At 52.4% G+C, this 230,686-nt stretch carries 217 protein-coding genes, 6 tRNA genes, 1 other RNA gene and 4 pseudogenes (2 of these 228 running past the window's edge); 147 read left to right on the top strand and 81 right to left on the bottom strand.

What is annotated here, in order from left to right:
- A protein-coding gene (locus ARCH_RS10350; RefSeq protein WP_013170446.1) for a molybdenum cofactor biosynthesis protein MoaE crosses the window boundary here: on the bottom strand, positions 1-591 show its 5' portion. It extends 402 nt beyond the left edge of the window; the window shows 591 of its 993 coding nt (coding positions 1-591); its start codon is at positions 589-591; its stop codon lies off the left edge, out of view.
- 48 nt (positions 592-639) lie between these two features.
- Between ARCH_RS10350 and ARCH_RS06285 the strand changes: the two genes are divergently transcribed.
- From ARCH_RS06285 to moaC, 3 genes are read left to right on the top strand one after another with little or no spacing between them, the layout of a single operon-like run.
- Complete coding sequence (locus ARCH_RS06285; protein WP_013170445.1) at positions 640-1,359, top strand: HesA/MoeB/ThiF family protein; 720 nt, start codon at positions 640-642, stop codon at positions 1,357-1,359.
- Positions 1,356-2,576 carry a molybdopterin molybdotransferase MoeA gene (locus tag ARCH_RS06280; RefSeq protein ID WP_231958010.1) on the top strand — a complete coding sequence of 407 codons (1,221 nt, stop codon included), beginning with the start codon at positions 1,356-1,358 and terminating at the stop codon, positions 2,574-2,576. The genes ARCH_RS06285 and ARCH_RS06280 overlap by 4 nt, the downstream gene beginning before the upstream one ends.
- 29 nt (positions 2,577-2,605) lie before the next feature.
- On the top strand, positions 2,606-3,076 hold the full coding sequence (moaC, locus tag ARCH_RS06275) for a cyclic pyranopterin monophosphate synthase MoaC (RefSeq protein WP_041640942.1): 471 nt from the start codon (positions 2,606-2,608) through the stop codon (positions 3,074-3,076).
- A gap of 20 nt (positions 3,077-3,096) precedes the next feature.
- On the opposite strand, the gene ARCH_RS06270 is transcribed toward moaC, so the two are convergent.
- Positions 3,097-4,581 carry an ABC transporter permease gene (locus ARCH_RS06270; RefSeq protein ID WP_013170442.1) on the bottom strand — a complete coding sequence of 495 codons (1,485 nt, stop codon included), beginning with the start codon at positions 4,579-4,581 and terminating at the stop codon, positions 3,097-3,099.
- A gap of 2 nt (positions 4,582-4,583) precedes the next feature.
- Positions 4,584-5,345: a molybdate ABC transporter substrate-binding protein gene (gene modA / locus ARCH_RS06265; protein WP_013170441.1), complete on the bottom strand. Its 762-nt coding sequence runs from the start codon at positions 5,343-5,345 to the stop codon at positions 4,584-4,586.
- A gap of 164 nt (positions 5,346-5,509) precedes the next feature.
- On the opposite strand from modA, the gene tatA reads away from it, so the two are divergent.
- Both tatA and tatC read left to right on the top strand, forming a co-directional pair.
- A complete protein-coding gene (gene tatA, locus ARCH_RS06260) occupies positions 5,510-5,698 on the top strand; it encodes a twin-arginine translocase TatA/TatE family subunit (RefSeq protein WP_013170440.1) in 189 nt (62 codons plus the stop codon).
- A 6-nt stretch (positions 5,699-5,704) separates the two neighbouring features.
- Positions 5,705-6,463, top strand: coding sequence for a twin-arginine translocase subunit TatC (tatC, locus tag ARCH_RS06255; RefSeq protein WP_231958012.1), 759 nt, complete (start codon positions 5,705-5,707; stop codon positions 6,461-6,463).
- Positions 6,464-6,467: 4 nt separating this feature from the next.
- Here tatC and ARCH_RS06250 read toward each other — a convergent pair whose 3' ends face one another.
- From ARCH_RS06250 to ARCH_RS06230, 5 genes are read right to left on the bottom strand one after another with little or no spacing between them, the layout of a single operon-like run.
- Complete coding sequence (locus ARCH_RS06250; RefSeq protein ID WP_013170438.1) at positions 6,468-7,097, bottom strand: O-methyltransferase; 630 nt, start codon at positions 7,095-7,097, stop codon at positions 6,468-6,470.
- A gap of 18 nt (positions 7,098-7,115) precedes the next feature.
- Positions 7,116-8,240, bottom strand: coding sequence for an Mrp/NBP35 family ATP-binding protein (locus ARCH_RS06245; RefSeq protein ID WP_013170437.1), 1,125 nt, complete (start codon positions 8,238-8,240; stop codon positions 7,116-7,118).
- 5 nt (positions 8,241-8,245) lie between these two features.
- Entirely contained in the window at positions 8,246-8,827 is a 582-nt protein-coding gene (locus ARCH_RS06240) for a DUF1003 domain-containing protein (RefSeq protein ID WP_013170436.1), read from the bottom strand.
- Positions 8,827-10,116: a magnesium transporter MgtE N-terminal domain-containing protein gene (locus tag ARCH_RS06235; RefSeq protein WP_013170435.1), complete on the bottom strand. Its 1,290-nt coding sequence runs from the start codon at positions 10,114-10,116 to the stop codon at positions 8,827-8,829. The genes ARCH_RS06240 and ARCH_RS06235 overlap by 1 nt, the downstream gene beginning before the upstream one ends.
- Positions 10,117-10,172: 56 nt before the next feature.
- Positions 10,173-11,681 (bottom strand): aminopeptidase P family protein, encoded by a 1,509-nt coding sequence (locus tag ARCH_RS06230; protein WP_013170434.1) that lies wholly within the window; start codon positions 11,679-11,681, stop codon positions 10,173-10,175.
- A 91-nt stretch (positions 11,682-11,772) separates the two neighbouring features.
- Between ARCH_RS06230 and ARCH_RS06225 the strand changes: the two genes are divergently transcribed.
- Positions 11,773-12,609, top strand: a complete 837-nt coding sequence (locus ARCH_RS06225; protein ID WP_013170433.1) for a PHP domain-containing protein — start codon at positions 11,773-11,775, stop codon at positions 12,607-12,609.
- Entirely contained in the window at positions 12,609-13,232 is a 624-nt protein-coding gene (locus ARCH_RS06220; protein ID WP_013170432.1) for a MarC family protein, read from the top strand. Before ARCH_RS06225 ends, ARCH_RS06220 begins: the two co-directional genes overlap by 1 nt.
- 72 nt (positions 13,233-13,304) lie before the next feature.
- On the opposite strand, the gene ARCH_RS06215 is transcribed toward ARCH_RS06220, so the two are convergent.
- From ARCH_RS06215 to ARCH_RS06205, 3 genes are all read right to left on the bottom strand, one after another.
- Complete coding sequence (locus ARCH_RS06215; protein ID WP_013170431.1) at positions 13,305-14,867, bottom strand: DEAD/DEAH box helicase; 1,563 nt, start codon at positions 14,865-14,867, stop codon at positions 13,305-13,307.
- A gap of 33 nt (positions 14,868-14,900) precedes the next feature.
- Positions 14,901-15,125, bottom strand: a complete 225-nt coding sequence (locus tag ARCH_RS06210) for a DUF3107 domain-containing protein (protein ID WP_013170430.1) — start codon at positions 15,123-15,125, stop codon at positions 14,901-14,903.
- Between the two features lie 89 nt (positions 15,126-15,214).
- Complete coding sequence (locus ARCH_RS06205) at positions 15,215-16,129, bottom strand: DUF808 domain-containing protein (protein ID WP_013170429.1); 915 nt, start codon at positions 16,127-16,129, stop codon at positions 15,215-15,217.
- A 120-nt stretch (positions 16,130-16,249) separates the two neighbouring features.
- Here ARCH_RS06205 and ARCH_RS06200 point away from each other — a divergent pair, with 120 nt between their 5' ends.
- The gene (locus tag ARCH_RS06200; protein ID WP_013170428.1) at positions 16,250-19,384 is read left to right on the top strand and encodes a UrvD/REP family ATP-dependent DNA helicase; all 3,135 of its coding nucleotides are present in this window, start codon (positions 16,250-16,252) and stop codon (positions 19,382-19,384) included.
- Positions 19,381-22,854, top strand: a complete 3,474-nt coding sequence (locus ARCH_RS06195; protein WP_081440786.1) for an ATP-dependent DNA helicase — start codon at positions 19,381-19,383, stop codon at positions 22,852-22,854. Before ARCH_RS06200 ends, ARCH_RS06195 begins: the two co-directional genes overlap by 4 nt.
- A gap of 47 nt (positions 22,855-22,901) precedes the next feature.
- Here ARCH_RS06195 and ARCH_RS06190 read toward each other — a convergent pair whose 3' ends face one another.
- Positions 22,902-23,921, bottom strand: coding sequence for a phosphotransferase (locus ARCH_RS06190; protein ID WP_013170426.1), 1,020 nt, complete (start codon positions 23,919-23,921; stop codon positions 22,902-22,904).
- A 168-nt stretch (positions 23,922-24,089) separates the two neighbouring features.
- Here ARCH_RS06190 and ARCH_RS06185 point away from each other — a divergent pair, with 168 nt between their 5' ends.
- The 15 genes from ARCH_RS06185 (at position 24,090) to ARCH_RS06120 (ending at position 36,409) form a co-directional block, all read left to right on the top strand.
- Positions 24,090-25,343 carry a CpaF family protein gene (locus ARCH_RS06185; protein ID WP_013170425.1) on the top strand — a complete coding sequence of 418 codons (1,254 nt, stop codon included), beginning with the start codon at positions 24,090-24,092 and terminating at the stop codon, positions 25,341-25,343.
- Positions 25,319-26,131, top strand: coding sequence for a type II secretion system F family protein (locus ARCH_RS06180; RefSeq protein WP_013170424.1), 813 nt, complete (start codon positions 25,319-25,321; stop codon positions 26,129-26,131). The genes ARCH_RS06185 and ARCH_RS06180 overlap by 25 nt, the downstream gene beginning before the upstream one ends.
- On the top strand, positions 26,128-27,003 hold the full coding sequence (locus ARCH_RS06175; protein ID WP_013170423.1) for a type II secretion system F family protein: 876 nt from the start codon (positions 26,128-26,130) through the stop codon (positions 27,001-27,003). Before ARCH_RS06180 ends, ARCH_RS06175 begins: the two co-directional genes overlap by 4 nt.
- 21 nt (positions 27,004-27,024) lie before the next feature.
- The gene (locus tag ARCH_RS06170) at positions 27,025-27,234 is read left to right on the top strand and encodes a hypothetical protein (protein ID WP_013170422.1); all 210 of its coding nucleotides are present in this window, start codon (positions 27,025-27,027) and stop codon (positions 27,232-27,234) included.
- Positions 27,231-27,596 (top strand): hypothetical protein, encoded by a 366-nt coding sequence (locus ARCH_RS06165; RefSeq protein ID WP_013170421.1) that lies wholly within the window; start codon positions 27,231-27,233, stop codon positions 27,594-27,596. Before ARCH_RS06170 ends, ARCH_RS06165 begins: the two co-directional genes overlap by 4 nt.
- A complete protein-coding gene (locus tag ARCH_RS06160) occupies positions 27,580-28,008 on the top strand; it encodes a TadE/TadG family type IV pilus assembly protein (protein ID WP_013170420.1) in 429 nt (142 codons plus the stop codon). Before ARCH_RS06165 ends, ARCH_RS06160 begins: the two co-directional genes overlap by 17 nt.
- Positions 28,005-28,421, top strand: a complete 417-nt coding sequence (locus ARCH_RS06155) for a hypothetical protein (protein WP_013170419.1) — start codon at positions 28,005-28,007, stop codon at positions 28,419-28,421. Before ARCH_RS06160 ends, ARCH_RS06155 begins: the two co-directional genes overlap by 4 nt.
- Before the next feature lie 15 nt (positions 28,422-28,436).
- Positions 28,437-29,567, top strand: a complete 1,131-nt coding sequence (gene prfB, locus ARCH_RS06150; protein WP_013170418.1) for a peptide chain release factor 2 — start codon at positions 28,437-28,439, stop codon at positions 29,565-29,567.
- A gap of 112 nt (positions 29,568-29,679) precedes the next feature.
- Positions 29,680-30,369 carry a cell division ATP-binding protein FtsE gene (gene ftsE, locus ARCH_RS06145; RefSeq protein ID WP_013170417.1) on the top strand — a complete coding sequence of 230 codons (690 nt, stop codon included), beginning with the start codon at positions 29,680-29,682 and terminating at the stop codon, positions 30,367-30,369.
- Complete coding sequence (gene ftsX, locus ARCH_RS06140) at positions 30,369-31,283, top strand: permease-like cell division protein FtsX (protein ID WP_013170416.1); 915 nt, start codon at positions 30,369-30,371, stop codon at positions 31,281-31,283. Before ftsE ends, ftsX begins: the two co-directional genes overlap by 1 nt.
- Positions 31,284-31,285: 2 nt before the next feature.
- Positions 31,286-32,569: a peptidoglycan DD-metalloendopeptidase family protein gene (locus ARCH_RS06135; RefSeq protein WP_013170415.1), complete on the top strand. Its 1,284-nt coding sequence runs from the start codon at positions 31,286-31,288 to the stop codon at positions 32,567-32,569.
- 18 nt (positions 32,570-32,587) lie between these two features.
- Positions 32,588-33,136 carry an SsrA-binding protein SmpB gene (gene smpB, locus ARCH_RS06130; RefSeq protein ID WP_013170414.1) on the top strand — a complete coding sequence of 183 codons (549 nt, stop codon included), beginning with the start codon at positions 32,588-32,590 and terminating at the stop codon, positions 33,134-33,136.
- Between the two features lie 157 nt (positions 33,137-33,293).
- A complete protein-coding gene (locus tag ARCH_RS06125) occupies positions 33,294-34,055 on the top strand; it encodes an HAD-IIA family hydrolase (protein WP_013170413.1) in 762 nt (253 codons plus the stop codon).
- A gap of 105 nt (positions 34,056-34,160) precedes the next feature.
- Positions 34,161-34,539: a transfer-messenger RNA gene (gene ssrA / locus ARCH_RS09710) on the top strand.
- Positions 34,540-34,786: 247 nt separating this feature from the next.
- On the top strand, positions 34,787-36,409 hold the full coding sequence (locus ARCH_RS06120) for an ATP-binding cassette domain-containing protein (RefSeq protein ID WP_013170412.1): 1,623 nt from the start codon (positions 34,787-34,789) through the stop codon (positions 36,407-36,409).
- Positions 36,410-36,415: 6 nt separating this feature from the next.
- On the opposite strand, the gene ARCH_RS06115 is transcribed toward ARCH_RS06120, so the two are convergent.
- The 8 genes and pseudogenes from ARCH_RS06115 to ARCH_RS06070 form a co-directional block, all read right to left on the bottom strand.
- Positions 36,416-37,981 (bottom strand): recombinase family protein, encoded by a 1,566-nt coding sequence (locus ARCH_RS06115; protein WP_013170411.1) that lies wholly within the window; start codon positions 37,979-37,981, stop codon positions 36,416-36,418.
- A gap of 74 nt (positions 37,982-38,055) precedes the next feature.
- Complete coding sequence (locus tag ARCH_RS06110) at positions 38,056-39,093, bottom strand: recombinase family protein (protein WP_041640936.1); 1,038 nt, start codon at positions 39,091-39,093, stop codon at positions 38,056-38,058.
- Positions 38,997-39,227, bottom strand: coding sequence for a hypothetical protein (locus ARCH_RS10345; RefSeq protein WP_041640395.1), 231 nt, complete (start codon positions 39,225-39,227; stop codon positions 38,997-38,999). The genes ARCH_RS06110 and ARCH_RS10345 overlap by 97 nt, the downstream gene beginning before the upstream one ends.
- Before the next feature lie 227 nt (positions 39,228-39,454).
- Positions 39,455-40,515 (bottom strand): annotated as a pseudogene (locus tag ARCH_RS06095) (phage portal protein).
- A gap of 251 nt (positions 40,516-40,766) precedes the next feature.
- The gene (locus tag ARCH_RS06090) at positions 40,767-40,991 is read right to left on the bottom strand and encodes a DUF2283 domain-containing protein (RefSeq protein ID WP_013170409.1); all 225 of its coding nucleotides are present in this window, start codon (positions 40,989-40,991) and stop codon (positions 40,767-40,769) included.
- A gap of 134 nt (positions 40,992-41,125) precedes the next feature.
- A pseudogene (locus ARCH_RS06085) lies at positions 41,126-42,346 on the bottom strand (IS3 family transposase).
- Positions 42,347-42,548: 202 nt separating this feature from the next.
- Entirely contained in the window at positions 42,549-43,814 is a 1,266-nt protein-coding gene (locus tag ARCH_RS06075) for an MFS transporter (RefSeq protein WP_013170407.1), read from the bottom strand.
- 69 nt (positions 43,815-43,883) lie between these two features.
- Positions 43,884-44,993 (bottom strand): radical SAM protein, encoded by a 1,110-nt coding sequence (locus ARCH_RS06070; RefSeq protein ID WP_013170406.1) that lies wholly within the window; start codon positions 44,991-44,993, stop codon positions 43,884-43,886.
- A 1,254-nt stretch (positions 44,994-46,247) separates the two neighbouring features.
- Between ARCH_RS06070 and ARCH_RS06065 the strand changes: the two genes are divergently transcribed.
- Genes ARCH_RS06065 through ARCH_RS06055 form a run of 3 tightly spaced genes read left to right on the top strand, consistent with a single transcriptional unit; the run spans position 46,248 to position 47,202 of the window.
- Positions 46,248-46,628, top strand: a complete 381-nt coding sequence (locus ARCH_RS06065) for a hypothetical protein (RefSeq protein ID WP_187286503.1) — start codon at positions 46,248-46,250, stop codon at positions 46,626-46,628.
- Complete coding sequence (locus ARCH_RS10505) at positions 46,628-46,891, top strand: AbiH family protein (protein ID WP_013170402.1); 264 nt, start codon at positions 46,628-46,630, stop codon at positions 46,889-46,891. The genes ARCH_RS06065 and ARCH_RS10505 overlap by 1 nt, the downstream gene beginning before the upstream one ends.
- 23 nt (positions 46,892-46,914) lie before the next feature.
- On the top strand, positions 46,915-47,202 hold the full coding sequence (locus ARCH_RS06055) for a hypothetical protein (RefSeq protein WP_013170401.1): 288 nt from the start codon (positions 46,915-46,917) through the stop codon (positions 47,200-47,202).
- Between the two features lie 65 nt (positions 47,203-47,267).
- Here the strand turns inward: ARCH_RS06055 and ARCH_RS06050 are convergent, their stop codons facing one another.
- Positions 47,268-47,600, bottom strand: a complete 333-nt coding sequence (locus tag ARCH_RS06050; protein WP_041640389.1) for a hypothetical protein — start codon at positions 47,598-47,600, stop codon at positions 47,268-47,270.
- 600 nt (positions 47,601-48,200) lie between these two features.
- Here ARCH_RS06050 and ARCH_RS06045 point away from each other — a divergent pair.
- Positions 48,201-48,464, top strand: coding sequence for a type II toxin-antitoxin system RelB/DinJ family antitoxin (locus ARCH_RS06045; protein ID WP_013170400.1), 264 nt, complete (start codon positions 48,201-48,203; stop codon positions 48,462-48,464).
- Positions 48,465-48,505: 41 nt separating this feature from the next.
- Here the strand turns inward: ARCH_RS06045 and ARCH_RS06040 are convergent.
- Positions 48,506-49,662 (bottom strand): IS3 family transposase gene (locus tag ARCH_RS06040; protein WP_389400668.1). Its coding sequence is split into 2 segments (ribosomal slippage): positions 48,506-49,386 and positions 49,386-49,662, totalling 1,158 coding nucleotides; the frame shifts between segments, so codons are not numbered across the junction.
- 143 nt (positions 49,663-49,805) lie between these two features.
- Here ARCH_RS06040 and ARCH_RS10500 point away from each other — a divergent pair.
- Positions 49,806-50,027 (top strand): type II toxin-antitoxin system mRNA interferase toxin, RelE/StbE family, encoded by a 222-nt coding sequence (locus tag ARCH_RS10500; RefSeq protein ID WP_013170399.1) that lies wholly within the window; start codon positions 49,806-49,808, stop codon positions 50,025-50,027.
- A gap of 432 nt (positions 50,028-50,459) precedes the next feature.
- Here ARCH_RS10500 and ARCH_RS06025 read toward each other — a convergent pair whose 3' ends face one another.
- The 3 genes from ARCH_RS06025 to ARCH_RS06015 form a co-directional block, all read right to left on the bottom strand.
- Positions 50,460-51,977 (bottom strand): C69 family dipeptidase, encoded by a 1,518-nt coding sequence (locus ARCH_RS06025; protein WP_013170398.1) that lies wholly within the window; start codon positions 51,975-51,977, stop codon positions 50,460-50,462.
- A gap of 407 nt (positions 51,978-52,384) precedes the next feature.
- The gene (locus ARCH_RS09705; protein WP_197712437.1) at positions 52,385-53,062 is read right to left on the bottom strand and encodes an ATP-binding protein; all 678 of its coding nucleotides are present in this window, start codon (positions 53,060-53,062) and stop codon (positions 52,385-52,387) included.
- Between the two features lie 131 nt (positions 53,063-53,193).
- Positions 53,194-53,622, bottom strand: a complete 429-nt coding sequence (locus ARCH_RS06015; RefSeq protein ID WP_013170397.1) for a hypothetical protein — start codon at positions 53,620-53,622, stop codon at positions 53,194-53,196.
- A gap of 31 nt (positions 53,623-53,653) precedes the next feature.
- Between ARCH_RS06015 and ARCH_RS09950 the strand changes: the two genes are divergently transcribed.
- Positions 53,654-53,875, top strand: coding sequence for a hypothetical protein (locus tag ARCH_RS09950; RefSeq protein ID WP_013170396.1), 222 nt, complete (start codon positions 53,654-53,656; stop codon positions 53,873-53,875).
- A 120-nt stretch (positions 53,876-53,995) separates the two neighbouring features.
- On the opposite strand, the gene ARCH_RS06010 is transcribed toward ARCH_RS09950, so the two are convergent.
- From ARCH_RS06010 to ARCH_RS09945, 4 genes are all read right to left on the bottom strand, one after another.
- On the bottom strand, positions 53,996-54,193 hold the full coding sequence (locus ARCH_RS06010; protein ID WP_013170395.1) for a helix-turn-helix transcriptional regulator: 198 nt from the start codon (positions 54,191-54,193) through the stop codon (positions 53,996-53,998).
- A gap of 6 nt (positions 54,194-54,199) precedes the next feature.
- Entirely contained in the window at positions 54,200-54,646 is a 447-nt protein-coding gene (locus ARCH_RS06005; protein WP_013170394.1) for a hypothetical protein, read from the bottom strand.
- 329 nt (positions 54,647-54,975) lie between these two features.
- Positions 54,976-55,764, bottom strand: a complete 789-nt coding sequence (locus ARCH_RS06000) for a MerR family transcriptional regulator (RefSeq protein ID WP_013170393.1) — start codon at positions 55,762-55,764, stop codon at positions 54,976-54,978.
- On the bottom strand, positions 55,761-56,375 hold the full coding sequence (locus ARCH_RS09945) for a hypothetical protein (RefSeq protein WP_013170392.1): 615 nt from the start codon (positions 56,373-56,375) through the stop codon (positions 55,761-55,763). Before ARCH_RS09945 ends, ARCH_RS06000 begins: the two co-directional genes overlap by 4 nt.
- Before the next feature lie 174 nt (positions 56,376-56,549).
- Between ARCH_RS09945 and ARCH_RS05990 the strand changes: the two genes are divergently transcribed.
- From ARCH_RS05990 to purB, 9 genes are all read left to right on the top strand, one after another.
- Positions 56,550-57,185 carry an MptD family putative ECF transporter S component gene (locus ARCH_RS05990; RefSeq protein ID WP_013170391.1) on the top strand — a complete coding sequence of 212 codons (636 nt, stop codon included), beginning with the start codon at positions 56,550-56,552 and terminating at the stop codon, positions 57,183-57,185.
- A 13-nt stretch (positions 57,186-57,198) separates the two neighbouring features.
- A complete protein-coding gene (locus ARCH_RS05985; protein ID WP_013170390.1) occupies positions 57,199-58,005 on the top strand; it encodes an energy-coupling factor transporter transmembrane component T family protein in 807 nt (268 codons plus the stop codon).
- A complete protein-coding gene (locus ARCH_RS05980; RefSeq protein WP_013170389.1) occupies positions 58,005-59,522 on the top strand; it encodes an ABC transporter ATP-binding protein in 1,518 nt (505 codons plus the stop codon). The genes ARCH_RS05985 and ARCH_RS05980 overlap by 1 nt, the downstream gene beginning before the upstream one ends.
- On the top strand, positions 59,506-61,296 hold the full coding sequence (locus ARCH_RS05975) for an ABC transporter ATP-binding protein (RefSeq protein ID WP_013170388.1): 1,791 nt from the start codon (positions 59,506-59,508) through the stop codon (positions 61,294-61,296). Before ARCH_RS05980 ends, ARCH_RS05975 begins: the two co-directional genes overlap by 17 nt.
- Complete coding sequence (locus ARCH_RS05970; RefSeq protein WP_013170387.1) at positions 61,293-63,047, top strand: ABC transporter ATP-binding protein; 1,755 nt, start codon at positions 61,293-61,295, stop codon at positions 63,045-63,047. Before ARCH_RS05975 ends, ARCH_RS05970 begins: the two co-directional genes overlap by 4 nt.
- Entirely contained in the window at positions 63,044-63,715 is a 672-nt protein-coding gene (locus tag ARCH_RS05965) for a TetR/AcrR family transcriptional regulator (protein ID WP_013170386.1), read from the top strand. Before ARCH_RS05970 ends, ARCH_RS05965 begins: the two co-directional genes overlap by 4 nt.
- A 151-nt stretch (positions 63,716-63,866) precedes the next feature.
- Complete coding sequence (locus ARCH_RS05960) at positions 63,867-65,312, top strand: GuaB1 family IMP dehydrogenase-related protein (RefSeq protein WP_013170385.1); 1,446 nt, start codon at positions 63,867-63,869, stop codon at positions 65,310-65,312.
- 61 nt (positions 65,313-65,373) lie between these two features.
- Positions 65,374-66,669 (top strand): adenylosuccinate synthase, encoded by a 1,296-nt coding sequence (locus ARCH_RS05955; RefSeq protein WP_013170384.1) that lies wholly within the window; start codon positions 65,374-65,376, stop codon positions 66,667-66,669.
- Between the two features lie 22 nt (positions 66,670-66,691).
- The gene (purB, locus tag ARCH_RS05950) at positions 66,692-68,131 is read left to right on the top strand and encodes an adenylosuccinate lyase (protein WP_013170383.1); all 1,440 of its coding nucleotides are present in this window, start codon (positions 66,692-66,694) and stop codon (positions 68,129-68,131) included.
- Positions 68,132-68,241: 110 nt separating this feature from the next.
- Here purB and ARCH_RS05945 read toward each other — a convergent pair whose 3' ends face one another.
- From ARCH_RS05945 to ARCH_RS05925, 5 genes are all read right to left on the bottom strand, one after another.
- Positions 68,242-68,739: a GNAT family N-acetyltransferase gene (locus ARCH_RS05945; protein WP_013170382.1), complete on the bottom strand. Its 498-nt coding sequence runs from the start codon at positions 68,737-68,739 to the stop codon at positions 68,242-68,244.
- Positions 68,740-68,748: 9 nt separating this feature from the next.
- Positions 68,749-70,137 carry an argininosuccinate lyase gene (argH, locus tag ARCH_RS05940; protein ID WP_013170381.1) on the bottom strand — a complete coding sequence of 463 codons (1,389 nt, stop codon included), beginning with the start codon at positions 70,135-70,137 and terminating at the stop codon, positions 68,749-68,751.
- Positions 70,138-70,146: 9 nt separating this feature from the next.
- The gene (locus ARCH_RS05935) at positions 70,147-71,358 is read right to left on the bottom strand and encodes an argininosuccinate synthase (RefSeq protein ID WP_013170380.1); all 1,212 of its coding nucleotides are present in this window, start codon (positions 71,356-71,358) and stop codon (positions 70,147-70,149) included.
- Positions 71,359-71,703: 345 nt separating this feature from the next.
- Positions 71,704-72,735: a DUF5692 family protein gene (locus ARCH_RS05930; RefSeq protein WP_013170379.1), complete on the bottom strand. Its 1,032-nt coding sequence runs from the start codon at positions 72,733-72,735 to the stop codon at positions 71,704-71,706.
- Between the two features lie 12 nt (positions 72,736-72,747).
- The gene (locus tag ARCH_RS05925; RefSeq protein WP_013170378.1) at positions 72,748-73,329 is read right to left on the bottom strand and encodes a TetR/AcrR family transcriptional regulator; all 582 of its coding nucleotides are present in this window, start codon (positions 73,327-73,329) and stop codon (positions 72,748-72,750) included.
- Positions 73,330-73,622: 293 nt separating this feature from the next.
- Here ARCH_RS05925 and ARCH_RS05920 point away from each other — a divergent pair, with 293 nt between their 5' ends.
- The 5 genes from ARCH_RS05920 (at position 73,623) to ARCH_RS05900 (ending at position 78,652) form a co-directional block, all read left to right on the top strand.
- On the top strand, positions 73,623-75,062 hold the full coding sequence (locus tag ARCH_RS05920) for an NAD(P)/FAD-dependent oxidoreductase (RefSeq protein WP_013170377.1): 1,440 nt from the start codon (positions 73,623-73,625) through the stop codon (positions 75,060-75,062).
- 384 nt (positions 75,063-75,446) lie between these two features.
- The gene (locus tag ARCH_RS05915; protein ID WP_013170375.1) at positions 75,447-76,922 is read left to right on the top strand and encodes a UDP-glucose--hexose-1-phosphate uridylyltransferase; all 1,476 of its coding nucleotides are present in this window, start codon (positions 75,447-75,449) and stop codon (positions 76,920-76,922) included.
- Positions 76,923-76,953: 31 nt separating this feature from the next.
- Entirely contained in the window at positions 76,954-77,970 is a 1,017-nt protein-coding gene (galE, locus tag ARCH_RS05910; RefSeq protein WP_013170374.1) for a UDP-glucose 4-epimerase GalE, read from the top strand.
- 6 nt (positions 77,971-77,976) lie between these two features.
- Entirely contained in the window at positions 77,977-78,192 is a 216-nt protein-coding gene (locus ARCH_RS05905; protein ID WP_013170373.1) for a hypothetical protein, read from the top strand.
- Positions 78,170-78,652 (top strand): hypothetical protein, encoded by a 483-nt coding sequence (locus ARCH_RS05900; protein WP_013170372.1) that lies wholly within the window; start codon positions 78,170-78,172, stop codon positions 78,650-78,652. Before ARCH_RS05905 ends, ARCH_RS05900 begins: the two co-directional genes overlap by 23 nt.
- On the opposite strand, the gene galK is transcribed toward ARCH_RS05900, so the two are convergent.
- The 6 genes from galK to ARCH_RS05870 form a co-directional block, all read right to left on the bottom strand.
- On the bottom strand, positions 78,649-79,785 hold the full coding sequence (galK, locus tag ARCH_RS05895) for a galactokinase (RefSeq protein WP_013170371.1): 1,137 nt from the start codon (positions 79,783-79,785) through the stop codon (positions 78,649-78,651). The two genes, ARCH_RS05900 and galK, sit on opposite strands and share 4 nt — an antisense overlap.
- Positions 79,786-79,856: 71 nt before the next feature.
- Positions 79,857-80,699, bottom strand: a complete 843-nt coding sequence (locus ARCH_RS05890; protein WP_013170370.1) for an FAD:protein FMN transferase — start codon at positions 80,697-80,699, stop codon at positions 79,857-79,859.
- Positions 80,700-81,137, bottom strand: coding sequence for an FMN-binding protein (locus ARCH_RS05885; RefSeq protein ID WP_013170369.1), 438 nt, complete (start codon positions 81,135-81,137; stop codon positions 80,700-80,702).
- A 74-nt stretch (positions 81,138-81,211) separates the two neighbouring features.
- Positions 81,212-81,616, bottom strand: a complete 405-nt coding sequence (locus ARCH_RS10495; RefSeq protein ID WP_389400655.1) for a hypothetical protein — start codon at positions 81,614-81,616, stop codon at positions 81,212-81,214.
- A 530-nt stretch (positions 81,617-82,146) separates the two neighbouring features.
- On the bottom strand, positions 82,147-82,824 hold the full coding sequence (locus tag ARCH_RS05875) for an MgtC/SapB family protein (protein ID WP_231958027.1): 678 nt from the start codon (positions 82,822-82,824) through the stop codon (positions 82,147-82,149).
- 276 nt (positions 82,825-83,100) lie between these two features.
- Positions 83,101-83,664, bottom strand: a complete 564-nt coding sequence (locus ARCH_RS05870; protein WP_013170366.1) for a DNA-3-methyladenine glycosylase I — start codon at positions 83,662-83,664, stop codon at positions 83,101-83,103.
- Positions 83,665-83,992: 328 nt separating this feature from the next.
- Between ARCH_RS05870 and brnQ (ARCH_RS05865) the strand changes: the two genes are divergently transcribed.
- The 3 genes from brnQ (ARCH_RS05865) (at position 83,993) to brnQ (ARCH_RS05855) (ending at position 87,988) form a co-directional block, all read left to right on the top strand.
- A complete protein-coding gene (brnQ, locus tag ARCH_RS05865) occupies positions 83,993-85,306 on the top strand; it encodes a branched-chain amino acid transport system II carrier protein (RefSeq protein ID WP_041640386.1) in 1,314 nt (437 codons plus the stop codon).
- 70 nt (positions 85,307-85,376) lie between these two features.
- Positions 85,377-86,693: a branched-chain amino acid transport system II carrier protein gene (gene brnQ, locus ARCH_RS05860; protein WP_013170364.1), complete on the top strand. Its 1,317-nt coding sequence runs from the start codon at positions 85,377-85,379 to the stop codon at positions 86,691-86,693.
- Complete coding sequence (gene brnQ, locus ARCH_RS05855) at positions 86,690-87,988, top strand: branched-chain amino acid transport system II carrier protein (RefSeq protein WP_013170363.1); 1,299 nt, start codon at positions 86,690-86,692, stop codon at positions 87,986-87,988. The genes brnQ (ARCH_RS05860) and brnQ (ARCH_RS05855) overlap by 4 nt, the downstream gene beginning before the upstream one ends.
- Positions 87,989-87,990: 2 nt before the next feature.
- Here the strand turns inward: brnQ (ARCH_RS05855) and ARCH_RS05850 are convergent, their stop codons facing one another.
- On the bottom strand, positions 87,991-88,338 hold the full coding sequence (locus tag ARCH_RS05850) for a NifB/NifX family molybdenum-iron cluster-binding protein (protein ID WP_041640384.1): 348 nt from the start codon (positions 88,336-88,338) through the stop codon (positions 87,991-87,993).
- Between the two features lie 224 nt (positions 88,339-88,562).
- Here ARCH_RS05850 and ARCH_RS05845 point away from each other — a divergent pair, with 224 nt between their 5' ends.
- From ARCH_RS05845 to ARCH_RS05835, 3 genes are read left to right on the top strand one after another with little or no spacing between them, the layout of a single operon-like run.
- A complete protein-coding gene (locus ARCH_RS05845) occupies positions 88,563-89,375 on the top strand; it encodes a transporter substrate-binding domain-containing protein (RefSeq protein WP_013170361.1) in 813 nt (270 codons plus the stop codon).
- On the top strand, positions 89,372-90,040 hold the full coding sequence (locus ARCH_RS05840) for an amino acid ABC transporter permease (protein WP_013170360.1): 669 nt from the start codon (positions 89,372-89,374) through the stop codon (positions 90,038-90,040). The genes ARCH_RS05845 and ARCH_RS05840 overlap by 4 nt, the downstream gene beginning before the upstream one ends.
- Positions 90,040-90,789: an amino acid ABC transporter ATP-binding protein gene (locus tag ARCH_RS05835; protein ID WP_013170359.1), complete on the top strand. Its 750-nt coding sequence runs from the start codon at positions 90,040-90,042 to the stop codon at positions 90,787-90,789. Before ARCH_RS05840 ends, ARCH_RS05835 begins: the two co-directional genes overlap by 1 nt.
- 103 nt (positions 90,790-90,892) lie before the next feature.
- On the opposite strand, the gene ARCH_RS05830 is transcribed toward ARCH_RS05835, so the two are convergent.
- The 6 genes from ARCH_RS05830 to ARCH_RS05805 all read right to left on the bottom strand — a co-directional run bounded on the left by ARCH_RS05830 (position 90,893) and on the right by ARCH_RS05805 (position 96,799).
- Positions 90,893-91,705, bottom strand: coding sequence for a hypothetical protein (locus ARCH_RS05830; RefSeq protein WP_013170358.1), 813 nt, complete (start codon positions 91,703-91,705; stop codon positions 90,893-90,895).
- Entirely contained in the window at positions 91,702-92,406 is a 705-nt protein-coding gene (locus ARCH_RS05825; protein WP_013170357.1) for an ABC transporter ATP-binding protein, read from the bottom strand. Before ARCH_RS05825 ends, ARCH_RS05830 begins: the two co-directional genes overlap by 4 nt.
- On the bottom strand, positions 92,399-92,779 hold the full coding sequence (locus ARCH_RS05820; protein ID WP_013170356.1) for a GntR family transcriptional regulator: 381 nt from the start codon (positions 92,777-92,779) through the stop codon (positions 92,399-92,401). The genes ARCH_RS05825 and ARCH_RS05820 overlap by 8 nt, the downstream gene beginning before the upstream one ends.
- A gap of 173 nt (positions 92,780-92,952) precedes the next feature.
- Positions 92,953-94,314: an endonuclease/exonuclease/phosphatase family protein gene (locus tag ARCH_RS05815; RefSeq protein ID WP_013170355.1), complete on the bottom strand. Its 1,362-nt coding sequence runs from the start codon at positions 94,312-94,314 to the stop codon at positions 92,953-92,955.
- Positions 94,315-94,394: 80 nt separating this feature from the next.
- The gene (locus ARCH_RS05810; protein ID WP_111724893.1) at positions 94,395-95,501 is read right to left on the bottom strand and encodes an LssY C-terminal domain-containing protein; all 1,107 of its coding nucleotides are present in this window, start codon (positions 95,499-95,501) and stop codon (positions 94,395-94,397) included.
- Positions 95,502-95,647: 146 nt separating this feature from the next.
- Positions 95,648-96,799, bottom strand: coding sequence for a DUF2207 domain-containing protein (locus ARCH_RS05805; protein ID WP_013170353.1), 1,152 nt, complete (start codon positions 96,797-96,799; stop codon positions 95,648-95,650).
- Between the two features lie 143 nt (positions 96,800-96,942).
- Between ARCH_RS05805 and ARCH_RS05800 the strand changes: the two genes are divergently transcribed.
- From ARCH_RS05800 to ARCH_RS05790, 3 genes are all read left to right on the top strand, one after another.
- Entirely contained in the window at positions 96,943-97,899 is a 957-nt protein-coding gene (locus ARCH_RS05800; RefSeq protein WP_041640383.1) for a metal ABC transporter substrate-binding protein, read from the top strand.
- Positions 97,900-98,138: 239 nt separating this feature from the next.
- Positions 98,139-98,882 carry a metal ABC transporter ATP-binding protein gene (locus tag ARCH_RS05795; protein ID WP_013170351.1) on the top strand — a complete coding sequence of 248 codons (744 nt, stop codon included), beginning with the start codon at positions 98,139-98,141 and terminating at the stop codon, positions 98,880-98,882.
- Positions 98,879-99,748, top strand: coding sequence for a metal ABC transporter permease (locus tag ARCH_RS05790; RefSeq protein WP_013170350.1), 870 nt, complete (start codon positions 98,879-98,881; stop codon positions 99,746-99,748). Before ARCH_RS05795 ends, ARCH_RS05790 begins: the two co-directional genes overlap by 4 nt.
- Here the strand turns inward: ARCH_RS05790 and ARCH_RS05785 are convergent.
- A complete protein-coding gene (locus ARCH_RS05785) occupies positions 99,720-100,367 on the bottom strand; it encodes an HD domain-containing protein (RefSeq protein WP_013170349.1) in 648 nt (215 codons plus the stop codon). The genes ARCH_RS05790 and ARCH_RS05785 overlap by 29 nt on opposite strands.
- A gap of 252 nt (positions 100,368-100,619) precedes the next feature.
- Here ARCH_RS05785 and pdxS point away from each other — a divergent pair, with 252 nt between their 5' ends.
- Both pdxS and pdxT read left to right on the top strand, forming a co-directional pair.
- Positions 100,620-101,498, top strand: coding sequence for a pyridoxal 5'-phosphate synthase lyase subunit PdxS (gene pdxS, locus ARCH_RS05780; RefSeq protein WP_013170348.1), 879 nt, complete (start codon positions 100,620-100,622; stop codon positions 101,496-101,498).
- Positions 101,499-101,502: 4 nt separating this feature from the next.
- Positions 101,503-102,135: a pyridoxal 5'-phosphate synthase glutaminase subunit PdxT gene (gene pdxT / locus ARCH_RS05775; protein WP_013170347.1), complete on the top strand. Its 633-nt coding sequence runs from the start codon at positions 101,503-101,505 to the stop codon at positions 102,133-102,135.
- 431 nt (positions 102,136-102,566) lie between these two features.
- On the opposite strand, the gene ARCH_RS10335 is transcribed toward pdxT, so the two are convergent.
- Positions 102,567-102,761, bottom strand: a complete 195-nt coding sequence (locus ARCH_RS10335) for a sigma factor-like helix-turn-helix DNA-binding protein (protein ID WP_231958042.1) — start codon at positions 102,759-102,761, stop codon at positions 102,567-102,569.
- A gap of 142 nt (positions 102,762-102,903) precedes the next feature.
- On the opposite strand from ARCH_RS10335, the gene ARCH_RS10330 reads away from it, so the two are divergent.
- A complete protein-coding gene (locus tag ARCH_RS10330; RefSeq protein WP_013170345.1) occupies positions 102,904-103,041 on the top strand; it encodes a hypothetical protein in 138 nt (45 codons plus the stop codon).
- Between the two features lie 124 nt (positions 103,042-103,165).
- On the opposite strand, the gene ARCH_RS05765 is transcribed toward ARCH_RS10330, so the two are convergent.
- Together ARCH_RS05765 and ARCH_RS05760 are read right to left on the bottom strand one after the other, a co-directional pair.
- Positions 103,166-103,732, bottom strand: coding sequence for a flavodoxin domain-containing protein (locus ARCH_RS05765; protein ID WP_013170344.1), 567 nt, complete (start codon positions 103,730-103,732; stop codon positions 103,166-103,168).
- A gap of 138 nt (positions 103,733-103,870) precedes the next feature.
- Positions 103,871-104,911: an LD-carboxypeptidase gene (locus ARCH_RS05760; RefSeq protein WP_013170343.1), complete on the bottom strand. Its 1,041-nt coding sequence runs from the start codon at positions 104,909-104,911 to the stop codon at positions 103,871-103,873.
- A gap of 47 nt (positions 104,912-104,958) precedes the next feature.
- Between ARCH_RS05760 and ARCH_RS05755 the strand changes: the two genes are divergently transcribed.
- Complete coding sequence (locus tag ARCH_RS05755) at positions 104,959-105,645, top strand: nitroreductase (RefSeq protein WP_013170342.1); 687 nt, start codon at positions 104,959-104,961, stop codon at positions 105,643-105,645.
- On the opposite strand, the gene ARCH_RS05750 is transcribed toward ARCH_RS05755, so the two are convergent.
- Together ARCH_RS05750 and ARCH_RS10325 are read right to left on the bottom strand one after the other, a co-directional pair.
- Complete coding sequence (locus ARCH_RS05750) at positions 105,642-106,313, bottom strand: queuosine precursor transporter (RefSeq protein WP_013170341.1); 672 nt, start codon at positions 106,311-106,313, stop codon at positions 105,642-105,644. The two genes, ARCH_RS05755 and ARCH_RS05750, sit on opposite strands and share 4 nt — an antisense overlap.
- A 145-nt stretch (positions 106,314-106,458) precedes the next feature.
- Positions 106,459-106,593 carry a hypothetical protein gene (locus tag ARCH_RS10325; protein ID WP_013170340.1) on the bottom strand — a complete coding sequence of 45 codons (135 nt, stop codon included), beginning with the start codon at positions 106,591-106,593 and terminating at the stop codon, positions 106,459-106,461.
- Positions 106,594-106,734: 141 nt separating this feature from the next.
- Here ARCH_RS10325 and hemH point away from each other — a divergent pair, with 141 nt between their 5' ends.
- The 6 genes from hemH to ARCH_RS05720 all read left to right on the top strand — a co-directional run bounded on the left by hemH (position 106,735) and on the right by ARCH_RS05720 (position 114,409).
- Complete coding sequence (gene hemH, locus ARCH_RS05745; RefSeq protein WP_013170339.1) at positions 106,735-107,688, top strand: ferrochelatase; 954 nt, start codon at positions 106,735-106,737, stop codon at positions 107,686-107,688.
- Positions 107,689-107,692: 4 nt separating this feature from the next.
- The gene (locus ARCH_RS05740) at positions 107,693-108,493 is read left to right on the top strand and encodes a sensor histidine kinase (RefSeq protein WP_013170338.1); all 801 of its coding nucleotides are present in this window, start codon (positions 107,693-107,695) and stop codon (positions 108,491-108,493) included.
- The gene (locus ARCH_RS05735; RefSeq protein WP_013170337.1) at positions 108,490-109,173 is read left to right on the top strand and encodes a response regulator transcription factor; all 684 of its coding nucleotides are present in this window, start codon (positions 108,490-108,492) and stop codon (positions 109,171-109,173) included. The genes ARCH_RS05740 and ARCH_RS05735 overlap by 4 nt, the downstream gene beginning before the upstream one ends.
- Before the next feature lie 171 nt (positions 109,174-109,344).
- Positions 109,345-110,733 (top strand): MFS transporter, encoded by a 1,389-nt coding sequence (locus ARCH_RS05730; protein ID WP_013170336.1) that lies wholly within the window; start codon positions 109,345-109,347, stop codon positions 110,731-110,733.
- Between the two features lie 293 nt (positions 110,734-111,026).
- Positions 111,027-113,441, top strand: a complete 2,415-nt coding sequence (locus ARCH_RS05725; RefSeq protein ID WP_013170335.1) for a substrate-binding domain-containing protein — start codon at positions 111,027-111,029, stop codon at positions 113,439-113,441.
- On the top strand, positions 113,438-114,409 hold the full coding sequence (locus tag ARCH_RS05720) for an ABC transporter ATP-binding protein (RefSeq protein ID WP_013170334.1): 972 nt from the start codon (positions 113,438-113,440) through the stop codon (positions 114,407-114,409). Before ARCH_RS05725 ends, ARCH_RS05720 begins: the two co-directional genes overlap by 4 nt.
- Before the next feature lie 51 nt (positions 114,410-114,460).
- On the opposite strand, the gene ARCH_RS05715 is transcribed toward ARCH_RS05720, so the two are convergent.
- Positions 114,461-117,559: a TIGR03773 family transporter-associated surface protein gene (locus tag ARCH_RS05715; protein ID WP_013170333.1), complete on the bottom strand. Its 3,099-nt coding sequence runs from the start codon at positions 117,557-117,559 to the stop codon at positions 114,461-114,463.
- 164 nt (positions 117,560-117,723) lie between these two features.
- Between ARCH_RS05715 and nadE the strand changes: the two genes are divergently transcribed.
- Positions 117,724-118,539 carry an ammonia-dependent NAD(+) synthetase gene (gene nadE / locus ARCH_RS05710; protein WP_013170332.1) on the top strand — a complete coding sequence of 272 codons (816 nt, stop codon included), beginning with the start codon at positions 117,724-117,726 and terminating at the stop codon, positions 118,537-118,539.
- On the opposite strand, the gene ARCH_RS05705 is transcribed toward nadE, so the two are convergent.
- On the bottom strand, positions 118,540-119,670 hold the full coding sequence (locus ARCH_RS05705; RefSeq protein WP_013170331.1) for an AI-2E family transporter: 1,131 nt from the start codon (positions 119,668-119,670) through the stop codon (positions 118,540-118,542).
- 206 nt (positions 119,671-119,876) lie between these two features.
- Between ARCH_RS05705 and dhaK the strand changes: the two genes are divergently transcribed.
- Together dhaK and dhaM are read left to right on the top strand one after the other, a co-directional pair.
- Positions 119,877-121,619: a dihydroxyacetone kinase subunit DhaK gene (dhaK, locus tag ARCH_RS09695; protein WP_013170330.1), complete on the top strand. Its 1,743-nt coding sequence runs from the start codon at positions 119,877-119,879 to the stop codon at positions 121,617-121,619.
- On the top strand, positions 121,616-122,335 hold the full coding sequence (gene dhaM, locus ARCH_RS05695) for a dihydroxyacetone kinase phosphoryl donor subunit DhaM (protein ID WP_013170329.1): 720 nt from the start codon (positions 121,616-121,618) through the stop codon (positions 122,333-122,335). Before dhaK ends, dhaM begins: the two co-directional genes overlap by 4 nt.
- 87 nt (positions 122,336-122,422) lie before the next feature.
- Here the strand turns inward: dhaM and ARCH_RS05690 are convergent, their stop codons facing one another.
- A complete protein-coding gene (locus tag ARCH_RS05690) occupies positions 122,423-123,283 on the bottom strand; it encodes an alpha/beta hydrolase (RefSeq protein ID WP_170121740.1) in 861 nt (286 codons plus the stop codon).
- A gap of 502 nt (positions 123,284-123,785) precedes the next feature.
- Here ARCH_RS05690 and ARCH_RS05685 point away from each other — a divergent pair.
- From ARCH_RS05685 to ARCH_RS05670, 4 genes are all read left to right on the top strand, one after another.
- On the top strand, positions 123,786-125,354 hold the full coding sequence (locus tag ARCH_RS05685) for an aspartate:alanine exchanger family transporter (RefSeq protein ID WP_013170327.1): 1,569 nt from the start codon (positions 123,786-123,788) through the stop codon (positions 125,352-125,354).
- A 190-nt stretch (positions 125,355-125,544) separates the two neighbouring features.
- Entirely contained in the window at positions 125,545-125,826 is a 282-nt protein-coding gene (locus ARCH_RS05680) for an HU family DNA-binding protein (RefSeq protein WP_013170326.1), read from the top strand.
- A 211-nt stretch (positions 125,827-126,037) separates the two neighbouring features.
- On the top strand, positions 126,038-126,394 hold the full coding sequence (locus tag ARCH_RS05675) for a DUF3039 domain-containing protein (protein WP_013170325.1): 357 nt from the start codon (positions 126,038-126,040) through the stop codon (positions 126,392-126,394).
- Positions 126,391-128,178, top strand: a complete 1,788-nt coding sequence (locus ARCH_RS05670) for a DEAD/DEAH box helicase (RefSeq protein WP_013170324.1) — start codon at positions 126,391-126,393, stop codon at positions 128,176-128,178. Before ARCH_RS05675 ends, ARCH_RS05670 begins: the two co-directional genes overlap by 4 nt.
- A gap of 144 nt (positions 128,179-128,322) precedes the next feature.
- Here the strand turns inward: ARCH_RS05670 and ARCH_RS05665 are convergent, their stop codons facing one another.
- On the bottom strand, positions 128,323-129,675 hold the full coding sequence (locus ARCH_RS05665; protein WP_013170323.1) for a nicotinate phosphoribosyltransferase: 1,353 nt from the start codon (positions 129,673-129,675) through the stop codon (positions 128,323-128,325).
- An 86-nt stretch (positions 129,676-129,761) separates the two neighbouring features.
- Here ARCH_RS05665 and clpS point away from each other — a divergent pair, with 86 nt between their 5' ends.
- The 7 genes from clpS (at position 129,762) to rdgB (ending at position 135,205) form a co-directional block, all read left to right on the top strand.
- Complete coding sequence (clpS, locus tag ARCH_RS05660) at positions 129,762-130,064, top strand: ATP-dependent Clp protease adapter ClpS (protein WP_013170322.1); 303 nt, start codon at positions 129,762-129,764, stop codon at positions 130,062-130,064.
- Positions 130,065-130,772 carry a DUF2017 family protein gene (locus ARCH_RS09390; RefSeq protein WP_013170321.1) on the top strand — a complete coding sequence of 236 codons (708 nt, stop codon included), beginning with the start codon at positions 130,065-130,067 and terminating at the stop codon, positions 130,770-130,772. It begins immediately after the preceding gene.
- A gap of 10 nt (positions 130,773-130,782) precedes the next feature.
- The gene (murI, locus tag ARCH_RS05650) at positions 130,783-131,631 is read left to right on the top strand and encodes a glutamate racemase (RefSeq protein WP_013170320.1); all 849 of its coding nucleotides are present in this window, start codon (positions 130,783-130,785) and stop codon (positions 131,629-131,631) included.
- Between the two features lie 12 nt (positions 131,632-131,643).
- On the top strand, positions 131,644-132,444 hold the full coding sequence (locus ARCH_RS05645; RefSeq protein ID WP_013170319.1) for an MBL fold metallo-hydrolase: 801 nt from the start codon (positions 131,644-131,646) through the stop codon (positions 132,442-132,444).
- A 144-nt stretch (positions 132,445-132,588) separates the two neighbouring features.
- On the top strand, positions 132,589-133,785 hold the full coding sequence (locus ARCH_RS05640) for a Fic family protein (RefSeq protein ID WP_013170318.1): 1,197 nt from the start codon (positions 132,589-132,591) through the stop codon (positions 133,783-133,785).
- Positions 133,786-133,823: 38 nt separating this feature from the next.
- Positions 133,824-134,564, top strand: coding sequence for a ribonuclease PH (gene rph / locus ARCH_RS05635; RefSeq protein WP_013170317.1), 741 nt, complete (start codon positions 133,824-133,826; stop codon positions 134,562-134,564).
- Positions 134,565-134,575: 11 nt separating this feature from the next.
- Positions 134,576-135,205 (top strand): RdgB/HAM1 family non-canonical purine NTP pyrophosphatase, encoded by a 630-nt coding sequence (gene rdgB, locus ARCH_RS05630; RefSeq protein ID WP_013170316.1) that lies wholly within the window; start codon positions 134,576-134,578, stop codon positions 135,203-135,205.
- On the opposite strand, the gene ARCH_RS05625 is transcribed toward rdgB, so the two are convergent.
- Complete coding sequence (locus ARCH_RS05625) at positions 135,185-135,715, bottom strand: NUDIX hydrolase family protein (RefSeq protein WP_013170315.1); 531 nt, start codon at positions 135,713-135,715, stop codon at positions 135,185-135,187. The two genes, rdgB and ARCH_RS05625, sit on opposite strands and share 21 nt — an antisense overlap.
- Before the next feature lie 113 nt (positions 135,716-135,828).
- On the opposite strand from ARCH_RS05625, the gene ARCH_RS05620 reads away from it, so the two are divergent.
- From ARCH_RS05620 to ARCH_RS05605, 4 genes are all read left to right on the top strand, one after another.
- A complete protein-coding gene (locus ARCH_RS05620) occupies positions 135,829-136,143 on the top strand; it encodes a hypothetical protein (protein ID WP_013170314.1) in 315 nt (104 codons plus the stop codon).
- 36 nt (positions 136,144-136,179) lie between these two features.
- Complete coding sequence (gene bcp / locus ARCH_RS05615) at positions 136,180-136,659, top strand: thioredoxin-dependent thiol peroxidase (RefSeq protein ID WP_013170313.1); 480 nt, start codon at positions 136,180-136,182, stop codon at positions 136,657-136,659.
- Positions 136,660-136,753: 94 nt separating this feature from the next.
- Positions 136,754-136,835, top strand: a tRNA-Leu gene (locus ARCH_RS05610).
- 327 nt (positions 136,836-137,162) lie between these two features.
- The gene (locus ARCH_RS05605) at positions 137,163-140,201 is read left to right on the top strand and encodes a Cna B-type domain-containing protein (RefSeq protein WP_187286502.1); all 3,039 of its coding nucleotides are present in this window, start codon (positions 137,163-137,165) and stop codon (positions 140,199-140,201) included.
- Positions 140,202-140,725: 524 nt separating this feature from the next.
- Here the strand turns inward: ARCH_RS05605 and ARCH_RS10490 are convergent.
- From ARCH_RS10490 to ARCH_RS05595, 3 genes are read right to left on the bottom strand one after another with little or no spacing between them, the layout of a single operon-like run.
- On the bottom strand, positions 140,726-140,941 hold the full coding sequence (locus ARCH_RS10490) for an alpha-galactosidase (RefSeq protein ID WP_373854369.1): 216 nt from the start codon (positions 140,939-140,941) through the stop codon (positions 140,726-140,728).
- A 37-nt stretch (positions 140,942-140,978) separates the two neighbouring features.
- On the bottom strand, positions 140,979-141,290 hold the full coding sequence (locus tag ARCH_RS05600; RefSeq protein ID WP_013170311.1) for a thiamine-binding protein: 312 nt from the start codon (positions 141,288-141,290) through the stop codon (positions 140,979-140,981).
- A 3-nt stretch (positions 141,291-141,293) separates the two neighbouring features.
- Positions 141,294-142,271: a hypothetical protein gene (locus tag ARCH_RS05595; RefSeq protein WP_013170310.1), complete on the bottom strand. Its 978-nt coding sequence runs from the start codon at positions 142,269-142,271 to the stop codon at positions 141,294-141,296.
- A 27-nt stretch (positions 142,272-142,298) separates the two neighbouring features.
- Here ARCH_RS05595 and ARCH_RS05590 point away from each other — a divergent pair, with 27 nt between their 5' ends.
- From ARCH_RS05590 to ARCH_RS05560, 7 genes are all read left to right on the top strand, one after another.
- Positions 142,299-143,069 (top strand): fumarylacetoacetate hydrolase family protein, encoded by a 771-nt coding sequence (locus tag ARCH_RS05590; protein WP_013170309.1) that lies wholly within the window; start codon positions 142,299-142,301, stop codon positions 143,067-143,069.
- Between the two features lie 25 nt (positions 143,070-143,094).
- Positions 143,095-144,600 carry a glutamate--tRNA ligase gene (gene gltX / locus ARCH_RS05585; RefSeq protein ID WP_013170308.1) on the top strand — a complete coding sequence of 502 codons (1,506 nt, stop codon included), beginning with the start codon at positions 143,095-143,097 and terminating at the stop codon, positions 144,598-144,600.
- A gap of 191 nt (positions 144,601-144,791) precedes the next feature.
- Positions 144,792-144,863 (top strand) — tRNA-Gln (locus ARCH_RS05580).
- Between the two features lie 25 nt (positions 144,864-144,888).
- Positions 144,889-144,964: transfer RNA gene (locus ARCH_RS05575), tRNA-Glu, on the top strand.
- Between the two features lie 66 nt (positions 144,965-145,030).
- Positions 145,031-145,103 (top strand) — tRNA-Glu (locus ARCH_RS05570).
- 387 nt (positions 145,104-145,490) lie between these two features.
- Positions 145,491-146,420: a phospholipase D gene (locus ARCH_RS05565; RefSeq protein WP_041640381.1), complete on the top strand. Its 930-nt coding sequence runs from the start codon at positions 145,491-145,493 to the stop codon at positions 146,418-146,420.
- Between the two features lie 101 nt (positions 146,421-146,521).
- Positions 146,522-147,001 carry a hypothetical protein gene (locus ARCH_RS05560; RefSeq protein WP_013170306.1) on the top strand — a complete coding sequence of 160 codons (480 nt, stop codon included), beginning with the start codon at positions 146,522-146,524 and terminating at the stop codon, positions 146,999-147,001.
- A gap of 101 nt (positions 147,002-147,102) precedes the next feature.
- Here ARCH_RS05560 and ARCH_RS05555 read toward each other — a convergent pair whose 3' ends face one another.
- The 3 genes from ARCH_RS05555 to ARCH_RS05545 are packed head-to-tail and all read right to left on the bottom strand — an operon-like array spanning position 147,103 to position 151,039.
- Positions 147,103-149,112: a M3 family metallopeptidase gene (locus ARCH_RS05555; RefSeq protein ID WP_013170305.1), complete on the bottom strand. Its 2,010-nt coding sequence runs from the start codon at positions 149,110-149,112 to the stop codon at positions 147,103-147,105.
- Between the two features lie 52 nt (positions 149,113-149,164).
- Complete coding sequence (locus ARCH_RS05550) at positions 149,165-150,298, bottom strand: glycosyltransferase family 4 protein (protein WP_013170304.1); 1,134 nt, start codon at positions 150,296-150,298, stop codon at positions 149,165-149,167.
- Positions 150,299-150,307: 9 nt separating this feature from the next.
- Complete coding sequence (locus ARCH_RS05545; protein ID WP_013170303.1) at positions 150,308-151,039, bottom strand: IclR family transcriptional regulator; 732 nt, start codon at positions 151,037-151,039, stop codon at positions 150,308-150,310.
- A gap of 192 nt (positions 151,040-151,231) precedes the next feature.
- Here ARCH_RS05545 and murA point away from each other — a divergent pair, with 192 nt between their 5' ends.
- From murA to ARCH_RS05505, 8 genes are all read left to right on the top strand, one after another.
- The gene (murA, locus tag ARCH_RS05540; protein WP_013170302.1) at positions 151,232-152,554 is read left to right on the top strand and encodes a UDP-N-acetylglucosamine 1-carboxyvinyltransferase; all 1,323 of its coding nucleotides are present in this window, start codon (positions 151,232-151,234) and stop codon (positions 152,552-152,554) included.
- Positions 152,555-152,573: 19 nt separating this feature from the next.
- Positions 152,574-153,389, top strand: a complete 816-nt coding sequence (locus tag ARCH_RS05535) for a lysophospholipid acyltransferase family protein (RefSeq protein ID WP_013170301.1) — start codon at positions 152,574-152,576, stop codon at positions 153,387-153,389.
- A 70-nt stretch (positions 153,390-153,459) separates the two neighbouring features.
- Positions 153,460-154,578, top strand: coding sequence for a D-alanine--D-alanine ligase family protein (locus tag ARCH_RS05530; protein WP_013170300.1), 1,119 nt, complete (start codon positions 153,460-153,462; stop codon positions 154,576-154,578).
- Positions 154,579-154,587: 9 nt separating this feature from the next.
- Positions 154,588-155,562, top strand: coding sequence for a thiamine-phosphate kinase (gene thiL, locus ARCH_RS05525; protein WP_013170299.1), 975 nt, complete (start codon positions 154,588-154,590; stop codon positions 155,560-155,562).
- 144 nt (positions 155,563-155,706) lie between these two features.
- Positions 155,707-156,729 carry a siderophore ABC transporter substrate-binding protein gene (locus tag ARCH_RS05520; RefSeq protein ID WP_013170298.1) on the top strand — a complete coding sequence of 341 codons (1,023 nt, stop codon included), beginning with the start codon at positions 155,707-155,709 and terminating at the stop codon, positions 156,727-156,729.
- A gap of 59 nt (positions 156,730-156,788) precedes the next feature.
- Positions 156,789-157,760 (top strand): ABC transporter permease, encoded by a 972-nt coding sequence (locus ARCH_RS05515; RefSeq protein ID WP_013170297.1) that lies wholly within the window; start codon positions 156,789-156,791, stop codon positions 157,758-157,760.
- Position 157,761: 1 nt separating this feature from the next.
- Positions 157,762-158,763, top strand: coding sequence for an iron chelate uptake ABC transporter family permease subunit (locus ARCH_RS05510; RefSeq protein WP_013170296.1), 1,002 nt, complete (start codon positions 157,762-157,764; stop codon positions 158,761-158,763).
- Entirely contained in the window at positions 158,760-159,518 is a 759-nt protein-coding gene (locus tag ARCH_RS05505; protein ID WP_013170295.1) for an iron ABC transporter ATP-binding protein, read from the top strand. The genes ARCH_RS05510 and ARCH_RS05505 overlap by 4 nt, the downstream gene beginning before the upstream one ends.
- Before the next feature lie 120 nt (positions 159,519-159,638).
- Here the strand turns inward: ARCH_RS05505 and rpmB are convergent, their stop codons facing one another.
- Positions 159,639-159,830 (bottom strand): 50S ribosomal protein L28, encoded by a 192-nt coding sequence (gene rpmB, locus ARCH_RS05500; RefSeq protein WP_013170294.1) that lies wholly within the window; start codon positions 159,828-159,830, stop codon positions 159,639-159,641.
- Between the two features lie 233 nt (positions 159,831-160,063).
- Here rpmB and ARCH_RS05495 point away from each other — a divergent pair, with 233 nt between their 5' ends.
- The 8 genes from ARCH_RS05495 (at position 160,064) to ARCH_RS05460 (ending at position 166,708) form a co-directional block, all read left to right on the top strand.
- The gene (locus ARCH_RS05495) at positions 160,064-162,289 is read left to right on the top strand and encodes an ATP-dependent DNA helicase RecG (RefSeq protein WP_013170293.1); all 2,226 of its coding nucleotides are present in this window, start codon (positions 160,064-160,066) and stop codon (positions 162,287-162,289) included.
- A 14-nt stretch (positions 162,290-162,303) separates the two neighbouring features.
- Positions 162,304-162,867: a 16S rRNA (guanine(966)-N(2))-methyltransferase RsmD gene (rsmD, locus tag ARCH_RS05490; protein WP_013170292.1), complete on the top strand. Its 564-nt coding sequence runs from the start codon at positions 162,304-162,306 to the stop codon at positions 162,865-162,867.
- Positions 162,868-162,871: 4 nt separating this feature from the next.
- A complete protein-coding gene (gene coaD, locus ARCH_RS05485; RefSeq protein ID WP_013170291.1) occupies positions 162,872-163,348 on the top strand; it encodes a pantetheine-phosphate adenylyltransferase in 477 nt (158 codons plus the stop codon).
- Positions 163,345-163,851 carry an ATP synthase subunit B family protein gene (locus ARCH_RS05480; RefSeq protein WP_013170290.1) on the top strand — a complete coding sequence of 169 codons (507 nt, stop codon included), beginning with the start codon at positions 163,345-163,347 and terminating at the stop codon, positions 163,849-163,851. Before coaD ends, ARCH_RS05480 begins: the two co-directional genes overlap by 4 nt.
- A 67-nt stretch (positions 163,852-163,918) precedes the next feature.
- Positions 163,919-164,470, top strand: a complete 552-nt coding sequence (locus ARCH_RS05475) for a YceD family protein (RefSeq protein WP_013170289.1) — start codon at positions 163,919-163,921, stop codon at positions 164,468-164,470.
- 2 nt (positions 164,471-164,472) lie between these two features.
- Complete coding sequence (gene rnc, locus ARCH_RS05470; protein WP_013170288.1) at positions 164,473-165,180, top strand: ribonuclease III; 708 nt, start codon at positions 164,473-164,475, stop codon at positions 165,178-165,180.
- A gap of 9 nt (positions 165,181-165,189) precedes the next feature.
- Complete coding sequence (gene mutM, locus ARCH_RS05465) at positions 165,190-166,044, top strand: bifunctional DNA-formamidopyrimidine glycosylase/DNA-(apurinic or apyrimidinic site) lyase (protein ID WP_013170287.1); 855 nt, start codon at positions 165,190-165,192, stop codon at positions 166,042-166,044.
- A gap of 40 nt (positions 166,045-166,084) precedes the next feature.
- Positions 166,085-166,708 carry a response regulator gene (locus tag ARCH_RS05460; protein WP_013170286.1) on the top strand — a complete coding sequence of 208 codons (624 nt, stop codon included), beginning with the start codon at positions 166,085-166,087 and terminating at the stop codon, positions 166,706-166,708.
- A gap of 108 nt (positions 166,709-166,816) precedes the next feature.
- Here ARCH_RS05460 and ARCH_RS05455 read toward each other — a convergent pair whose 3' ends face one another.
- The 5 genes from ARCH_RS05455 to ARCH_RS05435 all read right to left on the bottom strand — a co-directional run bounded on the left by ARCH_RS05455 (position 166,817) and on the right by ARCH_RS05435 (position 174,681).
- Positions 166,817-168,451 (bottom strand): GAF domain-containing sensor histidine kinase, encoded by a 1,635-nt coding sequence (locus tag ARCH_RS05455; RefSeq protein ID WP_013170285.1) that lies wholly within the window; start codon positions 168,449-168,451, stop codon positions 166,817-166,819.
- 2 nt (positions 168,452-168,453) lie between these two features.
- On the bottom strand, positions 168,454-170,214 hold the full coding sequence (gene cydC / locus ARCH_RS05450) for a thiol reductant ABC exporter subunit CydC (RefSeq protein WP_013170284.1): 1,761 nt from the start codon (positions 170,212-170,214) through the stop codon (positions 168,454-168,456).
- Entirely contained in the window at positions 170,211-171,872 is a 1,662-nt protein-coding gene (cydD, locus tag ARCH_RS05445) for a thiol reductant ABC exporter subunit CydD (RefSeq protein ID WP_013170283.1), read from the bottom strand. Before cydD ends, cydC begins: the two co-directional genes overlap by 4 nt.
- Positions 171,873-172,023: 151 nt before the next feature.
- Entirely contained in the window at positions 172,024-173,163 is a 1,140-nt protein-coding gene (cydB, locus tag ARCH_RS05440) for a cytochrome d ubiquinol oxidase subunit II (RefSeq protein ID WP_013170282.1), read from the bottom strand.
- Positions 173,164-173,181: 18 nt separating this feature from the next.
- Positions 173,182-174,681: a cytochrome ubiquinol oxidase subunit I gene (locus tag ARCH_RS05435; protein WP_013170281.1), complete on the bottom strand. Its 1,500-nt coding sequence runs from the start codon at positions 174,679-174,681 to the stop codon at positions 173,182-173,184.
- Between the two features lie 466 nt (positions 174,682-175,147).
- On the opposite strand from ARCH_RS05435, the gene ARCH_RS05430 reads away from it, so the two are divergent.
- The 5 genes from ARCH_RS05430 (at position 175,148) to ARCH_RS05410 (ending at position 181,323) form a co-directional block, all read left to right on the top strand.
- Positions 175,148-177,682 carry an Rne/Rng family ribonuclease gene (locus tag ARCH_RS05430; RefSeq protein WP_187286501.1) on the top strand — a complete coding sequence of 845 codons (2,535 nt, stop codon included), beginning with the start codon at positions 175,148-175,150 and terminating at the stop codon, positions 177,680-177,682.
- A 161-nt stretch (positions 177,683-177,843) separates the two neighbouring features.
- The gene (gene rplU / locus ARCH_RS05425) at positions 177,844-178,149 is read left to right on the top strand and encodes a 50S ribosomal protein L21 (RefSeq protein WP_013170279.1); all 306 of its coding nucleotides are present in this window, start codon (positions 177,844-177,846) and stop codon (positions 178,147-178,149) included.
- Between the two features lie 50 nt (positions 178,150-178,199).
- Entirely contained in the window at positions 178,200-178,457 is a 258-nt protein-coding gene (rpmA, locus tag ARCH_RS05420; RefSeq protein ID WP_013170278.1) for a 50S ribosomal protein L27, read from the top strand.
- A 100-nt stretch (positions 178,458-178,557) separates the two neighbouring features.
- Positions 178,558-180,102, top strand: coding sequence for a GTPase ObgE (obgE, locus tag ARCH_RS05415; protein WP_013170277.1), 1,545 nt, complete (start codon positions 178,558-178,560; stop codon positions 180,100-180,102).
- Positions 180,103-180,381: 279 nt separating this feature from the next.
- The gene (locus ARCH_RS05410) at positions 180,382-181,323 is read left to right on the top strand and encodes a hypothetical protein (protein ID WP_013170276.1); all 942 of its coding nucleotides are present in this window, start codon (positions 180,382-180,384) and stop codon (positions 181,321-181,323) included.
- A 64-nt stretch (positions 181,324-181,387) separates the two neighbouring features.
- On the opposite strand, the gene trxA is transcribed toward ARCH_RS05410, so the two are convergent.
- Entirely contained in the window at positions 181,388-181,753 is a 366-nt protein-coding gene (trxA, locus tag ARCH_RS05405) for a thioredoxin (RefSeq protein ID WP_013170275.1), read from the bottom strand.
- A 171-nt stretch (positions 181,754-181,924) separates the two neighbouring features.
- Here trxA and nadD point away from each other — a divergent pair, with 171 nt between their 5' ends.
- From nadD to ARCH_RS05375, 6 genes are all read left to right on the top strand, one after another.
- Entirely contained in the window at positions 181,925-182,617 is a 693-nt protein-coding gene (gene nadD / locus ARCH_RS05400; RefSeq protein WP_013170274.1) for a nicotinate-nucleotide adenylyltransferase, read from the top strand.
- Positions 182,618-182,660: 43 nt separating this feature from the next.
- Complete coding sequence (locus ARCH_RS05395; protein ID WP_013170273.1) at positions 182,661-183,386, top strand: hypothetical protein; 726 nt, start codon at positions 182,661-182,663, stop codon at positions 183,384-183,386.
- A gap of 26 nt (positions 183,387-183,412) precedes the next feature.
- On the top strand, positions 183,413-183,880 hold the full coding sequence (gene rsfS / locus ARCH_RS05390; RefSeq protein ID WP_013170272.1) for a ribosome silencing factor: 468 nt from the start codon (positions 183,413-183,415) through the stop codon (positions 183,878-183,880).
- 11 nt (positions 183,881-183,891) lie between these two features.
- The gene (locus ARCH_RS05385) at positions 183,892-184,509 is read left to right on the top strand and encodes a histidine phosphatase family protein (RefSeq protein ID WP_013170271.1); all 618 of its coding nucleotides are present in this window, start codon (positions 183,892-183,894) and stop codon (positions 184,507-184,509) included.
- Between the two features lie 109 nt (positions 184,510-184,618).
- Positions 184,619-184,694, top strand: a tRNA-Ala gene (locus tag ARCH_RS05380).
- A 423-nt stretch (positions 184,695-185,117) separates the two neighbouring features.
- A complete protein-coding gene (locus ARCH_RS05375) occupies positions 185,118-186,827 on the top strand; it encodes a thiol-activated cytolysin family protein (protein ID WP_013170270.1) in 1,710 nt (569 codons plus the stop codon).
- 55 nt (positions 186,828-186,882) lie between these two features.
- Here ARCH_RS05375 and ARCH_RS05370 read toward each other — a convergent pair whose 3' ends face one another.
- Positions 186,883-187,617 carry an HNH endonuclease family protein gene (locus ARCH_RS05370; RefSeq protein ID WP_013170269.1) on the bottom strand — a complete coding sequence of 245 codons (735 nt, stop codon included), beginning with the start codon at positions 187,615-187,617 and terminating at the stop codon, positions 186,883-186,885.
- 143 nt (positions 187,618-187,760) lie between these two features.
- Here ARCH_RS05370 and ARCH_RS05365 point away from each other — a divergent pair.
- Positions 187,761-187,836 (top strand) — tRNA-Ala (locus ARCH_RS05365).
- Between the two features lie 350 nt (positions 187,837-188,186).
- Here ARCH_RS05365 and ARCH_RS05360 read toward each other — a convergent pair.
- Both ARCH_RS05360 and ARCH_RS05355 read right to left on the bottom strand, forming a co-directional pair.
- Entirely contained in the window at positions 188,187-188,528 is a 342-nt protein-coding gene (locus tag ARCH_RS05360; RefSeq protein ID WP_010934538.1) for a cupin domain-containing protein, read from the bottom strand.
- 33 nt (positions 188,529-188,561) lie between these two features.
- Complete coding sequence (locus tag ARCH_RS05355; RefSeq protein ID WP_013170268.1) at positions 188,562-189,365, bottom strand: class I SAM-dependent methyltransferase; 804 nt, start codon at positions 189,363-189,365, stop codon at positions 188,562-188,564.
- A gap of 112 nt (positions 189,366-189,477) precedes the next feature.
- Here ARCH_RS05355 and ARCH_RS05350 point away from each other — a divergent pair, with 112 nt between their 5' ends.
- Positions 189,478-189,882, top strand: coding sequence for a hypothetical protein (locus tag ARCH_RS05350; RefSeq protein ID WP_145961611.1), 405 nt, complete (start codon positions 189,478-189,480; stop codon positions 189,880-189,882).
- 209 nt (positions 189,883-190,091) lie between these two features.
- Here the strand turns inward: ARCH_RS05350 and ARCH_RS05345 are convergent, their stop codons facing one another.
- Both ARCH_RS05345 and ARCH_RS05340 read right to left on the bottom strand, forming a co-directional pair.
- Positions 190,092-190,949: a nucleotidyl transferase AbiEii/AbiGii toxin family protein gene (locus ARCH_RS05345; RefSeq protein ID WP_013170267.1), complete on the bottom strand. Its 858-nt coding sequence runs from the start codon at positions 190,947-190,949 to the stop codon at positions 190,092-190,094.
- The gene (locus ARCH_RS05340; RefSeq protein ID WP_013170266.1) at positions 190,946-191,536 is read right to left on the bottom strand and encodes a type IV toxin-antitoxin system AbiEi family antitoxin domain-containing protein; all 591 of its coding nucleotides are present in this window, start codon (positions 191,534-191,536) and stop codon (positions 190,946-190,948) included. The genes ARCH_RS05345 and ARCH_RS05340 overlap by 4 nt, the downstream gene beginning before the upstream one ends.
- Before the next feature lie 642 nt (positions 191,537-192,178).
- Here ARCH_RS05340 and hsdR point away from each other — a divergent pair.
- Genes hsdR through ARCH_RS05320 form a run of 5 tightly spaced genes read left to right on the top strand, consistent with a single transcriptional unit; the run spans position 192,179 to position 198,134 of the window.
- On the top strand, positions 192,179-194,563 hold the full coding sequence (hsdR, locus tag ARCH_RS05335; RefSeq protein ID WP_013170264.1) for an EcoAI/FtnUII family type I restriction enzme subunit R: 2,385 nt from the start codon (positions 192,179-192,181) through the stop codon (positions 194,561-194,563).
- A 13-nt stretch (positions 194,564-194,576) separates the two neighbouring features.
- Positions 194,577-196,049, top strand: coding sequence for a class I SAM-dependent DNA methyltransferase (locus ARCH_RS05330; RefSeq protein WP_013170263.1), 1,473 nt, complete (start codon positions 194,577-194,579; stop codon positions 196,047-196,049).
- Positions 196,046-196,795, top strand: a complete 750-nt coding sequence (locus tag ARCH_RS05325; protein ID WP_013170262.1) for a restriction endonuclease subunit S — start codon at positions 196,046-196,048, stop codon at positions 196,793-196,795. The genes ARCH_RS05330 and ARCH_RS05325 overlap by 4 nt, the downstream gene beginning before the upstream one ends.
- Positions 196,796-196,815: 20 nt before the next feature.
- A complete protein-coding gene (locus ARCH_RS10120; protein ID WP_013170261.1) occupies positions 196,816-197,544 on the top strand; it encodes a restriction endonuclease subunit S in 729 nt (242 codons plus the stop codon).
- Between the two features lie 32 nt (positions 197,545-197,576).
- Positions 197,577-198,134 carry a hypothetical protein gene (locus tag ARCH_RS05320; protein WP_013170260.1) on the top strand — a complete coding sequence of 186 codons (558 nt, stop codon included), beginning with the start codon at positions 197,577-197,579 and terminating at the stop codon, positions 198,132-198,134.
- A gap of 442 nt (positions 198,135-198,576) precedes the next feature.
- Here the strand turns inward: ARCH_RS05320 and ARCH_RS05315 are convergent, their stop codons facing one another.
- Positions 198,577-199,035: an Abi family protein gene (locus ARCH_RS05315; RefSeq protein WP_261974477.1), complete on the bottom strand. Its 459-nt coding sequence runs from the start codon at positions 199,033-199,035 to the stop codon at positions 198,577-198,579.
- A gap of 339 nt (positions 199,036-199,374) precedes the next feature.
- Between ARCH_RS05315 and ARCH_RS05310 the strand changes: the two are divergent.
- The 3 genes and pseudogenes from ARCH_RS05310 to ARCH_RS09675 all read left to right on the top strand — a co-directional run.
- Positions 199,375-199,888: pseudogene (locus ARCH_RS05310) on the top strand (BRO family protein); the annotation flags it as partial.
- 315 nt (positions 199,889-200,203) lie between these two features.
- Complete coding sequence (locus tag ARCH_RS05305) at positions 200,204-200,602, top strand: hypothetical protein (RefSeq protein ID WP_223804365.1); 399 nt, start codon at positions 200,204-200,206, stop codon at positions 200,600-200,602.
- Between the two features lie 399 nt (positions 200,603-201,001).
- Positions 201,002-201,352, top strand: a pseudogene (locus tag ARCH_RS09675) (HNH endonuclease); the annotation flags it as partial.
- A 238-nt stretch (positions 201,353-201,590) separates the two neighbouring features.
- Here the strand turns inward: ARCH_RS09675 and ARCH_RS05295 are convergent.
- Positions 201,591-202,499, bottom strand: coding sequence for a hypothetical protein (locus ARCH_RS05295; RefSeq protein WP_013170256.1), 909 nt, complete (start codon positions 202,497-202,499; stop codon positions 201,591-201,593).
- Positions 202,500-202,589: 90 nt separating this feature from the next.
- Between ARCH_RS05295 and ARCH_RS05290 the strand changes: the two genes are divergently transcribed.
- Both ARCH_RS05290 and ARCH_RS05285 read left to right on the top strand, forming a co-directional pair.
- Entirely contained in the window at positions 202,590-203,162 is a 573-nt protein-coding gene (locus ARCH_RS05290) for a hypothetical protein (RefSeq protein ID WP_013170255.1), read from the top strand.
- A gap of 1,026 nt (positions 203,163-204,188) precedes the next feature.
- Positions 204,189-205,388, top strand: coding sequence for an IS110 family RNA-guided transposase (locus tag ARCH_RS05285; protein WP_013169363.1), 1,200 nt, complete (start codon positions 204,189-204,191; stop codon positions 205,386-205,388).
- 781 nt (positions 205,389-206,169) lie between these two features.
- Here the strand turns inward: ARCH_RS05285 and ARCH_RS05280 are convergent.
- Positions 206,170-206,733, bottom strand: a complete 564-nt coding sequence (locus tag ARCH_RS05280; protein WP_013170254.1) for a hypothetical protein — start codon at positions 206,731-206,733, stop codon at positions 206,170-206,172.
- A 957-nt stretch (positions 206,734-207,690) separates the two neighbouring features.
- On the bottom strand, positions 207,691-210,843 hold the full coding sequence (locus tag ARCH_RS05275; RefSeq protein WP_013170253.1) for a cadherin-like beta sandwich domain-containing protein: 3,153 nt from the start codon (positions 210,841-210,843) through the stop codon (positions 207,691-207,693).
- Between the two features lie 586 nt (positions 210,844-211,429).
- Here ARCH_RS05275 and ARCH_RS05270 point away from each other — a divergent pair.
- From ARCH_RS05270 to ARCH_RS05230, 10 genes are all read left to right on the top strand, one after another.
- On the top strand, positions 211,430-211,828 hold the full coding sequence (locus tag ARCH_RS05270; protein WP_389401088.1) for a hypothetical protein: 399 nt from the start codon (positions 211,430-211,432) through the stop codon (positions 211,826-211,828).
- Positions 211,803-212,045: an alpha-amylase family glycosyl hydrolase gene (locus ARCH_RS10485; protein WP_111724897.1), complete on the top strand. Its 243-nt coding sequence runs from the start codon at positions 211,803-211,805 to the stop codon at positions 212,043-212,045. The genes ARCH_RS05270 and ARCH_RS10485 overlap by 26 nt, the downstream gene beginning before the upstream one ends.
- A gap of 115 nt (positions 212,046-212,160) precedes the next feature.
- Complete coding sequence (locus ARCH_RS05260) at positions 212,161-213,786, top strand: SulP family inorganic anion transporter (RefSeq protein ID WP_041640895.1); 1,626 nt, start codon at positions 212,161-212,163, stop codon at positions 213,784-213,786.
- Positions 213,787-213,956: 170 nt separating this feature from the next.
- Positions 213,957-214,616 carry a DedA family protein gene (locus ARCH_RS05255; protein ID WP_013170251.1) on the top strand — a complete coding sequence of 220 codons (660 nt, stop codon included), beginning with the start codon at positions 213,957-213,959 and terminating at the stop codon, positions 214,614-214,616.
- Complete coding sequence (locus tag ARCH_RS10320; RefSeq protein WP_261974463.1) at positions 214,585-214,716, top strand: hypothetical protein; 132 nt, start codon at positions 214,585-214,587, stop codon at positions 214,714-214,716. Before ARCH_RS05255 ends, ARCH_RS10320 begins: the two co-directional genes overlap by 32 nt.
- 2 nt (positions 214,717-214,718) lie before the next feature.
- The gene (locus ARCH_RS05250; RefSeq protein ID WP_041640377.1) at positions 214,719-215,081 is read left to right on the top strand and encodes a fluoride efflux transporter FluC; all 363 of its coding nucleotides are present in this window, start codon (positions 214,719-214,721) and stop codon (positions 215,079-215,081) included.
- Entirely contained in the window at positions 215,078-215,446 is a 369-nt protein-coding gene (locus tag ARCH_RS05245) for a fluoride efflux transporter FluC (protein ID WP_013170249.1), read from the top strand. Before ARCH_RS05250 ends, ARCH_RS05245 begins: the two co-directional genes overlap by 4 nt.
- A 39-nt stretch (positions 215,447-215,485) precedes the next feature.
- Positions 215,486-216,106 carry a TetR/AcrR family transcriptional regulator gene (locus ARCH_RS09380; RefSeq protein WP_013170248.1) on the top strand — a complete coding sequence of 207 codons (621 nt, stop codon included), beginning with the start codon at positions 215,486-215,488 and terminating at the stop codon, positions 216,104-216,106.
- 5 nt (positions 216,107-216,111) lie between these two features.
- A complete protein-coding gene (locus tag ARCH_RS05235; protein ID WP_013170247.1) occupies positions 216,112-217,674 on the top strand; it encodes an MFS transporter in 1,563 nt (520 codons plus the stop codon).
- Positions 217,675-218,592, top strand: a complete 918-nt coding sequence (locus tag ARCH_RS05230) for an alpha/beta hydrolase fold domain-containing protein (protein WP_013170246.1) — start codon at positions 217,675-217,677, stop codon at positions 218,590-218,592.
- A gap of 7 nt (positions 218,593-218,599) precedes the next feature.
- On the opposite strand, the gene ARCH_RS05225 is transcribed toward ARCH_RS05230, so the two are convergent.
- Positions 218,600-218,845 carry a type B 50S ribosomal protein L31 gene (locus ARCH_RS05225; protein ID WP_013170245.1) on the bottom strand — a complete coding sequence of 82 codons (246 nt, stop codon included), beginning with the start codon at positions 218,843-218,845 and terminating at the stop codon, positions 218,600-218,602.
- Positions 218,846-219,015: 170 nt separating this feature from the next.
- Between ARCH_RS05225 and ARCH_RS05220 the strand changes: the two genes are divergently transcribed.
- The 10 genes from ARCH_RS05220 to lysX form a co-directional block, all read left to right on the top strand.
- Positions 219,016-220,602, top strand: coding sequence for a Na+/H+ antiporter NhaC family protein (locus ARCH_RS05220; RefSeq protein ID WP_013170244.1), 1,587 nt, complete (start codon positions 219,016-219,018; stop codon positions 220,600-220,602).
- A gap of 74 nt (positions 220,603-220,676) precedes the next feature.
- A complete protein-coding gene (locus tag ARCH_RS05215; RefSeq protein WP_013170243.1) occupies positions 220,677-221,399 on the top strand; it encodes a hypothetical protein in 723 nt (240 codons plus the stop codon).
- A gap of 397 nt (positions 221,400-221,796) precedes the next feature.
- Positions 221,797-223,047, top strand: coding sequence for a dihydroorotase (locus tag ARCH_RS05210; protein ID WP_111724898.1), 1,251 nt, complete (start codon positions 221,797-221,799; stop codon positions 223,045-223,047).
- A gap of 23 nt (positions 223,048-223,070) precedes the next feature.
- Complete coding sequence (carB, locus tag ARCH_RS05205; protein WP_013170240.1) at positions 223,071-226,262, top strand: carbamoyl-phosphate synthase large subunit; 3,192 nt, start codon at positions 223,071-223,073, stop codon at positions 226,260-226,262.
- 5 nt (positions 226,263-226,267) lie between these two features.
- A complete protein-coding gene (locus tag ARCH_RS05200; protein WP_013170239.1) occupies positions 226,268-227,023 on the top strand; it encodes a dihydroorotate dehydrogenase electron transfer subunit in 756 nt (251 codons plus the stop codon).
- A complete protein-coding gene (locus tag ARCH_RS05195) occupies positions 227,023-227,946 on the top strand; it encodes a dihydroorotate dehydrogenase (RefSeq protein WP_013170238.1) in 924 nt (307 codons plus the stop codon). The genes ARCH_RS05200 and ARCH_RS05195 overlap by 1 nt, the downstream gene beginning before the upstream one ends.
- Positions 227,947-227,948: 2 nt before the next feature.
- Positions 227,949-228,647 carry an orotidine-5'-phosphate decarboxylase gene (pyrF, locus tag ARCH_RS05190; protein ID WP_013170237.1) on the top strand — a complete coding sequence of 233 codons (699 nt, stop codon included), beginning with the start codon at positions 227,949-227,951 and terminating at the stop codon, positions 228,645-228,647.
- Complete coding sequence (gene pyrE / locus ARCH_RS05185) at positions 228,644-229,288, top strand: orotate phosphoribosyltransferase (RefSeq protein WP_013170236.1); 645 nt, start codon at positions 228,644-228,646, stop codon at positions 229,286-229,288. The genes pyrF and pyrE overlap by 4 nt, the downstream gene beginning before the upstream one ends.
- Positions 229,289-229,292: 4 nt before the next feature.
- The gene (pyrB, locus tag ARCH_RS05180; RefSeq protein ID WP_013170235.1) at positions 229,293-230,375 is read left to right on the top strand and encodes an aspartate carbamoyltransferase; all 1,083 of its coding nucleotides are present in this window, start codon (positions 229,293-229,295) and stop codon (positions 230,373-230,375) included.
- Between the two features lie 36 nt (positions 230,376-230,411).
- Positions 230,412-230,686 carry the start of a bifunctional lysylphosphatidylglycerol synthetase/lysine--tRNA ligase LysX gene (lysX, locus tag ARCH_RS05175; protein ID WP_013170234.1) on the top strand. The gene runs 2,914 nt beyond the window's last position, so 275 of the gene's 3,189 nt are visible here — the first part of the coding sequence; it begins with the start codon at positions 230,412-230,414; the stop codon falls past the right edge of the window.

The following is a 230,686-nucleotide window of genomic DNA, read 5'->3' as shown; positions in this document are numbered from 1 at the left end:
AGCGATCATAACTTCGCCCAAGCCCTGGGACGGTTCGAAACTGTGCGCCAATTCGAGAGTGCGTTCCATGTGGTCACTGTGATGGTGGCTAGTGTGGTGGGTGTCATGATCGCCGTCGGCTAACTGATCCGCAAGGTGCGAGAACAAGCCAGAAATGATCGCGATACCTTCAGCAACGCCACCAGGAGAACCAGGAAGAGAAATGACAACACTGCGATCTTCGCCGTCGTCAATCACACCCGCAACGGAACGTGTCAGTGCGGATGTAGCCACCTTGGACTGTTCCCGAATCATTGCGGGGATACCCGGGATGTCATACGTGAGAATAGAAGAAATCGCTTGTGGAGTTTGATCGCGGCGCGTGATACCTGTACCGCCACTCGTAAGAATGATCTGGGCTCCGGCTTTCATGGCGTCATGGATTGCGCCCTGAACAGGCTCAATGCCGTCTGGAACCACACATGAGTACACAACCGAACCAAATTCGGCAAGAAGTTCTTGAGCTAGTGGGCCAGATCCGTCTTCTCGCACGCCACGGGAGACGCGATCGGAGACGGTGATAACAGCAAATTTTACGGCGTTTGGATTCATGCAATAAGTTTAGGTGAAAACGTTTACCGCGCAAATGGAGGAGAACCCGTGCGATATACGAGACATATTCGGCTAGCAAATTTTGGAGACGCTGGGCAGAGCGCGGTGGAATCCGCGCGTGTCCTGGTGATTGGCGCGGGAGGCTTGGGGTCCCCGGCACTCATGTACATGGCTGCGGCCGGGGTGGGCACATTAGGAATTGTGGACGATGACGTGGTGGATATTACTAATCTGCAACGCCAAGTGCTCCATTCCACTCCAGGACAGGGACGTCCCAAGGTAGAGACAGCCACGGAAGCGCTCACTGCGCTCAACCCGAACGTGACAATCGAAGCACACCAGTACCGGATCACGTCAGAAAATGCTGCGGATCTGGTGAATGCATACGATATCGTGCTCGATTGTTCAGATAACTTCGCTACCCGCTATCTGGTGAACAGTGCGTGTGAGGCTGCGGGCGTGCCGCATGTATGGGGTGCATTGATCGCTTATTATGGCCAGGTCAGTGTGTTCTTACACGATGGCGAAAGCCCTACGCTGGAAGATCTCTACCCTCAATCGGATGAGTACAATCAACTTCCGTCACCACAAGTGAAAGGCACGTTTGGTCCCGTATGTGGCATGGTTGGATCCTTGATGGCCGTTGAGGCTATCAAGATTCTTACTGGGGTAGGTAAGATTATGAGCGGGCGCGTTGCCTTGTTTGATGCGTTTGGCGGGCAGATGCGCACGATTCCGATCACAAAACGCCATAATTCAGGAGCATGAAGATCATGAAGACTGTTGAAGAACATTACAATGACGTGCTGAAGTTGGGGAAACCAACGGCCCCTGTCAGCATCGATTTGTGCCATATTCAGGGTCATGTTCTTGCCGAAAACATTATGGCTAAGTGTGCTATTCCGCCGTTTACGAATTCTGCGATGGACGGGTTTGCTGTTCGTGCAACGGACGTGGTTGCGAACACTCCGCTCATTGTGATTGACGATGTCCCGGCTGGTGGCATCTCAGAAAAAACGGTGGAACCGGGTACGGCTATTCGTATTATGACGGGTGCTCCGCTTCCAGCAGGTGCTGATTCTGTACTCAAGGTAGAAGATACAGAAAACGGAATGGCGAATATGGCGGCTGTTCCGCCGATCTCCGTGACACCGACCGCAGAGGTAAAACAGGGGACGAACGTGCGCCACGCGGGTGAAGATACCCAGGTTGGCGATTTAGTATTTACGCCTGGAACTATTCTGACTCCAGCTCACGTGTCTGCTCTCTCCGCATTGGGATATGGCAGTGTACAGGTGTACCGCCAGCTCACAGTGGGTATCTTGGCAACAGGAAAAGAATTGAAAGCAGCGGGCGAACCGCTAGAACCAGGAACGATTCCTGATTCGAATTCTTACCTGGTCAGTGGGCTCTGCCAGAACGCTGGAGCACGCACCAAAACCGTGTCACTCCACAGCGATGAACCAGAAGATTTCACTCGTGCTTTTTCACAGCTGGCATCGTCCTGCGATCTGATCGTCACCACAGGTGGAGTGAGTGCGGGCGCCTTCGATGTTGTGAAAAGCATGTTGAAAGAACACGGTGTTCACTTCGATAAAGTGGCCATGCAACCAGGGAAACCGCAAGGATACGGAACGTTCAACGGAACTCCAGTTCTCTGCCTACCAGGAAACCCTGTGAGCGTGTTCGTATCGCTTCATCTTTTTGCGCTCCCGTTACTGAAGAAGATGCATGGCCAAATTCCTGTGGCTTACGCCAACCGGTTCACTATCGGAATCGCGGGGGATACCTGGAAGCATAAGACTGGACGCGATCAGTTCCTCCCAGCGAAACTTGGTGCCGCCGGAGTTATACCAGCCTCTGCAGGCGGATCCGGGTCTCACCTTGTAGGTAGCCTGCCACGAGCACAATTCCTGGCACTGACTCCATCGGAGAAGCCGGTTGTGCTTCCAGGCGATACTGTGCAGATCCTGCCATTTCTCTAAAAATCTATAAGGACTTGATCATGACAGACATGTCGTTTACCCACCTCAATAACGCCGGGCACGCTTACATGGTTGACGTGACGGCAAAACAACCAACCGTGCGTGAAGCTACCGCAATCGGCAAGGTTCTCTGCTCACCAACCGTTCTGCAGGCGCTCAAAGACGGTACAGTCCCGAAAGGAGACGTGCTTGCTGTTGCCCGCATCAGCGGTATCCAGGCCGCCAAGCGAGTCCCAGAGCTTCTTCCGCTTGCGCACACGATCGGCGTTCACGGCGTGGCATTGGATGTGACGTTAGAAGACGATCACGTAGCCTTGCGTGCCACTGTTCGAACCGCAGACCGCACAGGCGTGGAAATGGAAGCCCTCACTGCAGTGAATGTGGCGGCGCTCGCGGTTGTTGACATGGTGAAGGGCGTTGATCGCAGTGCTGAAATCACCGAATGCAAGATCATCCACAAATCGGGTGGCCGATCTGGTGATTGGCACCGTGACGCTTAACGAGCTGGCAACCAGACGTTTTACTGCCGTGCAACAGGGGAGTGGGATATGACCTTGCCGTGGCGCAACGTGAGGATCGAATCGGCCATATCGGTGGCGTCCACGATATCGTGAGTCACGATCACTGCGGTCACTCCCGCCTGTGTCAGCCGCTCACGCAACTGGATGCGTAAAGCATCCGTGGTGGTTTCATCAAGTGCTGCAAACGGTTCGTCTAACAGCACCACATCTGGGCTAATGGCCATCGCGCGGGCAAGGGCAACACGTTGCCCTTGCCCGCCAGAAAGCTTAGTGGCAGCGGCATAAGCGTGGTCTGCCATGCCAACCAACGCCAGTTCGCTCAGTGCCTGGCGGCGGGCAGCTGCCCGTGAATAACCGGCGCAACGTAAGCCGAACTCCACATTCTCCACCACGTTCAGATGTGGAAACAGTAGAGGGCTCTGCAAGAGTGTGACTATTCGCGGTGAGGCAGGAGAGAACGATACCGTGCCCGTTGATGCCGGAATCGTTCCCGATATCAGCCCCAACAGGGTCGATTTACCCGACCCATTGGCGCCCATCACAGCAACCACACTCCCGGCAGGAATCTGTGCACGTATCGCCACATTCCGCTCTGCTACATCAGCATTCACCGAAATTTGCGGAGCATGGATGTGGCGAGTAGGAAGAAGAACGTCGTTGTCAATCCTCACCTCACGGCGGAACTTGCCAAACCATGCCCACGGAACCACACTCACACTCGCGATCCCCAACATCATGCCAGCCAAGGCAATCAGCACAACAGCCAACGCAAGCGCCTGATCCGTATCCATCTCACGCTGTAAATAAATTTGAAGGGGCATCGTGCGAGTCACGCCCTGAAGCGAACCCGCGAACGTCATCGTTGCGCCAAATTCGCCCAACGCCCGCGAAAATGCGAGCGCCACTGCAGAAATCAACGCCGGAAACAATACAGGTAAAGACACCCCAAAAAACGTACGAGTACGCGACGCACCTAACGAACGCGCCGTTACCTCATACGAATCACCCGCAGCACGCACCGCAGATTCAAACGACATCACCAAAAACGGCATCGCCACAAAAACCTGCGAAAAAATAACCGCAACCGTACTAAAACTAATCTCAATTCCCGCAAACTCCAGATAGTGGCCAAGTAACCCCATCCGGCCCCAGGTCAGCAACAACGCCAACCCCGCCACCACAGGAGGCAACACCATCGGAAGCAACACGAGCAGGCGCATAGCCCGTGCCCACCAGCGATCAGTTTTCGCCAGCACAAACGCCAACGGAACACCAATCACAGCCGTAACGGTAGTGGACACGAGGCACGTACGCACAGATAACCACAAAGCGTCACGTGAATCTGGCGCGCTGATCAATGCGCCGAAATCAGACCACGGGGTACGCCACGCCACCGCAAACAATGGGACCACCAAGAATCCCAGCGCGATCACGGCCGGGGCCAGAAGCCACGGAGCATACGCCAACTGACGCTTGTGGAACATGGTTACTTACCCGCAATCGGGGCAGAAAAACCGAAATCAGCCAGCTTTTTCTGGCCAGCATCGCTCATCACCGCGTCAATAACGGCCTTCGCTGCCTTCGCATTCTTAGCCTTCGATGCGACAGCAATCATGTACTTGTTGACCACCTTATCGGCCTGATCGATCTGAATCACCGACACCTTATCACCCGCCAGCATCGCGTCCGTACGGTACACCAGGCCGGCGTCAGCTTCACCGCTAGTCACTTTGCCCAAGACTGACGTGACGGATTGTTCTTCCGACGCGGGAGCCAACGTCACGTTGTTCAGTTCGGCCAGCTGGGCGGTTGCGGAACCACACGGAACTTCAGGAGCACACACCACCAGGCGCTTACCATCCAACGAACCGTCCGTAAAACCCGTAACCTTGCCAGGATTATCCTTCGGAACAACCATCACCAATGTGTTCGTTGCAAACATCACCGGATCTGTGACCAAACCCTTATCCAGCGCCTTCGTCATATTCTTCTGATTCGCAGTCAACAACACGTCAGCCGGAGCACCGCCAGCCATCTGGTCAACTAATCCAGACGAACCATCAAAATTGAATGTGGTAGAAATATGCGGAGCCTGCTCCTGCATCAACTCCGGAAGCACAGTATTCAGCGAGGCGGCGGCGAAAATCGTAGCCTCGGCATCGGTCTTCTTCTCCGCCGTAGGGGAACCAGCGCACCCCGCAACCATAAGACAACTCACCACACCTGCCACACCGCGAGACAACTTCATAACAAACCTTCCAACCGGGACAACATATCCCAACCACCCTACAAACACCCGGAAAAACAACCAAAACTACCCGACAAGTGTGAAATAGAAATCCCGCTAATGCAGGAGGCGCCATCTACACGTTAGTATATGTGAGCCGGTCAAAAACCAACCAAGGAGAAACCATGAAGCCGTCACACCTCGTCGTCGTTATCTTCGTCCTCATCATCATCTTCGGAGCCTCCAAACTCCCATCCATCGCAAAATCCATCGGACAAAGCGCCAAAGTCCTCAAGAAAGAAATGAAAGAACTCCAAGACGACGTCCAACCAGAGGCCATCGAAGAATCCGATAAAGGCAACGAAACCAAGTAACAACCCATGAAGAATCCAGAAGCACGCATGGGCATCTTCGCTCACATACGCGAACTGCGCAAACGCCTTATCCTGGCGCTTCTTGGCATCATCATCGGAACCGTACCCGGATGGTATCTGTACGATCCCGTGATGAGGTTCATCCAAGAACCAATCCGGCAAGCCAACAAGGCAGAACTTGGCCTGAACTTTCAGACCATCGGCGCAGCATTCGATCTTAAATTCACCGTTGCTATCTGGATCTCTATCCTCATCACCAGCCCATGGTGGATCACCCAACTCGGGCTTTTTATTGCTCCCGCGCTCAAGCGAAAAGAAAAAATCTATGTTGTTGTGTTCGGCATCGTAGGAGTGATCCTCTTCGCAAGCGGGGCCGCCAGTGGCGTATGGATGGCGCCGCGAGCCGTAGAAATCCTCCAATCCTTCGTGCCAGAAGGAGCCGTATCGCTCCTGCAAGCCAACGCATACGTCACGTTCTATATGCGCTTGGTGATCGCCTTCGGTATCTCGTTCCTCATCCCAGAATTCCTGGTTGTTCTCAACTTCCTTGGAATACTCTCCGCACGCACCATGATCCTTGGATGGCGCTGGGCCACCGTGATCGCTTTTATCTTCGCGGCGATCGCCAACCCGCTCCCAAGCCCGTGGCCAATGATCGTGCAAGCCCTGTTCCTTTTGCTCCTCTACCTGATTGCTGTATTTATTTCGTGGATACGTGATCGGAGCGTGGCCAAGAAACTGAAGAAGGCAGGGCTGGCTGCCTGAGCCGCTAGTTCTTTACAGAAACTAAAAGCCCATCGCCAACCGGCAGGAGCGACGTTGTGAGGCTGTCAGATTCTTGAAGTAACTTGCCCAAGTTTCGCATGGCCACCGTATGATCGTCACGGCGGGCCGGATCCGCTACGCGGTCACGGTAGAGCGCATGGGCCACAACCAAGATACCGCCAGTGCGCAACATGCGCAGGGCCTCAACAACATCGCCTTCAGCTTCTAGTGGATCACCATCTACCAAGACCAGATCGTAGGACGCCGACGCGAGGCGCGGAAGGATATCCGCGCTCCGGCCGTTGATCAGCCGATAACGGCCAGAGCGAACACCCGTGGCAGCAAAATTCTGCCGGGCCATGTTTTGAGCTTCAGAATCAACATCAATACTGGTGATCTGTGAATCCTTTGTGCCTGCCAACAGGTAGAGGCCACTAACACCTGTACCAGTGCCGATATCAGCAATCACCTTGGCACCCTTTGCTGAACACAGCAAGGATAAGAAATGCCCGGTAGCAGTACTGATAGGTTCAATCCCCAATTCGGCAGCCTGAAGGCGGGCCTGATTCGTATACATGTTGTCAGATGCAAACGTTTCAGCGTACACCCACGATTGCGCTTTTTCGATGCTCATCTTCCGTAAACTTCTCCCCTAAAGAGGTGCGACGCCAAGCGACTTACCGGAAAGCCCACGGGCTCTGTGGCCCAACTTTTCAGCAATCGCATGGATAGCCTCGTGAGCAGCGGATTCAACATCCTGGCTTGCCAATGGAACGCCGGCATCTCCGCCTTCGCGCAGTGGCTGTTCCAATGGAATCTGGCCTAGCAACGGCACATCGTAACCCAAAATGTAGGATAGTTCGCTGGCAACCTTCTTGCCGCCACCGGAACCGAAGATATCCATCTGGGTGCCATCTGGCATGGTCAGGTAGGACATGTTTTCGATAACGCCAACCACGCGTTGATCAGTTTGCTTTGCCATCATGCCGGCGCGTTCAGCAACATCTGCTGCTGCCACCTGCGGGGTGGTGACCAGGACAATTTCCGCATTCGGAATCAACTGAGCAACCGAGAGCGCAATATCGCCGGTACCCGGCGGAAGATCGATCAAGAGAACATCCAGATCGCCCCAGTACACGTCAGAGAAGAACTGTTCGAGTGCACGGTGAAGCATTGGGCCACGCCAAACAACAGGAATGTTTTCTTCCATGAACATACCGATAGAAATGGTCTTCACATCGTGAGCCACTGGAGGGATGATCATCTTGTCAACAACCTGTGGCGGCACATCTACACCCATCATGTGTGGGATAGAGAAGCCATAAATATCGGCATCAACCACGCCAACTTTCAAGCCTTGACGTTGCATTGCCGTAGCCAAGTTGACTGTCATAGATGATTTACCAACGCCGCCCTTACCAGAGGAGATGGCGTACACGCGGGTGAGTGAACCCGAATCAGAGAATGGGTTGTGGCGTTCTGGGGTGCCACCGCGCAAGGTCTTCTTCATCTCTGCTTTTTGTTCATCAGACATGACGCCCATAACCACATTCACGCCAGTAACGCCTTCGACGGCAGAAACTGCGGCGGTCACATCCGTGGTGAGCTTCTCACGCAACGGGCACCCGGCGGTGGTGAGATCAACGCCAACGGTAACAAGACCAGAATCATCGACGTCTACAGAGCGAACCATACCGATTTCCGTAATCGGCCGTTTAATTTCAGGATCATATACGCCTGCGAGGGCTTCATTAATCTTTTCAAGGGAAATAGTCATGAGGTCTAGTCTACCTTCTTTTCAGGTGTATCAATTTGTGTTAAAAGTTCATCAATCTTGGCTTCGAGCACGGCAATATGAGCGTCTTTGGCTTCAAGTTTTTCTGTAAGCTCCGCATCGGTTTCGCGGTAGATCTCCAGTTGATCGCGAATTTCTGAGCGAACGAAATCACGGGTGGCGATTTCATTCAATGCCAAACGCAGCGATGCGATTTCACGCGTGATGTATTCGGTATCCGCCAAGTTGCGTTCCGCGGTGAAACGATCCTGTTGTGCGGTCACACGGTCACGATCATCTTGCCTGTTTTGTGCAAGAAGAATCAGCGGAGCTGCATAAGAGGCTTGAAGCGACAGCATCAGCGTGAGCGCGGTGAAGCCCAGTTCTGCCGAATCGAAGCGCAACGAATCAGGCCCCCACGTGTTCCACGCTAACCACAGAGCGACGAAGATCGATAAGTAGACCAAGAATTGAGGCGTGCCAGAAAAGCGTGCGATACGTTCAGAAACAACACCAATTGCATCCGAATCCCAGCGGGCCTTCTTAATACGCCGTGAGCGCTTGTCCGATGGCTCGTCAAAATTTGCCATTAGGCATCCACCTCCTCATCATCATGGTTATGTTGAGCATCAACTGCTTCATCCAGTTCGATTTCATCTGCTTCACGCCAATCGTCAGGAAGCAAGTGATCCAAGACGTCATCAACAGACACAGCGCCAACAAGCATATCGTCTGCTAACACGGGCAGCGCAGTTAAGTTATAAGTTGCGAGCAGACGCGTGATCGTTCCGATGCCGTCATCAGGGGAGAGGTTTTCCACCTGCTCCACGATTCCGCCGATCATGTTTGACGGCGGTTCGCGCAAGGCGCGTTGTAGATGGACGACGCCGATGTAGCGGCCTGTTGGAGATTCGTGCGGAGGCCTAGTGACAAAGATGATCGACGCCAGTGCCGGCGGTAATTCTGGCCGGCGGGCTTGCGCAAGTGCCATCGCAACAGAGGCATCTGGAGGCAAAATGATCGGATCGGTTGTCATCAAACCACCGGCGGAACGTTCAGAATAACTCATCAACCGGCGGACGTCACGAGCGTCTTCTGGTTCCATGCGTTCAAGCAACGCTTCAGCTTGAGCAACTGGCAGTTCGTTCACCAAATCGGCCGCGTCATCAGGCTGCATGACTTCCAAAACGTCCGCAGCACGTTCGACGTCGAGGGACTCCATAATGGCAACACGATCGTCGTCACCCAATTCTTCCAACACGTCTGCCAAACGTTCATCGGACAATTCGCGCGCAACTGCAAGCAAACGATCCTCAGGCAAATCGCGCAAAATATCGGCCACATCAGGAGCTTTCAAACCAGAAATCTGCGCCAACAAGGCAGTAGCGCCCTGGTTCGATACCTTCGTAGCCAAACCGCGCACGGCAGACGTTGGAATCAGCAGAGTGTTTCCCGCATCCTTCGCACCGCGCCCCATACGCACGTACAAGGTAGTGACGCGCCATTCGCGCGCGCGAGTCTGCTCAATCGCAAGATCTTCAACTTCAGCTAATTCGCCAGACTCAATAATCGTGACCTGGCGATCAAGCAACTCACCAACAGCCATCGTTTCCACTGGGCGTTGGTTAAACCGGCGCATGTTCACCAAACCTGTGGTGATCACTTGGCCGTTAGCCATCGACGTGACCCGGGTAAGCGGCACGAACACGCGCCGCTTACCCACCACGTCAACCGTTAGCCCCACTGCCAGCGGGGCCCCACGTAATCGGAAAACCACAACGACATCGCTCACCTTGCCAACACGATCACCGATCGGGTCAAAGACGTCTGCTCCTGCAAGACGCCCAACAAAAACGCGAGACGGCCCATGAGTGCCCATATTTCACTCTCCTGTTCGTCGTGGCGGAGATCCGCCGTGTGGTTAAGCTGTACGGCTTACTGTGCGAGGCGCGCCATCCATGCCTCAATATCATCGGCCGTACGTGGAATATGTTCAGAAATACGTACAGCGCCCTTGGCTGTGATGACCACGTCATCTTCAATTCGAACGCCGATTCCACGGAATTCTTCTGGAACCTTCAGATCGTCTTCACGGAAATACAATCCAGGCTCAATAGTGAATACCATACCTTCTTCCAGTACAGCATCCTGATAAAGTTCACGCTTAGCTTGTGCGCAATCGTGAACATCAAGGCCCAAGTGATGCGATGTGCCGTGAGGCATCCACCGGCGGTGATACTGGTTTTCTGGTAGCAACGATTCTTCTGCAGTGACCGGCAAGATGCCCCAGTTCTCCAAGTGGCGTGCGATCACAGTCATAGCTGCTGCGTGCACATCACGGAAACGAACGCCTGGCTGTGACGCCACTTCGAGTGCATAATCGCATGCCTCCAACACGGCGTCATACACCTTGCGCTGGGTTGGAGAGAACGTGCCAGAAACAGGCAACGTACGGGTGATATCCGCGGTGTAGAGCGAATCTACTTCAGCTCCTGCATCGATCAACATCAACGTGCCATCTTCCAACGGGCCATCATTCTTGATCCAGTGCAACGTGTTTGCGTGGTTGCCGGCAGCAGCGATCGTGTCATAGCCCAAACCGTTACCTTCTTCGCGAGCCTTCGCAAAGAACGCGCCTTCAATCACACGCTCACCACGCCAGTGCGTACGAGCACGTGGGAACGACGCAACCACGTCGTCGAAACCAGCGGCGGTGACATCCACTGCCTTCTGCATTTCACGAATTTCGTATTCGTCCTTAATCAAACGCATCTCAGACGCAGCCTCGGCCAACTGAGCGTTGATTGCCTCTGCGCTCTCTACCAAGCCATTTTCCTGACGCAACTCTTCAACCAAAGCTTCCACGGACGCATCTGAACCGGGAACCACGCGAATCGTCACTTCGCCCAAATCCTTCGCAAGAGCATCACGAAGCGAATCAATATGCGAAACTTTCAAACCCGTGAGAGTAGACATCTCCTGAGCAGACAAGCGAGCACCCACCCAAAACTCACCGTGGCGCGAATCCGCATAAAACTCTTCAGACGAACGCGGTGCGCGCGGATGGAAATACAACACAGCTTCGTGCGTAGCCTCCGCAGTGCGCTCCTCATCCGCAAGCGGTTCAAGAACAAGAACAGCGCCTGGTTCGTCTTCGCCACCAAGCCCAGTCAAATGTGCGAACGCAGAATGCGCGCGGAAACGATAATCCGTATCGTTAGAACGAACCTGAAGATCACCTGCAGGGAAAACTAAACGTTCGCCAACAAACTGCGAACCTAGTGTGAGATGGCGAGCAGGAAGGTAATCTGCTACTTCACCACGCTGCGGACCCGCCGGGCGAGTGCCCCAATCTTCGCCGATGAAAGAACGAAACTGATCGCTCTGCGGACGCTGCGTGCGGTTGTGCGCACGCTCTTCTAACGTTTGTTTTTCATCACTCATACTTTCCATTATCCCACTAAAGATGGCGGAGGCTAAACTCGGCAGAGATCTGTGACCATATAGAGGGTGAGGCGGGGAGTAGGATGGAAACATGATGATCGATTTACACACCCACACCACGTGTTCTGATGGCACAGATTCTCCAACAGAACTCATGAAGAAAGCGTGCGAGGTAGGAATCGACGTTATAGGACTCACCGATCATGACACCGTATCCGGATGGGAAGAAGCTAGCATAGCGGCGCGTGCGAATAACATCCGGCTTGTGCGCGGAATGGAAATCACCGCAACGTGCCATGGAGTGCGTGTACACATCTTAGGCTACTTGTTTAATTCAGAAGACAACAAAGTGCAAGACCACATCAGATCTGTGCGCGAATCACGCGAAGGCCGGGCGCGGGCTATCACCGAACGCCTTGCAGCCGATTTTCCTGTGACATTTGAGGACGTCATGCGCCAAGCCGCTCCAGGCGCTACCCTTGGCCGTCCACACATCGCCGATGCTCTGGTAGAAAAAGGAATCCTAGCCAATCGTTCTGAAGCGTTTGAACAGGTGCTGGCCACGTCGTCGCCTTACTATGTGGAACAATACGCGCCAGACGCGCGTGCGGTTGTGGAATTTATCCATGCTGCCGGTGGGAAAACCGTGTGGGCACACCCCAAAGCCATGAAACGCGGGACAGTTGCCCCCGATCGTGCCTACCGTGAATTAGCTGAAGCAGGATTGTTTGGAATTGAAGTAGATCACCGTGACAATCCTGCCGATACACGGCAGTTTCTGACTGATATTGTTAATGCGTATGGGCTTGCGCGATTCGGGTCATCGGATTATCACGGACGTGGCAAGCCTAATAAACTTGGAGAAAACACAACATCCCCCGATGCCTATCGGGCGCTTATTGACGGGACTTTTGCGGAGGTTATCTAGTGACATTTGATACGGCGTTATTCGTCTCGGCATTCGCAACATTGTTTGTGATTATTGACCCGCCGGGAAACCTGCCGATCTTTTTGGCTCTCACATCGAAAGCATCGGAACGAAATCGTCGCAGGATCGCATTCCAAGCAAACTTTATTGCGGGAATCTTGCTCCTGCTCTTTGGCTTCTTTGGGTTTAGCGTTTTTAATGCACTTGGAATTTCTGCTCCAGCGCTCCAACTTTCTGGCGGTTTGCTGTTGTTACTGATTGCGTTGCAGTTGCTCACCGGCCAAGAACAAGATCCGGGGGAGTCCGATGGCGATCTGCATGTGGCTATGGTTCCGTTGGGTATGCCATTGTTGGCAGGCCCTGGTTCCATTGTGGCGTTCATGTTGCTGATCGATGAGGCTGGCCACGATTGGATGCGGATCGTCACTACAGTTTTGGGTTTGATCTGTGTACTCTTCATTTCGTGGCTTACGATGCGTTTTGCCAACCCGATTCTCAAGCTTCTTGGTGAATCTGGCATTATGCTTCTCACTAGGCTTTCGGGCATGTTACTGGCCGCAATCGCCGCTCAGCTGATGATTAACGGTATCGTCTCTGTGGTTACTACACACTTTGGTGGATGAGGTGCCTCCAACCCGAGTATAAGTAGACGCCACTAACATTCCCGCCTAGCAGTGCTAGGCGGGAATGTTAGATCAACAATCAGCCGGATTCTTTCGGATTCGGCGGCGTTGGCGTGGCTTGCGCTGATCTTCAGTGGTTTCTTTAGGGGAACGGCGTTCGTTGCGGCCCTTGTTCTGATGGGGCTGGCTGCCGTTACGATCGCGTTTGCTACGGCCACGGTTCTGATTCCTGTTACGGCCGCGCCCTGCGCTTCGGCCGGTTTCACCTAGATCTTCAAGCTTTTCAGCATTCAAACCTTCGCGGGTGCGCTGAGCTTTTGGCAGACGGCCCGTGACGTCGGTTGGGATATCCAGATCTGTGTAGAGATGATCGGAGGTGTGGTAGGTTTCCACAGGTTCAGGCATACCCAGGGAGAGCAGCTTGTTGATGACCGCCCACTTGGGTGTATCTTCCCAATCAACAAACGTGATAGCAGTACCTGAATGTCCTGCACGGCCGGTGCGGCCGATCCGGTGCACGTACGTTTTTTCATCTTCAGGCGCTTGATAGTTGATGACGTGGGTGACGTTATCGACGTCAATACCACGCGCAGCAACATCCGTTGCCACCAGCACATCAATCTTTCCGTGGCGGAATGCGCGCAGTGCTTGTTCGCGGGCGCCCTGGCCAAGATCGCCGTGGAGTGCGCCTGTGGCAAAGCCACGTGCGGCCAGATCTTCAGCAACGCGGGCGGCGGTGCGCTTGGTGCGCGTGAAGATGATGGTGAGCCCACGGCCGCGTGCCTGCAAGATACGGGCCAACACTTCAATCTTGTTGAGTGCGTGTGCGCGGTAGACAACCTGGCGTACGGATTGCACCGTAGTTGATTCATCGTCATGCGCTTGGGCACGAATGTGGGTTGCGTGGCTCATGTACCTGCGTGCCATCGCAATCACAGGGCCTGGCATGGTTGCTGAGAAGAGCATGGTATGCCGGGTTGGAGGGGTGGCGCTAAGGATCTTTTCTACGTCTTCAAGGAATCCAAGATCAAGCATTTCATCGGCTTCATCCAACACAACTGCGCGGACAGCGCCAAGATTGAGGGTACGATGCTTCATCAAATCGATGAGGCGGCCTGGGGTACCTACAATAATTTCAGCGCCCTTTTCTAGATCTTTGATCTGAGGTTCGTAGGCGCGCCCACCGTAGACTTCCACGATGCGGATGGATCGATTCTTGGCGGCATCGCGAAGATCTTGCGCAACTTGCTTGGCTAGTTCGCGGGTTGGTACAACTGCGAGACCTTGTGGGGCGCCTGGATGAGCGAGCGCATCAAACCCGGGTTCGCTAGGGCCGATGCAGCGTTCAATCATGGGGATTCCGAATCCGAGTGTTTTTCCGGTACCAGTTTTTGCTTGGCCGATAATATCGGAGCCTTTCAGCGCAACTGGGAGCGTGAGCGCCTGGATAGGGAAGGGATGGCTGATGCCCTTCGCTGCAAGAGCATCCACGATTGGCGCGGATACTCCGTAATCAGCGAAGGTTTTTTCTTCGAGGTTAAGATCTTTCCCAGCCGCTTCAATATCTGCGGCTGGTTCGTTGTGGGTTGGTACGGATGCGCGTGATGTATCCGCAATTCCTGACGTCTGAGTCATACCTATGCTTTCTTTGGTCAGCTTCTTATCTATTTACGCGAAGCCGAAACCGACGCGCCGTTGTGGCGCTCCTGATACTTGGACGTAGCCCAAAGCATCTGCAGGGACGAATACTGTTTCGTTATCAGAGCTGGTTAACACAAGCGGTTTGTGGGTTGCTAAAGCATCGGTGACGTGGGCGTTGAGTTCTTCGGTGGTCATATCCACACTAATGTTCACGGTTCCGGCAACGTCACGGATTCCAATTGTAATATCCAAGGCTAGTCCTTTCTTTCCATTGTGAATTCTACAGTTCACCTCCCACACTTTTCAGGTGACACAAGCGAAGAATCGCGCAGGGCGTAGTTTTAGTGGGATTTTGTGGCCAGGGTGACGATTTCAACCAGCAGTGTTCCCCAGATAAGGCCGACGACGGCGGAGGCGCCCGTATCTGCTAACCAGGCTACAAAACTACCTGCCGCATGATGGAGAGGAGTGATGAGGTGATGAAGCGTATTGAGCGGCCAGGTGACGTGAAGTTCAGCCAGTTGAGCAATAATGATGTGACCACCAACCCACAACATGGCGATCGTTCCTACAACGGTCAAGATTCGCATTACCCACGGCATAGCGGCTAGCAATGCACGCCCCAGAATCTGAGCGCTACGTGAGGTTTTCTGGGAAAGTGCCAGACCGGCGTCGTCGGTTTTAACAATCAACGCAACCACACCGTAGACCAACGCAGTAATAAGGGACGCAACTAGAAGAAGAATTGCTAACTGGTGCCAAAGGGATGAATCCGAAACTTCATTTAACGCAATGACCATAATTTCGGCAGATAAAATGAAATCGGTGCGAACTGCTTGCGAAACGATCGTGTCTTCTGCGTCTGCACCCGATGCGATCGCAGGTTTTTCCGCCGAATGCCCCGCAAGCCGTTCAACTATCTTGTGCGCGCCCTCAAAACACAAATAACTACCACCCAGAATCAACAAAAACGGAAGCGCCCACGGAGTAAACGTTGCAAGAAGAAGCGAAGCCGGGAGAATAAACACAATCTTGTTTCGCAGCGAACCCTTGGTAATCCGCCAAATAATCGGAAGTTCGCGCTGGGGCGAAAGGCCTCCAACGTATTGTGGGGTAACGGCGGCGTCATCGATAATGACACCCAACGTTTTGGTGCTGGCGCGTGAAGCTCCGGCGGCGATGTCGTCAAGTGACGCGGAAGCGGCTTTCGCGAGCGCGGCAACGTCATCAAGTAATGCAATAAGCCCACCGGCCATAAATCCTCCCTAAAAAGATGTCTGGTAACGATCGTACGTGAGGTGACACGAAAATGTGTGGGAGGTACACGATACAGTTAGAACACAACGAAAAATCATCATACGGGAAGGGAACTGGCGATGTCTGAATACAACGATGCGTCACACGCTGCGGTACTCGATGCCTGCCGGCGTATCCTGGCTGCGCAACAAAAAAGTCAGGCGCTATCGATACTTGGCGCTCCCGCAACTGGAAAAACAACGCTTATTCGCCAGTGCGTCCAGGAAATCGTTGCTCACAGTCCAGAATCTCGTATCGCCGTGCTATCGCCAGATAGACGTGCTGCCACCGAACTGCGAAATACACTCGTTACTGATATGGGAGTGCTCGGTGAAGGAACCCGCGTGCAATCCATCGCGGCGTTCGCGTTCGGAATCGTTTCTGCCTATGCACAAGCGGTAGGGCGCAGAGAACCAGAACTTCTCTCCGGTCCAGATCAAGATGCGTTGATTAAAGACATCATTGATGTGAGCACACGCTACTACCCAAGCGGAATGCTGGGCACAATTAACCCTGATGTGGCATCATTAGAAGCCTTCCGTAGCGAATATCGTGATCTCATCACTCGTGCTGCTGAACTCGGAATTACCTCCTCACAATTAGCACAATATGGGGAACAGGCCGATAATCCTTCCTGGGTAATCGGCGCTGAACTCATGGAAAAATATGAAGATGCGCTCGCGGTTCAAGCCGCTGTAGGGCATCAAAACCCAGATCGTACCGATCATTCCCGCATCGTTACTCAAGCGGCCGCATTTATCCAGCAATGGGGTGGGCACGCGGAACTATCCCTATGCCCAACCTGGGATTGGGTGTTCGTTGATGATCTAGCGAACTGTACGCTGGCGTTGCGATCTTTGCTGCGGGTGCTGCAGGACAATGGTACATGTGTAGTTGTGTGCGGGGATCCTGATGCGGGAGTGCAAAGCTACCGTGGTGGCATCCATCAGTTGCAGGCGTTGATCGAACAGCCGCGGACCGCTGGAGGATTAGGTGCGCGGCGGTACGTGTTAGCTCACCGGTATCGTGGTGGTGGTCAACTTGCGCCGTACATCTCCAAAGTTACGTCCGGGATCCATGTTTCACGTGCTGCACAACAGCGTTCGGCTGATTATACGTATGCGCCAGAATGTGCATTTTCTGGGCACACATTTGTGAGTGCTCATGAAGAAATCGCATACCTTGCGCAGCGGATGCGGCATATCCATAACGAATCGGGCGTTGCCTACGCTGATATGGCTGTGTTCACGCGTTCCCGTTCTGGCCATGAAAACCTCCGCCATGCGTTAATGGATCATGGGATTCCGGTGCAGCCGTTACCTTCTGTTACCCCGCTTCGGTTTCAAGGGGCTGTAAGCGATCTTCTTCTGATGATCAAAACAGCGTGCGGGATGGGCGAAGAAGCCGAGATAGCCGAAGCGATCCGGACATTGCTGGTAGGTCCATTCTTCGGCTATACAGCAGCACACATCGCTGCCCTGAATCGGCAAATGCATGGTTGGGAGATCTTTTACGGAGGCAAGCGGCAAGGGGATAGGCTGCTGGCTGCCATGTTTGAGGAAGGCCCGAACAACCCGGCGGCGGACATCCCTGAGTTTAATAAGATCCGCAGTGTGGCTGAACGAATCCGGCGTGCGGTGCAGAGCGAACAGCGCGCGGAGCGCGTCCTATGGGAAGCCTGGGACGGGCTTGGCAAGGCAGAAGAATGGCGTGAAGAAGTCCTTGCCGGGGGTGTACAGGCAGATATTGCTGATGCCAACCTTGATGCTGTGATTCAGCTGTTTAGAGTGGCACAACGCTTGGCTGATCGTGATCCGGCGAATGCTCTGATTGGGGATCTGATTCGAGTTCTTGAAGAACAAGACGTTCCAGAAGATTCGATTGCACGTACGTCTGCTGGCGCCGAAGGAATCAGCGTGGTCTCGCCAACTGCGGGGATTGGCCGTTCCTGGGGGTATGTATTTATTTCACAGGTCAATGATGGGATCTGGCCAAATCTGCGGTTGCGTAATCCATTGACTCGCGTGCCAGAACTCGTCTCCATTGTTGTAGGTAGTGAACTGGCCGGTGCTCCGGTGCAAGGAATTCAGCAGGTTGCCGAAGTGCTGGATGATGAGCTCCGCATGCTCTTGTTCTGCATGACTCGTGCGACGGACGGCGTAGAAATCACGTGTGTTGAATCGGATGATAATATCCCGTCCAGGTTTGTGCCGTGGCTGTTTTCGGATGATTCTGGGGCGTTGTTGACCCATCATTCACACGCGGCAGTAACACTTGATTCTGCAACGTTTATCGGACAACTACGGCAGGCACAACGGCAAGGGCACGATAGAATCGCAGCCAGTGCACGTGACTATCTACAAAAGATGGCTGAGCATGATATTGCGGGAATGGGGCAGAAACTGTGGGTAGATGATCTAGAGTACACGAAGCGTGAATCAGAGGATGTGGAAACGATCCGGATTTCGCCATCTGCTGTGGAAAATATGCTTACTTGCCCACTACGTGGTGTCCTCGATTCTGCTAACGGGCAATCGCTTGGTAACGCTTCTCTTGCACACGTGGGTACTCTTGTTCATCAGATCGCTGAAGAAACAGAAGAACCGGATCTGGATATGATGAGGGCACGGCTGGATGAACTGTGGGCGGTGTTTGATTTTGGAACAGACCTTGCAGATCAACAACTGTATGAACGCGCTGTAGGGATGGTCACCAAGCTTCATCAATATCTCACAGAAAATCCAGCTACCGAACAACGGGAACTCTATGCACGTGTAGAACGTGATGGACTAGTAGTATCGGGAAAAATCGATCGGTTGGAATTTTCTGATATGGATCCTTCTGCTGTGCGTGTTGTTGATTTCAAAACTGGAAAATCATCTCCGCGTAAAGAAGATGCGGATCGGGTTCCACAGCTGTTGATTTACCAGTGGCTGGTTGAACAAGGTGGAGTGATCATGCCAGAAGGTGGCCAAACTCCAACGCGTAGTTTAGGTGCGCGCCTTGTACATATCGGCAAAGAAACCCAAGGATATGGCCTGACCGAACAATCAGAGCTTGATGCTGAACGCACAAAAGAAGCTGAACAGATGATCAACCGATCAGCGGATATTCAGCGGTCCCACGCCATTGAAGCCCAGATTAACTCCGGTTGCAGAAGCTGCACGTACATCACTATCTGCCCGGCTAAGGAAGGGAAGAGGATCTTCTCATGATGAATTTTGCGGATTTTGTGGGAACCACAGACTTCCCTCCCACCGATGAACAGGCTGCAGTGATCACATCTGATCATCAAGCCACCCTAGTTATTGCGGGTGCCGGATCTGGAAAAACTGCCACCATGGCAAACCGGATTGCATGGCTACTTGCCTCAGGGAAAGCACAACCGAACCACATACTTGGATTGACCTTCACACGCAAAGCCGCGGGCGAACTAGCCGAACGTGTGAATAAGAAAATCCGTGAAATAACTAGGCGAGGTATCTATACGCCGTCGTCGATGCTCACGGATGGAAATATTGGCGATGGCGAAGAAGGTAAAAACCAGATCGCTTCTGCTGTGCACGATACCTTAAGCCGTCCAACGATCAGTACCTATAATTCATTTGCTTCTCAGATCGCCACATCATACGCAATGCTTATTGGGGAAGATCCGGGGGCACGGCTCATGAGCGAAGCGGAACGGTATCAACTCATGTTTGATATCGTTTCTACAGCGCCGCATCATGAAGCATTACTCGATGGGAGCGTTGACGGGCTTACATCCGCGGCATTAGCATTGGCCGCCGGATTGATTGACAACGATGTGACTGTTGGCGAAGCCCGCGATTTCATTTCACGGGAAGTAGAATCTGTGGGGCGTGTGCTTGCACCGCGAATGTCTGCAAAAACAACCCCGGATAAGGGGAGTGTAGAACGGAGCTTCTACGATCGGGCTGCCAAAGCTTTTACCCGGGCGACTGTGGTGAAAAGCCTGGAATCCCGGTATCAACTTCTCGATTCCGTGGAAGCCTACTTTGCCAAGAAAAAAGAACTCGGCCTCATCGAATTTGCAGATCAAGTGTCATGGGCTACCCGAATCGTGGAACAGGTGGCAGACGTACGCGAATCATTGCAGAAGGCTTTCCCTGTTGTTCTATTGGATGAATACCAAGACACGTCAGTTAACCAGGCTCGCTTCTTAAAAACCGTGTTTGCTAACGCTCGTTCAGTTACTGCGGTTGGGGATCCGAACCAGGCAATCTACGGGTGGCGTGGAGCATCAGCTAACGCCTTCCCGGATTTCGTCCGGGATTATCAGGTTCCCAACGAAGCACAGCTCTCCCTGACTCAAGCCTTCCGAAACTCCACATCGATCCTCAACGCGGCGAACAGAGTCACCCAAGGGAAGCTCTCCTATGGAAACTTATCGATCAAACAATTGCGGCCGGGGCCGAATGCTGGAGGCGGGGAAGTGGTACGTGTTCACCGGCATTATGCGGCAGATACATACCAGGCACTTGCATGCCGGTTGAAACAAGAACTACAAGGAAGCGAATCACAAACTCCTCCTACCGCGGCAATTCTTGTGCGAAACCACAGCTTTGAAAACGCGGCGATCGAAGCGCTCGAAGCCGAAGGCATCCCGTATGAAGTGATAGGTGGAAAATCGCTTATAGTTCGCCCAGAAGTTAGGGTAGTGCGATCTCTTCTGGAACTACTTGCCAACCCTGATAGAAACGATCAGCTGATCTATCTGTTCAACTTCTTCGGGCTGGGTGTGCAAGATATTCGCGCCTTTTCTGCGATAGCTAAAGAGCATGCACATGGAGAACGTGAGCAGCTACTGGCACGTATTCGTGTGAAGAGTTCTGCGGCAGAGGCAGAAAAGATAGCTCATGATCTTCAACGGCCAGATGTCCGGCTCATTGATTCGCTGATGGGCAACCATAATTTTACGGAACTAAGTAGCGATGGCCAGCGCCGGATACAGCATCTTGCTTCCCTAGTCGATTCGCTCCAACAATATCGGCATGCAGGCCTAAACAATCTGGTATCTGCAGCGATCGATCTGCTTGATTTGCCTGTGTATGCAGCATCGCGCGCGCATGGTGGTGCAGCAGTTAGGGCTGCACTCGCGGGGTTTGTTTCGCTGGCAGGGGATTACCAGGCAGATAACCCGTATGCCACCGTGGCCGGTTTCCTTTCTTGGCTAGATTTGATGGAAGCACGGGATCATTCTGGTGAAGCGGCGGCGGCTATCGATTCGTCGCTGGGCGAAGATATTTCTCCTGCTGCGGGCATTGTTCAGATTCTTACTGTGAACGCTGCGAAGGGTTTGGAATGGGATATTGTTGCGATTCCCGAGATGGTAAGTAAACGTTTCGATTATGTGAAGCGAGCGTATCCGTTCTGGCACAAATCGAAAGAGATTTTCCCGTTCCCTCTGCGGGCCGATTCTGAACATGTTCCGTGTTATTCCGCGCAAGATTTTGATAATGACGACGATCCGCACGCCGCTAAACGCGACGCATTGATCAGATATGGTGAATACGATCAGGAAATCCGAACACATTCGGGAGATGAGGAACGGCGGTTGGCGTATGTTGCTTTCACACGGCCTCGGAGCCTTTTGATGCTTCTGACTTACGATATCCGCGATGTTGCGGAAGCTGAAAAGAAATATCAAGCTGTGTGTGAGAGACCTGCTGAAACATCAGAAGAAAATGACACAGTCCAGAACCCGCTCTATTTCTCGAACGTGTTTATTGACGATCTTGAAGGAACATACATCACAGATGATGGCTATGAAGAACCATTCACGCAGGTATCTGATGTGATTCGGTGGGGAAAAGAACAAGGCTTATCTCTGGTAAAGTCCACGGCTATCTCCACGTCGCCATCAGAAGTGGCCGTTTTGTGGCCAGATCATGTTGACCGCACTGTTGATAAGCAGGCGAATACGGCGCAGATTGATCATGTGACTGAAGAAGCTCTCTGTGAAGCGTGGAATGAGACGTATCTGCGCCTGGAAGAAGAACGCATGGTGCATAAGGCTACTATCCGAGGCGTTGAACGGGGTTACCTCACAGCCTCAGACGTGGTGGCGCTAATGCATGATGCAGATAAGTTTTTCCGTGATCAACGCCGGCCGGTTCCGCAACCGATTATGGCTGCTAGCCGTACCGGCACCGCAGTGCATGAAGCGATAGCACATTACTTTGAAGCACCGCTAACGTTAGATATTGATTCTGTGTTGGAACCAGATCAAATGCCGATCGATATGGACATGCAGATAAGCGATGAACGCCAACGTGTGCTGATAGAAAGGTTTGAGCAGTCGCGCTTCGCAGGTCTCCCTGCTTTAGCAATTGAACAACCAGTGGAAATCCACCTTGCAGGGTATCCGGTTCGTTGCGTCATCGATGCGGTACTCGATACGTCCAGCATCCCAGGTTGCCTTCCCGTCACAATCGTGGATTGGAAAACAGGGCGGCATCCATCAGACGAACTTGTCAAATCGCGCGAACTCCAGTTAGGGCTCTACCGCCTTGCCTGGTCTCGTGCACACAATGTTCCGCTAAGTGATATTGATGCGTGCTTCTACTATCTGGGAGAAGAAAACAGTAACGCGCGCGAACTGCATGCAGGAGAGCTCTCTGAAGGGGAGATCGAACGCGCGATCATCAACGCGTTGCAAAGTTAAGGTCACCTGTTACGAGCTAGCTTCCGAGAGAAGATAATGGTGAGGGATTAACGTTCCTCACCATCTTCTCCAGCACGGAACCCGGCATCAGAGGCATCGCCGGCCACGAAATCGTCATCAACAGTGTCCACTTTCCACACGGGGCCAGGGGCTAAATCCGGATCGGCAGCCACATCCGTAGCTAGTTCGTTCATCATGTTCACAGCATCCGCAACGATCTGCTGATCGTTATTCCGAATACCAAACATCATCCAGCGGGCAAGCGCGATCTCACTCAACAACACTGTACGTGTAAAGAAATGTTCATCCACATCCCCGATCAAGGAATTCCGATACGATTCCATAATCGCATCAAACAGAGACTCGCTGATCCCAGACATCAAGGATGCAAAATCAACGGCAGGATCGCCAACATGAGCTTCGCCAAAACCAAGAACGCAACTAACCTGCCCGTTTGACCACAACACGTTATCCGATGCAATATCTCCGTGAACAACACTCGGTAAGAAATTCCATAATTCGGGGCTTTCAATCGCATTGTCCCACCTACGTGCCAAAATGGCAGGAACGTTACCGGTGGCATCGGCGTCGTGCAATTCGGTGAGTAAACGCTTCCGAACCATTTCTAAATCGTACGCGGGCATCCCGGCGTCGGTAATCGTGGCCGAATCAAGCTGGTGAATCGTGGCAAGAGTGCGCCCAAGTTCGTGCGCCTCATCCACGGAAAGCCCATCAAAATCGATCGTTTCCCCAATTGGGCGTGGGTAGACAATCGCTCGTCCCGTATCAACTGGAGCAAAACCCGCGGGCCGCATCACATCAAACGGCAACTTGCCGTGACGGAGCCGGTCAACCAATACCGGGGCAAGCCCGGCTTCGGCTTCAATCACGGTGGAGGCGTGCACGCTACGTGGCACTTTAACGATCCAATGCCGGCCGCGTGAATCCAGGACCCCGCCGAAAACAAAATCAAGTGAGGATGAGTATGGGCCACGAATAGAGACGGCGTTGAGCCCGTCAACGGCAACGACTGCAAGTGCGGCAAGGTGATAAGGCGACATCTTCATATCTTTACGGTATCGACTTTTGGCTCATCCGTGCCGTCGAACACGCCCCTTACCACAAAAATCGTGAGAGCCTCCAAAGTTGTCCACACCTGTGGAAATCTCTTGAAGGGGAAATAAGGAAATATATTACATTGAACGCATATATCAGGAACTGTGGAAGGAAATGCTGTGGACGATGCGCGATCGTGGCTGGATACCCGTGTGCGAGAGCTTGTGCGTTCATCGGGTATTGATCCACAAGAAGATATGTCGGGTCTTGACCGGCTGATCGATGTTGCACTGGCGGAATATGAGAGTCTGGTGATTACTGGCAGCGTCATTCCGTTGGTAAATCAGCAAGAAGAAATCCGGGCACTTCGGGACGATATCGGAGGATTTGGCCCGGTTCAACGCCTGTTGGATGATCCTGCAGTGGAAGAGATGTGGATTAACGAACCAGGCAAGATTTTTGTAGCGCGCGCTGGGCGTAGTGAGCTGACGAACGTTGTGTTGAGCGATCAGCAGGTGCGGGATTTGGTGGAACGTATGTTGCGTGCGTCTGGGCGCAGGCTTGATTTGTCGTCGCCGTTTGTGGATGCCGCGTTGCGTTCGGGGGAGCGGTTGCATGCGGTGATTCCTGATATTACGCGGGCCCATTGGTCTGTGAATGTGCGTAAGTATGTGGTTCGGCCGCGTAGGTTGGCAGAGCTCGTGGAAGCTGACGTGTTGAGTGAGAGTGCTGCACGGTTTTTGGATGCTGCGGTTGATGTTGGGTTGAACATCATTGTGTCGGGTGCAACGCAGGCTGGGAAGACGACGTTTTTGGGCGCGTTGTTGGGTGCGGTTCCTGCGGGGGAGCGGATTGTGACGGCGGAGGAAGTGTTCGAATTGAATCTTGCGCATCGTGACGTGGTGGCGATGCAGACTCGCCCTCCGAATATGGAAGATCGTGGTGAGATCACGTTGCGTCGTTTGGTGAAGGAGGCGTTGCGTATGCGTCCTGAACGGATTGTGATTGGTGAGGTTCGGCAGGCTGAGGCGTTTGATTTGCTGATTGCGCTTAATTCGGGGATTCCTGGGGCATGCACGTTGCACGCGAATTCGGCACGTGAGGCTGTGGCTAAGTTGTGTGTGTTGCCGTTGCTGGCTGGGGATAACGTGACGGCGAGTTTCGTGGTTCCCACGGTGGCCCGTTCCATCGACGTGGTAGTTCACGTTCATCGCGATCGTTTCGGCCGCCGCCGGGTTCGGGAAATCGTTGGGGTGACGGGGCGAGTTGAAGGAGACATCGTGGAGATTTCTCGATTATTTACTGACGACGACGGTGGTGGCTTGCGCCGTGCCGACGGCGAAATCCCACAACGGGAACGTTTTGAGCGTGCTGGCTATGATGTGGCAGATCTGGTGGGAGGAAGATCGTGGGATTCGTTATCGGTGCACTGATCGGGAGCGGGATGTTGTTGATGTTTCGGGCGTGGGAGGAGCCGCGTCCGCTGCTCCTCCCACGCCCTGTGGTGGTATCAGCAGGATGGGCGTGTGCTGGTGGCGTGGCGAGTTTCGTGCTGATTCGGTCACTTCCTATCGTGGTGTGCTGTGCAGTGGTTGCTGGGCTAGTGCCGGTGTTGCGGCGATCTGCGCGGGTTCGGCGCCGCGAAGAAGTGTGCCGGGATGCGTGGCCTGACGTATTAGATGATGTGGTGGCATCGTTGCGGGCAGGGTTATCAGTATCGCAATCGTTGGCGATGGTGGGGGAACGTGGCCCGGAGTTGATGCGTGAACCATTTTCGCGGTGTGCCACGATGATTCGTGCGCAGGGGCGCATGGGGCCTGCGTTGGATGAATTAAAGGCAGAATTTGCTGATCCGATGGCAGATCGAGTGTTGGAGGCGATGCGGTTATCGCATGAATTGGGCGGGCGTGATTTAGCAACGATGCTGGCTAGGCTTGCGGCTGTGATTCGTGAAGATAATCGGGCGCGAGGCGAATTGTTGGCTCGGCAATCGTGGACAGTCAATGGTGCACGTATGGCGGCTGCCGCTCCGTGGGCGTTGCTGGGATTGTTTTCAACGCGGCCAGGAACTGTGGAAGCGTTCAGTTCTCCAGCTGGGATAGCAGTATTATGCGGTGGGGTTATCGTGACTGCTTTGGCGTACGTTGCGATGATCAAGCTGGGGCAGTTGACAGTTGATTCGCGTGTTTTTGTTTCATCACCTGCGAAGGCTGAATCATGATTGCTTATATTGTTGTCGGTTGCGTGATAGGTGGAGGGATAGCAGCGATAATAGTCGCGTTTATTTCTGCTCCAGTTTCTCTTACAACTCGGATTATTAGCCATGCGGCTTCGCGGGATGTTCGTACTCGCAGAATGCCTTATCGTGTGCGGCTAGCAGGTTACGCGGCGGGGGTTGTTGAACGCCTTGGATCAACGAACGTATCGGTTGCGCGGCGGTTGGGTGTTGTTGGGCATGGGAGTGTGTCTGCTTTTCGTTTGAGTCAGATTCAATGGGCAGGCGGCGGGATCATTGCCGGAGCATTGAGTGGCACGAGCCTGGTTATTCGCGGATTTCCTGCATTAACAGTTCTAGCTACTGTGGGATTTGGCGGAGTGTGCGGCGCCTTGTGGGCTGATTATCGGTTGACTACCGCTGCACGTGCCACATCCCGGATTCTCACTGCTCAATTACCAGATGTCATTGAGCTGATTGCTTTAGCTGTTAGTGCTGGTGAACCTGTGCGGCCCGCGATCGAACGAGCCGTACGATCAGGAAGTGGCCCACTAATAGAGCATCTGCGAACAACATTGGCGCATGTTCATGCAGGGAAATCGTTACCCGCAGCCTTAAGCGATCTTTCGGTACGGGCAGGAAATCAGAACGTTTCCCGTTTTACGGACTCCCTCATCACTGCCATGGAACAAGGCGGTGGACTTGCGCAAACACTCCATAATCAGGCGCGTGATGCACGTGATGCGGCCCGCCGAGATTTATTAGAAGAGGGCGGAAAGGCAGAGATTTCCATGATGATCCCGGTTGTGTTCCTTATTCTTCCGATCACGGTTATCTTCACCATCTTCCCGGCATTAAGCCAATTGACATTCATGTAAACATTCAACGAAAGGAATACCATGAAGAACACGATCCGCCAGTTATATCTGCGAATGATTGACGCCATAGCAACGCCTCGAATGCACAAACGCGAGCGAGGCGATGTACCTGGGTGGGTGATGATTACGCTCATGACGGCCGCACTCGTAGTGATGTTGTGGGCAATTGTTGGACCGGCGCTCACCAACTTATTTGAGGAAGCGATAAGCCGGGTTACAGATATCTCGTGAAGCCACAACGTACGCATGAAGACGGCAATGCGGTTGTTGGTTTTGTGGCAACCGTGGGCCTTCTTTTGTTGGTTGTGTTGACAGTTATGGGAATTGGATTCACGTGGTTCGCTCGCGAAGTCATGAACGATTCTGTTGCACTAGGAGCCCGAATTGCGGGACTTGACGGATCAAACGAAGAAATCGCGCACGCCCGCACAGCCGAACTCATCACGGCCACGTTGCCGGCCAGTTACGCGAACAACATCGTGGTGACATACGGGTCTGATTGGGTAGACGTGAGCGCAACAGCTCGCGCACCCGTATTCGGCCTCATCCTACCAATCACCATCGAGGTGAGTGCACGTGCGCCAATTGAATAGCCAAACGCCAACAAAGAGAAAAGAACCAGGAAATGCGCTTATCGAATTCGTTGGCATCATCGTGATTATCGTTGGGCCAGCACTCATCCTCATCATGTCGTTGAGCACGATCTTAAGCGCCCGCTTCAGCGCCGAAGCAGCGGCCCGGGATGCAGTTCGAGAAGCCGTACGAACGTCGTCGTTATCAATCCCAACCGAAACGGAACGTATCGCACACGAGGTGTGGACGATGCGAAAGCGAACCGAACCGCTCACCGTGGACACGTTGTGTACCCACGAACCCTGCCTCACCCCAGGTGGCCAGATCACCGTGAGTGTAAGCGCACCCGTCACGTTGCCCGCTATCGGAATCGTAACCCACGTGGAAGCACACCACACCATGACTGTCGATCAATACCGGGAAATGCCATGAAAACGAAAGAAGAAGGAAACCTCATCATCCTCGGACTCGGAATCTGGGTATTCGTGATAGCGCTCGCGCTCCTGATCGGAAGCGCCGCACACCTCCACAACGAACGCAAAGAACTCCTAGCGCACGCCGATTCCGCCGCGCTCGCGCTTGCACAACGAATCGACGATGCACGCTATTATGCAACCGGAAATATCGACTATGCGCCACCAGACCTCACTGAACACGCCCATGCGCTCGCGGAACGTGCCCACGCAACAATCCACGAACCAACCGGAGTAAAGGGCGAAAACGTGGTGATAACACTCTGCCAAACCACATCGATACCCATGCTCCCCACGTTCCTCAACTTCGCCTCAAACGTAGAAATGTGTGCAACCTCGTTCGCACGACTAAGAATCACCCCCACCCAATAGCGTAGACTTAACCCCGTGGCAACTGATTATCAAGCTGAAATAGAAGAACTCCGCCGATCCTACTCGCAGATCGAAGCAGTAACTGACGTTACCGCTTTGCAAACGAAGATCGCCGACCTCACCGAACAATCCGGCGCGCCTGATCTCTGGGACGATCCAGAAAAAGCTCAAGGCGTCACCTCGCAGCTCTCCCATGCGCAATCCGAACTCGATCGCGTTGTAAAAATGGGCGAACGCGTAGCAGACCTCGAAACGCTGTATGACATGGCCGTGGAAGAATCCGAATCGGATGCTGCTATGGGAGCAGAACTGTTCGCGGAAGTCGATGGCGAACTCGAACGCGTACGCACCGATCTATCCGAACTTGAAATCAAAACCCTGCTCTCAGGCGAATACGATGAACGCGATGCGGTTGTCACCATCCGGTCCGGCGCCGGCGGCGTGGATGCTGCGGACTGGGCCCAAATGCTCCAACGCATGTACCTCCGCTGGGCAGAACGCCGCGGCTACAAGACTAAGGTAATGGATACGTCCTACGCGGAAGAAGCAGGTATCAAGTCCACCACGTTCGAAGTCTCCGCACCATACGCCTACGGAACACTCTCCGTAGAAGCAGGTACACACCGCCTCGTTCGTATCTCCCCATTCGATAACCAAGGCCGCCGCCAAACCTCGTTTGCCGCCGTCGAAGTTATTCCACTGATCGAAACCACCGATCACATCGACATTCCGGAAAGCGAACTCAAGATCGATGTGTTCCGTTCCTCCGGCCCAGGGGGTCAGTCCGTTAACACCACCGATTCCGCAGTTCGAATGACGCACATTCCAACCGGCATCGTGGTATCCATGCAGGATGAAAAATCCCAGATCCAAAACCGTGCAGCGGCCCTGCGCGTTCTTCAGTCCCGCCTCTTGCAAAAGCGCCACGAAGAAGAAGCCGCGATCAAGAAGGAACTCGCTGGTGATGTGAAGGGCGCATGGGGCGATCAGATGCGATCCTATGTTCTGCACCCCTACCAGATGGTGAAGGATCTGCGCACCGGCTTTGAAGTTGGTAACACCGAATCTGTATTCGATGGCGATATTGACGGCTTCATCGATGCCGGTATTCGCTGGCGTCACGGGCAAATGCACATTGAAGAATAATCACGCATTTTCGCAGTTTTTTATAGTGTAGCGGCGCGTCATCTCTGTGATTCGCCGCTACAATCTACTAGGCTAGACAGGGTATGTACCCGAAGTAGATTGTGTCTAGTTCATGATTACGTTTGAAAACGTTACAAAGGTGTACGCCCGCGGGGCCGCACCAGCCCTCGATCAGGTAAGCCTGAATATTGAACGTGGCGATTTTGTGTTCCTTGTTGGCGCCTCCGGTTCAGGCAAATCAACGTTGCTTAGCCTGATCTTGGCTGAAGAACGCCCAACGTCCGGGCGAATCCACGTGCTAGGTAAGGATCTTTCCGGGATTTCCAGCCGGCGTGCGCCTTTTTTGCGCCGCAAGATCGGAACCGTTTTCCAAGATTTCCGCCTGCTCAGCGATAAAAACGTATTCGATAACGTGGCTCTGGCCATGAAAGTAATCGGGCGCCCACGCCACGCCATCATGAAAGAAGTACCGCAAGTGCTTGAACTTGTGGGCCTAGAAGGCAAAGAAAAACGTGGCATGCACGAACTATCTGGTGGTGAAAAGCAACGCGTGGCAATCGCGCGCGCAATGGTGAACCGCCCAGAAATCTTGCTAGCAGACGAACCTACCGGAAACCTCGATCACAACACTGCGCTGGGTATTATGCGGTTGCTAGATCGGATTAATCGCCAGGGCACAACAGTTGTGATGGCCACCCACGATCAGGAAATCGTGAACCAGTTGCGCAAGCGTGTTGTAGAACTTGTTGATGGGCAGATGACTCGCGATCAAGAACGCGGCCAATACGGAGGTGCTCGCTGATGCGGATTGGGTTTATCTTTTCTCAGGTTTGGAAGGGCTTGCGCAAGAATACGTCGATGATGGCGTCTGTTGTGCTCGTGACCTTCGTATCGTTACTGTTTGTGGGCGCTGCGATTCTATTCCAAAAGCAGATCGAATCTGCGAAGAACGATTGGTATGACAAGGTTGAAGTCTCCGTCTTCATGTGCCCGCCTCAATCCACCAGTGCCGCGTGTGCCGCAGGTGAAGCAAGCGATGCGCAAATAACCGAATTGCGTAAGTTCTTAGAAAAGGGTGAAGTATCGAAGCATATCGAACGCGTCTACTTCGAAACGAAAGAAGACGCCTACAAGGCCTTCCGTGAACAGTTGGAAGGCACCACATGGGCCGATACAATCGATGCCGATCTTATGCAGCCGTCCTTCCGTTTGAAGTTGGCGAATCCGGATGAAGACGACATCGCCGTGGTATCCGAAATGCTCTCCGGCCGCCCCGGCGTAGAATCAGTGATTGATCAACGTGAACAGCTCAAGCCGTTGTTCAACATGCTGAACCGGTTCACGCTGATCGCCACAATCCTGGCAGGCATCATGATCGTCGTCTCCCTGCTCCTGATTCCGGCCACGATTCGCCTCTCCGCCATGTTCCGCCGGAACGAAACGGAAATCATGCGTTACGTGGGCGCATCCAACGCCTTTATCCAAGCGCCGTTCATTCTAGAAGGCGTGATCTCATCGCTGATCGGCGCGCTTTTGGCCATCGGCGGTCTTTACGTGGTGGTTGAATTCTTCGTTCACCAATGGTTTGCGGATTCGTGGCTCAAGATCGTCTCGTCCCACGACGTCCTCATGCTAGCCCCATGGCTTCTCCTTGCCGCGATCGTCATTTCCGCGGTGGCATCGTTCCTCGCGTTGCGCCGGTACACGAAGGTCTGATTATGAGTTTTCGACGTCGGTCTATTGCGTTCGTTTCCGCCATCACTGTGGTGGTGGCTGGATTCGCATTCCCTGCGTGGGGTGATGAACGGCAGGATCTGGTAGATAAACAGCAACAGAATGCTGCGAAAGCGAATGAAATCAAATCATCTTTGGAAGGCTTGGATGCCAATCTTCAAGAAGCTTTTCTTGAACTGGAGAAAACTCGTGCGCGGATTCCTGGAGTGGAAGCAGAACTAGCCCAAGCAGAAAACGAGTTGGCTTCGGCAGAACGCCAAGCACAAGCGAATACTGCACTTCTTTCGTCAGCCCAAGAAGAACTGCGAGGAATCGCAGGCGAGCTCTCTGATTCTTCGAAAGCCGCGAAGCAAACCCGGCAAACCCTGGCCGAAATTGCTCGCGCCACCTACCGTGGTGAAACGATGCCATCCGCTCTGGATCTTGTGATGGGATCAGCATCCGCAGAAGAATTCACCAACGCCTACCGCGTCAATGCTGCCGTTACACGTACCCAAACCGCCGCGCTCACCGAACTCTCACAATCCGTTGCTCGATCCAAAAACCATCAGTCACGCCAAGAAGCTGTAGAAGAACGAGTAGCAGAATTGAAGGCGGAATCGGACGCGATCGTCGTCGCCAAAAATTCTGCTAAAAACGAAGCGGAAGCCCGTAAAACTGAACTTCTCAACCTCGAATCGTCCATCACCGCAAAACAAAGCGAACTAGAACAACGCAAACACGATGTTGAAGGATCGCTAGCGCAAATTGCCCAAGAACAACAAGCAACTGCCAGCCGAATCGCGGCCATTGACGAAGAAAACCGCAGGGCAGAAGCGGAACGGCGCCGTCAACAAAAGTCGGCACCAGCAGTAACTGGAGGAGGCTGGCTCAACCCGCCAATCCCAGGGCCGCTGGTGGTGACGTCACCGTTCGGAATGCGCGTCTACCCACTCGGAAACTACCGAAGCATGCACTACGGAGTAGATCTTTCCTCCGCCTGCGGAAACCCACAATACGCGGCGGCGTCCGGAACAGTCGCAAGCACAGAATTCGATTACGGCGGCGGAAACATCGTGTACGTCAACCACGGAATCCGCAACGGCGCATCGTACGTGACCGCCTACATGCACCTTTCTGCAATCAAAGTATCGCCAGGGCAACGGCTCAATCAAGGCGACCTGATTGGGCTCACGGGCGCAACCGGGCGCGTCACTGGTTGCCACGTCCACTTCGAAGTATGGCAGAATGGTACGGCTATCAACCCAATGGGGCTACCAGGCTTCTAACCAAGTAAAGGAGAGATGATGGCAAAGAAAGCCGCGAAAAACTCCGCCGCACAGAAACCCGGCAAGCTCACCCAGGCCCAAAAAGCAAAAGCTGCCGCCGATGCCAAGCAGGTAATTGCGCGCAATAAAAAGGCGCGTCACGATTACTTTATTGACGATGTGTTCGAAGCCGGCCTGGTTTTGTCAGGGACGGAAGTTAAGGCGCTACGGCTCGGGCGCGCATCGCTCACCGAAGCCTGGATTGAAATCGACCGCTCCGGCGAAGCCTGGGTTGTTGGCATGAACATCCCCGTGTATGCCATGGGCTCGTGGACTAACCACAAGCCAACTGCCAAGCGGAAACTGCTCCTGCACGGCCACGAATTGCGCGAACTCGGCGTGAAAGTCAAAGCCAAAGGCACCACAATCGTGCCGCTCGAACTCTACTTCCTGGGCGGGCGGGCAAAACTTGAAATCGCCCTGGCCCACGGCAAGCAAGAATGGGACAAGCGCGAAACGTTGCGGCGCCGCCAAGATGAGCGCGATGCTCAGCGGGCGATGAGCGATGCGCGGAGGAAGCAACGTTAAGTTTTTCAGTGGACCTGCGTGCACTCACTTTGCATTTTTGGCTAATTTTCCGGTGAATCGGGGCGAACGTGCCCAAAAATGCAAACTGAATGCACAAGTGTTCGCTTAATACCGAAAAACCCATCGCCACGTGCGCGCCTATGGTAAGCCTAGAAGTATGAAATCATGGCTTATTGATATGGATGGCGTGCTGGTGCACGAAGGAAAGGCGCTTCCGGGCGCTGCTGAGTTCTTGGGGAAGTTGCAGGCTGAAGAGATCCCTCATCTGATTCTGACCAACAATTCGATTTTCACCGAACGCGATTTGGCGGAGCGGTTGCGGATGTCTGGGTTGGATGTTTCTGAGGATAATATTTGGACGTCCGCGTTGGCTACCGCGCATTTCTTGGCGCATCAGTCTGAGGACCGGCGAGCATACGTGGTTGGCGAAGCCGGGTTGACTACCGCGTTGTATGAAGAAGGCTTTGTGATGACTGACGTGAAGCCCGAGTTTGTTGTGTTGGGGGAGACTCGGAATTATTCGTTCGATGCGATCACCAAGGCGATTCGGCTGATTCAGGATGGGGCGCGGTTTATCGCAACGAACCCTGATAACACGGGGCCTTCTGCCGAGGGCGATATTCCAGCTACGGGCGCTGTGGCTGCGTTGATTGAGAAGGCCACGGGGCGTTCGCCGTTCTTCGTGGGCAAGCCGAATCCGGTGATGTTGCGCAATGGTTTGAACAAGATTGGGGCGCATTCGGAATCTACGGCGATTGTTGGGGACCGGATGGATACGGACGTGCTCGCTGGCGTAGAGACCGGTTTGCAGACCCACCTGGTTTTGACCGGTTCTACGAAGCGTAAGGATATTGAGAAGTTCCCGTTCCGTCCGGATTTCGTTCACGATTCGATCGCGGACGTGGTTGAACTGGTTTAGTTAGACTAGACGACGCCGGGGCCACGCGGTACACTTGACGGACAGTATGTTTTGGGTTGCTGTGCGTTGAAGACTGCGCCGGCCGCTCAAGGTGATAACTGAATAGGGGATGATCGGTTTCGACGGTAGTGATTACCGAAGGGAAGCGGGTAGAGGATGCACAGTTATCTCTTTAACGATCTGTGCGAAAAAATAACTGCCAACAAGCAGAAGTCTGATTTCGCCCTCGCCGCCTGAGCGAGCGCATTTACATGAAATCCGTCAGGCTCACGTTGCTTTCGCGTGAGATTCCTGGCGTCGCTTTTGAAAGCCACTGGCACTAGCGGTTCGCTATTAACCGTTAGGCGACAACCTATTAGCTAAGTTCGTCAGCAACGTGTCTGTGAGAGTGCTGGAGCCAAAAACAACGATGAACAGACTGCACCCGGAGAAGTCTTGGGTTCCTCACTATCGGACGGGAGTTCAATTCTCCCCATCTCCACTACGAGCACGCTGAATTGATACAATTCCGCAAAACTAGGGTTTTGCGCAAAGGTGCGCACAAAATTTGAAAATGCGCGCAGTTTGTAAAAGGCCTGCTCAAAGGCATAAAAATAGGGCTGACTACCTGAACGGTGGTCAGCTCTATTGCTTTGATTGCCCACGGCTGCCTGGTGGTCTTGTTAGACTAGTGCCATGAGCATCTGAATCGTTTTCGTTTTCCGTGTTGGTTCGACGATTGGCGGTTCGCTATGCCTATTTCTTTTGATTCTGTTTCTTTTTCGTACTCATCTTTGCCGCTGCTGGTCAATGTGTTTTTCTCGTGTAGCGAGCAGGAGCGTATTTGTGTGGTGGGCCCGAACGGCTCGGGCAAGACTACGTTGTTGCGCCTGGCAAACGGCACACTTACTCCTGATTCGGGCGTGATTGCAGGCGCGAGTGAATCTGGCCTTGGACGCTTTGATTCTGCACGGGCATCCACGGTAGGTGATGTTTTTCGTGCAGCGAACGGTGATGTGTACGAGTCGCTGCAGCGGTTTCACGAGATTACCGAGCGTCTCGAACACGCTCATACGGATGCGGATTTGGCTGCTTACGATGCTGCGTTTGAACGAGTGACGGCGTTAGGCTCGTGGGATTACAATGCTCGCCGAACTGAACTGCTTGCTGATTTTGGGCTTGGTGGTATTGCTCTCGATCGGCTTTTAGCTTCGCTTTCTCCGGGGCAGGTTACGCGGGTGCGATTGGTGGCGTTGCTCCTGAACCGGCGAGGGGTGTTGCTTTTGGATGAGCCAACGAATTACCTTGACGATGATGCTCGCTCTCGCCTGATCTCTATGGTTCGCGCTTGGCCTGACGGTGTGCTTTTTTCCAGTCACGATAGGGATTTCATCGAGCAGGTGGCCACGTCTGTGCTAGATCTTGATGTTGCTTCGTGGCAAGCACTGGCAGTTTTTGACGGTGTTGATGCTAGTTTCGGTGCGTGGCAAACAACTGGTGCTTACAGTGACTACCTCAAGCAGAAGCAACGTGCCCAGAATCGTCACCGCCAGATTTATGCCCGCCAGCGAGGGCATAAGAAGCGGCTTGCGGAGCATCGGAGAGATTCTGAGACGGTGGGTCACGTTCATTTCTCGCGCCGTTCCGAGGTGGGTATGGCACAAAAGTTCTACGCAGACCGCGCTCAAAAAGTCTCCACGAGACGCAAAACAAACGATGACGTGAAAGTTGCTGCGCTTGCTGCGCGCGAGGTGCGAAAACCCCGCGAAGTGAGCTACTCGGTCACTATCCCCAAAGTAGCCACTGGTGGCTTAGGAAGCATTGTGGTGCAGGTACGTGCCGCAAGCGTGCCAGGGCGGCTCCAGCCCGTCACCTTCGACCTTGCTTACGGCGAGAAGCTTCTCGTCACAGGAGCGAACGGCGCCGGAAAAAGCACACTATTGCACTGGATTGCTACCGGCAAACCGCCTAGTGCTAGCGCGAGTGGGGTAGTTACTGCTGGTGACGGCATAGCTTATGTTCCTCAAACGCTCCCTGCGCCTAGTGATCTATTGATTCCAGAGAGTGCGCGGCGTGAGGGGATAGGCGAGGTAGGTAAAGGCTTCTTGCATCCGAAGTTCTGGGCGACGCCGCTATCCCAGCTCTCGGACGGTAACCAACGCCGCGCTCAGCTGGCTGTTGCTGTATCCTCGTCACCGAACATACTGGTGATTGATGAGCCCACAAACTATCTTGATCTCGATTTCCTCGAAACCATAGAGGAAGCATTCCGAGAATGGAACGGAACCCTCATCATCACTACCCACGATCAATGGCTGATCCAGCACTGGCAAGGGAGAGCAATCCGCCTTGATGTGACGCACAGTGAGTCATAGCTTCGATTAGTGATGAACTTTAATTTCTGTGCCATCAGCGAATACCACGGTCGCCTCGCCTGATGGCGTGATCTCGATGCGTTGGCAGAGAGCGCGTAGGGTTGCTTGGTTAAAGTCTTCCTCCAGGGTTGCTTTTTGAAGGGTTTTCTTGAACCTGGTGAGCTTGGCCTTGATGCCGTGGCGGCGCTCAATCTCTGTCTGTGTGGTCTCGTAGGCGCCGATGGCTTCGCGCTGGCGGGCTTCGAGTTGGTCGAAACGTTCGCGGTAGTTGTCTTGGTTTTGGGAGTGGTGGGCGTTGCGGGTGATGGCTTGGTTGATGAGCTTCGTGGCAACTTCCACCTCGGTTGCTTGCTGCAAGGCTTGTTCTTCCAAATCCGTAGTGTCGGTTGCTGTGGCAATCAGATAATCCCAGTCGATTAGCTGCTGTTGTTTGAAAAGATTGGATAAGGCTGTTTGGAAGATTGTCTGTAGCTGGTTATCGCGTAGTACGAGCATTTTCTTCGGGTGTGGGATTGCGAATTTTTGGTTGCATTGCCAAATAATCGTCTTGTATTTATCTGTGGAATGCCAGGTTTTGCTTCCGTAGGCTGCTCCGCAGTGGGTGCAGTAGACGATGCCGGTGAAGGCTCGCTCGCGCCGGCCTTGGTTCGTGTTTTCCGCTAGTTCGTAGCGCACGAGTTCCCAGGTTTCAGGATCGATGATGGCTGGGTGAGAGTCGGTCACGTAATACTGGGGCACTTCGCCCTCGTTGGTTTTCACAGCCTTGGTGAGGAAATCGACGGTAAAGGATTTTTGCAGCAGAGCATCGCCTTTGTATTTCTCGTTGGTGAGGATGGAATGGATTGTTGAGTGCGACCATTTCGCTTTCCGCATCGGCGTGGGAATCCCATCCGCATCAAGGGCGGCCGCAATTTGTGGAATGCTCATGCCTTCGAGGTATTGGCGGTAGATGCGGCGCACTGTTTCGGCTTGCTCAGGGTTAATAACCGGGTTGCCGTCTGGGCCTCGGTCGTATCCGAGGAAGTTACCGTAGGGCAGATAAACCTTACCGTCTTGGAAACGCTTCCTATGACCCCACGTGACGTTCTCGGAAATAGATCTGGATTCTTCTTGAGCCAGAGAGCTCATGATGGTGATCAATAGCTCGCCTTTGGAATCCAAAGTCCAGATATTTTCTTTCTCGAAAAACACCTCCACACCTTTATCTTTCAACTTCCTCACCGTTGTGAGGGAGACGACGGTGTTGCGAGCAAACCGGGAGACGCTTTTGGGGACGATCAAGTCGATTTTTCCTGAGAGAGCGTCAGCTATCATGTGGTTGAATCCCTCCCGGTGTTTCGTGGAAGTGCCAGAGATTCCTTCATCGGTGTAGATGTCGACGTATTGCCAGCCGTCGTGGTTTTTGATGTAGTGCTCGTAATAATCCACTTGTGCCTCATACGAGTTCGCCTGGTCAGCGTCATCGGTGGAGACGCGAGCATAGCTAGCTACGCGGCGTAGCTGCTGGCTGCTAATCGTGGTTGTAGTGGAGTGTAAGGGTTTGGTGGCAGGGATAGTGGTAATCCGTGGCATCAGGCAGTCGCCTCCTCGCCGGTGCGGTAGTCAATTGTGGCAGTGTTCCCACTATTGAGGTGGATTGTCAGGTGTCAGTTCGGGCTGGCCTCAATTCGCTTGATCCGAACAACCACCTGCTGGTTGTCCCAAGCATGAAGCCCAAGCAGCCGGTTGATGATGGTGTGCAGGTGTTCTTCTCGTAGTTGATGAGCATGGCAGGGGTTGCCCTTGCCTTTCGTGGCGGTTTCGCACCACCAGTATTTATAAGTTGAGTGTGCCAAGCGGCGGGTACGCCGATGATAGTTCCTGCCACAGATAGTGCAGGTGATACGGTGCGTACGAGCGCTACTCCCACCGGTTGGGGTCAAGCCGCGCCCGCCCGTGGCACGCCGCCTAGCTAGCTCTGCCTGAACGGCATCAAAAACGCTACGCTCGATAATCGGCGGGTGGGAGTCTTCCACAATATATTTATCCAGCTCGCCACGATTCAGAGTCGGTGTGTTATCTCCGGCGTGAGCACTGAAGTACTGTTGCAAGATTGCGGTACCGATATATGTGGGATTCTCCAGCCAATCGCGGGTCACCGAGGCACTGAACTTGCCGCCACCACGTGAACGCAAACTCTCTTGGTCCATTTGTTTGCAGGTTTTCTCCGGGCTGATCCCGTCAAGAAACTCAGCAAACACACGCCGCACGATCACGGCTTCTTCAATAATGTCGAGCTGGCCGTGGTGGTAGTGGTATCCGTAGGGTTGACGTGAATGAAGAAGACCATCCTTGTATTTTTTGCGGATGCCCCACTTCGCGTTAGCCGAGATAGATTCGGACTCAGCTTGCGCGAACGAGGCTAGTAAAGTGAGGAGGACTTCGCCCTCAGCGTTAGCGGTGTCGATGTTTTCACGTTCAAAACGCACTGAAACTCCAGCGGCTTTCATGGCTCGCACAGTGGTGAGTAGGTCGACGGTGTTACGGGCAAACCTGCTAATCGATTTGGTGAGAATAATGTCTATTTGCCTGGCTAAGGCTTTATCGATCATTTGGTTGAACTCGTCACGCCCCGTAGTGCTGGTACCCGTCGCGGCATAGTCAGAATATACTCCGGCGTACTCCCAGCCTGGTGTTGAGCTGATGAGGTGGTGTAGTAAGAAACTTGGGCAGAGAACGATTGAGTGAGGCGCTCGGATTCACGCGATACCCGCACATACGCCGCCACCCGCGTGAGCTTCAACGCTACTGGTTTGGGTGGTAGTTTGTAGATCTCCATGCGCGTCTCCTTGTATCAACTTCGGTGTGTCTATATATCACTCTGAACGCCTGTTTTATCCAGTCGCTGTGGCAATAACAGTGCCATAATCGCAGGCTGATACGAACCGATGAGAGCCTCTCGTACCCGCTGATAATCAGCCTGAGAGATAGCATCAGCTACGCGGAGTTTTTCGGCAAGTGCAAGGGTGACCCTGCAGACTGCCTCATGTTTCATCTGAACCGCTTTCATGCCGTGCCCCTGTGGGTCACGTAGCAGACATGGGAGCAATACTTGCGTTTCTTGTTGCCGTAGGCAGTGAATGTGGTTGCGCAGCCAGCGCAGGTGAAGATATAGGTAGCAGTACACCTTTTCGCCTCCGGGTATGCTTTCCACCAGGCGCGCCGATGCTCCTCGCTACAAAAACGCGGTTTCTCATCAGCCGAGAGCAGGGTTTTTATGATGGCTTGTTCCCGCCTGATGACCCACGGATCAAGCGTGTACTTCACAAATTCGAGGCTTTGCTGCTCAATATTGCTAAAGCTAGATTTTTCCAGGTCGCCAATCATGTGGGGCGAGATACGAAATATTCGGGCGATCTCATTGAGCTGAAACTTCCGTGTCTCTAAAAACTGTGCCGCTCCGGGCTTACCGATATCGGCGTGTATTTCTTCCCCTCCTCAAGCACCGCAACTTTGTTACTGTTACGAGCGCCACCAAAAGTCTGTTGCCAGGATTCGCGCACCCGAGAAGGGTCTCTGATCGTGCCTGGATGCTCTAACACCCCACCAGGAGCCGCCCCATTAGCAAAAAATGAAGCACCGTAATCTTCGGTAGCCTGCGCGAGCCCGATAGCGTTTTTTGCCATCGCGATCGGGGAATAACCAACCAACCCATCAAAACCAAGACCTGGAACATGAAGCACATCGCTAGGGGTAAGCCGGATCGTCTTGTACTCTCCTGCGGGTTCGTCCCAGGAGATTTGGTACTCGTAATACAAAGCCTTGCTGTCCAGATCCCTGCCTACGCTCATCCGATTCGGTTGCAGCGGATACAGCCCGATCACTTCGCCGAGCCCGTTACGCACTACCTGAGCAAACGCATTACCCCACAACAACAGTTGCGTCATGAGCGTTTCTCTAAACACGAAGCTCGTCATCTCGGGGTTAGGTTCATCGTGAAGCAGGCGGTACAAACCATGATCGACCGCTTTTTCTTTACCACCGCCGTCCTTGTAACGGTAGACGTGCAGTGGTAGTCCGGCTATCGCTTCAGCTAAGATCCTCACGCATGAATACACGGCGGTCATTTGCATCGCGCTTCGCTCGGTCACCGGACGCCCAGCAGATGTCGGCCCAAACAAAAAGCTATACCCACCACCCGTGAGGACTGTATTCCGGGTGGGGAGTTTGCGGAAAAGTCAATAAACCGATTCATTATTTTCTCCTGAAAATAAGTCGTCCCTGCCACTGGTTTTGTGGCAGGGACGACCCCTGATAATTACTAGCGAAATCTCGCAGCTCTACCTGTTTTTCATATGGACGGAATAAAGGGCACTTGTTATAGGTTATGCGCTCCATTAAGAACATCATCACGTAAACCAAGTGACGCTGAAAGTACTTCAATCCCTAGAAGATAGCCTTCGCTATCAACATCGATCGTCACTTGTGTTTGCCCGTTTGGGGTTTCTATGAGAGAAACCTGTTGAGCTGATTCTTTTGGTTCAATGTCGTTACCAAAGGTAATGTACGCAGCATCGGCTTCTCTGTCATAAGTCATCTTCATGAGGCTACCCTTTCGTGACTGTAATGATGTTGCTGGTTTTGTTAGCCACTATAACCCGAATTCTATTTTCCCTTTTCCTTGTGTGAATACTGACGTTGTTTTCTTTCCTGCGTGAAGTGCCTCGGGTTTACTTCCTAGGCGTTTGCCCTGGTTTTCATTTTCTCTGATGTGCTCGCGATGCGCCAGTAGTAGTTCTCAACCTCGACCGGGGTGCGGTAGTCAAGGGCTTGGTGGAGCCGGGTCTGGTTCCACCAGGTCACCCATTCGAAGGTAGCGATCTCGACCTCAAGAACGTCTTTCCATCGATGGTTATTGATCAGCTCGTTCTTATATGAGCTGTTGACGTTCTCGGCTAGTGCGTTGTCGTAGGAATCCCCAACCGTCCCGGTTGATGGAGTGATACCAGCATCTGTGAGCCGATCGTTATACACAATCGACACATACTGCGATCCGTGGTCTGAGTGATGTATCACCCCGGCCGTTTCCTTCGCGCTCGTGATCGCCTGATTCAACGCCTGCAACGGTAATGCCTCGGTCCGCATGGAATCTGATAGTGCCCAGCCCACGATCTTGCGAGAGAACACGTCCGTCACAAACGCCGCATAAACGAACCCTTGAGCGGTTCGAACATAAGTAATGTCCGCGACCCACAGCCGGTTCGGACCAGCGGCGTGAAACTCGCGATGAACCAAACCTGGTCTGGTATCTTCCCTCCGGGCTTTGTGTGTCGTGATCGGGGAACGTCCCTTGCCCTTCCCGGATACTCCTGCCAGACGCATGAGCCTCGCGGTCTGCTCGCGGCCGACCCGCACGCCACGGCGGGAGAGCGCGTGCCACATTTTCCGCACACCGTAGACACCATAGTTCTCCCCATGGATCTGGAGAACCTTGGCAACCAGCTCACGGTCCCGGATGCTCCTAGCGCTCGGCGTACCATATGCGTTACGATAGCCGCGGGAAGTGATGAAGCCTCCCTGACGTTGCTCATTTAACGTCGCACAAATGAACACGGGCTGTGAAACGATCACGATACTCGTCAATAAACGCGATCAAATACGGACGTTGGGGGCCTGGTTCTGACGCGAAAAAAGCCGACGCGGCCTTCAACAACTCGTTCGTATCGCGCAGTTCTTGATTCTCCCGGCGCAGCCGAGCATTCTCAGCCACAAGGTCTTCCTCAGCCCGTGTGACCTGACCGGTCTTGCGTGCTTGCTGTAACGCCGGGCAGTGTGCCACGAAACCCCAAGCTTGGGCGCGACTACCTGACACGCGTCTTGAATCGAGAGCCCCTCAGCAAGGATCCGATCCTCCACCAACCAGACAACCCGATCCTTCGCTTCCTGATCAAATTTCATGCGGCTCTCCAGATTTTCCCATCCACTCAAACGGAAGAAAACTCGGGACACTTCAACAATGACTTGCACTCCTCACTGGGCTACTTCAGCCCAAGGAAATACGCGGAACGATGGAGAGAAGGAAACACGGTCAACGCCTTAAACCGACTGGACCTAATTCTTAGGCCACTCCAACTGCCCGAAACCCACTAAATTGCCCCTGTCAATTTGAGGAAAAGAAATCCTCGTATGATTCTGAAGTAGGTATCTGCCTTATTTCGCGGGTCGCTACAAGATGTAGAACACAGACTGTAACTGCAGCAATACAAACTGATATCGCGAATTCAAATCCGAACTGCTCGTAAATCACGGTGGCACTGAGCGTTGCTATTGTCGTGAGAAATAATTCAACTACGCCAACGGCGGCAAAGAATCGACCTAAAGCATTTTTCGGGACGGACAGCATCTGTACAGACCCCATGACCGCACTTCCAGCAGGGAGCAGAACCATTGAAGGCGCGAGAACGACAATTCGAAGATAAGTGGACTCGACTAAAAGTAATAGGACTAGCGTTGATAATGGTAAGAGGTAGGCTAGTAGTATCAGTATCCCGCCTTTGACTCGCGATATAAGTTTAGGCGCTACGATTGCGCCAACGAACACACCAACCGCAACGGAAGTGTTCAAGAAACCAGCAGTAATTGCATTACCCTCTATACTCACGATATGCATAGTGGTTATGAGTAGCGCCGCGTTAAACACTGCAAACGCAAAATTCCCAGAAGTTGCGCTTACCCTCAATAAGCGACTCTTTTTTAAGATGTGAAAGCCTTTAGTAAGATTTCCTAGACTTAATTTCTTATTAGAAGAAGCGCCTGCCTCTTGCACGGGCTCAAAAATATTTTTAGGGAGGAATGCAGCGGATACAGCAGCAATGCAATTAAGTATAACATTTACGACGTAAGGGAATGCATTTCCAATCTCGAGAAGAAAGCCGCCGACTGGTGTGCCGGCAAACTCAATAACAGAGTCACGAGCCTGGCCTACAGAAATAGCTTTAGGCAAGAGTTTAGTCGGGATGAAAGACCGTAGCATGACGTTAGTTGTTGTTCCCGCTAGCCCAGATCGTAGACCTAGAAGAAATGCAAGGACTATGGCAGAGAATAAATTAAAACTGCCGGTCGCTATGAGCGCGGCTCCCGTAAGGAATAAAGCCGCACCCACAACGGCACTCCAAATAACAAGTGTCCTTTTATTTATTGCGTCTTGTAGCCACCCTCCGAAAATACTCGAAGTCCCCGCAGTTACGGTTCCTACCGCTGAGACGAGACCAGCTGCAGAAGCCGAACCAACAACGAGTAGAACGATGATCGGTAAAGCAAATCCATTAATAGATATCGCTGCCGTAAAGGAGGTGTCCGTTAAAAACCAAGCAACATAACCCTTTACGGCCACCAGCCGATCACCGGACCGAAGTGAATTGCGCATTCTTCCACCCTTCAATGAGACCTTCAAGGGAACCCATACGAAAATTACAACTGACCAGATCGTACCCCGTCAGAACCTCTTTCTGCGAATACACCGCGCCAGGGCATCCTCTGCACACCTCTCGAATCTCACAGCCAACACAGTTTTCACTAAGCATAGGCCGAGCAGTCTGGAGCTCACGCAAAATTGCAGACCTCCGCTCGCTGGGAACGAATGAGCCCTTGCGCATTTTTCCCATAGACCAATTCTCTTTTTATTCAGTAACGTGTAGCACGGAAGTACGTTGCCGTCTGCCGTGATCGTGCACGTAGAAGCACCGAGAGCACACCATCCATGGCTTGATTTAGGGCCAAATAGTACTGCTAGCTGATCTTCGACGACAGCCCTATAAGAAACATGCTCTTCCTTGCGGCGAACACACTCTCGAAGGTATTCAAGTGAGGTTTCTCTGATCCAGCCAGAAAAGGCAACCTGCCTATCATCCGAATCGGGGAAGGTTGCCTGCAATGGCGTTAATATGACACGTCTTGGATTGAAAATCGAGACTATGTAATCATGGAGTCCAATCATGGTGAGTCCGGAGCGTTGGTGTATTGTGGAATAAACGCATTCAACCCCATCAATCTCAACACCAACGTCTTTGTATCGATCGGCAACGGCACAGATTCTCGCAAAGGAACCCTTCCCGTTTCGAAATCTACGATTCTCATCATGTATATCTTGCGGACCATCAATAGATGCTGTAACTCGAATCCGCGCCCTCTTAATAAGGTCGACAATCCGTGGTGAATAAATCGTAAGATTCGTTACGCAACCAACAGATATCTCATCTCTCCTATGAGGATGCTTCAGTGTGTACTCTTCGAGAGCTTTTACAAAGCCAGTTAGTGCAGGGATGTTCATCAACGGTTCGCCGCCAAAAAGTTTGATCCGTGAAAGTGTCGGCTGGTCTTCAAGGATCTGAAGTGTGTACTGATATGCATGCTCTTCCGACATCCAAGATGGCGATTCGGCAGAGTAGAGTCCCTCATTTGCAAAGCAATAATCACAGGTTAAATTGCAACCTTCAGAGATATTTAGAACAAGTTCCGAAAGTTGAGGTAGGGGCGTCTCGACCTTGCCTAAAGACTCGCGAACCTTTGCAAAGATTTCCGAAACTAGTTGATTATTGAATTTCACGCCTAGACCTCGCTCGAAATGAAACGCTAAATTCAAAGGTTGGTTCGGAGTTCAAGGACTTTAGGTTTTGAACTCCGAACTAACCTCGCCAGTTAGAGTCCCATTCCGTTGCATCCAATTCCGCACCAGCCCGGCGCTTCAACTTCATGCTTGCGCATGTAGTCAGCCATAGACTCCAAAATTACATCCGACATTTCTCTTCCTTTCAGATTATATGACTATTTGTTGATTTGAATAATATTCAAGTTGCTCATCGCCAGAGAGGGACTAAGGTCTCTTGAGAGTCATGGGTCAGTCTTCAATTAGAGAATTCAAGCGTGGGCCTGCTGATGGCTTTGTCGTCGCGACAGTACTCATTGCGTCCCGCACGGCGTTCACAACAAGCCGGTCAGATGAAATGGTCCGGGTTTGCTTCCTAGGCTTCCCACCATCAACCAGGTGCTGATGATAGGTCACAGATACATATTGGGCGGATTCAACTGGTCGTTGCAACACTCTGATTTCTAGGAGTGTGGCATTTGGGAAGATCTAAAGGTTGGGTTCAGTCCCGAATGGGTCGTGAAGAGATGTTTTCGCCAGGTCATCCGGGGCATAGCCGTGAGGTCGAGAGAGAATTCTGGAATCTTATTGGTATGGGATGAGCTTCTGAGCTCGCGGCTGTGAAGGCCGGTGCCTCACAGGCTGTTGGTACACGTTGGTTCAGACAAGCCGGCGGGTTCAGTCCAATCAAACAAGTATTTGCTCACTTCGCGCCACAGCGGATGAATCATAAGAAAGTTGCTCGACTGATGCGTCTGGCAGGGATTGAGGACAAAACGTCCAAGGAAGAAACATTACAACTCTTTCACTGGAACGCTTGCCTCGATACCAAATGTTGTTGACCGACAGTTTCATGCCAAAAAGCCAGGCAAACTCCTAGTCACAGATATCACCCAGTTAACGTGGGGCGGACAAAAATACTATTTCTCCCCGCTCACAGACTTGTATAACAACGAGATCGTGTCATGGCGTGTATCTGCGGCTCCCGAAACTTACTGCTCGGATTGGATACAAAATAGCGAGTGTCTGGCGCTCGCGACTTAGTGGGTTCAGGCCAGGTATTCGCCGTTACTCACGGATTGAATCGATTGTAGAAGGATGGGCAATGAATACTGTACCTGGCCGGCCTGACCCATCGGGACGTCTCCTTCTTATAGGAAATAGCTTTGATCTGATGCATGGCATGAGTACGCGCTGGGAAGAGTTCCAAAAGTGGTGGCTAGGGAACATAAAAAGCCAAAAACGTGCTTTGTTCAAGTTTTGAAGTGTCAGGGGGACTTGGAACTCAAGAACATTTGCCTGTGGATTGTTGATAAAACTTTTGATGAGATTGGCTCGATCCTCGAATCTCTTTATTTCGAGGGCTCTGAAGACCCTCTCGAGGAAGTGCTATTCTTGAACTTGTGCTACTTAGCTGTAGAAGCGCGCGGTATATCTAGCGGATCGAAGATCGGAATTAACTGGAGTGCTTTCGAGGCTCTCCTCAAGCGACTCGACCTTCCAGGCATAGATTGTCATTGCGGCCCCGGCGAAAAATGTGACTGGGAATCTGCTAGCGCGTTGAAGGAGAGGCCGAAGGTATTCGGAGAGTATTGATGCTTCAGGAACGCATGCGGCAGTGGATGGGCACTGTGGAGCCGGCAAAGACTTCCTTTAACAGAGTAGCTAAACTGGTAGAGGACGCTGACGTGATAATCACTATGAACTATACTGATACGGTCGAGCGCCTTTATTCGGGCGGATCCGTGGAGCTTATACATATTCACGGGAGATATTCGTCAAGGAATGGCCGGCTAGTCGTTGGCTCTCCTGAAGGTGAAAGGGTCACGGTGAGGGCGATTACGAAGAATCAAATTTGACATCGTGTGCTGTCTACTACATTGTGAATTCAGATTTCCGCCGGTCGCTTGTGAAGGTCCCGAAACTTGATGTTCTTAATAAGTCCCTTCGGGGAGTTCCCGACCTTCGGCAAGTCACAACTCTCGGTTTTTCATACGGTGCAGTTGATCAGCAATACATCAACACGATTGCCAAGAATACAACGGAAGATTCTCGTTGGACGGCCTACGTTTATACGGATTCCGATAGGGAAGTAGCTGAAATATCCTTGCAGATAGCTGGTTATCGCGGCGCGCTGGAATTCCCGTGCAGTAAGGAACTTCAACGATAGTGTGTTTCTTCCGTGTGGTTCCATTTGTCGATGTTCGTAATCACTTGAGACTCAGGCTTACCTGACTATCTTGATACTCTGTCCCTGAAGGCGAATTCGATAGTGCCGTCTGTTTGAGCGGTGGCGTAGTCGATGAGCGTGTGGAACAAGTATGGCGTGAATTCGAGGTGTGCGCTGTCTAGCTTGGAGATCTCGGTTTTGTAGTATTCGTAGGCTTTGAGGTGGTTCTGCTTGTCGATGATTTGGTTGGTGAGCCTCTCGTGCTGGTCGGCTAGCTTTGTGTGCCTGGTGGTGAGCGCGTTGAAGCGGCGGGCGTATTCGTGTTGGTTGAGGGCGCTTTTCGCGTTCCGGTCGATAATTCGGTAGTCGGTGGTGCGACCTTTTCGCGGCAGGCCCAACTTTTTCGCGGCACGGCTTTCGCTGGGCTGAGTTTTGTTTCAAAAATGTTAGGCGGAGAATTGCGTTCCTGAGCGCCTGATCTACTGGGAGTCAAACCTAAGTCTCCATACTCAACTGCATAACTCGCACTTTGGCTTGCTGTCAGGCGAAGAAGTCCATGTGTCCTACTGCGGGCAAGCCTCTCATTTTGTATCATCTTCGGCAACTAGATAACTTCTAGGAGCCTGAACGGCCGTGCTTACTCGAGCGAATGTGGTAAAGCAAAAGAGGTAAAGCCAAATCTGGTGTTAATGTGTGCGAAGCACACATTAACGAGGTCCATGTAGTTCTCCGCAACGCGAAGCGGTTGAAAGCACAAAACATCCGCATCCCCTTTTTGACACTATCTCTGTGACTACTATATGAAAATGTGAGAGATATCTGGTTCGTTATCCAGACTCTTGGATCAGATGTTAGAGCTGATGTCGGCTCATCAACCAGGTGTTGAAGGAGTATCTGGAGCCGTGCCTATCAAAAACAAGACCGGCGAGTAATGCTCAATCAACATGTCTTGCTATTTGTAAGGCGTAAGTATTAGAATGTCTTACAAGGAGGATGTTATGGCTTCAGTTACTGTACGTGTGGATGATGAGACGAAAGAGGCGGCAGCGGCGATCGCTGAGGATTTTGGCTTTGACTTGTCGTCGGTGACGCGTGCGTTCTATAAGCAGATGATCCGCGAGAATCGGATCCCGCTGAACCTTAGCTACGGTGAGCCTAACAACGCTTCCCTCGAAGCGCTGGCTGATGCCAAGTGCATGTTCGAAGAGGGCGATTCTCGATTCCAGAAGCCCGAGCAGATGTTCGAGGCTCTCGGGCTCTAGGTTCCTCAGTAATGTTGCGCCCTGGTGGAGCGGGCTGAAATCTAGGACCGGGCGGCTTGAGGGCCTCCCTGGGTTAGGTGCCATTGTTTGGCGTACTGCGCTGGCGGGACAAAGCCCAAGCTTGAGTGCGGATGACACGTATTGTAGCGCTTCGACCACAACCTGAGGCAGTGGCTGGCGTGGGCCGGGTCGTCGAACATCTCGTCTTCGAGTAGCTCATCGCGGAGGCGGTTGTGAAACGACTCCACGAATCCGTTGTGCCATGGCCTTCCTGGTGGTATGAACGCCTCAACAGTGCCCTCCTTGGCTGCCCACTTGTTCAGCTCGTGGCTGATGAACTCAGGGCCGTTATCCATGCGCAACACTCGCGGACGGCCACCTCTGGAGGCAGCAAGATTGCTCAACAGTTCAATGACTGACACGGCGGTAATAGACCGCCCGACCTCGAATCCCACGTGCTCACGTGTGAACTCATCGATGACGTTGCAGATCTTAAACGTCTTACCGTGGTAGTCAGTGTCGAACTGGAAGTCCAATGCCCACACATCACCGGGACACGCAGCTGGCTCAACCCGAGGGGTGGATAGGGGCAGACACCGCCGCTTGGGAGCCTTGCGTGGAAACACCCGCAGACCCTCCTGGCGCCATATGCGGCGCACGACATCGCGGCCGCAGTCAAACCCGGCCTCACGAGCCTTAACCCACGCGCGGCGGTAGCCCCAGCGACGATGGGATGCAGCGAAGGTCACCAACCAGCTACGCAACGAGGCGTGCTTGTCGGTGGCAGAAGGCCCGGTTGTGTGGCGTCGGGCGTTGTAGTACGCCCCGCGGGAAACCCCGACAACGCGGCATGCCAAGCGCACTGAGTACCCCAACGATAGGGCATGGTCAATCGCTTCGTACTTGCGTGCCAGGGTCAGAATTTTCCCTCTGCTAACTCCCTAAGCAGCGACTTTTCGAGTTCAGCCTCCCCAAGCAACCGCTTGAGCTTCTCGTTTTCTTCCTGCAGCTCCTTGAACCGCCGTGCTTCACTGCGAGTCATGTCGCCGTACTGTCTCTGCCACCGGTGATACGTTGCCTCACTGATGCCAAGCTCACGGCAAACCTCTGCCACGGTGCTGCCAGATTCCTTCAAGGACCTGGCCTTGTCGAGCTTCACCACGATTTGTTCGGGTGTGTGCTTCGAGAACTTCTTCATGCTCTCCAATCTTCCTGCCCCAACCGGGGCTGTCACGGAAGACACTCTCAAGCCAGATGGTCTAGTTTTTTCAGCCCGGGCCACCGGAATATACAACCAGGTTTGAGAAGGACGTCAAGCGACTCAAGAAGAAGCATGCCGACGTGGGCCTGCTCAAGGAAGTTATCCGACTCGTGGTGCGCAACGATGAAGAGTCGTTGGCTGAACTCCGCCGCCGTCATCGGATGCATGAGCTCAAGGGCAACTGGGCTGGAGCCAAAGAATGTCACGTTGCTAATTTAGGTGACTGGTTGTGCGTCTGGCAGGTGTCCGACAATCTTGCCATATTCCTTCGCACCGGGACTCCTGATGAGATCTTCCGATGAAACTCTAGGTAACCGTTGGGCGCATGAGAACCGCGATTTTGCGCCCAACTGGGTAGGTTTACACAAACTCCTGCTGAAAATGAATCCGCCTAGAAGTAGCGCCAATGGATGAGCGATAATAACTATCTATATCTTTTGCCTGAGGCTCGTCATTTTTGCAGAGTAAGCGTTTCCAAATTCCCATAGAGTAATCGTAGTGAACATTTAAAACACGAGTGTGGCTTTGAAATCTTTGAATCGAAACTTTCTGAGGTGTTGTTTAGTCACTGTAAATCGTAATAGATAACAGGAGTCAGGTGTCCCTAGTGTTAGATGCCCGGATAGAAAGCTCAGATATTTTTCGCACGTGTTTCTATTACGGTCAATACCGTAGGTAGATCAGATGGGGCCCTCTTTCATATGAAAGAGGGCCCCAGCCTTCGCCCAGCAATCTTACGCATCGTCGCGTGAGAACGCGTTGCGCATCTTCATCGAGGCATCGAACAGCACTTTGTCCAGGAGTTCGTCGGTTTCGCGTTGCAGCATATCGGCGATTCGCTGGTTAGCATCCTCCATGAGTTGACGCGCTTCGGCGCTCACGCCGCCGTCCACTTCGCCGTTGCCATCCATTCCGCCAAGCCCAGCAAGCAGCACGTCAGTTTCTTTCACAACGATGCGCGCCAGCGTGCCAACCTTTTGCTGGTAGCGCTCCACATGCGCGATGCATTCGTGATAGTGCGCGTCGGTAAGCGCCGCAATAATGCGGTTTTGCCAATAGTGCGCTTCGGTAGTCACGCGCCCAGTGGTATCGGCAAGGTATGACGGCGTGGTTGTCACTCGAGCATAGAACGGCACCATGGCATTAAACGGCATAGAACCGAACGCAACCCAGTGCAGCGGTTCGGCGCCAGAGCGCACGTTAAGCCCGCCCACCGACGTCGTCCGGTTAATCCCAATCGTCCGGTACTTGCCGCGATCAAGCCCGTGGCGTGCGTACGGATCAAACTCGGTGCCCTGGTAGTGGTAGGCCATCGCGTACTTGACTTCTTCCATCGGAATCTTGTGTTCCGGCACGCGGCACCAGGGGAGATCGTCGGACATTGGAGTGTAGTCGGCTCCCGGCCCGTCCCACACGTTCGAACGTGGATTGAAGTAACGCTGGAGCCCCCACGCGCGAGGCGTGTTGTATGTGTGGTCTGAATCGGAGTGCGAACCGAAGGCATGACGCGGATTGAACGCGCCGCCGGTGCCAAGATCCAAATGGTTGTCCGCGATGAACTCGCGCATATCAGCCGAACACATGTAGTTGTGTTGCTCGCCGAAGGCGTCGTCGATATCAAACTCATCCAAGCCGAGCTGGTTAGGAATAATCGCGTACGAATCGTCAGGCAAGCGGCGCGCCATCCAATGATGCCCGCCAATCGTTTCGAGCCACCAGATCTCATCTGCGTCCCCAAAAGCAATGCCGTTCATTTCGTACGTGCCGTACTCTTCAAGCAGCGTGCCGAGCCGCGTCACGCCTTCCCGTGCCGTGCGAATATATGGCAAGACGAGCAACACCAGGTCCTCTTCACCGATACCACCTGGGCGTTCGGGTTCGTAATCAGCATCGCCTTCCGTCCCGCGCGCAGGCACGAGTTCCACTAGCGGATCTGCCGCCAAGACACGTTCGTTGCTTGTTAGCGTTTCCGTTGCCGACATCGCCACGCCCACCGCGTTAATTCCCGCATTCGGCCAGATTCCCTTGTGTTGGACCGCATCCGGCATACACGTATACGCCATCGGATCGTCCGGAAGTTTCACGGTTACGTGCGATTGCGTGGAAACGTAGGTTCGTGGCTGGTTTTCTGGCGCGACGACGACGAAGCGCTTCGCCTCAAAATTCCCCGAACCTGAATCATCCGTGCGGGCGATCATCGTGGAGCCGTCATTCGAGGCCTTCTTACCAACGAGGATAGTGGTGCAACCCATGAGAGTCCTTTCTCTTTCCGGTGTGTAGGCGACTTTCCTTATAGTGCGATTGTAACCCCGGGGTCCGACAAGAAAATGAGACGCTGTGATTTTGTGGCGTTTTAGGCCTGGTGCGCGATTGAATCCATATTATTATCGTAAATTGTCATTCTTGATGAAAAAGCTGCCTGTATGAAGATTTCCCGATCAGATCTTGTACGTGGAGCGGCTTTGGCGTGAGTATTAAAGTCCACGTATCCGGCAGTAGCTCTAGTATGTTGTAAGTGTCATGAGCGAGGCGGCGTGGGTGCGTAAGTATTCACGTAAGTATGGGAGCTCAAAGTCTACGTAGCCTGTCCTAGGCGTATAAATCATTTGTGCTTCAATGAGGCGATTGCGGTAGGTGTTGGCGTACTGTGGTGTTTGGGTCAAGACCTTGCGCAATAGTCTTGGTTTGTGAAGGGCCATCGTTTTGCGCGCCTAAGAAAAGTAACAGGGTTCGTTCCCCTTTTTTCTGCCAGCAATGGCTTAACTGATGATGGAATTCCTGCCATGGCCACTGCAATCTGTCGGTCTTCGCGCACCAGATGCTGGACCGTGGAACTAAATTGAATAATCTCGTCTACATGAAGATGGTGGAGTTCGTCAAGGGTGATAAGAATACCTGTGGGTTCTTGATTGATTTTATGGCTCACTTCTACGAGAGCATCAAGAAGAAGGCTTGCAGCTTCACGAAAAGTTGGCTCTTTGTACGTTTGTGCTACCCACTGTGTGCCGAAGCCCGCTCCTAATATGGAGAAATCGATACCTGTAAGACGGATATCCGTATCTAGTTTTTTAAGGATAGCCCGAGTGAGTCGATCAGTGAAGCCGGGCGTTGCTGTCTCACTGAACACCGTCCACCCTTCATTGAGGGCGACCTGTTCAAACTCATTTAGTATGACTGTTTTTCCAATTCCTCGCGGGCCTGTCACTAGGGAAATGCGCTCGTGTGCGCCCGGGCCATCTATGATGCCTTGCTGGAAATCATCAATGATGTGCGAGCGTCCTGGAGTGGAGGTGTCGAGCCTAGCGAGGCTTTGAAAGGGTTGCGTTTTCTCATACAGCTAGTATAACTTTCTTATTCTTTCTTATCTTTCTTATCTTTCTTATTTTTCTTATAAAACGACGATGCTGAGTAAGTTTGAATCGTTGTAGTTAACTAGCGCGATCTTTGAAGATGTTGATGTCCCGGATGTTATGCGTCAATAATTTTCGGGATACTGAATAGACCTTTGAGTTCTGCTTTGACGAAGAATTGGAGTTCGTAATGAGCTTCGCCAGCCGCGATTGCAGTATTTACCGCGTTAATTTCCTTATTAATACTATCGATATCCGTGTACCATCCGATGATTTCTTCTTTTCTGCCCCAAAAACCTTTTTCGGTGATTCCAAGGAGGGCGTACTTGATTTTCCCTGTGCCTATCGACGGAGTTGCGCGTACTTCGTAGCACAATAACAATTTCTTCTTATCAAAAGAAGTTATAGCAATGCGGTCAGAAGGTTGCTTTATGTGAATGTAGTGAACCTGAGATTCTTCTTTAGTATCTGCTTTGTGGGGTTCTGAAATTTGATGAAGAGCAAAAAGACTATCAAGGGATATCTCTAATGTCTGCGCTAGTGTCACTAGCTTCTCAACTTCTGGGTAGCCATCCCCAATGGCTATCGCGCAACCTGGTGTTGCAAAGCTACGTATTTCTGTTGGTAGCTCGAATTTTCGAGGCAATCAAAAGTTGCGTGACGTTGATAATGGCGTTAATAAGACCGGGCGGATTCAATCCAGCCTTGATGCGGGCATCGATGCGGGAGAGGATGACTGCTTCCATATACTGGCATTGAGTTGGGTGGTTCGTTTATTTCCTCTTTTATTATGGCAATAATAATCGCGTCGAACAATGATGGGGTGCAGGCAAAATCTCGGTAATCTGAATCAACTACAGATCGTTGAGACATTTTGTACGAGTTTAGTTCATTATGAACGGTCGGCGGGACACGTCGTCTCACCCTTCATCCGGCGAAAAAATATCCTCGATTCGCAAATTGAACAAGGCTGCCATGGCGAAGGCCAGGGGGAGCGATGGATCGAATCTGCCCTTTTCGATAGAGATAATGGTTTGCCGGCTCACTCCGAGCTTATCTGCAAGTACTTGTTGAGAGAATCCATGTTCGGCGCGCAAAGCGCTCACATTGTTTTTCATCGTTCGTCACCCGCGATACTTTTCAAAGGCGTAGCATGCCACAAAGGTGAGTGACATGAAAATAAAGATTCCAGTGAGAGTTATGGCAACGGCGTCGTAATCCAAAAATTGAAAGACTGCGGAACCAATCCCCACTACAGGGAAGGTCGCAAAAAGTGTGTTGTTCCCAGCCCTCGTAAACCATGCGTTTTCGATGCTGTTGTCGGGGTCGCGGACTGCGCCTGTGATCGTGTTGCGGTCTACGGCGAGTGCCCAGACGATCGCAACCCAAATCGGGAATTGGAACGCGAAAAACACGGTAAAAATAAGCCAAAATGGGCCGTTGATTAGGCCAGAAAACGCGATACCGCCACCCGTAAGCGCCGTGATCAGTGCTCCGCCGGGGATGCTTACCGTTAAAGCTGACCGTGTTGAGTTTTTAAGATATCCCCACCGTGATTGTTGTGCGTTCATGAGAGTCCTCCGTTGTGATTGTCGCGCTGTAAAGTTTCCTTTACTTTCTTGCAGTCCTTACGTTACGGGTGTGGCCTGGGAGTGTCAAGTGAACTTAACATTACGCGATGTGTTCGCTGGGTGGCGCTGTTGTGGGGCATAGGTTTGGTTGCGATTTTGTTGGTCCGCTTCCCGTCGCTTCCCGCGCGCGTTTAATTATCTGGTTAAAGTTACTCCCACGAACGCCTCGCATTTTTAAGCCATCGGCGTTTGGCGGAGTTATCGTGGTGGCATACATTCGAATGCGGAGACTGGGGCCGCGCGATTGACGCGCGCGGCCCCACGTCGTGTCACTCCCACGTTGCGCTGTTCGGATCGACTCCGTGCGCCCGCGCATTTGCGTCAATTATCGCCTTGAGCCACTGTGCCAACCCCTCTTCACGGCTATCATAGTGACGCGTAAATCGCAGATCTTCCACGTAGCCACGCGCAAGAATCACCTGTTTAGCGTACGAAACGGGGAACGATTCGGAAAGCAATTCGCGGTGGGCATCCGCCAGTTCGTTTGCTTCTGGACTTCCCGGTAGAACGCCTTGCTTCATTGCCGTTGCGAGACGATTTTCGATGGCGTCGGTGCGTTCCTTTAACGATTTCCAATCGTCCGCGCTCATCTTGGCGCTGGTGCGCTGAGCAATTGCCCAGTCGTCAGTATCGCCCCATTTTTCTTCCGCTTCGGCGTGGTAAGTTGCGAAATTCGCATCTCCGAGAACGTCTGCGATATCGTCAATTGATAATTTTTTATCCGTCATAGCATCCTCCAATAGATGATCGAGAGCCTCTATCATTGCTCTCAGTTCGTGTTCTTTATCTATGAGCTTGTCTCGTTGACGTTGAAAGTGAGCCACGGGATCATCGTTGGAATTAAGTAATTCAACGATGGTGTCTAAATCCATGCCGGTAGCGCGATACACCAACGCTTGTTGAAGGCGGGTGATATCGGCCTCCGAATAGAGGCGATACCCCGACCACGATTCGCGGGAAGGATGCGTGATCCCGCGCTCTTCCCAGTAGTGCAACGTACGTATGGAAACGCCTAGGAGCTGCGCGGTTTCCCCGATGGTTCGTTTTTCTGTGCTCATATCTCTACTTTGATGCCTGACGTGGCGTAAGAGTCAAGTATAACAAGCGATAGGGGGCCAGATGAGCGGGAAGCTGCACAGCAGTGCCGTATATGGCACTGCTGTGCTCCCAGCCGCCGATCGAGCACCTTATACAGAACTATGGCAACATGCTGTGGCAGCCAGCGGTGCCGCAGTTTTCGTTCAGTGATGATGTGAGGTTGCGATTCGTGGGCTGAGGGCTGCGATTGTGATTCCTGCGATGATAGCAAGCCTTGTGCGGGGATTATGAAGCTGTGTGTTGCGTTTGAATATAAGATTTCTGTGAGAGTATCTGGTAGGTTCGCCGCCGTTGCAACAAGCAGACCCAGCGTGATCACTTTGCTTGTGGTTACGGATGTGGCGGATGAGAGCATGTGGAAAAGAAACGAAATTATTGCGGCTCCCCAGAGATATGTAAGGCCATCGGAAAAATATTGTGAATTTTCTGGTGTGGATTGCGCGAAAGATATAAAGTTTTTGGCTGCGAGGATGAGTAGCCATGTGCCGATGACGGATAGCGTGGTGACGTCCAAGATAGATAATCGGTGATGCTGTGAGCGCGAAACAGTGCTGTTTTCCTGAGTATTCATGAAGCCTCCATCGCCTTCTCATGTTGTCGCTGCGTGTTAAATCTAGGGCGTTTCTCTCTGATTTTCTTTAGTGAAACGCGCTCACGTTTTTATGTGACTAAAGCCTAATATAATTCAGTATTAGGGTGTGCTAACCTAATTATGAACGTCATTCAGTATAGGGGGATGTGTATCATGTCTATTGATAATCAACAAGAAAATGCCACGCCAGAGTACAAAACGCGATCACAATCTGGTGTATCTGCTCATAAGGTCGTCTACACCGGAGTCTTTACGGCGATATATTTCGTGATATTTTTTGCGATCGGCATGCTGGGATTTTTCGGTCCGCAATTTATGCTCGTGTCTGGGCCGCTTGCGTTCCTTATCGAAGGAACGATCATCATTCTTATGCTTAACAAAATTAAATCGTTCGGAGCATTGACTGCACTTGGCATCATTATCGGCTTACTGATGCTGCTTACGGGGCATAGCTGGACCACGCTTTTGTTTACAACAGTTATGGCCTTCTTGGGCGATCTTTTGGCATGGACTGGCCGATATGTAAACCGAGGGAAGAATATTTTCGCTTATGCTATTTTGCAGCTGTGGTACATCGGCGCGTGGCTCCCAATTTTCTACGCTGCCGACGCTTATTTCGCTGATATCGCCAGCCAGATGGGGCAAGAATATGCAGACCAGATGCAGGCTCTCTTTACTCCGAAGATCCTGATTATTTTCCTTATCATTGATTTCTTCCTTTCGCTCGTTGGTGGGTGGATTGGAACAGTATTGCTCCAGAAGCATTTCAATAAAGCAGGAATCGCCTGAAATTTGGTGCCAGATGACGACGACGTTCACACATGCACCAATCACCCATGAGAATCGGTTGGCTCTTCTATCGTTAACCTGGAAACCGGTGCGATATTTGCGCAACGATCCACGAACCACGCTCTTTATTGTTGCGGCTATCAATGCGGTAGTGATGGGTAGCGCTAGTACTCCGGTATTGATCGCAGCATCGTTACTTGTTGGCTTTTTGTTCGCTTCGGTGGCAACAGGTAGGGGAGTCCTCACTTTTGTGATTCTTGAAGGTGTATTTCTGCTCTTTACTTCGTATGGAGCGTTTTTGGGAACGCAAGGCTTTGTGGCATTCATGGTCGGTATGAGTTTTTGGATGGCTCGTTTTACATTAACTGTAACGATCGGTATCTATGCGATTTATTCGATGAGCGTGGCACGATTGGCGGCTGCCCTCTACGATCTTCGCTTGCCTCGATCGCTTGTTTCTGCCATTTTGGTGATGCTGCGTTTCGTTCCTACTGTGTTTGCTGAGTTTAAAGCGATACAAGAAGCCATGAAACTTCGTGGAATACAGCTCATGGGGCGAGACGTCATTATTCACCCATTAAAAACGGTGCAATACCTGATCGTTCCTCTCCTGGCAGGAGTGTTACGAATTGCCGACGATCTTACCGCGTCGGCAGTGATTAGAGGATTGGGTGGCCCGCAACGCCCGCGTCCATTGTGCGGAACGTCAATGGGCGTATCCGACGCCGTTCTTATCGTCATCACCACGACGCTGATTGTTGTGCGGATCTGTAACCCAGACGCTGCGTCGATCTTCGTGCTCGTTACAGGAGGCCAGTGATGGAAATGCAAGAAGGATGTATTTCTTTCGTTGATGCGTCGTTCGCTTATCCAGTTCCACAAGGAGAACAGCCGGCGTATGTGTTTCGGGACTTTACGTTAAATATTCCGCCAGGTAGTTGTACTCTTTTCTGTGGTCCTTCTGGGAGCGGGAAATCTACTGCGTTGAAAATGCTCAACGGGCTCATTCCTCAACTGCAGCCCGGGTATCTTGGTGGGCATATTAAGGTGAATGGTATAGACCTCGAAACGGTTGATATCGTTGATGTTGGCCGGATGAGTGCTACCGTTTTCCAGAACCCGAGAACTCAATTCTTCAGCAGCCATGTTGTATCCGAAATCGCCTACGCTGGAGAAAACTATCAGGTTCCTCCAGATGAATTGTGGGAACGGATAACTAGGGCGGCGCATGACACCCGCGTGTCTCACCTGCTCAATCGCAGTCTCCACACCCTGTCAGGCGGCCAGCTTCAATCGGTTGCCGAAGCGAGCGCGTTGGCCGCCCACGTTCCAGTCCTGCTTTTTGACGAACCCACGGCGAATCTCAGCCCCGAAGCGATCACCAATTTCGCCCGGCTTCTGGCGGAACAAAAGAGCGCCGGAAAAACTATCGTCATCGCAGAACACCGACTCTATTTCCTGCGGGATCTGGTAGATCAGGTGGTGTATTTCCATCCAGGTGAACGCCCTGAAATCATTGATGGAAAAAAGTTCTTTTGCATCACAGAATCGGAGCGTCGCGCTCGCGGCATCCGCACGCTTCACCGCCCTGATAGCGGGTGCGTTCCATCAGTATTTCTCAACCAGAAAGAGACGGATGAGCGAGTGTCGGGCGAACAGAGCGACGTCGAACCACCACTTTCTTCTGGAGTTTCGTTACGAAACGTGCGATTTTCGTACAAAGAAAACCTCGTTTTAGACAACGTAACAACTGATTTTCCGGCCGGTGCGATAACTGCGATCACAGGGCCAAACGGGGCGGGAAAAACGACGCTCGCTCGTTTACTCTGCGGCCTTCTGAAACCTGAATCGGGGGAAATTTTCCTTGATGGAAACGCGATGTCGCCACGTAAACTCACCAACCAGACGTCAATTGTGATGCAAGATGTCCACCGTCAACTATTCTCAGACACCGTTGTTGGCGAAATTGCACTGGGAGCAGATCGCGATGTGGACGCGGAAGCGCTTCTGGCGCAACTGGACCTTACACACACTGCCTCCAGACATCCGTTAAGCCTGTCTGGAGGGCAAAAACAACGATTAGTTATCGCGGCGGCACTCGCAACCAAACGGCGTTTAGTTCTTTTTGACGAACCAACGTCTGGGGTGGACTATCGGCAACTAGAATCCATCGGTTCCCTCTTCCGAAGCCTTGCGCAACAAGGCCACGTCGTTGTGGTCATAACCCACGATCAAGAACTTATTGCCACCTGTGCAGACCTCGTGACTGACATTATGCCAATCCACGAAACGCGTGCTGCTCTATCACATAAGGATGAATATGAACGACACATCTGAACTAAGTAATAAAGAAAAAGACAAAGCGGGGAGAGCCGCGTTCAAAAAACTCATTTCTCCAGTATCTGGACGTATAAAAATTGCACAGGTGCTTGCGGTGGCATCCGCAATCCTGTCTGTTGGGCCTTTTATTGCCCTCGTATGGTTGGCCGATATTCTTGTTTCAGCGTGGCAGGCACATACCAATCCCGATCCTGATGCGGTTTTTAGGGCGCTGATGGTGCTCGTATGCCTGTTTGTTATCCGCCTGTTTTTGTACGTCCTTGCGTTAACAATTACTCATTTTGCGGATGTGGCTTTAAGGAAAGACATACGGCAGAGAATAACGCAACGGATGTCACGAGCTCCACTTGCATGGTTTACTGACACGAATTCAGGGCTGGTGCGGAAAAGCATCCAGGACGATACTACAGATATCCACGCCGTTATCGCGCACGCTCCTGTTGATAATCTAGTGGCGATCATTAGTCCAATCGTGTTGCTTACCTATGCATTCTATGTGAATTGGATCCTTGGATTTGTGGCTATCGCAACCGTTCCTTTCTATATGGGAGCTATGGCATTCATGATGCGTGACATGGGGGAGAAGACGGCCGAGATGGACACTAAGCTCGGAGCTGTCTCGGCCACGATGGTTGAGTTTGTTACCGGAATCAGCGTGGTGAAGGCTTTTGGGCAAACAGGCAAGGCACATGATCGCTACCGATGTGCAGCCGAAGAATTTCATCGGTTTTATCTGGCCTGGTGTGGGCCGATGCTCCGGATGTCAGCGCTCGCTTACTCCACGATTTCTACATCGGTTCTGTTGATCGTGAATTTGGGCCTAGGTGCGCTTATCGTGAATGCGGGGTATGCGGAAGCAACCGACGTCATTCCAATCTCTATTATTGCGTTGACGATTCCTCAATCAATCGAAGTGTTAGCCAATATGACGTGGGCATTGCAGCTGGCAGGTGCAGCGGCATTACGTATCGAATCAGTGCTGAGCATTCCACAGATTTCCAGTGTGGAAAGCACGCAAGGGCACCCGTTGAATGATGGTGAAGTTTCTCAGGTTGTTTTCTCTGATGTTTCCTTCAGTTATGGTAAAACGAAAGCGCTAGATGGAGTTTCTCTGACATTGGAGCCAGGAACAGTTACCGCACTTATTGGGCCATCGGGTGGTGGGAAATCAACTCTTGCCACGCTACTTGCTCGATTCTCCGATCCAGATCGTGGAAGCATCACGATTGGTGGAACTGATATCAGGATGTTTTCTGATGCTGACCTTTACAGAACAGTAGGGTTTGTTTTACAAGATCCGCAAATCCTTCGCATTTCTCTACGCGAAAATGTGCGGTTGGGATGCCCCAAGGCATCGGATGATGACATCTGGGAGGCGCTGCGGGAGGCGCAGATTGCTGATGATATCGCAGCGCTTCCCTTAGGGCTAGATACGATCTATGGAGTAGATACGTATCTTTCTGGTGGACAGTGCCAACGGCTTTCCATTGCCCGTGCTTTGCTTATTGATCCGCCAATTTTGATTCTTGACGAAGCAACTGCATTTGCGGATCCAGAATCAGAGGCGCTTATTCAGCAGGCCTTAACTCGTTTGATCCATTCCCATGCTGGCGGAAGAACGGTGCTGGCGATTGCTCACCGCCCAGCATCGGTGCGTGGAGTAGATCAAGTAGCGATTTTAGACAAAGGAATACTCAGTGCTGTTGGTAGTCCAACAAGCCTCACTGAACACCCAATTTATGCGGCGCTTGCAGAAGGGACGAGCGAATGACACGCGAAAAACGAGGTTTTACATACCAAATCTTTAGACTTCTGAGCTCGAAGGGGCAACGCAAACTGCGCGTGTCCATCGCATACGCTGTAGCTGCTGGAGCAGTGCGAGGGCTTGCCTTGATCGTTTTTCTTCCTGCCGTTGCAAGCATGGTGAAAAACCAGCCAGTATGGGGGTGCACGATCAGTGGATGGTTAGGCGTGTTGGCGGGGCTAGCACTAGTTTCTTTGATCCTCGAATACCGGTTGGCTATGGTCAACTATGGGGTGGCCCTTGACGCTATGAAGATGCTACACATTGGTGTAGGAGATCAGGTTGCACGTTTACCATTGGGATATTTTTCTGCATCAACGGCAGGAACATTCTCTCGCTTGGTATCGGCTAGCATGCTTAAACTTGGGGAATCGTTTGCTCATATGCTTGCGCCCATTATCATGAATACGATGACCATGCTGACGCTCTTAATCGGGTGTTTCGTGTGGTCGCCGTTGATGGGAATGCTGTTGATGTTGAGCATCCCGTTGATGTTATTAGCAGTTTGGATAGCGCGGCGTTGTGGAAAACTAGATAACACGTTGCAAGAGCCTTCAGTTCAAGAATTATCGATGCGACTTGTTGAGTTTTCACAAAATCAGCCAATTCTACGTGCGTGCGGTCAAGCGGGTTCCTATCAGCCTCTTATAGCTGCGACGATCGCGCAAGAACGATCTGCAGTTCGTGGAATGTGGTGGGCTGTATTAGGACAAAGCGTAGTGGGCACTGCAACTCAATTTATCGCTGTTGGCGCAATGGTTTTGGCTGTCAGTGCCACTTTCGGATTTGACGATCCGATTGCAACCATTGTGTTTATTGGCATTATGCTTCGCTTTACTACGTTACTTTCTGAAGCTGGAACGTTAGTGATGGGATTAGAACTTTCGCGTCCATTGCTTGATCAAGTAACGGCACTTTTGGACGAGCCTGTTATGGCAGACCCTCAACAACCGCGTCCTGTTTCCGTGCCCGGGAAGGTTGAGTTGCGTAACGTGAGGTTTGGTTACGATTCGCGCGTACCGGTTATTAACGACGTGACCCACACGTTCTCTCCTCGTTCTTTTACTGCAATTGTGGGTCCATCTGGTTGCGGAAAGACGACGTTGGCACGGCTTATTGCACGATTCTATGACGTGCAGGAAGGAACCGTTTTAGTCGGTGGTGTTCCGGTGCAAGAGCAACGTATTGAAGATGTGATGGCACAGATTTCGTGGGTATTCCAAGATGTCTATCTCTATGACGATACGTTAGAAGCAAACATTCGGGTGGGTAACCCGCAAGCGTCAGATGCCCAAATTCGGCATGCTGCCGATCTTGCTGGAGTTACCGAAATCGTAGATAGGCTTCCGCATGGATGGCAGACAAGGGTAGGGGAAGGCGGACGTGCGCTTTCTGGCGGAGAACGCCAGCGAGTGTCTATTGCTCGGGCGATTTTGAAAGATGCGCCTATTGTACTTTTTGATGAGGCGACGAGCGCATTAGATCCGGCGAATGAAGGCCACGTTGTACAGTCTCTGAATTATTTGCGTAAGCGGGCTACACTTATTGTTATTGCACATAAGCTCTCAACGATTAAAACTGCAGATCAGATTATTGTTCTCGATTCGTGCGGGAGTATTGTGCAGACTGGTTCTCACGATAAACTGATTGCACAAAAAGGAACGTATCAGGAGTTCTGGGAGTTACGGCATGCTGCGAAGGGATGGTCGCTTACATGATTCATGTGCCACTTGGGCGTAAAACTGGTCCAAAGCCAAAGTTTTCTGCTGCTGATGTTATTGATGCAGTACTAGAAATCGGGCTTGATCGTTTTACGATGGCCCAGGTGGCAAAAAAGGTGGGAGTTGGTGCTCCCAGCTTGTATCGAATCTATGAATCTCGTGAAGATCTGGTGGGGGAGTGCTTGGCGGAGATCGCTCGGCGTGAGCCGTGGGTTTCTCCGCAGCATACTGCGTGGCCAGACATGTTACGGTTTTGGGCTCATTACTGCTGGCAGCTGTGTGAAAAGTATCCTGGGTTTGCTCTGACGTTGTATACGTACCCATTCCCTCAGGTTAATTTCATGGAGGCAGCACCAGGAATCATTGATGATTTCGTACATGCAGGGCTGGATAAAGAAACAACGTTATTTGCGCTCGATTTTATTGGAGATACTGCGATTACGATTCATCTGGGTGTGGGGTGTTACCGGTTTGATCGATCGACACCTGCGGGCAGAGAGCTTATTCGGAAAAATCTAGAGATTACGAATAAGCAACTAGGCGTAGACCTGACGTGTCTGACAACAAGTACTGATCTTTTCGCTGATCTTGTAAAGCCGAAGGTGGAGTTTATTATCCAGGCATTAGAGCTGGGAGTGCGCCCGCCGCATGGAACTATTTTCTAATGCTATCTTGCGGAAATCTGTATGTTTGCACGGTGCGAGGTTCTTTCACACCACCAGCAATGTTTCAAAATATGGACTATATATTTCTTAATATATGAGAAGATTCGTTAAAGTGTAGATTTTGGGGGCTCAACATCGATAGAGTTTTTTAGTGAAATTCTTAAACAACACTGTGCCCACTTTTGATCTAACTTACGATGACGTCTTCATGGTTCCGTCCCGTTCTGCGGTTGGTTCCCGAAGCAACGTTAACCTCACAACCAACGATGGTTCAGGAACCACTATCCCACTTGTTGTTGCGAACATGACCGCCATTGCCGGCAAGCGCATGGCAGAAACTGTCGCCCGCCGCGGCGGCCTGGTGATCATCCCACAAGACATCCCAACAGACATCGTTATCGAGACCGTTGCAGAAGTGAAATCCCGCCACCTGGTGTATGACACCCCCGTCGTCGTCAAACCACACCACACCTGCGGATACGCACTTGGCCTCCTGCCAAAACGTTCCCACAAGGCAGCGATCGTCGTCGATCCAGAAACAAACGTGCCAGTTGGACTCGTGGTGGAAAAAGACGTAACTGGAGTGGACCGCTTCACGCAAGTGCGTGACGTTATGTCCACCGAACTCTTCACTCTCCCAGAAGGTATCGATCCGCGCGAAGCATACGAAACCCTCAAAGCAACCCATCACGAACTCGCGCCAGTCGTGAACGCGGAAGGCGCGCTCGTTGGCGTACTCACCCGCGCCGGAGCAGTACGCGCAACCATCTACAAACCAGCCGTAGACGCAGCAGGTCAACTCCGCATCGGCGCCGCAATCGGAATGAACGGCGACCCAGCCGGAAAAGCCCGCAAACTCGTGGACGCAGGCGTAGACCTCATCGTGGTAGATACCGCACACGGCCACCAAGAAAAAATGATCGAAGCAGTACGCTCCGTACGCGCAGCAGTCCCAGAAGGCTTCCCGATCGTGGCCGGAAACGTCGTGGCTGCCGCAGGCGTACGTGACCTCGTAGAAGCCGGCGCATCAATCGTCAAAGTTGGCGTGGGACCAGGCGCAATGTGCACCACCCGTATGCAAACCGGCGTGGGGCGCCCACAATTCTCCGCCGTACTCGAATGCGCTGCAGAAGCAGCCAAATACGGTGCGCACGTATGGGCCGACGGCGGCGTTCGCCACCCACGTGACGTGGCCCTGGCGCTCGCGGCCGGAGCCTCGAACGTTATGGTTGGCTCCTGGTTTGCCGGAACGTACGAATCCCCAGGCGATCTCCAGTATGATGCGAATGGAAGGCCATACAAAGAATCCTTCGGCATGGCCTCCAAGCGTGCAGTGCGCAACCGTACCGCTACCGAATCCGCATTCGATCGCGCCCGCAAAGCACTCTTCGAAGAAGGAATCTCAGTAGCCCGCATGTTTATTGATCCGGAGCGGCCGGGCGTCGAAGATCTGATCGATCAGATCATTTCAGGCGTGCGTTCCTCCTTCACATATGCCGGTTCGCAAACAATTGACGAGTTTGCGGAACGAGCAATTGTTGGCATCCAATCGTCGTCGGGATACCGCGAAGGCGCGCCTGTCCCAACCTCTTGGTGACACCCCTGGTGGTATCACCAGAGGCTTCGTCCCTTTTTGAACAAATGAAAGAAGAAAGAAAATGAGCGAGCAGAGCAAAACTGATTCGTGCGCAGCGATCGTCGGCATCAACTGGGGCGACGAAGGCAAAGGCCGCATGGTTGATCTATTGGCCGCAGAATATGACGTGGTGGTTCGATACCAGGGTGGTGGCAACGCAGGCCACACGGTTGTGAACGATTACGGTACGTTTGCACTTCACCTGTTGCCATCGGGGATCTTCAATCCAGGCGTGCTCAACGTGCTGGGCAACGGCGTGGCGCTCAACGCGGAACAACTCTTCACCGAAATCGAAACAATCGCGGCGCAAGGCGTGAACGTTACGCCAGAAAACCTGGTTGTTTCGGAACGCACCTCGCTTCTTCTGCCGTGGCATCGCGATCTGGATTCTTTGGAAGAAGCCCGTTTGGCCGATAAGCAGTACGGCAGCACCCGCCAGGGAATCGCCCCGTTCTACTCTGATAAGTTCCAGAAGAAGACGATCCTTGCCGGCGAACTGCGCCACCCGGAGCGCCTTCGCCAGCACGTTGCGGACCTGCTGGAATGGAAGAACCTCACGCTCACCAAGGTGTATGGTGCTCCTGAAGTCACGCTGGACGAGGTGATGGATTGGATTAACATGTGGGCAATGCGCCTGGTGCCGTATCTGGCGAACACGGCCACGGTACTTTCTAAGGCACGTGCGGCAGGCAAGCGAATCCTGTTCGAAGCCCAGCTTGGCGTGTTGCGTGATATCGATTTCGGTATCCACCCATTCACCACGTCATCTAACACAGTGGCAGCATACGCGCCGGTGGGCGCCGGTTTGCCAAGCCTCCAGTTGGAGCGCGTGATGGGCGTTGTGAAGGCGTACTCTACGTGCGTGGGCGCTGGCCCGTTCACCTGTGAATGGTTCGGCGAAAAGGCCGATAAGTTGCGCGATGCCGGCGGCGAATACGGTGCAACTACGGGGCGTCCGCGCCGCGTAGGCCCTCTTGATATCGTGGCCACCCGTTACGGCGTGCAGATGCAGGGTGCCACCGAAATCGCGTTGACCAAGATGGACGTGCTCTCCGACATGGCCGAGATTCCTGTGTGTGTTCAGTACGATGTGCACGGGGAGAAGACCGAAGAGTTCCCGTTCCCAGCCGATCTGGATGCGGCCCGTCCAGTTGAAGTGATGATGCCAGGATGGCAGCAGGACATTAGCGGTTGCCGCACGTGGGACGAACTTCCTGAGGCAGCACGTACATACGTTGAGTTTGTGGAAGAACAGATTGGCTGCCACATTCGTTTCGTGAGCGTTGGCCCGCAGCGCGACGCATACATTGAACGCTGAGTAGTTTTTGCAACAGGAGAGGATGAGGCCCGTGGAGAAGCATGCCGATAAGAACCGTTACGCTAGCCCGCTGACCAGCCGTTACGCATCAGATTTCATGGTTGAACAGTTTTCGATGCGCACGCGCGTTCGGACTTGGCGTGAGTTGTGGGTATCGTTGGCACGGGCCGAATCCGCTCTTGGTTTGCCTGTTTCGCCGGAGCAGGTGGCGCAGTTGGAGGCGCACGTAGCCGACATCGATTGGGATACGATCGTGGCGCGTGAGGCCGAAGTTCGCCACGACGTGATGGCGAACGTTTATGCTTTTGGCCAGGTTGCGCCGGACGCGGCTGGCATCATCCATTTGGGTGCCACCAGTTGCTACGTCACGGACAACGCGGATCTGATTATTTACCGGGACGCGTTGCGTCATGTACGGAAGTCACTTTTGGTGACCATCGCGAACTTGGCGCGGTTCGCCGAAACGTACAAGGCGATGCCCACCTTGGGTTACACGCACTATCAGCCGGCCCAGTTGGTGACGGTTGGCAAGCGCGCCACCTTGTGGATACAAGATTTTATGGCCGACGTTGCCGAAATTGATTTCGTGTTGGATTCGTTGCGTTTGCTGGGGAGCCGCGGCACCACTGGCACCGAAGCGAGCTTTGTTGAGTTGTTCGACGGCGATACGGCACGTATCGATGAGATGAACGCGATGATTGCGCGCGATTTTGGTTTCGACGGGATCGTTGATGTTGCCGGCCAAACCTATCCGCGCAAACTTGATACTCGAATCTTGAATTGTTTGTCTTCTATCGCGCAGAGCGCTTATCGGATGGCTCAAGATATTCGGCTGTTGCAGCACGATCGCCAGGTGGAAGAACCGTTTGAGGAGCACCAGATTGGGTCTAGCGCGATGCCGTATAAGAGGAATCCGATGCGTACCGAACGCATCTGTTCGCTGGCACGGTACGTGATGGCCGACGTCATGAACGGGGCGATGACTGCTTCTGCCCAGTGGCTTGAACGCACCTTGGATGATTCTGCCAACCGCCGTATTTCCATGCCAGAAGGCTTCTTGGCTACCGATGCGATTTTGCGGTTGTGTATGAACGTGACTTTCAATCTGCATGTGAATGACAAGATCGTGGCCAAGGCTGTGCGCGATTATCTGCCATTCATTGCCACCGAAAACATTTTGATGGAAGGCGTGAAGCGCGGGGGAGACCGCCAAGAACTACATGAGATTATTCGTGAGGAATCGTTGTGGGCTACCGCATTGATGAAGAATGGCGAACCGTTTGATCTGCTGGGGGCACTGGCAACTCATTCGGAGTTTCACATGAACGATGATGAATTTGCTGCCGTTCTTGATCCGGCGGCCTTTATCGGCCGCTGCCCAGAACAAGTTGATCGTTATCTAGGCGTTGTTCGCGGTGTTATCGGAGAAACTGCACCGGGAGATTCGATTCTGGCGGTGTAAGCCGCCGGTCGATCAATAACGACTCGGTGCTAAATAAGCGCCACACAGCTCAGGAGTGCCATATATGGCACTCCTGAGCTGTGTGGCGCCGAAATGGCGCGCTTGATGATTCAGAGCGCAGTCGACCGCTTAAGCACCTTGTGCCCGTGTCGTTCGATCCCGGTTGGTTCGAACCCCTTCTTTAGATAGAGGTATTCGGCGCGGGCGTTGCGCGGATCTACTGAAAGGGAGATGGCAGGCGCGCCCAGCTCACGGGCTAGTTCTGTGGCCGCATCGAGCAGAGCGCCCCCGATGCCGTGCCCGCTGTAACGTTCTTCTACAGCGATCGCGAGTTCGGGAATGTCATCAGCGACGTGCCCATACCCGTGCCGATCGTCGCGCCCCCACAGAAGCCACACGCCACCGGCCGGGGTATTCCCGATCCAGGCGGTGAATCCGCCGTTTTCGGGTTCCCATTCGGCAGCGTAGTAGTCTGCCCATTCGTCGTAACTATCTTCTAGTTCCCCGTGTTCGTCGCCGAATGTTTCGGTGAGGAAGTTGAGCCGGTACACGTAGGTGCGATCGGATTCGGTGGTGGGTTTGAGGATGAGTTCTTCGTTGACAGGCATGGCTTCTTCCTATGATTGACGCTCCTGTAGTTCATGCACTATCTTATCAATGTCCGCACTGACTATTTCGGGCGCGGGCCCGCCGATCACGTTTCGGCGTTGCACGCATTGATCGATATCGAGTGCATCGTACACATCCGCGTCGATCAGGTCGCAGTGGGCGCGGAGCGTTGCGAGGTCTATATTTTCCAGCGCGGTTGCGTGTTCGATGCAGTAGCGGACGATTTCTCCTGTGATTGCGTGCGCTTGCCGGAACGGCACGCCTTTGGTTACCAGGTAGTCTGCGAAGTCGGTTGCGTTGGTGAAGCCCGCGGAGGCCGCTTGGCGCATCCGATCCGCGTTTACGCCCAGGGTTGCGATCATTCCAGCGAACGCGGGGATGCAGAGTTTGACGGTATCGACGACATCGAAGATCGCCTCCTTATCTTCCTGCAGATCCTTGTTGTAGGCGAGTGGCAGATTCTTCATCATGGCAAGAAGTGTGGCAGCTTGGCCGATGACTCGGCCGGTTTTGCCGCGGGTCAGTTCTGCAACGTCCGGATTCTTTTTCTGCGGCATGATCGAACTGCCGGTGGCGTACCCATCGTCTAGTTCGATGAATCTGAATTCTTGCGATGCCCACAGAATGATTTCTTCGCTCATTCGAGATAGGTGGATCATGAAGATTGATAGGGTGGAGCTGAGCTCCAATAGGTAGTCGCGATCAGCCACCGCGTCAAGCGAATTTTCCATCACTCCGGCAAATCCTAGGAGGTCAGCAGTCATATCGCGTTGGATCGGGTACGTGGTGGTGGCAAGAGCGGCCGCACCGAGTGGCGAATAGTTCATCCGTTGAGCAACATCGTCCAATCGGCTCATATCCCGCATGAACATGTGGGCGTACGCCATCAGGTGATGAGCGAACGTGATCGGTTGAGCACGCTGCAGATGCGTATAGCCCGGCATCACGGTTGTGGTGTGGTGGGTGGCAAGGTTGCAAACTGTCATCGTCAAAGATTCAATCATGGACGTCACGCAAGAAATTTCGTCACGCACCCACAAGCGCATATCGGTAGCAACTTGATCGTTACGCGAACGGGCCGTGTGCAACTTCTTGCCAGGTTGGCCGATCCGCGCGGTCAATTCCTCCTCAATGAACATGTGAATGTCTTCTGCGGCGGAATCGAACGTGAGCGCGCCCGATTCGATATCGGCTTTGATCGATTCCAAGCCGGCCACGATAGCCTGGGCCTCAGGATCGGTGAGCACGCCGATCCGTGCAAGCATCGTTGCGTGAGCGATACTGCCACGGATGTCGTGTGCGTAAAGCCGCTGGTCAAAACGCAACGACGAATTCATGAACGCAACTGAATCGGCCGTAGATTTAGAGAACCTGCCGTCCCACATTGTTTTTGCCACGAGAAATCCTTACATAAGATTGTTCCGGTGCTTCATGGAAGCAACTACGGAGGTTGGCAGGCCGAACAAGTTGATGAAGCCGGTGGCGTCGGACTGGTTGTAGACGTCGTCTTCATCGAAGGTGGAGAGGGCTTCGTCGTACAACGAGTGGGGCGACGTGATGCCGGCAGGGGTGACGTTGCCCTTGTATAGCTTGAGTTTCACGGTGCCGGTTAGGGTTTCGTTGCACGAATCCATGAATGCAGACAGGGCTTCACGTAGCGGGTGGAACCACTGGCCGTTGTAGACGACTTCTGAGAAACGTTGTGCCAGAAGATCCTTGTAATGGAGCGTATCGCGCTCCAGGCAGAGAAGTTCGAGTTCACGGTGTGCTGCATAATATACAGTTCCGCCTGGGGTTTCGTAGACGCCACGGGATTTCATGCCAACAAGGCGGTTTTCGACGATGTCTGCGATACCAACCCCGTGCTTGCCGGCCTTCTTGTTGAGGTAGGTGAGCATGTCGACGTCCCCGGTCACGCCATCAACGGATACTGGTATGCCATGTTTGAAATCGATGGTGACGTATTCAGGTTCGTCTGGGGCCTGTTGCGGCGAGTTCATGAGGTGGAGGAGCGAATCGTATTGAGGCTCATTCGCCGGATCTTCCAAATCCATGCCCTCGTGGCTGAGGTGCCAAATATTTTGATCCATTGAATAATTATTCTCTTTGGTTACAGGAACCGGGATGTTGCGAGCCTGTGCGTAATCGATTTCTTCATCACGCGAGGCGATGTCCCACATCCGCCATGGGGCGATAATTTTCATTCCGGGAGCGAGCGCCTTGATGGCTAGTTCGAAGCGGACTTGATCGTTTCCCTTACCGGTGCAGCCGTGGGCAATCGCGGTACAATTTTCTGCTTTGGCGATGTCTACCATGCGCTTGGCGATGCATGGGCGGGCTGTGGAGGTGCCGAGAAGATATTTGCCTTCGTAGATTGCCTGGGCTTTTAGTGTGGGGTAGATGTAGTTGGCGATGTAATCGGAAGTGAGATCTTCGATGTAGATTTTTTCGGCGCCGCACGCGAGTGCTTTTTGGGTGAGGGTTTCGTTATCGACGCCGATTCCGACGTCTCCTGCCATTGCCACCACATCACAATCGTAGTGTTCTTTAAGCCATGGGATGATGATGGAGGTGTCAAGTCCACCAGAATATGCGAGTAAGATCCGTTCTTTTGCCATGATTTCCTCCCGGCACATAGTGTATATGGATGCGCTAATGGGAATAATTATACCCCTGTGGTTATTGTGTGCAAGCTTTAAGATGAGTTCACATTAGTGAGCTGCTTCATGACTCACGGGAGCAGCGGCATGTTATAGAAGAGACTAACGTGCGAAACCTGCGGAGTGAAAAAGCTCGTGCGGGGCGAGTTTCGGAGATGGTTAGTTCGCTTAAAAGATCGAAACGTGACATGCTGCTTTCCCGGTAATCGAGAATTCTTATTCGCATCCGTAGTGCAGCAAATCTTTTAGCAAAGTTTCCATAGAAAACGACGAGGAGCGCACGTACCTTAATGTTATTAAGGCTCACCTATTTCGGATATTTTCCCAGGTTTGGCCCGAGTCTGGTTCACTTGTGTTTGACGGATCTTGGCGTGCTATGGCTGCTTCGAAATCTCGGGTTCCACCAAATACTTCGTGGGTGTATGGATTGACGTTGAGCTTGCGGGAGCGGTAGATCACGTAGCCAACACCGAGAATGTTAGCGGCCAGTGCAATAGCAGATACGGTCAGATTGATGTTCGGATTATTTACCGAATCGACCCTGAATACTGAGTAATCTTGGAACATCGGCACGCACTGGGCGAACATGCACCAGATCGCGAGCGTGAATGCGCGGTTCTGGATCCAGCCACCCTTGTTCCACAGCATCGCTGCTACGGTTGGTGCAAGGAGGAGAGCAAGGCCGCAGTACCAGGCGTGAGTTGGTAGGCAGTTGTAGGTGTAGGCGAAGTTCCACAGATCGTAGGAGATGATAAACACCCAAGTCATGTCTGGCCAGAGCATATCCTTTCCGCCCTTGGAAATGTAGATTCCAAACCAGCCTGTCATGATGCAAATGTTGAGCAATCCAGCAGTTCCGTTGAGTACGTTGTGCCAGCCGCCGTAAAGCGTGACGCCTTCAACGGAGATCCATGTGGTGTTCCATGCGCGGATGGCGGATTCGAAATCGGAAACCACGGCGATCAGAATGTTGATTGCCACGATCGCGAATGGGAAGGCCTTGAACCAATCGGCTTTCCCAATCTTGCCCCACTTGTATTTCAGCATGATGAAGCCGATGCAGCCGGCGGTTGCTGCGTAGAGTTTTGCGTAGTGGAACCACGAACCCATGTGCTCGATTGTTGGGTTGGTGAGTGCCCACGATGCTCCCATCCATGCCCCCACGTTGATCACAATGAAGTAGGCGCTGAGGAGTGCAGGGATGATGAGGAAGAAGAATATGCCGCCTTGCTTGGTTCTGCGGGCGATTTCGTTTGTGAGGAGTAGGCTGCAAAATACGAGGATCCAGCCTAGCCATTGGTAGGTTGCGGTATCCCCGTAGACGTTGAACAACATTGTTCATCCTTTCTAGCTGAGTGGGGTGTATAAATATTCGTCGATGTGAAGTGTCTGAGCGATGAGGTGGGTGATTATGGCATCGTCGATGTCTGGGTTGGTGCGGATAAGTGCGGTAAGTCCTGTGAGGAGCATGTAGAACGTTTCTTCGACGTGCGTAATATGGACCGGGTGTTTTTCTTTATAGTCACGTACGGTGGTTTCTGAGATGTAGTGCGAGATGCGGCGCGCGGCGCGGTCGGTGAATTCGAGGTAGAGTTCGGCGTTTCTGGTGCGTGCTAGGCTGGTTGCGAAAGGGCCGTCGTCATTGAGTATTTTTCGCATAAGCGCAGTTGCTTCTTCGAGCGCTTTGTCGATGTTTCCTGGTTCGCGCGCATCGTTCCAGGCTTTGAGTTCGGATAGGAAATCGTCGATAACATGGTCGAGTACTGCTTCGATCGCTTCTTCTTTTGTGGCGAAGTAGTGGTAGAAGAGTGAGCGTGTGATGTTTGCGGTTTTGGCGACGCCGGAGACGGTCAGTTTCGTGGCTCCCTCGCGTATGATGACTTCGCGAGTGGCGTCAAGGATAGTGTTTCGTGTGCGGTTGTGGGGCATTGTGACCTCCTTTTTTAAGGGTAAAAAGGTGTTGACATAGTGTCAATTGGATGCGGGGAAGCTCTATTGGCAAACTCTTCCAATTTGTCAATAAATAGAATTACATAGGAATAACGTCCCTATTGTGGGGTCAGTAAAGGGTGAAATCCGCGTCGTCGAACCTCCCAAAAACCCACAAGAAACCTAATGAAAATCGTGAAACGTAACCACTGCAACAATTTACGCAACGTTTGAAGTATGTAAATCAAGGTAAACTTAGAAAAGTAGAAAATGCTCTAGCACGAGGAGAAGGCGTGTCCAAACATCACGTTGTTGTTATCGGTTCTGGTTTCGGTGGATTATTCGCAACCAAGGCGCTACGGAAAGCAGATGTTTCCGTCACCATGATCTCACGAACCTCCCACCACCTTTTCCAACCATTGCTCTACCAAGTGGCAACCGGAATCCTATCCCCAGGGGAAATCGCGCCAACCACACGTGAAATCCTCAGCCGCCAAGAAAACGCATCCGTACTCCTTGGGCTCGTGGAAGATATTGATGTGGACGCGAAAGAAGTCATCTGGCGCTACCACAACCGCGAAATGCGCACCGGATACGATTCGCTCATCGTGGCAGCCGGTGCAGATCAGTCCTACTTTGGAAACGATCAATTCGCCCGCTTCGCACCAGGTCTGAAGAATATCGATGATGCACTCGAAATCCGTGCACGCATCCTCGGTGCGTTCGAACTCGCAGAACTCGAACCAGATCCACAAATGCGAAAAGACATCCTCACGTTCGTTGTTGTGGGCGCAGGCCCAACCGGCGTTGAAGTCGCAGGCCAGATCCGCGAACTCGCATCCAAAACTCTCCGCAAGGAATTCCGCAACTTCGATCCACGCGAAGCCCGCGTGATTCTTGTTGACGGCGCCGATTACCCATTGCCTCCATTCGGTGAAAGCCTTGGCAAGCGCACCCGCAAGGCTCTAGAGAAGCTGGGCATCGAAGTCATGATGGGGCAGATGGTTATTGGAATGACTGATCGTACCGTTACCTTGCGTGATCGCGAAGGAAACGAACAGACCATCAACACCATTTGTAAAGTCTGGTCTGCCGGTGTTCAGGGGTCATCACTGGGCAAGAAACTGGCAGAACGAACCGGTGTGGAACTCGATCGTGCTGGCAGAGTCCGCGTGAACGACGATCTCACGATCCCAGGCCACCCAGAAATCTTCGTTGTTGGCGATATGATGTCGCTCGATGGCGTGCCAGGCGTGGCACAGGGGGCGATCCAGCCGGGCCGCTTCGCAGCACGCGCGATCATCGATCGCCTCGCTGGCAAGCCAAGCGCCCCTAAGTTCGTGTACAACGATAAGGGGTCGATGGCAACCATCGCTAAGTCCAAGGCCGTTGTAAAGATCGGCAGGCTGGAATTTGATGGCTTCGTGGCGTGGCTGGCATGGTGTGTGCTCCACATCCTCACGCTATCTGGCTTTAAGACCCGCTTTTCAACATTGATGCGTTGGGCGATCAGCTATCTTTCTCACAGGCGTTCCGAACGTTCCACAACCAACCAACAGTTAGTCGGGCGCCTTGCGCTCAAGGCCTGCGGCGATCATGCATCTGGCCACCTGATCTTGGGAGATGTTGATCCAGAACCACTGGCGAAGATTGCAGAACGTGCAACTCAGGAACAGCTGGATGAACAGGCATCAAAACGGGACGAAGCTAGTAATCCTAATACACGTTCATGAGCATGGTTGAGTGCAAACATTTTTGCGCTTTCTTCAACGGAACGCATCCCTGCAGGCGTGGCATAGACTCGCGGCGGGGTAGGCGTGTGGTTGGCTAGTTGTGTGGCGATAGCATCGATCAGTTCGTTTCCACAATCAACAATCGCGCCGCCGATCGCATGGGCACGGTGGACGGTTTGTGCATGAACAAGGTGCATGTCACTCAACTGCATTCTCATGGTCTATAGCATATCGGTTCGCGGGCATTGATGATCAAAGGAATCTTGTTCAGGATGTGGGGAGGTCCTGATGATGTGCGTATAATTGACGTGGTTGCGCTGCTTGGCAATGAGGCCAGGCCAGCAGTCAAAGAACGTCACGATACCGTGTGAAGGAAACACAAATATGACCACGAACGTCTACAACGCTGTTGACGAACTTATTGATTACGCCCGCAAGAATCTGGAGCTGGATCCGCGCAATGAGGATTTCACCCGGAATGCGATTTTCGCTATTTTTGGTTTGAATTCGTATGCCCCCACGGGAGCTACATGTGATGATCGTGTGCCAGATGCAGTTATTGCGCGTTTTACGCAGGCGTGTGTGGATGCCGGGTTGATTGGCGTGGAAGGCGAGGCTGCGCTCGCGGATCAGGTGATGGGTTTGCTTACTCCACGTCCGGCAGAGGTAATTGATCGTTTTGATGAGATCCGTAAGCGCGATGGTGGTACGGCGGCGATGGCGTGGTTCTATCAGTATTGCGTGGCGAATCATTATGTGAAGCGTGCGGTGTTGGATCGGAATCCGCGTTTTGATGTGGGGGATTTGACGATCACGATTAATCTTGCGAAGCCTGAATTTAGGGATGCGAAGAAGGCTGCGGCTGGTAATTCGGTGGCGGGTGGGTATCCGTCGTGCACGATTTGTCATGAGAATGAAGGGTTTGCGGGGCGCCAGAAGGGTACGTTGCGTACGGTTCCGATCACGTTGGGTGGCCAGGAGTGGTTCTGGCAGTTTTCGCCGTATGGCTACTTTGATCAGCATGGTATCGCGGTGAATATGGAGCACACGCCGATGCACATGGATCATGGAACATTTTATCGTTTGATGGATTTTGTGGATCAGTTCCCGCAGTACTTTATTGGGTGTAACGCTGCGTTGCCGCGTATTGGTGGTTCGGTTTTGGGCCACGATCACTATCAGGGTGGTGGTGAGGTTTTGCCGATGCATAAGGCTGCCACTCGCGTCACGTACCGGGTTCCGGGTACGGACGGGGTTGCGGTTGAGATCGTGGATTGGCACAACACGGTGGTGCGTGTTGTGGGCCAGGATCGTGATCTTGTGGCCCAGGTGAGTGCCCAGATCGCAGATTCTTGGGTGGCGTTTTCTGACCTTGAGATTGGGATTGTTCCGTGTGACGACGACGGGGTGCATTCGGCCGTTTCTCCAACCTGTGTTGTGACTGGGCGGGGTTATGAGATGAGCATGATCTTCCGTTCGAACGTGACCAGTGAGGAGTTCCCTGACGGTGTGTTCCATGCTCATCCTGAGTTCTTTGCGATTAAGCAGGAATCGATTGGATTGATTGAGGCTCAGGGCTTGTTTATTTTGCCGGCTCGTTTGCAACGCCAGTTGGGTGAGTTGGCGGATGCGATCGAGGCGGGGGATTCGTTGCCTGCTGAGTTGGCGGAGTTTGAGATGGTTGATGCGGAGATTCGTGGAATCGTTGGGGATAGTCGCGATCGGGATGTTATTGATGCAGCGATTCGCCAAGAACTCGGTTCTGTATGCGAACGTATTTTGGAAAATACCGCAGTGTTCAAGGACCAGTGGCGGTTTGAGAAGTTTATTGAAGATCTTGGCTTTGTGCGTGGCCAGTAAGACTCACATTGATGGTTAAGGAGAAATCATTATGACAACCGTGTTGGTAGCTGGTGGTGCCGGATATATCGGTAGCCATACAACTGTGGAGCTGTTGAATAAGGGATACGACGTTGTGTGCGTCGATAACTTTTCTAACTCGTCACCTGAAGCGATTAAACGTGTTGAGGCGATTACGGGGAAGAGCCTTCGCTTCTATGATGCCGATATTCGTGATCGGGCTACACTCACTGAGGTGTTTACGGAAAACTCGATTGATTGGGTGATTCACTTTGCTGGTTTCAAGGCGGTAGGTGAGTCTGTTGCTAAGCCACTCGAATACTATGACAACAATATTGGTGGCGCGCTCACACTGCTGGAAGTTATGCGTGAACATGACGTGAAGAAGTTTGTGTTCTCAAGTTCGGCAACGGTGTATGGTGAAGCGGTTGATTTGCCGTTGACTGAAAATTCGCCGTCTGGTTTGGCCACCAACCCGTATGGCCGCACCAAAGTGTTTGAAGAACAAATCTTGCAGGATCTGTTTGCGGCAGATCCATCCTGGACGATTGTTATTTTGCGCTACTTCAACCCAGTTGGTGCTCACGAAAGCGGTTTGATTGGTGAAGATCCTAAGGGCATCCCAGCTAACCTGACTCCGTATGTTGCCAAGGTGGCTGTGGGTGAACTGGACAAGGTTCAGGTGTTCGGCGGCGATTACGATACGCCAGATGGCACCGGCGTTCGCGATTACATCCACGTTGTTGATCTGGCCCGTGGCCATGTGGCAGCAACTGACACCCTCACAGAACCAGGCGTGTTTGTCTACAACTTAGGCACAGGCCACGGCTATTCGGTACTCGAAGTTATCCGAGCATACGAAAAGGCTGCTGGCAAGGAGATCCCATACCAGATCGTTGATCGCCGCCCAGGCGATGTGGCATCGAGCTATGCGGATGCATCAAAGGCACAACGCGAATTGCATTGGAACGCCACCCACACGATGGAAGATATGGCCGAATCCTCCATGCGTTGGCAGACTCAAAACCCGAACGGGTTCCGGAGCTAAAGGGCCATGAACCAATCGAGTAACCCTCGCATTGGTCTTACCATCAGCGCATCCACTGTTCCGAATGCGGAACAGTGGATGCGCGCTGTGGTTAAGAGCATGGCGCGAGCCGGAATGAATGAACTGGTGCGGGAAGTCAAGATCGATTCGGGTTGGCCGTCCGTCAGTTCTGACGAAGCCCGCACATCTTGGTGGAATATTGGCCGGGGTATCAGTTGCTGACATCGCCCGTGCTGGGCACTCCGTCGTCAACGTGCCACAACGTTTCTACTATTCACGTTCCGAAAACAGCGAACTATTGAGCGCGCTAGACACAATCAACACACTAGGGATGCTGGCAGGAACCCTCACCGAATCGCCGATGAGCCACGAAGATTTAAAGGAGAAGGTTGCGGCCGCAGCGTCGTCGTCCCTCCCAATCTCTCTCACAATACCGGGACTTCCACACGAAAATTGGGACCTTATCCCAACCCCGGAAGGGTATGCATACCTGAAACACGGCGAACGTTACCTAGCGTTCCCGCAAGGCGCCGATTCGTTCGGGATTATGGACGAATTCGGCTCCGCTCCAGAACTTATCGATCTGGAGGAAGCCGGAATTCAACAACGCAACCTGGCCCTCTGGCGAATCGCAGATGGGCACGTGGTTCACGTACTCACGCTACGCGGAACCTACAATTAAAGAACGCGCGCCCCGGAACTAGCCGTTGCCACCAAGAACGCTGGTTCCGGGAAACCGCGCGCAACGCTAGCTGCACGAATCTCCTCCATCGCCTGCGTAACCTTATCTTCAGCAATCAACGCGATCGCAGAACCACCAAAACCACCGCCAGTCATACGAGCGCCAAGCGCGCCCGCCGCCAACGCAGACTCCACAACACAATCAAGCTCAATGCACGATACCTCAAAATCGTCACGCAACGACACGTGCGACTCAGTAAACAACCGGCCCAACTCCACAAAATCTTCCGCAGCCATCGCCACAACCGCACGCTCAACACGCTCATTTTCAGAAATCACGTGGCGAACCCGGCGCTGATAAAGCTCTGGCAACACGGAAAGCTGATCCATACGCGCCACACGCAACGACGAAACGCCCAACAGATCACGCGCCTCATTACACTCAGCCCGGCGATTACCATACTGACCATCAGACAAGGAATGCTTCGCCCGCGTATCAACCACCAAAATCTGCAAGCCATGCGTACCAAAATCAGCCGCAACCAACTGCTGCGAATGCGCATAGAAATCAATACACACAGCCATGCCTGCTTCACCGAACACGGAAACAGTCTGATCCATACCACCCGTGGGCGCCTGCGCAACATCATTTTCCGCACGAATACACGCCGCAACGATCTTCTTACCATCGGCGTTACTCAACCCCACAGCCGCCGCGCATTCAATCGCAGCAGATGACGACAGGCCCGCACCCAACGGAACACACGACACGAACGCAGCATCAAAACCATGCGAAACACCCAGTGCCCACGCAGGCCCCGCCGCATAATTCACCCACGACGTTTCCATGCCAGGCCGAATATCGGCAATCGCACCTTCCCACAAAGAACCCTGATCCGACGTGAGACGAAGCTGTGAATCCTCCCGCTCCCTCAACGCCACAAACGTACGGTGCGGCAAGGCGATAGGCAAACACAAGCCGTCGTTATAATCCGTATGCTCACCAATCAAATTCACTCGGCCTGGAGCACACGCCACCTTATCTGGTTCACACCCAAACGTATCCACAAAAAGATCGCGCGCCCGGCGCACGCCTTCAATATCATCCCATGCATTAATAAACGTTGCTGACATCGTTGTCTCCATCGTTCCTATTTTTCTAGACGGTACAACAATACTATGTACCGCCACCAAACGAAGAACGATTAGAAACGGGCAGGGATGCGCCACGCGGTAGGCGCGTGTGAAGAATCAGCAGGCATAGGATCAACCACGAACGCGCTATACTGCGGAAAACCTGCAAACCAAGCCGGCGACTTCCTACCGTCAACCACTAGCGCAGTAGAAAGAATTTCAGCCACCGCTGCGTCGGGGCCAACCACGCTAGCTGAACAAGCTCCATTCGCTGCGGAGCCAGGGAGAGAATTTGCACCGCCGTGAGGCGAAACAATATGAAAACCGCGTTCGTACGTGCCAGATGTGGCGATGCCCCCGTTCGTTACCGAAAAAGTAGTGGCCAGTGCGTCGCGATCATGCGGATGCCGAATTCCGATCACCCATGGATTACTGGTGGAAACATCGCGGTAAGAATACCCACGAGTGAGCACATCTCCGCCTGCGTTGATACAAAAATTATTAATGTTGGCATCTTTAAGCATACGTGCCATTCGTTCGCACGCCCAACCCTTGACATAGCCAGACGGATTGAAACCGCCAGGCACGATCCATGGATCGAACGCGCCGTTAGTCATGGTTTTTCCAGTGCGGCATCCATGAATCACATCGATCAACAAGGCATGATCGGGGTGATAAGAGCGAAGCTCCGATTCACGAATGGCACCACTTCGATAACCAGTGACAAGGGACTCTGGGCGGAATGGCGAAAAAATAGTATCGATACGATCCATGAAATCACGGCAGGCAGCAAGAACTGGATCGAACTGCGGGGACTGGTGTGAATGCGGCTCCACACTAGAGCCGATCGTTATCGTTACAACGGTTCCCCACACCTCATGGAGTAGGTGTGGGGAATTGGTATGGCTTGTCACTTAGATAATTCCCTTGCCATCTAGAGCGTCGTGCATTGCCTTTTTAAATGCTTTTACAGTGAAAGTTGCCCCAGAGATATCTGAGACGTCCAAGGATTGCTTTTTGAGCGTTTCCTCAATGAGGATAGGCATTGCATGCTTGTTGATTTTTTGTGATTTTTCATGATCGGGCACTTCGAGCACGTCAATGTTGACGATCTTTTTGCCATCTAGTTCTACTTTGAGGCGGGTAGTGCCGTATGGGTTATCGGAGACGCCGATGAGGCCAGAATCTGCTTCGGAGGCTTGCCCAGTGTTTTGTTCTGCGGCCTTTTCATCAGGGGCGGCTTTTTCATCAGGAGTAGCAGAGGAGTTGAGAAACATACTGGTGCTGATGACTCCAGCAATGCCAATGAGTGTTGCCCCGCCGATCGCGATGCCTTTCTTTGAAGATGCCATGGTTTTCTTTCTTTTACCAATCAATGTATTCAGTATGGATGCGTTCCCGATCCGCAGACAAGGTTAGCATCCCCTTAGTTACATGTTCTATGAAGCGAGACGGGCCACACAGGTGGATTGTGCTCTCTGTGACGTCCCCAAGTATGTCCCGTATCATTCTGGCATCTAGCGGATACACTTTTCGTGATCCGGCGAGCAGATGAAGCGTAACATTGGGGCGCTGCGGTTTCTGACGTTGAAACCCCGTAGGGGCCTTCGATATACACGCGAGTTCCGGGGCGCAAATTGACAAGTGCTTTTGATGCGGCGCCATATCCTTTCACTGATATGCGAAGCTGATTTGGTGTGGAACAGTCCGATACGGAAGATGGGTGTGCCATATACATGAGTCCCGGGGTGCCGAATCTCCAGTAGAAGAACTGACCTGGCGCAGTGGCGATTTTTTCTAGGTTTCTTCCCGAAACAATCACGGACGTCACGTGCGAGTTTTCTTTGATAATTTTTGTGACGACGACGTGGCCGCGAACCGATCTCCATACCGGGACGGCGATTCTGTACCATATGATGGCAGCGAATACTGAAGCATGCTATCCACAGCGCTTTTCCTAATCCACGAGCAAATGGGCCACCTAACGATACTTGGTGCATGAACGAGAAGATCACTGCGAGATAGAGATACAGGTGGATAGTCCACCATGTCGTATAACGCATTCGGTAACGAATTCTCTTCCAGGAGGCTATGCCTGCGATAGCGAATAATAGTGTGCTAACTGCTGCAGAGAATAACCACTGGAGTTCAACGATGTCAGAGAATAGCGTGGCCGCCCATGCCGATATGGCGGAAAACCCGCCTGCGTGATCTAGGACGGCAGAGAGAACTGAGACTGTGTAGATGATGGATCCTTGGGTCTCATTCAAATTGAGTAACGTTAGCCCAATAAGGATTCCACCAAGTAGGCCAAGGAAACAGAAAAATAGAGCCGCACAGAACCGTGCACGTTGCGGGGCATCAATCCAATGCTGTTCGGCTAACTTCGTCAACTGCATTCACTCCTTTAATAGCAGCGAGTTTTTCATGGAGTGCGTGGCGAGGGTAGGGGCCATCAAACTTCATTACGGCACGCATACCCGTACCGTTTTCAGTTTCGATAACCGTGGTGGAATTGACCATAACTTTATAGCCTAAACTCGTGGCTGCAACAAGGATCCGCCGCATAACGCCACGCCCTGCTTCATATTCCACAACAGTGCGGTCTAAATGGTGCGTTGAAGGAATGCGGTTGGTCAGGGGGCCGATAGCGAAAATAAGGATGTAGTGAATAATCAGTGTGGCTAGGGCCAGAAGTGACATGCCAGCGCCGCAGGCCACACCCATAGCTGCGGAAATCCAGATAGTCGCGGCTGTGGTTAGACCTTTGACCGTATCGTTATTGACGAAAATAACCCCAGCACCCAAGAAGCCCACGCCCGAAACGATTTGTGCTGCTAAACGGGAGGGATCTAAGGGAACTGTTGTGGAAGCGAAACCGTGAATGGAAACAAGAGTAAACAGGCAGGCACCCATTCCCACGAGTACGTGGGTTTTCACTCCAGCATCCTTATTGTGGTAGTAGCGTTCTACTCCCAACAAGAAACACAGCACGGTTGTTATCAACAAACTTACTGCGCCAGAGAGAAACTGCTCCATATTTAGTACGTTCCACATAATTTGAGGCTTCTTTCCGTTCGTCTATCTGCACATGGTACATCTTTGAAAGAGGAAAAGAGAGGAAAAACTGGTTGACGCGCGTAGACTACGCGCGTAGTGTAATTTTTACAGCCCGAGTTAGAGCGCTTTGGAACATCCAATTTATACGCTCGAAATTTCTTCTATCGTGCTAGCTCGAGTCTTCCAGGACCGTGATCTAGGGGCGTATACAGCTCGGACAATTGCAGAAACTTCATGGCCTAATTGATTACAAGATTAATGATTTTCTGATAAGTAGCATCCGGGGGAGTGGGCAATAACGAAGCCTGCAGCCTGCAAATACGAATGCGCAGTTGTGGGACCAAAGAAACGTATCCCACGTTTTTTGAGATCTGCCGCTAGTGCTGTAGATTCGGGCGAAATGGTGATGTTTGAATCCATGTGAACAGGATGATCGCTGTTTAAGAAACTCCATATATATGCGTCAAACGATCCATAATCGTTCACAACGCCAAGGAAAACCTGAGCGTTACTGATTGTCGCACAAATCTTTTTCCTGTTGCGGATAATACGTGGGTTGTTCAAGAGACGTGAGACATCGACGTCGTCATACGATGCCACCGTTGCGGGGTTGAAATGATCGAAAGCCTCCCGAAAAGCCTCCCGCTTATTGAGCACCGTTTCCCATGAAAGTCCTGCAACGAACGTTTCTAAAGCCAGGAGTTCAAAATGTTGAACGTCATGTTGAAGAGGCTGACCCCATTCGGCGTCATGGTACTTCACATATAGCGGGTTTTTGGGATTAACCCAGGTGCAGCGTGGGCGGTCGAGTACATTCATCAGTGTTCCTTTCGAATTTTCTTCTGATCTCCACCGTAGCGGGTAAACACAAGCGCTCGCGGTAGGAAGAAAAATCTGTGGATAACCTATTTTTCGTGAAAAATGTGGACAACAGAATCGGACAGCTGGCAAAGAATATGCTATCGCGATCAGCAAATGGTCAATATCGAGTAAATGTGAGCTGTCACGTCTACCGCATCTCAGAATGTGAACGATACGTCACGAACGTGGGTATTAATTTGGGTATTCGCTTTTTCTATCCTTATTCTTAAAGCTAATTAACTATATGTTGACGTTACTTCTAGTGCGTAAGAGATGGGGTGATGTGATGTCGGCACACATGCGAACTCTTGTGGTCACCAGTTTGGCACTGTTCGCCATGTTTTTTGGCGCTGGAAATCTCATTGTCCCCGTGATGATTGGTGCAGACGCGGGCATCACCGCGTGGAGCGCCGCAATCGGTTTCGTTTCCACGGGCGTGTTATTGCCTGTCCTTTCAATGGTGGCGATGTCTACACTCCGCGAAGGGGAACTCCGCCTGGCTGATCGCCTTGGTGCGAGGATGGGATTGATTGTTACAACACTGATCTTCCTCTTTACCGGAATGCTTTATGCGATTCCGCGCGTGGGCGCCGTGAGCTTTGAAATGGCATTTGGTCCGTATCTTTCGACCGCGTCAGAGTCTACGTCCCAGGCGGCACTCGCTGTCTATTCGGCTTTATTCTTCGCTGGCGCGTTTGCGATCGTGCGTAGTCCGAAGATGGTTATTCGCAGTATCGGCGTGTGGTTGACTCCCGCATTACTCGTGTTGTTAGTTGTATTGATTGCGGGTGCGTGGGCGATGCCTGCGACTCACATTGAACCTACGGGTTTATACGTTGCGTCTCCAGTGATTGCCGGTTTTATCCAGGGTTACTTTACGATGGACGCGCTGGCAGCATTGATGTTCGGTGGCGTTGTGATTTCGTCGTTGAAAGCTGCCGGTTTTAATTCTCAGCAGGTTCACCGCGGTACCGCGACCGCCGGTATGATGGCTGGCGTTTTCCTTACGTTCGTTTATGTTGGTTTGGTGCGTGTGGGGCAAGTTGGCACTGGTTCTAACGGTGCCGCACTCACGGCTCGTGTAGCACGCGATTTATTTGGTCCGGTTGGCCAGACCTTTTTTGGTTTAATCGTTGTGTTGGCATGTTTGACGACGGCGCTCGGCTTAATCGGCGCATCTGTTGACTATTTCAACAAACTGGTTCCACAGGTGAGCCGCCAAGGCTGGCTGATTATTGCTACCCTCGTATCGTTTGTGCTCACTAATCTGGGGCTGGAACGTATTTTGGCAGTTGTTGCACCAGCTAACCAACTTCTGTATCCAATCGTGATGGTTCTTGTTGTGGCTACCTTGCTGGATTTGGCTACACCTAACCGCTTGTACTTTGCTTACCGTGTTCCTGCGTGGATTACGGCTGGCCTGGCGTTGCTTGAAGCGCTTTATTCTACGTCGTTATCGGTGTTTTTGCCGCTACGTTCTGTCCTCGATATTTTCCCATTTGGGCACTTACAGATGGCATGGATTGTACCTGCCGGTGTTGCATTCCTCATCGGGCTGGGGGCAGACGTCTACCGTGGTCGACTTACGAAGGGGCTCTAGCCCCCGCCTCCGCGGCTGGTCATGAACCCATGACTGGCGTCGATCCACGTTAAAGAAAATAGGTTGTTCCATGGTTTCTCACTCTACAAAATCAATTATTTTTGCCGGCTTCGCTCTTTTTGCAATGTTTTTTGGTGCCGGAAATTTGATCCTACCTGCGATGATAGGTGTTCAAGCAGGGGATAAAGCATACGTAGCGGTGCTTGGATTTGTGCTTACAGGCGCGGTTCTAACTGTTGCAGGTATGATCGCTGCGGGCACGTTGCGTGAAGGCGAAGAGAGAATCGCTGATCGTGTAGGGCCTCGGTTCGGTCTCATTTTCACAACCATTCTTTTCGTTGCTACCGCAATGCTCTACCCAACTCCTCGCGTAGCGGCAGTGAGCTTTGAGATGGCTGCAGTTCCACTGGTGGGTTCCGGGCATCTCCAACTCTTTTTCTACACAGTGATCTTTTTCGGGATTTGTTATGTGTTAGTGCGCCAGCCGGCAAAAATCATTGAACGCATCGGCGGATTCCTCACGCCAGTGTTGCTGATTCTTTTGGTCATTTTGGTGGTCGCCTCATATGCACTTCCTGAACTGGATCACCCAACCGTTGAACCGTATATTGACGCTCCGTTCGTTGACGGCTTGATCGAAGGCTACTTCACGATGGATTCACTGGCTACCCTCATGTATGGGCCAGTCATCTTGGGGGCGCTGTCCGCATCAGGATTCGTCGGAAAAGAACTGCGCCGCGGAATGGCATGGGCATCCATCCTTGCCGGTTCGCTGTTAGCCATCTGCTATGTAGGACTCATCCACTTAGGTGCAGTAGGAGATGGGCCAAACGGGGCAGTAGTCATCACCCAAGTGTCGCATCAGCTCTTCGGGCGAACTGGGCAGCTCGTCTTCGGCGTGATCATTTTCCTCGCCTGCTTAACTACCGCGCTGGGACTCTTGGCATCGTCGTCGGACTATTTCCACAAACTGTTCCCCAAAATTTCGCAACATGGCTGGTTACTGATCCACTTAGCGGTAGTATTCCCACTCTCAAACTTGGGGCTGGAAACGATCCTGTCCCTGGTAGCGCCAATCAACCAGTTACTCTACCCAATCACGATCTCACTGATCGTTGTGGCACTCATTGAAACAATCATGCCAGGGAAGCGACGTTTGGCATGGGCATACCGCCTCGGAACCTATACTGCAGTGATCATGGCAATCCCGCAAGCACTCTACTCAACCAAACTTAGTATGTTTGGGCCGTTGCGCGAATTCCTTGTTATCTTCCCGATTGGGCACTTGCAGATGGCATGGGTTGTGCCAACTGTGGTTGCAATAGGCACTGGAATTATCCTTGATATAACAAGTGATCGCTCTACCACCGCTCTGGAGGCCAGATGAAATCCAACCGGATCGTGTTTGTGACAGGGCTTGCCTTATTTGCAATGTTCTTCGGCGCTGGCAACCTGATTATTCCTGTGATGATCGGAGTTAATGCCGGAACCCAATCGTGGGTATCCGCTATTGGGTTCATCGCATCGGGGGTCTTATTGCCAGCCCTGTCGATGATCGCTCTAGCCACAAAACATCCAGAAGAAGAACGGTTCGCGGATCGTTTAGGCGCCCCAGTTGGCTTTGTATTGACAACTATTATTTTCTTATCCTGTGGCATGATTTACGGGATTCCACGCGTTGGCGCAGTAAGTTTCGAATTCGCTGCTGCGCCAATAGTGGGGAATAGCCAGCTGGCATTGTTGGCCTATTCGGCAGGATTCTTCACCGTGGCATATTTTCTTGCCCGCCGGCCTGCACAGATGGTGCGCAACATCGGAACGTGGCTGACCCCAGCTCTGCTTGCCCTGCTGTTAGCCTTAGTTATTGCGTCCTTCTCATTGCCAGAAGTTAATGTTGAACCGAAAGACATGTTCGTAACATCACCAGTGGTAGGAGGCTTCATTCAAGGTTACTTTACAATGGATGCGCTGGCTGCTCTAGTTTTTGGCGGCGTTATAGTGGCGGCTTTTGCCGCGGCCGGGCACAAAGATCGGCAACTCCAACGCTCAACGGCATTAGCTGGCGTTTTTGCAGGAATGCTACTGACGATTGTTTACCTCGGCCTGATTCGCGTAGGTTTGGTGGGGACCGGTTCGAACGGTGCCGCAGTCATTTCTGGTGTGGCACATGGTGCCTTCGGAAAAGCAGGGCAGATGCTCTTCGGAGCTATCGTTGTACTGGCCTGTTTAACCACAACATTGGGCCTTATCGCTGCGTTCGTTCACTACTTCCACACCTTGGTTCCACAGATATCGGCGCACTCGTGGTTGCTGATGTGTGTAGGGGTATCATTTGCGCTGGCCAACCTAGGCTTGGAACGTATTCTTGCCGTTGTTGCTCCGCTTAATCAATTACTCTATCCGATGGTGATCTGCCTAGTGCTTGTGGCGTTGCTAGATGCAATCATGCCTCTAGAGCTTTATTGGAGCTATCGGGTATCTGCCTGGATCGCAGGATTCTTGGCAGTGTTCGAAGCTCTCTACTCCACAGGGTTTGAGATGTTCGAATCATTGCGCATCTTCCTTGACGTGTTCCCTATGGGGTATCTGCAGATGGCGTGGGTTGCTCCAGCACTAGCTGGGTTGGTGATCGGTCTGATTCTTGACGTGTTTTTTAAGAAACCAGTGTTGATAGAAGCGTAAAGTCACGCAGATACGTTACAAGCCTCCAGTGCCACAGTTTTCGCTATACCATCACTAGTCACAACCCGCACGCCCAACTTACCCAGCGTGTTACGCATAGGAAGGCCAAGGTGCCCGGTGACAACTACCGAGATGGCATGCTCACGCATAAATCGAACGATCCGGCCATGATGGGTACCTTCCGGCCCTTGGCCATGAAGTAGATCCCAGCCCACGTGGATCTCTTCCCAAGAAAGGATCGCGCCATCGGCAACCGTGGCAACGGCCATTGTATGCGCTTTGCCTAGACCGCCTCCCACATGATCGCCGCGGACATTAACTGCTACATGGATATCATTTTGACGTATCATGCCTCTCATTATAAGCCTGCCAATTGACACATTGCCACAAATAATTTGAAAATTAAAATATGCAGAAATATGTACCCTCACATTCTTTGGTCAAGAGCAGTCCCTCTCTGGCATCGTGCTGTTGTCGCCAATGTGCTTGAGCATCGCTCGCACGCTTACCTCTGCATACAAGAAATGACGAAGTGAACGCTCCGGCGTCGTCGAAAAATAAAAGGAAGGGACCTATGTCCGCCACGAAACGAATCAGTGCCATAGCTATCGCAACCCTCATGCTAGCCGCCTGCTCCACCACGACAGCAACGCCGGCCGGAAAGCTCCTCGAAACCACAAAAGCAACTAAAACTATTGCCGTGGGAACCGAAGGCACCTACCGTCCATACTCCTACACTGATGAATCCGGAAACCTAGCCGGAATCGAAGTAGATATTATGAAACTTTTGGCGAAAGATCTGGGAGCGGACGTCAAATTCACTGTTGCCCCATGGGACGGCCTCATCGCGGGCGTAGACGCCGGAAAATACCCCGTAGTAATCAACAACCTTGCGGTATCAGACGAACGCAAGGAAAAATACGATTTCACCGTGCCATACACGCGTGACGTGGCCAAATTCGCCGTACGAGCCGATTCGCCACTCACCTCAATCGACGATCTCACAACCCAAAAAGCCGCCCAAAGCACCACCTCAAACTTGGGAATGCTCGCCAAAGAAACATACAAACTAGACATCGTTCCCGTTGAAGGCTTCGTCCAAGCAATCGATCTGGTATCGGCAGGGCGCGCAGACACCACGCTCAACTCGCTCGTCACGTTCAAACTCTACGCAGAAAACAACCCCAAATCGGCAATCCGGCTCCTCGATGGGGAAGTCGAAACTCCAGGATGCTGCTCCATCTTAGTGAAAAAAGGTGAAGACGCGTTCCTGAAAGAACTCAACGCTGCAATCACCAAACGCCTCAAAGACGGCTCCATCGCAGAAATCACCAAAAAATACGTTGGTGAAGACATCTCGGCACAACCACAAGCAGGTACCAAATGACCGACGCTCTGAGCCTGTGGGCTGATTCACTCCCCGCACTCTTAGCTGCCACAGTCACTGTGACGATTCCACTGGCACTGATTTCGTTCGTTATTGCGCTTGTGCTTGGCGGTTTGGTGGCCGTGGTGCGATTCGAACGGATCTTAGTATTGGCCCAGATCGGTGCCGTATATGTGTGGATTTTCCGTGGCACGCCGCTACTCGTACAGCTTTTCATCGTGTTCTACGGGTTGCCGCGTGCAGGCATTGTGATTGACGCCTGGCCGGTGGCCATCATGACCCTCGCGCTCAACGCCGGTGCCTACACCGCCGAAGCCCTCCGCTCAGGGTTGAAAGCCGTGCCGCGTGGTCAGTGGGAAGCTGGGCAATCTCTGAATATGACGCATCGGCAGATCTTGTGGTCGATTGTTGCGCCGCAGGCATTCCGGATCGCGATTCCGCCGCTGTCATCTGATTTCATCGATTTGGTGAAGGGGACATCGTTAGTATCGTCGATTACATTGGTGGATGTGTTCTTGCGAGGCCAACAGCTCGCGGCTGTCACCTTCGAACCATTGCTGTTGTATGTGGAAGTTGCCTTTATTTACTTGATGATCAATTCCGTTTTGACCGCTGGGCAGCATTGGCTTGAAAAGCGGACTTCGAAGTTTGTGGAGGCCAACTGATGCTACGCGTTGATTCGCTGACTAAACGTTTTACTGCGAAGGACGGTTCTGAGGTCACCGCACTTCAGAACATGAGTATCGATTTTGATCCGGACGAAACCACAGTTATCTTAGGGCCATCGGGTTCTGGAAAATCTACGTTGTTACGTACGCTCAACCTGCTTGAAACTCCAGACAGTGGAACGTTGAGCGTTTCGGACTGCACGGTGGATTTTTCGAAGAAGCTTACGAAGGATGATAAGCGTACCGTCCGTAGCCACTCCGCGATGGTGTTCCAGGATTTTCAGCTGTTCGCTCACTTGACTGTGCTAGAAAATGTGACGCTAGGGCCGATTAAGGCTCGCGGCATGGCAAAAAAAGATGCGTGTGCGTTGGGGCGTGAACTGATCGCCACGGTTGGGTTGAGTGGCCGTGAGGATGCTTACCCGTACCAGCTGTCAGGCGGTCAGAAGCAACGTGTGGCAATTGCTCGCGCGTTGGCAATGGAACCAGAGTTTTTGTTGTGCGATGAACCAACATCGGCTCTCGATCCCGAGCTCGCCTCCGAAGTTCGTACAGTGTTGCAGCGTGTTGCCGAAGGCGATACGGCTATTGTTCTTGTGACTCACGATATGGGGTTTGCTCGGACGATCGCTGATCGCATTATCTTCATGCAAGATGGTGTGATTGGGTTCGATGGGTGCGCTACCGAGTTCTTTTCTACGGATCAGGAGCGCATTGTGAAGTTCCGGCAGGTGTTTGATGCGTAGGAGCGCAGGAGTGCGGGGCTGAAATAGAGCTGAAATAGCGGTGTATTGATCAGCGGCCTTATGTGGCACTGCCGATCAATACACCGCTACTATAGCGCCACCATTACCGTAGTGATAGATGGTTCCGTAGCGAACGAATGCCGAGCCACGCGATCACGGCTGTAAGGGCAGTAGATGTGAGAACTATTCCTATACCCACAACCTGTGGCTGTTGATCGTGTTGTATTGCGTTGATGAAGTCCGTCAGCATGAGCTGCCATGTGAACGAACCATTGGATACGTTGATACTTCCAGGAATAAGTAGTGCGCCAAGAAGGCCGCTGATCTGGTAGGCGAAGTAGTAAAGAACCAGTCCGATCGTAGGTACTGCGAATCCGTGCCGGATGTATTTATCTTGAGCGCAGAAACTGATTGTTCCCGCCACGCTGATAGCAATGTTGATGATGGTAATCATGGCAAGGAAGGCCCCTGCAAGGAGCAGTGAGGTGGGGAGGGCCTCGAATGTTTCGACCATTCCAGACCAGATGCTTTGTGTTGTTGCGCCCGCCGCCCAACCGCGTGAGATAAAGAACGCGCATACGCCCAGGATCGTCACGATAAGAGAAGGGAATGTTGCAACGATTGCGTAGAGCGTTTTTGCCCAGAAAATGGTGGATGCTCTAACTGGGATTGCGTGAGTGAAGTAGCCGCTATCGCCATGCATAGTTGCCCAGTAGCGAGTGGCGAGGTATACGAGCGCCAATTGAGGGGTAATGATGGTTACGATGATGATGGTTGTTGTTGCAAGGCCGGATAAGAGCGGAAGGCTTGTTGCACTGATTGCGAAGCAAACTGTGATTACCAGGAGCATGATGCCGAGGTAGGAGAGAATGTTTCGAGTAAGCGCTATCGATTCTTGGCGAAGTAACTGAATCATTTGAGAATTCCTTTCCGGCAGATCTGATCGAGTGACATTCCATATTCGGTGCGCAGATCGTCTACGTTCGCTTGACAGATGAGCCGTCCATTATCGAGGATCACCACGTCGTCTAAAATCGCCTCCACGTCTGCTACAAGATGAGTGGAGATAAGGAGGAGGGAATCGTCAGAGAAATCGCGTAAAATTCCGTTCAGTATGATTGTGCGAGTTTCGGGGTCAACGCCTGAGATGGGTTCATCTAGGAGGTAGACGTCTGCTTTGCGTGCCATGACCAGTGAGATCTGCACTTTTTCGCTCATGCCTTTGGACATTTCTTTGAGCGTACGATCGTGGGGGAGCTGGAAGAATTCTATGAGTGTACGAGCCTTTTCCGGATCGAAATCAGGGAAGAAGCGTTCAAAGAGTGCGATAGCTTCGGGGATAGTGAGTTTTTGATCGAGGAATTGTGTTGATGGTAGGAATGCGACGTGGGCTTTGGTTTCTGGGCTTGGCGCGATTCCATTGATGGTTACGCTCCCATTCCAATCAGCGAGTAGGCCGGCCAGAATTTTGAGAAGGGTGGTTTTTCCTGAGCCATTTTTTCCAATAAGGCCAACAATTTTTCCGCGTTTAATGGTGAGTGAAAGATTATCGAGTGCCGCGTTATGCTGGTACATCTTTGTCAGGTTTGTTACGCGAATGAGCGGTGTGCTATTCATGATTCTCCTTTGACGATGAACGATCCCAACGGCTACGTAAGAGTTCGAGTGCATCGTTGAGTGAAAGCCCGAGTGCTGAGAGGGCGACGACGTGGGCGTCCGTTGCATCTGTTGCAAGATCGTGTTGGGCGCGCACGATCAGGGCTGTATCTGTGGTGACGAAACGGCCCTGTGCTCGTTCAGCGGTTGTGAGGCCGAGTGAATCGAGTTGTGTGAGTGCACGTTGGATCGTGTTGGGGTTGACTTCGGCCGCGAGTGCGAGTTCGCGGACGCTGGGTATTTTGGTTCCTGCTGGCCAATCTCCTGCCGCAATATTGCGGCTGAAGGTATCGACTAGTTGGATCCAGATGGGGCGAGAGTCGTCGACTGACATAATCACCTATCTGTATCGCTGTATTAATACAGTAATACAGTCTCATGTTTTGTGAGTTTCGTCAAGGCGATAGAGCAAGCTGATAGAACAAGATGGTATAAAAATGGGGCTGTATCGCTTGTTGCGATACAGCCCCAGCCGGGACGCCCCCAAACCGAGTGTATATGCGAGCGTTATGAACGCTTACGAGCAGTAATCAATCCGGCACCGATTAAGCCGATGGCAAGTGCTGCCACTGGCAAGAATCCAGAGATGCCTGTATTGGCAAGTTCGCCTGGCTTGGCTTCTTTCTGTACTGGCTTTTCAGCGGGAGTTTCTTCGGCAGGCATGCCAGGGAAGTGAAGCTTTGCCCAGACCAACCTGTGATCAGATGTTGGGAATGGGTGCAGCCCCGTGAGGCGGAAATATTCATTATCACGTGTTGGCCAAAACACGCGGGAATCAAGTACGTCAGTTCCGGAATTCGGCAACACGTAATCGACACGGAGATTTCCAGGGCCTTTTCCTTCAGCGAAATCAGCGGTATCTAGTTGCGGATCGCTCTTATGTTCACGGTTAACGCCGCCTTGAAGTTCTGCTTCGCGGAGGCCACCTTCTGATGATGGCTTCGTGTCCACAACACGCGGGTTATCGAGGAGCTGTTGGATTGCTCCTGGCCATGAATTGCCATCGTTTGGATCGGAGTTGTGATCGCCAACGATGACGAAGTTTGCGCCGTCCGCGAGGCCACCCTTTACGCCGGCATCATCGTACAAGTAGTCAGCTTTGCCAGAGATGTAGTCTGCCCATATACGAATTTCGTCAAAGTTGCGGCGGGAGTTTCTGCGTTCTGGCCCGTTGCCATCGATTGGTGGGGTTGGATGATCGGCGAGTACGTGCACGGTAGTTCCGTTGATATTTACTGGAATATCTGCGTGAGTCTTGGAGGAAAGTGGGAACTTTTCAAGGATTTCGTCACTGTACCATGGGGTTCCATCTTCTGCGACTGGCAGGTTATTTCCAGGCATGTCTTTCCAGAGGAAATTTTGGAACGTACGTACGGAGTTCGCATCGATTGGATATTTTGAGTAAACCACGAATCCGTATTGGCCTGGGAATTTTCCATAGCCCCAGCCGTCACTTGGCTCGCCTAGTTTTCCGTTGTGGTCTAGATCGTAGCCGCTATCAACACCTGTGTTGACTGGTCCGGTCCATGCGTATGGGTACGTTACGGGAGTGGATCCGTTGATGGAAACTTCCAGATAGTTTTTCCGGAAAAGATCCATCGCTTTGTGTTCGGGATCGTAATCGAATTCGTTCACGAGTACGATATCTGGGTTGATTCGTTGGATTGTTTCAGCTGCGTTGTTAGCTTGCGGGTTTCCTGGTGCCGCGAGATCTTTGAGTAGTTCGCCTTCGCTTTCGCGGTTGAGGCTTGCGTTAAACGTTGCGACGACGACGTTGCTTGCCGGCTTTTCAGCAGCGACGGCAGGAACAGTGAGTGCCCCTAATGTGAGCACGGCTGTGGACGTAGCTAAGATTCGACGTAGATTCATCGATTCCCTCTCAGAGATGGTTGGGTGGACCGAATGCTCGGGTTTTTGACTCTACCAGTCTCAAAGCTGAACTGGAATACTTAACGTGTTTTTCGTGGAGTGTTCACCCATCGTCGAACTTTTTCGTCCGATATTGTCACGAGGACGAGTACCGAAAGCGCTGCCACAACAAACGATGTTTCGTCGTGTGGCAAGAAAGTAGTGATTGATAAGAGTGCGGCAACGCATAGGAGCGTGGAATACGTCATGAACAGTAACCATGCCCAACGTTTTCGTTGAAAAGTGAAAAGTAAGATAACGGACGTAAGGGCTGCGCTTAGTGCAGGAGTCCAACCTAGCGGGTTGCCATCGGCCATCATCGCGATAGCGTTAGTCACCAAAAGACCCACAAGAATTGTAGAAAACCATAAAGGAGCTGGAGGGATAGCGTGTGAATGTGGTTTCTTTGGCGGGAGCGAATAGGAGTTTCGTTGAGCTGTTCCACGCACATCAACGATTGGCATATGGCCATCTGTATAGATTGGATCACCGCCGCCATTCCATGAATGGTATGCGGTAGAGAAGTTTTTGATGACGCGTACTGAGATTGAAGGATCAGCATAGCGCAAAGTATTGATAACGTAATCACGCTCAGCATCAATATGCGCGTCGATTTTATGCGTTACCTGGAGGGTGAAAAAGTTGAGACCAACCGAACGATCATATGTGGCGGCAGCTACCCAAGAAACTTTTTCTCCTCCAGGCAAACGCCAGCCATGAGGCACGTGCCAGAAGCGAATGTGATGGCGTTTGATCGCATTCCCGCCCACATCTTGTTGAAATGCATATGTTTGTTTTCGCCCAAACAGGTTCAGATCGGAGACTGGGGCGCTTGGATACGACGAGCGTTTAAGCGTGGACATGATAATTCCGATAGTGGAACGAATCGTAATAGGATCGGCACGTACCCATCCGGCTTGTTCCATCGCTGCACACAGATCCTCTGCACTGCCATCGAAAGCTAGATTTATTGGATCCCCTAGTACTCCATCGTTAGTGCGTGTTCTGCCAATGAAATAATCGGGTACATAGAGGAACGTGAATATTTGATGTAATCGGGGAAGAACAAGATAGGTCAGAACTCCCCAGAAAATAATGAGGTTAGTAAACCATGCTCCGTGCGTGATGTGAAAGGCAATCAGCACCATAAGCCATGCTCCACACAATAGCGCAATCACAAAGAAGGCAGCTGCAATGAATTGACTGAATGACCTGCGTGGAAGCGAAGGAGTAGAAGGATACGCGGATGCAGAATATATCGGGGGAGTTGAGGGGCGCGGATAAGAAAGCGACATCAGCGAGTACCCCCTCCGGTTCCTCCACCGAACGAACCTGTGCCACCAGTAAATGATGCTGATCCGCCCAAACCATGACGTGCAGCTGCGGAATCATTGTTGAAAAGAGTCTGGACGTTGTGGGTGTGTGAATTGTAGATCATGAAAGGAAGAATGGACGAGTGTTCAGGATGCTCGGTGGTAAACGATTCCATTTCTTCGTGTGCATCTTCATTAATATCTAGCCAGGTAGCCCACACCATGTAGCGATCCCATAAATCTGTAGTGATATCTCGATCATCAGTCAGGTCAGCATAGTGTGCCAGATAGCGTTTGAAACCGTGTTCCTTGAGAAGCTCTCCAGTAGGAGTTGGTACAGTTGCCGTGGAGGAGAAAATACATCGTTTCTCTTCAGTGCGGGTATAAAGATGTGATGCTAAATAGTCGCGCGATTCGGTTCGAACAGATTCAATCCACGAATCCACGTCGTCTGAATGTTCGTCAATGTAGTCGTGAATATCGCTTACTTTGCGAATCGTATTGCCGTTAAAAGCACGAGTGAAAATATCCAACAAGAGTGAATCTGATGCCGCTTTTGTTGGCCACTTGCTCATATCGAGCGTCATCATAGAGTTGGCGGTAGCTTCGTCGTCGTCATCTACCACTGATGATGGCGATAATGAAAGCGCCCCGCAACGAATCAAATCCAACGTAACTGCGGGTAAAAAGACACCATCGTGCCACCCCATCAACTCGGTGAGAAGCTGAGGATCTTCGCAAAACGGGATCGAAGGCCAATATGTTCCATCCCCACGCTCAACGCGAGCGTTACGTGCCGCCTTAACTATGCTTGTCACGATTGTTCCCGCACCAACGATTCCGCTACCAATCAAGAGCGCAAGAAGCCACGAAGGAGGCGGATCAGATTCGATCGAACCTGTAGCAAATGTGGAACCCTCGGTAGCGCGAGCAATCAATTCATTGGTAGTGAAATTGAGCGAATCAGATGCCTCGAATGTGCGAGCGTCGGAAATCAATCCGTTGCCGTGGGCATCTAGTTTGACGTCAATAGTAATACTGGACAAGGAGTAGGCGAACGCGCTAGCAGGTAAAGCTAGCAGTGTAGACAAAACGGTGGCTACAGCTAAAAGGCTCACTACACGTTCTTTCATGGCTCTAATACTATCGTGAAATGAGGATCGGACTGGGGGAGGGGAGTTTGTATCATTTCAGTCGAGAGTGCGTGATTAGCGGAACGAAATGTTTGAGTTTGCGAACTTGTAAGTAGGACGTGTGCGTAGTTAAGATAATGGTTATGAATATCAAGAAGTTCGTGCGTATTGTTCCGGCACTTGTTGCAAGTTGTGCACTCGCTCTCGGCGGATGTTCAACATCCGAAAAGCCAGCTGCTAAGGCAGAATCGGCCACGTCGTCGTCCACTCAGGAAGATGGCAAACCTGTTGTTCTCACAACCTTCACGGTTATCGCAGATATGGTGAATAACGTTGTGGGGGATAAGATGTCCGTCGCTTCGATCACTGAACCGGATGCGGAAATCCACGATTATCAGCCAACCCCAGCCGATATTAAGAAAGCTGAAAAAGCGGATCTGATCCTTAATAATGGCCTGGGCCTAGAGCGTTGGTTTGAACGTTTCGTTGCCGATACTAAGGTGCCGCACTTCGATCTCTCTGAAGGGGTAGAGCCAATCGCCATTGCGGAAGGTGATTACGAAGGAAAGCCGAATCCACACGCATGGATGTCTCCTACGGCTGCCCAATTCTACGTCGATAACATTGTGAAGGCCGTATCTTCCATTGATAAGAAGAACGCGGAATTCTATAAGGAAAACGGCGAAAAATATAAGAAGGAAATCGCGAGTGTGAAGGAAAAGATGGAATCCGAACTGGCTTCCATTCCGGCTGAACATCGCGCGCTCGTTACCTGCGAAGGGGCCTTCTCTTATCTCGCTCGTGATATGAAGCTTACGGAAAAGTATCTCTGGGGCGTGAATGCTGAAGGTGCACTTACTCCTCAACGTATGGCGGACGTGGAGAACTTTGTGAAGCAATCGAAAGTTCCAGCGGTCTTCTGCGAATCCACTGTTGATAACAAGATGAAGCCAGTTGTTGAAGCCACCGGTACACCGTTTGGTGGGGTCCTCTACGTCGATTCCTTATCAGGAGCGGACGGTGACGTGCCAACATACCTCGATCTTCTGCGTTACGACGCAGAGACCATCACAAAAGGTTTGACTGGGAAGTCTAACTAAGAACACCTACGCTGTGATGGACCTCCAATAGGGCCTGCGGCTAGAACGTGAGAGTAGGGATCTCACATTCTGGCCGCAGGTCCATCTTTGTACCCCATATGCTGTTCTGTGAGACGTTTGATCGTGGAGTTAAAAGTTTGATGTGACGGACTTTAATGTGAGTTTCTATTAATATTGGCATGCTGGTGGGATAAACTTTGTAGAGGAATTGATTAACACGTGAGCAGTTAAGGAAAACATTGAACCTGCAACAAGCTGCACTTGACGTCCAGGGCGTCCACGTCTCATACGGGGATGTCCGTGCCCTTACTGGCATCGATTTTTCGATAGGGCCAGGGAAAATCTGCGCGATCGTAGGCATGAACGGTTCGGGTAAATCCACGTTCTTCAAGTCAATCATGGGCTTGGTGACAATTTCCCAGGGGACGATCATGGTTTCCGGGCAAGAACCCAAAGTAGCCCGCAAAGCAGGAAAAATTGGCTATGTTCCACAAAATGAGGAAATCGATCCGCGCTTCCCGCTCTCTATCTATGACGTGGTGATGATGGGGCGCTACGGGCTGATGGGCCCGCGCCGCAAACCATCCCAAACAGATAAAGATGCCGTGGCGAAGGCTTTAGACGTTGTTGGCCTCACCGGCCTAGAAAACCGTCCGATCGGCGCTCTGTCTGGCGGGCAACGAAAGCGTGCTTTCGTTGCCCGCGCAGTTGCCCAAGGCGCAGAAGTCATGCTGCTTGATGAACCATTTGCCGGCGTGGATTTCACGTCTGCCGCTGTGATTACTGAATTGTTGCAACGGTTAGCGCGTTCGGGCACCACGTTGTTGGTGTCTACGCACGATCTGTCCACCATCCCAGATTTCGCAGATGAAGTGGCCTTGTTGAACCGCAAGATCGTAGGCAGGGGAGAACCGACAGCCACCTTATCCCAGCACAATCTTGCGTTGGCTTTCACAACACCTGAAGCGGAGGACATACGATGACGTTGGAGTGGTTTTATGCCACATTCGTTGAAATGTGGAGCCATACGTTTATGGTTCGTGGTTTCGCTGTGACTATTTTGGCGGCGTCGGTGTGCGCTCTGTTGTCATGTTGGCTGGTGTTGGTTGGCTGGTCGCTAATGGGGGACGCGCTTTCTCACGCCGTGGTGCCGGGAATCGTGTTGGCGTATATCGTGGGCTTACCGTTTTCGGTGGGTGCGTTTATTGCTGCGATCGTGTGCGTTGCGTTGATTGCAGTGGTGCGTAACGGTTCGGGGCTGAAGGAAGATACGGTGATGGGCGTTGTGTTTACCACGATGCTCGCGTTGGGTTTGGTGTTGATTTCCGTGTTCCCAAGCCATATTCATTTGCAGCATGTTATTTTTGGCGATTTACTGGGCATCACACAGGCTGACTTGTGGCAGGTTGTGGTGTTGGCTCCGTTGGCAGCGGTGATCGTGATTGTAAAACGTAAGGATCTTACCTTGTTTGCGTTCGATCCGATTCACGCGAGCGCGATTGGCTTGTCCACGAAGCGTCTTTCCGCCTTGCTCCTGATCTGTTTGGCGATGACCGTAGTGGTTGCGATGCAGGCAGTGGGCGCGATTTTGATCGTCGCGTTGCTGATTATTCCGGGCGCTACCGCGTTTTTGTTGACGCAATCGTTTGGCCGCATGCTGTGGATTGCCCCGCTCACGTCCGCGTTGAGTGTGACGATCGGGATTTACGTTTCGTACTGGTACAACATGGCGTCAGGCGCCACGGTTGTGTTGGCACACGGATGCGTATTTGCGATCGTGTACGTTTTTTCGCCGCATGGTTTGGGGATGGGCCGGTTGCTTACGGGCGCCCGTTCCATTCGGAGATAAAATCGACGACGAAACTGCGCATTCTCTCGTCTCGTAATTCACCGATTCTCTTGGCCGCCGGTGTGTTGAGGGCTTCCTTGAGCGTGAAGAGTTTTTCATAGAAGTGGTTGATCACGGTGGAATGAGTGCGGTAATTCTTTTCGGTTGTGAGGTCACGTGGTGCGATTGTTGGATCGTAGAGATCATCTCCGAACGAACCGCCGTAGTAGAAGGCGCGAGCGATGCCGATGGCGCCGATAGCATCGAGCCGATCGGCATCCTGCACGATCTGACCGTTGAGGGTGAGCTCCTGGCGTTGGGCAAGGTTCTTTGAAAATGACATGTGATCGATAATGTGGAAGATTTCTGCTTGTTGTTCCGCAGGATAATTCTGGGACTCAAGAAACTCTATTAAATCTTGGCGGGCTTTCGGAACGTCCGAGACAACCTTGGGATCGATCGTATCGTGAACGTAGGCTGCAGTGAGGATGATATCCGAATCGATATCAGCATCTGCTGGCATATCTGCAATGATGTGCCGGCACAGTGCCACTACTCGGTTAATATGATCCATGCCGTGCCCGGATTTATCCTGAGCATAAATACGGTAGGCGTAGTCATGAACGGCTTCGATTGTCATATCAGCTCCAAGAGATAGCGGCTTTCGCCAAGAACACTATCAGATCGATAGGGCAGAAAACTGTAGGGATCCCAGATGCAACGGATTCGCAAGCTGGTACGCATCCGCCACATCGGCGTCGGTACCTCAACACGTGCTCTAACAAAGGTGCTTTTCTTCACAAGTAAGCTGATAATGGACTCTCTTAGTCAAGGGACGTGAGCTCGCGTATAGTGTTTTCTGAAATACCAAAACGTTAAAAGGGTAAGGGTAATGACTCAGAACTCACGGTTCGAATTAAACAAGCAACTTGCTCAAATGCTCAAGGGCGGCGTGATTATGGACGTCACTAATGCAGAGCAAGCCCGAATTGCAGAAGAAGCCGGAGCTTGCGCAGTGATGGCACTTGAGCGTATCCCGGCTGATATCCGTGCAGCAGGTGGCGTATCGCGCATGAGCGATCCACGCCTCATCAAGGAAATTCAGAACGCAGTGTCCATTCCAGTCATGGCCAAGGTACGTATCGGCCACTTCGTAGAGGCCCAAATCCTGGAAGCCTTGGAAATCGATTACATCGACGAATCCGAAGTTCTCTCCCCAGCCGATAACGTCTACCACATCAACAAGAATGATTTTTCTGTGCCATTCGTGTGTGGCGCGAAGGATCTTGGCGAAGCCCTCCGCCGTATTGCTGAAGGCGCCTCCATGATCCGCACCAAGGGCGAACCTGGCACTGGCGATGTTGTTCAGGCTGTCACCCACATGCGCTTGATTCAATCGCAGATACGCAAGGTTATGAACATGCGCGCCGATGAACTCTTTGAAGAAGCCAAGCAGTTGGCCGTGCCAGTTGATCTGCTCCAGTTCGTGCACGAAAACGGCAAGCTCCCAGTTGTGAACTTCGCGGCAGGCGGCGTTGCTACCCCTGCCGATGCTGCGTTGATGATGCAGCTTGGTGCTGAAGGCGTGTTCGTGGGATCGGGCATCTTCAAGTCTGGCGATCCGGCCAAGCGCGCACAAGCAATCGTGAAGTCTGTAACCAACTTTGAAGATGCGAAGCTGATCGCTGAACTCTCCGAAGATTTGGGGGAAGCTATGGTTGGCATCAACGAATCCGAAATCGATCTCCTCATGGCAGAACGCGGTAAGTGATCGGGTGGCAGGCGTGAAAACCGTTGGTGTACTGGCCGTTCAAGGCGCATTCATTGAACATTCGCGGCGTTTGGAGGAACTCGGCGTACGTGCTGTTGAACTCCGGCAAGGCGCAGATGTGGCCGATGGCTTGGACGGGCTAGTACTGCCAGGCGGAGAAAGTACCGTGCAATCGAAGCTTCTTCGCGAACTCGGCATGTTCGATCCGTTGCGGGCTCAACTTGAAGATGGCATGCCAGTGTTCGGAACCTGTGCAGGCCTGATCTTGCTGGCACAGCACGTTGCCAATGGGCCAGTTGCGGGTGTTGAAGCCGCGGCCGAAACCACGTCCCGCGTAGAAGTTCATGGATTTGCCACTATGCCGGTGAGTGTTGTCCGCAATGCCTACGGGCGGCAGTTAGGTAGCTTTCACATCACTGACGGTGTGTTGCATGATGGCGAACGCAGAACCGAGATCCCGATGACCTTCATTCGGGCTCCTCACCTGGTCGAACTCGGCGATGGGGTAGACGTACTGGCATCCTTGCCAAACGGCACCCCCGTAGCTGCCCGGTACCGCAACCAGATCGGCGCCACCTTCCATCCAGAACTCGATGAAGACTTGAGCATCTACCGGCTTTTTGCACAAATGTTGTAAGGGGCTGGCGTTAAGGCTGGTTGGGAGCACTGCGGGGTGCTCCCAACCAGCCTTTTGAGTACCTACGTTTCGGTAATGCTGATTATTATCGAAATAGTGGCAAATATTGCCACTATTTCGATTATGGTCAGGGTCTACGCAGGTTCAACAATCGCTCAAGTCCATGAATGAGACTGGGGAGCGGTTGGGGTGGTAGCCCCGTCGTCGTCAATCTTCCACGTATCGGATCACTGGTGGGCTGGGCGGCGGCTGGAACTGAATCCGCCGGCACCGCACGCAAACCCGATGCTTCTGTGCCCACCGGCACCTCTTCTTGCGGCACCGAATCAAGCTGTGCCAGCAACGAATCACGAACAGAAGGCGATACCGGCCCAGCCCCAAAAACTCTGCAACGCTGTCAGGTATTTCAACGTTCGGAGCCTTCTTCTTTATCACTCCTCCTTCAAAATTCTCTTCATCCGTGCCAAACCATCCCGAATCCGGGTTTTCACCGTGCCCAATGGAACCTGCTGACGCTCCGCAATCTCGCGATACGTCAAACCGGTATAAAACCGATTTTGATTGTGGACGCGGACGGCCTGGGCCGATCGGACACGGTCAACAATCCGCCGGCGCGCGATCGTCACAAGCCAACCCTCGTTCGGCCACGAATCGAGGCGCCTTCTGCCACACAAATATCTCCATTCTGATATGGCATCGGCTCCGAATAATGTGTGAAAGTGAGCCGGTTGGGCTTGATGAAGGAAAACTATCTCTGAAGGAGAAAATATGAAGGCTCGTCGTTTTGCTGGTGCAATTGTTGCGTTGATGGCTGGCCTTGCTGCATGCGGTTCTGATGACAAGATGGATGATGGCAAGATGCATGACGGCAAGATGAAAGATAAGAAGATGCATGACGGCAAGTGATCGTTTAACGCCTGCATAAACTATGCAAATACGGCACGCCCTCCCGATATATTCGGAGGGCGTGCCGTATTCCCCATCATTGTGCAGGTCTCACGTTCTTATAAGGCCGGCATATATGGTGGGCTTAGCCAAGGATTTCACGGCTGCGGGCAATGAGTGGCGCGATAGCATCCCGGTTGGTGTGGTCGTAACCTTCAGCGATATGGTCTGCTACGGCCACAGCCCATTCTCCGCGATCGCGGTATTTCTGGATGCGCTTGGCGAACGTTTTAAGAAGAGCCTTTTCGATAGGGTTTAAGCCTTCGTAGCGGACTCCGCCTTCAAAGTAGAAATAGGAGTAATCTTCGCGGGCAAGTTCGGTGCGATTGAAGGTGCGGGCTGCCGAACGATAATCGCGATCTGGGTGCTGTGGTGTGCCGCCGTTTGCCCACACGATAATCTTCTTTGACGTGGCTAGGCCAGCTTTTTTGATCATCTTGCGGAACGTATCGAATCCGCGGATAACCCCCATGCGCACGCCGCCTCCGTAAACGATCAGATCATAATTTGCTAACCGCACGCTGCCATTTTTCACGGCTGGAATCAGATCGGCGAGCGTGTAGAGATCGGCATCCAATTCTTCTGCGATCCACTGGGCGTAGGTGCGGGCGAATCCGGTGATGGAGGAGTAGATGACGATCGAGCGTTTCATGTTTGCGACACTTTCCGATTTGGTGCTAAGAAAATTCATTCATGTTGAGCTATAACTTAGGTGTAAGCTGAGCTCTTTTGGTGCGAACTCTCATATTTTACCGGGATGTTAGCGACATATAAAGTTAGGTAAGGGTTATTATCTGGAGAAATGCGCCGTAATTGTGCCGTTTTCAGGATCGAGCGTCACCTCGCCGCCATATGGAAGAATCGCTTGTGGGCGGGTGTGCCCGAACGGGACACCTGTTACCACCAGAAGATCATTCCGATACTGACTAATGTTGGACAACACATATTCCAGATAAGCCATCCGTCTAGCCTCTTTCACGTAATCTGGTGCAGGTGCGTCCCGATCGTCTACAACAGGCTGAGCAAACATCAACGCGCTAGCCGCCTCAAGATATCCGCGTTCGCCTAACGCCCGGATCCATCGCCCAACATAATCCGCCGGCGGCAGCAGCTCCGACGTTTCAAACATCAACACATGCCCGGCAAGATCGCTCGCGTCAGGCAATCGTCCAGCCAACGCCATCTGATCGATCACTTCCAAGCATCCGCCCCACGTTGGGCCACGAACGATCGAATCATTCCCAAAGAATTCCACCGGCATAGCGGGTTCGCGCACGCTCGCCTCACTTAATGCCCGTGGATCAGACCAATCCAGCCCGTAATCTTCAGACGCATCAACAGATTCCACCACCACATCGTCGCCAAAAAGAGCACCCCGCAACGTCTCAACGTGGATCGGATCAAGCCCCGGGCCAGACCCCAGGTGAAGTTGTGTTCCGCCGCCGTGGAACCCGCCAATACCGTGCTGCCACAGCCAGGCAAGAATGTTGGTGTTGTCGGAATATCCGAAGAATGGCTTGGGATCGGCCAGCGCCAACTCGGGATCAAGCAGCGGCACCACGCGAATCAGATCGTCTCCGCCAACGGTGGTGAAAATAGCCCGGATGCTCGGATCGGCGAATGCCGCATTCACATCTGCGGCGCGCTCTGCCACGCTCGCCCCCATGGCTCGCGTGGTCGGAAATTCCACCGGTTCCAGCCCAAATTCGCTTCGGATCCGGCCGAGCGCCTGTTCGTGGAGCTGCGGGAAGTAGGCAGGTGCGGCCCACGCAGGGGAGAGCACGGCAACGCGATCGCCAGGTTTAACGCAAGGAGGAATAAGTCTAGCCATGCTCTCTACTCTAGCGTTTGAATGGAGGTGGGCCGTAAAATGATGCCATGAATGATTTTTCTCAGCTTGTTTCTGCGCGTCATACTGTTCGGGATTTTGATTCGGCGCCGGTGCCGGATGATGTGTTGGCGGAGATTTTTGAGGATGCTCGATGTGCTCCGAGTTGGTCAAACACTCGCCCGTATCGGTTTGCGCTGGCATCGGGGGATACCGCGCGGCGCTTGAAGAATGCGTATGTGCGTGAGTTTGAGGCGATGAGCCGTGCTCAAGCTGAGAAGGTGGCCCCGGATATTGACGGGGATTACGATATTTTCGCGCGTTATCCGGATGAGTTGCGTGCCCGCCAGATTGAGGTGGGGGTTGGGTTATATCAGCATCTTGGTATTGCCCGCGATGATCGTGCGGGGCGTGCGGAGCAGATGCGGCGCAATTTTGAAGCGTTTGGTGCTCCGGTTGTTGGTTTGGTGTTTATTCACCGCGATTTTTTGCCGTTTTCTGCGATGGATGCGGGGCTTGTGTTGCAGACTATCTTTTTGTCTGCACAATCGCGTGGCGTTGATTCGTGCCCGTTGGGCGTGTTGGCTGGGTGGCGCAGGCCTGCGGATGAGGTGTTTGAGGTTCCGGAAGATTACGCGTTAGTGACGGGTTTTGCGTTGGGATACGGGACGGATGCGCCGATTAATGATTTTCGTGCAGCGCATCCGCCCGTGAAGTTCCTTGCGGAGCGCGCTTAGGCGTGGATTCCGTATTCTGGTTCGGCTTTCTTCACGATGCGCATGACTGCCATGGTGATGGGGGAGAAGCAGAGTTCTACGAGTGTTTTGTAGGTAAATCCTACAAGTAGGTAGTTGAGGAACGTTGCGAAGTCTGGGATTTCGAGTACCTGGGCTGCGAGTACGCAGAAGACGAGCGTATCAACGAATTCGCCGACGACGGTGGAGGCCGCCATGCGTCCGAAAAGCATTTTTTCGCCGGATCGCTTTTTCATCCGGACCATGGTGAAGGCATTGGAAAGCTGACCTGCGAGGAAGCCGAGGAGTGAGGCGACGACGATCTGCCAGACTGGGCCGAGCGTGCGTACGAGTGCATCTTGTCCGTCGTAAAAATCGGCTCCTGGAAGGGCAATCATGATCCAGTAGCAGAGTGCTGCGAAGACTGAGAGGGAGAAGGTGACGATGACTGCGCGGCGGGATGCTTTCCAGCCGTAGACTTCTGAGACGACGTCGCCAATAATGTAGGCTAGCGGGAAGAGGAAAAATCCGCCATCTGTGACGATGCTTCCGAACGTGACTGGCTTGGATGCGCCAATGTTGGACAGAATGAGGACGACCGCCATGAGGGCAACGAATGTTGGGTAAAGGCCGGTTCCAGTTGGTGCGAATTTTGCCTTGGTGGCAGTCATGAATTCTCCTTATTAATCGGTTAATAACTGACACAGCGACGCTCTCACTACCTCTACGGCGCGTATCTCACGTGCTGCCCCACGCGGTGTGCCAGCAAGTATTCTGCCAGAAAATGACGAGCTCTGACGAATCGGAGAGAAGGCATTAGTCTGTGTTATTTATGGCATTCAGATGTGCGATGCCACCTCTAATCTGATGGGTGAGTTGTTCGTTCGCAGGGGTTGCCGATCCAGGATCGATTCGTAATTCGATTTCGTTGAGTGAGCGCTTCCGGAGCATATCTGCATCCGCTCTTGTATCAATGTTTTGCTACAAGATTTTATGAGACGTGGGTGTTACTTAAAAGGTTCATCTCGCTTATTTGTCCACAGAATCTAACGAATGTGCATAAACAAGTTTGAGACGCTACTCTTATATCTTATGAAACGTGGATGTTTAATCGTGGCGCTTGGAACGCCGGCAAGCCCTGCTGTGGATGATATTAAGGCATTTTTGCGCACATTCTTATCCGATCCTGCAGTTGTTGATATGCCGCGTTGGATATGGAAGCCAATCCTCAATTCGATCGTTCTGCGTTTCCGGCCACCCAAGATTGCTCCTATTTATGAGCGCGTATGGACTCCTGAAGGTTCCCCGCTACGAGTCCACACCATCAACCAAGCACGCCACACCCAAGAACATCTTGATGGCGTGGTGGTTCGTTGGGCTACCACATACAGCCAGCCAGCAATTTCAGATGTGATCGCAGAGATGGACGTTGATGAACTTGTGGTGATTCCTCTCTATCCGCAATACACGCCATCAACAGTGGCGGATATCTGGCGGCAACTTGACGAAGTGGAACGAACCCCAGGAGCGCCACGCATTATTCGTGCCAAATCCTGGTATGACGATCTGGAATACATCACCTGGCATGCAGCCGAAATCCGATCCGCCATCGATTCTGCCGCGCAGCCGTATGACAAGATCATTTTCTCCTTCCACGGCGTACCAAACAGGCCCGCTCATCGCCCTGATCAATACCACGATCAGTGCGAGGTAACTACGAACGCCATCATGGATCGAGTGGGGAACGTGCAATGGGAAATGACCTTCCAATCCAAATTTGGGCCAGGAAAGTGGCTCCAGCCAGCCACAATCGGTAGGATGGCACAACTTCCATCAGAAGGAGCGCGGCGAATTCTTGTGGTTACGCCAGGATTCTTCTCTTCATGTATCGAAACGATCGATGAAATCGACCTTCTCAATAAAGAAGCATTCTTGAACGCGGGAGGTCAACACTTCCTAAGCATCACACCGCCAGACTCAACCGATGCCGCTGGGCGTATCCTGGCCAGCGTCTACCGTTCAACGAAGGCAAACACGATAAACTAAACCCATGGAAGAACTGTGGGTTTATCTCGGGCTCAGCGGCACCGTCGTCGTCACTATCGTTCTTACGCTTCTTTTCTTGATCGTGCGGCACTTGCTACGCGAAAACTCCCGCTTGAAAACGGAACTGAACGCGCGAAACGAACGCCCCGCGATCATCTCCCACGAAATTCGAACGCCACTAACGCTCATTAACGGCGCCGCGGAACTGCTTGCGGAAGGCCTGGCGGGGCCACTCACGGAACAACAACGCACCTTCGTCACAACGATCACCGAAAACACCACGCAAGTCATCAATATTGCGGAAAATTTCCTCATCGATACGCGACTCAAAGAATCACTCCCGATCGAACGGGAAGAAGTGGACGTACGCGCGGTGGTAGCCGAAACGGCACGGCACATGCGCCGCATAACGAACGTCCCCATCTACGTAGACGCGGCAGGCGGCCTACTGCCAATCTGGGCAGATCCGGGACTCATCAAACAACTCGTGTGGAACCTCGTCAACAACGCAACCCGCCACGCAGGCCCAGACGCCACGGTTAATGTACGCGTCAGTAACGCAGAAGGCGGGGGAGCACTCCTTATTATTTCCGACGACGGCGACGGAATCTCCGCAGAAGACCAAGAGCACATGTTCGACGCCTTCCGCACCGGATCCTCCAGACGCCCCGGAACCGGAATCGGAATGATGGTAGCCCAACACATCGTGCACGCCCACGGCGGATCAATCTTGGTAGACTCGTTATCCATGCACGGAACAGCAATCCACGTTGTTCTACCCGCCGGAGCCAAGGAGGAACAGTGAAACCACGAGCGCTCGTTGTGGATGACGAAGCCCAAATGGTCTCCATCGTCACGTTCGCACTAGAAACTCAAGACTTCACGTGCGAAAGTGCCACCACTCCCGCAAGCGCCTGGGAACTTCTCCAACGTAATCACTACGATCTGGTTGTACTCGACGTGTTGATGCCACGAGGCTCCGGAATCGACATCACGCGACGAATGCGGGCAGCTGGGATTGCCACGCCAGTCATACTGCTCACCGCGCTTGGGCAAGAATCTGATCGGATCGCGGGGCTCGAAGCCGGTGCCGACGACTACGTGACCAAACCATTTAGCCCACGCGAACTGGCATTACGTGCGCAGGCGATCGTGCGCCGTGCTACGCCTCAAGCAGAAGTGACCGATATAACTGTGGGGCCTGTGCGCGTAGATCTGCACGCCGGACGCGCCTGGTACAACGATGCGCTGATTACCGAAAGTCAAGCAGAAGTGGCCATCCTTGGGGTACTTGTTCGAAACCCGGATGCTGTTGTGGCAACTCGCGATCTCGTTGCTGCTGCCTGGGGAAAGAACGTCCACTCCGGCGGGCGGGAGATGGTGAAGACTACCGTGTACCGGCTTCGGAAGCATCTGGAGGCGGCCGGAATCGATCCGGGGATTGTGCGGAGTCATCGCGGATTGGGGTATTCGCTGGACTTTTAGCAGAACTGCTAAACAAGCGTGCGGGGCGCAATCCACTTGGAAGCGACGTTTTGCAGTGAAGTTTGGTAACAACGTGTTACCAAGTGTTACTCAAGATGGAGACGCTGTCACCAAGTAATGTTTACGATGAGTGGCATAAGAGACATCAATGACGATACTCGGAGGTATATAATGTCCGCGCAATCGAAGTCACTCGGCTTCCTCGCGGCTCCGCCAAAAGCTGCGCCGCTCCCACCAGAAAAGATTCCTGGAACCTATCGTTCCATGCGTCTGCAGGTATTTACCGGAATCTTCCTTGGATACGCAGGCTTCTACTTAATTCGGAACAACGTTTCCTTGGTTGCCGCAATCTTAAAAGAAAACGATCTCATGAACACCGTTGGCATCGGTATCGTTGCTAACGCTGTTCTCTTCGCATACGGCCTGTCCAAGTTCTTCATGGCTATGCTCTCTGACCGTGCAAACGCCCGCTATTTCCTTCCATTGGGGCTGGCGCTTTCGGCAATCATGAACTTGCTCATCGCCTTCGTTCCAGTCTTGTCCGCATCAGTTGGCCTATTCGCCATCGTGATGTTCATTAACGGCTGGTTCCAGGGCATGGGGTGGCCTCCATCAGGCCGCGTACTTGTTCATTGGTTCTCGACGAACGAACGCGGTTGGAAGACCTCGATCTGGAACTGTGCCCACAATGTTGGCGGTGCAGGCGTTGGCATCATCGCTGCCTGGGCACTGGGCAACTTCGCTACCTCTGGTTCTGATTGGACACCAGCATTCTGGGCGCCAGCAATCGTCGCTCTTATCGTGGCAGCCATTTCGTTCGTTCTCATCCACGATCGTCCAGAAGCCGTTGGTCTACCTCCAATCGAAGAATACCGTAACGATCCAGCCAAGGTTGAAATTGTTGATACTGAAGGATTGAGCTGGAACGACATGCTCTTCAAGCACGTCCTGACCAACCGCGTTATCGTACTCCTTGCAGTAACCAACGTGTTCGTCTACACGCTCCGTTACGGCGTGCTCAACTGGATCCCCGTATACCTCACCCAAGAAATTCACGGAGTGAACATCAAGGAAGGGATCATCGGCTTCGCAATTTACGAAGGCGCTGGCATCATCGGTACGCTCCTGTGTGGTTGGGTGTCCGATAAAGTATTTAAGGGATGGCGTTCTGGTGCTGGCCTCCTGTTCTTGGGCGGCGTTGGTATCGCTATCGCGATCTACTGGTTGCTTCCAAATACTGCACCGCTGTGGATCTTCTACGTGCTCATCGGTATTATTGGTGGCTTGATCTACGGTCCAGTGATGCTGATTGGCTTGCAGGCTATCGATCTTTCTCCACGCAACGTTGCAGGTACGGCAGCAGGTTTTACTGGCCTGTTCGGATACCTCCTTGGCGCAACCCTTGCTTCCTCCGGTGTTGGTATCCTCATCCACTACTTCGGATGGAATGTGACGTACGGTGTCCTCCTCGTGGTTGTTGTTCTCTCCCTCATCCTCATGTGGATCGTGGGTAAGGATGAACGCCGCTTGATGGAAGAACATTCTGCACGTCACTCATAGCGCAAGCCCGCTTTGCATAGCGCAAGCTCGCTTTGTATAGCCGAGCCTGATTCGTAACCGAGTCTGATTCGTAGCCGAGTCTGATTATTACGAGAATAGTGGCAAATATTGCCACTATTCTCGTAATGGTCAGCATTACCGAACCGTAGGCAGTGCATCGTGCCGTGCACAGGTAGTGAGTAGCGCGTCGTGCCCTATTATCGAACCGTAGGTCGCGCATCGTGCTCCGCACAGAAGCGCACTAGTGCAGGTACCATCCTCAACATTGCGCCCCCCATAATAGAATGGACGTCATGACCTCATTGTGGCTCCGCCGGCACCTTCCACGTTTTATCGTCGTGGTGGTTGTTCTGGTGCTCGGAATTGTCGGGATCAGGATGTCCCAAGATTTTGCGCCGCAACTTATGGTGCTGTGTTCGAACAACGAAGATACGTGCCACGCCTTGGTGAGAGGCTATGAACGAAGCCATTCGGTGCGCACGCAAGTAGTGCGTATGCCTACGTCGGAAGCCCTCGCATATGTGCGCTCCAGCAAGGATCGATCAGAGTTTGACGTGTGGGTAGGTGGCCCTGCCGAAGCCTACGTCTTAGCGGATCGGGATGGCCTCTTAACAGAACACAACATCGAAACGTCCCACATCCCAGCGTCCATGACCTCCCCAACGTGGATTGGCACCTACGGCGGCGTGCTCAGTTTTTGTGTTGGCGCAGATTCGCCCACCCCGCATACGTGGAACGATCTGGCCGCCTATCCTGGCCGCCTGGCTTTGCCGCTCCCGTTCACGTCAGGTACAGCAGCAACGATGCTCACTATCCAGCATGAACGTGGGGCTGATCTGCGCTATCTTCGCGCATTGCACGATCACGCAACCGTCTACACATCATCTGGCACGGATCCTGCCCGGCTTGTAGCACTCGGCAGGGTGGATGCCGCAGTTACGTTCGAAGCCTACTGCCCAACAGACGCGTCAAACCCCCGCGCCCCTCACCTCATCATTCCTCAAGATGGCACAGGCTATGAAGTGGGCGCGGGTGCCGTCCTGGCCCACGGCCGCAACGCCGCCGGCCGCGATTTCTTGAGCTACGTGGTGTCGCAAGAAGGCCAACACATAACGGCTTCTGCCGAAAATCAGAACCCTGTTTCGCTAGTCCTTCCAGATAATCTCTCACGGCGTCTAGCTCATTATCCAGCCCGCATATACACCGAAAACATCGTGGCAAACGCGGCGATCCGCGAGCGCCTTCTCACCCAGTATGCGAATGAGATCATGTATCCGGATGGGGTGGTTGGCCCGTTGTGGAGATCGTTGAGGTTGAGTTTTGGGGGAGCGCTGGTTGCGACTCTTGTGGGTGGCTTGCTGGCTCTTACGTATCGCCTTCATTTGCGTGGCCGAATCTTGATTCTCATTGCGGCGTGCGGCCCGATTTTGGTGCCATCGGTGGCCATTTCGTCCGCGCTCACGCAATCGCCTTTGGCGTTGGACCCATACGATTGGCCTATTGTGGTGGCCACGTTTGCGATATGTGGAACGCCGCTGGCGTTCGTGATTTTCTTGGCGCTTACGAGCAATATCACCACATCGCTGGTGATGAGTGCGGCGGATGCGGGGGCGTCGCCCACTTATGTGTTGCGCCGCTTGTACGTGCCGCGTTTATGGGCGCCGGCGGGCGTGAGTATTGCTGCCGTGACGTTGTGGTTTATGAATGACAATTCGGCGGGTGCTGCGTATGGTGGCCGCGATCATGCGTTTATTAACATGGCATTATCGGCGTTGCCGTTGGGGACGAAGGCGTCTGTTGCGGTGTTGGTTGCGTGTGGCGGACTTGCGTTGGCAGGTGCGGTTTTGACGTGGGTAGCGCTCACATATTTCCCAGTTTCGCACCGGTATGTTGTTGTTCGTTCGTGTGCGCCTCACCGTTTTTTGGCGCGGTTCTTTGCTCGCGAGCGTGCTCTGCTTGCGATTGTGGTAGTGGTGTGGGTTGTGTTGATGGTGTACGTTGTGGCGGTGATGTGGCAGGAGATCGATACGGCTGCGGTGTCACACGGGATGTTTGTTCGGCTTGGTGTGAAGTTGTGGCTTGGCGTGGCTGTCACGTGTGTTGCTGTGGTGGTTGGGGTTGCGCTCGCGATTCGCGGGTGGGTGCATCCGAATCGAGTTCACGCGGTGATGGTTTTCGTGTTGTTGAGTGCGCCAATTGGGATTGGTTTGTTGATGACTATGCTGTTTCGCCATTCGGTTGACGTGAGTGGCGTTCCGGTTTTCCCAGCGTTGGTGGGTGGTTATTCGTTTGGTAGTGGAAGTATTGCGGTGATTGTTGCGTATTTGGCGGTGGCAATTCCGCTGGCGTATTTCTTTGCGATTTTGAGTGTTCGGCCTGTTATGCATGTGGCGCAGGTGGCGCGGGATTTGGGTGCGAGTAGGGTTCGTACGTTGGTTGTGGTGTTGGCCCATGCAAGAGGGCGCCTTGTTGCGTTGACCAGCGTTGTGTTTGGTGTGACGTTAACTCAGACTGCCACGTTGGCTTTCGTTCAGCCTGCGTATCTAGCTGTTTCGGCACGTGACATGGTGAGTTTGGCGGAGCATGGCCGCGTGGGGGAGATTTATGCGGCTGCGTTGTCGGCGGGTGGGATTGCTGCCGTGCTGATGGTTATTGGGACGTTGGGATTTTTTGGCCGCAGTTTGTGGCTTCCGAAGGAGAGATTGTGAGTTTGGTTGTGCGTTCGTTGAGCGTTGCGGGAGTGGTTCGTGACGTGTCGTTTAGGGTTGACGACGCCGAGACGGTTGCGGTGATTGGTCCTTCTGGTTCAGGGAAGACGACGTTGCTCAACGCCCTGGCCGGATTCATTCAGGTTGATGCCGGTACGGTGAGTGTTGATGGTGAGGAGATTACGGATGTGCCTGTTAACGAACGTCCTACAGGCATGATGCTGGAACGTCCAACGTTGTTCGACATGCCGGTGGCAGACAACATCGAATTCGGGCTGGATGATGTTCGGCAAAGCGATAAACAGCGGGCAGATATGATGAGCATTATGATGTCGTCTTTCAATATCGCAGGCTTGGCACATAAGCATCCGAGTCAACTTTCTGGTGGACAAGCTCAGCGTGTTGCTTTGGCACGTACGCTCGTGCGCCGCCCACGCGTGCTCCTTTTAGATGAACCGCTGGCGCACTCCGAATCTGCTGTACGATTCGATATACACCGGGAATTGAAAGATCACGTTCGCAGATTGGGCCTCGCCGTCGTCTATGTTACCCACGATATAACTGACGCGTGCCTGGTGGCCGATCGTATTGTCGTCGTCGATAATGGAACAATCATTCAACAAGGAACCCCATACGAACTCTTCCATTCGCCTGGCACTGCGGTGGTAGCGCGGCTGATGGGAGTGCCAAATATACTTTCACGCGACCAACTGAACATCATCGATCCAGGGGCAAGCGGTAGCGCAGAATCGTATGCAATCACGCCTTCTCGAATCGATCTGGAACCAACGATCAACCGGGACGTTTTTGGGAAAACTGGGCTTATTATTCGATCTGTTTTTGCCCGTTCGCACTATGTTGTGGATGTAGAAACGGAAGCTGGAACGCTCGTTGTGTGGTCGTCTATGGATCTACGCGTGGGTGAATATTACGATGTGAATGTTCGTCACTTTTGTCCGTTGACGTGAAGGGATAGATCGTGTTTTTCAACGATCTATCCCTTCATGCCGGTTGCGAGGTTACGCTACTTTATCGGCTGTGTTGCGCGTACGGCGTGTCATGACTGCCATAAGGCCAAGCCCGGTAAAGAGTGTGGCAACGATGCCCATTGCGGCCAATGATTCTATACCAGTTTTGGCAAGTCCAGCGGCGGCTAAGTCAACGTCGGTGGGTGTGCAGGGGTTGCCGTTGGCGTCAAGCCAGACAGTTTTTGATCCTGCTGCGCCAATCGTGGGGCCAAGATCGAAGTGCCCATCGTTTGCACCCTTCGTTGAATCAACGTTGAATGTGAGAACAGTTGTGCCGGTCAGTTTCTTTCCGTCTTTGGCGGTGGTCGTCATTGTGATCCCCACCTTGTACGTTCCTGGTTTGCTAAATACCCAGTTGGGGTGAACGTGGCTATTAGGATCCAATGTGACTGAGCCTGAGGCGGACGTGCCTTGACCAGTGAACCATTTTTTCCCAACCAGTGTGCCGAATTGGCCGTTGGTGAATACTTCCATGGTTCCAGGGCCGGAGAAGGACGTTAACGCAAAAGTGGTTGGTCCTGTTGTTTTTTCTAACAGCGATGGCGACATCGTGTTTGCCCCAACCCATGGAACTCCTTTAACTTGTGTTGCAGAAATCATCCACACTGGTGCATTTGCTGGTATTGAACCGATAGCACTTGGGGCAGTGGTTTTTCCAGCGTTACCAATTGCGAAGGATAGTGCCTTTGGATCAACCCATGAGGCGGGGGCTTTACGGTCGTCTTTTATTTGTGGGATAAGGGTATCTTCGCCTTTGCCGCCGACCTTCTTGGGGAAACATTTTGCTACTGGTGTTGACGCAGCAGAATGCCCATGGGTTTCGTTTTGTGCTGGTGGCTCAGAACCGCCGTTTCCTGGCGTTTCGTGTGACGCTGGTGGTTCAGAACCGCCGTTTCCTGGCATTTCGTTTTGTGCTGGTGGTTCTGGTTGCTTCTTGTCGGTAATTTTCGTGTCATTGCCAACAAGCCATGTGTAGGTTGCAGTGTTAGATTTTGTTGCAGCTCCACCTGCGGTTGGGGTTGAGGTAGCGTGAACGGTCATTGTGTAGACGCCTGGTTTTGTGAAGAACCAATTTGTGTGGGCGTGTGCTGGATTTTCTTGGCGGATTGTAGAGTTTGCTTCAACACGATATTTTCCGGATGTGAATGCGGGGACGATGCCTCCCGTTGGGGCGGTGTTAAACATGTAGACGTCGCCTGGGCCCTCAATACGAGAGATAGTGATGTCGGTTGCGCCAAAATCTGGACGAACACTGTTGGTGTCCCATCCTGGGAAGAGGATTTTTTGCTGGTTCATCCCGTTATCGTCAAGTAAGTAGCCTTCTTTTTGTGGGATATGAGTAAGGCTTTCTGGCAAAGGGGTGTGTGCATCATTAGTCACCCGTAATGTGACATCTGCGGGATCACGTAGGATGCTTTTGCCAGTGGATTCGTCTTTGGCAACGAGAATAATTTTTCCTTCGCGGGCCATGACGTTGAAAACGTCGATATGGCCGTGATTGATTTCTACTTTCTCTTTTGCGTCAACGTAAGCGGAAATGTCTTGTTGGGTTGGGGAAGCAGGAGTGTTCTTTTCTGGTGCTTTTTTGCTGTTTGGATCTTTTTTGTCGTTTGGATTTTCTTTGCTGTTTGGATCTTTTTTGTCGTTTGGATTTTCTTTGCTGTTTGGATTTTCTTTGTCGTTTGGATTTTCTTTGCTGTTTGGATTTTCTTTGCTGTTTGGATCTTTTTTGTCGTTTGGATTTTCTTTGCTGTTTGGATCTTCTTTGCTGTTTGGATCTTCTGGGTTTGGTTCGACGACGAACGTGTAGGTTTCAGTATCGGAGGTAAGTTTTTCTCCGGTTGTTTTGGTTGCAACTGCATGTGCCTCTATTTTGTATGTCCCTGGGTGGGTGAACATCCAAAATCCGTGTGTGTGGCCTGCGATAGGCAAGGTGGATCCAGCAGTTAGGTATGCTTTATCGCCAGAAAGTGCTCCCTTGAGCGTTCCGTCAATTAGAGGCGTGTGTGCGAGAACTATCTCTCCAGGGCCATCTACTTTAGTAAATTCCACATGGATATCTTTGTATCCGTGATCGGTGTAGTTATCAACAGACCAGCCGGGCGAAAACATGTTAAGCTCTCGGCTAATCTTGTTCGAGTAGTAGCCTTTTGAATGTTTAATACTACCGTTGTAATCTCCCATCGTGGTGTCATAGCGTTCTTTAACGAACTTCATTGTGACACTGGCAGGTTTGCGGAATGTGCGATTGCGAGTCACGTCTTCAACAAGGGAGAGCCGAGGCTTGTCGCCGCTAGTTAGGACATAGAATGCGTCCATGTGGCCAGAGGTGAATGTTTGTGGGTCAGTCAAGATACCATCTTGGCTCACATGCCCATCGGATTCTTCTGCACCGTCAGAATCGTCGTCTGCATCGTCGGAATCGTCGTCGGAGGTGTCGGATGGACGAGAGTCTTCGCTAGGGGGAAGTACGTTAAATGTGATCGTGAATGGGGCGGATTCTATGGTTTTATCTGCCTTGCGTGCGGTCGCTTTTCCTGTGATGGTGTAAGTGCCGGCTTTATCAAAGAACCAATGAGCATGCTGATGGCCAGGTACTGGCAAAACAGTGTCCTTTTCGACGTAATACTTTCCGTCTTTAAGGAACGCTGGTGCCGGTTTGTCTTCTTCTAAGCTATTGCCGAACAAGGCGATATGTCCGGGGCCAGAAACATTGGTGAAATGTATGGCAACATCCGATACGGCTTTTTGTGGATTATCTAAAGACCAGCCTGGTTCGAAGTATCTATCGGCATTCGCTGTATAGTGGCCTGTTGTTCCTCCATGCTTGAGGAACGTGAACTCATGATCGTCACTGTATGTGCTCGGATCAATGGTGAATGTTGTGTTGTTTGGATCGTAAAGATTGTTTTGGATCCCGTGCCGTACTTTGACTGTGAGGGAGTCTTCAGAAGAGATAACGTGAAAAGCATCCACGTGCCCCTCTTTAAGATTGACTTTTTCAGATGCGTGGGCTGCTGGAGTGAGGAACATAAGTAAGAATGCGCTCACAATAGCAGTAACTGTTGAACGCACATGTACAAGTTTCATGTGTAACTTCCTAGTTCGTGCGGTGGATAAACTCAAATATGCAACGGAAAATTTTGCCGGTGCGGATCTTTAAGTATAAGGACACAATTACTCTATTGCTAATGAGAATCATTAGCAATAGAGTAATTGTGTCCTGTGGAACACATTGGAGTAGTCTGTGCAGTATGAACCAACAGCAGATTATTGAAGCATTAGGCGTTGCATCAGATATTATCCCTAGTGATGAGGTTATTTTGCGGGTTAATTTTCTATGTGATTATGCCCGAGCAACAAAAACTAAAGGTTTCGTCCTAGGTATTTCTGGAGGGGTTGACTCCACGTTAGGAGGCCGTTTAGCCCAGTTAGCCGTAGAAAAGCTGAGGAGTGAGGGATACTCTGCGACTTTCATTGCGGTTCGATTGCCGTATGGGGTACAGGCAGATGAAGCCGAAGCTCAGGCTGCGGTTGATTGGATTAAACCAGATCGGTGCATCACGATAAATATTCAAGATGCAACAGACGCATTTCATGCGACGTATAAAAACAGCATGGGAGAAGCTCTCACAGATTTTAATAAAGGAAATGTGAAGGCGCGGATGCGCATGATTGCCCAGTTCGCAATTGCTGGTGACAACGGCTTGTTGGTGATTGGAACAGATCATGCCGCCGAAAACCTCACCGGATTCTTCACCAAGTTCGGTGATGGAGCAGCAGATATTCTTCCACTTGCACACCTAAACAAGCGCCAAGTTCGCAGTATCGCTAAATACCTAGGGGCACCACAGAATTTGTGGGAGAAGATCCCAACCGCTGATCTGTTGGATAACAAGCCGCAACGCACGGATGAAGATGAACTCGGTGTTACCTATGACGACATCGATGACTTCCTTGAAGGGATCCAGATTTCTGCCGAAGCTCAGGCGAACCTAGAAACGAAGTGGATGCGAGCACGGCACAAGCGCGCCATGCCAGTTCAGCCATCTGACACCTGGTGGAAATAATTATTCAGGGATCGTGATTGGAGAAATCTCAGGGCTATGGAGCGTGCGGAATACAGACCAGATCACTGCGATGAGTGGGATTGCGATAACCGCGCCCATCAGCCCACCCGCGAAGCCACCAGCTGAAACACCAACGGCTACGGCAACCGGGTGAACGGACACCTTCTTCCCCATGATCAATGGCTGGAGAAGGTGCCCTTCTATTTGGCCAATTCCAGCGATCCCTAAGCCGATGATGATAAACATAGACAGGCCATCGGTTGCTAGCCCCACGAACATAGCCACAAACATTGCGATCGGGGCACCCACAAGCGGAACAAACGTACCAAGCATGACGAGCACTGCTAGAGGGGCTGCAAGAGGAAGATCTAAGAGCCACAAGAAAATAAACGAAAGACCGCCATTGGTAACCGCGATGATCACGGTACCTGCCGCGTAGCCAGAAAAAGCGGTCCAGCCAGCTTCTGCTGCCGCATTCACGCGTTCTTGTTTGCGCGACGGGAGGAGAGCAATGAACCATGCCCACATTGATGCGCCAGAAGCAAGGAGGAAGACGGTGATAAAAACTGCGAGTGCCAAAATCGTGAGGATAATGGCCACCTGGCTAGCGTTTGATGCAACCGTTTGGGCAATCTCACCGGCATGGTTTTGTGCATATTGAGTGCCCTGTTGGAGGGCTTTTGATAATACATCGAATACCTGGGAGCGTTCCAAAGTAAACGGCAGGGAGCCATCAGTTAGCAACCTCATGATGTTATCTACACCGTGCGAAAATTGCCGAGCTAGATCGTTCCATTCATGCAAGATAGAAGACACGACGTAGGCGATAAGCCCGCCAAAAAGCGCGAAACCACTAATGACTGCCACTGCGGTTGCCAGAGCTCGCGGCATAAAATGAGACAGCCAATTGACAGCCGGGAGGAGAACAGCTGTGAGCACGAACGCTAAGAACACACCCAAAAACACTTGATAGACAGAACCGAGGATCAGCACGATTGCGCTGATAACAATTCCGATACCTATGAGAGACCACGAACCGATGCCAAACTTCACCAGCCAATAAGGAACACCAACCGACGAATGGTGCGCCGGAGGCGCCGCAATAATTGGGGCCCATGGGCGTTTCTCCACGGCATACTCCTCTTTACTAATCGGTCATCTCTTTAAAAATTCGAATAATCTAGTGCTGATCTTACTGATGCATGGCAGCCTAACCTGCATTAAAAAACGTAGGTTAGGCTAGCGGTGAACAGTTCTATCCCGCATAACTTCATGCCTGCGATAATAGGATTTAGGCCACTTTTGGTGAACCGTTTTAATGAGGAAACGAAGGACCCATGAAGAAACTTATAAATGAACCAAGCAACGTTGTCAAAGAATCCCTTATCGGTATGGCTGCTGCACATCCGGAACTACGCATCGATATGGATGCCCGGGTGATTTTCCGTTCCGAATGCCCAATCACAGGGAAGGTCGGGTTGATCTCTGGCGGTGGATCCGGGCACGAACCGCTGCATGGCGGATTCGTGGGGCACGGAATGCTGGATGCTGCAGTTGCCGGAGAAATCTTCACATCCCCAACACCAGATCAAGTATATGCCGCCATCAAAGGAGTAGATTCCGGGGCAGGTGTTTTATTGATTATCAAGAACTACACAGGGGACGTCCTGAACTTCACCATGGCCGCAGAACTCGCACAGGCGGAAGGCATAAGGGTTGAATCCGTCGTCGTCAATGATGATGTTGCCGTGGAAGATTCGTCGTTCACTGCTGGCAGACGTGGAGTGGGCCTTACAGTACTCGTGGAAAAAATAGCCGGTGCCGCAGCAAACCAAGGAAAAACTCTAGACGAAGTCAAAGAAATCGCAGAACACGTGATTGCCCACGGGCGCTCCATGGGCGTGGCTCTCACCTCGGTTACGCTACCTGCTGTTGGTACGCCAAGTTTCGATCTTCCAGAAAACGAAATAGAAATGGGCGTGGGAATACACGGCGAACCCGGCCGTCGGCGTATCACCATGAAATCTGCCCACGAAATCGCGCAAGAACTCACCGAATCGATCTGCGCAGATATTGACGTGAGCGGATCCAAGGTGATCGTTATGCTCAACGGCATGGGTGCCACGCCACTCATCGAACTCTATCTCATGTATGGGGAAGTGGAACGTCTCCTCGCACAACGCGGCGTGAAAGTAGTGCGAAACCTCGTTGGAAACTATATTACGTCTATCGATATGGCCGGCTGCTCCCTCACGGTCCTTAAAGCATCAGACGAACTCATTAGCTTGTGGGACGAACCTGTACGAACCCCAGCGCTCGCTCGCGGAACCGTGGAAGAAACTATGCCCTCTACGCACACTGAAACACACGTGGCAGAAGAAGCACAGCCTACCGGCATCCACGAAACCCTCGTCCACACACACCGCGAAAGAACCGAAACCGGAAACGGAATCACCTTACAGCAGATGGTTCGGTGGATTGAAAAATCAGCTCAAGTCATGAAAGACAACCAAGAAACCCTCACCCAACTCGATGCCGCAATCGGAGATGCCGATCACGGAGCAAACATTGCCCGCGGAATGGGCGTGGCATGGGAAAAGCTGGCCCAAAGCGATCCCGATTCATTCGCAGACCTTGGCAAAACCGTAGGCATGGCGCTCGTCTCCAACGTTGGTGGCGCCTCCGGTCCACTCTACGGAACCTTCTTCCTCCGCTTCGGGCAAGAACTCGGGGACGTCGATGAAATCACCTCCGAAACCCTCGCACGCGCATTCCGTGCAGGCGTGGATGGGGTGCGCGCTCGCGGCAAGGCCGAAGCCGGTGAAAAGACCATGCTCGATGTGCTCATCCCGGTAGCAGACACCCTGGAAGCATTCGCAGATGCAACCATCAGTGACACCCTTGAATCTGCCCAGAAAGCAGCCTTCACCGGCCGCGATGAAACCGTAGATATGATCGCTAAAAAGGGGCGCGCCTCCTACTTGGGCGAACGCTCCGTTGGGCATATGGATCCAGGGGCGGCATCGTCTGCTCTTCTGATTGATACGCTGGTAAATGTAGTACGAAAGGCAAACGCATGAGCGTAGGCATTGTTGTTGTATCCCATTCGCACGATCTGGCACAGGCGGCCGTGGAATTCGCCTTGCAGATGGTAGCTGGGGAACCGCCGCATATCGCGATTGCAGCTGGTACTGATGGCGGCGGTTTGGGCACGGACGCCATGAAGATCATGGGTGCCATCGAAGAAGCCAATAGCGGTGATGGCGTGGTAGTACTCACCGATCTGGGCTCAGCCATTTTGTCTTCCGATATGGCGTTGGAGTTCCTAGGGAACCCTGATGACGTTGCATTGGTTGGGGCACCGTTTGTAGAAGGTTTGCTTTCTGCGATAGTCACGGCTGCGGCCGGGGCGAATGTGGCAGATGTGTGCCGGCAGGCGCGCAACGCCCTAGAACCCAAACTGAAGCATATTGGTCCTGGACAACTGGCAGGAACCACGGGAACCTCCGATCCTGCCCCCGCGGGTGAATCGGTAACCCGAGTGCGAATAGCGAACCCGCAAGGGTTACACGCCCGGCCAGCCGCTCAGATTGTTCACCTGGCCTCCCAATACGATGCCACGATTACCATGACCTTCGATGATGAAACCGTGCCGGCCACATCTCCCATGGAAATCGCCGGTTTAGGCACTGAAGGCGGGGATGAAATCGAATTGCGCGCCAACGGGGCACAAGCAAACGAAGCACTGGCAGCTCTACAAGAACTGATTGCTGGGGGCTTTGGAGAAGCTAACTGAAATCTAGAATGCTGGGATGGGAACAAAGTTGCCCATCCCAACATTCTCTTGATCCTTCACGTGAGCCTTCTAACTCTCTAAGGGGCCTTAGGGTTCCAAGCCACCCCACTGTGCAAGATCAGAAAAAGCTTCACGGAAGCCTTTTCGCCACGTCGCATACCCATGATTTCCGGGGATTACTCGCGAATCCACTTGCATGCCAGCCTGCTGGGCTAAGCGAGAAAGCAAACGTTGAGCAGTACGAGCCCGGACGTCGCTATCTCCCGTCACAAAGATTGCTTTCTTCCCGTTGAAACGCGGATCTTGTTGCTTGATAGCATTTTCGAAAATGTCCTTGGGATTGATTGCAAGAAACGCCTGTACGTTTCCATGGAAGAACGTATCAACAGTCTCTTTACGAGAACCCAACGCAGGTTCCTCATAACCGGAAAGGTTAAGGAAACCACCATAAGACTGCGGATCATTAGCCAAAACTTGCATAGCGCAGGTGCCGCCGTAGCTCAAGCCCGCAATCGTCCACTTGTTTTGATCTGTATCCACACGAAGCTTTTCTTTAATCAGACGCGGAACATCATGAGCAAGATACGTTTGCATCTTCAACTCAGGCCCATCAACACATGCAGGATCTCCAGTCCACGAACCTGTTGCGTCAACTGACACAAGTATTGGAGAAACACCATGATGTTCGCGCTGATAGCGATCCGCTGGTATAGCAGCATCTCCTACAGCAAACCAACGTTGAGGAGAACCAGGATTCCCATGTAATAGAACGATAACTGGCAGTTTCAATTCCGGTTTAGTCCAGTAGGAGGGCGGAATGTAAGCCACAGCATCGCGTGCCTTTAGTCCAGATTCTGCACCATGGAAAGGAATAGATACGAGCGCTCCTACGGGGCGCGAACCGTTTGAAGGCGGAGTTTTCCGAACGAGGAACTGCTCATACGACATGGAAACCGTATTATTTTGAGGAAAAAAGGATCCGACAGAAGCATATTCTTCGTACGTTAAGTTAGCGACAAGATATGTATTACCGCCACTTAGCAACATTAAAATCGCAAGCCATAGCCTTCGCCCTTTTACTGTAAAGATTCCCAAAAGAGCCACCAGAGCAGAAAATCCTGCAACAAAAATTTGCCACGGAACTAACCCCGGATACGGTTGAGGCCACACGAAAAAATAAGCCCACCCAAGTGCCGTGAAGAAACCACCAACACATACAGCAATAACGCCGCCTAAACGTGACCCATCACTCGTTCGTCGAAGCGTGAGAACGCCCACGGCTAGTGTCAATAACGCTGCCACTACATAAATAAATATTGCAGGTACTGTGCCGATGAGCGCAATATCGTTGAGAAAATCCATAAATGAATTGTCTCAAAGTTTCTTGATAAAATTCTTGATGTGCCGGTAAAAAATATGTGGTACATAGCGCTTTTGAAAGGTTCATGCTGTGACTGACCTGCTACTTGGTTCTCCCTTACTCACAATATTTTTAGTGGTAGCTCTTGGCGCCATCGTTGGCGTTATTCCGTTCGGGCCACTTCGATTAGGGGCAGCAGGCGCACTTTTTGTGGGGCTCGCAATCGGCAATACAGTTCCAGATATGGCAGATAAGATGGGCATGATCCAGAACCTAGGGCTCGCCCTCTTCGTCTACACCGTGGGCTTGAGTGCCGGGCAAACGTTCTTCTCTGATCTGGTTCGGCAATCAAAACTGATGATCGCATCGATCGGAGTGCTTATCGTTGGCGCATTCGTCACCATCTTTGGTGGGATCGCGCTCGGCTTTAAACCCGATTTTTCGGTAGGTATTTTTGCCGGTTCAACCACAAACACGCCAGCCTTGGCCGCAGCCAGTGCAGCAACAGGAAATGAAGCTCCAGCCGTGGGTTATTCGCTGGCGTACCCGATGGGCGTTATTTTTGGCATTATCTTCGTGGCGTTGATTGTCGGGCGTCCATGGAAAGGCATAAACGACACCGAATCACTTGCCGGCAAACATTTGGCAGCAGTTACGGCAAACGTAGAAAAGCGATGCGAAATCCGCCGCGTTCCAGGATGGCAAGAAGAACGGATTCGGATGTCCTACCTGCGCCGCGGTGACGATCAACGTGTTGTAAGCCCAGGAGAAGTGCTCCTCCCAGGCGATCGTGTTGTGATCGTTGGCCTAGAAGAAGATGTTACAGCTGCAGTTGACGCCGTAGGAACTGAAGTTGATGAACACCTAGCTGATGATCGTTCCATCGTTGGTTTCCGTAGCTTTGTTGTATCCCGCAAAGAACTTGCTGGGAGATCGATTGCTTCACTAAACCTTCCTGCACACTTCGGTGCGATGATCACACGTGTAAATCGTGGAGATCTGGAGCTCCTAGCCGCCGATGATCTACGCCTGGAGTTAGGTGATCGGATCGCTATTGTATATCCACGTCCTGAAGAAGAAGCCATTGTTAACTACTTCGGAAACTCGCAGCGCAAAATCTCAGAAGTAGATGCCATTGGCCTCGGCCTTGGCCTTGTTGCAGGACTCTTGCTTGGCATGATCCAAATCTCTCTACCCGGCGGTTCATCATTCAGCCTTGGCGCTGCGGCCGGCCCGCTACTTGTTGGCATGATCCTTGGTTACCTGCAACGCACAGGCCCACTCGTGTGGCAACTCCCGTTATCAGCGAACCTCACCATCCGCCAACTCGGCTTGCTCCTATTCTTAGCCGCTGTCGGTATCGCCTCCGGTCCCGCCTTCACCAACACCGCATTTACAGCTCAAGGCGGCAAGGGCATCGTGCTGGGTGCAGTTGTCGCGATCGTCGTCGTCGTCCTCACCGCCCTTGCCGGAAAACTACTTGGCCTCTCCGCTCCACGCACCGCTGGAGCAATGGCCGGTATCCTCGGCCAGCCAGCAATTTTGGCTTTTGCATCCTCGAAAGTAAACGATGAACGAATCGAAAGCGGCTACGCGGCACTTTTTGCGCTCGGAATGATCGTGAAAATCGTGCTCGTATCGCTCATCTTGATGTTCTAAACCGTCTCCACGGTAGAAATTACCTGTTACTGATGCGAAAAATGGGTAATTTGAGGTCAAAAGTTAGTGAGCTAGTCTATTCTTTTGGCGAAACACGCCCGTAAATTCGAGATTTTGGCGAGTTTTCAGCTAAATTTCTAGGTAGCGGCTAAACAGCCCGTTCGAACAACTTCGATTTGGAGGAAGAACTATGTCCCTCAACCGTACCGAACTTATTGCAAAGATCGCTGAAGAAGCTAGCATCACCAAAACTGACGCTGACAAGGCAATCTCTGCTCTTCAGTCCGTTCTTGTTGAATCTCTTGCAAAGGGCGAAGCCGTGAAGATCACCGGCCTCATGTCTGTTGAGCGCACCGAGCGCGCAGCTCGCAAGGGCCGTAACCCACGCACCGGTGAAGAAATCAAGATCCCAGCTGGCTACGGCGTGAAGATCTCTGCTGGCTCCACCTTGAAGAAGGCTGTTGCTAAGTGAGGTTGTAAACCTTAAAACTGATGGGAACGTCGTGCGACGTTCCCATCTTTATACCACCGTGCATTGACGTAAAACTCACTTATTTCCGGTGATAGCCCCGTATAGAGGCCTATCACCGGAAATAAGTGAGTTTTGTGAAAGTTGCATGCGAGGGGGATACCTCACGTCGTGTGCATGAGACTTTGGCGGAGGGGAGTTCTAGACTAAAAGCATGTCTATTTCTGATCCATACTCAGCACCAGGCGCACCAGAAACCCCAGGCCTCGATCCATTCTCTACCACGGCTGTCTTAGAACGCACTGAAGAACAGAAAGCTCCAGGTGATGATGAACGATTCGCGCACTACGTGCGCAAAGATCGCATCACACAGTCTGCCGTTGAAGGTGGCCCAGTTGTGGCTTTGTGCGGGAAAGTATGGACTCCAGTTCGTAACCCAGATAAATACCCAGTGTGCCCCACATGCAAAGCCATCTTTGAACAGATGGGCAACATGGGCAACGCGTGGCCATTTGGGCCAAACATCCCTGGCAATGATGGGGGTAACAACGGCACAGGAGGTGGCCAATGAGTCCTGAGCTGAAAGGCTCAGCGCACCCGCCACAATCCGTCTCCGTATCTGCGGCAGAAAATCTTCCTCCAGTCTTTCCTCAGCGTGCAGCATGGGGTACCGCAGGTTCCTTACGCGCATGGCAGGCAGCAGCCCTAGAACAATTCATGCATTCTATGCCTGCCGATTTTTTGGCTGTGGCAACCCCCGGCGCTGGAAAAACAACATTCGCGTTGAGAGTAGCAACAGAACTGATGGCTCGGCGGGAAGTGAACGAAATAGTCGTCGTCGCTCCAACTGAACACTTGAAATATCAATGGGCAGAAGCAGCCGCACGTGTGGGGCTCCAACTCGATCCGGACTTTTCCAATTCGAACCTGGGACTCGGCGAATCGTTCAATGGGGCGTGCGTGACATATGCGCAGGTGGCGCGTGCACCAATGTTCCATCGGCAGCGAATCGCATCCCGGAAAACTTTGGTGATCCTAGACGAAGTCCACCACGGAGGCGATAACCTCTCCTGGGGCGATGCCATACGAGCAGCGTTCTCTGTAGCAAAACATCGGCTGAGCCTCACAGGCACACCATTCCGTTCAGATACGTCAGCGATCCCGTTCGTCACCTACGAACCAGACGAAGACGGTATCTACCGGTCCAAAGCCGATTACACGTACGGTTATGCTGAAGCGTTACGCGATTTCGTTGTGCGGCCCGTGATGTTTATGTCCTACACCGGAAACATGCAATGGCAAACCAAACACGGTGAAATCATGGATGCCACGCTAGGGGAGCCGCTCACGAAAGATCTGATTGCGCAGGCCTGGCGTACCGCGCTGGATCCTTCTGGAGAATGGATTCAGTCTGTGTTGAAAGCAGCTGATGAACGGTTGAGCGTTGTACGCCGAAGCGTGCCTGATGCCGGCGGCCTTGTGATCGCAACTGACCACAAAACAGCACGTGCCTACGCCGAAATCCTGGACAGAATCACGAGCAAGAAAACTACCGTTGTGCTTTCCGACGATGCCACGGCATCGGACATGATTGCGGAATTTTCTGCTGGCACAAGCCGATGGATGGTGGCAGTTCGTATGGTGTCGGAAGGCGTGGACGTGCCGCGTTTATGTGTTGGCGTCTATGCTACTTCGGCCTCCACTCCGCTGTTCTTCGCGCAGGCGATCGGGCGTTTTGTGCGATCGCGCAAGCGTGGCGAAACGGCGTCGGTGTTTTTGCCATCCGTGCCGCGATTGCTTGGGTTAGCCGGTGAACTAGAAGCCCAACGCGATCATGCTCTCAGTAAGCCGAGCTCTGAACAAGGGTGGGATGATGAATCCCTAGCTGAAGCAAACCGGGAAGAAAAAGCTTCTGATGAACTCGAAGGCCCAGGCTATCGCGCACTTTCTGCCGCAGCCACCTTTGACAAGGTTGTGTTCGATGGGGACGATTTCGGTTCGTGGGCTGAAGTCGGATCAGACGAAGAAGCCGATTTCCTTGGCATTCCTGGGTTGCTTGAACCTGACGATGTGGCCACACTGTTGCGCCAACACCAGCAAGATCAGCAAAGCAAGGCAGCTAAGAAGCCAGCTGGCGGCCCGGCTCCCGTGATGAATTCGCGCAAGCGGCGGGAAAAGCGGCAAGAACTTTCGAAGATCGTGGCAGCATATTCGGCTAAAACCGGCCGTGCTCATGCGCTCATTCACACGGATCTGCGGAACGCCTGTGGCGGGCCAGAAGTAGCGCGTGCATCTCTTGAACAGATTGAAGCACGAATAGCGCAGCTTCAGAAATGGTTTGTGGGGCGGAAATAGCCGGCGGCTACTATCCATGATTACTGGATAAAAGCTAACCCCTGCACGTTGATAAGGGATAGGGCACGGCCTTCGATATAGTCGAAAACCGTGCCACATTCCTAGACTTTGCAGGAAACGCAGTACAAGAATCCTGTGCTTCCGTTATAACTGTGCGTGCAGATCCACGAATTCGGTTGGCAATCCAGGTTCACCTTCTGAAAGCCGCCATGCGGCATACGGCAAAGCAGCACGTGAACTGCGATGGCGTTCCGCGGCCCGCCCAAGAGCAGACGCATTCACGTACTCGTCATTAATCACGCCGCCATCAACCAGTTTCACCTGGAGTGGGCGAGCACCCTGTTCTTTAATATAGGCCACGCCTTCGGCAAAACTATCGGCAGTCACGATCAATTCGGCGGTAGCCCGGCCGGTCACATCGTTACGGCGCCCGGCAACTTTCAAACCGCCCCGCGAACCCTTCGATTCGGCCTTCTTCTGCACTGGTACCCATTCGCCAGAATCATCCTGGCGGGCTACCAACTTATACACAAGTTGAGCCGTTGGATGCCCGGAGCCCGTAACCAGTTTCGTGCCTACCCCATACGAATCCACCGGGGCAGCATTCAGTGCGGCGATCGCATATTCGTCCAGGTCAGAGGTGACCGTGATCTTCGTCGTCGTCGCTCCCAACGAATCCAACTGCTCCCGAACCTTGAAAGCCTGCGCAACCAAATCGCCAGAATCGATACGCACGGCGCCAAGTTCGCCGCCAGCCCGGCGGGCCGCCGCAACCGCGCGCTCAACGCCGGTTGGAATATTGTACGTATCCACAAGAAGCGTGGTATTCGGGCCCAGCGTAGAAATCTGGGCGTCAAATGCTTCTTCCTCATTCTCGTGAAGTAACGTGAACGAATGTGCGGCCGTACCAATAGTGGAAATCCCGTACCGGCGCCCAGCTTCCAGATCGGACGTGCCCACAAAACCACCAATCACAGCGGCACGGGCCGCCGCAACCGCGCTGTATTCGTGCGTGCGGCGCGCCCCCATCTCCAAACATGGCCGATCGTGCGCCGCGATAGTCACGCGCGAAGCCGCGGTAGCAACCGCCGAATCGTAATTCAATATGGACAACACAAGAGTCTCAAGCACAACGCATTCCGCGAATGTGCCAACCACGGTAAGCAATGGAGAATACGGGAAATAGCATTCGCCTTCCGCATACCCGTAAATATCGCCGGTGAACTCCCAATTCTTCAAATACTCTAACGTGCGCTCACCAACCACGTTGGCATCCCGCAAATAAGCCAGCTCGCCCTCAGTAAACCTAAACTCACGCAACGCCTCCAAAATTCGGGCGGTACCAGCCACAACCCCGTAGCGGCGCTGCCCAGGAAGCCGGCGGCCAAAAACTTCAAAAACACAAGGAACGTCGGCGCGCCCCGTCGCAAAAGCTGACTCGATCATCGTCAGCTCATACATATCCGTTAAGAGAGCGGTGCTCTGTGAAAATATCATGATTTAACCGTAGGACGAATGAGGTAAAAATTCCACATTTTGGGTGGTAGACGTTGTGTATTCCTCGTATCGCGTAGAATGGAGGTATGTCCAATCAATCGAATCAGCCGCTCGCGCCGCGCTCAGAAACGGACGCTCAGGAATCAGTTTTTTCTGATGCCGCCTGGCTTACCGTTGTTCACGATGATCCCGTTAACTTGATGGCATATGTGCAGTGGGTGTTTGAAAGCTACTTTGGAATGACGTCCACAGTGGCGCGTGAGCGCATGCTTGCGGTTCATCGGAAGGGGCGCGCGGTTCTTGCGGCCGGCGGCCGGGAGGCGATGGAACGTGACGTTCAGGCGATGCATACGTATGGTTTGCGGGCAACGATTGAGCAGGAGGCGTAAGTGAGAGCTTTTGTATCGGTTCGTGGGGGTTATGAATCCCAGTTGGACGACGACGAGCGCAACATGATCCGCGGTCTGGCATCAGATGTGGTTCTTATTTTGGGGTCTGATGTAGATCGGGAGCTTGATCGGCGGAAGCGGATTGCAGAAGATCCGTTTGCAGCCTTTGAGGATCAGTTTATGGCGATTGAGCAGATGGTGGAACAAGAAGGTGCCTTGGATGATCCGTTTGGGGCGGATCATTCGCCGGATACGTTGCCGCACGATCTGCCGTTTGATGATGCGCTGGAACGGCTGTTGCCAGATATGAGTGAGGATCCGGAGCTGGCTAAGGAACTCCGGGCGATCACGGAGGAAAGTATTGCGGCGGCGAAGATCGATCACTTGGTGTCGATGTATGAAACGCTCACGTCGATTCCAGATGGCATCGTGGATGTAACGATTACGAACGATGCTGCGCCGGCATGGCTGGCCGCGATGAATGACATCCGGATGGTGTTATCAATGCGGTTGGAAATCACGGATGATGCGGATGCTGAGCGCGTATATGAGCGTGCGGGGATTTTCACAGGATTGAATTCGCGGGATGATTCTGGCCTTCCTCCTATTGAAACTCAAGAAGATATGATGGCCGTGCTTTATGCTATGGTGACCTGGTGGCAAGAGTCACTGATAAGTGCGGTTCGGCGCAAGTCATTGCGTGGGTAGAATCGGGGCTATGGGAAACGTGCGTAATGATGCTCCGATCGGGGTCTTTGATTCAGGTATTGGTGGATTAACGGTAGCGCGTGCCATTATCGATCAGCTCCCGTACGAATCGATCACGTACGTAGGGGATACCGCCAACTGCCCATATGGCCCACGTCCTATTGCTCACGTGCGTGAATTGGCGTTGAACGTCATGGATCATCTGGTGTCTACTGGCGTGAAGATGCTGGTGATTGCGTGCAATTCGGCGTCGTCTGCCGTGCTTCATGATGCTCGTGAACGTTACACAAAGCAGTTGGGGATTCCTGTTGTTGAGGTGATTCGGCCGGCTGCGCGTGCGGCTTTGCACGCCACTCGGAACAACAAGATTGGTGTGATCGCTACCCAGGCTACCATTCAATCGGGTGCGTATGATGATGCTCTGGCGGTAGTGCCTGATGTGAACGTGTTTTCGGCTTCAGCCCCACGGTTTGTGGAGTTTGCGGAAGCGGGTATTACTACGGGGGATCTTGTGCTGAAAACTGCCCGGGAGTATCTGGAACCTATTAAGGAATCTGGTGTGGATACGCTGGTTCTTGGGTGTACCCACTATCCGTTCTTGTCTGGTGTGATTGGGTATGTGATGGGAGAGGGCGTTCTTCTTGTCTCGTCTGCTGAAGAAACAGCGAAAGACGTCTACCGTGCGTTAACTGAAGAAAATCTTTTGCGGTCTTCGGAATCTGGTGCGCCGCTGTACAGCTTCAATGTCACTGGCGAAAGTGGCTCGTTTGAAACGTTGGCACGGCGTTTCATCGGGCCGAAAGTTGCCGACGTTGCCCATGTGGATGTTCCACACCTTCATCATCGTTGTGACGTTTAGGGAGGATCCTGCGTGAAACTGACTATCATTGGGTGTTCTGGTTCGATGTCTGGTATGGAATCGGCCGCGTCGTCGTATCTTATCCAAGCCGATGGGCTGGACGTAAATGGATTGACGCGAACTTTTTCGATCGTGGTTGATTTTGGTCCAGGTGCCATGGGGCAGTTGTTGCGTTACGTGGATCCGGCGCGGGTAGATGCCATGTTTTTGTCTCACCTTCACGCGGATCATTGTGCGGATATGGTAGGGATGCAAGTGTATCGCCGCTGGTATCCAGAGGGCGCGTTGCCGCAGGTTCCAGTGTATTCGCCGGGAGATGGTGCGGCGCGTACGCGTGGGCTTTCCGACGACGATCCGGCAGAAACGTACGAAACCGAGTTTGATTTCCACCAGGTTCACGCCAGGGACGTGGTGAATGTTGGTCCGTTGCGGGTTGAATTCTTTACCGCGTGGCATACGGTTCCTACGTTGGCGTTGCGCATTAGCGGGCCATCGGAGGATCCGGAACTTGGGCGTGACGTTGTGCTTACCTATACGGGTGATACGGACACGGCCCCGAGTGTGGCTGATGCTGAACGGGATGCGGACTTGGTGTTGTCTGAGGCGGCGTTTGAAGAAGGGCGCGATACGGTTCGCGGCGTACATCTGACTGGTCTGCGGGCCGGGGAGATTGCTGCGGAAGCGGGTGCTCGCCGTCTCGTTCTAACCCATTTACAGCCGTGGACTAACGCGGACAAGAACGTGGCGGATGCTCGCATGGCATTTACTGGGGACATTCAGGTGGCTAAGCCGGGAGCGGTTTACACGTTGTAATTGTTCCTCGAAGCTTCGCGGTGTCTAACTCCAGCTGGTTCTTATTATAAAAATAGGCCATTTTTTACGATAAGAACCAGCTTCGGCCGTTCTTATATAAAAAATCATGCTATTTTTTATATAAGAAATGACGGGAGAGGATCTGTGGACGAATATCCTATTCTGCGAAAACTGAGTTATCAGAATCCTAGTGCTGATGAGGAAGAATTTCGCCGGAGAATTGAATCTCCGTCGTGTGTAACATTGGGGTTTTCTGTTGGCGATTACCCGATGTTTTACGTGGTGAGTGCTTCTATGATGTCGAAAGTTGAAGAGATTTCTCGGATGGCTAGCGAGATCCAAAAATATATGAAGATACTTCCAGATATCGTCATGGGCCGCTATATAAGGCTCCTTATTGCAGATGAAACAGTCGCTACTAACAATATTGAGGGCATCTATTCAACGCGTAAAGAAGCGTTGGCGGCCTATGATGCAGATAAAAATACGAATATGAGGCTTTCTTCTCTTGTTCATCTTCTTGCGTCTTTGGCTGATAATCCTGGGTATTTGCCGCTTCGGACTCCTGCGGATATTCGCGTTATCTATGACATCGTTACTGAAGGTGAAGTAGACGAGGGGGACGCTCCGGATGGGACGTTATTCCGCTCTCAACCAGTGCACGTGATGTCAGCTTCTCAAAAAGTCATTCATACTGGCTTCCAGCCTGAACAGAAGATTATAGAAGGACTGGAGGCGATGCTCCAGGAATTAACGAAGCCCTCGGGGTCACACATCATTAGTGCGGTTATCGCTCATCTTATGTTCGAACTCGTTCACCCATTTTATGATGGCAATGGAAGAACTGGCAGATTTATTCTTGCTCGCAAACTTGCTGAATTAGGATGGCCGCTAACAGCGCTGAGCCTTTCGGCTCGTATTAATCAGCACAAAAACACATACTATAAACAGTTTACGGAAGTAGAGCATCCACTTAATCGCGGTGAAGCTACCCACTTTATCCTGTTTTTCTTGGATCTCATTCGTGATACTCAACAGGATCTTATACTTCAACTAGAAGAAGCACTTAAACGTTTACTTTCGGTTCAGATGCGTCTAGATCAGTGTAACGTGGATAGCGATTGTTCCACGATTTTATGGATTCTTGCCCAAGCGGAGTTGTTTTCTGGCGGAACTACAATGGAACGTCGAGAATTAGAACAGTACGTTGAGAAATCGACTCCCACGATCAACCGTTACATCAAACAACTTGTAGCAGATGGATGGGTTGAGATAGTTGCACAGCGGCCCGTCACGATTCGGTTGTCGGATGAAGGTGCGCCACGTCTTAACCTACGCTAATCTGCAGGTATCACCTGTGCACGGGTAGACTGATATGCATGACTACTTTTACTCGCGCAGATGGCCGCGCAACCAATGAACTACGTCCAGTTAAGATCACCCGCAATTTCCTCGATGCCGGCGAAGGCTCTGTGCTTGTGGAATTTGGCAACACCAAAGTTTTGTGCGTTGCTTCCTTCACCGAAGGCGTACCGCGCTGGCGTAAGGACTCCGGTTTGGGCTGGGTCACCGGCGAATATTCGATGCTGCCCCGCGCAACTTCAACTCGTAACCAGCGCGAATCAGTGAAAGGAAAAGTCTCGGGCCGCACCCAAGAAATCTCCCGCCTGGTTGGGCGTGCCTTGCGCGCCGTCGTCGATATGAGTGCGCTAGGTGACAACACGATCGTCCTGGACTGTGACGTGCTCCAAGCCGATGGCGGAACCCGTACCGCGTCGATCACGGGCGCGTACGTGGCGCTTGCGGATGCGGTTGCGTGGGGGATCGAACGTGGCCATATTAAGCCACGCGCGGGCAAGCCGGTGCTGCGTGACTCGGTAGCCGCCATTTCGGTGGGAATCATCGACGGCGTGCCATGCTTGGATCTGCCGTATGAAGAAGACGTGCGCGCCGAAACCGATATGAACGTGGTTATGACCGGAACTGGAAAATTCATCGAAGTCCAGGGAACCGCAGAAGGCGAACCGTTCGATCGCACAGAACTTGGCCAGCTCTTGGACCTTGCCACGGCAGGATGCCAGGAACTCACGTCCAAGCAAAACGACGCCCTCGGGTACTAACTGGAGGATTTATGAACCAGCCTCGCCTTATTCTTGCTACTCGGAATAATCACAAACTCGGCGAACTTCGCCAGATTTTAGCGCCGCTCATTCCGGAATTGGCGTCAGATGAGATTCACTCGGCGAACGCTCTAGACCTGCCCGAACCCGTCGAAGACGCCACCACGTTCGCTGGAAACGCCCTGATTAAGGCCCGCCAGATAGCGCAAGCAACAGGTGTTGCCGCGGTGGCGGACGATTCGGGGATTTGTGTGGACGTGCTCGGGGGAGCGCCAGGGATTTTTTCGGCGCGCTGGAGCGGTGGCCACGGGGATGATATGGCGAACCTGAACCTGTTGTTGGCTCAGCTTGCAGACGTGAAGCCGGAGCATCGCCGGGCACGTTTTACCTGCGCGGCGGTGCTGGTGTTGCCTGATGGGCGTGAGTTTGTGCGCGAAGGCGTGATGGAAGGTACGCTGCGCTATGAACCGTGTGGTGATGGCGGATTCGGGTACGATCCGATTTTCCAGCCGGATGGTTATCACGTGACGTCGGCTGAATTGACTTCGGATCAGAAGAACGCGATTTCGCATCGCGGCCGGGCTTTCAGTGCGCTGGCTCCGGTTATCAAGGACGAAGTGTTATTCGATCCCGAGGTATGAGAGCGCACGCTTCACAAGCGGTAGATGCGTTGCAACGATTTCGGATTGAAGTGATCGCGTAAGGAGGTCTCGTGGTGGGAACCATGAGACCTCTAATGCATCCGCGTTTGCGGAGCAATCGCCTGCCATCGGGATAATGTAGGCGAGTGAGACGGCGTGTTGCCGTGGATCGTGCCAGCCTTCGCCTGGGGTGGGGAAGTATTCGCCAATGGTAAATGGTGTGAGGTTGGCAGGCAGTTGCGGGAGTGCCATGAGCCCGAGGTCTTTATCAACGTGGCGGATAATCGCGTCACGTATTGTTTCGTGTACGAGAACGCGCCCGGATATGATCGACCGCGTAATCCCTACCTCTTTTGCCGATAAGAGGAGCCCGATTGCTTCGATTCGGCCGGCATCATCGATGCGTACGGGGAGAATGTCCACGTAAAGGATTGGCACTTTGTTCCGCACGAATTCGAGTTCTTCGGGGGATAGCCATGGGCCCATATCTTCAGAAGCAATGTCACTCATAGTTCGATTGTGCCAGTTTGGGCGGAGTGGGTGCGCTATGTTGTGCCACTGGTGAACAGGGTAGGATGTGTGGGACGACGCTGGAGTGGTTGCGTTGCGGATGGAGGAGAAAGATGCATGTTTTTGAACGTCCGGTGATGCTGGTTGCTCTGCTTTTTACGTGTGTTATGGCTGTGGTCGGTTGGTATTCGATTGTGGTTGGTGCAGGGAGCACAACTGGTTTCATTATTGGGTCTATTGCATCGTTGATGGTGTTGCTTGGCGTATGGGGTTGGCGGCGCGAATCGTTGAATGTGTGTGCTACTGCCGCGTTGGGAGCAGGGATTTTGTTTCCTACACCGTTTGGTCTGATTCCTATGATCTGCGGTTTTATTATTTTTACGCTGATAGTCTCATTGGATCTTTTCGTGACCTTTAACGGTGAGTAGACTGAGCATCAAGCGTTTATTTTTTGGGAGGTTATCATGACACAGTTGAGTGAGGGCCAGAAGGCTCCAGATTTCACGTTGGCTACATTGGGCGGCGGTAGCGTGACGTTGTCTGAAGAATTGGAGCGGGCTGATAAAGGCGTGATTGTGTACTTCTACCCGAAGGCAATGACTCCTGGTTGCACCAAGCAGGCGTGTGATTTCCGTGATTCGGAAAACTCCCTTGCTAGTGCAGGATATCGAGTGATCGGTATTTCTCCGGACAAGGTTGAATCGTTGGAGAAGTTCACGGCTAAGGAAAACTTGAACTTTCCATTAGCATCAGATCCAGAAAAAGACGTGATGATCGCCTGGGGTGCTTACGGCGAAAAGAAGAATTATGGCCGGCTTATCAAGGGTGTTATTCGTTCCACGATCGTGGTAGCGAAGGATGGCACTGTTGCTAAGGCTCTGTATAACGTGAAGGCCACGGGCCATGTGGCGCGTCTGCGCCGCGAATTGGGGATTGATAAATAATCCACCTCACGGTTAATGTGACCTACAACTGGGCGCACCATTTTGTTTGGTGCGCCCAGTTGTGTAAACTGAACCGGTAGCAATTGCTACGCACGCGCGAGTGGCGGAATTGGCAGACGCGCCAGATTTAGGTTCTGGTGCCTTCGGGTGTGAGGGTTCAAGTCCCTCCTCGCGCACTCTTAAACCGTTGATATATCAACGGTTTTATTTTTTTATTCGGTTCTCATGCGTGTCCTGGTACACGAAGCGAATGAATATGTGTACTGGAAGGCAGTCGATCCGCGTATTGCCAGATGAACTACTACACGTCAAGGACGTGTGGTATGAGAATCCTATTTTTTTATGCCCAGGCCCAGGTTCTATGTAAATGTATACCGGTAAACTGAGGAAAATACGTATCGGTAGGTTTTTGAAATGTTTCATATTTTAAGGCGAGTATTCGCCATTCGTACGAAATAACTGATTCCGGGTTATAATCCGGAAAAATTATGTATCCTGTAAGTATGGCTAAAGAGAAATTATCATTTGCACCATTAATGATCGCTTTATTGAGCTTTCTGAGTCTAATCCTTTCTCCGATCACGCCATCGTGGGCTTCCGATGGGATTTCTGGGAAGGACTCCTTTTCACTAGAACATGGAGAAGGAAAAGGACAACAATTACACGAAGCACGTTCTTTACGTGCAGATTCTTCAAGTGAATCTACCGTCAAGAAAATTCAGTGTTACATTCCGGAACAAGACCTCACGTGCTCGGAAACTAAGCTTCAACAATTGATTAATGAAGCGGCGAATACTCCTACTGTGATTGAACTTGGTGCAACGGATACATTGCTCACGAAGACGCTCGTCATCCCGAGCCAAGCGGATATTACATTAGTGAATCATCCGAAAGCTCCTTGGGGAACCACGGATTCTCGATTAACCCGTGAAGATGGATTTACTGGCGTTCTTGTACGAGTAGAACAAGGTGGCAAACTCACGTTTTCTGCGAATGATGGTGGAGGAGAAGTCATCGTAGCTAGCCGTGGTGAGTGGGTAAAGAACACCACAAAGTCAGTTATAGAGGTCCAGGGAGAGTTCGTACTCAATCACGGAACTATTACCGGCGCTCGTAACATGAAAGAAACTAATGAAGGAGCCGTTACTATCTCAGGTGAAGGTGCATCTTTCATTATGAACGGTGGCAAAGTCACTGATAACGAGCGTGATTTATCATCGAACGGTCCTCAATACGGTGCTGCGAATGTCATGGTAACCAAGAACGCCACTATGGTGATGAATGGCGGGGAGATCAGTAACGGTCGTACTCGAACTGACCAGGCCTATGGCGAAACAGGTGGAATTAACGTCATGGATGGCGGAAGTCTTGTCCTTAATGATGGAAAAATTATTAATAATAAAGGCGGTTGGGCCGGAGGACTCCAAGCCTGGGCATGGGATTGGGACCTCTCAAAGCACCCAGAGCGCGCGTTAGGACAACGTGCAAAGATCACCATCAACGGTGGCTTAATTGACAGCAATACATCAAACTTTGGCGGTGGCGGAGTCGGAATTTTTGGTAATGCCGATGTCACCATGAATGGCGGAACGATTTCTCGTAACTCGGCGCCAAACGGCGGTGGCGTGAACGCAATGGATCTCTATGTGTGGGGTGCGGAGTCAACATGGAAAGAAATCCCTGGGGATGGGAAACAATCGGGGCTAAGTACTGAGCAATGGACTAAAATATCTCCAGGATCTTTCACTATGAATGGTGGCAAAATCACTGGAAATCGCGCCAATCGAACAGGCGGAGGCGTTAATGTTGTTTCTAATGGTGTAAACCTTTACGGCGGTGAAATTTCCGATAATTATGGTGGCAGCCAGGGGGGTGGCGTTTATGTCGCAACAGCCACGTATACGGCAAACTTGTTTAATGTAGTTGCAACTAAAAATGAGGCATCCCATATTGGCGGTGGGATGTGGCTTTGTCCAACTGGAAATGCCACAATTAACGTCACCGATGGTGGGGCGTTCTTCGGAAATACAGCTAAAAACTATGGTGATGAATTTGCACATGATAATTACGGTTCTGCCGGTGCCTACGAATCATATTTCGCACGAAGGATGTTAGGCGGTGGCCCGGTTGCATACTATCTCGATGGTGGGCAGGGGCATCAGCGGTATGATCAGGCCAATCCTGGGCGTGAGCAGGTGTATCAAGATGTTCCTGAAAAAGAAAAAGAAGCCGGGAAAGATTACAAAAAGAAACTTTTCCAAGAGGGTCTTATTGGCGAATCTGCACAAAAAGATCAAGATCGTGCATCAAGCTGGGCAAAACTGACGATCACGCGTAATAAAGCCTATCGGGGCGGCGGAATTGGTTCTAACGGCAACGTTAATATCGGGAGCAAAAAGGCCTTATCTACGGTTGCGGTAGAGAAAAAATGGAGAGATGGAGCAGGGAAACCGCTTGATCTACAGAAAATACCTTCCGCATTGTTTATTCAGCTTCAAGGCCGGATTACAACACAAGGAAAAGAATCTGTATTCGACATTGGACGTCCTGTTGAACTCAACGAAAAGAACAACTGGTCATATAAATTCAGCGAATTACCACAGTCATATCTCAATGAGCCAATTGAATACCAAGTTGTCGAGGGCCAGCTAGAAAACACTGGAGAGAACTCGAAACTAATTCCGGTAAAAGGATACAACGCTGCATACGATGTGAACGTATCCCAAGGTGAAGACGGAACAAAAATATACAATATTGTGGTGACGAATACTCAGGATGTGACTGAGTTGGTTGTTGAGAAGAAGTGGGTTTCTTCTGATGGTGGGCCGGTTCGTGGTGGTCTTCCGGGGTCGATTGGTGTTCAGTTGTTGGCTGATGGTCGTCCTGTTGGTGATGTGGTGAAGGTTGTGCCTGGTGATGATGGTCAGTGGGTGTATCGGTTTGCTGGGTTGCCGAAGGTCTCGTCTGCTGGGAAGGTGATTGCTTACTCGGTTAGGGAGAGTGCTGTTCCTGGTTATTCTTCGAGTGTGGGGAAGACTGAGGTGACAAAGACTGGTTATAAGGTTGTGGTGACGAATACTCAGGATGTGACTGAGTTGGTTGTTGAGAAGAAGTGGGTTTCTTCTGATGGTGGGCCGGTTCGTGGTGGTCTTCCGGGGTCGATTGGTGTTCAGTTGTTGGCTGATGGTCGTCCTGTTGGTGATGTGGTGAAGGTTGTGCCTGGTGATGATGGTCAGTGGGTGTATCGGTTTGCTGGGTTGCCGAAGGTCTCGTCTGCTGGGAAGGTGATTGCTTACTCGGTTAGGGAGAGTGCTGTTCCTGGTTATTCTTCGAGTGTGGGGAAGACTGAGGTGACAAAGACTGGTTATAAGGTTGTGGTGACGAATACTCAGGATGTGACTCCACAACAGCCAGTGAAGCCAAAGAAACCAGAAACTCCTCAATTGTCGAAGACTGGTGTGACTGTCACGGCTGCTCTACTTGTAGCTCTTGGCATGATAAGCAGTGGCGTGCTTTTTGTGATGAGACGAAAGAACAGCTAAACACGTCAGCTCATAAGTTGCTATGAAAATGTGGCTTGGTTTCGACGATCTATTAAGAGGTCTAATCGAAACCAAGCCACATCTGTTATCGATCCTGTGCTATCTATGAGTTGTTTTCTAGACTAGTGCTACACACTTCAATAAGGACGGCGTTTCCTGGAAACACATGTTTAGATCGTATTCCCCACGTGCGAAGCACACGGCCAGGCAACTGAGCACCCTGATTATTCCACCATTGTGGTGCAGGGCGATCAACATCCGAATCGCTATACCACATCATTCTGCCGAATGGCACAACACGATACACTAAATCGTCGCGTAGTCCCGGCAAGCATACAGGCGCGATAGGGTAATCAGCAGACGTTCCTAACTGAGCGACACAGAAGAGCCCGTACGTCGCGTCGTCGTTCACTATCCCATCTACGCGAACCGCAGGATCGGCACAACCCCCATAGAATATCTGGAAAGCCCCGTGAGCCATAACGTTGTTGTGAAGAGCCACCCATGCCCCAGAAAGTAGCCGTTCAAAATCGCTGAATATCCACCCGCTCTACGGGATCAGTACAATCCGATGACCAAACGGAATCCGTTACTTCGCTGATCGCCAGATCCACCCGTCCGCCGCCAGAAGAACAGTTCTCGATCGCTAGATGTGGGAAGCGCTCACGTAATTCGCGAACCAGCCGGTAGTAAGCCAAAGTTTGGCCGTGAACGGCAGGCCGCCCAGTATATGGGGACAATGCGTCGGTAATGAACCGATTGTGATCCCAAGTGTTTTTAGGAATCGAACTCTGTAATAGCCTTTTCCAAGCGTTCTAGTTTCCCGGTCATTTCTCCGGTGTATCCTGGGCGAATGTCTGCTTTAAGAACAAGTGAGATGCGGGATCCGAATGGGGCAACAGCGAACGTGGCATCTTTGATCACCGCGAAAACCTCATCCCATTCGCCTTCAATTTCGGTGAACATGCTTGATGTGCGGTTGGGAAGCCCGGAATCGCGGACTACTTTGACTGCCGCCGCAACGGCATCATGAACCGACCCATCAGCCCGGCCGGTTCCTTCAGGGACGATAGAAAATGCCACGATCATTGTTTATCTCCTCATGTGGGGGTATATGTTGCTGATTTTATCGTATAAGGGTTGCAAAATTTTGAGTATCTGTTCGCGCAGGGGCCGCGCTTTCGCGGTCACTGCGCGTTGGCGTTCTATATATTCGGCCTTCCCGTCAGCGTTTTCGATTGGAATCGGGGCGAGCCCAAGTGAGGAACAATCGTAGGGTGATGCGGCCATATCGATAGTGCGGGCTTCCATGGCCAGATCGAAGGCTTGAATGGTGAGTTCACCTGGCACGAGCGGGCCAAGCTGGATGCAGGTTCGGAGCATATCCATCGACGTATGGATGCATCCCGGTTGTTCGTTGGCTAACACGCTTTCGTACGTTGGCTGCACTTTATTCAGCGGCATCGCTTCGGGGGCAAAGAATCGGAACGCATCAAAATGAGTACACCGAATATGAGCCTGTTCTACCAGTTCATTCGTGCGCGCCGCGCCAAGGCGTAAGGGGAGCGGATGGCGGGTTTCGTCTACCTGATACACCATGGCCCATTCGTGCCAGCCCAAGCATCCGAAAGTGGCTTCGCGTTTAAGGAGTAACGAATTGAGCGCGGTGAGGTGTGAGATTCCGTGGGATCGGTGGGCAAGAAGGGAAGGATCGACGACGATCGCCGTGCCATCCTCAGTCTCGTACGTGACGTGCCACGGGAGGGATGCGTGATGTAGCCACCAGCTCAAGGGTGATTCAGGTATTTCTTTACCGGGCTGCCAAGGAGTAACTGAACCAGAATCGTCCGCAGGCTTGAGGAGTGCGTAAGGTTCGGCGTCGTCGGCAAAACCAGGATGCCACACCGCGAGCCGGCCAGGGCGCAACGGATAGTATTCCCACAAAAAATCTTCCAACGCATTCTTTTCCCCACGCGCCCGCCGGACCTGGCGCGGCTGGGAACGTTCGAACGCGGCGCGAGCATGAGCTAGCGCACGTGGCCACCACACTTCGGACGAAATAACATGCATAACTCTATTTTGGCATAGTCTTGAGATATGAAGATCGCACGTTTATCTATGTCGCAGGGGCCACGCTTTGCCGTGGTCGATGAAGAAACCGGAAACTACCACGTTATCGCAGGTGACCCGATCTATTCAGGAATCGAACCAACTGGGGAAATTGTTCCCGCAGGTGAAGCGAACCTCGTCTCGCCAATTATTCCGCGTTCGAAAGTTGTGGGCTTGGGCGGAACTTACCGCCAAGAAGGTCAACCAGAACCTGACGTGACCAAAGCGCCGGTTACGTTCCTTAAACCAAATACGGCCGTTGTTGGGCCAAACGTGCCCATTAGCGAACCAAGCTTCGCAACCGATCTCCACCACGAAGTCGAACTTGCCATTGTCATCTCGCGCCTATGTAAAGACGTTCCAGAAGAACGCGCCCATGACGTCATCTTCGGTTACACCGTGGCGAACGATGTGACCGATGTTGGCACCGCAAAAACCGATCCACAATGGGCACGCGCCAAAGGCTTCGATACGTCCTGCCCAATCGGGCCAGTCATCGTGACTGATCTAGACACGTCAGATTTAACGATTCGTTTGACTATCAATGGGGAGGTTGTACAAGAAGGCTCCACTGCAGCCATGGCCTACACGATCCCGCAAATAGTCTCATACGTCTCATCCTGCTTCACACTTCTGCCTGGAGATATCATCCTCACTGGTGCCGTAGCGCCCGGAATCCCAGCCGGGCCAGGCGCGGAAGTTGAAGCATACGTTGACGGCATCGGCACACTGCGCAACCCCGTTGTAGCGGAGCAATAAGAAACGGCGGTATCCTAAGGACATCATGAATACTTCAATTGCAGCGGATAAAATCCGCGTACGTTTTTGCCCTTCACCCACCGGCACCCCGCATGTTGGAATGGTGCGTACCTGCCTTTTTAACTGGGCATACGCGCGCCACGTTGGTGGCACCTTCGTTTTCCGTATCGAAGATACGGATGCGGCACGTGACTCTGAAGAGTCATACCAGCAGATTCTCGATTCGCTTTCATGGCTCGGCCTGGACTGGGATGAAGGCATCGAAGTAGGCGGGCCACACCCGCCATACCGTCAATCGCAGCGCATGGATATTTATGCTGATGCGGCAAAGAAACTCCTTGACGGCGGGTATGCTTACGAATCCTTCTCAACTCCAGAAGAAATCGAAGCGCGGCACATCGCCAAGGGGGAAGATCCAAAGCTTGGATATGACGGGTACGATCGCGATCTAACCGAAGAACAGAAGGAAGCCTTCCGTGCTGAAGGCCGCCAGCCGGTGTTGCGTATGCGGATGCCAGATGAGGACATCACGTTCACTGATGTGGTGCGTGGCGAAATCACGTTCAAAGCAGGATCTGTGCCAGATTATGTGATCATGCGCGGAAACGGGCAGCCGCTGTACACCTTGACGAACCCTGTGGATGATGCCCTGATGGAAATCACGCACGTGTTGCGTGGCGAAGATCTGCTTTCTTCCACTCCACGTCAGGTTGTGCTTTACCGTGCACTCATGGAAATCGGAATCGCGAAGTACATGCCAGTGTTTGGTCACCTCCCATACGTTATGGGTGAAGGTAACAAGAAGCTCTCCAAGCGTGATCCAGAATCGAATCTTCTCCTGCACCGTGAACGCGGCATGATCCCGGAAGGTCTGCTGAACTACCTCGGTTTGCTCGGCTGGTCTATTGCTCCAGATCATGATCTGTTTACCAAGGATGAAATGGTGGCTGCATTCGATGTGGCACACGTGAATCCAAACCCTGCGCGTTTTGATGACAAGAAGTGTGTGGCCATCAACGCTGAACACATTCGCCGCCTCGATCCTGCCGATCTGCGCGATCGCCTTGTGCCTTACCTTGCTAAGGCTGGCGTGCTGGACGTGGAGAAGTTTGAGGATGCCGATGCTGAAACCCAGCGTTTGCTCGATGGGGCGGCGCCGTTGGCGCAGACCCGTATCCAGCTTCTCGGTGAGGCTGTGGATCTTATGGGCTTCTTGTTCCGTTCTGCAGATCAGATCGAATATAACGACAAGGCTGTTGGCAAGCTCCGTGACACGGCTCCTGCCGTGCTGGAGGCTGCTATTGAGGCATTCAAGGCTATCGAAGCTGACGCGTTCACCGTAGAGGCTGTAAAGGCCGCTGTGGATGAAAAGATCGTGACTGGCATGGAGATCAAGCCACGCTTCGCATTCGCTCCGCTCTTCGTTGCTGTGACCGGCACGAACGTCTCTCTGCCAGTGGTGGATTCGATGGTTTTGCTTGGCAAGGAAGAAACTCTGGAGCGTCTGCGCCGGTTCCGCGCAGTGCTCTGAATCGTCCAGGGGCGAATCACGGTGGTGAGGTTGTCAACCTCACCACCGTTGTCTTACCTTCTTTTATTTTCAGGAATGTGCTCTAACTATTTGGGTTGGTGAGCACAGTCACTTCTAAGAAATTTGCGAAATGGGTTTGAAGTGCGTAAACTAAATACTCGTTGCAGACCGAAAGGTTGCACACCAAACTTTGGGGTATGGTGTAATTGGCAGCACGAGTGATTCTGGTTCATTTAGTCTAGGTTCGAGTCCTGGTACCCCAGCGAAACATCTAATGATGTTGTCTAAGCCCCGTTCGTCTAGCGGCCTAGGACGTCGCCCTCTCACGGCGGTAACACCGGTTCAAATCCGGTACGGGGTACCATAACTTGCTGTTACTGTTCTTGGTAATGTTGTGAGTTAGCAGCGTCTGATTGAAATATCAGGTTAGGCCCCGTTCGTCTAGCGGCCTAGGACGTCGCCCTCTCACGGCGGTAACACCGGTTCAAATCCGGTACGGGGTACGAATAAAAGTCCGAACACCTAATGTTCGGACTTTAGTTTATTCTCCATTTCTCATAAATGTGAGACATCCATGTAGCTTCTATGGCTCAAAAGTAGTGATGATTTTCTAGCGCGTATTGTCTGTTTAGTGGCAAATAGTGTTTTTGTAAAATTTCATTACCCTAGACGAATTCAACGCTAATCGTCAATCCTGTGAAAACTCTGAGTATTTTCGGTGACATCGCGGATGGGGAACAATCTTGCTTCACGCAAAGTGTAACGGTCAACATAGAGACATGGAAGAGAACACCACAGGTTCTGAAAAACATTGTGAATATTTCTCTTTCATCATATAAATACACAATTTTATCCTTAACCGGATGGGCTTCGCAGAAAGATGTACGACGATGAAGACGCGGAAAAAAATTGCTTTAGCCTTGTCGCTTCTCACGGGATTTATGCTACCAATTGGTAGTGCGGCTGCTGCGCCACTTGCGCAAGAACAACCAACCACTGGTAACCGTCCAGTCTATGCCATTGCGCACCGTGTTCTGACGAAGCAAAGTGTCGATGACGCAATCAAAATTGGCGCGAACGCTCTGGAAATTGATTTTACTGCGTGGCGCCGTGGCTGGTGGGCTGACCATGACGGGCTTCCAACTAGTGCTGGCGATACGGCAGAAGACATTCTTAAGTACATCGCTCAAAAGCGTCGCGAAGGTAATAACATTACATTTGTCTGGTTTGATATTAAGAACCCAGATTATTGTAAGGACCAAAATAGTGTGTGTTCAATTACGAAGCTAAGAGATCTCGCACGGCAAACGATTGAACAAGAAGGCGTCAGAGCTCTCTTTGGCTTCTATAAGACAGTCGGAGGTGTCGGCTGGAATACTATTGCTAATAATCTCAACGACAAGGAAGCAGTTGCTCTCAGTGGCCGAAAAGATGACATCATGAAGGACTTCAAGCAGTACGAAAATAAGATCAAACCTCAGCAACGCGTCGCTGATAACGGTTACTACAACCTTAGCTACGGCTTCGGTGGTTGCTACCGAGATGAGAATCAGACGTGTGATCAGCTGCGTCTTGCTGGAGAAGAACGCAAAAAGGGGAATCTAGGAAAGACCTTCGGATGGACCGTCAGTACTGGACAGGAATACCTGGCTGCAGATCTTCTGAATAAGGCAGAAGTTGATGGAATGATCTTCGGATTTAAGACCACCTACTTCTATGATCACGCCGATACTCGCAATGCTTTTGCTGGAATTAAGAACTGGGTGGATGCACATCAAGGTACTCACCACATGGCAACCAACAAAGACATTCCGTGGTGATCGAATGAGATAACACTAAACCTTATATCTAGCCTCTCCTTTTGGTGGGCCTCGCAGGAAACTGCGAGGCCCACCTGCGTCTATCAGATAAGATGAGCAGTATGATTGCGGATTTATTCTTGGATATTTTTGGCGAAATCGTGCTTGAGACATGGTTTTCACGGGGCGGCACATTGCGACGCCTTCACTACTCCCAGGTCAAGCTTTCGAAGCCGCTCAATGATGTGCGGTGCGGATTGCTGGCGATGTCACGCCTGAAGAATGCGCCGGAAGATGCGCTTGGTGGACGGCAAAAAGAGGTAGTGGTTTTGGGTGAAGATATGAAGGGTAAAGACCGAAACGAATCTACGCGCCGAATCTACGCTTGGCCACTTGTGACGAATCCCGGTGCTGGACGAGTCCTCCTTAGCCAATTATCGGAGGAACGTCACACGCCTATCTATATCGATACAACAGCAGCCTATGTTGGCAAACGTATCGGTAAATACACAGGAAATCAGCTCAAGAAAGAGAATACAGACGTGGTGAAGACGTTGATGTCTCAGCCGCGGGGAATACCGCAGGTCGATAGCTTGCTTTAGAAAAGCACATAACGCATGACAAAAGAAGAGTGGGGCGGATCTTGCACACATCCAAGATCCGCCCCGCGCGCGTTAAACAATAGCTATCTGGCGGTTATCGTTTAAAGCCCACGCCGTTCGAGCAAGGCTTCGGCGCGTGGCCCGCGCCCACGTACGTCAACGAAAGAATCCATTGGTGGGCGGGATGATCCGCGTGAAAGAAGCTTGTTCCGAAGCTCCATGCCGGCTTCGCGGGTGAAGCCACCATTGGCACTTTCGTGGAACCACTGTTCAATATCGGCCACAAGAACCTCAGCCCACATGTAGGAATAGTAACCGGCGTCGTATCCTCCGCCAAACGTGTGGGTGAAGTAGGTGGAACGGTAACGTGGTGGAACCAGTGGGCAGGCCACGCCAAATTCTTCAAGGGCGGCGGCTTCGAATTCAGCAACATCTGCAGGAATATCGCCAGTGCCAAGGCGGTGCCATGCCTGATCGAGCAATGCGGCCTTAGTGAATTCGGTGGTTGCAAAAGCCTGACCGAAGGTCTTGGAAGCAGCCAGTGCCTCAGCAAGTTCTGCCGGCATTGGCTCACCCGTTACGTGGTGGCGTGCGTAGCTAGCCAAAACTTCTGGGTGGTATGCCCACATTTCGTTCAGTTGCGATGGGAGTTCAACGAAATCGCGTGGAACGTTGGTTCCGGCAGACTCGCGATAGTGGGTGGTGGAGAGCAATCCGTGCAATGCGTGCCCAAATTCGTGGAACACGGTTTCTACGTTGTCCCAGGTGAGGAGGCAGGATTCGCCATCGGCCGGCTCAGCAAAGTTACAGTTGTTCAAAATAACTGGCTTGGTGCCGTCGATTTCGCAACCGGTCACCACCGAATGCATCCACGCGCCACCCTTCTTTCCAGGGCGTCGGTAGAAATCAGCTTGGAACAGGCCGATCGTGCTGCCGTCAACATCCTTCACTTCCCAGGTTTTCATCGATGGAACATACCCGGCCAAATCTGGGCGTGGTTCAAACGAGAGCCCGTAGAGGCGGTGAGCTGCGAAGAAGATGCCCTTTTCTACCACGTTGGTAAGTTCAAGGTATGGCATGATCTTGGCTTCTTCCACACCAAGTTGTGCACGGAGTTGTTCTTCGTAGAAGCTCCAATCGCCAGCTTCTACGCCGGCTCCATGTGGATCCTTTGCGGCCAGCTCACGGAGCTTTTCGGCATCACGTTCAACGGCATCCACGGCCTTGTGAGCTACGGAGGTGAGCAAAGCGATGATGGCTTCGGAGTTTCCGGCCATTTCGCGGGCTGCCACAACTTGGGAGTGGTTGTCATATCCGAGCAGTTCGGCGCGTTCAGCGCGTAGCGTGGCGATCTTAAGCACGAGTTGGCGCGTGTCAGATTCTGGGTGGTTGCCGAATCCGCGAGAGAGCGATGTGTCAAGGATGTTCCGGCGTGTAGCTGGTGTGATCAGTTCGGCTTGGATTGGCTGGTTGGAGAAGTTGGCCATCTCGATTCGGTAGGTGCCGTCTTCTGCTTTGAAGGATGCGAGCTTGTCAGCATCTAGCCCTGCGAGAGCCGTAGCATCCGTAACGAACGTGGCATCAGTCATGGCGCGGGTGGCGCGGTTGACGTAATCGATTTGTAGGCTGGAGAGTTCCGAATCGATGGCGCGAAGGCGGTTGGCACTTTCGCCGTCGAGTTCAATTCCGCCCAAACGGAACGCTTTGAGTTCTTTTTCTAGCCAGTATTGGGTTTCGTCATCTTCACCGGACACATCGAGTGCGAGGAGGCGTTCGTAGATGCGCTTATCGAGTGAGTATGCGTTGGAGTGTTCGGAGAGTTTTGGCCCGATTTCCGCTTCGATATCGTTGAGTTCATCGGTTCCGAGCGACGAGAAGAGAGTAAACGCTACCGACAGTACGCGATCTGCTTCTTCGCCGGCCTTTTCGATGGCGTCAATCGTATTGGCAACGGTCGGTGCTTCTGGGTTGGTCGCGATTGTGTCCCAGGCTGCACGCTGATTGGCGAGTACCTGTTCTACTGCAGGCAGGATGTGTTCTGGTTTAATCGCGGCCCAGTTTGGGAGTTGGAATGGAAGGGGTGATTTTTCGAGTAAGGGATTATTCGTCATACGGTCAGTTTACCGTGCCCGCGTGGCCTGCCGTGCCCGGTTACGCTGATGGCTAGCTCAAAAGTTGAATGAGTGGTTTCGCAACGTCCGACCAGCGCCATTCTTGATCCACCCAAGCACGCCCAGCATTTCCCATGCTTCGGGCGCGTTTGGGATCGGCAAGGAGACAATCGATTGCGGTGGTTACGGCATTCACCGAGTTTCCGTTAACAACTAGTCCTGTTTCTTTAATGAGTACGGCTTCGGGAGCACCACCAGAATCTCCGGCTACCACTGGAAGCCCAGCCGCGTAGGCTTCGAGGAAGACGATTCCAAGTCCTTCGATATCCAGCCCGCCGCCGCGGGTTCGGCACGGCATTGCGAAAATATCGCCTAACGAATAGTGGGCGGGGAGTTCGCGGTAGGGTACTTCTCCTGTGAAGATGATGTCTTGTTGCGCAGGGGAGTGGCTTGCGAGTTCTCGTAGTTTGGTTTCGTATGGACCTTTTCCAACAATGACGAGTTTCGTTCCGGGATATTTGCGGACGACGTTGTGCCAACCTTGGATCAGGACGTCTTGGCCTTTTCGGGGAACCAGCCGTGAGATACAGACGACGACGGGCACGTGCTGCCCGATTCCGTAACGACGACGCAGTTCGGCGCGAGCCTGCCGATCAAAGGCAAATAACTCTGGATCGATTGCGCCGTGGAGCTGCATGATCGGGGTGGAGCCGATGAAGGGGGATAATCGGCGTAACGTGGCGTGCGTTAGGTAGGTGACCACATCGGCGTCGGCAAAAACTTTACGAAGCATGTGCCGGGCTCCTGGAATCATGGACCATCCGATTTCGTGCCCGTGGGTGGTGGCGATGACTTTTTCGGCGCCTGCTTTGTGTGCTGCATGTGCCATCAAACCAAGCGGAGCGGCGGCGCCGAACCATACGTTCTTCACGCCATGAGCGCGAATCAGATCGACCATGGTGCGTGAGACGTGTGGGGTAGGAAGCATTGTGGTGCCTGGGTAACGAACAACTGTGTAGGGCTGCTGTTCATCGTAGTGCCGGGCGGCTTCTGGACCGTCGGGTGGCGTGGACGCGTAGACGATCAGCTGTTGAGGATCCAGTTGCCCAACGAAGCCTTCAAGGAAGGTTTGAATCCCTCCAGCGCGCGGCGGAAAATCGTTCGTAACTAGGAGGGTTTTTCGCATCGTGTCACCTCACACTGCAGAATCGGCGCGTTTGATGATGTCAGAGAGCCGGTTAGCGGCTGCAACTACTGCGGCTGCATAGTGGCGGCCCGGTTGGCGGCCCATGCGTTCTACCGGGCCGGAGATGGAAATTGCTGCGATGACTTGCCCGTTTGGCCCGCGAACGGGAGCAGAAATAGATGCCACTCCGGGTTCGTGTTCGCCAAGAGACTGTGCCCATCCACGCCGGCGCACAGCTGAAAGAACCGTGGCGGTGAATTGGGCGCCGTAGAGCCCACGGTGGAGTCGATCGGGTTCGTCCCATGCCAAGAGTACTTGAGCCACGGAACCTGCCTGCATGGAGAAGGCTGCACCAACCGGAATCGAATCGCGAAGGCCGGTAGTACGTTCTGCAGATGCCACACAGACGTGCTGATCGCCTTGGCGGCGATAGAGTTGCGACGATTCGCCGGTGTGATCACGTAGTGCAATGAGAAGCGGGTTTGCTGCCGTAAGAAGGCGATCATCGCCGGCACGTGAGGAGAGTTCGCTCAAACGTGGGCCAAGGATGAATCGACCTTGGGTATCGCGGCCAACAAAACGGTGAAACTCCAGGGCGACCGCCAGGCGGTGAGCCGTTGGGCGGGCAAGGCCAGTGGCACTCACAAGCTGCGCTAGTGTGAGTGGGCCTTGTTCAAGAGCTTGAAGAACTGATGCGGCTTTATCGAGTACGCCGACGCCGCTTCCCTGGGAATCGTCCATGTACTCTATTTTGCCATTCCACAATATGAGACGCAACCTTTCTTGAGGAATTTTCCAAAAAGAAATAGCGGAAAATATAGGGGAAAAGTGGATGTTTAGGCAGTGTCACATAGAGAAGAAAATCGTTGTATTCTTAACCCTGTGGAATGTCCACGTAACCGAACTACAACGCACGTCCGGAAAAGAGATTACATGTCAGGCGTTTTGAAAGTGACTGGCGGGCAACCGCTACACGGAACCATTACAGTGCGCGGAGCTAAAAACTTCGTGTCAAAAGCAATGGTCGCTGCGCTTCTCACTGAAGAAACATCCATCCTTCGCAATGTCCCACTCATTCGCGATGTTGATGTGGTGTCAGATTTACTTCGCCTTCATGGTGCGGATGTGGATTATGATCAAGAAGCAGGCATCGTAACCATCACGCCTGGAAAGATCCATTTGCCAGAAGATCCGGCGGAAATGGATCGCTTGGCAGGATCGTCACGTATTCCAATTCTTTTTTGTGGCCCGTTGCTCCACGCGCTAGGAGAAGCCTTCATCCCAGATCTAGGTGGTTGCCACATCGGAGATCGCCCAGTGGATTTTCACCTCCAAGTACTCGAAGATTTCGGAGCAGTACGGGATGTTCAAGAACTCGGGCTTCACCTCACTGCTCCCCGTGGCCTCAGGGCACGCAAAGTTACACTTCCATACCCTTCTGTGGGGGCTACAGAACAAACTCTGCTCGCTGCCGTTCGTGCCGATGGCATTACCGAGCTTCGGGGTGCTGCGGTAGAACCAGAAATCATGGATCTCATCTCTGTCTTGCAGAAGATGGGCGCTCTTATCACTGTCTCCACAGATCGCACGATCGTGATCGAAGGTGTTCGTGAACTCCACGGCTACAACCATTTTGCGTTAGCAGATCGTATCGAAGCGGGATCGTGGGCATGTGCAGCCCTAGCTACCGGCGGAAATATTATGGTTCAAGGCGCACAACAAGAACCAATGATGAGCTTCCTCAACGTCTTCCGTAAAGTTGGTGGCGAATTTGACGTGACAGACAACGGCATCCGTTTCTGGCACCCAGGAGGCAGGCTCAACTCGATCCCCATTGAAACAGACGTTCATCCAGGGTTTATGACTGACTGGCAACAACCCTTCGTCGTCGCCCTCACTCAAGCAACAGGTGTATCCATCGTTCACGAAACCGTTTACGAAAACCGATTTGGATTCGTCGGTGCCCTCAACCAAATGGGTGCACATATCCAAGTTTATCGTGAATGTTTAGGCGGAAAAAAATGCCGTTTCGGTACGGAAAACTTTTACCATTCAGCAGTGATCATGGGGCCAACGCCACTTAAAGCCGCAGACATCACCGTGCCAGATCTCCGTGGCGGTTTTTCCCACCTGATCGCGGCGCTCGCGGCCGAAGGTACCTCGCACGTCCAAGGAATCGATCTGATCAACCGCGGCTACGAACACTTCATGACCAAGCTCCGTGCATTACATGCAAACGTTGAACGAGTCTCCTAAACGTTAAGGCACCTATCTAGTGAAAGTTCCAGAAGCACAACCTTTTCTAAGGTCGATCGCTCCGTTCGTTCGAGGTATCAACAAGCTCATCCAACGCATGACACTGTCAGGGCTCGAACATATTCCGCGTTCAGGTCCGGCTGTTATCGTTGCCAATCACACTGGCTACTTCGATGCCATGATTATCGGGGAAGCAGTGATGAAAGTCGGACGCGCACCCCACTTTGTTGCCGGTTCTAACTTCTTCAAAGTACCTGGTGTGGCATTCGTGCTCCGTGGCGTACACGCAGTGAAAGTTACACGCGAAACCACCAACGCCAAAGATTCACTCGACGGTATTCGCGATATTTTGGACAACGGGGGAGTTGTCCTTCTTTTCCCTGAAGGCGGCCTTACCCGCGATCCGGACATGTGGCCAATGCGTGGCAAAACTGGAATCGCGCGGATCATGGCAACACATCCGGATGTTCCCGTGATTCCATGCGCTCACTGGGGTAATGAACATCTGTTAAACCCGTGGGATTACTCTGTTGATTGGCGCCACATCGGCCCGAAAACCCGAACCAAAATCGTGTTTGGGGCTCCTCTTGTAACCGAGGTGAGTGACGATCCTGATTATGACGAACTGACCTCCGCAACTGCTGAGGTCATCGATGCCATTGAGGAACTCCTTATCCCGATGCGCCAAGAAAACCCGATCGGCTTCTCAACGGAACCTCGGGCACAACGCTGGGACCGACGTCGGGATGGAGATCCACTCAACGATGAATACGAAATGAAACGTGCCATGCGCAAAGCCAAAAAAGCGCGTCTGAAAGCCCGTTTTCACCTCTAACGTACGTTGTTCTAGAACGCCACACACGTGAGTGTTCGCGGCGGTGGAGGGCTGAGGTAACATTACTGTCATGTCGAATTCAAAGATCCGCGTTGCCGTTATCTACGGCGGTGCCTCAGGTGAACACTCAATTTCTATCGCTACCGCTGGTGCGGTTATGCGATCTCTCGATCCGGAACGCTATGACGTTCTCCCAATTGGTATCACACGCGATGGCGCGTGGGTGCCAGGAGCAACGGACGCAAGCCAACTCACCCTAGAAGCGGGTCTGCTTGAAGTGGAAGCAGCCCCCGAAGCTGTTACGTTGCCTGCCGGTGATGGTACGCAATCGCTTGTCCGTTACGATCGTGAAAATGCTTCTGATCTTGCACTTTTGGGCAATGTGGACGTGGTATTCCCGCTTCTTCACGGCCCATTTGGTGAAGACGGAACTATCCAAGGAATGCTGGAAATGGCCGGCGTACCATACGTTGGCTGTGGCGTGTTCGCATCGGCTGCCGGCATGGATAAGCATTACATGAAGGTTGTGCTGGAAGCTGCCGGTTTGCCAGTTGCTCCTTACGTAGTTGCAACTGCGCGCAAGTGGCGTGATGAACGTGACCAGGTATTGGCCGATGTTGCGAAAATGTCATTCCCTGTTTACGTGAAGCCGGCGCGCGCTGGGTCATCGTTGGGAATCACCCGCGTTGCACGAATCGAAGATGTTCCTGCCGCCGTGGCTGCCGCACAAATCCACGATCCAAAGGTGCTTATCGAACAAGGCGTGAATGGCCGAGAAATCGAATGTGCTGTGCTTGGCGGGCGTGGCGATACCACTCCACGCGCATCCGTTGTTGGCGAAGTCCTTGTGAACCTTCCAGAAGATGGATTCTACGATTTTGAGCACAAGTACTTGGATACGGACGGGCTCACCATGTCGATCCCTGCGAACGTGCCAGAAGAAATCTCTGAAAAGATTCGCGCCCAGGCTATCGCCACGTTTGACGCGTTCGGCTGTGAAGGCATGTCTCGTGTTGATTTCTTCCTCACCCCTGAAGGCGAAACGTTCGTGATCGAACTCAACACTATTCCAGGTTTCACGCCGTTCTCCATGTATCCAGTTCTGTGGGAAAACACAGGATTGCCATATTCACAACTTCTTGATGAATTGATTGCGTTGGCGCTCGAACGCCCAACCGGTTTGCGATAGTGAGGTACCATGCGCGTCCAAGATCTTAACGAAGCCGAACTGCTCGCACGATTCACACCCCTTCTTCCGCAAGCTGGGTGTGCCGTGGTTCCGAACGGGGACGATTCAGTGGTCTTGGACGTGGTGGGGCACACCACCGTGTCTACCGATATGCTGATTGAAGATCGGCATTTTCGGTTGGATTGGTCCACTGGGCGCGATGTTGGGTATCGGGCGGCTCAGCAGAACATCGCGGATGCTCTGGCGATGGGTGCCCGGCCCGTGTCACTTGTTGTGGGGTTGGGGTTGCCTCCTGAAACTCCTGTGGCGTGGGTGGAAGATTTTGCACGTGGTTTGAACGACGCGTGTGCTCCGCTTGGTGTCGGAGTGGACGGGGGAGATCTGGTTGCGTCGCCACAGGTGAGCGTAGGCGTGACTATCATTGGTGATCTTGAAGGGCGTTCGGCTTTGCTGCGTAGCGGGGCGTTGCCTGGGCAGCGCGTTGTTTTTGCCGGTAGCCTTGGGCACGGGCTGGCCGGATATGAACTCCTGCAGGCGGGATATGATCGGAACGATCCTGATTCGCGGATTGTGGCTCTGATTGATGATTTCTTGCGGCCGAAGCCGCCGGTGGAAATCGCTTTGGCTGCCGCGCGATCTGGTGTGCTCTGTTCGCTGATGGACGTCTCAGACGGGTTGGCTAAAGATCTTGGCCGGATCGCTCGTGCTAGCCGCGTGTGGGTGGATCTGGATGCGCCGGCTTTGAACACGCTCATAGGATCGTTGGGTAGTGCTGCTGGGCGCTTGGGGGCAGATCGTCGATACTGGGCACTAGCTGGGGGAGAAGATCATGGGTTCGTTGGGACGATCGCTGCGGATGGTGCTGTGCCTGCAGGATTTACGGTGATTGGTGAGGTGCGTGGCCCTGCTGAACACGGGCGATTAACGCTGGATTTGGCGGATATCGATTCAGATCGGATCGGGTGGGATCACTTCCGGCAGTAGTCCGTTGTACATCACAAAATCTCTCTATTTTTCATTTACGCAATTTCTATCTTGCATTATTAGTGTCGCTAAGGATACCCTTAGGACGTTCGTCGTAGACTTCCCATCTGTCGAACTTCCTATCCCTAACCGAAAGGTATCCTTATGGCATCTCGCCGTTCGTTGCGAGCACTCCTTGCTCTCACTGCTTCTTTTGGCCTTGTGCTTGCTGGTTGCTCATCCACTCCAGAAGCGAAAGAATCTCACTCGGCTATGAAAAGCCAGGAAGCTGAGAAAAAGGGTCCAAAGACCATTGTGGACTTCTCTGGTAACAAGGTTAAGATTCCAGAGTCGCCAAAATCCGTTGTTGTTACAGATAATCGCTCTTTCCAGATCCTTAAAGAGTGGAAGGTTGATCTCAAGGCTGCTCCACTTCCAATCATGAGCCCACAATTGCACGGCGATTACGTAAAAAATCCAAAGATCATCGATCTTGGTTCCCACCGTGAACCAAACTTAGAAGCATTTGTTTCTGCTGCTCCCGATCTGGTGATTAACGGCCAACGATTCGCTAAGCAGAGCGAGAATGTGAAATCTGTTCTTCCCAAAGATACGGCATTTGTTGATATCAACCTTCCAGAAGATATGCCGTTGGAAGAGTACTTCCCGAAGCAGGTAATGATGCTCGGTGATATCTTCAATAAGCAGGCTGAAGCTAAGAAGATGGTTGCTGATTTCAACAAAGCTATCGAGCGTGCAAAGAAAGCCTACGATAAGAAGCATACTGTGATGGGGCTGATCACCTCTGGTGGTGCCATTAACTACGCGGCTCCAGGTAAGGGCCGTGCGGTTGGTCCACTCTTCCCTATGCTTGGCTTGACTCCAGCCTTGGAGCAGCAAGGCTCCACAGATCACCAGGGTGACGAAGTTTCGGTTGAGGCAATCGCAGCTACGAACCCAGAATGGATCGTGGTGCTCGATCGTGATCAGGCGATGGCATCGAAGGATGGTGGCGAATACACACCGTCCGCTGAACTTATCTCTGGTTCCGAAGCGCTGCAGAATGTTCCAGCAGTTGCCAAGAAACAAGTAGTTGTATCGCCAGCTGATTTCTACCTATCGGAAGATATTCTGCTCTACACTCAGTTCATTAATAAGCTCGCAGAAGCGTTTGAATCTGCACGTTAAAACCCTTTGGCTGGCCGGATTTTATCCGGCCAGCCAGGGCCTATTCGCGCAGAAGATGGATGACTATGCGAGATTATATGATGCAGCACCGTGAGAAAGTTATGCTCACGGTTGGTATTTTAGGGAAACTTTTACTCGTATGTGTCTCTTTGTTTACGGGGGTGTACCACGTAACAACAGCCGCCGACGGCTGGGACATTTTCTTCATTACCCGTGTTCCCCGCACAATCGCCCTGGTATTAGCCGGGGCTGCTATGGCAATTGCAGGCCTGATTATGCAGTTGATGACTCAAAATAGATTCGTTGAACCAACCACCACCGGCACAATCGAATGGGCAGGATTAGGGCTTATCACAGCCATGATCGTGATCCCAGAACCCACCATTACTCAACGCATGGTATGTGCGGTTGCCTTTTCTTTTGCTGGCACGATGATCTTCTTCCTTTTCCTGCGCAAAGTCACCCTCAAATCGTCACTGGTAGTCCCGATCATCGGCATCATGCTTGGGGCAGTAGTCAGCGCATTCTCCACGTTCATTGCCCTGCAGTACAACCTTCTACAAAGCCTCGGAATCTGGTTCTCTGGATCCTTCACTATGGTGATGAAAGGCCGCTACGAACTCATCTGGATAGTCCTAATCGTCACCATCATCGCCTTCATTATTGCAGACAAATTCACCGTGGTTGGCCTTGGAAAAGACATCGCCACCAACGTTGGAATCAACTACGATCGGATCATTCTGATCGGCGTCACCATCGTTGCCGTCATCACTGGAGTAGTCGCAGTAGTCATCGGATCACTCCCATTCCTCGGCCTCATCGTTCCCAACGTCATCTCCATGATCCGCGGAGACAACCTCCGCACCAACCTCCCATGGGTCTGCCTAGCCGGAATCTGGACAGTAGGAATCTGCGACATCGTCGGCAGGATCATCATTGCACCATTCGAAATACCAGTAGCCACCATCCTCTCAATCGTCGGCGCCATCGGCTTCATCGCCATCCTCCTCCACCAACGAAAGCGAGGATAAGATGCAACAAAAAACCATCAACCAGATCGTAGCCCACCGTCGTCGAACAACCCTCATCTACGCAACCCTTATCTGCACATCAATCCTCACCACAATCGGAATCCTCTTCTGGGAAAATCCGATGCCCTTCGGCACAGAACAATGGACGCTCGTAGCCGGAATACGTGCAAAAACCCTGATCATCATCGCAATCGTGGCCATCTGCCAATCCTTCGCAACCATCACCTTCCAAACCGCCACACAAAACCGCATCATCACCCCGTCCATCATGGGATTCGAAGCACTCTACAAACTCGTCCAAACCACGTTCGTTTTCATGTTCGGAATCCTCGGCGCAACCCTACTCGATAATCCACTCATCTACCTCACGCAAGCCGCACTCATGGTAGCCCTCGCCGTCGCGCTCTACACCTGGCTACTTTCAGGAAAACTCGGAAACCTCCACATCATGCTCCTCATCGGAATCATCCTCGGAGCAGGACTCGGATCCCTCGCAACCTTCATGCAACGCCTCCTCGAACCCTCCGCATTCGACGTGCTCACCGCGCGCCTCTTCGGATCCATCTCCAATGCACACACCACAAACCTCGCCATCACAATCCCCATCGTCCTCACCACCGCAACCATCATCTACCTCCGCTCCCACACACTCAACCTCCTCGCACTCGGCCGCGAAACCGCCACCAACCTAGGGATCAACCACCGGCGCCACCTCACACTCTCACTCCTCCTGGTATCCGTCCTCATGTCCATGACAACCTCACTTGTAGGGCCCATGACCTTCCTCGGATTCCTCGTAGCCACCCTCACCTACGTACTCATGGATACCCACGATCACCGTGTGCTACTACCAGCCTCCGCACTGCTCGGATACACCATACTCTCCGCCGCCTACTTCATCATGCGCCACATCTTCTACGCTCAAGGCGCCGTCAGCATCATCATCGAACTCATCGGAGGAACACTCTTCCTCATCGTCATCATGCGAAAGGGACGCCTGTGATACGCCTACGCAACATAACACGCACATATTCTGCCGAAGCAACCATCGGGCCCGTTAATCTTGACATTCCACGCGGCGGAATCACCGCCCTTGTTGGCCCAAACGGCGCCGGAAAATCCACCGTGCTCACCATGATCGGGCGGCTCCAAAAACCTGACAGCGGAGAAATTGTTGTTGGCGGGCTAGACGTGGCCACCGCCGAATCCAATGCTGTTGCTCGGATCCTTTCCATTTTGCGGCAAGAAAACCACTTCGTTACCCGGTTGACTGTGCGCCAACTCGTGGCGTTCGGGCGGTTTCCCTATTCTGGAGGGCGGTTGACGGCCGAAGATCAGCGCCACATCGATACGGCCATCGCCTTTCTTGATTTGGAAGAATTGGAACACCGATTCTTGGATCAGCTCTCCGGCGGGCAACGGCAACGCGCCTACGTTGCCATGGTTCTCGCTCAAGATACCGATTATGTGTTGCTTGATGAGCCGTTAAACAATTTGGATATGCAACATTCCGTTCACATGATGCGGCAGCTACGGCGGGCCGCCGACGAGCTTGGCCGCACCATCGTGATCGTTCTACACGACATCAATTTTGCCACCCGCTACGCTGACCGGATCATTGCCATGCAAGACGGGCTCGTGATCGAGCAGGGGAGTGTGGACGATGTGTGCACCAGCGAAACCCTCACCCGAATCTTCAAAACACCCGTTTCTGTGGTGCGAGATGATGCTGGCGCGCTGGTGTGCTCGTACTTTTAGAGGGTTGTGAGGGGGACGGCTTAGATGGTAGCCAGCCAGCCGCCCTAACAAGTCCCGCATATAAAAAATCTTCCCCAACCGTAAAAAGTTGGGGAAGATAGTAAAAGCTTCTAGCTTCGATCACACGTTGCGTGTAACCTTGCCAGCCTTCAGGCACGAGGTGCACACGTTCAGACGCTTAGGGGCACCCTTAACGAGAGCACGAACACGCTGAATGTTCGGGTTCCAACGGCGGGAAGTACGCACGTGGGAGTGCGAGACGCTCTTACCGAAGTTCGGGCCCTTGCCGCAGACTTCACATACAGACGCCACGGTTCTCTCCTTCATTAAAGACGAATAGACGCTTTCGCGCCTTACCAAAATTGGCAACTTCAAAAGTGTATCGAATTACCCCGCTGTAATCCAAGCTATAACCGGTGTTTCTAGCGTGCTGTTCGCCACTGACTGGTTGCCGGTGTTTACGTTGGAGTAAATGTTTCCACTTCCTCTTGTCATTCTAGTCCGTGTTTCTGGCATAGTTGCATACAGATGCAAGGAGGATGGGCATGGTCACAGAAAAGCCAATAGTTAAGCCGGGTGTTGCGTTGGCGGCGGATACGTGGACTGCCTTGTCGCGTCCGCTTGATCGGTTGGTGGGGGCGCGTAGTGCGAAGGCTTTGGCTAAGTTGGGGCTGGAGACTGTTGAGGATTTGTTGAATCATGTTCCGTTTCGTGTGGCGCGGCGTGGGGAGTTGTTGCCTATTGAATCGGTGCGTGAGGGCGATTCGGTGACTGTGGTGGCGCGCGTGATGGATTCGTCGTCACGTCCGATGAATAATCGTGCTGGTTTTATTTTGAATGTGACGATTTCTGATGGTGCGCATGATCTTGATTTGACCTTTTTTGCGAAGCATAAGCGTCCGCTTGCGTATCATGAGAACGCGTTGTGTCCGGGGACGATTGCTACGTTTTCTGGCACGATTTCGCAGTATCGTGGCCGGTTGCAGTTAACGCATCCGGAGTATGAGGTGGTGGAGGATGAGTCGGAGATAGATGAGGCGAAAATTGCGCGTCCGATTCCGATTTATCATGCGATGGCGAAAGTTCCGTCGTGGCAGATTGAGCGTGCGGTGGGCACCGTGTTGGGTACGTTGAGTCCTGCGGATGTTCCGGATCTACTTCCGGCTGAGTATCGGGAGAAGTATGGTTTGCCGTCGCGTTTTGAAGCGTTTCATGCGGTGCATCAGCCGCAGGACGTGGAGGAGTGGTCGCGGGCTCGGTTGCGTTTTGCTCATGAAGAGGCTTTTGTGTTGCAGACTGTGTTGGCGCAGCGCGCCGCAGAAGTTTCGACGACGCAGGCTCCCTCCTGCCCTCCACGTCTCGATGGTGTGGCGGCTGGGTTGGACGCTCGGTTGCCGTTTACTCTCACCGATTCGCAGGTTGAGGTTGGCGCGCGGATTAGTGAGGCGTTGAGTGGAACGCTTCCGATGCGGTGTTTGTTACAGGGCGATGTGGGTTCGGGTAAGACGATCGTTGCGTTGCGTGCGATGTTGCAGGTGGTGGATTCTGGCCGGCAGGCTGTGTTGTTGGCGCCAACGGAAGTTTTGGCTCAACAGCATTTTTCGACGATTTCTGCGCTACTGGGCGAGTTGGCGTCTGCAGGGGAGTTAGGAGCGCCTAGTTGCGCTACTCGCGTGGAGTTATTGACTGGCTCGCTGGGTATGGCACAGCGGCGGCGTACGTTGGCCCATCTTGCATCGGGAGCGCCGTTGATTGTGGTGGGTACGCACGCCTTGCTTGGCGATCAGGTCCAGTTGCCGTCGTTGGGCCTGGTGGTGGTGGATGAACAGCATCGTTTTGGAGTGGACCAGCGGGATCGTTTGGCGCATGGTGCTCACCTTTTGGTTATGACCGCCACGCCGATTCCGCGCACGGTTGCGATGACTGTGTTTGGAGATTTGGACGTTGCCGTGTTGGGGAACCGGGAGCGTTCCGCGATGTCCACCTCCGTGGTTCCCGCGTTTAACGATCGGTGGATGGCACGCGTGTGGCAGCGGGCGCGTGAGGAGATTGATTCGGGTGGGCGAGTTTTCGTTGTGTGTCCGCGTATTTCTGCGAAGGAAGCCGACGACGAGGCCGTACTGGTTGATCTTCCTGCTGATCTCGATCAACCTGAGATGGCTAATGTAGAATCGGTAAGTGAACGACTCCGCAATTTGCCTGTGTTTGCCGGCGTGGCGATTGGTGTTGTTCACGGCCAGATGAGCGCGGCAGATAAGAACGCTGTGATGAATGATATGGCAGCGGGGCGAGTTCACCTTGTTGTGGCCACAACTGTGATCGAAGTGGGGGTAGATATTCCGGACGCCACCGTGATGGTGATTATGGATGCAGAACGATTTGGCCTATCCCAGTTGCACCAGCTCCGAGGGCGAGTTGGTCGGGGAAATAAAAATAAGCCAGGTTTGTGCTTAGCAGTGACGAACGCGGCTCCTGGAACACTCGCGGCTCAACGTGTTGACGCATTTGCAGGAACAACAGACGGGTTTGCGTTAGCGGAAGCGGACGTCGCACTGCGTTCAGTTGGCGATGTTTTAGGAGCATCACAGTCAGGAATACGAAGTTCGCTTCGTTTTGTGTCGGTGGTCAAGGATAAACTGGCCATTGAACAGGCAAGAGCAGGAGCACGCGAACTCGTAGGTAGCGATCCACAACTTCGCAATCATCGTGCCCTTGCCGTAGCAGTGTCCGATATCAACTCCCGCAACCGGGAATATCTAGAAAAAGCATAAGTAAAGGGGAGAGCATGTCAAGGATCGTGGCAGGCAGCGCTCGCGGCCGAAGCCTCAAAGTTCCAAAATCTGGCACACGCCCAACGTCGTCACGGGTCCGTGAAGCGCTCTTCTCGCATCTCGAACACCGTGATTTCGTTGATGGATGCGATGTTCTTGATCTCTTCGCAGGGTCGGGCGCGCTCGCGTTGGAAGCGCTATCGCGCGGCGCAACGCGAGCCATCGGGGTAGATTCTGCTGAGGAAGCCATTCGAGCCATGAATGCCAATGCTCGCGAAACACAGTTGCCATTGAAAGCGATCAAATCCCAGGTGCTCACGTATGTGAGCCAGCCAGGAACGGACGGCCCTTTCGATGTAATCATCCTCGATCCACCCTACGATTTCCCGGATGATTCCTTAACCGCCATCCTGCACGAATTACCGCGGCATCTGAAATCGGACGGCCTCGTCGTCGTCGAACGTGCAAAACGCTGCACCCCACCAACCTGGCCAGAAGAACTCGCCCCAGAACACGAACGCACCTGGGGCGATACGCGAATCTGGACCGCCCAAAACACCGCCGATCAGGAGAACTAACCCCATGAGCTGCGCAATCTGCCCCGGATCTTTCGATCCCATCACACTCGGCCATGTAGACGTGGTGGAACGGGCACACCGGATGTTCGGAAACGTTATTGTGGCTGTTGCCCGAAACTCCGCCAAAAAATATCTTTTTACTGATGACGAACGTGTGCAACTCGCGCGCGAAGCCGTAGCCCACATACCCAACGTTACCGTGGAACTCGTGGATGGGCTCATCGCGGACTTCGCCCAAAAAAATAATGCCAACGCAATCGTCAAAGGCGTACGCGGCTCTGCAGATTACGATTCAGAACTTCCCATGTCACTCCTCAACCGGCACCTGTCAGGCGTAGAAACCGTGTTTGTCATGGGAGAACCGAGTCTTGCACATATTGCATCCTCATTCGTGAAAGAATTAGCACAATACGGTGGCCCCTACGAAGATCTCGTCCCAGCCAACGTTGCCCACGCATTGAAAGAAAAGGTGAACGCATGAGCGATACCGGAGAATCCCTCCTCGAAATCCTCGATGAACTATATGACATCATCGCAAACGCAAAGAACATGCCTCTATCGGCATCAGTCCTTGTGAACCGATCTGAAGTACTCGATCTACTCGAAACCGCACGCGATATCGTGCCGGATCAAATCAAAGAAGCCGATTCTGTACTCTCCCGAGCCGGGCGCGTATCCGATCAAGCACGCGAAGATGCGGACATCGTACTCCGCAACGCACACAACGAAGCCGATTCCATCCTTGCTGAAGCGCGCGAACAAGCCTCACGGCTAGTGGCTCAAGATCACATCACCGTGGCAGCCAAATCCCAAGCCACCCGGATCATTGACGAAGCACAACAAAAATCTAGCCAACTCATCCGCGGAGCAAACGAATACTCCGAAAACACGCTGGCAGAACTCGCCAATCAGCTCGGGCACCTTCAAGAACAGATCGCGGCCGGCCAAGGCGTCCTTGCCCAACGGCGAGCACAAGAACAGTAATCCTGTAGTATCTATCCTTTAGCATCCGCTGGTTTCCACGATGTAGTTTTTAGAGAAAGAAGACCTTATGGATCTGCGGTCTGAATTTGTTGTGTCGGTTTCTGATGTTGCGTCCGGAAGCGCCAAACACATGGACCTCACTTTTCCGGCGCCAGAAGAATGTGGTGTTGGGCTGATCGGCGTGCCTGCCGGAGCGGACATGGACGTGGAGCTCACGTTACAGTCCGTCTCTGAAGGCATCTTCGTTCAAGGCCAGATTAAAACCGTTGCTCAAGGGCAGTGCTCCCGGTGTGCAACGAACATCACCATGCCGATGGATGAAGCAATGGCCGAACTCGTATTCTGGCCAGAACGCCGCGATGCTTTGATGAGTGAAGGCGACGATGAGATCGAAGACATGCCTGTTATCGAAGATATGCATATCGATCTAGAACCACTGATCCGTGACGCCATCGTGCTGGCACTTCCATTCACTCCCGTGTGCTCGGCCGATTGTGAAGGCCTGTGTTCCGAATGCGGCGAACCATGGGAAAACCTGCCAGACGATCACCGCCACGAATTCCTCAACCCAGCGTTCTCAGCACTCGATGCACTTGCAGAACAAATGAAGGACAACTGATCATGCACGAACAGGATCGGAGCCCACTCCTTGACGCGTGGGGTGTGGAGATTCCTGACGAGCTCCTCACACTCGCCCTCACCCACAGATCGTGGGCGTTCGAACACGAATGTGGCAACAACGAACGCCTCGAATTCATGGGAGATTCTATTCTGGGTGCCGTGGTAGCCGAACAAATCTTCCACGATTACCCCGAAAAATCAGAAGGTGAACTCTCCAAGATTAAATCTGCTGCCGTTTCTGAACGCGCATTGGCAGGAATTGCTCGCGGGCTTAACTTGGGGGCTTACATTCGGCTCGGCAAAGGCGAAGAACGCACCGGCGGGCGTGATAAAGATTCCATCTTGGCTGATACCGTGGAAGCACTTATTGCGGCAACGTACGAAGCTGGAGGCCTTCGGGTTGTTATCTCAACCGTGCGCCACCACCTCCACGCCAAAATCATCGAAGCTACCCAAATGGGGCCGGCGCTCGATTGGCGAACCGGAATGGAAGAAAAAGCGCGCGAATTGGGGATCGCTGGAGAACTCAGCTACACCATCGTAGGTGAAGGCCCAGATCACGCCAAGGTCTACACTGCGCGCGTATTCATCGGGGAAACCGAATGGGGCAGAGGCGATGCCACATCGCGCAAAGCCTCTAAACTCGCCGCATGTAAAGATGCCTACTATCGCCTAGTAGAAGGCACTCCATACTCCGGCGGCGCCTGAGAAGCCAGAATGCCAGAATTACCGGAAGTCGAAACCGTTCGCGCGGGGCTCGTTCCGCACGTCGTTGGAAAAACCATCGAACGTGCGGACCTGTTGCATTCGCGTGTGGCGCGAATGTCTGAATTCGGGCTCGAACCCGTTGTTGGTGCAACTATTTCCGCTGTTGTACGGCGCGGAAAGTACTTGTGGATGGTCACGGAAGCCGGGGCACTCGTGGCTCACTTGGGAATGTCCGGGCAATTCCGTATCAACAGTAATTCGAAGCATCTGCGGGCGCGCATTCACTTTACTGATGGAACGGCACTCGATTTTGTAGACCAACGCACGTTCGGGCATCTGCACCCGGATCGGCTTGTTGCAACAGGAGATGGCGGGCCCGGCGGAATGGGCAGCGATTTGGCGTTGATTCCGCAAAGCGCAGCGCATATTGGGCGTGATCTGCTAGATCCGCACTGCGATATTTATAGCGTGGCACGGCAGGTGAAACGTGGGCGAACTGAAATTAAGCGGGTCATGCTGAACCAAAATATTGCCTCTGGAATCGGCAATATCTACGCTGATGAGGCCTTGTGGGAAGCGCGTGTGCATCCGAAGAAGATCACGTCGGCTATGACGTTGACTCAGATACGGGATGTGTATGAGGCCGCCCGGGACGTGATGGCGGCGGCACTGGCCGTGGGTGGAACGTCCTTCGATTCGCTCTATGTAAACGTTAACGGAGAATCGGGATATTTTGATCGTTCGTTGAACGTGTATGGGAAAACTGGATGCGCATGTGAACGATGCGGCACACAGATCGAACGGTTAGTTTTCATGAACCGTTCGTCCCACGTGTGCCCGGCATGTCAGCGGCGTTCGTTGTAAACTGTGAAGCGTGAGTGAAGAAATTACACCAATAAGTGTCATGATTATCGACGATCACGAAGTGGTACGTCGTGGTATTGCCGAAGTCGTGGATCGTGCAAGCGGTCTCCAAGTGATTGCTGAAGCCGGTTCTGTGGCTGAAGCCGTACGGCGTGCGGAACTGATGATTCCCCACGTTGCCTTGGTTGATCTTCGTCTGCCTGATGGAACAGGCATTGATATTATCCGGGAACTCCACGAACGTGTTCCACAAGTGAAGTGTATTGTGTTGACCTCGTTTGATGATGACGACGCCCTCGCAGAAGCCCTCGATGCTGGCGCGAAGGCTTACTTGCTGAAGTCCGTGCGTGGCGCGGAAATCACTGACGTGATTCGGGCCGTTGCCGATGGGCGTGTTTTGCTAGATGAGCGTACTGTTACGCGCCGCCGTGCAGATCATGATGATCCGACTGCCGATCTTACCCCTTCTGAACGCAAGGTGCTTGAACTAATTGGCGATGGCCTCTCCAACCGTGAAATCGGTGAAAAACTGGGCGTTGCGGAAAAGACAGTCAAGAACCACATCACTTCGTTGCTATCCAAGATGGGCATGCAGCGCCGTACTCAGGTGGCGGCTTGGGTTGCCGGCCAGCGTGCTGCAGGTTGGCGTAACTCGGGCAACTGATCGTTGTTGTATAGCTGGTGCTTAACGTAAAACTCACTTATTTCCGGTGATGGGGCCTTATATGGATCTATCGCCGGAAATAAGTGAATTTTACGTCAATAGGGGTAGCTACATTAACGGGGCTTCCCACGATACGCAGGTGCCACGGGTGTGTGGTGAGATCGTGAAACTGCCGTGATGGCGGCGGGCGCGGGCTGCTAGATTGGACAGCCCGGAACGCCGGCCAAGAGATTGTTTGATTCCGCGGCCGTCATCGATCACGTCGATTCTTACGTGGGACGGATCTACGGTGAGCTGCACTGCTACAGACGACGCGTGAGCGTGCCGCGCCACATTGGATAGGCCTTCGCGAACAACCGCAACAACATCATCAGAAATATCGGAACCAACAGCGTCATCGATCAGCGCGAATGTATCTTCTGATGTGGTGACTTCGCCGTTCCAACTGATGATCAACGATGGAGCAAAGTTCAACACCTGCAGTGCTACCTTGGTTTCTTGCTGAAGCCGTTCAACCAGTGCCACAGAAGCAGAATCGTCCCGCAATGATTGGACGATCACGCGGATTTGCCGCACAGATTCATCGATGGAAGAAATCGCCTGATCGAGTGCCGTGCCAACTTCCACTGCATAGCCTTTGGCAGCTAGATCTTCTTTCACAGCGGTGATATGCATGCCGGAAGCGAAGAGCTGCTGAATAGCTAGATCGTGAAGATCACGCCCGATTCGGGAGCGTTCATCGAGCTCAGATGCTAATTCTTCGTTCAAGCGAGCTTCGGCTAGTTCAAGTGCGATTGCTGCCTGCTTCGCGGCATTTTCGGCCATGGCCAGATCGTGCAAGTTGAATTCTACGCAGCCAATGTTCCGGAGTAAGATGATAACCCCAGTTCCCGCTGATTTTGATGCAAGTGGCGCATACAGTGCAGGCCCGTAGTGCCGGAGCTGTTCTACACGCACAGTGCGTAGCCGTTGCATAGAATCAACCACAAGGCCTGCTTGTTCGTTCACAACGGTCATTGCGCGCCCGGCCGCCGGGAACCGAATACCAAGCAAGTGGTCTGCATCCTCCCCATCCACGATTTCGGACACCCATGTATCTTGGATCGAGGGAAGCACCATGATGGCGGCATCGGCTTGGGCTGCGATGCGCATTTCGTGCACGATCACTTGAAGCGCTTCGTCTTCTTCAGAGCCTTCCAAAAGTGAGGACACGATATTTTGGGATGCTGTGAGCCAGCGTGCCCGGTTTTGGGAACGGGCGAACATTTGGGAGTTTTGAGCGGCGATAGCAGCGGCTTGTGCCAGGATTTCCATTTGCGCCCCGTCATCATCTGTGAAACCGCCGAGTTTATCGGTGAGGTAGAGGCGCCCCCAAACTTGTTCCCGTATTGAGACGGCCACGCCTAGATAATTGCGCATAACAGGGTGGCCTTCTGGGAACCCATAACGGTGAAGGTATGATTCGAGATCATTGACGATCAGCCAGCCTTTGACAGGCGTGTCTGCGAAAACGCCGTGCCCGCGCGGTGGCCGCCCGAGCATGTGGGCTGCGTGCGGATCCATTCCTGATTGGATGAATTCCATTGTTTCGCCGTGGGAATCGAGCACAGCGAGGGCCGCGTAGCGTGCGCCTGTAAGATGGCGTGCGGAATCGACGAAGTGTTGGTACGCGGCGTCACGATCGAGTTGTCCGGTTAGTTGAAGTGCGTGGGAGACTACTTCTGTGAGGCGTTTGGAATCCATTGTTACCCTTCTTGGCGCACTGACCAGGAGTATTGCCGGTTGCGGGTGAGTAATTCTTCGTGGGTGCCCTGATCGACGATCGTTGCGTGCCCGGTTTCATCACTATCTAGCATAATCACGTGGTCTGCTTGATCGAGTGGCGAAAGCCGGTGAGTGACCACAACGACGGCGCGGTTTGCGCCTACGGAGCCGAAAATATCGCGGATAAGGGTATCTGCGGTGGCTGGATCGAGGTGTTCGCCTGGTTCATCAAGCAGCAAGATGTTGGCTGGGGTAGCGAGAGCGCGTGCAAGAAGTAGGCGGCGGCGTTCCCCACCGGAGATTGTGGTGGCGTCAGCGCCGAGTTCAGTATCTATTCCGTCTGGAAGATCGTTGAGCCAGGATCCGAGGCCCACCTGGTGAAGGAGCGCTTCGGCTTCATTTGCGGTGATGGCTGGCCGGGCTACTCGAAGGTTTTCAAGGATCGACGTATCAAAGATGTGAGCATCTTCTGCGGTGAAGCTGATGTGTTGGGAGAGCGTTGCGCGCGAAACATCAGAAACATTATGGCCATCGATTGTGACTGTTCCGGAGTGTGGCGGGATAAGGCCTGCGAGTGTGGAGAGGAGAGTTGATTTCCCGATACCCGATGGGCCAACAATTGCAAGTGATGTACCTGGATGGATAGTCAGGCTGATCGGGGTTGTGACGTCACGTGTTCCTGGCCAGCCCGCTACTGTGCCGCGAGCAACTAGTGGTGCGCCTGGAGTGATATCTGGAGTTTCGATGGCTGCTGGTGATGCGTTTGCGCGATCGATGATGGCCATCACACGCTGGGCGGCTGCTCCGGAACGGGTAAGTTGAGTGAATGCGCGTGGCATTCTGGCTGTGGCTTCGAATGCGGAGAGAGGGGTAAGAACACAGACAACGAGGTTTACGCTACTGAGATCGCCGGAGGTAACTTGCCATGTGCCGACGACGATTGCGCCAATAACCGCTAGAGCGAGTGCAAAAATATCAATCGCTGAGGCTAGCGCTGAATAACGTGCGGCAGAATCGCGATGTTTCCAGATAGCGTGTTCGATCGCGTCATGTGCATCTTCTGTGGCTTCAAGAAGCCCAGAAATACGTAAATGAGAGGCATGTTCTAAGAGGAAGAGAGCTTCATCGTTGAGTTTTGAGCGGTTATCGATTGTTCCGCGTTCGGCGATTTTAGCGCCCATCATGGCGCTGATAGGGCCAACAATTCCGCTAAGGAACAGAGCGATCGCAACGATTACAGCGATGAGGGGAGAGAGGAACCCGAGTATGCCGATAGTGAGGAGTGAGACTACCAGGGCAACCGCCATAGGGAGAAGAGACTGAACAACAACTAGCCCGATTTCATCCACATCAGCGTTGGTACGTGTGAGAACATCACCGCGTTTGAGAGAGGTTACAACATCAGTTGACGAACCTGCGAGTTGGCGGTAAATGTGGGTGCGCAAACGAGCCATCCCATGCAGTGCAACCCAGTGTGAAGCGATGCGTTCGAGGTAACGGAAAATCGCTTTGCCAACGCCGAATGCGCGCACACCAACTGATGCCACGCTCAGATCGAGGACCGGGGGCAGTTGGGCGGCACGAGCGATCATCCATGCTGCTGTAGCGCCCAGACCAACAGTGGATCCGATAGCTCCCGATCCTGCTAATACAGACCAAGAGAATTTCTTTTTATCAACATCGAGTAGCTTCACTGCACGGGTGAGTGCTTCGCGTTCTTCACGAGGGAACGGATGAATCATAATGCCTCCCGGTGGGTACGGCTGGAAGAAACAACGTCAATTATCGAATCTGCTAGGTCGCTCATAGCAGAGCGATGAGCGATCACGATAACTGTGCGTCCTTGTGAACGAAGATGAGCGATTGTGGCAGAGACGTATTCTTCTGCAATAGCATCCAAATGAGCCGACGGTTCATCCAGAATAACGATTTGGGATGGTGACATTAGCGCTTTTGTTAGGGCTAGGCGTTGGCGTTGCCCCACAGAAAGGCCGATACCGCCTTGGCCGAGCATCGTATCCCAGCCATGGGGGAGGGTAGCAATAACCTTATCAAAGCCCGTCAACTGTACTGCTTCTGCGACAGCATCTACTGATGGATCTGTGCCAAGATTATCGGCAACGGTTCCTACAACGATGGCTGGACGCTGTGGAACCCACGTGATGGTACCCCACCAAGAGCGCCGATCTAGGTGGGATAGTTCCAGATCGCCGATGAGTACTCTGCCAGACGATGCTGGAATTAACCCCAAGAGAACATTGACTGCTGTGGACTTTCCAGAGCCCGAATGGCCGCGAATAACAGTGACAGTGCCAGGTGCAATTGTGGCGTTCAGATTGGCGGGCGCAACCGTTGCACGGCCTGGGGCAAGAACAGAAACAGAATCAAAACGAATAGGTGTTATAGACATGTCTGGAACTTGGGCAGTGCCAGAGTGTTCGTAGGGCTTGCTTTCAAGAATCTTAAATGCGCGATCGGCAGCAGCCACGCCGTTCGCTGAGGCATGGAATTGCGTACCTACTTCACGAAGCGGGCGAAGGACTTCGGGAGTCAACATGATCACTACCAGTCCTTCAAACAACAGTACGTTTCCAGTGACCATACGCAAGCCGATGGATACGGCTACAAGTGCGGTGGTCAATGTTGTGATGAACTCCAGTGCAGCACCCGATAAGAATGCAACGTACAGAGTGTTCATCGTGCGGTGTGCGAATGACGTTCCAAGATCGTCAACACGTTGTGCCGGGCCAGATTCGCGCCCAACGCCTTTTAACGTGGCCAAACCTCCGAGCAAATCTAACAACTGGCTTCCAAGGCGCTGCATGGCCGATAGCCGCTTTGCTGAATATGAGGCAGTCATCTTCCCAATCAAGATCATAAACAGCGGAATCAATGGTAAGCACAAGACGATCATCAGGCCGGATAAGAAATCCATGTATGTGACCATGAGCAAGAGTAGCGGGGTAGCGGTGGCAGTGAGGAATAGTTCTGGCAAGAAATGCACAAAATAATCTTCAAGATCGTCCAGCCCGCGCGTGGTTAATGTAACCACTTCATTCGTGTTGCCGCGTGAGAGCCAACGATCCCCAAGATCACCTGCATGCCGAAGAACGCGTGTACGCAATTCAGTGATTACCCGCATCGCGGAGCGATGCCCGATTGCCCCACGAACGAAAGTCACCCCGGTACGGGCCACAAACACTACAACAAGGGCAATGAGCATCCCGCTGCTGGCGCTGAGCGTACTATCGCCATAAAAGACGGGGGAGATAATGGCCGCTATGAGATATGTTTGGGCAGCGATCAGGAAAGTCAAGATCAAGCCGAGCCCCACAAGAAGGGCGAGGTAGCCGCGGGTGGCCCGCGCATACTGCATAAGCCGAGGATCGAAAGGTTTCACAGTGTCCTAACCTAAAGGATGGGTGATGACGTTCTTTATTCTACCGGCGGGCTCCACCATATTTTTGTGGCACTGCGGAAAATTCGGCAGTTGGCAAAAAGAACGTGGCCAGGTTGTCCCGGAAGATACCTGGCCACGTTGCGAGGTGACGCTACGCCTTAGCGAATTCACGAACCTTGGTTGGGTGCAAACCAGCTGGTTCATCAGACAGCGATTCGACGCCGATGCGGCGTGAGAAGGAGATGTAGGACCAGATGGTGTAGATCGCAACGATTGGAACGAAAATGACTGCAGCGATGGTCATCACTGTTTGCGTTGCGGAGGTTGCCGATGCCTGAACCAGAGTCAATCCATAGGCCTCGTTGATAGAGGACTTCAGAGCGAACGGGAACGTGGTGGCGAAGATGAAGACAACTGCGAAAGCAACTCCAGCCATGTGGGAGAAGAAGCCGGCCTTCTCCTTGCCCTTCAACGTGAAGAACGTGGAAACCAAGAGCCCAACTGCAGCGAGTGCGAGTGGAACGATGGCAACAATGTTGGTGGAGTAGACGAAGAATGCCCATAGCGCCCACACGGCGGTGAGGCCGGTGGAAGCGAGGGAAGACTTCTTAGCCAGTGCCTTGGCACGTTCAGAGAAATCGCCGGTTGTCTTGAGTGCGAGCCATAGGGCGCCGTGAGTCAAGAACAAGGAGACCACTACCAAGCCTGCCGCAATAGTGAATGGGGTAAACAGGGAGAAGAAACCGCCGGTGAGGAAGTGCTGTGCGCCTTCTGCAAGAGCGGCATCCACGTTGTCCACGTCAGCTGAAACGAAGGTGGATGGATCGCCAGCCTTGCCGTATGTGCCAACCTGAATTGCCATGCCCTGAACGAGGTTACCGAAAGCAACACCCCAGACGAGGGCTACCAGCCATGCTGAACCAGTGTGGAGGTAGTCCCATGCGTTACGCCATGAATCGGAGTTGATCTTGCCACGCCATTCGATTGCGGAGATGCGCAAGATCAGCAGAACAAGCACGAGCACGAGTGCGAGGTACATGCCGGAGAACATGGTTGCGTACCATTCTGGGAATGCGGCGAAGGTTGCGCCACCAGCGGTGAGCAAGAATACTTCGTTTCCGTCCCAGTGTGGGCCGATGGTGTTGAGTTGTAGGCGGCGTTCCTTTTCATTCTTTGGAAGAATGCGCAGGAGCATGCCGGTGCCGAAGCCGAAGCCTTCGAGCGTTACGTAGCCGATCCACAGTACAACGATGAGGATGAACCACAGAATTTGTAGGAATGAAAGATCCATGAGTTATGCGTCCTTTCCTCAGTAGGCGAAGCTGAGCTTCGTGTCAGTGTTGGTGTGATCGAACTGGAGTGCAACATCCTTGGAGGTGTTGATGCCTTCACGTACGTAGCGCTTAACAAGGACGTACCACACCACGCCGAGTGCCGCGTAGAGCAACGTGAAGATCGCGAGGGAGATGAAGACTTCTGCCGGAACAACGTTTTGCGACACACCAAAATCGGTGAGTTGCTTGATCATTTCTGACGGTGCCATCTTATCGGCCATGTCCATGTTTGGATACACAACCCATGGCTGGCGTCCCATTTCGGTCAAGATCCACCCGAAGATGGATGCGATGTATGGGAACGTGATGGTCCACACGAACAGGCGGGCAACGCCGCCGGAGCGGATGAGGTTATCTTTGCGTAGTAGCCAGAGTCCTAGCCCTGCCAGTGCGATTGAAGCAAACCCGAGCGCCATCATGATTCGGAATGAATAGAAGGCAACGAATGGGTTTGGCAGGTAGTTCACGTCTGTGCCGTATTCGGCGCTGAACATGTTGGTGAACTTTTCCTGGATTTCGGTTGCGCCGGTGAGGCGTGATTCTGGGCCAGAGAAGTGATCGGTGACCATGAAGGATTCGATGCCTGGAATTGGCAACGTGATGATGTTTTCTGGCTTGAGTTCGGTGCCGATCATGGCGAGCGCGAGTGGTGCGCTTTCTTCAGATTTGGCGATACCCATAGCGGCGATCATCTTGGTTGGCTGCACTTTGTAAATGTGCTGGCCCATGAAGTGGCCAGTTGCTACTGCGAGGATTCCGGCAACAGCGAGAACTTTGAAGCCGAAGCGTGCGGCTGGCTTCCAGAGTTCTTCTGCTTCGAGTTCGTTGTTGTTCTTAACAGAGCGAACGATCCACCAGACGGATACGCCTGCAACTAGTGCGCCTGCAACCATGAGGGATGCTGCGATGGTGTGTGCAAACGCGTAGATGGTGGTGAGGGAGAAGACGACGTCAAGGAAGCCGCCTACCCCATCGAGTTCTGCGCGGCCGGTAACTGGGTTTGCTACTGCGCCCACTGGGTTCTGCATGAAGGAGTTCGCCGCGAGGATGAACAGTGCAGAGATGTTGGTTCCGAGTGCAACGAGCCAGATGGCTACGGTGTGTGCCTTGGGGGAGATGCGGCCGCGGCCGAAGATCCAAACGCCAAGGAACACGGATTCGAGGAAGAATGCGAGCAGTGCTTCGAATGCGAGTGGTGCACCGAAAATATCGCCCACGTAGCGGGAGTATTCGGACCAGGTCATACCGAACTGGAATTCTTGGACGATTCCGGTTGCGACGCCTAGAGCGAAGTTGATGAGAAGAATTTTTCCGAAGAATTCGGAGAGCTTGAGCCACTTGGTGTCTCCGCTCCGAAGCCATTTTGTTTGTAGGTATGCGACTAGTGGGGAGAGGCCGATAGTTAGCGGGACCAACAAGAAGTGATACACCGTTGTAATACCGAACTGCCACCGCGCAAGGTCGAGGACATCCACCTTATATTCACCTTCCGTGCGACCTATACTTATTATTCGTTTGAGCTTTTAGCCCGTTTCGTTGTGTTTTCCTACGTTTCTGAGTGCTTCAGTAACGTTTTGTTAGGGACACATTGAACTCATAATGTAATAATGGCTTATTTGGGGCGCATGTGCCAGTTTATTTGGCGATTGTTGCGCCACGTTTTTTGGGATTTTTGTCCCACATCACATTTCTGAGTTTTTCGACGACGGGGTGGCTGATTCTCGCACTAAGGTCCCGTTGTGTGGGGCTGGTGTGTATTAAGAGGAGAGAAACGTGTAGACTAGCTACAGGTTGTCGTGCATCTGACGCCCAGAGTTATTCAAGTGCGCCGCGTGAGCGTTGCTGCCGGGATAACTGACCAATAGAGACTTTCCACAGGTGATCCTGTGATTATTGACTAGCCGCACACGCGATGCACGTGTGCGAAATAGGGGGTACCCGATGGCTGAGGAAGCCATGGATGTTGTTTTGCCGGAAGGTAAGAAGGCAACACGTACACGTAAATCGTCCGCTAAGAAAGCAGTTTCAAAGGACGTTTCTGAATCGGTAGCTGAATCGCTTGCTGAGTTGGCTAAGACTCCTCGCAAGAAATCTGTAGCGTCTAAGGCTACGGTGGCTCCGATGGATCCAACCTCGATCGTCTTTTCGGCGGGGGATACAAATCATGCGGCACCGGTGCCTGAGGTAACTCCGGCTGCGCCTATGATTTCTCTTCTATTCCAGGAACCTGACGTTGCTCGGGCAGTGCGTGCTCGTAAGAAGCGCAAGGAAGATGTTGAAGAAACTGCTGATGTGCAGCAGGAGCCGGCGGCAGAATCTCACGATGATTCTGAAGCGTCTGCCGATTCCTCCCGTAAGCGCCGCCGCGGTACCCGCGGCGGGCGCGGTAAGGCAGAGGAAGCTCAGGTAGATTCGAACGCTGAGGCTGAGAACAAAGATGCGGTTCAGGAAGAATCTGAGCCTGTTCGTAAGGTGAAGAAAACAAAAGCCGTTGTGGAAGATTCCGAACAGCCAGAGTTGGAGGCAGAAGAGCCTGCTGTTCGGCGTCGGCGCCGTCGTCGTTCTTCTGAAAATACCTCGGATGAAGTAACGGCACCAAAAGGTTCAACGCGCCTCGAAGCGAAGCGTCAACGCCGCAAGGAAGGGCGTGAAGCGGGCCGTCGGCGCCAAACCATCACTGAATCGGAATACTTGGCACGGCGCGAATCTGTTGAACGTGACATGCTGATCCGGGAACGTGACGGACTCAACCAAATCGCCGTAATCGAAGATGGCGTGCTGGTGGAACACTACGTGGCGCGTCATACGCAAGCGTCCATGGTTGGAAACGTCTATCTTGGCCGCGTACAAAACGTCCTTCCATCAATGGAAGCTGCGTTCGTGGATATCGGCAAAGGCCGCAACGCAGTTCTCTACGCTGGCGAAGTGAACTGGGATGCAACTGGACTCGAAGGAAAGCCACGTAAAATTGAGCAAGCACTCAAGTCTGGTGATCCGGTACTCGTCCAGGTAACCAAGGATCCAATCGGCCACAAGGGTGCCCGCCTCACTGCGCAAATCACCCTCGCAGGGCGCCACCTGGTACTCGTGCCAGGCGGAGCAATGACCGGTATTTCCCGCAAACTCCCCGAACGTGAACGTACCCGCTTGAAGAAGATCCTCAAGGAAGTTGTGCCAGCAGAACACGGCGTGATCGTTCGAACCGCAGCCGAAGGCGCAACGGAAGAACAACTCAAACAAGACGTGGAACGCCTCATGAAATCGTGGGCGGATATCGAAGCAAAATCGAAATCGTCTAAAAATGCTCCATCGCTCCTCAAAGGCGAACCGGAACTCGCTGTGCGCGTGGTACGTGACATCTTCAATGAAGATTTCCGCACCTTGCGAATCTCTGGTGACAATGCGTGGGAAACCATCTCCCATTACGTTTCGGATCTTTCTCCAGAACTCATTGATCGCCTCGAAAAGTGGGATTCAAACGCAGATATCTTCCAGGAAAACCGCGTAGATGAACAACTCCAAAAGGCATTCGATCGCAAGGTGTTCCTGCCATCTGGCGGCTCGCTGGTTATCGATCGTACCGAGGCTATGACTGTCATTGACGTCAACACAGGTAAATTCACCGGATCTGGTGGTTCACTGGAAGAAACCGTGACCCGCAACAACCTGGAAGCCGCCGAAGAAATCGTGCGCCAACTCCGGTTGCGCGATATTGGCGGAATCATCGTTGTTGACTTCATCGATATGGTGTTGGAAGCTAACCGCGATCTCGTGTTACGCCGCCTCATCGAATGCTTAGGGCGCGATCGTACCCGCCACCAGGTTGCTGAAGTGACTTCTCTAGGCCTCGTTCAAATGACTCGCAAACGAGTAGGGCAAGGCCTCGTTGAAGCCTTCTCCACCACCTGTGAATGCTGTGAAGGGCGTGGCTACATCAGCCACGATCATCCCGTAGAACGGGACGAAGAAAAGCCTGCGCGCCAAACCTCCAAGAAGGAAGCTAAGAAGAAGGACGCTGCTAAGAACACGGCAGAATCTGATTCGAAGCATGAAGAAGTGAAAGCTGCCCTTGCCTCCATTGCAGCGGCTGCAACTACGAAGCATGAAGAAATGGCGGCAGAAGGTGGTGCACCTGACGCGGATAGTGCTGACGTGCCAGCGGCGGAGAAGGCTGTGGAGAAGGCCTCAGAGGACGCGCAGGCGGACCGCCCGAAGCGCGGCCGCCCGCGAAAGAAGAAGACTTCTGATCGATCTGACACTCATGAATCAGAATCGGCAGAGCGTGACACGCCCAAAAAGCGTGGCCGTAAACGTGCAACATCGGCTGATGCGGCACAACCTGATAGTGCAGAAAAACCGCGTGAAAAGAGTGAAACTCCCGTGAAAAAGACGAAGAAACGCGTCACTTCATCTGGTACAATCACTCCAACACAGCGTGCATCTTCAGCTATCATGAGCTTCCCGGTAAAGAAATAATCCGGAGAGGACAATAGTAATTGTGGTCTGAATCGCTTGAGATAAACTTGTATCGGCTCGAGTGTTTCAGTATCGTTAATTGCTGGCGCAGTTTATAGCGCTAACTAATTTTCAGGGCATCCGATCCCGGATGCATCAGTTTCGACAGAGATGAGCAGAACGTGGTTTACGCGATTGTCAAGGTAGGCGGCCGCCAGGAAAAGGTGTCTGTCGGTTCCGTCGTCGTTGTGGACAAGATTGCAGGCGAAGCTGGCGACAAGGTCGAGCTCGAGCCGATCATGCTCGTCGACGGTGACAAGATCACCTCAGCAGCGGATGGCATCAAGGCCAAGGTCAGCGCCGAAATTGTTCGCGATGAAAAGGGTCCAAAGATCTCAATCATCAAGTACAAGAACAAGACGGGTTACCGTAAGCGTCAGGGTCACCGCCAGAAGCTTACCCGTGTTAAGATCACTGACATTAAGTGATCGATTAACTTACCGTCCAACGAGCTGTTAATAAGAAGAAGGTCTAAGACATGGCACATAAGAAGGGCGCTAGCTCTACTAGCAACGGTCGCGACTCTAACGCCAAGCGCCTCGGCGTGAAGCGTTTTGGTGGCGAGTTTGTTAACGCAGGCGAGATCCTCGTGCGTCAGCGCGGCACTCACTTCCACCCGGGTGCCAACGTTGGCCGCGGTAAGGACGACACGCTGTTCGCGCTTGAAACCGGTCACGTTGAGTTTGGTACTCGCCGTGATCGCAAGGTCGTGAACATCGTCGCGGCTCAGGCCTGATTGGCGCGAGTCATATACGACATACTCGAGAGGGTGGAGGGCGTTAGCTCTCCGCCCTCTCGTGCATTTTTGCTGAAGTAGATAGAAAGAAGAACTGTTCATGGCAAGCTTTATTGATCGCGTTGTTCTCCACCTGGAGGCTGGTAAGGGTGGCAACGGTGCGGCGTCTGTGCGCCGTGAAAAGTTCAAGCCGCTCGGTGGCCCAGATGGCGCCAATGGTGGGCATGGGGGCGACATCGTGTTCCGTGTGGATCCCCAGGAAACCACCTTGTTGGCTCTTCATCATTCGCCGCATTTGAAGGCAACTAATGGTAAGCCGGGTGCGGGCGATTTGCGTCATGGTAAGCGTGGTGAAGATCTGATCGTGAACGTTCCAAATGGCACGGTTGTGAAGGACATGGACGGCAATATTCTTGCCGATATGATGGGCGCCGGCGTTGAAATCGTGATCGCTGAAGGTGGCCAGGGCGGTCTTGGCAATGCAGCACTCGCTTCTCCGAAGCGTAAGGCGCCTGGTTTTGCTCTTCTTGGTGAAGAAGGCGAAGCGATTGACGTTGTCTTAGAGCTTAAGTCTGTGGCAGATGTTGCGTTGGTGGGTTTCCCATCGGCGGGCAAGTCGTCGTTGATTGCGGCGATGTCTGCTGCGCGTCCGAAGATTGCAGACTATCCGTTTACTACGTTGGTCCCGAATCTTGGCGTGGTGGAAGCGGGGGAGAAGCGTTTTACTATTGCCGATGTGCCGGGGTTGATTCCGGGCGCGTCGGAGGGCAAGGGCTTGGGGCATGAGTTCTTGCGTCATATTGAGCGTTGTGCGGCGATTGTTCACGTGTTGGATTGCGCTACGTTGGAGTCTGATCGCGATCCGATTTCTGATTTGGAAACGATTGAGGGGGAGTTGGCTGCGTATGCTGCGGCGATTCCACCGATTGATGGCCGCGTTCCGTTGATGGAGCGCCCGCGTATTGTTGTGTTGAACAAGATTGATGTTCCGGATGCGCGTGACATGGCTGATTTTGTGAAGGATGAGTTGAAGAGCCGCGGCTTGGCTGTGTTTGAAGTTTCTGTGGTTTCGCGTGAGGGTTTGCGTGAGCTTGGTTTCGCGTTGGGTACGATTGTGGATCATTTGCGTGTTCAGGAAGCGGAAGACGACGACGTTCGCCCTGTCATTCGTCCTCTTGAAAAGAAGGATGATTCGTCCTTTACGATTACGCCGCGTAAGCAGGGGGAGAAGATTTTCTACCAGGTTCGTGGTACTAAACCTGAACGTTGGGTTCGTCAGACTGATTTTTCGAACGACGAAGCTGTGGGGTATTTGGCTGATCGTTTGAATAACCTGGGTGTTGAAAAGCAGTTGATGAAGGTTGGTGCGCGTGCTGGTGACATGGTTGTGATTGGTACGGTTGAAGATGGCATGATCTTTGATTGGGAGCCGACCATGGCTACTGGTGCCGAGTTGTTGAGTCCGCGTGGCACTGATATTCGCCTTGATGAAAATGTTCGTCCAACGCGCCGGGAGCGTAAGAGTCAGTATCACGAGATGATGGATGCGAAGGAAGCTGCGCGTCAGGAGTTGTGGATGGAACGTCAGGTTGGTTTGTGGACTGATCCGCTTGCTGATGAATTTTTGAATGTTGACGATGAATAACATGTGACTGGAATATGTTTCTGCTGGAGGGCGGGCCTGTAGGTCCGCCCTCCATGTATTGTGTGACAATTCACGAGATAGTAAATGGTCAGAGTTTTCCGCAGGAGTTCGCTAAAAATTTACTAAAGCCTTAATTTGTCTGTAGTGATAATCGACTATTTGTAGGGTCACATCTTGCTTTATCGCTAAATTTAATAGTACATTCCTTAACAACAAACAAGGAGAAAGTATATCTTTCACACTGGCATCTATAGGCCACATCATTTGCGAGGAATCACCATGACGATCAACGTGAACGTAAGCAGGGAAGCAGTAGTGCAAACATCTGTAGCTGGTGTTGAGGGAATCTATTCTGAGCATATGACAGCCGCTTGGTTAGGCGTTGATCTTTCTATGCTCGGGGTACAACAGTTTACTGAATGTGCCGCTTTTGATTCTGAACCTTTTCACTATGGGAAGATGATGGCGGCGGCACGTGCAGCTACCGGAGGCGGATTGGATTTTGTTGCCCTCTCTGCTGATTTTTGCGCCAGTACGGCACATCCGAATTCTGCATTAGATGCTGTCAATGTTGGCGCTCAATTGCGTGGCATATCCGGTAGCGGAGTTGTTATGGAGGTTAAAGCACAACTCATTCCTGAAGCACTTGATAGTGTGGCGGTGGACGCGGCCGGATGGGCATCTTTGGCGATCACTATTGAGCAAGATGGTTTTCCAGGATCGGTTATCCCAGCTTTAAAGGCAGTCAAAGCGGCAGGTGTGGGCCTTGTTCTAAACGTTGTTAGTGATGTGCTGCCGGCTGAGGTACTCAATGTTGTTGCACATTACGCGGACATGGTGAGGTTGCGGGTTTCTGATCCACATATTGCCCGTGGCCTACGTTTCGGTATCAGATCTGCAGCACGTGATGTGGGAAGAAATGTGCCTGTTGTTGTTGATATGGGCGTAGTCATCTCTGAAACGTCAAGTGCGGCCTATGAACGTGCTCTACTCGTTTCAGCAATTTCAGGATGTGAAGTTTTTGATAGAATCCCGCGGGTCATCGGAACTGTCTATGATGTGGCCGATATGATTGAACGCTGGGTTGGGTTAGGGGCTGTGGATGGTGTGGTCATCTTGCCAGCATCGTTGCCTACAGATCTTGCAGCTTTGCTTCGTGGTGTAGTGCCGATTCTCAGCGGCCGTTCTGGTGGTAAAGTCAAACGCCAATCGTTAATCTAGTCGGATGTGGGTGTGGGGAGCGTTTCAGAAACGCTCCCCACACCCACATTACGGATAGAAAGGATCAGGCGTCTTTGCTGGCTTCTTCGATTTGTGCACGGACGTCATCCATGTTGAGTTCTTCAGCCTTCTGGATGAGGGCCTGGAGCTGATCGCGAGCAAGAGCGCCAGCACCTTCGTAGAGGCGGATGCCATCACGGAAAACCATGACGGTTGGGATGGACATGACTTGGAAAGCTTGAGCCAGTTCAGTTTGTTCTTCGGTGTTGATCTTACCGAAAGTCACTTCTGGATTCTGTTCGGAAACAGCTTCAAACGTTGGGCCAAACATACGGCATGGTCCACACCACTCTGCCCAGAAATCGAGCACAGTGATGCCTGAGTTAACGTGATCTTTGAAGTTATCCGCGGTAATTTCTACGGTAGCCATCAGGGGCCTTTCTCTTTAGGTGTCATAACCTGATCTCTTGACTTACACATTAACGCATAAGTGCCAAAGAAATTCCCGGTGTAGGTGTATTTCGTTTTTAGCTGATCCTAAGAAAGGTGACATTCACCGGATGAAGGCTTGTTATCAGGGGATGTTCGATAAAATAAAATTATGAATAATCAAGAAGAAGCATCTGCTCTACGTGGAGCAGAAACACAAGGAAACCGATCCGGGCGCCGGATCGGGATCATGGGAGGAACATTCGATCCTATCCATCATGGTCACCTTGTGGCAGCTTCTGAAGTTCAACACGTCTTTGGATTAGATGAAGTAGTGTTTGTTCCTGCAGGTGATAACCCATTTAAGGTGGGGCGTCATATTTCCCTGGGGGAGCACAGGTATCTCATGACTGTGATTGCTACAGCATCTAACCCACGCTTTTCAGTATCTCGTGTTGATATTGATCGAGGCGGTAAAACGTATACTGTTGATACGCTACGTGATATTCGAAAGATCTATCCGGATGATGAATTGTTTTTCATTACGGGGGCTGATGTTTTGCCACAGATTCTTCAGTGGAAGGATTCACAAGAGTTGTGGAAGCTTGCTCACTTTGTGGGAGTTAGCAGACCAGGGCATGAGCTAGATATGACTGGCTTACCTGAAGGTGGCGTTTCGTTAATTGAGATTCCTGCAATGGCAATATCGTCCACTGGTGTGAGAGAACGTGTGACGTCAGGTATTCCTACGTGGTATTTAGTTCCCGATGGCGTAGTTCAGTACATCAACAAGTATCATTTATATAGACCAGAAGAAGCTCATACCACTGCGTTGGCAGGGATCGTGAGCGATTACAATGCTTAAAATAGTAAATTGTAGTAACTGTGGGGAAGGAGAAAGGTGAACCATGAGTGACGCGCAACGAATGAGTCGCCGGCAGATGAGGGAACAGGGCAGGCTGAATGTTCGTCCTGCAGATGGAGTAGATATTAGCGAAACAACGGAACTTCATCTTCACCGCCCAACCCGTAAGGAACTCCGCGAAGCCCGTAAGACTGGTACGTTCCCACGGATTCAAGAAGAGATTTCTTCCAATACGGGATCTGAGCAAGAAGAAGCGAACCAGCCAGAACGTATGTCGGTCTTTGATCGATTCCGTTCGGGCACGCCTGAAGAGGACACGTCCAGTGCGATAGCTACATCTATTGCTGAGGATCAGAGTAAGGGCGAAACGAAGTCAGAAACTGATATGCCGATGCGGGATCGCCTCTTGTCTATGACTCGCCGTACTCCTGCAGATCCTGAACCTTCGGTGTCAAGTGCGGATGTTGCGCGAACATCCGTGATGCCTGAAGGAGCAGAGCTTGAAGGGGAAGATCTTGCCTCTCTGACACCGCCATCAGTATCGAACAAGCCTAGCGCTTCGCTAACTGAAGAAAATGATGGCGACGACATGGCGTATTACGACGACGATCCAACCAGCCCACGGCGAACAATCTTGAACTACGTGCTTTTGTTGCTTATTGCGGTGCTTGTTGGGTTGCTCATTGGCTTTGGTATTAACTCGCTGTTCTTCAATGCGGCTCCAGCTGTTCCTGCAGTGGACACGCTAACCAGCAAACTACTTTTGTAAACCTATTTCAATCACGAAGGATATCTGTGAGCGCAACACAAGAAGCTATTGACCTAACCATTATCGCTGCCCGTGCGGCAGCAGATGTGAAGGCTACATCAATCACCGCCATTGACGTCGCTGAACGTCTGGCACTTACTGACACGTTCCTCGTCGTTTCTGGTTCTACTGAACGTCAGGTTCGTGCAATCGTTGATTCGGTTGAAGAATCAATGTACAAGGCCGGATGCAGGCGCCAGCGCCGTGAGGGCATGGAAGGTGAAGCACACTGGGTACTGCTGGACTTTGGTATCATCATGGTTCACGTTCAGCAGGATGAAGATCGTGAATTCTACGCGCTCGAAAAGCTTTGGGCAGATTGCCCATCGATCGAACTTCCTGAAGATATTCAAGCATCCGAAGCCGCACAGGAATCTGCACTCGCAGCATATTTCTCTGGTGGAATTGACCAGGCTACGGGTGCACGGGCTACGTCGTCGTCTGATCTTATCTGAAAGAAACGTACGTGCCACTCAAACGAATAATTCTCCTGCGCCACGGGCAAACTGAAAATAATTCCCAAGCACGCATTCAGGGGGCGCAAAATACGCCGCTAAACGCTACGGGGCGCGAACAAGCAAGCCAAGCCGCTGCGGTACTGGCACCGTTGGGAATCACGCGAATCGTATCGTCTGACTTGGATCGTGCTGTGGAAACCGCGGCCGCCGTTTCGCGCGAAACAGGAATCGGCGTGGAAATTGACGATCGGTTGCGCGAACGCGGCTACGGCGAATGGGAAGGCTTGACCTCGGTAGAAATCAAAGCCGAATACCCAGAAGCCTGGGCACGCTGGCGTGCTGGAGAAGAACCAGGCGTGGCTGGAATCGAAACGCGTGATGTGAACGGGCAACACGTTGCTGAAGCGATCGAAGAGTACGCGAAGGAAGCGGAATCTGAGGCGGGGGAGCAGACTCTGCTGTTTGTTAGCCACGGATCTGCACTGGTTAATGGCGTTATGGTGCTCATGGGGCAAAATCCATCAGCATGGAACATGCTTCAAGGGATGGAAAATTGTCATTGGGCGGAAGTTGTGTCACGTCCAGGCGCTGTTCCTTCGTGGAGAATCAAATCGTGGAATAGGTAAAATGACTATTTGTGCGATGTCTGATCTTTTCGTGATTTGATTCACGTGAAAAATAGGCCGTGCAACTAGATGTTCGAGGCTTGTCTGATGTATATTAGTTAAGTCTTACGGGGCATTGGCGCAGTTGGTAGCGCGCTTCCATGGCATGGAAGAGGTCAGGGGTTCGAATCCCCTATGCTCCACCAAACGGATTTGGGTTGCCAAATCTGCCTGTGATTACATCACTTGTTGAAAATCTTTGGAAATTTCTGTGAGTGACTAAAGCGGTGTAGTTAACCTCTTTTTAATTGTGATACAAGTGTTACAAATCTGTTAAAAGTGTCAAGTTATGCCGGGAATGGCCTATTGGGAATTGTTATCCCTTTATGTGGCTTTTAATCTCCTATATCTTCTTTTCTCCTGTCAAAAAGCCCAAAATGTCTAAAATTTTGGTTATCGATTTGTTTTAAAATTTGGTGACATTGTTATATAAATCCGTCTCTCATCTCCTGAACTGCTATGTCTGATTTTGTTTCAGTATATGAACAGGTGCACAATTTTCTTGTAGCCAACCGATGTGGGTCGGCTCACAAAAACATTATTTCTTCTATCAAGACAGGGGCAAGATCATGACACGGAGATTTCTTGCAACGGTAGCAGGCACGGCATTGCTGGCAGGAGCATTCGCTCCCGGCGTTGCGTTTGGAGTTGACGCTTCAACACAAACCGATCCAGTTTCGCCAACCTCTTCCGCAACTGAAACTGTCAATAGAAGCGATCAAACGGCAAGTAATCCAACAGACAAGACCACACCAGCTCCCGCTGCACAGACTGGTGAATCCGCGCAAGATCCGAAGCCTGTTAAGCAAAAAGATTTTCCTGCCGTAAAGACCCAGCCTGCACAAACTGTTGATAACGGTCGCGAAATTGATAAATTCATCAGATCTCTAGACTACGATCCAGTTGGAGTTCTCGCAGTTCAAGGCGAGAAAATTGAGACGGTTCCGGTAACAAAAGAATCGTTTAAGAACGGAACGTACACCGTATTCAAGCATGAAAAGAAGACCTTCAATAATTTGCGAGGTGATATTTCGGTAATCGAGGCCAATAATGCCAATACGTTCCCAGGAGCGTTGGTCCGTGCTAATCAAAATCTCTCGAAAGGGAGTCCTACCGTAGTGGGAATTGATCGAGCACCTATTACCGTCAGTGTTGATCTTCCTGGGCTTTTGAGTGGTAAGGGAGAGAAAGTCATCCAGAATCCTCATAAGAGTTCCGTCCAAGGTGGCATCAATGAGTTGTTGAAGGGGTGGACGGATATGCATTCTACTTACCCAAACCATGCAGCAAAGATTTCATATGATGAGTTGATGGTCAATTCGAAAGAACAGCTTGAAGCTAAGTTTGGCCTTGGTTTTGAAAAGGTTGCAAACAAGCTTGATGTTAACTTCGATGCGATCCACAAGCATGAGCGCCAAGTTGGCATTGCTTCCTTCAAGCAGATTTTCTACACGGTTTCTACTGATACTCCGAACAATCCTCACGAGCTGTTTGCAAAGAATGTAACGAAGCAAGATTTGATTGATCGCAATATTGATAAAAAGAACCCGTTAGCCTACATTTCGAATGTAAGTTACGGCCGTCAGATCTTCGTGAAGCTGGAAACTGATTCCACTGATAATGATGTGAAGGCAGCATTTAGCGCAGTATTTAAGGGTAGCTTCGGTAATGGCAAGACAGATGTTGATACGAAGTACAAGAATATCTTGAATAAGACTCGCGCAACTGTCTATGTTCTTGGTGGAAGTGCGCAAAAGGGCGTTGAAGTTGCGACAGGAAGCATTGAAGATCTCAAGAGGATTATCAAAGAAGAAAGCACCTTCTCGACCACCGTTCCAGCTGTGCCAGTTTCCTACACAGTTAACTTTGTGAAGGACAACCAGCGTGCAGTAGTCAAGAACACTGGCGAGTACATTGAAACCACCGCAACTACCTACAACTCGGGCTTCATTACACTTCGTCACCGTGGCGGTTACGTTGCAAAGTTCGCTTTGGAATGGGATGAAATTAGCTACGACGAGAAGGGCGTTCAGCACGTCAAGCCTGTGAAGTGGGCAGGAACATGGAAGGCTCGTACTCACGGTTTCCGCGAACGCATCCAGATTCCAGCAAACGCACGTAACATTCACGTGAAGGCAGGTGAAGGTACTGGTTTGGCTTGGGATAAGTGGTGGACAGTGATCGATGAACGGAACATTCCGTTGGTTAAGGAGCGCGAGATCATCCTTCGCGGTACTACCTTACGGCCTTGGTTCAAGAACATCGTTCATAGCGAGTGATACATACATGAGAAGGTCCCCTTCGATTGAGTTCGGAGGGGACCTTCTCGTTGCGTTAGTAGCAGTGCGAGAGCGTGCGTGCGATTGCCGTGTGTTCGTTTTGCGTAACGGACAGGTGCCAGCGGGCTTTCACGCGCAGCTGCCGTTCGACGTATGCGCACTGGAAGGCGTCGTTTTCTGGGAGCCACTGGGCGGCGTTCGCGGCGCCTTTGTCCTGGTTCGCTTGGCCGTCAACGGTAAGTAAGTTCTCTGGATCGTTGGCAAAGTTTTCGCGTGTTTCCGGATCCCATTCCCACGCTCCGGATTTCCATGCGTCCGATAGGGCAACCACGTGATCGATTTGGATGAGCGTAGACGTTTTCTGCCCGCGCACGAAGTCGATTCGCTTTCCGGTGTAGGGATCGTTGAGTTTTCCGGCGACGACGACGCAGTTGTGCGTACCTTTCTTAAACCGCACATCGTTCAAATCACGTGCAAGAATATCGTTCCTGGTATCGCAACCGTTCCGATCGACGTCGGCCCAAGCCTGTCCAAAATCTTGCCGATTGTATCGGGGGAGATGCTGCTTGTGACGAATCGGAATGGTATCTAACAGCGCGCCGATTTCTGGGTTGGAGATGTGAAATGTTGGTTCTTGGGAGAGCGGGCCACGCCAATCGTCGGGGCCGATCTTCCAGCCGAAACGTTCTTCCATCCCCGCAATATCTGGGCCAAGGCCAGGAACAACTAGCCACAGACCTGCGGCTATGGCGATGGGGAAGAGGATTTTATCAATGAACGAACGGCGCATGAGATCTATTTTTACACGACTCCGAAGAGTGATTTCCAACTGTCCACAAGATAGTGATTTATCCACACATCTTCGGGACAACGTGAGTTGTCAGACAGCAATTCGATATTTTGCAGATAAACCTGCTATCATAATGACAGTACGGGGCATTGGCGCAGTTGGTAGCGCGTTTCGTTCGCAATGAAAAGGTCAGGGGTTCGAATCCCCTATGCTCCACCACTAGGACGCTCATTTTGATACAAAGTGAGCGTCCTATTTTTATGCTGGATAAAGAGCCATTTTGACAGCTCAACATAGGGTTCTCTATTTTATTGATCCGCTTGTTTTCCTATGCAGTGGTCGCTGAGGCGATGCGCGTGAGACCTACCCTTCGGTAAAAACTGACCCCGCGTTCTCGTTACGGCTCGTATATTTGGACGCTATCTTGCTGGGCGGGTACTTTTTATACCCTTGCCCAGCGATAACTCCTTCGCATGCTTAAGTTGCTGCTAGTTTAGCGGGGCGCTACCCGGCCTGAAAGATAAAACTAAACTGTGTGATTTCTCTTTTGACTAGCCGTTTCTTTGAGTTTAAGGTCTTGCCAGCATGTAGAGCACCATTTTTGACGGCTTGATGGCTTTAACGGCATGCGGTAATCGGGTAGTGAAATGCACTACACCACCAGGTAGCAGAGTCACGGTTTTACCTTCGGCGGTGATTTCAAGCTCACCTTCTAAGGTTTCAACGAGCACTGGCATTGCAGCCGTGTGCTCGGAAAGTTCCTCCCCGGCATCGAAAGAAAATAGGACGACATTGACTCCCTCGGCACGCAGCAAGGTTTTGGAGACAGTTGAGCCTGACGCGTACTCGATTTCATTAGCTAGATTGTTAATAAAGCCTAGGGCTGGGGATGCTGGAGTTTCAGCGCTCATGACGGTGACCTTTCAGGTGATTAGGGAAATAATTTAGTTGGATGGTTTCTTAGCTACTATAGCGATTCCGGTCAGGTGGTCGCGGTATTTGTTGAAAGTGGATCGCATCTGAAAAACCCGGGCTCGTAGGGCTTTATCGCGGATTAGGTTACGGATAATCCGGACGACTCCCAAGAGACCTTCATCGGCAAGATTACGCCTGGGAGACAATAGCGCCATCGGTGCGAAACTAATCCATTCCACCTCAAAACCAGCATTAGTTAGCACCGTACGCCATTCATTCTCGGTCAGCGGGCGCGCGTTAACTCGAATCGTCCGGGCTAATTGCTTGCGTAACCCATCAGCCAACTCTGGGTCAATGTCATTTGGGGTGAGGCCGAGCTCGTGGATGGCGTAATAACCGCCTGGTTTGAGGAGACGGAATGCCTCGGCAACGATTTCGGCTTTGGCTTTTTCGCCTTGCATGGTTAGCATCGCTTCCCCCACCACCACCTCGGCACTTTCGCCACTTAACCCGGTGTCTTGCGCTTTAGCATTAATGACTGTTCCGCCGTGAGGTTTGACGATGGCTTCCACCCGTGCGACTGCCGCCGGGTCTTGATCAACACCAACATAGGAGGATACACCTTCGGTCACGATCAATTGGGCAGTACGACCAAGGCCTGGAGCAAACTCCACGATTTCTTTTCCCTGCATATCGGCGGCACTCAACATACGTTTCGTCAACTTCAACCCGCCAGGGCGAAGCACCCGCTTACCAGCGCGAGCGAGCACCCAATGCCCGGCAGCGGTACTTGTTGAACGATCAGATTGAGGCAAAGAAGACGAGTAATCCATACCGAAATTTTAATAACTAAGGCATACCTTAGTCAATCATTCGGCGTACCTTATGTATTTTGAGAGCGAGGGCGGTTAGCGAGATAATAACCAGTTATAATCAAACACGGGGTTGCAACCACCACTAGAAACCAAGCTGTGCGCCAACAAATACGAAGGAAAGAAAACCGGCTGCGAAACCCCGCACGTGGTCGATGTGGACATCGAGCACGTATTCGTCGATGCCCTGGCCACCCGGATTACAGGTAATGCTGGTGCACGCTGCGCACTACGCATACTCGAAGGAACCGTGTTCGATACAAGGCCGGTAGAAGCTGAACGGGACAAAGCCCTCCAAGAGGTTGGTGAGATCACCGTGTTGATCGACCAGCTCCTGGCCAGTGCCACCAACACCAGACTCGACCCTGATGAATTTGATAACGAATACGCGAACCTGACCGCCCGATACGAGAAAGCACCCGCCACCCGCGGACGTCTCAACGCTGAGATCACGGACAAGCAGGCCCGCCTTGCCTAAGCCCGGCTACCGCCGACTACCTCGACGCAAGACCGCTACTGGAATACTCCGATGATGCATGGGCGCTCCTTGTTGACCACGTGACGATCGAAACCGACGGGCAGATCAACGTTGTGTTTAAAGGCCTGCCAGTCGAGTGAACATTAAATATCCTCTTATAAGCTCACCCTTTTACTGAGGCAACGCGGTTGTCGATGGGGTATTGAGTTTTACGAACGGTCAGGATCAGTCAAGGCGGCGTCGAGGAGTGCTTGTGTGCTGGTGAGTACGTCGTCCCATGTGAGGGCTTTGGCCCATTCGTAGCGTTGACTGAAGTGCTGCCAAGCAGTGCGCATCGTCTCACTATTGGCAATCGAGGCCATGATGGAGTGATGTTGTTCGATCAAGACGAGGCTTCGCCGAGTTTGCATAGTTGCCCGAAATGCTGCCTGTAGTTGTGCTGGATCAAGCTGGGAGCCCTGCGCCTGGGTGAGGGCATGCAGGTCGTAGAAGTCACGCATGCGAGTGTTGAACGTGGCCCTTGATAGGACGGTGTGGAGTTTCTCAGCGATGATCGTGGCGGTGGGGTAGACCAGCATGGGAATTGGCTGGGCGAACATCGCGTCAAGTGAGGTTTCAATCGCGCCGGGTGTGATGGTGTGGCCGGTAGAAATGTCGACTTTGACCGGTGTGGTGGTGTGATCGAATGCGGCGGTCAGGTGTGCGCGAATGCCTGGGTAGTCAGCTTGTTCCATGATCTCTTCAAGCCGATCCAGTATGAAGACAACACCGTCACCGGTATCGATTTGGATAACCTCGTCGATGAATTCTTGAACGCCGTTGATGTTGAGCGGGAGGTTATACATGGTGGTGTCGATGTCCATGGTGGTGCGCAGGTTGACTCCGATCAAGTAGGAGATCAACATGCCGCCTTTGAGGACGAACCGATCGTGGTAAGAAGATTGAGAAACGCGATCTAAGAATCGTTCCATCATGTAGATCCGCAATAACACGCGCGGGTCAACCTCACGCTCACGCGCGGTATTTTTAATCCGCCCCTTGAGCTGGACAGCACTATTAATTTTCACAACAACACCTCCAAGTACTGCGATACCAACCCGCTAAGCCCCAGCTGTTGAGCATAGGTTGCCAACACGGCCAGTTGCTTATCGCTGCGGCGCACATATCCTTGCATGGTAGCGGTGAGGATCTGCGGATCGATGTGTGAACGCGAGCGCAGCACATCACAGATAGTGCGTTCAAGATCGTAGCAGGGCACTAGGTGCCCATCAGGAGTTGGCACCTTCGTTCTGCCCATCTCCAGCAGCTCAGGCTTGATGTAGAACACCTGCAGACCTGCTTTGCGCAGCGCAGTGGCGTTGTAGCCCGATGGGACAGTGAGAGTCATTGTGCCAGGTTCACGGTCAGTAAGGGAGTGAGTAAACAGTGCGGTGTGATGAGAAAAAACTGCGCGCGGCCAGCGCAGCGAGGTCAGCCACATCTCATCGTGCCACCCGTTAGCGTCGGCATAGATGCCTTTCGACATCTTTTGCAGCCCACGTGAACGAGCGAATGCGTAGATCGTGGGAGCACTGATCCCTAACTTCGTAGCAGCAGACACACGTAAGACGCCATCATCGGTGCGTACCAGATCTTCCAAAATGTTTTGGGTCATGACGAACCCTCCATATCCCTTTTATGTTCATGCTTATTCTATCAGTGAACTACGCGCAAACATAAAGCCTTGATGTGATTTGATCTTCGGTAACGAAGCAGCGAAGCAACATCGGGAATAAAGAATCAGATCGAAAGGTGCGGACGTGGCGAAAGTACCCCCTGCGTGGAAAGTACACCCCCTTTCTAAAAACTACCCCCGCTACACAAAAGTATCCATAGTAGCGTAGAGGCAACCATTACCACTCAACTTTGGATACAAGGATCGCAACCTCTTGCTGTGAGTTTTGGCCTAGTCAGACGCTTACGGTGAGAGGTTTTCTATGTATGGCGTCTGTGGCGGATTCAATTATCGGGATCTCTTGCCATTGTCGACTCCTTTGGCAACAAGACGAGCCGAAGGGCGTCAAAAAGTATGGGTCTCCATCAAAAAGTGTGGGTGGGTGTCAAATTGTTTACCCTGTGGCGTCCAAAGGTGTCCGCGCCGGTGCAGTGTGGAGCTTGCTGACTCCGGTGCTCATGGCGCGTGGCAGGGCCAGATCGGGTGATTGTGTGGTAAACTTGTTATCTGAAGATGTCCCGCTTCGGGTGGATTTGAGGCTGTTCGTATCCGGCAGCGTTGCCGGTGAGAGAAGGAGTTCACATGAGTGATATCTCTGGCGAGCGGCTGAGCGAAGAGGACGTCAAACTCCGCTACATCACTCCCGCGCTGGTTGAGATTGCTTGGTGGAAGCCAGAGCAGATCAAGATGGAAGTGATCACGCCGGGTCAGATCATCGTTCGCGGCGAGAAGGCAGTGCGTGGCAAGTCGGGCAGTGCCGACTATGTGCTCCGGCGGACGCGCAACCGCAAGCCGCTGGCTGTGGTTGAGGCGAAGAAACTTGAGCTCAGTGCTGATGCTGGTCTCCAACAAGCTCTCGACTACGCCGAGAAGCTCGATGCACCGTTCGCTTATTCAACGAATGGTACGTCCTTTGTTGAGCATGACCGCCTGACTGGTCGTGAGCGTGAGTTCAGGATGGATGAGTTCCCGACCGAGGACGAGTTGTGGCAGCGCTATCTGGATGCAAAAAATCTGCACGGACGTGAGGTAGAGCTAGTTGATGAGCCTTACTACTTCGACTCATTCAAGAACAAAGTTCCTCGTTACTACCAGCAGGTAGCGATTGATCGCACGATTGAGGCGATCGCGAATGGACAGAAGCGTCTTTTGTTGGTGATGGCTACTGGTACGGGTAAGACGTTCACGTCGTTCCAGATCATTTGGCGGTTATTAAAATCGGGCGCGGTCAAGCGCGTTCTGTACCTCGCTGATCGGAATGTGTTGATCGATCAGACGATGCGTGACGATTTTTCGCCGTTCTCGGGCAAGATCACAAAGGTTCAAAACAAGGAGCTCGATTCCTCTTACGAGGTTTACATGAGTCTCTACCAGCAACTTGCTGGTGATGAAGGTGATGAGCCGTTCCGCCAGTTCAAGCCGGAGTTCTTTGATCTGGTGGTGGTGGATGAGTGTCATCGTGGTTCGGCACGTGAGGCGTCGCTGTGGCGTAGGGTGCTCGATTACTTCTCGGGTGCGATCCACATCGGTATGACGGCCACGCCGAAGGAGACGAAGGACGTCTCAAACATCACCTACTTCGGCGATCCGGTTTATACGTATAGCTTGAAGCAGGGCATTGAGGACGGCTTCCTTGCACCTTACAAGGTGTTACGTGTCGGCTTGGATGTTGATCTTGAGGGCTGGCGTCCCTATCAGGGGCAGCGCGATGTCGATGGCAACGAGATCGAAGATCGCGAGTACAACGTCAAGGACTTCGACAAGAACTTGGTGATCGATGAGCGCACCAAAATGGTAGCTAAGTATGTCGCCTCGTGGCTGCGGCGATATGGCACGGATTCAAAGACGATCGTGTTCTGCGTGGATATTGAGCACGCAGAGCGGATGCGTCGTGCACTGATCACCGAGATGCCCGAAGAGGTAGCCAAGGACTGGCGCTACGTCATGCGCATCACCGGTGACGAACAAACCGGCAAGGCTCAACTCGACAATTTCCAGGACGTCAACGAGAAGTATCCGACCGCGGTGACTACCTCGAAATTACTCACCACAGGTGTGGATATTAAGACAGTGAAGTTGATTGTTCTTGAGTCCAACATCGGTTCGATGACGGAATTCAAGCAGATCATCGGTCGCGGCACCCGCCTCGCGGAAGATCACGGCAAGCAGTTCTTCACCATTCTCGATTTCCGTGGTTCAACGCGTCTGTTTGCCGATCCTGATTTCGACGGCGAACCAGTGGTCTTCAAACCAGTCGGGCCTCCAGTTCCAGGAGACGACGGGGAAGAGGTTCCACCCGAGTGGCCCGAAGATGACGAGGTCGATCCGAATACTCCGCCGATTCCCGCGGGCGGGGAGGATCCTGAACCACCGTTGCCGCCGGGGCGTGAAGAGAAGGTCCGGGTGCGTGGCGTTGAAGTGAAGCTGCTCAATGAGCGTGTGCAATACATCGACCCAACCACAGGTAACTTGATTATCGAGTCTTTGCGCGATTTCTCGCGCACCACGTTGCGCGGCACGTACAAGACATTGGATTCATTCATTCAAGCCTGGAACGATGCCGACCAGAAGACAGCCCTCGTGGCCGAGCTCCAGGAGAAAGGTGTGTTCTTGGATGCGATCCGTGCCGAGGCCGGAGGGCATTTCGACGACGTTGACGACTTTGATCTGATTATGCACGTCGCTTTCGACCGTCCACCGCTGACCAAGAAGGAGCGGATCGATCAGGTGAAGAAGCGCGGATACCTGCATCAATACTCGTCGGCAGCCGAGCAGGTGTTGGCCGCACTGCTCGACAAGTACGCCGACGTGGGTATTAGCGAGCTTGAGGATGTTCGAGTGCTCACCAATGAGCCGTTCGTGCAGTTCGGTTCGCCGGTGAAAATTATTTCTTTGTTTGGCGGTAAGAACGAGTACTTGGCTGCGGTCAAGACTCTGCAAGACGTCATCTATGAGACCGCTGCCTAGGAGCAACTAACCAATGAGTCTGTCTACGTTCATTTCTTCCTCGCGCAACATTATGCGCGGGGATGCCGGTGTCGATGGCGACGCTCAGCGCATCGCCCAACTCACTTGGATGCTCTTCCTCAAGGTTTATGACGCGAAGGAAGCCAACTGGGAAATCATGCTCGACGACTATGAGTCGATCATCCCCGAACGGCTTCGCTGGCGCAGCTGGGCACCAGACCACAAGGACGGCCGCTCCATGACCGGCGATGAGCTGCTGATCTTCCTCAACGAAGACCTATTCCCAACACTGAAGACTTTGCCGATCACGGAGAACACCCCGTTGAGCCAGACGATCGTCAAGGGTGTATTTGAGGATTCCAACCAGTACATGAAGGACGGCATCCTCATCCGTCAGCTGGTGAACCTCATCAACGAGATCAACTTCGATGACTACGCAGACCTCCACGCCTTCGGAGAGATATACGAAACCCTCCTCAAGGAACTCCAGAGCGCTGGCAGCTCCGGTGAGTACTACACCCCGCGCGCGGTTACTGACTTCATGATCAAAATGCTGAACCCGAAACTCGGGGAGCGGGTCGCCGATTTCGCCGCCGGAACCTCGGGCTTCCTTACCTCGGCACTCAAGCATCTGGATACCCAGGTGGAGTCGGTGGAGGATCGCGAGAAATTCCAGAATGCCGTGTTCGGTATTGAGAAGAAGCCAATGCCGTACCTGCTGGGTGTCACCAACCTGCTTCTACATGACGTCGACGAGCCCGCCTTCTTTCACGGCAACTCACTCTCGCGAAACGTTCGCGAATACAAGGAGCACGAGAAGTTCGAAGTCATCGCGATGAACCCGCCCTACGGAGGAACCGAACAAGAAGCAGTGAAGGCGAATTTCCCGCAAGCCTTTCGATCCTCCGAAACTGCCGACCTTTTCGTCGCGCTCATTACCTACCGACTCAAGAAGAACGGCCGAGCAGGCGTGGTGCTGCCAGACGGATTTCTCTTTGGTAGCGACGGCGCGAAGCTGGCTCTCAAGGAGCGACTTATCAAAGAATTCAACCTGCACACGATCATCCGACTACCAGGTTCAGTGTTCTCGCCGTACACCTCCATCGCGACCAACTTGTTGTTCTTTGACAAGACTCACCCCACGAAGGACGTGTGGTTCTATCGGGTAGGCAAACCCGAAGGTTACAAGAACTTCTCCAAGACCAAGCCACTCCTGCTTGAGCACCTGCAACCTGCGATGGACTGGTGGAGCAGCCGAGAGGAGATCAGCGACGCTGACGGTAATCCGAAGGCCAAGCGCTATTCCGCCCAAGAGATCATTGACGGCGGTTATAACCTCGACCTGTGTGGCTTCCCGCAAGCATCCACCGAGGTGCTCAGCCCAGCAGAGACCATCGCAAACTATAAGACTCGACGTGCTGAGTTGGACGCCCAGATCGATGCCCAAATCGCGCTCATCGAATCACTACTGGCGGTGAAGGAATGATTGCCGACCGTCTCCGCGCCGCCATACTCCAAGCAGCCATCAGCGGCAAACTCACAGACCAACGCCCAGAAGACGGCACAGCGGCAGAGCTTCTAGAGCAGATCGCAGCAAAACGCGCGAGGCTCGTCAAAGAAGGCAAGCTCAAGAAACAAAAGTCGTTGCCCAATATTGGGGAGAACGACGATCCATTCGTGCTTCCCGATTCATGGCGATGGATTAGGTTTGGCGACCTGGTGGAGTTCCGAATGGGAAAGACGCCGAAGCGCGCGGAGCAGAAATACTGGTTAAGAGGCTCCGTGCCTTGGGTTTCGATCTCGGACATGGCGCAAGGTGAAACTATCACGTCAACGAGAGAGAGCGTCAGCGACGAGGCAATCTCTGATGCTTTCGGTGGAGTAGTGAGTCCCGCTGGAACCTTGATCATGAGTTTCAAACTGACCATCGGACGGTGCAGTTTCCTTGGCGTTGACGCAGTTCACAACGAAGCGATCATCTCTGTTTTTCCAATTGTTGATACGTGGGAAATCCTCCCAAGCTACCTTGCATACGCGTTACCAATCTTCTCGTCACATGGCGACGCAAAGGCTGCGATGAAAGGAAATACCCTCAATTCAACCTCACTGAACTTGATGATGGTCTCCTTACCTCCGCTCGCCGAGCAGGAGCGGATTGTCGCCAAGCTTGACGAGGTTCTGCCGCTCATTGACCAACTTGCTGAACTTGAGAGAGAGAGAGAGAGTATCTAGACCGCGAGTTCGCCAAAGCAATCGAATGCGCGATCCTCCAAGCCGCCATCAGCGGCAAACTCACCAAGCAGCACCCCGAAGACGGCACTGCCGCCGAACTCCTCGAACAAATCGCCGCCGAACGCGACGCCCTAGTCAAGGTAGGTAAGCTTAAGAAGCATAAGTCCCTCCCACCCGTCACCGATGACGAGGAGTATTTCGATATCCCTGACACCTGGGAGTGGACTCGGTTCTCCGAACTGGCGATCGAAGTTTGTACAGGTCCCTTTGGAAGCGCGTTACATAGGAGGGACTACGTTGACGACGGAACGCCGGTGATCAATCCATCTAACATCGTTGGAGACACCTTTGTTCCGACGGTCTTCGTCAATGAAGAGACCTCTGCAAGGCTGTCTTCATTTGCGTTAGCGCACGGCGATCTTGTAATCGGTAGACGAGGGGAAATGGGACGATCTGCAGTAGTGAGTGAGGCGGAAGCTGGATGGCTATGCGGAACGGGATGTTTCTATGCTAAAAGCGGGGAAAATCATGTATTCGATTATGTGGCATTAACCTTGAAGGCGCCATCAGTGCGTGCTCAGCTCTCGTCGTCGTCGCTCGGCACAACAATGCAGAACTTGAATCAAACCACTCTACGACGGCTCCCGTTAGCTGTCCCTTCACGGCGGGAACAACTACGGATCGATGCCAAGTTGGGGCAGCTGAAAGCGCCAATGAGGTCACTCCAACAACTGCTTCAAAATGCATAGTGTAGCCTTGGCCGAATGGAATTGGGAAATAGATGGATCTTGCTTCGTGGATTTCTGCTGGTGTGGCTGTTGTTTCGTTGTTTGGTGGAGGATTCGCATACTTTCAGGCGCACCTATCGAAGAGGGCACGTACTACTGCTATGGGCGAGCGAGAGCGTGCCGGGCGATCAGAACATCGTGCACAGGAGGCCGCTTATGTGGCCGAGCAACAGCTTCAAGCTGCGCGGGATCAAGTTGGCGTACTCGAACAGCAATTGGCTGCCATTGCCAGTGCTGTTAAGGAGACTGCGTCCCAGGCGCCGATACAAGTTGAGGCAAGCGGGTCAAAACGTGTTCGAGTGCAGTGGGTCAAGAATTCGTTATATACGATCGTTAACGATAGTCCCGTACCTGTACAAATTGAGCTCCTGCGAAACCGAGAGGACTTTGTGCGCATTGAATTGGCCGATTCCTTCACTTTGTCCCCAGGTGAGCAGAAGACGTTTCTCGCAATCGGGGCTTGGGAGCATCCGATTCCAGAGAACTTGATACTTGATGAAGTCGGAGCAGACGTGCCGTTGTACCTACCGATACCTGAAAAGCAGGCGTGAGTACCCAGCCATTCGGCTAATGAATCCTAAATCTCACGGTAAAATGCCTAGTCAAGTGCTGGGTGCATCGAAATCTCGAAAATGCACCCACCTAGACTCCCTGTAACCAAATGTGTGTGCCAGCCACCATCTGCACTCAACTTTGGATACAAAAGTGTGAGTGCGAACAGACCCCCTTAGGTTCCGAGTTTTACTAGGTAACACAAGGGATTCGAGGGGTTTGTTGTGCTTCTGTCATGGTTTAGATCGGGCGTGGAAGCGGGTGTCCGAGCAGGTTTTGGGTGCTTCGATTGGGTCGCGAATAGTGCTCTCAGGGGGGTAGTGCCAAAAAGTGTGGGTTCCGCCGAAAAGTATGAGTGCCGCCGAAAGGTATCAGATAGACAGAGAAGTGCGGGATCCATCGGCGTGCCGGTTCCCGTAGCTTTGAGACTATGGGAACCGGTCAAGGTTGAAGCCGACGTCGACGACCGTCACGTCGCCATCGTTGAAGTCCGCCCACCCCTGGGACGGGCAAGGTGCGCTCACCCTTGCCTCGCTGACTTGCGCGAGCTCCTAAACGCTGCGGATCCAAATAGATCAGCGGATCAAGGCGACCTAGTTCGTGACCAAGCCTGGTCCGAATTGCCAATTCCACACGGTCGAGCTCAATGAATACGCTGTGGCGCAATCGTTCGTCGAACTCGTACAGCGCCACCACCAAATCGAATGACGCTCCGTCAACAAATTCATCTTGGGCGATACCATTTTGCGGGGAAAACCGGCGCATCGGATACCAATATCCGGATAAACGGTAGTAATTTAGCTGCGCTAACAACTTCTCGGCGTGCTCTGAGTTATCAATTTGCATCCCACGCTGGCCAAGCAATTCGACCTGCTCCTTGTAGGTCTTGAACAGTTTCATCTGTCCCACGCGCTCACCTTTGTCTAAAGCGAAGACCGGCCCTGGACTCCCACCGAAGCGGGCAGCGGAACCGGTCATGTTGTCTATAAGGTTACCGCGTCGGCGCTGCTGAAGCAAGAGAGATTGATAGTTCTTCCACACAGAGCACTCGACAAGTTGTTCTATGACCCGTCCAGATTAGGTGGTGCTCGAGGGCGTATGTGCGAGAGCCCCAAAGCTCAGTGACCACAAACCCGCCTAGGGGGTTAACTCCTTGGATGTTTGTGGCCTACCACTGAGAGCTGCTAGCACCAACCGGTGCATATTCGTCTATTTGGCTCTCAGAACAGGAGCCTTGTTATGGGCAACACCATTCAAACCTTTACCAACGATGCCTTCGGAGCTATCCGCACCATCACGGGCGACGGGCAGACGCTGTTTTGTGGGAAGGATGTCGCCGTCGCGCTCGGGTACGTTAACGCCAGCAAGGCGCTCCAAGACCATTGCAAGGGGGTTCCATTTCATTGCTGAAGGTGACCTCTACCGCCTCATTATTTCCTCGAAGCTCCCGGCAGCGCAGAAGTTCGAAGCCTGGGTGTTCGATGAAGTGCTACCGACGATTCGTCGCCATGGCATGTATGCATACGACGAACTCCTCGCTGACGATGAGTTCCTGGAGCATGCCATCGCCACGCTGCGTGCGGAACGAGCCAAGCGCCTGGCAGCAGAGCAAGCCTTGCTGGAAACGGCACCGAAAGTCTCGTACTACGACGTCGTGTTGCAGTTCGATTCGTTGTTGACGACAACGGCGATTGTGAAGGACTACGGGCTGAGCGCGAAGAAGCTCAACCGGATCCTGCGCGAGGAGCAGGTGTAGTTCCATCAGTCTGACCGGTGGTTCCTCTACGCGATTTTGATGTTACGGTTTTTGGATATCCTAGCAATCTCAACAACGGTGAAAGGATGTGGGCGTGCTGGGGGTGTACGACGATACACTACTGGTGGCTAAGCCAATTCCCCAAGATTGCTGGATGCAATTTTGGTGGCGGCTCTTCTGGAGGTCCTTGGTTGGACGATTACAGCAATTCGACGGGGCTTGGGCACGTCCGTTCAGTTACCTCGTTTGGACCAGAAAATAACACCTACAATAGTGGTCCATATTTCGATGACGCAGTAATGAAGATGTATAATGGCACTCGAAATGATTAAATCTTCATCGTCGAGACAGCTTAAAAGACGGCTGATAGCATTACTTAGCGTTGGTGCTATGTTGTGCGGCTGTTCAAACGCTGGAGATGCTATGCGCTCCGAAAAAATAATTGACTGGATGAAATATGAAATCACGGGAATACATGAGGTGACTTTCACCGTCACCACAGGTAATCCAAAATGTTTTGGACTTCGAAGCGCAGTTAAGGAAGCTGGTGACTCTCTCGAGGTAGCAATCATTGAGGGGTATCTACCTAACTCGCCGAAGCATTGTGCAGCAATCGGGAGAATTGAGAAACTCACAGTTACGACTAAATCTCCAGCGCAAAGCTTGAATATTCGTGCTATGCTAGCGGAGGAAGTTAAGCTTATTCCGTAGCTACCTTGGGTAGTGTATCAAAAGACTATTTTTCAAAAATTCCAGTGATTAAACAGTGTAATAACAAGGTCATAGAATAAGATGCAAAGCACATAGTTTTTTGTTACAGCCCCTAAATAGTTTGAGATTCTGGAATAAATAGTGAGCGGCTTGCATTTTCCTAGCATTCGTCAGTAATCGAAGCTATATCTATTAACGCGCCGTAAATCTTCTATGAGTGAAAGTGCTCCTACTAAGGAGTCCCTCAGCATTGAGATTTCATAGTGGTTGGGGATCTCGAGAATCGTTTTTCATCTCCACGTGCTATGCGTTTGCACAAGTCGACTAACAGGAAAGGACTTGGCACCTGTTTATGGGGTTGAAAGATTTTTGCGACACTTCTGAGCCGGTGAATAGACGCCAGTCAAACCATCCTCCCCGTGCTCCTATTCCAGATGCCCTGAGCTCACCCACGAACGCTACTGCGAGACCCATGCCAAAGCTGAGGATGCACGCTACCGGCGCTACCAAAGGGATCCGAAGATCAACCGTCGCTACGGCGCGCGTTGGCGCAAGATCCGCGCCGCCTACGTCGCCGCCCATCCGCTTTGCGAAGACTGCCTTGAAGCTGGTCGCTACACACCCGTGCAGGAAGTCCACCACGTTCTCCCGCTCGAACACGGCGGAACCCACGACCCCTCGAACCCGCGCGCCCTATACAAACCCTGCCACTCGAGACAGACAGCTTTGGATGATGACCGATGGAGGTGAACACCCAGGGTCTACACCTACTGACACTGTTCGCGGATTTCGCGCTCTAATGCGCCGAAAACCTGCCGGCCTCAAAAAAATGAGGACTCTCGTCTGTTCGCATGCCACGGCGGAACGTGGCAGGTCAGGCGAGGGGGTGGGGCTCCTGATCTCTACAAGTGTTGGGAAAGTCAGCGGGCGGGGCCAACTGCGTGCAAAGTTCCTGAATCAAACAGGGTATTGACCCAAGGCTGCCGATTCAGACTTGTCGGAGCTCCACGGAGTCAAGGAGAGCGAGGATATGAGAGGGATTTTGGATGAGATCAACCAGCCCGTCGAGGAGATCTAGATTGAGGTGGTCGGTATTGCTTGCGCTCACGTCCCTGAAAGCATCTGCTAAACGGGGCCGTACCCGGTTAGGTACGCTCGCTTCCTTGACCTTCAACTGAACGTCCTGCCACGTAGCCAGGCGTTGTTTCTTCCTAGCTGGCGTTTTGGTCGCTACGGGTATCTGAATTCCAGATACCGACTCGATCGCGTCTGCGGTAAGGGCCAACGAAATGCTGCCTTCGTCCTCGTGTTCGTTGATGTAGCGGTAGACGGAGTGTCCGGGGTTCAGGAACTTCTCTGGTTGTGCATCGCCGACCCAGTTCGTTGGTTCGCGATGAACTCCCGGCTCGATGCCCACAGCGTCGTCGAGCACTACTCGGTACAGGTAGAACGGGGCATCGCCCTCGGGCTGGTCATCCATTCGCCTGAGCATGTTCTCGATTGCTGCCTCGTAGGTGCCGACGTGAAGGGCTTTGGATTTCTGTTGTTCAGCCCATCGGTCGACAGCGCCTGCACCGCACATCCTCGTCATGCGCTGAACGGTCTCTGGAGTTAGCTTCTCCCGTGGATCGAACTCCTTCTGGGGCCAGTCCGGGATCGTGCTGGTGTGGTACCAGAACATCCGAAGAACCTGATGATCGACTATTGCTGGATCATCAGGGTCGTACGTGGGGCGAGCCCGGTCTTCTTCAGTGCAGTCGATCCCGCATTCGGTGCAGAGCTCGTTGCCCTGCTCCCAGCTTTCCATCCAGTCGTGGCTGACGAGTTCTTCGTGTCCACAACGTCCGCAGCGCATCCGTCGCGGCCGCCCGAAATCGATGTCACGTTCAATACGCATATCCCCATTATAGAACAGTTACGACCGATAGCGGGGTTCCCACTCCTGGCCTCTATACCCGGGCCACTGGCTTAGAGAAGGAGGTAATACATGGCAAAAGACGGCACCAACCGTGGCGGACGCCGCGTGCGAGCAGGAGCGAAACCTGATCCGCTGAATGAGAAGCTCGTAGCAGGCCGCCCAGTTACTCGCCTTGAGGATCCTTTGAATGAGCCGTTCGACTTTGAAGGCACAGATATTGGTGATGGCGCGGTGCTTGCTGGTGAGACGATGCCCGAACCTTCCGACTACCTGCCCGAGGTTCAGCGTGATGGCAAACCCCTTGGCGCTGACCTAGTGTATTGGGAGACCTGGCAGTGGCTTGATGCTCGTGGGTGTTCCCAGTTCGTAGCCCCACGCCTGATTAAATCCTATGCGCAGGCGTTCGCGCATTATGTGCAATGCGAGCAAGCGATCTCCAAGTTCGGTTTGCTCGGCAAGCACCCGACCACGGGGACTGCTATCGCGTCCCTGTTCGTTGCCATGTCCCAGTCGTTTGGTAAGCAGGCGAATATGTATTGGTATGAGATTTACGAGATCGTGCGCGCCACTTGTACCACCGACTACTCGGGCGGTGCGCCTGGTGATGACGTGATGGAACAGCTTCTCAAAGCCCGCTCCTAACAGCCTCCCTTTCTTTCTTTGTGCGTGCCCCAGATGGGCGAGCAGTTTTCTGTGCCCTGATTCTTTGGAAAGTGAGTGTGTATGTCTACGAAGACTGTTGAGGCCGTGTGTATCGGCCATCCCGATATGAAGTGGTCTGGGTTTTCTTTCTAGGCGTTTGCTTTGTTTTCCATTATTACTGATGCCTTGTGTTGTTGCCAGTATTGGCTCTCGATGTCTTCTGGTGTTTGATAGTTGAGCTTCTCGTGGAGCCGGCGAGGTAACCCATTGACAGGTCACGATCTCGACTTCGAACACATTATTCCAACACCGATTATGTATCAGCTCGTTGTTATACGAACCGTTCGTTTCCTGCTAGCGCGTTATCGTAACAATCCCCAACACTGCCTGTAGACTCAGTAATTCGGCAGCTGCGAGCCGCTCGTGATACACCAAGGACACCTCGAACCAGCATGATGGATGAGATCAGTGGCCGAGTGAGCACTATGCATTGCCTGATTGAGCGTCTGCAGTGGTAGTGCTTTTGTTCGCATCGAATCTGATAACACCCACCCCACAATCTTCCTACTAAACACATCACTAACAAACACGGCATACACAAATCCCGTAACTGTTTACATACGTGACGCGACCCATAACCGGATCAGACCGTCAGCTGTGACATCACGTTGTACTACATCCGCACGAGTACCAGAAGTCTTTGCTTTACCAGTGTCACCGGCAATTTACCTCTACCCGTGCCACACACCAGCCACACGCATTAAACACCGAGTGTACTCACCCGTTACCTTGTTGACAGGTCCTGATTGGCGGGTGTTGATTGGGATTGTCGGCCAGCCGCCCTGGCATGGTGTCTTGCCCCTGTCTATCCAATGATCCGGGGGGTGTTGCCACCAGGGTCGGTTGCCAGCATGTGATCGCTGATTAGGGGCTCGGCACCAAGGATGGATGCCTGTCGTAACGTGGATGTGAGGCGTGCTGTCTAGGCTCGGCCGACTTATGGTGCAAACCGAGAGGACAACTGCCATGAGAACTGACCGACCAGACATTTTTCTAGGACTGGACGTCGGCAAGACCGACCACTGGGCCTGCGCACTAACCGATTCCGGGCAGGTGTTATGGAATAAGACCCTGCCCAACAACGAACAAAAACTCACTGATATCTACACGAATCTGTCAGCGAAAGGCTCTGTGCTGGTGGTCGTGGATCAGCCGGCAACAATCGGCGCTCTCGCCATCGCGGTCGCCCAACATATGGGCATCGAGGTCGCCTACCTGCCGGGGCTGACCATGCGCCGGATCGCTGACCTATACCCGGGCGAGGCGAAGACTGATGAAAAGGATGCGTTCATTATCGCTGACGCAGCCCGCAGCCTTCCCCACACCCTGCGCCAGCTCACCAAGACCGACCAGGACGAGGCAGGACTGGCGATGCTCACCGGTTTCGACCTTGACCTCTCACGGCAGGTCAATCAAGTCTCCAACCGGATCCGCGGGCTGTTCACCCAAATCCACCCTGAACTGGAAAGAGTTCTCGGACCACGCCTGGAACATGACGCGATCCTCGAAGTGCTCGCTACCTGGCCAACCCCGCAGGCTCTACGCAAAGCCGGGCGAGCCAGAATGGATGCGAAACTCAAAAAGCACGGAGCTCGCCGCCACGCTGCATGGACCGAGGATATTCTTACCGCGCTAGCGAAGCAGTCGGTGATAGTCACCGGCACCGAAGCCGCGGGCCTAGTCATCCCGCACCTGGCCCGCCAACTGGTGAGCCTGCACGCTCAACGCGCCAACGTCGCTTCAGAGGTAGAGAAGATCGTGGCCACCCACCCTCTTTACCTGGTCCTGAGATCCATGCCCGGCATCGGTCTCAGGACCGCTGCCGTGATCATCGCTGAACTTGCAGGGAAGACCTTCACCAGCTCAGCAGCCCTGGCCTCCTACGCTGGCCTGGCACCGACCACCCGTCAGTCCGGGTCATCGATCAAGTCTGAACGAGTCAGCCACTCAGGCAACAAACGCCTCAAACGCGCCCTGTTCCTGTCAGCTTTCGCCGTGATCCGCACCGACCCGGTCAGCCGCGCCTACTACGACCGCAAACGAGCCCAAGGCAAACGACACAACCAAGCCATCATCGCCCTCGCCCACCGCAGACTCACAGTCCTGTACGCCATGCTCCGAGACGGCACCCTCTACGACGTCCCCGACACCGCCCTGGCAGCTTGACACACAACATAGGGGCACCCCCCCAGAGGCATTCGCCAAATGTACAGTATGTGAGCCAAACCAAACCGAGGCGCATACACGCCAGGCGCAATTCGGCCACGAAGTAGGATACTGAAAACTATCCGTCATTTCAACCGAACGACGTACTTTATGGAAAATGAGTGTGAAGCGTTAGTGGTGCCTTACGTGTTCTGAGCGCGAAATAATTGTCGTATAAATGAGGAAGTAGCTCTGGAAATGGTGGGTGTTGACGTAGCTAAACGGTTAGGTCAGGTTTACCGTGTAGGAGCGAAGACATTCTTCATCCGGATCTGGATTGTGGAAGGTATGGCGTGCGGGACATATGTGGCTGCGGGACTGCCAGCATAGATTGACGCCCCGTGAACGCCACGGTGAACGTATCGATGGCGAGCACTACAACACAAGAACACCCGGGCTGACGTGTTATCTATGAGCACGGCAACGATCGACCGTTGACAGCCGAACGTCAAGAGCGCGTCGTGAAGGGCGACAACCACGCTGAACTCACCCAAGAAATCACCCGCCTTCAAAACCACCTCATCAGCCATCCATGAAAGAAAACCGAGACACTGACCATCGGCCCTGAAACAAAAACGCCACGAACAACGCTACGAACACGGAATCAAAACCCGGCTCGCCTAACACCCATCACACACTCAAAAAAATACGAGACATGAAAACCATTCCAGACTCAAATAGACATGAGGCATCCTGAATTTAGAAATAAAAAACCACCGAGTGGTGGCTTTTAGCTTTCAATTTAATTATCTTCTTCTACCATTTCTAAACATTCATCTAAATCAAATTCTTCTGTGAATTCTGGATCCATATGGGTTAAGAAGTGCCAATCTTCTGAATCTTTTTTTCTAAATAGGATTGCTTCTCCGTCTTCTGATCCGAAGTAGGCTCTTTCTACTTGGTAGCCTTTCTTTTCTAGATTTTTCTTTACTTCTAAATAATTATTATCTCTCGCTTCGATATATTCTCTTAAATCTGAATTCGCTACTGTGTAGGCATCCACTCTAGTTGTACCTTCTACGATTCCTTTTCCTTTTTTAGATAGGTTTGGAATTTCTTTCCAATATACTTCTACATCGCCATCTTCTGTAAACATAAACTTAGTTAGTGGTACTATGTTGCCGTTTATTTCTAGTTCCATGTAGTCTGAGATTGAATCTAGCTTTATAGTTTCGTATTCAAATCCGTCTATCTCTTCAAATTTGTATCCTTTAAGTTGAGATACAAATTTTCTTCCTTCTTCTATGGTGTCAAATAGTCCTAGCTCTGTGCTCATTCCACCTTGGTGTAATTCTAATATAAACATTTTTCTCCTTAGAATTCGGGCATGCGAGTGTTGAACGTGGCCCTTGATAGGATGGTTTGGAGTTTCTCGGCAATGATCGTGGCGGTGGGGTAGACCAGCATGGGAATGCTTTGAACCATGACACACACCCCATACTCAACTTATGTTCGCGCTCATTCTATCAGTGAACTACGCGCAAACATAAAGCCTTGATGCGATTTGATCTTCGGTAACGAAGCAGCGAAGCAACATCGGGAATAAAGAATCAGATCGAAAGGTGCGGACGTGGCGAAAGTACCCCCTGCGTGGAAAGTACACCCCCTTTCTAAAAACTACCCCCGCTACACAAAAGTATCCATAGTAGCGTAGAGGCAACCATCTGCACTCTACTTTGGATACAAAAGTGTGAGTGCGGCACGAACCCCTCGGGTTCCGAGTTTTACTTGGCAGAACGCGGAAAACGAGGGGTTCATTGTGTTTCTGGCATGGCTTAGAGCAGGCGCAGGAGAGGATGTGTGGGCGCGTTTTAGGTGCTTCGATCGGATCGCGAATGACACTCTAGGGGGGAGCGCCAAAAAGTGTAGCTTGCGCCGAAAAGTATGAGTGCTGCCGAAAGGTGTCAGGTAGACAGAGAAGTGCGTGATTCATCGATATGCTCGCAGACCGTACGAGTTGGATACAAAGCGATGCGGGACGCAGGTCACACGGATGGGGCGAAACCAGCCTGCCACTAGGAAAAACGCGCGGTAGACAATGTGAATTACACCTACCCTTGATTATCAACTGCCGCCCAAGCTGTATGCGAGATGGCTAATTTTGCGGTTGAATCTTTGTTGGCAAAAGAGCCATGCGATGATAACGATGTGTCGCTTTTCCCTGTGCAATTGATGTTAGGGCATTCATGCGGGTGTTAGTAATGTTTTACGGATGCTAAAGAAATGTGTGCGGCTGGCAACCAGCCGCACACATTTTCTATTACTAGAGGGCCCGTGTTCTGCGTTTAGCTAGGCCTAGAGCTCCTGTAGCTATGAGGCCGAGTGCGATTAGCGCAAGGGGTGCTAAGGATGTACCTGTAGCAGCCAAGTGTTTTGTGACTGGGGTAGTGGCCTTAGGGATGTTCGAGGGTATCGTGTCCATTACCAGATCCGTTTTTGGCGGAAGGGGTGTTTGTGGAGAATTAGTTTTCGGCGGATCGGCTGGGAAGGTTTCCTTCGGGCACTCAATCAGGCGAAGATCTGCCATATGAGTGTACTTTTTCCCTTCTGCGATACTGTTGAAAAGTCCTAAACCAATCGCGTCTGCTTTAACTGGTTGATCGAATTTAACGATCGTTTGGCCAGATGCATTAAGGGTTACAGTTTTCACTTCAGTAAAGTTTTCCCATTGACCATCTGGTTGAGGTTTAACGTACGTTTCGCGAGCAGGGCCGTGGTAGTAAGTTGCCTTTTGAGGCCCATCGCTAGCTCCTTCGCGAGCGGTTGTGGTTGCTCCGCATATGAGCTTTCCGTCAGTAGGAACAACAAGTGCATGTGGGAAATCTGGTTGGGGTTGTGGGTCCCATTGGGAATGCCAGAAGGTTTCTGTATTTGGATCAGTATCGGTACCATCAAGCAGAGCTTCTTTTGTTCCGTTTGGCCGAGTTTCTTTGGTAAATTGCTCAGAATCTGCCCAGATTTTGGATGGATGGAATGGTGTTCCGATCTTCGCGGCTGGATCATCAGGTGCGGGTACTTCACCATTATCGGCTTTGTTTGGGGCGGTCCAGTACAGTAGAGCGCCTTGTCCGCCACCGAGTCGTAGTGTCACGGTGGCATTATGTTCGTTTATCTTTGGGGTAACTTCTGTTTGTTGTCCGGTCTTCGAGTCTACGAGCATGAGTTTGGCTGCGTCGGTTGGTTTGGCAAGTGTGAGGGTGACGTCTTGCGCGGTTTGCCAGAAAGCGCCGTTATCGGTTCTTGGTTCCAAGAGTTGGACGAGTTTGTCTGTTTGGCCAACCAGACCGTTGACTACCATGATAGCTTTCGGGTTTGTTGCGTTGGTTCCGAAAATTTCTTTTGTTTTGGCGTCTTCGAGTCCTGGTAGTTTATCGAAATACCCGACGACGACGTCGCCTGGTTCTCCATTATTGGTTGTTCCGATGTTGGTTGCGCTTACGTTGATCACACCATATTCGGCATTGACTTTTCGCGCATCACTACTTGTAAATTTACCCATCTTCCAGCCACTTGGTGCTGAGTTTTTGGATCCGTTATATGTTCCGGGGACTGTAGCAACATATGTATTGTTGAGTGCTACGAGCTTTTTGCCCATCCCTTGTGCGTCTTTAAACCCATCCGCAAATTCGTAGAATTCATGTGTCGGAGCGCCATCGTGATCGAATAGGCCACCTTTATCGAATCCATTTTGTTCCATTCGGAATAAGCCAAGCCATTTTTGCCCGGAAGCTAAGGAGAGCATTGTGGTGATGGATTTTTGCGATTCGGATACGTTGGATTGGTGGTTGTAGTCTAAATACTGGCCGTACATGATGGGTTGAGTACCATCGCCGGTCAGGCCTTCGAGTGCCGCCTTACGATATGTTTTCCACACAGTAGTGCTCAAATGGGATTGAACCGCATTTGCAGGGTTCATATTCGGGTTATCATTCCCCATGTAGTAGTAGGTATCCCAGCTTAATAAATCTGGTTTGGCTTGACTGACGTATGTGGAAATATTATTTATCCATGTTCCGTCACCGTTTTGATTGCTGTGAGTGATTGCGCCTGGATACTGATTTTTGGACCATTCGAACCATTTTTTAAAAAGGCGTAACTGATGTTCGTCATATCCGCCTTCATCACCATACTGAATATCAACAAGTGATGATCGGTAAGCTTGCATGTTTTCCGACAAGAAGTCTTTGAGCTCAGCCTGATCAGTAAGTGAATTATTTCCACCAGGTGCTTTGGCTATAGACCATGGCGAATTTCCCAGCGCTTTCATAGCTGGAGTGTTGAACAACGGTGGATCATAGAACATGGGGATTGCCCCGCCCGAAAGATCTTGTTCATGTTTGTTCATCACAGAACGCCCATAGGATTCACTCGGAATCCACGCAGGCATAAGTATTCCGTATTGAAGTGCGAGAGCCTGTGCACGATCCACGCCCCATTTACCTGTTCCTGGGTTGAAACCTGTGCTGTTCTTTGCTGGCTCCGCTGGTAGTGCTTCGGGAGTTTTCCCTTCTGGAAGCCCCCAGATTTCAACATCGTCAAAGCGAATAGAGTCGATAGTTGCCTCTTTGGGATTTTCAACATTTGTTGTAGGGTTTAGCCAGAGCCGAATGTTCTTGGCTTTATGGTATCCGCCAAGATCCCAATACCAGATACCGCCGTCATTGCGCACATTTGCTTGAGAAACAACTTCTACCCATTCTCCGGCATCTTCAGTCTGGATGGCAATACTTACAGATGACCCTAATTGATTCCATGCTGAACCTTTGTGAGACACCGGTAGTCCCCACGCCGTTAACCGGGCAACGTATTGTGCTTTGCTTAGATGGAGTTCAATGCCTGTGGGCTGTTCATCCCAAGTCTTTTTCTGGACTGCTGTGGCTACCTGCCAATGGGTATCACGGTTATTATCTACAACAGCTTTGTTGTCCGATTCAGTACCAGAACTGGTTGTAGCAGTCGCTGAAAGCATGACGTTGCCGCGGAAATCTGTATTTACTTTATGAACGTTGATTCGATATGTTTCTGAGCCTGCCGTAATCGTTACAGTATTATCGCCGTTAGAAAGAGCAACCGTGCCTCGTCCCTGCTGATCAACTGGGGTTCCATTGATTGTTGGAGTGATGCCTTCTTTAGCGATCGTGCGGATCGTTATCGATTTCGTGTGGTAATACGCAGTTGCTTCATAATCGTGTTTTTTCGGTGAAAACCTTTCATAAACTCCTGGTTTTCCGAAAGGAAGTTGATCGATGATCACATCGTGAAGTAATGCTTCGGAACGTGAATCAACTTTGTCCAGAATTATTGGGCCGGTATCATTTTCCGTTGCGTAAGCACTCTGTGCGACGCTTGCTGCTCCAGTTCCTGCTAGAGCAAGCGCTGCTATTGAAGCGGATAATCTTCTTATTGGTGATTTCATGGAAAATCCTCGTCGTTTACATACGTCATTGTACGAAAGGGGCATATAGGTAGATATCTATATTGCTCCCGCCGACACTACATTTTTATGTAGTGCCGCCAACTTATGAAACTTATGTGCTTAAGTCAATCAGTTTTGGCCCGCATTGCTAATATGTTCAAAAAATCGAATTATTTGTGAGAAAAATTTTAGGCATGCGTGTGGCTGTGAATTCTCTGAAGGTGTGCGGGGGTTTTACCGCAATCTTCCCGTAAGTGATGGATGGCACAATTTCTAGGTTTAAACTAAAAGCACATTAACGGGACTTCCCCGAATACTCTAAGGAGTCTTACACATGCCTGCAATAACACACATTAAAGTAAATACGTCTTCTTGTCCATGGCGAAAAACATGGGCGCTTATCGCAACTTTTTCCCTCATAGCTACTGGCCTCCTGAACGGATACGGCACCCAAAAAGCCCACGCCTCAACCCAAACAGGCACAATGCAACAACATTTAGGCTGTGAAGAAAATTGGTCTGAAACATGCGATCGCACACAACTTACACGTGATGATCACGCCCGTACCTAGAGCGGAACATGGAGGATCCCCGCAGGTAGGCACGAATTTAAGTTGGTGCTCAACGAAACGTGGAACAACGCCGTCGGGAATGGTGGACACGGTAACGCAGGGAAAAATTTCCACCTCAACCTCACGCACCCAACGAAACTAACGTTTGGCTATTCGGACGCGACTGGGAAAGTATCCATAAGCTCTGAAGAACTGGCAAAAGAATATCGTTCAGAAGACGACGCGCTGGTCAAAACACCATATCGCCACCCAGGCGCTGGGCAAAACTTCTACTTTGTTATGACTGATCGCTTCGCCAACGGCAACCCTAAAAACGATCGCTGCATCGCAACTGGGTACGCAAAAGGAAACGAAAACTTCCCGTCGATTCAAAGACTCAGATCATCAGATGGATCGATCAAAGTTAGCAGATGAACTGATGTACTTGACTCGCGGTCAGCCTGTAACTTATTACGGCGACGAACAAGGTTTCGTTGGTAGCATTGCAGGTTCTAAGGACCGCTACGATCAGTCGTATCGCATTGATCGTAATGACAAGATCGAATATGTGGCCGGGAGTGCTGAACAGTCGATTGACGTCCATGTAAGTCGCATTACTATGCCGTTCAACACGAATAGGGCCTTTTCCTGACCTTAGTAACCCGGTGGTGCGTGAGCCCGGTGCTATATTGACTCCTGTTTGTATGATGAATCGATAATTATAAAGAGGACGATCTGTGAAACCGGGCTTTGGCACCCTGCCACACATGAGAAAATTACTTCCTTCGTGGCGGGATTGGCGCCACGTGCGCAAAACCTGGCGTGCAGATCTTGTTGCTGGCATCACTGTAGGAATTGTTGCCCTTCCTTTAGCTTTAGCGTTTGGCGTATCATCTGGTGTCGGAGCAGCGGCAGGCCTTATTACGGCTGTTGTTGCAGGTATTATCGCCGCAGTTTTTGGCGGTTCACACGTTCAGGTATCCGGGCCAACAGGGGCAATGGTAGTAATTCTTGCGCCGATCGTTGCCGAACATGGCGTATCGTCCATTATGCTCCTGAGTATCTTGGCAGGAATAATCCTGGTCATCTCCGGCGTACTTGGACTTGGCAAAGCGATTTCACTTATCCCTTGGTCGGTTGTGGAAGGATTTACCCTTGGCATTGCCACGATCATCGCCATGCAACAAGTTCCTTTGGCGTTAGGAGTATCCATTCCTGCAGGCCACAGCACACTTCAGTCCGTTCTGTTAGCATTCCAAGCAGCGTTGTGGCCAACGTCGATATACACGCTTGGGATCGTCGCCTCAGTCGTCGTCCTCATCCTCGCAACTGAAAAAATCGCTCCCAAACTGCCAGCGTCACTCATGGCCGTGATAGTTTCTTCGATCGCAGTGTGGCTGATCGCGCTCAATGTTCCAGTGATCGGGAAACTCCCGCACGCGCTGCCGGCGCCGTCCGCGCCAACACTATCGCTCTACACGGTAGAACAACTCATTCCTACCGCGTGTGCTGTTGCCATGCTGGCCGGAATTGAATCACTCCTTTCTGCGCGCGTTGCTGCCGGAATGCCGGGGCAAGGTTCGTATCACCCGGATCGAGAACTCGTGGGGCAAGGTCTCGCCTCAATTGGGGCTGGAGTATTCGGCGGAATGCCCGCAACTGGCGCGATCGCTCGCACAGCCGTGAATGTGAAATCAGGTGCGCGAAGCCGGCTCGCTGCGGTAACACATGCCATTGTGCTCTTGTGCGTGGTCTACTTCGTATCGCCACTCGTGTCCCAAATTCCGCTCGCTACTTTAGCCGGCGTCCTCTTTGTTACCGCAACCCGGATGGTATCGCCAGCCACCCTGCGCAAAGTCACCACCTCAACCCGATCAGACATGGTGGTGTTCTGGATGACAGCACTTGTTACCGTGACATTCGATCTGATCCAAGCCATCATCATCGGTGTGCTTCTTGCTGCCGTGTTGGCAATTCGCCATCTTTCCCGAATGTCTGGTGTTGTTCGCTTGCCACTTCCAATCCCGCCAATGCCAGGAGATGAACATATCGCACTCTTGCGGCTCGACGGATCCATGTTCTTCGGTGTGGCCGATCGCGTGGCAGAAGAAATAGGAGAGTACGGGCGCGATATTCGCGTGGTTGTTTTCTCCATGTCCCACGTGGGAATCCTGGATGCGTCCGGTGCCAATGCGCTTGCTGATGTTATTAGTCGATTCGAACGGCAAGGAATCGTTGTGTATCTGAAGGGGCTCCGTCCAGAACATCTTCGTACTGCGCGGAACATGAAACTGTTCGGATCGCTCCCCATCGAAGATCATTTGTTTGAAACAACTGAAGAAGCCGTGGCACGAGCTCGCCAGACAGTCCAAGAGCACGTAGCTAATCACTGACTGTGAGCCGAGGCGCCAGCGTAAAGGTGAGGAACGCTACTTGGTGTATGGCTCGGATCGTGTGGGTATGTGCTTACACTGAAGACTAGTTTTACGAATGTATCGCCGTTAGGTTATACAGTCTGGTATGGCCGTATGAGGCGTGTACTTTAAGAGAAGGACGCACAGTAATGGAATGGATTCATCAACTGATGGCTCAACTGGACGTAGCTGCACTTTTGCAGAGTCTTGGGCCATGGGTTTTGTTTGGCATCGGTATTATCGTGTTTATCGAATCTGGCGTTCTTTTCCCGTTCTTGCCAGGCGATTCCTTGCTTGTAACGGCAGCTGCCCTGCGCCATGAACTGAACCTGTCTGTATGGTCGCTTTTAATCGTTGCTATTCTTGCTGCGATTGCAGGTGACCAGATCGGTTTCTGGCTGGGGCATAGGTTTGGGCGCGGCCTGTTCAAGGAGGATGCGAAAGTCTTAAGCATGAAGCATCTGCACGAAACGGAAGCTTTCTTCCATAAGTGGGGGCCGCTTGCCTTAGTGCTCGGCCGTTTCGTGCCGATCGTGCGAACCTTTGTACCAGTTTCGGCAGGAACTGCCAACATGCACTATAAGAAGTTTGTAGGGTGGAACATTTCTGGCGCAATTATTTGGGTGTTTTTGATGACTGCCGTGGGTGTTGTGCTCGGTAATATTCCTGGGGTTACTAAATCGATCGAAGGCATCATGCTGTTGATCGTTTTTATTTCCGTTTTGCCGATTATTTTTGCCGCGTGGCGTAAGCGAGTGGAAAATAAGCGGATCGAGCGTGAATCTGATCATCCATGTGAGGCGCGGTGATATCCCCACGCGCGTGACGATTGTTGCGGCGGTTGCACGTACGAGTATGCAGAAGAAGACTGTTCCGTTGGTTATTCAGGCACGCTTGACTGTGGGGTAGTGATGCTTCGCCAGTGTGTGTTGGTTGTGTGCGGTGGCGTGGCGGGAACGTTTGTTCGTGCTTTGCTGGGGATGCTCTGGAGTGCTGATTATGGTGCTGGGGTTACGTTGGGTATTAATCTTGTGGGGAGTTTTCTGCTTGCGGTGGTGTATGGGGTGACGACGACCCCGTGGTTGCGTCTCTTTTTCGGTACCGGCTTTATGGGTGGATTTACGACGTATTCGGCTTTCGCGGTTGATTCTCTTGGATTGCTTGAAGCGAATCTGGTGATGGCGTTGGGCTATATTCTGGCAAGCGTCATTGGGGGAGTTGTGCTGGCGTTAGCAGGATCCGCGTTGGGGCGTCGATTGCGGGGTAAGTCATGATGATCGTGGCGCTCGCGGGTGGCGTGGGTGCAGGCTTGAGGTTTCTGACAGATCGGATGTTGGCGCCTGTGTTGGCTCGGTTTGTGCGCGTGGTATCGGCAACTGTGGTGATCAATGTTGTGGGATCGTTTGTGTTGGGGCTGGTTGTGGGATTAGCGCCTGTGCTTGGTTCTGCCTCTGTGATTGTGGGAACGGGGTTGTGTGGCGGGTTTACAACGTTTAGTACGGCAAGTGTTGAGGCTGCTTCGTTGGTTGAGCGGGGCTATTATCGGGTGGCGTTATCGCGGGTTACGGTGATGTGCGTTGCGAGTGTTGCGGCAGCCTGGTGTGGATGGTTGTTCGCCGTCAGCGTCGTCACATCCTAATAATTGCACTTGAGTGCATAGTTGCACTAGAGTGCAACTATGACTGAATGTCCGTGGCGTGAAACAAAACGCCGAGAAACTCGTGACGCCATCGTTCGATCCGCGATCGAACTGACCGATAACGCCCAATCCATTGATGCGATTTCGGTTGACGATATTGCTCGTCACGCCGGAATCTCACGCCGCACATTTTTCAATCACTTCCCATCAAAAATGAGTGCGCTCCTTGAACCGTTGTTTGAACTTCGCTCGTTCTACACTAGGGAAGTCCTGCACGCGCCAGAAAACACTGACGTGTGGCAGGTGCTTGATAACGCGATTATGGCCACGCTGGAAACATGTGACGATCTAGAACTGGCTGCACGCTCAGAATTTATCCTCACCCATCTGGTGCACCAATCGAGTGCACCAGCAGAAATACCTAACCAGGAAGCCGAAATAGCGCACGCCCAGGCTCTCCACGAAAATCTCCGCAAGCGCCTAGGGAACGACGATCCAGTAGCGCTCTCTTTGCTGAGCGTGATCGGCGAACACATTTTACGGTTGGCGTTACGCCAAGCCCGTTCGTCGTCGTCACCCCTCACTACCGCGCGTGATACAACGCGCCATGCCTTCGGACTTCTCCGAAACACTCACACAAACTTCTTGCCTGAAAGCTGACTGCTATGGAACGACGCTACTGGAACATACTCTTTGTTCTGATCTTCGGTGTCTCTCTGATTGTTCTAGACGGAACAATCGTGGCAGTATCTCTGCCAGTTATTATCAATGACCTGGGCCTTACCCTCACTCAAGCCCAATGGGTATCTTCCCTTTACACTGTTGTGTTCGCGGCGCTACTGCTGCCAATGGGCGTATTGGGGGATAAGTGGGGCCGGAAAAAGATCTTCCTAACGGGATTGATCGTCTTTGCCGGAGCATCGTTGCTCGCTGCGCTCGCCCGCGGCGCCTCACTCATGCTCCTTGCCCGTGCCCTCCAAGGAATCGGTGGGGCAATGGTACTTCCCGCAACCCTTTCAACAATCAACGCAACCTTCCGCGATCGAAGCCGGGCAACCGCGTTCGGAATATGGGGCGCAGCGATGGCTACAATGGCAGCACTGGGTCCGCTCCTAGGCGGGTGGATCACCACCACATTCACCTGGCCGTGGATCTTCTTCGTCAACGTGCCACTAATCGTTGCTGTACTGCCGCTCGCATGGAAAGTTTTGCCAGACAACGCGAAAGACGATACTCAGCCGTTGCCGCTGGGATCCGCGCTCACATCCGCGCTGGCATTCGCTTTCATCGTATTCGGCTTGAACGAAGCCACCACATACGGATGGTGGAGCCCACGTCAACCATTCATCATCGGATCATGGGAATGGAACCCGCCCATTTCCGCCTCGCTTATATCGCTTGCGATCGGTGTTGTGCTCCTTATTCTCTTTATGGTGAACCAGACGCGGATCCAGCGCCACAAAGGAAACGTGCTGATTGATGTGGCGCTCTTTAAGATCACCTCCTTCCGCCATGGAAACCTGACTGCATTGACCGTTGCTGCCGGTGAATTCGGCGTGCTATTTGGATTGCCACTCTATTTGCTGAACGTACGCGGACTTTCCCCCATGAATACCGCATGGATCCTGGCATCGCTTGCGGCCGGCGCCATCGTGTCTGGCGGTTTGGCGCGGCATATTTCTGCGGCGATTGGGCCCGCGCTCACTGTAGTTGTTGGCCTGGGGCTGGAAGTCGTTGGAATAGGGTTTGCCGCCACGCTGGTAGGACCACACACCAGCATCCTCTGGCTGGCCGTTGTGTTGGCCGTGTATGGGTGCGGGATGGGCCTGGCATCGGCACAGCTGGCCTCCGTTGTTTTGGCGGATGTGCCGGTTGAACGATCCGGCATGGGATCTGCGATTCAATCTACTTTCCGTCAGATCGGTTCGGCACTAGGTGTGGCATTAGCTGGCACAACCTTGGCCGCGGCTATCCGTGCTGATCTACCAGATCGCCTCACAAGGTTGCATATTCCCGAAGCTCAAGCAAATAAACTTGCCACAATCACCATCGATTCCGCCGGCGGGCCAATGGAAGGGCTAAGCCAAGGGAAGGCTGCAGTGCTAGATGCACTTCATAGCGGGTTCTCCTACGGCCAGCATGCGGTGCTGATAGCCTGCGGAATCTTGCTCTTCCTTGGCTTTATCTCTTCGTTACTGCTGTGGCGAGATGCGGCAAAAGGCATCTAGATGGCTGATAACCTCAGCGCGCAGATGCGGGCGGTCGCGGAACGCGCCGCCCGCATCCGGCGTGAACTCAATCTTTCCAAAGACACGATGGAACAGGTGAGAGCCGGTTACGTGGCCAAACGTGAGTGGTGGAATACGGGTGGTCCCAGTGTTGAACACAAACGCTTTGCTGTACCGTTCGGAGAAGAGATGATCCCAGGTGTTCGATACTCGCCTGACAACGCGTCTGATACGACTGTGATATATGCACATGGTGGTGGCTGGATCGTGGGTGAGACGCGAAGCCATGATCGGTTACTGCGGAGTCTGAGCGTGGAGTTGAACGCAACCGTTTTGTCAGTGGAGTATTCATTGGCGCCGGAAGCGACGTATCCACGGCAAATCAATGACGTCGTACGTGTGCTCGAAAGCCTTGATGGGGCAGGCCCTATTCTTCTCATGGGGGATAGTTGCGGTGCCACGCTGATGGTACAAGTGTGGCTTGCGCTGGCAAACAAGGAAGAATCAGGATGCGTGCGTGAACGAATCGCCGGGTTGGCACTCTTTTATGGGGCCTATACGCGCGGCGAAACTCAATCGCGCATTGAATATAGTGCCGATGAACGCGGGATGTCACGCGAAGATCTAGAAATGTACGAACGTGCTGTATTGCCGCCAGGCGTGCCTGCTGACGTGTTTGAACTATGCGGACGTGACTACCACGGGATGCCCGCAATCTACCTGCTGAGTGCGCATTGCGATCCGCTACGTGACGATTCGGTGTTGTTGAGTGAATGCCTGAAAGAAGCGGGTGTTCCAGTGACGTATGTGGATGTTCCGGGTGTTGCTCACGAGTTTATGCAATACGGAAAGATGCTGGACGTGGTGGATGAGGTAATAAAAAATGTGGCGCACTGGAACCCAGCGCGCCACACCTGAAGCAGTCTTACTTGCGGCCGTATCGGCGGTTGAACTTTTCAACCTGACCGGCCGTATCGAGGATGCGGCGCTGACCCGTGTAGAACGGATGTGACGCATTAGATACTTCGATGTCAATCACTGGGTAGGTGTTGCCATCTTCCCATTCCACGGTGTTCTCTGACGTGAGTGTGGAGCGTGTTAGGAACATGTAGTTTGCGGAGCGATCGCGGTACACAACTGGGTGATAATCAGGGTGAATGCCCTTCTTCATATTTCCTCCTTGGGACGTATCTTGAACGCTCCAACAATACAGCTAACGATAAACATTCTCAATAGCTAGTGTCTCACAAGCTGAAAACTTAGGCTTTCTCACTGGCGCGCGCTATCTAAGTATGGTCTAATCGGTTGCTACTAGTAACAACTACCTGAAAGGAGACGTCCATGATTGAGGTATACCCGTTTCTGACCTTAGTTCCGCCGATTGTTGCGATAGTACTGGTGATCTGGACTAAGAAGGTGATCGTCTCCTTACTGGCCGGTATTGTTACCGCTGCGTTCTTTACGGCAGACGCATCGTTGACCAAAACTGCATCCCTCATCTGGTCTGTATTTTCTGGCCTGTTCTGGGATAGTGAAAAAGGTCAAGTTAACCAGTATTACGTGCTGATCTTGGTGTTTTTGCTTGTGTTAGGCGTCATTACGTCACTTGTGCTGATGGCAGGTGGAACGTCCGCATTTTCGACGTGGACGTCCACTCGCATCCGCACCGGAAAAGGAGCCCAGAAACTTGCTGCCGGTTTAGGTACAGCAATTTTCGTTGACGATTATTTCAACGCACTTGCAGTTGGGCAAGTAGCTCGTCCAGTTTCGGATCAACATCGCGTATCTCGCGCTAAACTGGCGTATTTGATCGATTCGTCGTCGGCGCCTGTGGCCGTTCTTGCTCCGTTTTCTTCTTGGGGTGCATCGATCATCGGCATCATGGCTCCGATCGTTACGGCGGTGGGCTTGAACGTTTCAGAAGCCGGGGCCTTTTTACGTGCTGCTGGCATGAATTACTACGCGATCGCGGCCATCGTTTTACTGTGGATTACTGTTTCGTGGGATCTTAACCTTGGAGCTATGCGTGGCGAAGAACGCCGAGCCCGCGAAACCGGTCACGTCTATGATCTGCAGATTTCAGTGCCAGGGCAGCTAACAGACAATCTGCCTAAGCATGAACCTGGTGCTCGCCGAGCGTTGATTGTTCCGTTCGTTTTCCTTGTTGTTGGCGTGTTGGCTGGAATCGTGATCACGGGGCATCAGGCTTCGCAGTCATGGTCACTGCTTTCTATTTTGGCAGAAACAAACGTTGCTGTATCACTGAACATTGGTGGCATGAGTGGCTTGGTTGCCGCGATTTATTACTACGTTCGTTACACGCATAACGACGACGATTTCACGGGACGCACGTTCGTTCACGGCGTTGTTGAAGGCGGCAGGTCAATGCTCCCGGCTATCGAGATTCTGTTGTGTGCCTGGGTTCTTGGCGGTTTGATTTCTCAGCTCGGCACTGGTGAATATGTTGGGCAGCTTGTTCAGGCGGCTAACCTGCCTCCGATGTGGCTGGTTCCAATCATGTTTGTTGCAGCTGGCGCGATGGCGTTTGCAACCGGAACTTCATGGGGTTCATTTGGTATTTTGTTGCCGCTTGCAGGCGATATTTTAGGGTCTGTTCCTGGAGGCGCAGGTGTATTGCTGGCTGCTTTCGGTGCCGTTCTTGCTGGCGCCGTGTGGGGCGATCACTGCTCTCCGATTTCGGACACGACGATCCTTTCTTCTACCGGCGCTGGATGTAACCACATCGTTCATGTGAATACACAGTTGCCATATGCTCTGCTGGGTGCTGGCTCTGCATTTGTTGGATATGTGGCCTTGGCGCTCACAGGTTCTGGAATTATTGGGTTGGTTGTCACGCTGGTTGTTTTACTCTTCATGTCATTCGCTATTCGGGTTCGTTTCCCGTTGACAACAGCACATATCGATTAAAGGACTATTGTTACTTCGCTATTGTCCGGTATATTGAATTCCTGTTTGTTGTCATGAAGGGATTTAAGAGAATCATGTCTGAAAATCTAGACCCGCAAGAGATGAATAAGCCTCAACCATCACAAGGGCCTGCGATACGCGCGTTGAAACAACTCCCAGAAGTGTGGATGCACATGTGGCATGGGCGTACCACAGAGCTGTTTTCAGCTATTTTTGCTAAGCCTTTCTTTGCATGGGTTGTGGCCGGTATCTATGTGGTGGCGTATGCGTTGCCAGCATCATTACTGATGGCACGCTATATTCCAGGGCCATCGGCATTCGCTTCGTTCAATTCTCCCGAACGTTTGCTAGGCAGTTTGCTGTTTTCCGAAGGCCACTATTTCTTGATGACTTTTGGTGAATGGTTTGCTGTTTTCCTATGCCTCATCATCGGCACTATTGCGAGTATTGCTTTGCGAGTGGCCACATTGATGGCGGTGTTCATAGTACGTGGTGCAAAGATAAGTTTTGTTCGAGGCCTGACTCTCTACACAGTAGCCCTAGCACCTGTGATGGTTTTATTCCCGATTCTTCTTCTCATTGCATTTTTACCGCTATCAAAGCTGATGATCTTCTTGATGATCGTCATTGGTCTTTTGGCGGTGATCGCATCGATTTTTGGGGAATTGTTGCTTTATGTGGGTATCAACCGTGAAGCCCAGATGGAGAAATCGCCGGCTCTTCCATATGCAGTTGCTACAGTTGCGTGGATCGTCTTGTCGTTTACCTTCAGCGCTATGATTTTGCCAAGCTTCTAAAACGAAGATTCTAGACGCCACGGGGCGGCAGGGGAATCCCTGCCGCCCCGTACGCAAGCCGATAGTCATGATGAAGACTGAATCTCATCATCTGATGTACTGCGCGCCACATCGTGAACATGAGGTTGTGTCTGTAGAGCTCTGCCTGCTACAGTTACTTCAGCCCAAAATGAGCGCACGTTATGTGCGCAATTTTTATGAGGGAAGGAGTGAAAGTGAGTAACAATGCGATACGTCTTTCTTCTTTCTTTTCTTGGTTATTTTTCTCTTCCTGGATCCCCACATCATCGTGGAAGCCAGGAATGATCCGTTTTGACATTCGTTTTTATTTCTCGTTTAAGCCTTGGTTTTTGAACCAAGGCTTTTTTGTACCCTCATTCACCCAGCGGAAGGCACAATGATGAACCTGGTATCGACTATCGAACAGTGCAACAACGACGCGATGTTAAATCCACGCCTCCTCGAACAGATCCGGCAAGCACAAGAAGCTGGCACAGTATCGCAGAACGTCGTTGTATTCCCGGGGTTTTGTGATGTGCACGTCCACTTCCGTGAACCCGGCCAAACCTACAAGGAAACGATCGCTACAGGATCCCTTGCAGCAGCACGCGGCGGATTCACCACTGTGGGTGCGATGCCAAACCTTGATCCGGTGCCAGATTCACGTGAAGCGTTGGCACTAGAAGAAGCGGCGATTGAACGTGATTCGCTCATTGAAACGCTACCGTACGCTTCCGTGACCAAGAATGAAGCAGGCCAGGAACTCAGCGATATTACTGAGCTTGCGCCGCGTGTGGTGGGGTTTTCTGACGACGGGCATGGGGTTGATAACCGCGATCTAATGAAAGAAGCACTCAAGCTTCTTACCGAATCGAACAGCGTTGTGGCCGTTCATGCCGAAGCTGGTGACATTCGCCCGGCGCATTCATGTATCAACGATGGTCCATATGCTGCCGCTCACGGACTGATCGGTATCCCTAAAGAAGCTGAATATGCACAGATCGAACGCGATATTCAGATGCTGCGGGAACTGGCAGAAGAAGGCCTGAAACCGGCCTACCATGTGTGCCACATCTCCTGTGGAGAATCTGCAGATCTCATTCGCCAAGCTCGCAGTGAAGGACTCAATATCAGTTGCGAAACAGCCATGCACTATCTTCTTGTTGACGAATCGATGATCGAAGATAACGGCCGTTTCAAGATGAACCCGCCACTGCGCGAACCACACGATCGCCAAGCACTTATTGACGCTTTGCTTGACGGAACAGTAGATATGATCGCCACCGATCATGCACCACATTCCGCCGAAGAAAAGGCACACGGCCTGTCCGGATCATCATTCGGCGTGGTTGGCATCGAAATCTCTTTCCCGCTCTTCTACACGAAGTTTGTAGATACTGGGCTTGTCAGCCTTGAACGCGCCGTCGAACTCTTTACCACTGCAGGCCGTGAACGTTTCAACATCCCCGCACGCTCCACCGACTTTACGGTGTGGGATCTGGATGCGCAGTACACGATCGATCCAGCCGAATTCGTCTCCCTCGGCAGGGCCACCCCGTTCGCCGGTTGGAACGTGAAAGGCCGTTGCCTAGCCACGATTTTTGACGGAACCACCGTCTACAACGCATTAACCGCAACCACCGAATAAGCCAACGATAGAGGAGAACACTCATGCCAAAGAACACCACAATCAAAACAGTCCTCATTATCGGCTCAGGCCCAATCGTGATAGGTCAAGCAGCTGAATTCGATTACGCGGGAACCCAGGCCTGCTTGGCATTGAAAGAAGAAGGATACCGAGTGATCCTAGTTAACTCTAACCCAGCCACGATCATGACCGATTCTGATGTGGCAGATCGCGTGTACATGGAACCACTCACCCTGGAATACGTTGCCAAAATTATCCGCAAGGAACGCCCGGACGCGATCGTCCCCGGCATCGGCGGCCAAACCGGCCTGAACCTTGCCATGCAACTAGAAAAGAAGGGGATCCTAGCCGAATGCGGTGTCCAGCTACTCGGCACCCCCTCCGAATCGATCGAACGCGCCGAAGATCGAGAACAGTTCAAGCAACTGTGTGAATCGATAGGCGAACCAGTTATCGCATCCGACATTGCCTACACGGTAGAAGAAGCGCTTGCCGCGGCAGAACGAATTGGCTATCCAGTTGTGCTTCGCCCAGCATTCACACTTGGCGGAACCGGTGGCGGATTCGCACATTCGCCTGAAGAACTCACCGAAATGATGGTGAACGCACTCCATCTTTCGCCAGTCCACCAAGTCCTGATCGAAAAATCGATTGTAGGCTACAAGGAAATCGAATTTGAAGTCATGCGCGATGCAAGCGATCATACGATCTGCATTTGCTCTATGGAAAACATCGATCCAGTAGGCGTACACACGGGTGACTCCGTCGTCGTCGCCCCTGCACTCTCACTCAACGAATCTGACCTGGAGATGCTCAAACAATCCGCCTTCAAACTCATCCGGTCACTCAAAATCGAAGGTGGCTGCAACGTCCAATTTGCACTCAACCCAACCACGTCGGAATACTTCCTCATCGAAGTCAACCCGCGCGTGTCGCGTTCGTCCGCACTCGCATCGAAAGCATCGGGATACCCAATCGCGCGCGTCACCGCGAAAGTTGCGCTAGGACTCCACCTGTCAGAAATCCCGGTGGCCGGAACGGTAGCCAGCGCGGATCCAGAACTGGACTACATCGTAGCCAAATTCCCACGCTTCCCATTCGATAAATTCACGGACGCGCCAAACCTGCTCGGAACGCAAATGAAAGCAACCGGCGAAGTGATGGGAATCGGCTCCAACTTAGAAGAATGCCTGCTCAAATCGGTACGTTCGCTAGAAATTGGAGTTGACCACCTCGATACCACAAGCATCACGGAGATGTCCGATACGCAACTGTGGGAGTACGTGCGCGACTTCCGCTCTGATACGATCTTCGCAATCGTCGAACTGATCCGCCGGGGAGCAGACCTCACCGAACTTCACAAAGCCACGCTGGTCACGCCGCTCTTCCTCGAATCGTTCGCCTCCATCGTAGAAATGGAACGCACACTCGCCAACAACCCAGGCGATATCGAAACCCTACGCGTCGCGAAAACCATGGGCTTTGCCGATAGCGTGATCGCACGCCTGTGGAACACCACCGAAGAAGCCATCTACGCAACCCGCACAGGCGCCGGAATCGTGCCGGCCTTCCGCATGGTCGATACGCTCAAATCCGGAGCATACGTGCCATACTTCTATTCTTCCTACAGCGCCACCAACGATTCACGCATCACAGACCGCAAAAAAGTGATCGTCATCGGCGCAGGACCAATCCGAATCGGGCAAGGCGTGGAATTCGATTACTCATCCGTACACGCCATCAAAACCATCCGAGACGCCGGCTACGAAGCCATCATCATCAACGACAACCCAGAAACTGTCTCCACAGATTACACCACGGCAGATAAGCTCTACTTCGAACCACTCACGGTGGAAGACGTACTCAACATCGTGGATCACGAACAACCAATTGGCGTGATCACATCGCTCGGTGGGCAAACAGCCATCAATCTTGCTGGCCCGCTGGCAGCCCGCGGCGTCACACTTCTTGGAACATCGCTAGAAGCAATCAACCGTGCGGAAGACCGCGACGAATTCGAACGTCTCCTCTCCACCCTCAACATCCCACAAGCCCCGGGCAAGGCCGTGACGAACGTGGAAGATGGAATCGCCGTGGCCGCCGAAGTTGGCTACCCAGTTCTGGTGCGGCCATCGTTCGTGCTGGGTGGGCGTGCCATGCGAATCGTGGGATCGGATGAGCAGCTGCACCATTACCTCTCACAAGGCCTGGAGATCGATACGGATCGCCCAGTACTGGTGGACAAGTATATTTCCGGAAAAGAGCTGGAAGTTGATGCGATCTGTGACGGCCAGGACGTGTTTGTGCCAGGCATCATGGAACTTGTAGAACATACGGGCGTTCATTCGGGCGATTCGATCTCCGTATACCCAACCTTTTCGGTGTCGAACAAAGTCAAGGGCGATATTCTGGCCTACACGAAGGCGCTGGGGAAGGCGATCGGAATCGTTGGCTTGTTCAACGTGCAGTTTATTGTGGACGAGGACGAAAAGGTGTACATCATCGAAGTGAACCCGCGTTCGTCCCGCACGGTCCCCTTCCTCTCTAAGGTGACGGGCTACGGCCTCCCAGCCATCGCCACCCGTGTGATCTTGGGGGTTTCGTTGAAAGAACAGGGCATATTCGAACTTTACCCAGACGAACGTGACCGCTACTTTGTGAAGGCCCCGGTGTTCTCCTTCAACAAGATCAAGGGCCTGGATGCTTACCTTTCGCCAGAAATGAAGTCAACCGGCGAAGCGATAGGGTACGACGACGAACTCAACCGTGCCCTCTACAAGGCCCTCCAAGCTGCGGGCATGACATTGTTGAACTACGGCACGGTTTTGGCCACGATCGCGGATAAGGATAAGGATGCCAGCTTGGCTCTGATCCGCCGTTTTTACGATTTAGGGTTCAATATTGCGGCAACGAAGGGGACGGCCGCTTATCTGAAAGAACATGGGATTCGCACCCGCGTGTTGTCGAAGATATCTGAAGGGTCTACGGAGATTATCGACGCGATCGAATCGGGGCATGTTTCCTACATTATAAACACGCAGGATGTGGGGGAGTCCTCCAAGACATCCGATGGTGCCCAGATTCGTGCGAAGGCATCAGAATTTTCTGCCACTCTCCTTACGTCGCTAGAAACGGTGGGCGTACTGCTGGATGTGTTAGAGGAGATCACCTTGAACGTCTCCACAATCGACGCCCCACGCCGCCAAGGAGTCTGAACGCCATGACGAATCTTCGTGGAGACGCCCGCGTGGTTGCGAACGAACCATTGACGGAACAGATTTATCGCCTTCGGTTCGAATGCGCCGGTTTCGAACAGGCATATCCGGGCCAGTTCGTGAACGTGAGCATTCCGGGTTTTTTCTTGCGGCGCCCGTTGGCTATCGCGGATTGTGAGTGGTGTGATGGCCGCGCGATCGTGAGCGTGATTATTGCCAAGGTGGGTGCTGGCACACGGGCGCTCGCGGAGATTGCAGTGGGTTCTGTGATTGACGTGTTGGGCCCGTTGGGGCACGGCTTTGATATGAGTTGCGTGGGGGATCGCCCGGTGTTGATTGGTGGCGGTTCGGGGATTCCTCCGTTGTATTTTGCGGCGAAGGCTGCGGTTGCGCAGGGGGCGCGGCCGCAGGTGGTGCTGGGTTTTCGGACGGCGAGCGCGGTTTATGCGGCGGATGAGTTTGCCGCGTTGGGGTGTGACGTGAGTGTGACTACTGAGGACGGTTCGTTCGGCGTGCGAGGGTATGTGACGGCCGCGTTGCCACAGGATACCCGGCAGGTTTTGGCGTGTGGCCCAGAAGGCATGTTGCGTTCTCTAAAAGCGCAGGTGAGTGGGCATCTTCAGGTGAGTTTGGAGAGTCACATGGGGTGCGGTTTTGGTGCGTGTTTGGGTTGTAGTGTGCCCACGGTTCGCGGGTTGGAGCGCGTGTGCGTGGAAGGCCCAGTTTTCGATGGCGCTGACGTTCTTGAGGAGGTTGCGTGATGAATCGCTTGAGCGTATCGCTGTGCGGGATCGATTTAGATAACCCCGTGATGGGAGCATCTGGAACGTTCGGTTTTGGGGCTGAGTTTGCTGCGTTGTGGGACATTAACGAATTGGGAACCTTTTCGTTTAAGGGGACGACGGCGGAGCCGCGCCACGGAAAAGCTCAGCCACGGATTGCCGAGGCGCCGGGCGGGATGCTGAATGCTATCGGTTTGGCCAACCCGGGTGTGGATGCGGTAGTGGCGCACGAGTTGCCCGCCATGAAGTCGTACTTCCATAAACCTGTGATGGCGAATGTGGCGGGCTTTTCGATTGCTGAATATAAGCATGTGGCCGCCACACTGGATGCGGTGGAGAATGTGGGCTGGTTGGAGATCAACGTTTCTTGCCCAAATGTTCACGACGGCGGAAAGACGTTTGCTGATTCGCCCGAATCGGCGGCGGAGGTATGCGCAGAGATTAAGAGCGTTACGTCTAAGCCAGTCATTATGAAGCTCTCACCTAACTCATCGCGCGTGGTTGAGATTGCCCAAGCGTGTGAGGTTGCCGGAGCCGATGCGTTGAGTCTGATTAACACGTTCGTGGGAATGCGGTTGAACCTACGTACGGGCGCGCCGATTTTGGCGAACCGCACGGGAGGGGTGTCCGGCCCAGGAGTGTTCCCGATGGCAATTCGCTTGATATGGGATGTGAGCCACGCGGTGAACATTCCCATCATTGGAATCGGGGGAGTACAAAGTGCGGCAGACGTGCTGGAAATGATGCACGCTGGAGCCACTGCTGTGCAAGTAGGAACAGCCAACTTGATCGATCCATACGCCTGCCACACGATTATTCGCGATCTACCAGGGGAGATGAACCGCAACGGGATCTCTTCACTTCGTGACTTAGTAAAGAAATACGAGAAAGGAATCAACTAACGATGAACCGTGACGTCATTATTGCGTGCGATTTCGATTCAGCACAGACGCTGATCGAATTTTTAGACCTCTTCACTGAAGAAAAACCCTTCGTGAAATTCGGAATGGAAATATTTTATTCTGCCGGGGCGCAACTAGTTCGCGACGTGAAGAAGCGCGGACACAAAATCTTCCTTGATCTCAAACTCCATGACATTCCACAAACTGTTCACAAAACAATGCGGGTCCTTTCCGGACTAGACGTGGATATGACAAACCTTCATTGTGCTGGCGGAATAGCCATGATGGAAGCGGCACGTAACGGGCTTACCCGTGACGATGGCACACGGCCGCTCCTGATAGGAGTCACCCAACTTACCTCAACCAGCCAAGCCACACTCGAAAACGAACTCCTCATCAAAGAACCGGTTGCTGACGTAGTAGCAACATACGCACGCAACGCCAAAAGCGCAGGACTCGACGGCGTGGTCTGCTCTCCACTCGAATCCGGAATCGTCCACAACAAACTCGGTTCATCCTTTCTCACAGTCACACCCGGTATCCGATTCGCAGACTCTACCAAAGACGATCAATGCCGAATTACCACACCAGAAGGCGCCAAAGAACTCGGCTCCAACATGATCGTTGTGGGCCGCCCAATCACCCAAGCCATCGATCCAGTTGCCGCTTACACCCGTTGCGTAAAGGAATTTTGCTCATGAACACCGCACAAACAGTCGCCCACTCACTGCTCGCTATCAAAGCAGTATTCCTACGCCCGAACGAACCATTCACATGGGCATCCGGTATTAAAAGCCCAATCTACACAGACAACCGCCTAGTCCTCACCGCCCCGGCACAGCGCAACCTTATCGAAGAAGCACTCGCTGAACGCATCCGCACACACTTCCCAGAAGCAGAAGTTCTCATGGGAACCGCCACCGCAGGAATAGCACACGCGGCGCTCGCGGCAGATCGGCTCGGGCTTCCCATGGGATACGTGCGATCCTCTGCTAAGGATCACGGCCGTACCAACAGGATTGAAGGCAAACTCGAACCAGGTGCGAAGGTCGTGGTTGTTGAAGACCTGATCTCAACCGCAGGCTCGGTTATCGACGTAGTAAATGCGTTGCGCGATGCTGGTGGCCACGTTTGCGGTATCGTAGCTCTCTTCACATACGGAATGGAGGCGGCCAGCGAAGCGCTGGCCGCCTCCCGCACCACATTAACCACGCTCACCACATTTGACGACGTTATTGACGCCGCTGTTGCCACCGGCCAGATTCACGCAACCGATATTCCGCGTTTGCGTGCATTCCGTGACAACCCGCGCGATGAATCGTGGATGAACGAACAGGAGTAAACCAATGCGTAGCATCATCGATATTGCCGATCTTTCCATCGAAGAAATCAATCACCTCATTGCCACGGCTCACGCCATGATCGAGCGGCCAGAAGAATATCAAAGTGCCGCAGCTCGTAGGATCCTTGCCACCTTGTTCTACGAACCATCCACCCGCACCCGGCTCAGTTTCGAATCAGCCATGTACGGACTTGGCGGGCAGGTTATCTCAGTACCATCGGCAAGCAACTCATCGGCGTCGAAAGGTGAATCGATTGCCGATACACTCGCCGTAGTCTCTAATTATGCGGATATTGTGGCGATTCGGCATCCGAACGATGGGGCAGCACTAGTAGCCGCTCAAGCGGCAAACATCCCCGTCATCAACGCAGGTGACGGCGGACATTTCCACCCTACTCAAACCCTAGCCGATCTACTCACCATCGAACGAGCATTCGGGCGCCTGTCTGGCCTTGCAATCGTGGTGGTCGGAGACCTGCTCTACGGCCGCACCGTTCACTCTCTCCTCCACGCTATGATGCGTTATCCAGATAATCGATTCATCATGGTTAGCCCACCCGAACTCGCGCTCCCACACGAATTCGTAACGAACCTACGTGAGGCGGGCAACGACGTCGTGCAAACAACGTCCCTCAACGAAGCACTACCTGAAGCCGACGTCATCTATATGACCCGCGTCCAACGCGAACGCTTCACAGACCCAACGCAATACGAACGCCTCAAAGGCGCCTACGAACTTACCCCGAAAGAAATGACACAGGCACCCGAAAACGCGATCGTCATGCATCCACTCCCACGTGTGGGCGAAATCTCTCCCGCCGTAGATAAGGATCCGCGAGCACGCTATTTTGAACAAACTTATAACGGAAAAATGATGCGCTCCGCGCTCATCTATCATCTGCTCAACGATAGTGAAAATGATACACATGCCCTGGAACGTCCCGAAATGTCACGTTCGAAACTGGAAAAAACACTCACCTGTTCCAACACACGATGCGTGACACACGTAGAACGCGGCCTCGCCACACGATCCATCAACGGAACGTCCCAATGCGCATATTGCGACTACACGTTACAGCCATGTTGACAATGTTCGCTTCCAATCTCTATTAAAATCGATGACATGGTTGAAAAAACACGTTTCCAACGATCATCGCTGATCCTCATAACAACACAAATATCGGCACTTTGGTTATTTGTGGGGCTACTTTTACGGCATGTGGCACCACATTTTGTTGAACGTGTTGATTTTTTCTTTGTATTCATCGCCCTTCCCGGATATCCAACGCTCTTCATCACACTGTTGATGATTATCCTCACCTCGGGAATGCTTCGAGGGCATCGTGCCGCCCTCATTTTCTACCTCATAGTGATCCAAGTCCCCACGTTCATTAACGG

The sequence above is a fragment of the Arcanobacterium haemolyticum DSM 20595 genome, assembly GCF_000092365.1.
Classification (GTDB): domain Bacteria; phylum Actinomycetota; class Actinomycetes; order Actinomycetales; family Actinomycetaceae; genus Arcanobacterium; species Arcanobacterium haemolyticum.
This window is presented reverse-complemented; position numbering and strand designations above follow the sequence as displayed.

Excerpts from the sequence above, each read along its gene's own strand:
- ARCH_RS10325 (WP_013170340.1), bottom strand. The coding sequence starts at position 106,593 with ATGCTCCGGAAGCGCTCACTCAACGAAATCGAATTACGAATCGATCCT.
- ARCH_RS06135 (WP_013170415.1), top strand. The coding sequence starts at position 31,286 with ATGAGTTTTCGACGTCGGTCTATTGCGTTCGTTTCCGCCATCACTGTG.
- ARCH_RS05195 (WP_013170238.1), top strand. The coding sequence starts at position 227,023 with ATGAATCGCTTGAGCGTATCGCTGTGCGGGATCGATTTAGATAACCCC.
- ARCH_RS05530 (WP_013170300.1), top strand. The coding sequence starts at position 153,460 with ATGTCGAATTCAAAGATCCGCGTTGCCGTTATCTACGGCGGTGCCTCA.
- obgE (WP_013170277.1), top strand. The coding sequence starts at position 178,558 with ATGGCAAGCTTTATTGATCGCGTTGTTCTCCACCTGGAGGCTGGTAAG.
- ARCH_RS05285 (WP_013169363.1), top strand. The coding sequence starts at position 204,189 with ATGAGAACTGACCGACCAGACATTTTTCTAGGACTGGACGTCGGCAAG.
- ARCH_RS05315 (WP_261974477.1), bottom strand. The coding sequence starts at position 199,035 with ATGAAACTGTTCAAGACCTACAAGGAGCAGGTCGAATTGCTTGGCCAG.
- ARCH_RS05340 (WP_013170266.1), bottom strand. The coding sequence starts at position 191,536 with ATGACCCAAAACATTTTGGAAGATCTGGTACGCACCGATGATGGCGTC.
- ARCH_RS05945 (WP_013170382.1), bottom strand. The coding sequence starts at position 68,739 with ATGCCTGTCAACGAAGAACTCATCCTCAAACCCACCACCGAATCCGAT.
- ARCH_RS05555 (WP_013170305.1), bottom strand. The coding sequence starts at position 149,112 with ATGACGAATAATCCCTTACTCGAAAAATCACCCCTTCCATTCCAACTC.
- ARCH_RS05870 (WP_013170366.1), bottom strand. The coding sequence starts at position 83,664 with ATGAATGTACTCGACCGCCCACGCTGCACCTGGGTTAATCCCAAAAAC.
- ARCH_RS05925 (WP_013170378.1), bottom strand. The coding sequence starts at position 73,329 with ATGCCCCACAACCGCACACGAAACACTATCCTTGACGCCACTCGCGAA.
- ARCH_RS05935 (WP_013170380.1), bottom strand. The coding sequence starts at position 71,358 with ATGGCAAAAGAACGGATCTTACTCGCATATTCTGGTGGACTTGACACC.
- smpB (WP_013170414.1), top strand. The coding sequence starts at position 32,588 with ATGGCAAAGAAAGCCGCGAAAAACTCCGCCGCACAGAAACCCGGCAAG.
- purB (WP_013170383.1), top strand. The coding sequence starts at position 66,692 with ATGAGGCCCGTGGAGAAGCATGCCGATAAGAACCGTTACGCTAGCCCG.
- pdxS (WP_013170348.1), top strand. The coding sequence starts at position 100,620 with ATGACTCAGAACTCACGGTTCGAATTAAACAAGCAACTTGCTCAAATG.
- pyrB (WP_013170235.1), top strand. The coding sequence starts at position 229,293 with ATGCGTAGCATCATCGATATTGCCGATCTTTCCATCGAAGAAATCAAT.
- dhaM (WP_013170329.1), top strand. The coding sequence starts at position 121,616 with ATGAGCGTAGGCATTGTTGTTGTATCCCATTCGCACGATCTGGCACAG.
- ARCH_RS05370 (WP_013170269.1), bottom strand. The coding sequence starts at position 187,617 with ATGCGCCGTTCGTTCATTGATAAAATCCTCTTCCCCATCGCCATAGCC.
- ARCH_RS05620 (WP_013170314.1), top strand. The coding sequence starts at position 135,829 with ATGCATGTTTTTGAACGTCCGGTGATGCTGGTTGCTCTGCTTTTTACG.
- ARCH_RS05455 (WP_013170285.1), bottom strand. The coding sequence starts at position 168,451 with ATGGATTCCAAACGCCTCACAGAAGTAGTCTCCCACGCACTTCAACTA.
- rnc (WP_013170288.1), top strand. The coding sequence starts at position 164,473 with ATGCACGAACAGGATCGGAGCCCACTCCTTGACGCGTGGGGTGTGGAG.
- ARCH_RS05970 (WP_013170387.1), top strand. The coding sequence starts at position 61,293 with ATGACACGCGAAAAACGAGGTTTTACATACCAAATCTTTAGACTTCTG.
- ARCH_RS05560 (WP_013170306.1), top strand. The coding sequence starts at position 146,522 with ATGATTGCGGATTTATTCTTGGATATTTTTGGCGAAATCGTGCTTGAG.
- hemH (WP_013170339.1), top strand. The coding sequence starts at position 106,735 with ATGAAACGTGGATGTTTAATCGTGGCGCTTGGAACGCCGGCAAGCCCT.
- trxA (WP_013170275.1), bottom strand. The coding sequence starts at position 181,753 with ATGGCTACCGTAGAAATTACCGCGGATAACTTCAAAGATCACGTTAAC.
- ARCH_RS06280 (WP_231958010.1), top strand. The coding sequence starts at position 1,356 with ATGAAGATCATGAAGACTGTTGAAGAACATTACAATGACGTGCTGAAG.
- ARCH_RS05835 (WP_013170359.1), top strand. The coding sequence starts at position 90,040 with ATGCTACGCGTTGATTCGCTGACTAAACGTTTTACTGCGAAGGACGGT.
- ARCH_RS06235 (WP_013170435.1), bottom strand. The coding sequence starts at position 10,116 with ATGGGCACTCATGGGCCGTCTCGCGTTTTTGTTGGGCGTCTTGCAGGA.
- ARCH_RS09945 (WP_013170392.1), bottom strand. The coding sequence starts at position 56,375 with ATGAATACTCAGGAAAACAGCACTGTTTCGCGCTCACAGCATCACCGA.
- ARCH_RS05210 (WP_111724898.1), top strand. The coding sequence starts at position 221,797 with ATGATGAACCTGGTATCGACTATCGAACAGTGCAACAACGACGCGATG.
- ARCH_RS05765 (WP_013170344.1), bottom strand. The coding sequence starts at position 103,732 with ATGAAACGCTCGATCGTCATCTACTCCTCCATCACCGGATTCGCCCGC.
- ARCH_RS05510 (WP_013170296.1), top strand. The coding sequence starts at position 157,762 with ATGCAACAAAAAACCATCAACCAGATCGTAGCCCACCGTCGTCGAACA.
- ARCH_RS05885 (WP_013170369.1), bottom strand. The coding sequence starts at position 81,137 with ATGGCATCTTCAAAGAAAGGCATCGCGATCGGCGGGGCAACACTCATT.
- murA (WP_013170302.1), top strand. The coding sequence starts at position 151,232 with ATGTCAGGCGTTTTGAAAGTGACTGGCGGGCAACCGCTACACGGAACC.
- ARCH_RS05670 (WP_013170324.1), top strand. The coding sequence starts at position 126,391 with ATGAGTCCTGAGCTGAAAGGCTCAGCGCACCCGCCACAATCCGTCTCC.
- ARCH_RS05730 (WP_013170336.1), top strand. The coding sequence starts at position 109,345 with ATGTCCGCGCAATCGAAGTCACTCGGCTTCCTCGCGGCTCCGCCAAAA.
- brnQ (WP_041640386.1), top strand. The coding sequence starts at position 83,993 with ATGTCGGCACACATGCGAACTCTTGTGGTCACCAGTTTGGCACTGTTC.
- ARCH_RS05810 (WP_111724893.1), bottom strand. The coding sequence starts at position 95,501 with ATGGTGCTGATTGCCTTTCACATCACGCACGGAGCATGGTTTACTAAC.
- ARCH_RS05800 (WP_041640383.1), top strand. The coding sequence starts at position 96,943 with ATGAATATCAAGAAGTTCGTGCGTATTGTTCCGGCACTTGTTGCAAGT.
- ARCH_RS05875 (WP_231958027.1), bottom strand. The coding sequence starts at position 82,824 with ATGGAGCAGTTTCTCTCTGGCGCAGTAAGTTTGTTGATAACAACCGTG.
- nadD (WP_013170274.1), top strand. The coding sequence starts at position 181,925 with ATGAATAATCAAGAAGAAGCATCTGCTCTACGTGGAGCAGAAACACAA.
- ARCH_RS10330 (WP_013170345.1), top strand. The coding sequence starts at position 102,904 with ATGAAGGCTCGTCGTTTTGCTGGTGCAATTGTTGCGTTGATGGCTGGC.
- ARCH_RS06075 (WP_013170407.1), bottom strand. The coding sequence starts at position 43,814 with ATGCGCAATTCACTTCGGTCCGGTGATCGGCTGGTGGCCGTAAAGGGT.
- nadE (WP_013170332.1), top strand. The coding sequence starts at position 117,724 with ATGAACCAACAGCAGATTATTGAAGCATTAGGCGTTGCATCAGATATT.
- ARCH_RS05260 (WP_041640895.1), top strand. The coding sequence starts at position 212,161 with ATGAGAAAATTACTTCCTTCGTGGCGGGATTGGCGCCACGTGCGCAAA.
- ARCH_RS05520 (WP_013170298.1), top strand. The coding sequence starts at position 155,707 with ATGGCATCTCGCCGTTCGTTGCGAGCACTCCTTGCTCTCACTGCTTCT.
- ARCH_RS05320 (WP_013170260.1), top strand. The coding sequence starts at position 197,577 with ATGGATCTTGCTTCGTGGATTTCTGCTGGTGTGGCTGTTGTTTCGTTG.
- ARCH_RS05475 (WP_013170289.1), top strand. The coding sequence starts at position 163,919 with ATGGATCTGCGGTCTGAATTTGTTGTGTCGGTTTCTGATGTTGCGTCC.
- ARCH_RS05820 (WP_013170356.1), bottom strand. The coding sequence starts at position 92,779 with ATGTCAGTCGACGACTCTCGCCCCATCTGGATCCAACTAGTCGATACC.
- ARCH_RS05495 (WP_013170293.1), top strand. The coding sequence starts at position 160,064 with ATGGTCACAGAAAAGCCAATAGTTAAGCCGGGTGTTGCGTTGGCGGCG.
- ARCH_RS05600 (WP_013170311.1), bottom strand. The coding sequence starts at position 141,290 with ATGATCGTGGCATTTTCTATCGTCCCTGAAGGAACCGGCCGGGCTGAT.
- ARCH_RS05275 (WP_013170253.1), bottom strand. The coding sequence starts at position 210,843 with ATGAAATCACCAATAAGAAGATTATCCGCTTCAATAGCAGCGCTTGCT.
- ARCH_RS05550 (WP_013170304.1), bottom strand. The coding sequence starts at position 150,298 with ATGCGAAAAACCCTCCTAGTTACGAACGATTTTCCGCCGCGCGCTGGA.
- dhaK (WP_013170330.1), top strand. The coding sequence starts at position 119,877 with ATGAAGAAACTTATAAATGAACCAAGCAACGTTGTCAAAGAATCCCTT.
- ARCH_RS05325 (WP_013170262.1), top strand. The coding sequence starts at position 196,046 with ATGATTGCCGACCGTCTCCGCGCCGCCATACTCCAAGCAGCCATCAGC.
- ARCH_RS05595 (WP_013170310.1), bottom strand. The coding sequence starts at position 142,271 with ATGCATGTTATTTCGTCCGAAGTGTGGTGGCCACGTGCGCTAGCTCAT.
- ARCH_RS05625 (WP_013170315.1), bottom strand. The coding sequence starts at position 135,715 with ATGAGTGACATTGCTTCTGAAGATATGGGCCCATGGCTATCCCCCGAA.
- murI (WP_013170320.1), top strand. The coding sequence starts at position 130,783 with ATGGGAAACGTGCGTAATGATGCTCCGATCGGGGTCTTTGATTCAGGT.
- ARCH_RS05225 (WP_013170245.1), bottom strand. The coding sequence starts at position 218,845 with ATGAAGAAGGGCATTCACCCTGATTATCACCCAGTTGTGTACCGCGAT.
- ARCH_RS05690 (WP_170121740.1), bottom strand. The coding sequence starts at position 123,283 with ATGTCGTATGAGCAGTTCCTCGTTCGGAAAACTCCGCCTTCAAACGGT.
- ARCH_RS05790 (WP_013170350.1), top strand. The coding sequence starts at position 98,879 with ATGACGTTGGAGTGGTTTTATGCCACATTCGTTGAAATGTGGAGCCAT.
- ARCH_RS05990 (WP_013170391.1), top strand. The coding sequence starts at position 56,550 with ATGTCTATTGATAATCAACAAGAAAATGCCACGCCAGAGTACAAAACG.
- ARCH_RS05760 (WP_013170343.1), bottom strand. The coding sequence starts at position 104,911 with ATGGCTAGACTTATTCCTCCTTGCGTTAAACCTGGCGATCGCGTTGCC.
- ARCH_RS05915 (WP_013170375.1), top strand. The coding sequence starts at position 75,447 with ATGACCACGAACGTCTACAACGCTGTTGACGAACTTATTGATTACGCC.
- coaD (WP_013170291.1), top strand. The coding sequence starts at position 162,872 with ATGAGCTGCGCAATCTGCCCCGGATCTTTCGATCCCATCACACTCGGC.
- ARCH_RS05680 (WP_013170326.1), top strand. The coding sequence starts at position 125,545 with ATGTCCCTCAACCGTACCGAACTTATTGCAAAGATCGCTGAAGAAGCT.
- ARCH_RS05740 (WP_013170338.1), top strand. The coding sequence starts at position 107,693 with ATGGAAGAACTGTGGGTTTATCTCGGGCTCAGCGGCACCGTCGTCGTC.
- pyrE (WP_013170236.1), top strand. The coding sequence starts at position 228,644 with ATGAACACCGCACAAACAGTCGCCCACTCACTGCTCGCTATCAAAGCA.
- galK (WP_013170371.1), bottom strand. The coding sequence starts at position 79,785 with ATGTCAGCAACGTTTATTAATGCATGGGATGATATTGAAGGCGTGCGC.
- rph (WP_013170317.1), top strand. The coding sequence starts at position 133,824 with ATGACTACTTTTACTCGCGCAGATGGCCGCGCAACCAATGAACTACGT.
- ARCH_RS06090 (WP_013170409.1), bottom strand. The coding sequence starts at position 40,991 with ATGAAGATGACTTATGACAGAGAAGCCGATGCTGCGTACATTACCTTT.
- ARCH_RS05805 (WP_013170353.1), bottom strand. The coding sequence starts at position 96,799 with ATGAAAGAACGTGTAGTGAGCCTTTTAGCTGTAGCCACCGTTTTGTCT.
- ARCH_RS05955 (WP_013170384.1), top strand. The coding sequence starts at position 65,374 with ATGAGCGAGCAGAGCAAAACTGATTCGTGCGCAGCGATCGTCGGCATC.
- rsmD (WP_013170292.1), top strand. The coding sequence starts at position 162,304 with ATGTCAAGGATCGTGGCAGGCAGCGCTCGCGGCCGAAGCCTCAAAGTT.
- ARCH_RS05985 (WP_013170390.1), top strand. The coding sequence starts at position 57,199 with ATGACGACGACGTTCACACATGCACCAATCACCCATGAGAATCGGTTG.
- ARCH_RS05590 (WP_013170309.1), top strand. The coding sequence starts at position 142,299 with ATGAAGATCGCACGTTTATCTATGTCGCAGGGGCCACGCTTTGCCGTG.
- ARCH_RS06155 (WP_013170419.1), top strand. The coding sequence starts at position 28,005 with ATGAAAACGAAAGAAGAAGGAAACCTCATCATCCTCGGACTCGGAATC.
- ARCH_RS10505 (WP_013170402.1), top strand. The coding sequence starts at position 46,628 with ATGCTTCAGGAACGCATGCGGCAGTGGATGGGCACTGTGGAGCCGGCA.
- ARCH_RS05235 (WP_013170247.1), top strand. The coding sequence starts at position 216,112 with ATGGAACGACGCTACTGGAACATACTCTTTGTTCTGATCTTCGGTGTC.
- ARCH_RS05330 (WP_013170263.1), top strand. The coding sequence starts at position 194,577 with ATGAGTCTGTCTACGTTCATTTCTTCCTCGCGCAACATTATGCGCGGG.
- rpmA (WP_013170278.1), top strand. The coding sequence starts at position 178,200 with ATGGCACATAAGAAGGGCGCTAGCTCTACTAGCAACGGTCGCGACTCT.
- ARCH_RS05410 (WP_013170276.1), top strand. The coding sequence starts at position 180,382 with ATGACGATCAACGTGAACGTAAGCAGGGAAGCAGTAGTGCAAACATCT.
- ARCH_RS05305 (WP_223804365.1), top strand. The coding sequence starts at position 200,204 with ATGGCACTCGAAATGATTAAATCTTCATCGTCGAGACAGCTTAAAAGA.
- ARCH_RS05755 (WP_013170342.1), top strand. The coding sequence starts at position 104,959 with ATGAATGATTTTTCTCAGCTTGTTTCTGCGCGTCATACTGTTCGGGAT.
- ARCH_RS06170 (WP_013170422.1), top strand. The coding sequence starts at position 27,025 with ATGAAGAACACGATCCGCCAGTTATATCTGCGAATGATTGACGCCATA.
- ARCH_RS05715 (WP_013170333.1), bottom strand. The coding sequence starts at position 117,559 with ATGAAACTTGTACATGTGCGTTCAACAGTTACTGCTATTGTGAGCGCA.
- tatC (WP_231958012.1), top strand. The coding sequence starts at position 5,705 with ATGAAGAATCCAGAAGCACGCATGGGCATCTTCGCTCACATACGCGAA.
- ARCH_RS06200 (WP_013170428.1), top strand. The coding sequence starts at position 16,250 with ATGTCTGAATACAACGATGCGTCACACGCTGCGGTACTCGATGCCTGC.
- ARCH_RS05750 (WP_013170341.1), bottom strand. The coding sequence starts at position 106,313 with ATGACTGCCACCAAGGCAAAATTCGCACCAACTGGAACCGGCCTTTAC.
- ARCH_RS05355 (WP_013170268.1), bottom strand. The coding sequence starts at position 189,365 with ATGGATTACTCGTCTTCTTTGCCTCAATCTGATCGTTCAACAAGTACC.
- ARCH_RS05605 (WP_187286502.1), top strand. The coding sequence starts at position 137,163 with ATGGCTAAAGAGAAATTATCATTTGCACCATTAATGATCGCTTTATTG.
- ARCH_RS05215 (WP_013170243.1), top strand. The coding sequence starts at position 220,677 with ATGTCTGAAAATCTAGACCCGCAAGAGATGAATAAGCCTCAACCATCA.
- ARCH_RS05815 (WP_013170355.1), bottom strand. The coding sequence starts at position 94,314 with ATGAATCTACGTCGAATCTTAGCTACGTCCACAGCCGTGCTCACATTA.
- ARCH_RS05230 (WP_013170246.1), top strand. The coding sequence starts at position 217,675 with ATGGCTGATAACCTCAGCGCGCAGATGCGGGCGGTCGCGGAACGCGCC.
- ARCH_RS10345 (WP_041640395.1), bottom strand. The coding sequence starts at position 39,227 with ATGGAGATCTACAAACTACCACCCAAACCAGTAGCGTTGAAGCTCACG.
- ARCH_RS05675 (WP_013170325.1), top strand. The coding sequence starts at position 126,038 with ATGTCTATTTCTGATCCATACTCAGCACCAGGCGCACCAGAAACCCCA.
- ARCH_RS06225 (WP_013170433.1), top strand. The coding sequence starts at position 11,773 with ATGATGATCGATTTACACACCCACACCACGTGTTCTGATGGCACAGAT.
- ARCH_RS06270 (WP_013170442.1), bottom strand. The coding sequence starts at position 4,581 with ATGTTCCACAAGCGTCAGTTGGCGTATGCTCCGTGGCTTCTGGCCCCG.
- ftsE (WP_013170417.1), top strand. The coding sequence starts at position 29,680 with ATGATTACGTTTGAAAACGTTACAAAGGTGTACGCCCGCGGGGCCGCA.
- ARCH_RS05980 (WP_013170389.1), top strand. The coding sequence starts at position 58,005 with ATGGAAATGCAAGAAGGATGTATTTCTTTCGTTGATGCGTCGTTCGCT.
- ARCH_RS05245 (WP_013170249.1), top strand. The coding sequence starts at position 215,078 with ATGATGATCGTGGCGCTCGCGGGTGGCGTGGGTGCAGGCTTGAGGTTT.
- ARCH_RS06240 (WP_013170436.1), bottom strand. The coding sequence starts at position 8,827 with ATGGCAAATTTTGACGAGCCATCGGACAAGCGCTCACGGCGTATTAAG.
- ARCH_RS10485 (WP_111724897.1), top strand. The coding sequence starts at position 211,803 with ATGGATCGATCAAAGTTAGCAGATGAACTGATGTACTTGACTCGCGGT.
- cydB (WP_013170282.1), bottom strand. The coding sequence starts at position 173,163 with ATGGATCTTTCATTCCTACAAATTCTGTGGTTCATCCTCATCGTTGTA.
- ARCH_RS06190 (WP_013170426.1), bottom strand. The coding sequence starts at position 23,921 with ATGAAGATGTCGCCTTATCACCTTGCCGCACTTGCAGTCGTTGCCGTT.
- ARCH_RS05220 (WP_013170244.1), top strand. The coding sequence starts at position 219,016 with ATGATTGAGGTATACCCGTTTCTGACCTTAGTTCCGCCGATTGTTGCG.
- clpS (WP_013170322.1), top strand. The coding sequence starts at position 129,762 with ATGTCCAATCAATCGAATCAGCCGCTCGCGCCGCGCTCAGAAACGGAC.
- ARCH_RS09950 (WP_013170396.1), top strand. The coding sequence starts at position 53,654 with ATGGCTATCGCGCAACCTGGTGTTGCAAAGCTACGTATTTCTGTTGGT.
- ARCH_RS05255 (WP_013170251.1), top strand. The coding sequence starts at position 213,957 with ATGGAATGGATTCATCAACTGATGGCTCAACTGGACGTAGCTGCACTT.
- ARCH_RS06195 (WP_081440786.1), top strand. The coding sequence starts at position 19,381 with ATGATGAATTTTGCGGATTTTGTGGGAACCACAGACTTCCCTCCCACC.
- ARCH_RS05825 (WP_013170357.1), bottom strand. The coding sequence starts at position 92,406 with ATGAATAGCACACCGCTCATTCGCGTAACAAACCTGACAAAGATGTAC.
- thiL (WP_013170299.1), top strand. The coding sequence starts at position 154,588 with ATGCGCGTCCAAGATCTTAACGAAGCCGAACTGCTCGCACGATTCACA.
- moaC (WP_041640942.1), top strand. The coding sequence starts at position 2,606 with ATGTCGTTTACCCACCTCAATAACGCCGGGCACGCTTACATGGTTGAC.
- ARCH_RS05840 (WP_013170360.1), top strand. The coding sequence starts at position 89,372 with ATGACCGACGCTCTGAGCCTGTGGGCTGATTCACTCCCCGCACTCTTA.
- modA (WP_013170441.1), bottom strand. The coding sequence starts at position 5,345 with ATGAAGTTGTCTCGCGGTGTGGCAGGTGTGGTGAGTTGTCTTATGGTT.
- gltX (WP_013170308.1), top strand. The coding sequence starts at position 143,095 with ATGAATACTTCAATTGCAGCGGATAAAATCCGCGTACGTTTTTGCCCT.
- brnQ (WP_013170364.1), top strand. The coding sequence starts at position 85,377 with ATGGTTTCTCACTCTACAAAATCAATTATTTTTGCCGGCTTCGCTCTT.
- ARCH_RS05565 (WP_041640381.1), top strand. The coding sequence starts at position 145,491 with ATGAAGACGCGGAAAAAAATTGCTTTAGCCTTGTCGCTTCTCACGGGA.
- ftsX (WP_013170416.1), top strand. The coding sequence starts at position 30,369 with ATGCGGATTGGGTTTATCTTTTCTCAGGTTTGGAAGGGCTTGCGCAAG.
- ARCH_RS05460 (WP_013170286.1), top strand. The coding sequence starts at position 166,085 with ATGATTATCGACGATCACGAAGTGGTACGTCGTGGTATTGCCGAAGTC.
- tatA (WP_013170440.1), top strand. The coding sequence starts at position 5,510 with ATGAAGCCGTCACACCTCGTCGTCGTTATCTTCGTCCTCATCATCATC.
- ARCH_RS06000 (WP_013170393.1), bottom strand. The coding sequence starts at position 55,764 with ATGAGCACAGAAAAACGAACCATCGGGGAAACCGCGCAGCTCCTAGGC.
- ARCH_RS05250 (WP_041640377.1), top strand. The coding sequence starts at position 214,719 with ATGCTTCGCCAGTGTGTGTTGGTTGTGTGCGGTGGCGTGGCGGGAACG.
- ARCH_RS05725 (WP_013170335.1), top strand. The coding sequence starts at position 111,027 with ATGACCTCATTGTGGCTCCGCCGGCACCTTCCACGTTTTATCGTCGTG.
- rdgB (WP_013170316.1), top strand. The coding sequence starts at position 134,576 with ATGAACCAGCCTCGCCTTATTCTTGCTACTCGGAATAATCACAAACTC.
- ARCH_RS06175 (WP_013170423.1), top strand. The coding sequence starts at position 26,128 with ATGATTGCTTATATTGTTGTCGGTTGCGTGATAGGTGGAGGGATAGCA.
- cydC (WP_013170284.1), bottom strand. The coding sequence starts at position 170,214 with ATGATTCATCCGTTCCCTCGTGAAGAACGCGAAGCACTCACCCGTGCA.
- ARCH_RS05785 (WP_013170349.1), bottom strand. The coding sequence starts at position 100,367 with ATGACAATCGAAGCCGTTCATGACTACGCCTACCGTATTTATGCTCAG.
- ARCH_RS06045 (WP_013170400.1), top strand. The coding sequence starts at position 48,201 with ATGGCTTCAGTTACTGTACGTGTGGATGATGAGACGAAAGAGGCGGCA.
- ARCH_RS06205 (WP_013170429.1), bottom strand. The coding sequence starts at position 16,129 with ATGGCCGGTGGGCTTATTGCATTACTTGATGACGTTGCCGCGCTCGCG.
- ARCH_RS05375 (WP_013170270.1), top strand. The coding sequence starts at position 185,118 with ATGACACGGAGATTTCTTGCAACGGTAGCAGGCACGGCATTGCTGGCA.
- ARCH_RS06025 (WP_013170398.1), bottom strand. The coding sequence starts at position 51,977 with ATGGGTTGCACCACTATCCTCGTTGGTAAGAAGGCCTCGAATGACGGC.
- ARCH_RS05975 (WP_013170388.1), top strand. The coding sequence starts at position 59,506 with ATGAACGACACATCTGAACTAAGTAATAAAGAAAAAGACAAAGCGGGG.
- ARCH_RS05395 (WP_013170273.1), top strand. The coding sequence starts at position 182,661 with ATGAGTGACGCGCAACGAATGAGTCGCCGGCAGATGAGGGAACAGGGC.
- ARCH_RS05290 (WP_013170255.1), top strand. The coding sequence starts at position 202,590 with ATGGCAAAAGACGGCACCAACCGTGGCGGACGCCGCGTGCGAGCAGGA.
- ARCH_RS05905 (WP_013170373.1), top strand. The coding sequence starts at position 77,977 with ATGAACCAATCGAGTAACCCTCGCATTGGTCTTACCATCAGCGCATCC.
- ARCH_RS06245 (WP_013170437.1), bottom strand. The coding sequence starts at position 8,240 with ATGACTATTTCCCTTGAAAAGATTAATGAAGCCCTCGCAGGCGTATAT.
- ARCH_RS06215 (WP_013170431.1), bottom strand. The coding sequence starts at position 14,867 with ATGACTCAGACGTCAGGAATTGCGGATACATCACGCGCATCCGTACCA.
- pyrF (WP_013170237.1), top strand. The coding sequence starts at position 227,949 with ATGAACCGTGACGTCATTATTGCGTGCGATTTCGATTCAGCACAGACG.
- ARCH_RS05545 (WP_013170303.1), bottom strand. The coding sequence starts at position 151,039 with ATGGACGATTCCCAGGGAAGCGGCGTCGGCGTACTCGATAAAGCCGCA.
- ARCH_RS06005 (WP_013170394.1), bottom strand. The coding sequence starts at position 54,646 with ATGAACGCACAACAATCACGGTGGGGATATCTTAAAAACTCAACACGG.
- ARCH_RS05295 (WP_013170256.1), bottom strand. The coding sequence starts at position 202,499 with ATGCGTATTGAACGTGACATCGATTTCGGGCGGCCGCGACGGATGCGC.
- ARCH_RS05845 (WP_013170361.1), top strand. The coding sequence starts at position 88,563 with ATGTCCGCCACGAAACGAATCAGTGCCATAGCTATCGCAACCCTCATG.
- ARCH_RS05430 (WP_187286501.1), top strand. The coding sequence starts at position 175,148 with ATGGCTGAGGAAGCCATGGATGTTGTTTTGCCGGAAGGTAAGAAGGCA.
- ARCH_RS05930 (WP_013170379.1), bottom strand. The coding sequence starts at position 72,735 with ATGTTGTTCAACGTCTACGGGGATACCGCAACCTACCAATGGCTAGGC.
- brnQ (WP_013170363.1), top strand. The coding sequence starts at position 86,690 with ATGAAATCCAACCGGATCGTGTTTGTGACAGGGCTTGCCTTATTTGCA.
- ARCH_RS05515 (WP_013170297.1), top strand. The coding sequence starts at position 156,789 with ATGACTATGCGAGATTATATGATGCAGCACCGTGAGAAAGTTATGCTC.
- ARCH_RS09380 (WP_013170248.1), top strand. The coding sequence starts at position 215,486 with ATGACTGAATGTCCGTGGCGTGAAACAAAACGCCGAGAAACTCGTGAC.
- carB (WP_013170240.1), top strand. The coding sequence starts at position 223,071 with ATGCCAAAGAACACCACAATCAAAACAGTCCTCATTATCGGCTCAGGC.
- mutM (WP_013170287.1), top strand. The coding sequence starts at position 165,190 with ATGCCAGAATTACCGGAAGTCGAAACCGTTCGCGCGGGGCTCGTTCCG.
- ARCH_RS06250 (WP_013170438.1), bottom strand. The coding sequence starts at position 7,097 with ATGAGCATCGAAAAAGCGCAATCGTGGGTGTACGCTGAAACGTTTGCA.
- ARCH_RS06120 (WP_013170412.1), top strand. The coding sequence starts at position 34,787 with ATGCCTATTTCTTTTGATTCTGTTTCTTTTTCGTACTCATCTTTGCCG.
- ARCH_RS05965 (WP_013170386.1), top strand. The coding sequence starts at position 63,044 with ATGATTCATGTGCCACTTGGGCGTAAAACTGGTCCAAAGCCAAAGTTT.
- ARCH_RS05830 (WP_013170358.1), bottom strand. The coding sequence starts at position 91,705 with ATGATTCAGTTACTTCGCCAAGAATCGATAGCGCTTACTCGAAACATT.
- ARCH_RS05480 (WP_013170290.1), top strand. The coding sequence starts at position 163,345 with ATGAGCGATACCGGAGAATCCCTCCTCGAAATCCTCGATGAACTATAT.
- ARCH_RS05850 (WP_041640384.1), bottom strand. The coding sequence starts at position 88,338 with ATGATACGTCAAAATGATATCCATGTAGCAGTTAATGTCCGCGGCGAT.
- galE (WP_013170374.1), top strand. The coding sequence starts at position 76,954 with ATGACAACCGTGTTGGTAGCTGGTGGTGCCGGATATATCGGTAGCCAT.
- ARCH_RS05280 (WP_013170254.1), bottom strand. The coding sequence starts at position 206,733 with ATGTTTATATTAGAATTACACCAAGGTGGAATGAGCACAGAGCTAGGA.
- ARCH_RS05665 (WP_013170323.1), bottom strand. The coding sequence starts at position 129,675 with ATGATATTTTCACAGAGCACCGCTCTCTTAACGGATATGTATGAGCTG.
- ARCH_RS05200 (WP_013170239.1), top strand. The coding sequence starts at position 226,268 with ATGACGAATCTTCGTGGAGACGCCCGCGTGGTTGCGAACGAACCATTG.
- bcp (WP_013170313.1), top strand. The coding sequence starts at position 136,180 with ATGACACAGTTGAGTGAGGGCCAGAAGGCTCCAGATTTCACGTTGGCT.
- ARCH_RS05360 (WP_010934538.1), bottom strand. The coding sequence starts at position 188,528 with ATGAGCGCTGAAACTCCAGCATCCCCAGCCCTAGGCTTTATTAACAAT.
- hsdR (WP_013170264.1), top strand. The coding sequence starts at position 192,179 with ATGAGTGATATCTCTGGCGAGCGGCTGAGCGAAGAGGACGTCAAACTC.
- ARCH_RS06230 (WP_013170434.1), bottom strand. The coding sequence starts at position 11,681 with ATGAGTGATGAAAAACAAACGTTAGAAGAGCGTGCGCACAACCGCACG.
- ARCH_RS06125 (WP_013170413.1), top strand. The coding sequence starts at position 33,294 with ATGAAATCATGGCTTATTGATATGGATGGCGTGCTGGTGCACGAAGGA.
- ARCH_RS06010 (WP_013170395.1), bottom strand. The coding sequence starts at position 54,193 with ATGAAAAACAATGTGAGCGCTTTGCGCGCCGAACATGGATTCTCTCAA.
- ARCH_RS06115 (WP_013170411.1), bottom strand. The coding sequence starts at position 37,981 with ATGCCACGGATTACCACTATCCCTGCCACCAAACCCTTACACTCCACT.